The organism is Gordonia sp. (in: high G+C Gram-positive bacteria) (assembly GCF_047602025.1).
Lineage (GTDB): Bacteria > Actinomycetota > Actinomycetes > Mycobacteriales > Mycobacteriaceae > Gordonia.
Genome location: NZ_JASGII010000001.1, coordinates 903405 through 1133231, shown reverse-complemented (window position 1 = coordinate 1133231; position 229827 = coordinate 903405). Strand labels below are relative to the sequence as shown.

The following is a 229827-nucleotide window of genomic DNA, read 5'->3' as shown; positions in this document are numbered from 1 at the left end:
GTCATCCGCCGGTGTCCGAGGTCGTTGGCAGGGTCCGGAACCAGCGCCCGGGTGCCCGCGTCGCCGTCGCGTCCTACCTGCTGGCCGACGGACTGTTCGCGCGCCGCCTGCATGACACCGGTGCCGATGTCGTCGCGGACCCGCTGGGCCTGCACCCGGCGGTCGTCGACCTGGCGTGCCGTCGGGCCGAGTCGGCCCGCACCGTCCTGGCCGCGTAGCCGGAAGTACCCGAGGATCGGCGCGTCAGTCGACGGCGAGCCGGTAGCCGCGCTTGACCACCGTCGCGATGAGTTCGCGGGGCCCGAGTGCCGAGCGGAGCCGTCCGATGGCCACCTCCACAGCGTGGGCGTCAGCACCGGCCACCGGCAGCACGCGCAGCAGGTCGCCGCGGGTCACCACCTCCCCGGGCCGGGTGGCCAGCGCGTGCATCAGGGCCAGGCCCGACGGCGACACGTCGCGGACCTCGCCGTCGACGACGACGTCGCCGGCCCGCACCCCGACCCGGTGTCCCGCGATGGACAGCTCGGGGCGGCGGCGGGGCAGATCGTCGCCGATCAACCGGGCCAGCGCACCGAGCCGCATGCGTTCGGGGGCGATGCTGGGCACCCCGGCGCTGTCGAGCGGCCCGGCGGTCACCGGTCCGACGCAGTAGCAGATGACCGGTCCGCGCAGGGCGTCTACGAGGTCGCCGTGACTGCCGAGCTCCTTGGCCCGCTCGAGCATCGCGGCGACGGCGGGCGCCGACGTGAGGGCGACCGCGTCGACGCGTGCCGCCGCGATCTCGGCGAGCAGGGCGTCGAACCTGGCCTGATCCGCCGGCCCGGTCCACCGGTAGACGGGCACCCCGATGACCGTCGCACCGCGGCGGCGGAGTTCGGCGAGGAAGCCGGGGTTCGGGTCCCAGTCTTCGGTGGCGCCGTGGAGTTGGACCGCGACACGCTGGCCGGTCAGGTCCTTGGGCAGGTGCTCGAGGACTTCGACGGTCGACTCCGATTCCGGCGACCACTCCTCGCGCAACCCGGCCGCGCGCAACGCGCCGGTGGCCTTCGGGCCGCGGGAGATCACCCGCGTCTTGCCCAACTGCTCCATCAACGCCGGGGCGAGACCCCACTCGTCGGCCGCCTCGACCCACCCGCGGAAGCCGATGCCGGTCGTGGCGATGAGCAGGTCGGGGGCGGTGGCGAGGACGTCGTCGGTGGCCGCGCGCAGTGCGACGTCGTCGGCCAGCGGGATGATCGACATCGCCGGTGCGCTCAGCGTCTGCGCCCCGCGGCGCTGGAGCAGCATCGCGAATTCGTCGGCACGGCGGGCAGCGGTGATCGCGACGGTGAAACCGGTCAAACCGGTCCCTTGCGTCGTCGATGCGGTCATGGCTCCACTCTCCCGAGGCGGTGTTGCGCACTGCGACCCCTAGGGGTGTCCCCACGGTAACCAATACCTCTCACCGGCGCCTACCTCGGTGTGAGACCCGCGGTCGGGACTTTGGTCCGGCATCGGCGGCCGTCGGGCGCCACTAGGTTGGGAGGTACGACGTCGCGTAGGAGGTAGTGGTAGATGAGTACGTTCGGTGCCGGTCAGGCGCTGTTGGCCGTGTTGGTCTGGTTGGGCATGGTGATCGCCATCTCCTTCATCGAGGCGCCGCTGAAGTTCACCGCTCCGGGCGTCACCCTGGCGATCGGTCTGGGCATCGGCCGCAAGGTGTTCCGCGCGCTCAACAGCGTCGAGGGCGTCTTGGGCGTTGTGGCCGTCGTCGGCCTGGTGCAGATGGCCCGCTCCGACGTCGCCTACCCCGCCGCCATCACCGTTGCGGTCGCCGTGGCGATCGCGTGCCTGGTGGCCCAGGTCGTCGGCGTGCGACCGGCCCTGACGCGGCGCTCCAACGAGGTCCTCGCCGGCGACGGCACCAAGGCCGAGGACAAGCGCAGCACGGCGCACTATTACTACGTCGGGTTCGAGGTCGTGAAGGTCGTCGCGCTGATCGTCGCGGGGGTCATGCTCCTCGTCCACGGCTGACCGGGGCTAGCCGCCTCGGACGCGGGTGAGGATTGCCTCGAGCGGGCCGGGCAGCGCCAGGAACAGCAACGGCCAACTCCCGAGCGAGGGAAACAGCAGCGTGACGAGCAGTGCCGCTGCCAATGCGGCGATGGTGCCGATGCCCGCCCAGCCGGCCAGACTGTGGCGCACCTGCTCGTCGTCGACGACCAGATCCGGGTCGCGGACGCCCTGCCGCGAAATGCCGATCAGCGAGCCGATGGCGATGCCCAGCACGACGATGTAGGCGGCGTCGGCCCAGTGCACATGCTCGTTGGAGATCAACGCGGTGGCGAGCGGCAGCAGCACGATCGCCAGCAGGAAGACGAAGTGCAGGTTGAGCATGGTGGCGTTGTAGCCGCGGAAGTTCTCCATGATCTGGTGGTGGTTGCGCCACAGGATCCAGATCACCGCGAAACTGATGAAGAAGCCCACCAGCGCGGCGCTGTTGGTGCTGATCACCTCGCCGAGCGACTTCTGTCCGCGCAGCTCGGCCGCGAGATCGGCGAGCGGCAGGACCAGCAGGGTCATCGCGATGGCGACGACCGCGTCGGTGAAGGCCACGAGGCGCTTGAGTCCGTCTTCGGTGCGCAGCGGCGCAGGGTGCGGCATGCGAAAAGCGTAGGGCGCACGGCGCCGGCGTGCTTGGTAGATTCGCGTTATGTCCCTCCCGGCCCGCCGATGACCATGCGGATGGCGGCGTGGGAGCCCGCCGAGGCGACCACCCCCGATCCCGACCCGCACGGCCGGGCCGCCGACCTCGCCCGCTTCCTCGACGGCCGCCGTACCCTCGCGCTGACCGGAGCCGGGCTCTCGACGCCGTCGGGCATCCCCGACTACCGCAGTCCCGGCTCTCCCCCGCGGACCCCGATGACGATCCAGATGTTCCTGTCGTCGCCGGAGTTCCGCCGCCACTACTGGGCGCGCAACCACCTCGGGTGGCGGCACATGGACGCCGCGCGGCCCAACGCCGCCCACCGGGCGCTCGCCGAGCTGGAACACCGTGGCGTCGTGTCCGGCGTCATCACCCAGAACGTCGACATGCTGCACATCAAGGCCGGGTCGCGCAGCGTGCTCGACCTGCACGGCTCGTACGGCCGGGTGATCTGCCTCGACTGCGGCCACCGGGTGTCCCGCCATGCCCTCGACGAGGCGCTCGTCGCCGCCAACCCCGGCTTCCGCGACCGGGTCGCCGGGCGGGGCGCCATCGAGGTCGCGCCCGACGCCGACGTCGTCCTGGACGACACCGCCTCCTTCGTGACGGTCGACTGCCCGTCGTGCGGCGGGACGCTCAAGCCCGACATCGTCTACTTCGGCGAGAGCGTCGCGAAGGATGTCGTCGAGCGGGCCTACGCCATGGTCGACGACGCGGACGCCGTGCTGGTCGCGGGCAGTTCCCTGACGGTCATGTCGGGCCTGCGGTTCGTCCGGCACGCCGCCAAGACCGGAAAGTCGATCGCGATCGTGAACCGTGGCGCAACGCGCGGCGACGACCTCGCCGAGCTCAAGATCGACCACCGCTGCGAGGAGATCCTGCCCGCGGCGGCAGCCACTATGCACACTGTTGCATAGCAACTAGGTGCACTGCTACCGTGCACGTATGGCGTTGGAACACGCGATCATGGTCTCCCTGGCCGAGCGGCCGGGCACCGGCTACGAGATCGCGCAGCAATTCGATCGGTCGATCGGACACTTCTGGTCGGCCACGCACCAGCAGGTGTACCGCACGCTGAAGAAGCTGCACGCCGACGGCTTCGTCGACTTCGAACCGGTCGTGCAGGACGGCCGTCCGGACAAGAAGGTGTACCAACTCTCCGACGCCGGGCGCGAGGCCCTGGCCAAATGGGTCTCGACGCCCACCCCCATCACTCCCCTGCGCAACGAACTCGGCGTCAAGATCCGCGGCGCTGAACACGGCGACCTCGCCTCGATCATCCTCGAGCTCGAGCAGTACCGGGCCAGCAACGAACAGCTCCTCGAGTTCTACCGCGACTCGGCCGCCCAGGACTTCCCCGACCCCGACTCCCTCACCGGCCGCAAGCTCCACCAGTATTTGGTGCTCCGCGGCGGCATCCGTGCCGCCACCAGCGTCGTCGAGTGGTGCGACGAGGTCATCGCCGGCCTGACCGTCGAGCTCCGCTCCACCAGTCCGCAACCCAGCCCCTGACAGCCCCACTCCATCAGCCCCCAAGAAAACAAAGGACACACCGTGGCTTCTCCTACGATTCCGGTCGCCCCCAACCCGCACTACCCGCGCCTGTTCGAGCCGCTCACCATCAACGGCATGACGATGCCCAACCGCATCGTCATGGGCTCGATGCACACCGGTCTCGAAGACCGCGCGTGGGACACCGACAAGCTCGCCGCCTACTACGCCGAACGCGCCCGCGGCGGCGTCGGCCTGATCATCACCGGCGGTTTCGCCACATCGCGCACCGGCCAGCTCGCCCCGCTGGCCGGCAAGCTCACCAACGTCGCCGACGTCCGTCGGCACCGCAACTTCACCAAGGCCGTGCACGCCGAGGGCGGTCGCATCGCGATCCAGCTCATCCACGCCGGCCGCTACGGCTACACCCCGTTCAAGGTCGCCGCGGGCTCCGAGCCGTCGCCGATCCACCCGTTCAAGCACCTCAAGATGACCGAGCAGATCATCTGGCACGTGATCCGGTCGTTCGGCCAGTCCGCCAAGCTCGCCCACAAGGCCGGTTACGACGCCCTGGAGCTGATGGGCGGCGAAGGCTACCTGATCAACCAGTTCCTGTGCCCGCACACCAACGACCGCACGGACAAGTGGGGCGGATCGACGGAGAACCGTCAGCGCTTCCTCGTCGAGGTCATCAAGGAGGTCCGCAAGAACGTGCCCGCCGACTTCCCGATCATCCTCCGGCAGTCAATCGCCGACTTCGTGAAGAACGGCCAGACCTGGGACGAGATCGCGCTGATGGCCCGCAAGGCGCAAGAACTCGGCGTCGACGCCATCAACACCGACATCGGCTGGCACGAGGCCGGCGTGCCGACGATCGTCACGTCGGTCCCCCGCGGCGCCTTCGTGAAGTTCACCGAGCGGCTGCGCGACGAGGTGTCGATCCCGCTGATCGCATCAAACCGCATCAACACCCCCGAGTTCGCCGAGGAAGTCCTCGAGCGCGGCCGCGTCGACGCCGTGTCGATGGCCCGCCCGCTGCTGGCCGACCCGGACTTCGCCAACAAGGCCAAGGAAGGGCGCGCCGACGAGATCAACACCTGCATCGGCTGCAACCAGGCCTGCCTGGACCACGCCTTCGTCGGCAAGAAGGTGTCCTGCCTGCTGAACCCGCGCGCCGGCCGGGAGACGACGCTGACGCTCGGCGAGACCCGTCGCGCCCGCCACGTCGCCGTCATCGGCGCCGGTCCCGCCGGTCTCGCGGCCGCTGTCTCGGCGGCCCAGCGCGGTCACCGCGTCGAACTCTTCGAGGGCGGCGACGACATCGGCGGCCAGTTCTCCATCGCGGCCCGCATCCCGGGCAAGGAGGAGTTCAACGAGACGATCCGCTACTTCCGGCGCCAGCTCGAGATCAACAACGTCACCGTCCACCTGGGCAAGAAGGTGACCGCCGACGAGATCCTCGACGGCAGCGCCAGCGCCGCCACGGGCGACAAGGCGGCGTTCGACGATGTCATCATCGCGACCGGCGTGACCCCCCGCATCCCGAACATCCCCGGCATCGAGCACCCGATGGTCATGTCCTACGCCGACGCCGTGCTCGGCCACCGCGAGATCGGCAAGCGCGTCGCCGTCATCGGCGCCGGCGGCATCGGCTTCGACGTCTCGGAGTTCCTGACCGTCGACGAGTCCCCCACGCTCAACCTCAAGGAGTGGGAGCAGGAGTGGGGCGTCTCCGAGGACCTCGACGTCCCCGGCTTCATCACCAAGCCGCGCCCGCTGCCCCCGGTCCGGCAGGTCTACATGGTCCAGCGCAAGCCGGGCCGCCAGGGCAAGACGCTGGGCAAGACCACCGGCTGGGTGCACCGCGCGAGCGTGAAGATGAAGCACGTCGAGCAGATCTCCGGCGCCAGCTACGACCTGATCGACGACGAGGGCCTGCACATCACCGTGCACGACAAGGACGGCAACGAGACCGGCAAGCGGGTGCTCGAAGTCGACAACATCGTCGTGTGCGCGGGCCAGGAATCGGTGCGCGAGCTGGTCGACCCGCTGACGGTCGCCGGGATCACCACCCACGTCATCGGCGGCGCCGACCTCGCCTCCGAGCTCGACGCCAAGCGGGCCATCCGCCAGGGCACCGAGGTCGCCGCGGGCCTGCCCTGATCGCGGCGTGAGCCCCCACTAGGATCGGGGCCATGGGTATTCCACAGCCATCGCCGCAGGCGCGCGCGGTCGTCACCGGCGCGTCGTCGGGCATCGGCATGGCCCTGGCGCGCGAGCTGGCCGCCCGCGGCCACGGGTTGATCATCGTCGCCCGCCGTGGGGAGATCCTCGAGGAGCTGTCGGCGGAGTTGCGCGCGAAACACGACGTGCCGGTCGAGGTGCGGCCCGTCGACCTGTCGGACCCGACGGCGACGACCGTCCTGTGCGCGGAGCTGGCCGGTCGCGAGATCTCGATCCTGGCCAACAATGCCGGCATCGCGACGTTCGGCGCGCTGGCCTCCCTCGACCCCGAGTACGAGCGCGCCCAGGTGCGTCTCAACGTCAACGCGGTGCAGGACCTGACGCTCGCGGTGCTGCCGCAGATGGTCGAGCGCGGCGCCGGCGGCATCCTGATGGTCGGGTCGGCGGCCGGCAACATGGCGATCCCGAACAACGCGACGTACGCCGCGACGAAGGCCTTCGTCAACACGTTCAGCGAGTCGCTGCGCGGGGAGGTGTCGAAGCAGGGCGTGCACGTCACGCTGCTCGCACCCGGCCCGGTGCGCGACGAGACGCCGACGGCCGGCGAGGCCACCAACGTCGACGACAGCGTGCCCGACTTCCTGTGGCACGACACCGACAAGGTCGCCCGGATGAGCCTGAACGCGTTGGCGCGCAACAAGATGCGCGTCGTGCCCGGCGTGCTGTCGAAGGCGATGTCGGTGGCCGGCGGGTACTCCCCGCGCAAGATCAGCGCGCCGATCGTCGGCAGCTTCTACCGCAAGCTCGGCGAATAGGGAGAAACCGTGCAGGACAAGCTCGTGTGGATCGACTGTGAGATGACCGGTCTGGACACCACCAATGACAAGCTCATCGAGATCGCGGCGCTGGTCACCGACGGCGACCTCAACATCCTCGGCGAGGGCGTCGACATCGTGATCCACGCCGACGACGAGGCGCTGGCGGGTATGCCCGACGTCGTCACCAAGATGCACGCCGACTCCGGGCTGACCGAGGAGGTCCGCGCGTCGACGGTGACCCTTGCGGAAGCCGAGCAGCAGGTGCTCGACTACATCCGCAAGCACATCACCTCCTCCGGCCAGGCTCCGCTCGCGGGCAACTCTATCGCCACCGACCGGGCGTTCATCGCCCGCGACATGCCGACGCTCAACGCGTACCTGCACTACCGGATGGTCGACGTCAGCTCGATCAAGGAACTGTGCCGGCGCTGGTTCCCGAAGATCTATTTCGGCCAGCCGCCGAAGGGGATGTCGCACCGCGCGCTCGCCGACATCCGCGAATCCATCCAGGAGCTGCGGTACTACCGGGCGGCCGCTTTCGTCCCCGAGCCGGGCCCCGATACCGACGAGATCACTGCCATCGTCGACGGCCTGTGACGGCGACAACCCGGCTCCGCGACGGCTGGACACGCCTCATAGCAATCGATTGGTTTTCCCCAAGGTCGACCCGCTAGAGTAAGACCCTGGTTCTGGCCGATGGCGATCCCGTCGACCAGTACCGATGGTGGCTGTAGTTCAGCTGGTAGAGCACCAGGTTGTGATCCTGGAAGTCGCGGGTTCGAGCCCCGTCAGCCACCCCGAGTACACGGCGCCCGATCTGCCTCGCAGGTCGGGCGCCGTTTTTGCGTCGGGTCAGGCGGCGAGAGCGGCCGCGACGACGTCGACCACGGCGGCTTCCTCGGTCTTTGACGCAGGGGGCCACAGCAGCAGGTCCAGCACCGACCGCACGGCCACCGAGGCCTTCGCCGTGTCGCTGGCCTGGCCGAGCAATTGGCCGGCGATGGCCAGCACCGTGGGCGAACCGACCACCGACGCGGCCGTACCGGCGACATGTCGCGGGTCCAGGAACTGCCGGGCGATGCCGTCCGACCGGACGCGGTCGAGCGCCATGCCCATCACCGCGGCGATCCGGTCCTTGCCGTCGAGCCCCTCGGCGGCGGCGGCGACCGTCGCCACCATCTCCGACGCCCGCCGGCTCAGCACCGCTTCGACGATCGCGTTCTTCCCGCCGACATGCCGGTACACCGTCGCCCGCGAACAGTGCGCGCGCCGAGCGAGCTCGTTGATGTCCATCCCGTCGACGCCGCGCGCGGCCATGAGGTCCGACGCCAGCGCATAGAGCCGCTCGCGCGCTTGGTCCTCGCGGTTGTCGCCGACGAGCCAGTCTTTCGCCATGGGGCAATCATGCGAGCACTGACACCGATTTGTCTCACAATGCGACAGATTCACTGTCCGTCTCACCGCGGATCCGCAGGTCTCACCGGTGCGGTGAGACACCCGACGCGTGCCCGCCCCCGTACCGGATGTCAACTTCCGTCGTTGGCGAGCAGGACGCGCGAGGATCGCCGACGCTGGTCGCATGAAACTCAAGGACCTCGACTGGAAGTCCATCTGGCTGGTGTTCGTGGTCTGCGTCTCGGTGAGCATGGTCGTCGCCGCCATGGCGGCGCTCAACACCGCGCTGCCGTCGATCTCCAAGGACGCGCAGATCAAACCGAACGTCTCGGAGCTGACCTGGATCATCGACGGCTACACCCTCGTCCTTGCCGCGCTCCTGCTGCCGGCGGGGGCGATCGGCGACCGCCTGGGGCGGCGCGGGGTGATGATCGCCGGTCTGGTCGGATTCGGGGTGGCCTCGCTACTCGGCGTCTATGCCGACACCGCCGTGCAGTTGATCGCCACGCGGGCCCTCGCCGGTGCCGCGGCGGCGTTCATCATGCCGACGACCCTGTCGCTGATCACCTCGAACCTGCCCGAGCGCCAACGCCCCCTCGCGATCAGCGTGTGGGCGGCCGTCTCGTCCAGCGGCGCCATCGGTGGCTTCTTCGTCAGCGGCTACCTGCTCAAGTACTTCCACTGGCACTCGATCCTGCTCACGTTCGCCGTCGCCGCCGCAGTGACCGCCGTCCTCTGCCTGAGCGTCGGCACGTCGAAAGACCCCTCCCCCGACCCGTTCGACTGGATCGGCTCGGCGGCGTCGATCGCCGCGATACTCGCGTTCGTCTTCGGTCTGCTCGAGGCGCCCCAGCGCGGGTGGGACGACGCCCTGGTGATCGGATCGCTGGTCGCCGGCGTCGTGCTCGCCGTCGCGTTCTGCCTCATCGAGGTGCGCAGCCGGTACCCGCTGCTCGACGTCACGCTGTTCACCAATCGGGCCTTCGGCGCCGGTTCCCTGTCGGTGACGCTGCAGTTCTTCGCCGCGTTCGCCGCCTTCTTCCTGATCATCCAGCAGCTGCAGTTCATCTTCGACTACACGCCGCTGGCCGCCGCCGTCGCCATGTTCCCCATGCTCATCGCCTCGGGCCTCTTCTCCCTCCTGGGCAATTGGGTGGCGGTGCGCTTCCACTCACTGCGCTTCGTCGTCGCCGCGGGCGTGTTCCTCGCCGGGCTCGGCATCCTGCTCATCGGCCTGGTCGACTACCACGACTACTGGGTGCTCGCGATCTTCATGGCGATCGCGGCGACCGGTATCGGCCTCGCGGCAGCACCGTCGACGACGGCCATCATGCAGAACACCCCGCTCGACGACCAGGGCGTCGGCTCGGCCGTCAATGACACCGCCCGTGAACTCGGCGCGGCCATCGGCGTCGCACTGGCCGGCTCTATCCTCGCGGCCGGCTACAAGAGCCGCATCGCGGCGACCGCCGACACCGCCCAGCACGCGCTGGCCAACCCGGCGCTCGGCGGCAACCCGGAGAAGGCCGCACAGGCCGCCGACGCCATCCGGCGCAACATCGGCGGGGCCACCGAGGTCGTCGGGCCGTTGCTCGACGAGAAGGCACCGCCACCGGCCCGACAGCTCGGCACCCAGATCCTCGACGGCGCGCAGGCCGCCTTCAACCAGCCGCTGCACACCGCGAGCCTGATCCTCGGCGCCATCCTGATCGCCGCGTCGCTGTTCCTGGTGTGGTTCGCGCCCCGACGCATGGTCGAGGAGGCCGACGCCCCTGCGTAGGCTGCGGGGTGTGGAGATCGACGGACGCCGGGTGCTGATCACCGGGGCCTCAAGCGGCATCGGGCGGGCGCTCGCCCTCGAGTTGGCCGGACGCGGCGCCCGGCTGGTCATCGCGGCGCGCAGCGTCGACAAACTCGACGAGGTCGCGGCGGTGACCGGCGCCGAGGTGCACCCCGTCGACCTGTCGGTGCGCGGCGCGGCCGCCGAGCTCGCGACGCGGGTCGGGCCGGTCGACATCCTGGTCAACAACGCCGGCGCCGGTTTGGCCGCACCGGTCACCGTCGTCGGCGACGACGAGGCGGCGCGGGCGGCGTTCGAACTGAACTACTGGAGCCCGGTCGCGCTGATGACAGCGCTGCGCCCGCCGATGATCGTCAACGTCACCTCGCTCGCACCGGTGACGCCGTGGCCGCTGTCCGGCGGGTACGCCGCCGCGAAGGCCGCACTGTCGGTCGCGACCGAGACCGCCCGGATGGAACTGCCCGGGACGCACGTCGTCGAGGTCATCCCCGGCCCCGTCGACACCCCCGTGCAGGCGGAGGTGCGGCTTATCCCCGGCAGCGCGCAGGTCCTCGACAAGTTGCCGACGGGCAGTGCGCCGAAGCTGGCCCGGCGGATCGCCACCGCGATCGAGCGCGAGCGCACGCGCGTCGTGTTCCCCCGGCTCTACTACCCCGCCCTGGCCTTCCCAACCGTCGGCCGACGGATCCTGCGCCTGCTGGCCCGCAACGTCGAGACCGACGACACCGTGTTCCGCACCGGATCGCAGGGCGATGCCGCCTCGCGCGCGGCGCGGGAGGCCTGGCGGCCGCGCAAGCCCTGACCGTCGGGCATAGGGTTGCCCCATGCTCACCGTTGCCATCGCCTTCGCGATGAACGTGCTCGTCGCCATCGCGAAATCGATCGCCGCGGTCGTCACCGGGTCGGCGTCGATGATGGCCGAGGCCGCGCACTCCTGGGCCGACGCCGGCAACGAGGTGTTCCTGCTGATCGCCGAGCGTCGCGGCGCGAAGGGGCGCGACCGCAAGCACCCCTTCGGCTACGGCCGCGAGACCTACGTGTGGTCGATGATCGCCGCCTTCGGTCTGTTCACCGTCGGCGCCGTCGTGTCGATCATGCACGGCATCAACGCGTGGTCCGAGCCTGAGGCCGAGTCGAACTACCTCGTCGGCTACATCGTGCTGGCCATCGCGGCCGTGTTGGAGAGCGTGTCCTTCGCCCAGACCATTCGCGAGGCCAAGGCGGGCGGCCGGCGGATGTCGATGCACCCGCTGAAGTTCGTCAGCCGGACCGGCGACGCGACGCTGCGCGCGGTATTCGCCGAGGACGCAGCCGCGCTCATCGGCCTCGTGATCGCCGCTGCCGGCATGGGGTTGCACCAGGTTACGGGCGACGGGCGCTGGGATGCGGTGGGCTCGATCCTGGTCGGCGTGCTGCTCGGGTTCGTCGCCCTGTTCCTGATCGGCCGCAACCGCCAGTTCCTCGTCGGCCAGGTCGCGCCGCCGCAGGTGCAGACCGAGGTGCTGGCGCGGATGCTGGCCCGACCAGACATCGACCGGGTCACCTACCTGCACGTCGAGTACGTGGGGCCGTCGCAGTTCTACCTGGTGGCCGCCGTCGACATCGTCGGCGACCTCGCCGAATCCAGCCTCGCGCCGAAGTTGCGCAAGATCGAGGCCGACATCGAGCGCGACGAGATGATCGTCGAAGCGGTGCTCACCCTGTCTACCGACGACGAGCGCTCGCTCTCCCACGCCGACGAGGGCCCGATCACGCTGTGAGGGTAAATATTAGGGTCGCCTAACCATCCTGCTAGGCTGCTGAGTCATGACCCGACGCCTCGTCTCGCTCGCGCTCGCCGTCTTCGTCGCCGTCACGCTTGGCGCCACGACCGCCGACGCCCGCCCGGTCACCCGCCTGCCGATCATCTACGTCGCCAGCGCCATCGAGAACCCCTCGCTCTCACAGGTTTTCGACGCGCCGATGCGCGCCCGCGGGTACTCGGTCTACACCTTCCAGACCAACGACCCGACGGACCCGGACAACAACCCGTGGCTCACCATCCGCGGCAACTCGCGCAAGCTCGGCCGGTGGGTCGACGCCCTGTCGCGCCGGACCGGGCACAAGAAGTTCGACGTCGTCGGCATCTCGCAGACCGGTTTGGTCACCCGCTACTGGCTCAAGGACTTCGGTGGCCAGAAGTACATCCGCAAAGCCGTGCTGCTGTCCGGGCTGATCCTGGGCTCGCCGTTCCAGGCACAGTTGCTGCGCAAAGACGACTGCCGCATCCCCGCCGACCGTCGCATGTACCTGCCGCCCAAGCACCGCAATATCAAGCGTTCGCCCGGCTGTGCCGAGGAAGCCATGGGAAGCAATGCGGTGAACGCGTTGAACACGCCGACCCAAGCGTTGCCGGGCATCAAGTACTACAACGTCACGACGCTGCTGGAAGAGGAAGCCGCCCCGTTCTGGATCAATCTCATGACCGGTCCGGGCGACTACAAGAACATCGTGACGCAAGACCTGTGCCCGAACGACCCGGTCGTCCACATGACGTTGAACGTGCAGCCGGCGATGCACTCCCTGATCGACAGCCTGCTGCGCACGGGGGTCCCGCGGATGGCGTGCGACGTCCCGGTCGTGCCTGGCGTGCCGACGCTCGCGGACACACACCGGGTCGCCCGGGCGCCGTCCGAGGCGCCGCTGCCGCCGGGCACCGTCGTCCCGCCGCAGTTCCGCAAGTACTACCGCTGAGCTGCTAGTACACCCTTGCGTGCATGAGGCTGACGTTGTACGTCGACCACTGGCTGAGGGTGAAGTAGAGGTCGCGGTTCTTCGACCACGGGTGGATGAAGCCGCCGTAGAGCTGGTGGCGCTGCCCGGAGTTGACCAACTGCACCGGCGCCGACCAGGTTCCCTGCGGCTTGCGCGCGGTGCGCAGCACGATGGCGCCCTTGACGACGTCGAGGTAAGTCATCTCCCACCGCTTCGTCCCGGCGTTGTAGCGCACCGACAGCTCGCCGGTGGGGCCGCCGAACAGGACCGACGCGGCGTTGGCGTCGCGCGACGGGATCCAGCGGCCGTCGCGCCAGTACTGGTAGGCCGTCTTGTTGAGGACGTCGTCCTTGCGGACACGAGCCAGCCCGACCGAGCCGAGGCGGGAGTTGGGCGTGCCGAACAGGTACACGTAGTCGCCCTCGGGGACCATCGACGCGACCTGGAACTGCGAGGCGCCGAAGACGTTGTCCCACCGCAGGTGCGGTGCGCGGGTCCACGTCGAGCCCTCGTCGTCGGAGTAGGCCAGGCCGCCGTAGTTGGTCAGCCAGGTGCCGGGGATGTCGCCCCAGCTGTTGACCGACATGTAGGTCATGAACTGGCGGTCGCCGATGGCGAAGCCCGACGTCGGGATGTTGGTCTGCTCGTAGTACTTCACGCCGCGCGCGTCGATGACCTGGACCGCGTGGCAGCGCTTGTCCTGGATCATCGTGTCGATGGACATGCCGTCGGCGAGCTTGTCGTCGGAGCTGAAGCCGATGACGTTGCTGCGCCAGTCTCCACCGTTGGCGCCCGGCGGGCGGAAGCCCTCGCCGAAGGTGTCGCCGAAGGCGACGGCGATCTTGCCCGGCTTGGCCTCCCACATGATGCCCAGGTCGGTGCCGTTGATCTGCCAGCGCTTGTCGGTGCGGCTCGTCGAGCCCTTGCCGGTCAGCGTCGACACCCAGCGGACCCACTTCACCCGCGGGGTGCGCGGCGCGGCGGCCGGCGGCGCCGCATCGGCACCGGGGTTCACCCGCGGGGGCGGCGGCGGGGTCTTCGGCGGATGCGGGTTCGGCACCGCGTACGGGATGTTGATCGCCTTCGGCTTGAAGGTGATCTTGGGGAACGCCAGGCTCAGGGTATCCAGCGACCCGGTGGCCCCGGCCGGCTTCGGCTTCTTGGGGTCGGTGATGTCCGGGCAGGGGTCGACGCAGCGCTTGTCCCGCGTCGGCGGCTGCTGCGACGGGATGCGGACGATCGGCTTGCGCGGCGCGGGCTCCTGCATCGGCAGCAGCTTCGGGTACGGCAGGTCGAAGCGGATCTCCGGCGCGGCCGCCGGCCCGCGCGGCGGGTTCTTGGGCGGCAGGTCGTTGACGCAGCCCGAACTCGGCAGCCGGCGCGCGGCCATCGCGTCGGGGGCGGCCCCCAGGCCGGTGCCGATCAGGGCAGCCGAGACCGCGAGCAGCACATACCGCCGACCCGTGTTACCCATGGGGTGAAAGACTACCGTGTCCGATACGCGGCTTTCGACCTTGACGACGGGCTGAAACGCAACCGTGACGCCCGCCGTCAGTCGCCGACTACAGCGAACGGGCGATGATTTCCTTCATGATCTCGTTCGTGCCCGCGTAGATCTTCTGGACCCGGTTGTCGGCCCACATCTTGGCGATCGGGTACTCGTTCATGTAGCCGTAGCCGCCGAACAGTTGCAGGCACTCGTCGGCGACGACCTGCGAGCGGTCGCTGGTCCACCACTTCGCCATGGCGACGGTCGGGATGTCGAGCTCGCCCTTGATGTGCTTCTGGATGCAGTCGTCGACGAAGACGCGGCCGATCTTGGCCTCGGTGGCGCACTCGGCGAGCTTGAACTTGGTGTTCTGGAAGCCGAACACGGGACGGCCGAACGCCTCGCGCTCCTTGGTGTACTTCACCGTCGCGTCGACGGCGGCCTCCATGCCGGCCACCGACGTGACGGCGATGATGAGGCGCTCCTGCGGCAGCTGCTGCATGAGCTGGATGAAGCCCTGGCCCTCTTCCTTGCCCAGCAGGTTCGACTGCGGCACGCGGACGCCGTCGTAGTTGAGCTCGGAGGTGTCCTGGCCGCGCTGGCCGATCTTGTCCAGCACCCGGCCGCGGCTGAATCCCTCGCGGTCGGCCTCGACGAGGATCAGCGAGATGCCCTTGGCGCCCTCGTTGGGGTCGGTCTTGGCGACGGTGATGATCAGGTCGGCCTGGCCGCCGTTGGTGATGAAGGTCTTCGAGCCGTCGATGACGTAGTCGTCGCCGTCCTTGATGGCCTTGGTCTTGACGGCCTGCAGATCCGAGCCGGTGCCCGGCTCGGTCATGGCGATGGCGCCGACGACCTCACCGGTGGCCATCTTCGGCAGCCACTTGCGCTTCTGCTCCTCGGAGCCGTAGGCGAGGATGTAGTGCGCGACGATGCCGTTGTGCAGGCTGACGCCCCACGACGAGTCGGCGATGCGCGACTGCTCCTCCATCAGCACGGCCTCGTGTGCGAAGGTGCCGCCACCGCCGCCGTACTCCTCGGGGATGGACATGCAGAGCAGGCCCACTTCACCGGCCTTGTTCCACAGGTCGCGGTCAACGTGGTGCTGCTCGCGGAAGCGGTCGTTGTTCGGCTCGATCTCCTTCTCGCAGAAGGCGCGCGCCATCTGGCGGAGGGAGCGGAGTTCGTCGTTGGACCAGGGAGAGTTATCAGCCATGCGGGCGATCGTAACATCGCCCGATGTCAACGTTTACACCGGCAGATGTCAGCGTTCGGCGTTGCCGCGCTTCCACCGCTCCCACGGGATGTTCCAGTCGCCCAGGCCGTCCGTTCCGGGCAGTCGGGGGCCGCTGGTGTTCTTCACCGTGACCGGGTCGCCGCGCAGCGTGTTGCGCATGACCCACAGCGCGTCGTCCGGGCTGAGGTTCAGGCAGCCGTGGCTGGTGTTGGTGTTTCCCTGGGCCCACATCGACCACGGGGCCGAGTGGAAGTAGATGCCGCTGTAGGACATCTGGGTGGCGTAGTCGACCGGCGTCTTGTAGCCGTCGGGCGAGTTCACGGGCACGCCGTAGGTCGACGAGTCCATGATGATGTGCGGGTGCTTGTCACCGACAAGGTAGATGCCGTTGTCGGTCGGGGTGTCGGGCTTGCCCATCGAGGTCGGCATCGTGCGGACGACCTTGCCGTCGCGCTCGAAGACGACGGTCTTGGTCTTGTCGTCGGCGGTGATGATCATCGCCCGCCCGATCTTGAACTCCGAGTGGGCGTTCTTCTGACCGAAGACGCCGTCGCCGAAGTCCTTGCCGTAGATGTTCACGTCGACGGTGATCTTGGTGCCGGGCTTCCAGTACTCCGCCGGGCGCCAGCGCAGGTCCTGCGGACTGATCCAGTAGAAGGCGCCCTCGACCTTGGGCTCGGTCTTGATGGTGATCGAGTCCTGGGCGAGCTTGCGGTTCTTGATCGGCTCGTCGAACTTGACCGACACCGGCTGGCCGACGCCGACGAGGGTGCCGTTGCGCGGCGTCAGGTACGGCATCACGTAGTTGTTGGGCGAGCTGGTGGTGAAGGTCCGCTCCATGGTCGCCGTGCCGCCGACGCCCTTCGCCTGGACGTTCAGCGTGTACTTCGTGGCGAAGTCCAGCGGCTCTTCGTTGGTCCAGGTGGAGCCGTTGGCGGTGATCTTGCCGGGGATCTCCTTGCCGCCGCTGCTGACCTTGACCTTGGTCAGCGAGCCCTGCGACACCTTCACGTTGAGCGGTTGGCCGGGCTCGACGCCGATGGCGTTCTCCTTGAGCGGCTGGTCTTCGTCGCCGCCGGTGATCGAGATCGACGGGCCGGCGACGTCGGAGAACTGGGTGGAGTCGCCGATCTTGTCCGGGTAGGTCGGCGACTTGGTGCACGACGCGACCAGGCCGACCAGCGCGACCAGCACCGCAATCACGTAAAACGGCATGCGCCGAGTGCGGCTACGGGTGTTACCCATCATTCTCCAACCATCGGTCCCTATGAAGCTCGCGCCGGTCGAACCGGGGATGGACACCGGTGACCGCGCGCGGTTTGTCCTATTGTAGGCGAGTTTCTGTTTCGTTACATACCCGCTGGTTGTCAGGCGGGTCACAGCCTCCCGACGCTGGCTACACTCCGCGTATGGCCCCTGACCGCGCGAGCACCGATGCCCGCTGGCGAGTGCTCGGGCGCCGAGCCCTCACAGGTCTTACCGTTGCCGTCGTCGCTTATCTCGCGGCAGTCGCGCTGTGGCCCTCGATCCTCGACCGTCTCCCCTCCGCGCTGGCGTGGTTCGGGCAGCCCAACTCCGCGATCTCGATCCTGATCGCGTTGGTCCTCGTCCTGTCGTTGACGTACGTCTTCACACGTGGCCGCGGCAACACCGGTGCGCCAATCGCGGTGGTGGCGGGCTTGGCCGGCCTCAGCGCCCTGCTCGGGATGGCTTCCTTCATCCGCTGCCACGCGCCCGACCAACCGTTCTTCTTCACCGCGGTGATCTGGACAGCCAAACTGATGCGGGGCGACTTCCCCGACGGGGCGGCCAAATGCCTTCACGCGACTCCGGTCGCCGTGTACGTCGCGCAGTTGACCGCTCTGACCGCGGTGGTGCTCTCGGTCGTCGGTGTCGCGGCGACGCTGCTGCGGTCCCGTTTCGATCGCCTGCGCGCGTTCTTCGCCCGATCCGTCACCGCGGTGGTTGGTATCGACGACGACAGCGCGCCGCTGATCGCCGCGATCGCGGCGGCACGCCCCCGCCGGTCGACTCTCGTCGTCATCACCGGTTCACCCGACCGCCCTTGCATCGGGCAAGCTCGCGCCCAGGGTGCCCGCGTCGTGACGGTGGACTTCGCGCGCACCGAGACCTGGGCGTCGCTCTCCCTCTTCCGAAAGCTCGATGCGCTCTACCTCCTCGACGCCAACGCCACCCTCAATCTGGCACGGCTCGATGTCCTCTCTGAAGTGGGCGACACTCACGGCCGAAAGCGCCTGCCCGTCGTCGTGCGCATCGACGATCCCTGGCAGGCGTCCGCGTGGCGCGCCGAGCAGTTCGACCGCGCACGCTCGGAGACGGTCGCGACGAGCGATCGTTGGGCGCTGGACACCGTCGGACTCTATGAGGTCACCGCCCGCAAACTGGTTGACCAGATCATCGACGCCGACGTCGATCGCGTCCTCATCTGCGGGACCTCCCGGTTGACCCTCGCCCTCTGCGCCGAGCTCGCCGCGCGTCAGCTCGACGCCGACTACCGAGGTGGCCACGAACTCCCCGCCGCCGTCGTCGTGGACCAGGGCGCGGACGACCTGGTCGCCGACCATCGCCGCTCACGCTCCGAGTTGGGACTGCCCGCCGACCGCCCGCTGATCACCGCCGTCGACGCCGAGCCGACCGTCGCGACGCTCGCCGACCTAGTCGATGATGCGACTGCGGATCGCACCGCCATCGTCTTGGTCGACGCCGACCTCGACCCGACCCTCGCTACGCGCGTCGCCCTGCGATATCCGCGGACGCCGACATTCGCACACACGGCAACCCACGAAGCCGGAACTGCGCCGATCGGCTATTCGAGCGCACGGCCGGTCGTGGGAAAGCTGCGGATGTTCGAGACCACGATGGAGATACCCGACGGTCAAGCGCACGACTCGTGGGAGCTTGCGGCGCGATCCATTCATGAACGCTATGACGCCGAGCACCCGTGGTCGAGCCTCGACGAGTTCTACCGTGAGTCCAACCGGCGACAGGTGGCGAATGCGTTGTGGATCGTCGAAACGCACAGTGATTGCACATGGCGGGGCACCGATGACGGTCGGACCTGGACCCCGCCGGACAAGTCGGAGACCGCGCCACTCGCGCAATTGGCCGCACTCGGGTTCGACGAGCCGACCGCGCTAAGGATGGCTCAGGCCGAGCATGAGGACTGGTGTCGGTTCTATCGGGCCAACGGTTGGACCCACGGCACGCGCGACGACGCGGCCAAGCGCCACGATTTCCTCCTCGACTGGGACGAGATCGCAGCTGATCCCGAGCGGCGCGGACGAGCATTGACCAGCTTGGCGGTGACGCTGACCAAGCTCCGTGAACTCGGGTACCAGACCGCCCCGAAGGACTCCGATGCCTGACGAGTGGCAGCGGTTCGAGCGGCGCGGCGAGGTCGTGGCGCGGAAGCGCTTCACACCGTGGACCTGGACCACATCGACTGGTGAAGAGATGACCGCCGAGCCGGGCGATTGGGAGGTCAGGCCGTCGGCGGATGAGCCCGCCTGGTCGGTTCGCGAGGACATCTTTGAGGCTTCATACGAGCAGGTCGAGGGTGATCGCTATCGGCGGGTGGGAGTCGTTCGGGCCAGGCCCGCGCGTGCCGGTGAGGTCGTCCGGACGCTGGAGGGCGATGTGCCCACACGGGCCGGCGACTGGATCGTTGCCGGCGACGGGGGCGAACAGTGGCCGGTCCCCGCTGCGGAATTCGAGCAGCGGTACAGGCCCTCTGGCTAGTCGCCTTCGATTGGCAGATCGGGGCAGCCCTTCACGTACTTGAAGGACTTGCCGATCTCGCTTTCCCACGTCTTCCGGCTCATGTTGGCGTCGAGAAGTCGGCAGACGTCGTCGCGAGTGGATCGGGCGGGAAAGGCATAGTCTCCAAGTGCGCTAAACACCACGGCCCTCCCCTGATCGACGACCTGAATGCCAGCAAGGTCAAACGACCTTGATCTGGTCAATTCGGAATACCCGTGTGCATCGAGCCACTCATCGGTACGCGCTTGCTCAACGTTTGAAACTATCGGACCGGTGTAGACCCCGTCCAAGGGGCTGATCAACGCGTCGCGCCCGCGCGCAACATCCCACACACGGAGCGATGGTTTGTCAGCCTGGCGATAATCAGAGACCAAGGCAGCAGCTGTCCGACCGTCGGGACTAACAGCGACTTGCGCGACACCAGCGACGGGTGTTTCCATCGCTGCGGCTTCCACGTCAGCTGAGTAGGCGTTTCGGTAGACTCGCAGGAGCCCATCCCCTTCAGACCAGGTCGCCATCGCTTCCCCATCGATCGCCCCAACTGCGGCTACGGGCGACAGCGCCTGCGACTTGCGGACCTCACCCCTTCTCCCGTCCAAGATCGTCACGTTATGCGATGTCAGGACTAACACGTGTAACTGATCGCCGACCTCCTTGATACCGACATCAAGCAGACGCGCACCTTTCGGGCCGGTCGGTTCGTACCGTGAGATCCGCTCGCCCGTTTCGAGGTCGACGACGGAAGCCACACCACCGCAGTAGGCAACAACGACGTAGCGGCCAGACTGACTGAACGCGGCATACGGTTGAGAAAGCCGTGGACAGCCCGGTGGCGCAACCACATTCAGCGTCCTGGCGCCCTTCCCATCTAGGCCGACGATCCTAACTGCAGCCTTGCCGCTCGGATAGCCTCCCGTCCCGAAGTTCCCCGACCCCAACACCACGCGTGAACGAGCAGCGTTGAACGCGATAATTGGCGAAAAGGTGGCATCAGGCTCGCCGATATTGAAGTTGCCGTCAGTTGAACTCAGTGAACGAACCCGATCGCCGTCATATCTCACTGTCCTGAGAACGGTCATGTAGTTCCGCGGGTCTCTTTGCACGCCGAGGTGTGAGTACACGTCGGACCTCAAACCTATGCCGGCGATTGGGTCAAGGACCAGAATCCCGCTATCCGTCGATACGACGAGCGCGCCACTATCGGCAAAGGAGACGTGCCGAATCTTGCCGGGAGCCTTGATCCTTCGCTTGGCCTTCACGATATCGGTCCAGAAGATTTCTACCGCTCGGTCCGCCGCGACGGCACTCCACCGCCCGTCACGACTCACCGCAACAGAACTGCCGAGCAACGCTTCCGCTGGCGTAGCGGTCAGAGCAGTTCCCTTGGCCGGACCACCCCTGCCGCTCTTCACCTCGAAACGTCGCGCACCCGTTTTGCCCGCTGCGACTATCACCTTCGAGTCCCCACTGAAGTCAATCGATTCCAGATTAGCGTTGTCGTCGCTTTCTACCGGGAGATCGATGTCAGCGATCGAGTTCCCGGTGTTGCCATCCATCACAAAGTAGGCCCCGTCTGATCGGCGAACGACGGCCACTCCATCCTGAGACACGCCCGCAACCCGCCCATCCGCGAGCTTCTTGCTCTCGGATAGGCGTGAATTCAGAGCAATGACCTCGCGGTTTCCACCCTTTTCACCCGCACTTCGACTGATCAACACTCGATCACCGGGCAGGGGAGCCAAACCGTCAAAGTGACTGTCACGGTACTCCGATTCGCGCATTCCACTGACTGCATTCCATGCCGAGATGACAGCAGAATGATCGTCCAGCGACGCCGTGAATACGGCGCGTCCACTGCTGGAGAAGGTCGTTGGCGGCGGATCCGGGAACGTAGCAGGTATGCGACCCAACTGCCTTCCGTGCTTGTCAAGCACCACCAACTTTTTACTACTTGGTCGCCACAGCGCCAAACGATCGCCACCGTTACTTACCGCGACTCCGACGGCGTCCGCGTACCGCGTCGTCACAACACTTCGTGTATTCGTGACTAGTGCGCTGTTTGCCTTGGTGCTGAGAACAGTGTCACCGCCGCTGAAGACGTATCCCCTCTTCAATCCGCGATTCGCCGAGGTAAGACTCTCAGCGCTGTCCGCCGGCAGAATTCTCAATCCCCCTGGAAAGCTGTTGGCGAGCAGCTCGTTCCGCGGCCGCAACGTGGCATCGGCATCAAGGGAGGACGCAACGGCAACCTTTTGTGCCGCTAACCTCAAGTCTGGCGTGGAACCTAGCCCACCCTCAACCGCGAGACGTTGGGCCAGGCTCTGTCGCGCCTCTCGTTTCGCCAAGTTTCGTTGCGCTAGCGCGAGCCCGCCCGCCGCCAACGAGGCCACGAGACGACAACCCGACAATGGCGCCACGCGCCATGCGCATGGTCCTGCGGTGCTCGGCAACGTTCTCACCGATGATCGTGTCCCGGTCAACACCACGCACCGCCGACGACAAGTCAGCAACCGCGTTCGTCATCGTCGGGTTGTCCCCGTCGGCGAGCTGGGCCTGATCCAACGACGTCAGGTCAACCCACCGCGGCTCCTCCCCGAAGGCACCCCGCAGGGAGGGCGGCACAGCGCTCGCGGCAGTGAAGTCGCTCTTCGCGTCATCCCAATCCAGCACACCCGCCTGGTGGACCAGCAACACCGACCCCGACGACTTGTGCTCGACCCACCAGCGCACTTCCTTGTCGACCCACTCCGACGACGCCGCCTCGGGGGTCACCAACAAGATCAGGTGCGACGACTCGTTCAGACCCCGCTCGATGGTCGACCACAGGGCTGTGTTCGCAGCCATCGACTGGTCATCGCGAAACACCCGCATTGCACGCAGCTTGTTCCACGGCTTGGCGAACTTCTCCAGTGACGTCTGCAGTTGCGCCGCCAACGCCGCCGACGGCTCCCGGGCATAACTGATGAACGCATCGAAGTGGTCCGTCGGGCTGACGCCCGCTCCCCCACGAAACCTGTCGAGCATGGCGGAAGTCTATGCCGCACAGGCGGTTCAAGATTGCAAAACTGCCTCCGCCTCAGCACTTGGTCAGTTCGGCCACTCGTCTGAGTACTGATCGGCGCCGTCCTGGAACATTCGGTAGAGCTGTTTGCGCGAGCGCGCCGACAGCCGGTCGCCGAAGACGATTCCCTCGGTGTGATCAGTCTCGTGTTGAAGGCACCGGCCGAAGGTGCCGCCCCCGGTGAGCTCGATCCGCTCGCCGAACTGGTCATAACCCCGGCACGTGGAGACCGCTGGCCGAGCCAGTTCGTGGTAGGCGCCCGGCAAGGACAGGCAGCCCTCGTCCGCCGACTCCAGACGGCGGAAGGTTCCCACCGGGAGCTCGAGTTCGGGATTGCAGACGACACCGACGCGACGTGCCCCGGTCTCGTCGGGACAGTCGTAGATGAAGGCAGCGAGATCGACGCCGATCTGCTGTGCGGCCAACCCCGCCCCCTGGGCCGCGTCATTGGTGGCGAACATGTCGGCGAGTACTTCCTGCAGGTCATCGCCGAAGTCGGTGACGCGCTTGGCCCGGCGATGAAGCACGGGGTCGCCCCATCGGACGATGGTGCGGACTGTCCCAATCCGGAGAAGCTCGGCGGTGGGCATGATCCATTACTCCTTCGATTTCCGACACGTCGCGGCCGACTGGCGGGTAGGCACGAGGGTAGTCGGAAACGACGCAAGACCCCAGGTCTGCGTTACCGCAGGCCGGGGGCCTTGTCTGTGCGCCATCAGGGACTCGAACCCCGAACCCGCTGATTAAGAGTCAGCTGCTCTGCCAATTGAGCTAATGGCGCGTGACGCGAAAGCGACCCCAAGACATTAACACCGACCGCGACGGGCGCGAAATCGATATGGCCGGTGCCGCGATCACCCCTGCGCGTTGCCCTTCTTCCACCGCTCCCACGGCACATTCCAGTCGCCCAGGCCGTCGTCGCCGGGCAGCAGTCCGGCGTGCGTGTTCTTGACGATCACGATGTCGCCGCGCTTGGCGGTGCGCAGGAACCAGGCCGCGTTCTCGTCGCTCACGTTGAGGCAGCCGTTGCTGACGTCGGTGTTGCCCTGCGAGCCGAGCGACCACGGCGCCGCGTGCAGGTAGATGCCGCTGAACGAGATGCGCGTCGCGTTGTAGACGGTCTCGCGGTAGCCCTCCGCCGACTTCACGGGCACGCCGTAGGTCGAGGAGTCCATGATCACGCTCGGCACCCGCTCGGCGACCATGTAGACGCCGGGGTTGGTCGGGGTGGAGTCCTTGCCCATCGACGTCGGCATGGTCTTGACCGGCTTGCCGTCGATGTAGACGACGATCGTCTTCGTCTTGTCGTCGGCGATCGCGACCAGGCGCCGGCCGACGGTGAAGCTCGACGTCAGGTTGTTGGCGCCGTAGATCCCGTTGCCGAAGTCGATGCCCTGCGCGTGCACCGCGATCTTCACCTTGGTGCCCGGGGCGAAGAAGTGCTCGGGGCGCCAGCGGACCATCGAGTCGTTGAGCCAGTAGAAGGCGCCCTCGACCTTGGGCTCGGTCGTGACGGTGATCGCCTTCTGCGCGTTCACCTTGTTGGCGACGGGGGCGTCGAAGTTGATCGCGACGGTCTGGCCGACGCCGACGGTCTCCCCGTCGCCGGTCACCGTCGACGCGTGGGCGAAGCCCGACGCCGAGCTGGTGGTGAACCCGACCTTCTGGGCGCTGGGTCCGGCGACGCCGTGCGCCGACGCGGTCACCGTGTAGTGCGCACCGAAGGACAGCGGCGCCGTCGACTCCCACTTGCGGCCGCCGTCGACGATGTGCCCGCTCACCGAACCGCCCGGCCCGCTGAGGGTCACATTCGACAGCAGGCCGTCGTGCGCGGAGACGTCGATCGGGGCGCCCGGCATGACGCCGACCGCGGAGTCCTTCAGCTTCTTGCCCTCCCAGCCGGTGACCTCCAGCCCGGGGCGCGCCTCCTTGTCGAACGACCCGACGTGGTCGATGTGGTCCGAATAGGTCGGCGCCTTGGTGCAGCCGCCGACCATGAACGTCGAACCGACCGCCGCGATCAGGGCCGCCGCTGCCGTCGTGCGGCGGTTCACCGGCGACGCAGCTTTCGAATCAGCAGCAGGAGCACGAAGACGCCGAGGCCGGCCGCCCCGTACTTCACCGCCGGCTTGTTGGCCACGACGAGGGCCTTCGACTTGGCGTCGTCGGCGATCCGCTGCGGGTTCGCGCGGTCGGCGAGCTGGTCCAGCGTGCTGGCGAGGTCTTCGCGGGCCTGCGCGATCTCCTGCTCGATGCGCTCGGTGTTGTCGGCCACTGGTAGGTCTCCTTGCCGCCCGCGCGCGCGTCAGCGCCCGGGCATCGTGATGTCCGAGAATCGAGGGTACTCGCCACCGGCCCGTGTGCCGAGGAACCATCCGTTAGCCTGGGTCCATGTCGAATACGCGCCTCGCCGTCGGCGACCGGGCCCCCGCCTTCACCCTCCCCGACGCGACGGGCAAACCGGTGTCGCTGTCGGACTACGCCGGCCGCCGCGTCGTCGTGTACTTCTACCCCGCCGCGATGACGCCGGGCTGCACCAAGCAGGCCTGCGACTTCCGCGACAACCTGTCGGATTTCGAGGCGTCCGGCCTCGACGTCATCGGCATCTCCCCCGACAAGCCGGAGAAGCTCGCCAAGTTCGTCGACCGCGACGGCCTGACGTTCCCTCTGCTGTCCGACCCGGACAAGAAGGTCCTCGAGGCCTACGGCGCCTTCGGCGAGAAGAAGCTCTACGGCAAGGTCGTCACCGGCGTGATCCGCTCGACCTTCGTCGTCGGCCCCGACGGCACGATCGAGGTCGCGCAGTACAACGTGCGGGCCACCGGGCACGTCGCCAAGCTGCGGCGCGACCTCGGCATCTAGGACCCGACCGGTGGGCGACCCGACGTCGACGACGCCGCTGGTCCCCCGGCGCCGGCCCAGCCAGGAGCGCAGTCGGCGCAAGTTCGAGACGATGCTCGCCGTCGCCCGCGAACTGCTCACCGACGTCGGCTTCGAGGCGATGACCTGCGAAGAGATCGCCGCCCGCGCCGAGGTGCCGATCGGCACGCTGTACCAGTTCTTCGCCAACAAGTACGTGATCGTGTGCGAGCTGGACCGCCAGGACACCGTCGCCGTGCAGGCCGAGCTCGCCGAACTCGGCTCGTCCATCCCGTCGCTGGACTGGCCGGAGCTGACCGAGCGCTTCCTCGACCACCTGGCCGCGCTCTGGCAGCACGATCCGTCGCGACGAGCCGTGTGGCTGGCCGTGCAGTCCACCCCGGCCACGCGGGCCACGGCCGTGCTCAACGAACAGGCGCTGGCCGAACAGGTCGAGCACATCCTCGCCCCGCTCATCCCGAACCAGCGCGAACGGCGCAAGACGATGGCGCGTCTGTTGGTCCACACCGCCTATTCGGCGCTGAGCTTCTCGGTCCAGGAGGGCCAGGACCGCGGCGCGACGGTCGTCGAGCTCAAGCGGATGCTCGGCGCCTATCTGCTGCGCGAGCAGGACAAGCTCGCGGACTAATCCTCTTCGAGGATCGCGACCGCGCCGGCGGTGTCGCCGTCGTGCGTGAGCGAGACGTGGACGCGCGCGTCGCCGAGGAACTCCGCGATCGCACCCGACAACCGGATCGCCGGACGACCCCAGTTGTCGGTGACGACCTCGATGTCGCTGTGCACGATCATCGGCAGCGCCGGTCGCCGGGCGAACCGGCTCACCGACCACGCCTTGATGACGGCCTCCTTGGCCGCCCAGCGCGCTGCGAGGTGGCGGTCGACGTCACCCGTGCCGGCCCCGGCGTCGCGGCGCTCACCGGCGGTGAACGCCTCGGCGAACCGGGTGCCCGGGCGCGACATCTGCTCGGCGAACTCGGGGATCGACACCAGGTCGAGCCCCACCCCGAGGACGCCCATCAGAGGCTGCAGCCGGCGCGGTAGGCGCCGTCGGCATCCAGGCGGGCATCGGCGTCGACGAGCAGCGCGGCCTCCCGCGCCGACTCGGTCTCGTGGTCCGCGCCCTCGGTGAAGCGACGGCCCGACGGGCGCTGGTAGGCGGCATCGCCGCCGCACATGGCCGACAGCAGTCGCTGCTGGCCGTCGCGCAGCCGCTCGGCGCACCGGGCCCGGTAGGCCTCCCGCTCACCGGCGGGCAGCGCGGCGATGAACGCCTCGGGGTGCACGACGGCGATCAGGCCGGAAACGTGGCCGAAGCCCAGCGAGGTCAGCAGACCCGCCTTCAGCCCGAACTTGCCGCCCATCTGCAGCGGGCGCGCCGTCGGCCACACGAGGTGCTCGTAGTCGGCGAGCGCGTCGTCGACGCAGTCCAGGCTGCGGTTGGGCGGGATGACGCCCGAGCGCAGCACCTGGCACAGGCCGATCAGCTGGAACGCGGCGGCGCCGCCCTTGGCGTGACCGGTCAGCGACTTCTGCGAGACGACGAACAGCGGGTTGCCGTCGCTGCGGCCGATGGCGGCGGCGAGGTGCTCGTGCAGCTTCGACTCGTTGGGGTCGTTGGCCTTGGTCGACGTGTCGTGCTTGGACACGACGGCCACGTCGTCGGCGGTGCAGCCGAGGGCGCGCAGCGACGTCGCGAGCGGGGACTGCGCCTCGCCGCGGGCCGCGCCAAGCGCGCCGATGCCGGGCGCCGGGATCGACGTGTGCACGCCGTCGCCGAAGCTCTGCGCGAACGCGACGACGCCGAGGACCGGCAGGCCCAGCTGCGCGGCCACGTCGCCGCGGGCGAGCAGCACGGTGCCGCCGCCCTGGGACTCGACGAAGCCGCCGCGCCGACGGTCGTTGGCCCGCGAGAAGTGGCGCTCGTCGATGCCGCGGTCGGCCATCGCCTGCGAATCCGCTGTCGCCGACATGTCGGCGAACCCGACGATGCCCTCGATGCCGAGGTCATCGAAGCCGCCGGCGACGGCGAACAGCGCCTTGCCGAGGCGGATCTTGTCGGCGCCCTCCTCCACCGACACCGCGGCCGTGGCACAGGCGGCAACCGGGTGGATCATCGAGCCGTAGCTGCCGATGTAGGACTGCACGACGTGGGCCGCGACCACGTTCGGCAGGGCTTCCTGCAGCACGTCGTTGGCCTTGGCCTCGCCGAGCACGGTGCCCAGGTAGAGCGAGCGCATGGAGGCCATGCCGCCCATGCCGGTGCCCTGGGTGTTGGCGACGTGCGTCGGGTGGACCCAGCGCATCAGCTCCTCGGGCGTGAACCCGCTGGACAGGAACGCGTCGACGGTCGCGACCAGGTTCCACAGCGCCACGCGGTCGATCGAGCTCGCCATGTCCGGGGTGATGCCCCAGCGCACCGGGTCGAAGCCGGTGGGGATCTGCCCGCCGACGGTGCGACTCAGCTCGAAGCGGCGCGGCACGCGGATCTCGGTGCCCGCCAGGCGGGTCACGGTGAACTCGCCGGTGTCGGGGACCGCGCTGATCCGGGTGTGCTCCGGATCGGCGGCGACGAAGGTGCGCGCGGCCTCCTCCGACGCCACGGTGAAGGTCAGGTCCTCATCGAGGTAGACCGACTCCAGCAGCGGCGAGGAGTTGTCGACCATGTCGCCGTCGTCGGCGTAGCGGCGGATGCCGCAGCGCTCCACCACCGCGTCGTGGTACCGATCGGCGATCTCCTCCTCGGCGACCGCGTCGCCGGTCTCGGCGTCGTACCAGCCCGGCTTCGGGTTCTCCTCCCACGTGATCATCCCGGTGCTCCAGGCGAGCTCGGCGACGCCGGCCGCCGACAGCTCGCCGGAGACCTCCATCTCGAAGCGGGTGCGCGACGAGCCGTACGGCCCGAGCTCCCCCGCGCCGACGATGACCACGAGGTCCTCGGGCTTGGCGTCGATGTCGCCCCACTCGACGGGCGCGTCCTGCGGGGCGCGCGCCGGGTGCGGGAGGGCGGCGAGGGCGGTGGCGTCTGTGTCGACGGCGTCCACTGCTTCCTCGTCGTCGCTGCGCTCCGACTCGGTTTGGGCGGCTGCGGCGAGTGCCGAGAGATCGATCGACGGGTCCAGCCCGGCGGTCAGGTCGGCCTGCAGCGGCGCGTCCTGGGCGGCGGCGCGCTGCTCGGGCGTGCACAGCGACAGCAGCTCGGCCGCCATCTCGTCGGTGCTCCAGGTGCGCACGCCGGCGGCTTCGACGGCCTCGACCATCGGGTCGTTGTGGCCCATCAGCCCGGTGCCGCGCACCCAGCCGATCAGCGCGTGGGCGAGCGTGGTCCGCGCGCCCCACGACGACTCGGCTGACCAGCGGGACACGACGGCGTCGAGCGCCGCCTTCGCCTCGCCGTAGGCCCCGTCGCCGCCGAACATGCCGCGATTGGGCGAGCCCGGCAGCACGACGTGCAGACGGGCGTCGAGGTTGTGGTCGGCGTGCAGGCCGGAGAGCCCGCCGATCATGCGCTCGACCGACCACAGCAGCACCTTCATCTCCGCCTCGGCACGCGCGCCGGCGTCGGTGAGGTCGCCGGCCACGCGCGGCGCGGCGAACGGGAACAGCAGCGTCGGGCGCATGGCGGGCTTGATCAGCTCGGTCATGCCGCCCATCGACTGCGACTGCTCCTCGCCGATCCACTCAACCAGCGCGTCGACGTCGGCGTAGCTGGCCAGGTTCGCCGGCACCGCCCACAGCGTCGCGCCGTGGCGTGCGTTGTCCCGGTAGAGCTTCTTGTAGAAGTCCAGGCGCTCACCGCTCAGCCGCGACGCCGTCGCGATGACGGTGGCGCCGCCGCGCAGCAGCCCGGCCACGACGGCGCCGGCGATGGAACCGTCGGCGGCGCCGGTGACGATCGCGATGTCGTCGGCGAAGACGCCGGGCGTCTCGTCGGCGGCGGCCTTGGCGATCTCGCCGTAAGCCTTGGCGTGGGTGCGACGCTTGTGCGCCTTGGCCTTGCCCTGCCACCACGCGGCGTGCTGGGCGATGGTCTGCCCGGCGCCGCGGAAGCGCTCGGCGACGTCGGCGTCGAGGTCGTCGGTGAGCCACAGCTCGGCCAGATCGGTGCGGGCGCTGGCCCACCTGTCGTCGATCAGCACGGCCCGACGGTCATCGAAGGCGGGTGCGACGGTGCGCGCCCAGTCCTTGCCGAGCTCGGCCGACACCAGCTCGGCGAGCTGGGCGGCATCCTCGTCGACGGCGGGGTCGAACCCTGCCGCCTCGTCGAGACCCAGCTGGCGCAGCACCGTGCGCGCGGCGGTGGCCAGCACCCCGGTGGAGCCGGTGACCTGCTCGGCGAAGTCGCCGAGCGCGGCGGCGTCGACGGTCCCGCCGGCCTCGCCACCGGTGGCGGGCAGTGCGACGGCGACGCCCTGCGCGGCGCCGACGGCCTGCACCGCGGCGTCGATGACGGCGTCGAAGGCGGCCAGGTTGGCGATCGGCCCGTCGGCGAGGTCGCCGAGGGCTCCGCCGCGGACGCTATCGCCCTCCCGGGTGCCCAGGGCGACGGCGACCGACACGTGGGTGGCCCAGCCGGGACCGAGCTGCCACACGTCGGCGATGCGCTCGGCCAGGTACGTCGGGCGCTTGCCCAGCGGACCGGTGATGCGGCGCAGCTGGTCGCCGACGGCGTCGGTCAGGACCGGCCCCAGCGGGCGGTAGCCGCGGGCGAGGGTGTTGACCGACTCGCTCAGCGCGGTCAGCGGCGCTTCGGCGGCGCCGTCGATCGCGCCCAGCGCCAGCTCGGCGCCGATGTCGAGCAGCAGTTGGTTGCGGCGCGAGGAGACGCCGTCGCACAGCGCCTCGATCGTGTCGACGGCACCGATCTGCTCGGGACGGATCTTGGTCCACTGCGCGATGACCGCGCGGACCGCGTCGGCGGGCGCGAAGGACAGGTCGTCCGGTCGCGGGCCCGCCGAGGTGGCGGGGGCCGGGGCTGCGGGCGCGGCGGCTGCGGGCTCCGCCTCCGCCGGGGTCGCCTCGGCCGGCACCTCATCGACTTCCGGTTCGGGCTCGGCGCCCTCGTCGGTGGACAGCAGCACGGCGGTGTCGCGCTCGACGTTGAGCACCTCGGCGTCGGCGGCGGCGAAGCGGTCGAGCTTGAGGGTGTTGCCGGCGATGCCGGACAGCGTCGGCGCCGACTTCACGCCGACCTCGACGAAGCGGCCGACGTTGAGGCCGCCCTGGCTCGTCGGGCCGAACAGCAGGTCCTGCGTCTCGATCCAGCGCACCGGGCTGGCGAACTGCCAGGCCAGCAGCTCGATCAGCACCACGCGCGCCAGCTCGGCGGGCCGGGCGGCCCACGCGTCGAAGTCGGCGAGGACCTCGTCGAGCGGCTCGGACGGGACGAGCTCGGCGATCTCGGTGACGAACTCGCGGCTCAGGTTGAACAGGCGCGGCACGAGGTTCGGGATGTACCGGCCGACCAGGATCTCCGGGTCGACGTGCTCGGGCAGCAGGTCGTCCAGGCGCTCGCGGAAGGCGGGCACGCCCTCGCGCAGCACGGTGGAGTGGAACGGCACGTCGATGCCGGGCACCAGGATGAAGGCGCGCTTGCCGCCGTGGGCGGCGACGCGGCGCTCGATCTCGGCCTCCAGTGCGCGCAGGCCGGCGACGGTGCCGGCGATCGCGTACTGCGAGCCGCGCAGGTTGAGGTTCACGACCTCCAGGAACTCGCCGGCCTGCTCGCCGACCTCGGCGACGAAGGCGTCGACGTCGTCGTCGGCGAGGCCGAACTGGCTCGGCCGGATCGCGGCCATGCGGTAGTCGCTATTGCCCTTGGCGTCGCGCGGCACCAGGTGGTGCATCGCCTCGCCGCGCTGGAACACGACCTCCAGGACGGCCTCCAGCGGCAGCACGCCGGCGCACGCGGCCAGCGCGTTGTACTCGCCGACGGAGTGCCCGGCGGTGATCGCGCCCTCGACGAAGCCGCCGGCCTCGCGCAGCTCGGCCACCTGCGCGACGCCGAGCGTGGCCATCGCGACCTGGGTGAACTGCGTCAGGAACAGCACGCCGTCGGGGTGGTGGTAGGTGGTGCCGTTCGCGACGAGCGTCGTCGGGTTGTCGCGGACGACGGCCAGGATCGAGAAGCCGAGGGCCTCGCGGGTGTGCGCGTCGGCGCGGTCCCAGATCTCGCGCGCCGCCGCCGAGCGGGCGCGGGCGTCCAGGCCCATGCCCTGGCTCTGGATGCCCTGGCCGGGGAAGGCGTACACGGTGAGCGGCGCGGCCAGCAGCGCGGTGGCGGCGGCGACGAGCTCGCCGTCGACCTTCATGGTGACCTCGACGACCTCGCGGCCGGCGTCGAGGCCGACGCGGTCGACGCGGACGTCGACCTGATCGCCCAGGCGGACCATGCCGAGGAAGCGGATGGTCCAGCCCTCGATCGGGCGCGGGGCCCCACCGCGGCGGGTGTCGCGGGCGGTGACGACCTGTTGGGCTGCGGCCGACAGCCACATGCCGTGGACGATCGGGGCGCCCAGGCCGGCGAGCGCGGCGGCGTTGGCGTCGGTGTGGATCGGGTTGTGGTCGCCGGAGACCAGCGCGAAGCCGGTCATGTCGCGCGGCGCGGTGATGGTGGCCGCGCGCTCGAACCTGCGGGTGGCGTCGCGCTCGTCGGACACCGCCGCGCCGGCGCGCACCGGATCGGTGAGCTCGACGTCGCCGAGGCGACCGCGAATCGCGAAGCGCTCGGTCAGCGTGGCGATCACCGTGTCGCCGTGGGCGACCTCGGCGTCGACCTCGAGCACGCGGCCGACGGAGGTGTCGGTGACCCCGCGCAGGGTCGCCGTGACGGCCAGCTCGGCGCGCTCGGCGGGGGTGGGCGCGGCGACGGCGATGGCGTGGTCGAGGTGGACCAGGTCCAGCAGGCCCTCGACGACGGGGGTGCCGTCGTCGGTGCGGGCGGCGCCGATCAGCGCGAACACCGACGGCCAGGTGAGGCCGACGAGGGCGTCGGGCACGACGGCGCCGGGCTCGGGGGCCAGCGCCGACGGCAGGGTCGCCGCGGTGACGCCGCGGTGGTCGGCGGCGAGGTCGGGGTCCCACGCGATCCTCGAGCGGGCGGTGAGCCCGCCGGTCGTCGCGTCCGCGGCGGTGACGGTGAGGCTGCCACCGGCGGCGACCTCGACGATCTCGCTCATCGCGCTGCCGGCGTCGGCCAGGCCGACCAGTGGCGCGCCGCCGTCGACGAGGGAGTCGGTGACGGTCAGCGGGATGGTCGTGGTCGTGGCGCCGATGGGGACCACCAGGTCGAAGCGGGACTTCCCGGCGCGGCGCAGTTCGGCGCCCGACGGGGCGTGCTCGGCGAGGTTCTCGTCGACGATCTCCCAGCGGTCGGGGTGACCGAGGCGCGCCACGGGGCTGGGGACGATGCGTCCGGCCCACTGGGCGTCTGCGGCGGCGAGGATGGCGGCCAGCGGCCCGGCGGTGGCGGCGCGCACGCGGCGGCGCGAATCCACGGCGACGGGGCGCTCGCCGGACGCGACGAGCTCGTCGACGAGGGCGCCCTCGAAGCGGTCGAGCAGCTCGCCCACCGGCTCGTCGACGCGGGTGATGCCGGCGACCGCGACGGGGCCGGGGATCACGCACACCTCGTCGGCGCCGTAGCGCGGGTCGTGGGCCTGCCACAGTGAGTCGCTGCGCCACCAGCGGCGCACATCGCCGTCGACGACGGGCACGAAGTTGACCGGCTTGCCCGGCGACTTGCACTGCTCCAGGAAGAAGGCGACGTCGGCGGGGTGCAGGATGTCGACGGCGGCGGCCGGGTAGACCTCGACGAGGCGGTCAACGCGGGCATGGGCGCCGGCCTGGTCGTCGCCGTCGAAGATGCTGTCGATGGCGCCGCGGTCGGCCTCGTGCAGGCGTGCCTCGGCGCGCCGCAGCATGTCGGTGAAGCGCTGCTCCCAGGTGACGTCGGCCCACGGCAGTTCGGCGCCGCGCTCCCCGACGGCCAGGGCGGCGTAGCGGCGCAGCCACTGCTCGTAGGTCATGGTGGCGACGTCGCCGAAGTAGGGCTTGGCGGTGGCGGCGAGGGCCTCGATGATCTCGTCGCGACGGGCGGCGACGGCGTCGGCGTCACCGGCGACCTCGTCGAGGATGCGGCCGCAGCGCGAGGCGCTGTTGTCGACCTCGTGGATGTCGGCGCCGAGCTGGCTGCGCCCGGAGGCCATGCCGGCGGCGGCGTGACCGGCGCCGATCCACTCGTCGCAGCCGGCTGTATCGACCAGCAGCCGCTTGACCTCCGGGCTGGTGGTGGCCTCGGCGGTCGCCATGGCGGCGGTGCCGACCAGGACGCCGTCGAGCGGCATCAGCGGGAAGTCGTGGGCCAGCGCCCAGCGGCCCGACAGGTACTCCGCGGCGCGCTCGGGGGTGCCGATGCCGCCGCCGACGCAGATGACGACGTTCGCGCGGTCGCGCAGCTCGGCGTAGGTCGCGAGCAGCAGGTCGTCGAGGTCCTCCCAGGAGTGGTGCCCGCCGGCGCGGCCACCCTCGATCTGGACGATCACCGGGTGGTGCGGGACCTCGGCCGCGATGCGGACGACGTCGCGGATCTGCGCCACGGTGCCGGGCTTGAAGGCGACGTAGTGCAGACCGGCCTCGACGAGCTCGTCGACGAGGGCGACGGCGTCCTCGAGCTCTGGGATGCCGGCGGTGACGATGACGCCGTCGATCGGGGCGCCCTGCGCGCGGGCCTTCTGGACGAGGCGCTTGCCGCCGAGCTGCAGCTTCCACAGGTACGGATCGAGGAACAGGGCGTTGAACTGCGCCTGGCGGCCGGGCTCGAGCAGCTCGGTGAGGCGCGCGACGTTGTCGGCGAAGATCTCCTCGGTGACCTGGCCGCCGCCCGCGAGCTCGGCCCAGTGGCCGGCGTTGGCCGCCGCCGCGACGATCGCGGGGTCGACGGTCGTCGGGGTCATGCCGGCGAGCAGCATCGGCGAGCGCCCGGTGAGCCGGGTGAATGCGGTGTCGACGACGCGGCGGCCGTCGGGCAGCTCGGCGAGCTGCGGGGCGAACCGCTCCCACGGGTGGGCGATCTCGGGGACGCCGCCGGGGGCGAACAGGTTGCGCTGGCCGCCGCGCAGCGCGGCGGGGATCAGGCCGACGCCGGTGCCGCGGATGAGCGACGAGCTCAGGCGGGTCACGGTGTCCGACGGGCCTAGGTCGAGGATCCACTTGGATCCGTCGGCGATGACCTCGGCGACGATCGAGGTCCAGTCGACCGGGTCGACCAGCAGGGCGGTCGCCTGGCGGCGCGCCCACGCGGTGTCCAGGCCACAGCGGCGCGCCCAGTCCTCGACGAGGTCGACGGCGTCGGCCATCTCCGGGTGGTGGAAGGCCACCGATACGGCGAGGGCGTCGAAGGTCGGCGCGAACGGTGCGCCGCCGGTGAGCTTGTCCTTGCGCTCGGCGGCCTCGGTCTCGGCGATCTGCTCGCAGCGGGCCTGCAGTGCGGCCAGGTGGCTCGGCGCACCGGCGAGGACGACGCTGCGACGGCCGTTGCGCAGCGCGACGACGGGCAGGCCGCGCTCGCCGGTGGCGTGCTCGGCGCGGTAGTCGGCGACGATCTCGTCGATCCGGGCGGGCACGACGCCCGCGACCGACAGCATCGGCGATCCGGCGGCCCCCGCGCCGAGACCGCGACGGGCGGCGGTGACGGACGCGGCGGCGCCGATCAGGCGGGCCAGTGCGACCATGGCGCCCTCGCCGGGGCGGTCGGCGACGTTCTCCCCCACCGGGACGGCGTCGACGGCGAGGCAGCCCTGCGAGTGGCCGACGACGCTGGTCGGCGGGAAGGCGTCGGTGTCCAGGCCCTGCTTGCGCAGCGAGGCGAGCGCGGCCAGCTGGGCCAGGAGGATGCCGGGGATCGACGCCACGGCGGCCGCCTGGGCGCCGTCGTCGGGCAGTCGGTCGGCCGCGCCATCGTCGGCGAGCGCGTCGGCGGCGTCGAAGAGGTCGACCCAGTGCAGCGGATCGAAGCCGTCGGGTGCGGCCATCGCCAGCTCGGCGGAGACCGGGGCGAGCAGACTGTCGGCGGCGGTCACGACCTGCTCCAGGTGGCGGCCCAGCTCGGCGTCGACGACCAGCTCGGCCAGCGTCGGCAGCCACGGCGTGCCCTGTCCGCCGAAAGCCAGGGCATAGGTGCCGCCGGTGGCGATCCGGTCGATGAGGGAGTCGCCGGCGCCGGGGGCGCCGCGGTGGGTGGACGAGATGCGGCCGGAGTCGATGCTCACAGGTGTGCTCCTTGGTGCTTGCGCGGTACTGCGGGGGTCTGGCTCCCGACCGCGTCGTCGCGGGGGATTCGACAACCATCCTGACACGGCAAAATGAGGCATCCCTCATGTTTTGGGGTGACCCGTCGGTATACCCGCCAGTAGTCCCACGAGTAACTTTTTCGGCCGCGTGACCTGCTTCACAACCGCCCGGCAAACACGCTGCTCAGGTCACTGCCGTCGGTGTGCAACGCTCTCACCTGCGACAACGTCGGTTCGTTATTGAATCGTTATCTTTGTCGGGAGTGGATGTCGCGGGCGGCCGACCCGGGTATGGTCCGGCCATGTCCGACTGCATCTTCTGCGACATCGTCGCCGGCACCGCCCCGTCGCGGCAGGTCTACGCCGACGACGACGTCATCGCCTTCCTCGACATCCGCCCGGTCAAGCCGGGGCACACCCTGGTGATCCCGCGCAACCACTCGCGCGGCCTGCGCGACCTGGCGCCGGCCGACGGCGAGAAGATGTTCGCCGTCGGCCAGAAGGTGGCGATCGCGATGCGCACGGCGCTCGACGTCGACGGCGTCAACCTGGTGGTGAACGACGGCCGGGCGGCGATGCAGACGGTGTTCCACACGCACCTGCACGTGATCCCCCGCCACCGCGGGGACAAGCTGTCGTTCGCGAAGAGTCTGGTGGTCCGCCGGGATCCGCATCCGGATGCGACCGCGGCGAAGCTGCGCCGGGCGCTCGACCAGTCCTAGCCGCCCGGGCGCGGGCCGGTCAGGAGCGGTCGCGCAGCGCTTTGAAGCCGCCGGCGATGCGGGCGAGCTTGGTGTAACCGAGTCGGGACAGGCGCGACTCGATCTCCTCGGTCTGCGCGTTGAGCGCGACGACGGCGACCTCGGCGTCGGGGTTCAGGCGGGGGTTGGCCTTGAGCTTGCCGGTGAGGGCGTCCGGGTCGACGACCACGGCGCCGGGCACGCTGCCCTGGTGGCGGACGATCTGCGGGCGCACGTCCAGAATCACCGTGTCGCCGCGCTGCGCCTGCTCCATCGCCTGCGCCGCCGTGATCTCTCGCATCTCGCCTGTCCTCCCACCTTCTCCGGTCACCGGGTCTCGTCCTGCTCAACGAGGCGCACGCGCGCCGGGTTCCCAATGTTGCCGAGAACACATCTCGATGCGGCTACCGGTGCGGCAAAGATTCGGGCACAACCGCTTACTTGCCGCCGCGACGACCGGCGACCTTCGGGCTCCCCTTGCCCTTGTAACCGCCCTTGTAGCCGCCCTTGCCGCCGCCGGGCGGACCGCTGCGACCGCCGCGCGAGCGGGGCGGGCCGAGGTCGGGGCGGATGTCGATCCGGTTCTTGCCGATCCGGGTCTGCTTGAGCGAGGCCAGCGTCTCCTTGTCGAGGTCGGCCGGCAGCTCGACGAGCGTGAAGTCGTCGCGGATGCTGATGTTGCCGAAGTCGCCGCGGGTCAGGCCGCCCTCGTTGGCGATCGCGCCGACGATCGCACCCGGGGTGACCTTGTGCTTGCGGCCGACGGCGAGCCGGTACGTCGCGAACGATCCGCCGCCGCGCTTGGGGCCGCGCTCGCGCTGCTCCCGCTCGCGGCGTTCCCCCGGCGGCGGGTCCGGCGCCATGAGGAAGCCGCCGTCGCGGGTCTCGAGGGCCAGCGCCGCGGCGATGTCGGCCATCGCGACGTCGTGCTCGCGGGCGTAGGACTCGATCAGGCCCCGGAACATGCCGTGGTGCGGCGAGGAGAGGTTCTCGGTGATCGAGTCGGCGAAGCGCGACACGCGCTGGGCGTTGACGTCGTCGGCCGACGGCAGGTCGATCTCGGTCAGCGGCTGGCGGGTGGCCTTCTCGATGGCGCGCAGCAGGTGGCGCTCGCGGGGCGAGACGAACAGCAGCGCGGTACCCGACCGACCGGCGCGACCGGTGCGCCCGATGCGGTGGACGTACGACTCGGTGTCGTGCGGGATGTCGTAGTTGACGACGTGCGAGATGCGGTCGACGTCGAGGCCGCGGGCGGCGACGTCGGTGGCGACGAGGATGTCGAGCGAGCCGTCCTTGAGCTGGTTGATGGTCCGCTCGCGCTGGGCCTGCACCATGTCGCCGTTGATGGCCATCGCGGAAAGGCCGCGGGCACGCAGCTTCTCGGCCAGCTCCTCGGTCGCCTGCTTGGTGCGGACGAACACGATCATCCCGTCGAACTGCTCGACCTCCAGCACGCGGGTAAGCGCGTCGAGCTTGCGCTGGTGGGACACCTGAAGGAACTTCTGGGTGATGTTCTGCGCCGTCGACGTCTTGCTCTTGACGGTGATCTCGACCGGGTCGTTCAGGTACTTCTGCGCGAGGCGGCCGATGGCCTTGGGCATCGTCGCCGAGAACAGCGCGACCTGCTTGGTGTCCGGGGTGTCGGCGAGGATGCGCTCGACGTCCTCGGCGAAGCCCATGGTGAGCATCTCGTCGGCCTCGTCGAGGACGAGGAACTCGAGCTCGGAGATGTCCAGGGTGCCCTTGTCGAGGTGGTCGATGACGCGGCCGGGGGTGCCGACGATGACCTGGGCGCCGCGGCGCAGGCCCGACAGCTGCACGCCGTAGCTCTGGCCGCCGTAGATCGGCAGGACCTTCAGCTCGGGGATGTGGGTGCTGTAGCGGCCGAAGGCCTCGGCGACCTGCAGGGCCAACTCGCGGGTCGGCGCGAGGACCAGTGCCTGGGGCTTGCGCGCCGACGTGTCGATGCGGGACAGGATCGGGGCCGCGAAGGCCGCGGTCTTGCCGGTGCCGGTCTGCGCGAGGCCGACGACGTCGCGCCCGGACATCAGCGGCGGTATGGTCGCCGCCTGGATGGGCGACGGGGTTTCATAGCCCACGTCGTCGAAGGCCCGGCGAACACGGTCGTCGAGGCCCAGATCGTCGAAGGACTCGGGGGCTGAATCGGTCATTATGAGTCTTGACTCTATCGCCGTTCGGCCGCAAAACCCGCATCCGTCGACGGGCGGCCGGACCAGCCTGTGACCGGCGACACGGACTTGCTACCGTGGATCGACCAATTCAGACATTCGGCGTTCGAACACCGCTTTGGGAGCTACGGCATGAGCAAGAACTTGAAGGAATACTCCACCCCCGCCCACTTCACCATCGACGAGTCGCGGACCTGCGTCGACACGGTGCTCGACTACCGGGCCAAGTTCCCCGCCATGCCGCTGTTCCGTCGCCACGAGAACGGGGCCTGGGTCAACGTCACCGCCGCCCAGTTCGCCGACGAGGTCGACGCCGTCGCGAAGGGCCTGATCGCCTCGGGCGTCAAGCCCGGCGACCGAGTCGCGCTCCTGTCGTCGACCCGCTACGAGTGGACCGTCGTCGACTACGCGATCTGGCGCGCCGGTGCGACCACCGTCGCCATCTTCGACTCGTCGTCGCCGGACCAGGTCGACTGGATCCTGTCCGACTCAGGCACCTCGCTGGTCATCCTCGAGTCCGGCGCCCACCAGAAGACCCACGCCGACGTCATCAAGGGCTGCAAGACCGTCCAGGAGACCCTCGTCATCGACGACGGCGCGCTGGCCGAGCTGACCAAGCGCGGCAAGAAGACCAAGGCCGCCGACCTCGACAAGATCCACAAGGCCGCCAAGGCGTCGGACGCCGCGACCCTCATCTACACCTCGGGCACCACCGGTCGGCCCAAGGGCGTCGTGCTGTCGCACGCCAACTTCATGTCCGAGGCGAAGGCGGTCACCGCCTCCCTCGGCACGATGATGCGCGCCGGCAAGTCGACGCTGCTGTTCCTGCCGCTGGCCCACGTGTTCGCCCGCGTCATCGCCATCACCGCGCTGGAGAACCGCGTCGTGGTCGGCCACACCAGCGACTTGACCAACCTCGTCGAGCTGCTCGGCGCCTTCTCCCCCGACTTCGTGCTGTCGGTGCCGCGCGTGTTCGAGAAGGTCTACAACTCGGCCGAGCAGAAGGCCATCGACGGCGGCAAGGGCAAGATCTTCGCCAAGGCCGCCGCCACCGCCATCGAGTGGAGCGAGGCGCAGGACACCGGCGGCGCCGGGCTGGGACTCAAGCTCAAGCACGGCGTCTTCGACAAGCTGGTCTACGGCAAGCTGCGCGCCGCTCTCGGCGGTCGCTGCGAGGCCGCCGTCTCCGGCGGCGGCCCCCTCGGCGCGCGCCTGGGCCACTTCTTCCGCGGCGCCGGCGTCCCGATCTACGAGGGCTACGGCCTGACCGAGACCACCGCCGCGGTGACCGTCAACAAGCCCGGCGAGCAGAAGGTGGGCAGCGTCGGCCGTCCCATCGAGGGCATGAGCGTCGCGATCGGCGAGGACGGCGAAGTCCTGCTCAAGGGCCCGGTCGTGTTCAACGGTTACTGGAAGAACGCGCAGGCGACCAAGGACGCCATCGTCGACGGCTGGTTCCACACCGGCGACCTCGGCAAACTCGAGGACGGCTACCTCTCGATCACCGGCCGCAAGAAGGAAATCCTCGTCACCGCGGGCGGCAAGAACGTCTCGCCGGCCCAGCTCGAGGACACCATCCGCGCCAACGCCCTGGTCAGCCAGTGCCTCGTCGTGGGCGACGGCAAGCCGTTCATCGGCGCGCTGGTCACCCTCGATCCCGAGGCCGTCCCCGGCTGGCTCGAGCGCAACGGCCTGCCCGCAGACACCCCGATCGCCGACGTGGCCAAGAACCCGGAGATCCGCAAGGAGATCCAGGCCGCCGTCGACACGGCCAACTCGCACGTGTCCAAGGCCGAGGCGATCAAGAAGTTCACCATTCTCGACACCGATTTCACCGTCGAGAACGGCGGCCTGACCCCGACGCTCAAGCTGAAGCGCAACGTCATCACCGAGGCGCACAAGCAAGCAATTGCCGACCTCTACACCTGAGGCATCGGCCGGGCCGACCAACGCCGCCACCGGGCGCGACTGGGCGATCGACGCGACCCGCGGCGTCGCGATCTGGAGCATGATCGCCGCGCACTTCGCGGGGCCCAAGTCGTGGACCGGTCGGCCCACGCACTCGTACCCGTACGTGGACGGCATGGCGGCGTTCGTCTTGCTGTCCGGCCTGGTCCTCGGGCTGGTGTACGGCGGGTGGATCGCCAAGCGCGGCTGGGGCTTCACCTATCGGCGGCTGGGCAAGCGCATGGTCGTGCTGTACCTGTGCCAGGGCGTCATCTGCGTGGCCGCGGTGGCCGCGGGACTGGCCGGCTTCTGGGACCTGATCAAACTGCGGCCGGTCAACGACTGGTGGGAGGGCCTGGGCCTGTCGGCGCTGCTGCGCTACCTGCCCGGCGGCGGGGACATCCTGCTGATGTACCTGGTGTTCATGGGCATCGCCGCGCTCCTGCTGCCGGTGCTGCGGCGCGGCTACGGCTGGGCAGTCCTGGTCGGGTCGGTCGCGCTCTACATCGTGGCGCAGGTCTTGAGCGCGCACGCGTACAGCCCGGACTGGTTCTACATCGCCAGCTCCCCCGGCAAGGAGTGGATCGCCCACCCGAACTGGTCGGACTGGTGGACCATCGCCTTCGGCGAGCACCACAGCAAGGACGGCAAGATCCAGAACTGGGCCGGATGGCAGATCATGTTCTTCCCCGCCCTGGTGCTGGGCTGGTACTGGCGCCGCTATCGGATCGACGAGTGGCTGATCCGACGGCTGCCGTGGCTGTTGGCGGCCGCGACCGTCGGCTGGTTCGCCCTCTACTTCAGCTTCAAGGCCGGACCGTGGCACCACATCGAGCCGAAGGTCGGCGACAAGACCAACTTCCGCTGGGGCCGGGTTTTCTCGTCATGGATCGTCGTGCTGACGCTGTACGCGATCTTCGGCCGCATCGTGCCCCACCTGCACAAGCGGAATTGGCTGCGGCCGTTCATCATGACCGGCGCGCGCAGCCTGGACTCCTTCGTCATCCAGGCGCTGCTGATGATCGTCATCCCGATCTACGTCGTGGACCGGCCGTTCTCGGCACCGGCCGCGACGGCGGTCGTGCTGGGCGTCTTCGGCATCTGCTGGGCGTGGGCCGAGTTCCGCCGGGCGCTGCTGATCGACAAGCTGCACCGCGCGCCGGTGATCATCGTGCGCCGCGTCAGCGCGCTTGGTACAGGATCCCCCGCGCGATAGCCTCGCGGACCACCGGCAGCGCGGGCCGGGCCAGCGCATCGGTGTCGACGCCGTGGTGGGCGGCCAACAGCGCGATCAGGCCGGTGAGCGGCAGCTGTCCGCGACAGCCGGCGACCAGGGCGCGGGACACCTCGTCGACGCCGAGCGTCGCTCCCGGTCCACCCGGGCGGCGCACCGCCGACCCGACGGTCTGCCAACCGTCGTCGCCGAGCAGCGACTGTTCCTCCAGCACCACCGGCATGGTGGCCAGGCACATTGCGAGAATCGCGTCGTCGTCGTGGGCGGCGAGGAAGTCCTGTCGGTCGAGGAAGGCCGCGGCCTCGTCGCCGGTGACCTCCTCCCCGGCGCCGGTGATCTCCTCGATGATCTGGAAGCCCGGCGTGCCGTCGACCGGCTTGCGCAGGGTCAACACGCCCATGCCGACGGCCACGATGCCCTCCCGCTCGAAGTAGTCGAGCCACGCGCGCCCGCGCCGAGCCGAGCTCTCCGCCGACTCGCCGGCGTCGGCGAGCCAGAGGGAGACGTAGCTGACCGGGTCGGCGAGTTCGCGCTGCACGACCCACGCGTCCAGGCCGGTGCCGGCCAGCCACTCGCGCGGGCGCGCGGCCCAGTCCTCGGGGTCGCGGACCGCCCAGTTCGCGAGGATCGTGGCGACGCCGCCGGGGTTGAGGTGATCGGGCAGTTCGCCGATGAGGCGGGCGCACAGGCCGTCGGCGGGGATGCCGGAGTCGCGGTAGATGTAGTCCTGGTCGCCGGTGCCGATGACGAACGGCGGGTTGGAGACGATCAGGTCGAACCGCTCCCCCGCGACCGGCTCGAACAGGCTCCCCGCCCGCAGGTCCCACGACTGCCCGCTGGCCCGCGCGGTGGCCGCGGCCAGTGCCAGTGCCCGCTCGTTGGTGTCGGTGGCGACGATGTGGTCGCAGTGCGCGCCCAGGTGCAGCGCCTGCACGCCGCAGCCGGTGCCCAGGTCGAGGGCGCGGGCGACGGGTCGTCGGATCACCGCGCGCGCCAGGGAGATCGACGCGCCGCCGATACCGAGGACGTGGTCGTGGGCGAGGGCCCCGGCGCGACGGCCCGCGTCCTGATCGGCGAAGACGAGGTATTCGCCGGCGTCGTCAGCATAGGGGCGCACGTCGAGCACGGGGACGACCTCGTCGCCGGAGGTGATGCGGACGATGCCCTGGGCGTCGAGGTCGTCGACGTCGATGCCGGGCAGCGCGGCGGCCAGGTCGGCGACCGGGCGCATCTCGCCGAGCAGGAAGACCGCGATGAGCGTCGACAGCGGGCGGTCGTCGGCGACGGCGGCCACCGCCGGCCAGCTGACCCCGCCGGTGAGCGAGGCCGACACCTCGGTGCCGAGGTGTTCGGCGATTCCGTCGCCGGTGAAGCCCGCCGAGCGCAGCGCTGTGGCGAAGGTCTCGATCAGGGCGAGGTCGCGGCAGGGAAGGTCGGTCACGCAGGCTTCCAGCAGCTCAGCAGCACGCCGCGGATGGCGTCGGCCTCCTGCGGGGTCACCCACAGGCCGTACGCGAGCTTCACGTCCATCTGACGGTTGACGTAGGTGCAGCGGTAGGCGCGGTTCGGCGGCAGGAAGCCCTGGGCGTCGTAGGGGCCCTTGACGTCGTTGATGTCGTGGCCGACGGCCTGCAGGTTCATCGGGTCGTTGGCGAAGTTGTGCCGCTTCGGGTAGTCCCACCACTTGGCGCCGGTGGTCCACGCGTTAGCGAGCGAGACGACGTGGTCGATCTCGACGGCGCCGGAGGTGTCCGGGCCGCGCACGAAGTGGATCGTCTGCCCCGTGTACTGGTCATAGAGGGTTCCGGTGGACACGAAGCAGCCGCCCCAGCGCATCACGACGTCGGTCATGTCGCGGTGGAGGATGTCGTCACGGGTGTTGCAGCCGTTGTGGCCGAGCGGGACGTCGACGTTGTCGTCCCACTGCGGCCCGTAGGCGCCACGGCCGTAGCCTTTGATGGACTGCCGGTACTTCTGCGGCAGTCGGGCGAGCTTGGCCAAGCCGGCGGTGTCGACGTAGGTGCCGCCCTGGCCGATGCTGACCGTCGACGGCATCCCCGACTGGGCGACCGACTGCAGCTGCTCGGTGATGAGGTCCTTCACCCCGCAGCCCGACAGTGTGGCGAGGAGCATCGCGGCGAGCGCCACGGCCAGAATCCGGAACCTGTGAATCACATCCAAATTATGCGTCAAAAAGGTGTCAACTCGGTCTAGCGGTTGGCTCGCCGCGCCGTGGCAGCTACGTTCGAAGGCGTTCATCAGCTTGAAAGACGAGGTAACACCCCTATGCGTTCCACCGCACTGCTGACCGCCGCCCTGACGCCGGCCGCCGCCATCGCCCTGTCGATGGGCGTTGCCGCGCCCGCCCTGGCGGCGCCCGCCGCCGGTGACACCACGATCGCCTCGGGCATGGAGATCCGTCGTCCCACCTCGATCGTCACCGAGTCCAAGTGCACCCTCGGTGCCGTCGGCTCGCCCACCCGCGCCTACACCGCGGGTCACTGCGGCAAGGCCGGCGAGAAGATCTACACCGTCAAGGGCGATGAGATCGGCACGATCACCTCGAACCTCATCCGCCGCAACGCCGACATCGCGGTCATCACGCTCAAGGCGGGTCAGCGGGTCAAGGTCGACAACATCGACTGGAGCTCGAGCGTGAGCAACGGCACCGCCGTCAGCAAGACCGGCGCCACCACCGGCACCACCCGCGGCGCGATCGTCAGCGCGCAGCCGAAGCTGATCAAGGCCATCGAGTGCCCGCTCCCCGGTCCGGCCGCGCTGGCCTGCGCCGTCGCCCCGCCGAGCCTGCTGGTCAACCAGTCCACCTACGTGGTCGAGTCGACCTTCCGCTCGGAGTCGGGCGACTCGGGTGCCGGCGTGCGCCGCGATGGCGGCCCGATCGTCGGCATCGTGTCGTCGAAGGCCATCGGCGCGACCGACTCCAAGGACCGTCCGCTGCAGCGCTCGTACTACACCCCGATGTCGCGGGTGCCGGGTAACCTGCGCTGAGTCAGACCGCCAAGACCGAGGAACGAGAGAGACACCCATGCGCTCAACCGCACTGCTGACGGCCGCCGCCGCGGCCGCCCTGACCATCGGCGCCGCCGCACCCGCGTCGGCCGCCCCCAAGCTGGCCGCCCCCGGCACGCCGGTCTACTCGGGCATGGAGATCCGGATCAACAAGCCGGTCGCCGACCTCGGCGTGGCCGTCCTCGCCACCGCGAGCAAGTGCACCCTCGGTGCCGTCGTCAGCTCGGGCCGCGCACTCACCGCGGGCCACTGCGGCAAGCGCGGCACCAAGATCTACACCAAGTCCGGCGCCCAGATCGGCACCGTGACCGCGAACCTGATCGGCGCCAAGGCCGACATCGGCGTCATCTCGCTGATCCGCGGCCTCGGCACCCGCGTCGACTCCATCGACTGGAGCTCGCGCGTCGCCAAGGGCTCGCCGGTCAGCAAGTCCGGCATCACCACCGGCACCACCCGCGGCACCGTGATCGACCCGCGGCAGAAGCTGCTGCGGGCCGTCGAGTGCCCGTACCCGAACCTCATCCCGGGTTCGTCGTCGATCCTGTGCGCGATCACGCCGCCGCAGCTGCTGGTGAACCAGTCCACCTACGTGGTCGAGACGTCGTTCAAGTCGCAGCCGGGCGACAGCGGCAGCGGCGTCCGCAACGGCAGCGGCCAGGTCGTCGGCATCGTGTCGTCGATCCCCCAGGCCGTCGACGCCAAGGGCAACCCGATCATCCGCTCCTTCTACACGCCGGTCTCCCGCGTCCCGGGCAACCTGCGCTAGCGGCCAGTCGAAGTCGAGAACGCCGGGCCGCTCCGTGAGAGAGCGGCCCGGCGTTTTTTCGTTGCGCTGCCCGGGTCAGCGCAGCGCGACCTTGGGGAAGTCGACCGGGATGCCGAGCGAGTTGTTGATGTAGTTCGTGTAGAGGTTCAGCGCGACCTGGCCAACCGTTTCGACGATCTCCTCGTCGGACCAGCCGAGCCCGCGCAGCGCGTCGACGTCCTCGGGCGCGGTCAGGCCGCGCTCGTCGACGAGTTTGAGGGCGAAGGCCAGGAGCCCGGCGGTCTTCGCGTCGGCGGATTCGCCGACCTGGGCGGAGCTGAGCTGATCGGCGCTCAGTCCCGCGTTCTTGCCCAGCATGGTGTGGGCGGCCAGGCAGTACTCGCACTTGTTGCGGTTGGCGACGGCGACGGCGATCTGCTCGCCCAGGGCCGGACCGAGGACTCCCCCGCCGAAGGCGCCGAAGGAGCCCCACATGCTGGACAGGGCGGCCGGCGAGTTGGCGACGGCGGCGAACATCGCGGGCACGGTGCCGAAGGCGCCGTTGATCTGGTCGAGCTGTTCCTTGACGGAGCCGGTGGCGGCGGCGCGGTCGATGAGCGGAACGTTGGGCATGGCAGTCCTCCTTGGTCGTGGCGGGCTGATCCCGCCGTGATTCCAGGATTGCCGGTGTTGATGGATGAATGAGTACGCAGAGTCTTGATTACTTACCTATTCGTCTGCTTTGCTGGGTTGATGGCCGATCTGGACCGTCTCTCACCGCTGCTGGAGCGCTTCCGGGTCCGCACGCGCCTGTTCCACACCGGCCCGTTGTGCGGGGTGACCGTGCTGCCGGCGGAGCCGGGGCGCGGCTTCCTGCACGTGCTGCGCGAGGGCGAGATGGACGTGACGCACCCCGTGGCCGATCGGAGTCTGCAGCGCATCCACGTCGAGGAGCCGAGCCTGCTGTTCTACCCGCGCCCGCTCGAGCACTCCTTCCACAACGCGCCCACCGAGGATTCCGATTTCGCGTGCGCGACGCTGGACTTCGACGGCGGTCCGACGCATCCGCTGGTGCGCGCCCTGCCGCCGTTGACCGTGCTCCCCCTCGACGAGGTGGCGTCGCTGCGGCCGACGCTGGACCTGCTGTTCGCCGAGGTCGACCGGGTGGCGTGCGGGCAGCGGATCCTCGTCGACCGGCTCTTCGAGGCGGCGCTGATCCAGTTGTTCCGGTGGATCGTCGAGCACCCGGAGCGCCTGCACCTCGACGTCGGCCTGGTCGCGGGGCTGGCCGACGACCAGTTGGCGCCGGCGCTGATGGCCATGCACGCCGAGCCCGGTGATGACTGGTCGCTCGAGTCGATGGCCGCGGCGGCCGCCATGTCCCGCAGTTCGTTCGCCGCGCGCTTCAAGGAGAAGGTCGGGCAGACGCCGGCGGACTACCTCACCGACTGGCGGCTGACCGTCGCGCAGGAGAAGCTGCGCGGCGGCGCCTCGGTGTCGGTGACGTCGGGCGAGCTGGGCTATTCGAACCCGTCGGCCTTCACCCGCGTCTTCACCCAGCGCCTGGGCCGCTCGCCCCGTGCCTGGCTGGCCGAGCAGGCGGTTGGGTAGATCGACCTCAGAGCCCCAACGGGTGACTCGACAGCCAGTCGGCGTGGTCTCGCTTGAGCTCGTCGCGGAGGTGCGCGTCGGGCGCGATGACGTCGGCGCCCCCGTCGTACGGGTGGTACAGCCACGCGGCGTCCGGCGGCGCGATGATCACGCCCTGCGCCTCGTCGTCGGCCACGCGCCGCAACAGCGCGCGCAGCTCTGCGGACTCGAGCCCCGTCCGACGGACACGCAGGTGCGCCCACCACGACTCCGGATCGTCGAGGTCCAACCGCACCGACTGCCAATACGACTGCTGCTCAGCCGACTCCGAGAACGTCGCGGTCACCACCCGCAGGTCCGCCGGGTCGGCCGATGCCGCATCGCACAGTTCGCGCAGGACGACGAGATGTCGGCGCAGCACCTCGGCTCGCTCGGCGTCGGTCTCGGCATAGCGCTTCGACTCGGGCAGGCTGTGGAACCGCACCCAGCTTCCCGCCGCCGCGTCGCGCAGCTCGTAGCCGACCGGGCGCGCGTCGGGCCACCGCGTGTGCCAGGCGTCGTCGAAGGCGGCCGCGTCGGCCGGCATCAGATCATTCATGGTGCGCGAGGGGGGACTTGAACCCCCACGTCCTAGGACACTGGAACCTAAATCCAGCGCGTCTGCCAATTCCGCCACTCGCGCGCAGCGCCGCCCAGACTACACCGAGGGCGCCCGGCTGCCGATCGGTTAAACCGGGTACCGTCGAAGGCATGTCGCAGCCCCGTCCGCCGAAGCGCCAGCGCCCGGCGCTGATCGTGTTGACGCTGGTAGCGGCCGTTGTCTGCCTCGCCCTCGCCTACTGGCAGTGGACCCGCTACGAGTCCGCGTCGGGCACCTTCCAGAACCTCGGCTACGCCCTGCAGTGGCCCGCGTTCGCCGTCGCCGTGATCTACGCCTACCGCCGCTTCGTCGCCCTGGAGAGCGACCCGCAGGAGCAGGCCAAGCTCGCCGCCGGCCGCGAGACCGAGATCCCCGACGACCTGTTGCCAGAGCGGCCGACGCTGCCCAGCGCCGACGCCCTGCGCGACGACCTCGACGCCACCGCCGTCCCCGACGAGGAGATGGCGGCCTACAACGCGTACCTGAAGAAACTGAACAAAGTGGATAGGAATCCGACGTGACCGAACAGTCCCCGACCGTCGCCCCCAACGCCGCCGCCATCCCCGGCGCGCTGACCCGCTATCGCGTGCTCGCGTGGATCACCGGTATCTGGCTGCTGTTCCTCGTCGGCGAGATGGTCGCCAAGTACGGGTTCGACGTCGAGGGCTTCGGCTGGGTCGGCGTCGTCCACGGCTGGGTCTACTTCGTCTACCTGATCTTCTGCGTCAACCTCGCCCAGAAGGCCCGCTGGAGCATCGGCAAGACCGTCGCGACGGCCCTGGCCGGCACCATCCCGTTCCTGTCGTTCTACGTCGAGCACATCCGCACCCGCGAGGTGAAGCAGCAGTTCGGGCTCGCCTAACCCGACTGCCTCCCCAGCGCCCGGTTCGACGCCGAGCGCGCCCACAATCTCGCCGAGCGTGCCTTAGCCGAAAATGTGCTCCCGTCTGCATATTTACCCTTGCGCCTAGAACAGGTGTTCGATACAATCGAAGCATGAACACCACGACCGCCGCGGCAGACGTGCCGCCGGTCGAGTCTGCGTTCCCCACCCCGACCACCCCTCGCATGGCCGAGATGTGGGCCGAATTCGTCGCCAATGATGCGCTGTGGCAGTCACGCGCCCGGGCGGTACCCGCCGCCTTCGCGTTCGGCGAACCAGAGATGACCGTCGACGTCCTCGCCAACTGCGGGGCCGCCGCCGCAATGTTGGCGTGGATCGAGTACCGCGAGATCGGGGCCATGCACGCCGAACTGCTGGCCACCGGAAAGCCCGAAGCCTCCGCCCGCGGGACCAGAATCCTCGACGTCGACGCCCAGGCCGCAGCCCGCATCGGCATGTCCCGGGGCATCACCCAGCGCGCCGCCGAATCCTGGCTCGCCGATGCCATCACCATGCGCGATCGCCTTGTGCAAGTGGGTACCTGCCTGCGCGACGGGACTATCTCGCCCCGCCAGTTCCGACTGATCATCAGCCGCGTCGAACTGATCGACCCCTGGTCGGCGGACATCGATACCGCGATCGCCGACTTGCTGCGCGGACGCACCGGGACGTGGTCCAACAAGCGCCTCGTCGACATGGTCGATCGGATCGTCTTCCGCCACGACCCCGACGCCGTGCGCCGCCGCCACGAGAAGGCGAAGAAATCGCGGTCCGTCTGGATCGCCCCCGGCGCCGACGGCATGGCCACCCTCGGGGCCACCATGACCGCCCACGACGCCCAGATCGCGTTGGGCGGCGTGCACCTGCTCGCCGACACGGCGTGCCCCCACGATCGTCGCACCGCGAGCGAGCGGCGCTGCGACGCCCTGTTCGCGTTGTTGACCGGCACCCCGTTCACCTGCGACCACGCCACCGACACCACCGAGCCGTGTACCGCGACCATTCCCGAGCCCGATGCCCTCGCGGCGTGGGTGGCCGATCGCCAGAACTCCGCGATCGCCAAGGGTCGCGTACTGGTGCACGTCATCGCCGACCGGGCCACCGTCGACGGCCAGGGCGACCAGCCAGCGTTCATGGACGGGCACGGCGTCATCTCCGCCGCCCACCTGCGCGACCTGATCGACCGCGACGACACCCGAGTCCGCCCCCTCGCACCCACCACCAACAGCACCGACGCAGCGGTGGCCTTGCCGACGCACCTGCCGTCCGACCCCTACCGCCCCTCCACGGCGCTCGATGTGTTCGTACGGGCCCGCGACGGGTATTGCACCGCCCCCGGCTGTGACCAGCCGGCATCCCGGTGCGACTTGGACCACGTCGCCGAGTACGACCACGACCATCCCGAACGAGGCGGGCAGACCACCCCCGACGGCTTGGCAGCCAAGTGTCGGCTGCACCACCTGCTCAAGACCTTCGGCGAAGAGTGGGTCGACGACCAATACCGCGGCCCCGACGGGCACCTGGTCTCCGAGGTCAGCACCCCGGAAGGCGTCCGGTGCCCCGGACCCGCCGAGACCAACGTCGAGCTGTTCCCGCGCCTCGACGAGATTCGTTGGCACACACCCGTCCGAAGTGGCGGCGCCGCCGGTGGTCGAGTGCCGGCCGAGCTTGCGAGGTCGGTGTATCGAGACCCGGCGCCGCGCGACCGCACCAAAACCAAGCACGCCCGGCGTCGGGCAGAACGTCAGGCCAACCGGGCCCACCGGCTCGCCCGCGAATGGGAAGCCGCCGAACACGAGTACCACCGGCGCAAGACCAACCCCCGCGCAACCGACGGCGACCCGCCCTTTTGACCCACTCGGTCTTGACTCACTCTGTCTTCGCTCCTCGGCGATAGCGCGCCGCAAGCACCTCGGCGCGTTCACTCAGGGCTGCGCGCAACTCGGGCGGATGGAGCACTTCGATTGCCGTGTCGAGCTGCCACGCCACCCACACGGCATGGCGCAGATCCTCCAGTTCAACCTGCAGTCGCAACCACCCGTCGGCCTCAGTCTCCACCAGCCGGACCGCTGACGCAGCCTCGTACAGTTCCTCACGTCGTGCCGGGTCGAGGCGCACCGTCACTTCGATGTGACCGCTGGAGAGGAACGCGGCGCTGCGTTCGCGCCAGAGCTCGTCCAGGTCGACCCGTGCGGGGCGTTCGGCCGATTCGGGCAGACCGACCGCCGACAACATCCGCGCGACTCGATACGTGCGGTCCTCCCCTGATTTCCGGGCAAGGAGATAGAGGCGGCCACGAACGGCGACGAGGCCGATTGGGTCGACGGTGTGCCAACGGGGGGCCTTGTCAGGCGCCGCGTAGTGGAAGCGAAGCTTGCGCCCGTTCAGCACCGTCGACCGCACCTGTCCCATCACGTCGGCATCGATCTCCTCCACCGCCGTACGGCGGGACAGCAGGTCGGCTTCCGGTTCGACCAGCAGCCGCGTGACCCGCTCGCCGGCGGTCGCCCGGTTCTCCGCCGGTAAGGCATCGACCACCTTGCGCATCGCCGATGACAATGCACCGCCCAGCCCGAACGCAGTGATACCGGCGCCCGCCGTGAGCAATGCCAACGCCTCGTCGTGGTTGAGCCCGGTCAACTCGGTGTGGAATCCCGGCAGCAGGGCGAAACCGCCATACCGGCCGCGCTCGGCATACACCGGAACGCCCGCCGTCGAGAGGGCGTCGATGTCGCGCAGGACCGTCCGCGTGGAGACCTCCAGTTCTGCGGCCAGGGCGTCGGCCGTCATCCGGCCGCGCTGTCGTAGCAGCAGGACCAGCGAGATCAGGCGGTCGGCGCGCACGGAGAGAATCCTCTCGAATAATCACGACATAGGGTGTCGTGATTATTCGCCAGGCTACTCCCACGGCGCCGAAGAGTCTCGGTCAACCGGCCGGACCGGGCGCCGATCACGAACGGAGCAACCATGCAGCGCACCGCCATCAATCCGACGACCTGGTCGCAGGAGTTCGGCTTCAACCAGGGCGAACTGGTCGTCTCACCCGGCCGAATCCTGTTCGTCGCGGGCCAAACCGCGACCGACGCGAACGGCGCCCCGCAGCACATCGACGACATGGCCGGCCAACTTCAGCTGGCCGTCGCGAACCTCGAAGCCGTCCTGACTGAGGCGGGCATGTCACTCGCCAACGTCGTGCGACTCAACGTCTTCACCACGGACGTCGACGCGTTGATGCCGCACTACGGCGTGCTCGGTGCCCGCCTGGGCGAAGCGCAGGTCTCACCCGTCACCACGATGGTGGGCGTGACGCGGCTGGCCATCCCCGGCCAGCTGATCGAGCTCGAGGCCACCGCGTGCTCGAAGTAGCGACCATCGGGGTCTACGGGTTCACCGGCGAGTCCTTCCTGCGCTGCTTGGCAGACACCCAGATCAAGCTCGTCATCGATGTCCGCCAACGACGCGGCGTCCGCGGTCCCGCATACACGTGGGCCAATTCGAAGCGGCTGCAGGCCGCGTTGACCGACGCGGGGATCGGCTACGCGCACCATCGCGAGCTGGCTCCCACCACGGAGCTGCGGCAGCTTCAGTACGCCGAGGACGACCGGCAGGGAGTCGGCAAACGGTCGCGCCGCGAACTGGCCGAAAGCTACCGGCTCCGGTACACGACTGAGGTGCTGGACCGGGCCGATCTCTCCCCGGTACTCACGGCCGCGCGCCGATCGGGGCCGACGGCCCTCCTGTGTGTCGAGCGAGACGCCCCCGCCTGTCACCGGTCACTGATCGCTCAGCGCCTGGCCGACCAGCATGGCATCGTGGTGGTGAACTTGGGACCGGACTAGTCAGCCCAGTCGGCGCAATGCCGGGAGCAACTGGGCCAGCGCCTTGCCCCGGTGACTGAGCGCGTCCTTCTCCGCCGGCGCCAACTCCGCCGACGTCCGCCCGCCCGCGGCCTCGTCGTCGGGGACGAACAGCGGGTCGTAGCCGAACCCGGCCGCCCCGCGCGGCTCGGCGACGATCCGTCCGCGCCACTGCCCGCGCACGACCGTCTCCTCCCCCGTCGGGAGCACCAGCGCGCACGCTGACACGAAGGCCGCGCCCCGACGGTCGTCGGGAACGTCGCCGAGCTGCCCGAGCAGCAGGTCGTTGTTGGCCTGATCGTCGCCGTGCCTCCCGGACCACCGCGCCGACAGCACGCCGGGCATCCCGTTCAACGCGTCGACGGCCAGCCCCGAATCGTCGGCCACGCACGGCAACCCGGTGGCCTTCGCACCCGAGCGCGCCTTGATCAGCGCGTTCTCCTCGAACGTGGCACCGGTCTCCGGCTCCTCCGGGTACTCGGGCACGTCATCGAGTCCGACGACGTCGATCCCGGTCAGCCCGGCGGCGTCGACGACGCGCCGCAGTTCCGCCAACTTCTTGGCGTTGCGGCTCGCCAACAGGACGCGCACACCCATTCCGTCAGGACTTGGTCGAGGCACCGGGCAGCGTGCCCGGGTAGTCGTCGGCGAGGACCTCGCGCTGGGCCGCGAACAGCTGCTCGGCACCGGCCTGGGCGAGGTCGAGGAGCTTGTCGAGCGTGGCCCGCGAGAAGGTGGCTCCCTCGCCGGTGCCCTGCACCTCGACGAGCGTGCCGGCATCGGTGGCCACGACGTTCATGTCGACCTCGGCGCGCGAGTCCTCTTCGTACGGCAGGTCCAGCAGCACGCGGCCGTCGACGACGCCGACGCTGACCGCGGCGATCGCGCACGACAGCGGCTTCGGATCGGCCAGCGCACCCGTGGCGCGCAGGTAGGTGACCGCGTCGACGAGCGCCACGTAGGCGCCGGTGATCGCGGCGGTGCGGGTGCCGCCGTCGGCCTGCAGCACGTCGCAGTCGAGGGCGATGGTGTTCTCGCCGATGGCGGCCAGGTCGATGCAGGCGCGCAGCGAGCGACCGACCAGGCGGCTGATCTCATGGGTGCGCCCGCCGACCTTGCCCTTGACCGACTCGCGCGAGTTCCGCTCGTGGGTGGCCGCCGGGAGCATCGCGTACTCGGCGGTCAGCCAGCCGCGGCCCGAACCGCGTCGCCACGACGGGACGCCCTCGGTCACGCTGGCGGTGCACAGCACCCTGGTCTGGCCGAACTCGACCAGGACCGAACCGGCCGGATGGGAGGTGAAACCTCGGGTGAATTTGATGGGCCGGAGCTCGTCGTCGGCTCGGCCGTCAGCACGTGTCGTCACACGGGTAACTGTAGAACAGCATCCCCCGCAACGGCGCTCAGGCGCGAGTGGCAACCGCGGACACGTCGAGCTCCTGGCCCTGCTGGACTAGTTCGATGTGCCCGGAGAAGGCCGCGCGCGCCTCGGCCATGATGTCGGCCGTCGACGTCCACGGCGGGATATGCGTGATCGCGAGGACCCCGACGCCCGCGGCGGTGGCCGCCTCACCGGCCTCGGTGCCGGACATGTGCAGATGCGGCGGACGGTTGGCCGGGTCGTGGGTCCACGACGCCTCACAGAGGAAGACGTCGGCACCGCGCGCGAGTTCGACGAGCTGGTCGCAGGGCGCGGTGTCGCCGCTGTAGGCGAGGACCTCGCCATTCGGCCCGGTGACGCGCAGGCCGTAGGTGGCCGGCGGGTGGTCCATCTTGCGGGCCTCGATCGTCAGCCCGCGCAGCGACACCTGCTCGCCCTCGGTCCACTCGGAGACCTCGAAGGTGTCGGAGATGTCGTCGATCTCGCCGGGGAACTCCGACGAGCCCGCGCCGATGCGCTGTGCGGTGCCCTCCGGACCCCACAGTGGCGCACGGCCGGTTGCCGGAACCGGCGCCCAGCGGCGCCACACCAGCATGGCGGGCAGGTCGAGGCAGTGGTCGGCGTGCAGGTGGCTGAGCACGACGGCGACGTCGTTGGGATCGGCGACGGCCTGCAGCTCGCCGAAGACGCCGGGACCGCAGTCGATCAGGACCGGCAGCTCGCCGGGCGCGGACACGAGGTATCCAGAACACGCCGCCCCGGGGCCGTTAACGCTGCCCGAGCATCCAAGGACTGTCAGATGCATGCGACCACTCTGCCACGACGACAACGCCCGTTGTCGCCCTTTCGGCCGGTTTGGGCCGGGTTGGAATCCTTCTGTGATCCGTCGGGTCGCTACAGGTGCTCGACGTGGCCGACGTTCGGGCCGAGGAACCGCTTGGCTAGCTTGGCGAACGACTCCGGATCACCGGTCGCGGTGAAGACGCGACGGGCCTCGCGGTCGGAGTGCGGGTGCAGCAGATCCAGCTCGGTGAGCACGCGCAGCACGTCCTTGGCCGTCTCCTCGGCGCTGGACACCAGGGTCACCTGATCGCCCATCGCCAACTGCACGACGCCCGACAGCAGCGGGTAGTGCGTGCACCCCAGGACGAGGGTGTCGACGTCCGCCTGCTGCAACGGTTCGAGGTAGCCCTCGGCGAGCCCGAGGATCTGCCGACCGCTGGTGATGCCGCGCTCGACGAAGTCGACGAACTTCGGGCACGCGACCGACGTGATCTGCGCCTGCGGCGCCGCGGCGAAGGCGTCGTCGTAGGCGCGGGAGGAGACCGTCGCCTCCGTCCCGATGACCCCGATGCGCCCGGTCTTGGTCGTGGCCATCGCGCGGCGCACCGCCGGGAGCACGACCTCGATCACCGGGATCGGCGCGTAGCGCTCCCGCGCGTCGCGCAGGCAGGCGGCCGACGCCGTGTTGCACGCGATGACGATCGCCTTCACCCCGCGCGAGGCGAGTTCGTCGCCGATGGCGAGCGCGTGCCGTCGCACCTCGGGGATGGTGAGCGGCCCGTACGGCCCGTTGGCGGTGTCGCCGATGTAGATGATGTCTTCGTCGGGCAGCTGGTCGATGATGGCCCGCGCGACGGTCAGCCCGCCGACGCCGGAATCGAAGATGCCGATCGGCGCCTGCTGATCAATGCCGATCGGACTGCCCTCGCTCACAAGACGACGAGTCTACGCTCAGGCCCACAGCTGGCCCTCGACGGCGGCGGCCGCCTGCACCGGGTCGGCGCCGTAGACCCCGGTGGACAGGTACTTCCAGCCGGCGTCGGGCATGACCATGGCGATGTCGGCGCGCTCGCCCTTCTTCGCCGCGGCGGCGGCCAACCGCATCCCGGCGTGCAGGATCGCGCCGGTGGAGACCCCGGCGAAGACGCCCTCGGTCTCGATCAATTCGCGCACGCGCGCGACCGCATCCTCGCCGGTGACCGAGAAGCGCCGGGTGAGGACCGACTCGTCATACAGCTCCGGCACGAAGCCCTCGTCGACGTTGCGCAGGCCGTACACCTCGTCGCCATAGCGCGGCTCGGCGGCGACGATCGCGATGTCGTCGCGCTGCTCGCGCAGGAACCGTCCGACGCCCATCAGCGTCCCGGTGGTCCCCAGTCCGGCGACGAAGGCCGTGATTTCGGGCAGGTCGGCCCACAGCTCGGGCCCGGTGCCCTCGTAGTGCGCGCGGGCGTTGGCTTCGTTGCCGTACTGGTAGAGCATGGTCCAGTCCGGGTTCTGCGCGGCGAGCTCCTTCGCCATCGCGACGGCCGTGTTGGACCCGCCGGCCGCGGGCGAGGAGATGATCTGCGCGCCGTACATCTCGAGCAGCTGGCGACGCTCCGCCGACGTGTTCTCCGGCATCACGCAGATCAGCCGGTAGCCCTTGAGCTTGCAGGCCATCGCCAGCGAGATGCCGGTGTTGCCGCTCGTGGGCTCCAGCACCGTCGCGCCCGGGGTCAGCGTGCCGTCGCGCTCGGCCGCCTCCACCATCGCCAGCGCGGCACGGTCCTTGATCGATCCGGTCGGGTTGCGGTCCTCGAGCTTGAGCCAGAGGCGGACGTGCTCGTTCCCCTCCGTTTCCTCCCACCGCGGCGAGAGGCGCGGCAGACCGATCAGCGGGGTGCGGCCCACCGATTCGATCAACGACGCGTAGCGGGCCACCGATCAGCCTCCGGCGACGGCGGGCAGCACGGTGACGTCGTCGCCGTCGGCGATCTCGGTGTCGGGTCCGCCGGTGAAGCGGACGTCCTCGTCGTTGACGTAGATGTTGACGAAGCGCAGCAGCGCGCCGTCGTCGTCGCGTAGCCGCCCGACGAGGCCCGGATAGCTCGACTCGAGGTCGCCGATGACCTCGCCCAGGGTGGCGCCGTCGGCGGACACCTTCTTCTCGCCGCCGGTGTGCGGGCGCAGGATCGTCGGGATGGAGACGGTGACAGCCATGCTCACTCCTTGGCTCGGGCCGGGTGGTCGTCGGAGTCCGGTGCGGGGACGGAGAAGGCCGGCTCGCCCGCACCCTCCCCGACAACGGTGATCGGTTCGGCGGTGATCTCGCCGTCGGAGATCCGGTAGCTGCAGACCAGCGCGGTGTCGGGGTCGGCGGTGCCGATCAGCACGTAGTGCGCGTCGGGTTCGGCGGCCAGCGACGAATCGGTGCGCGACGGGTACGGCTCGGTCGCGGTGTGCGAGTGGTAGATGACGACGGGCACCTCGTCGCGCTCGTCCATCTCGCGCCAGACGGCCAACTGCTCGCCGGAGTCGAAGCGGTAGAACGTCGGCGAGCGCTCGGCGTTCATCATCGTCACGATGCGGGCGGGCTCGTCGGATCCGTCCGGGCCGGGCAGCACGCCGCAGGCCTCATCGGGGTGATCGGCGCGGGCGTGGGCGACCATCGCCTCGACCAGGCTCCGATCGATCCGCAGCATCGCGCTCCCCTGACGTTCAACCAGCGGCCAGCGCCGACGGCAACAGTGCGCGCAGCGACGGGATGTCGGCGACCGGGTCGGCCGCCAGCACCGCGTTCACGATGGCCCGTTGGGTCACCGTAGCGGCGGCCGCGCTCACCTGGGTAACAATCGCGACGTCGGGGTTCATTCCGATCGGCGTGAACTCACGTATTGCGTCGCGCGCGTCGCCGGGGCAGGTGCCGGTCGCGACGGCGAAGATCGTGTCGCCGTCGAGCGGCGAGTGGGCGGGGACGATCGCGCGCGCGAGCCCGTCGTGCGCGGCCATCGCGATGCGCTTGGTAGACGCCTGGTCGAGGTCGGCGTCGGTGGCCACCACGCCGATGGTCGTGTTGAGCGGGGTCGACTTGGCCTTGGCCGCGGCCAGCGCCTTGCGATCGGTCGCCGACGGTTTGCGCAGCCCGTAGTAGTCAAGGTCGGCCGCGCCCGCGCCCCACGGCAGCCCGGTCGCCGGATCCAGGACGTCGCCCACCGGATTGGCGACGAAGAGCGCGCCGACGGTGATGCCGGCGGCCGGCCCGTCGGACAGCTTCACACTCGCGGTGCCGACGCCGCCCTTCAACACGCCCGCCCGGGCGCCCGTGCCGGCGCCGACGGTGCCGGTCGCAAAGTCCGCACCGGCGTCGGCGAGGGCGGCGGCGCCGAATCCGGCGTCGGGCCGTGCGCCCCAGTCCCCGACCAGCAGGTCGAAGATCACCGCGCCCGAGACGATCGGCACGACGTGGCCGTGGCCGTCCATCGGCAGCCCGACGCCCCGGTCCTCGAGTCCGCGGATCACGCCGTCGGCCGCCGCCAAGCCGTAGGCGCTGCCGCCGGACAGCACGATGGCGTGCGCGGTCTGCACGGTGTTCGACGGATCGAGCAGGTCGGTCTCCCGGGTGCCCGGGCCGCCGCCGCGGACGTCGACGGCGACCGCGGCGCCCGACGGGACGGTGAGGACGGTCGTGCCGGTGGCCCAGCCGCTGCCGGGCGAGTCCGGCGTGCCGACGACGACCGTGTCGTCCAACCGCGAGCAATGGCCGACGGCGATCCCGTCGACGTCGGTGATGCGGTCCCCCGCGCGCGCCGGGCGGCCGCTCACTCCATCAACTCCTCGACCAGGAGCCACTGTTGCTCGGTCAGCCAGCGGTACACGTGCAGGTGTGCGGCGTACGGGTGGTCGGCGGCGAGCTCCTCGGGGGTGTCCTCGGTGATGCCGAGCATCGCGCCGAGCGACAGGCGCACGTCGTTGAGGGCGGTCAGCCACTGATCGGCCTGCGCGGCGGTGAGCGTGATCTGGCCGCCGCCGACGGGCACGGTGTCGAGCAGGGTGTGTGCCGCGGCGAGCTTGTCGTCGATGATCAGCGGCTCGTTGACGCTGCGCAGCGCGCCGTTCAGGTCGCCGTTGACGGCGTCGCACCCGATCTCGTCGTCCTGGTCGGGCCGGTGGAAGTCGGGCAGCAGGCGGCCCAGCGTCGCATCGCGCGGCGCCGACGAGTGCCCGGTGCGGATCCCGGTGAGGGCGGCGAGGTCGTCCGACGGCGCGGAGTCGGCGCGCTCGGTGAGCAGCTCGCACATCGACCCGACGATCGACTGCAGCAGTTCGGACTCGTGCTGGCTGCAGTGGGTGCTGAGCGTCGCGTCGTCGCCGTGGCCCCGGCGGCGCCAGCCGGACATGAATCGGCGCGGCATCAGTGCTCCCCCACCATCTACGAGTCCCGCTGCATCGTCGCCCAGAGGCCGGCCGTGTGCAGCTTGCGCACGTCGCCCTCCATCTTCTCCCGCGTCCCCGACGACACGACGGCCTTGCCCTCGTTGTGCACCTGCAGCATCAGCTCGTGCGCCTTGGCCCGGGTATAGCCGAACAGCTTCTGGAACACGTAGGTCACATAGGGCATCAGGTTCACCGGATCGTCCCAGACGATGGCCACCCACGGGCTGTCGACGTGGTCGTCGACCGTGGTCTCGGGCTCCGCGACGGTCGCGCCACCGGGCGCGGCCGCGCCGCCACCAGTCTCGGGGGACATGAGACTAGGGTAACGAGAGTGACCCGTCCTAGCACAGCCCTGCTCACCGATCACTATGAGCTGACGATGATCTCGGCGGCGCGCACCCACCCGGCGGCGTCCCGACCATGCGTTTTCGAGGTGTTCGCGCGGCGCCTGCCCGACGGCCGCAGGTACGGCGTCGTCGGCGGCACGGGACGGGTCGTGGAGGCCCTCGCGGACTTCCGGTTCACCGACGAAGAGCTGTCGCTGGTGTCGGGTTTCCTCGACGCCGAGACCGTCGCCTGGCTGGCCGACTACCGCTTCGACGGGGAGATCGACGGCTACCGCGAGGGCGAGCTCTACTTCCCCGGCTCCCCGATCCTCACCGTCCGCGGAACGTTCGCCGAAGCGGTGGTGCTGGAGACCCTGATCCTGTCGATCCTCAACCACGACAGCGCGATCGCCTCGGCCGCCGCGCGCATGGTGTCGGCCGCCGGGACGCGCCCGGTGATCGAGATGGGATCGCGCCGCACGCACGAGCGCGCCGCCGTCGCCAGCGCCCGCGCCGCCTACCTCGCCGGCGTGACCGCGACGTCGAACCTGGAGGCCGCGCGCAGCTACGGCGTGCCCAGCGCCGGCACCGCCGCGCACGCGTTCACCCTCCTGTTCACCGGTCCCGACGGCCCGCGCGAGGTCGACGCCTTCCGCGCGCAGGTCGAGCGCCTCGGCGTCGGCACCACCCTCCTCGTCGACACCTACGACATCACCCAGGGCGTGGCCAACGCCGTCGAGGCCGCCGGGCCCGAGCTCGGCGCCGTGCGCATCGACTCCGGCGATCTGGGCATCCTCGCCCGCCAGGTCCGCGAACAGCTCGACTCGCTCGGCGCGACCGGCACCAAGATCGTCGTCTCCGGCGACCTCGACGAGTACGCGATCGCCTCGTTGCGCGCCGAGCCGGTCGACCTCTACGGCGTCGGCACCTCCCTGGTCACCGGCAGCGGCGCCCCGACGGCGGGCATGGTCTACAAGCTCGTCGAGATCGACGGCATCCCCGTCGCCAAGCGCTCCAGCCACAAGGAGTCGCACGGCGGCGCCAAGGAGGCGGTCCGCGTCGCACGGCCGACCGGGACCGTCACCGAGGAAGTGCTCTACCGCGCCGGCTCGGCCGCACCCGAGGTAGCCGGGCACACGGTCACGCCGCTGCAGATCCCGCTGGTGCGCGGCGGCGATCCCGTCGACGACCTGCCGTCGCTGACCGATGGCCGCGACCACCTCCAGCGCGCCCTCGTCACCCTCCCGTGGGAGGGCCTCGGGCTCTCGCACGGCGAGCCCGCGATCCCCACGCGCTATGCCTACTGAGGCAGCCGACACTGCCGAGCCGACGCTGGCGTCGGCGACCACCGATCTGCTCGCCGTCGCCGTCGAGGCCCTCGGCGGTCAGACCCGCGACGGCCAGGTGCGCATGGCCAACGCCGTCGCGCACGCCATCGACACCGGCGAGCACCTGGCCGTGCAGGCCGGCACCGGCACCGGCAAGTCGCTGGCCTACCTGGTCCCGGCGATTGCCCATGCGACCGACTCCGGCAAGACCGTCGTCGTCTCGACCGCCACCATCGCGCTGCAGCGCCAGCTCATCGAGCGCGACCTGCCCCGGGTGGCCGCGGCACTGGCGAAACCCCTCGGCGACGAGCCCTCGTTCGCCATCCTCAAGGGGCGGTCGAACTACCTGTGCCTGAACAAGATCCACGGCGGCGTCGCGGACGAGCCCGACTCCGAGCTGTTCGACGCCTTCGAGCTCTCGCGCACCGGGCGCGAGGTGACGCGGCTGCGCGAGTGGGCGTCCGATACCGAGACCGGCGACCGCGACGACCTCGAGCAGGGTGTGAGCGACCGGTCGTGGCGGCAGGTCAGCGTCACCGCGCGCGAGTGTCTCGGCGCGGCCAATTGCAGCTTCGCCGACGACTGCTTCGCCGAGAAGGCCAAGGACGAGGCCGCGCACTCCGACGTCGTCGTCACCAACCACGCGATGCTGGCGATCGACGCCCTCTCCCCCGCGACGATCCTGCCCGACCACGACGTCGTCGTCATCGACGAGGCGCACGAGCTCACCGACCGGATCACCTCGGTGGCCACCGACGAGCTGTCGGCGGCGTCGATCACTCTGGCCGCCCGGCGCGCGGCGAAGCTGATCGACGACGAACTCGTCGACGACGTCATCGGTGGCGGCGAGCTGCTGGAGCAGTTGCTGGAGGACGCCGCGCCCCGCTTGCTGACGTCGCTGCCGACCGGGTGGGACTCGGCGCTCGCAAGCCTGCGCGACCGGCTGTGGCGGGCGCGCAGCGGGATCGGACCGGTACGCAGCGCGCCCGGCGACTCCGACGGCGAGGCGGCGGCCGCGCGGTCGGCCGCGGTCACGGCGTTGGAGGAGTTGCACGACGCCGCGGTGCGAGTGCTGACCTCGTTTGAGGAGGCGGACCCCACGAAGCGCCGCGATGTCGTGTGGTTGGCCGAGGAACGGACCAAGTCGGGGTCACGGCGGGTGCTGCGCATCGCGCCGCTGTCGGTCGGCGGCCTGCTGCGCGCCTCGCTGTTCGCCGACTCGACGGTCATCCTCACCTCGGCGACCCTCGTCGTGGGCGGGTCCTTCGACGCGCTCGCGACGACGTGGGGCCTGCCCGTCGAGGGCAACCAGTCGCGCACCGAGGTCGCCACGACCGGGGACGTCACCGCCAGCGGCAAGGCGGTCCCCGCCGACGACGAGGTGCTGCGCTGGCGCGGCGTCGATGTCGGGTCGCCCTTCGACTACCCGCGGTCGGCAATCCTGTACGTCGCGAAGCACCTGCCGGCACCCGGGCGCGGCGGGGCGTCGGAGGAGATGCTCGCCGAGCTGGAGAAGTTGATCGCCGCGGCGGGCGGTCGCACCCTGGGACTGTTCTCGTCGATGCGGGCGGCGCAGGAGGCCGCCGAGGCGCTGCGCGAGCGCACCGACCGCACCATCCTGTGCCAGGGCGAGGACTCCACGTCGACGCTGGTCCGCAAGTTCAGCGAGGACCCGGAAACGTCGCTGTTCGGCACGCTGTCGCTGTGGCAGGGCGTCGACGTCCCCGGGCCGTCGCTGTCGCTCGTCGTCATCGACCGCATCCCGTTCCCCCGTCCCGACGATCCGCTGGCCAGCGCCCGGGCCCGCGCGATCGAGGCGTCCGGCGGCAACGGCTTCATGGCGGTGTCGGCCAACCATGCGGCCCTGCTGCTCGCGCAGGGCGCCGGCCGACTGCTGCGGTCGACCGACGACAAGGGCGTCGTCGCGGTGCTCGACTCGCGCCTGGCGACCGCGCGCTACGGCAATTACCTGCTGGCGTCGCTGCCCCCGTTCTGGCGCACCACCGACACCGCGACCGTGCTCGCGGCGCTCGAACGGCTGACGGCATGACGGCCCCGGAGATTTCCGCCGACCGCGTGCGGCCCGAGCCGCGGCCCTGGTGGCAGCTGCTCGTCGGCATCGGGATCTTCGTGGTCGCCCAGGTGACGTCGGGCTTCATGGTCGGGCTCTTCTGCCTCGGCGCTTCGGCGCGCGAGGTCGGGATCGAGAAGATGGCCTGCACATTCAAAGCGGGGGCGCCGGGCGTGGCGACCGGCCTCGATGTCGGGCTGGCGATGGCGGCGCTCATCTCCGTCGCGGGCTTCCTCGCGCTGATCCCGCTGCTCACCGGTCGTCGGGCCTACGAGCTGCGCGGGCCGCGGGCCGCGCGCGAATTCGGCCTCGGGCTGGTGTTGGGCGCCTTTCCCATCGTGCTGGCCGTCGCCGTCCTCGGGGCCCTCGGCAACTACCGCATCACCGACGTCTCGCTGGGCCGCGGCATCATCAGCGGGCTGCTGATCGGCATCGGCGCCGCGTTCACCGAGGAGATCTTCTTCCGCGGGTTCCTGCTGCGCCTGCTCGACAAACGCGTGGGCGCACTGTGGGCGACGGCGATCGTGTCGGTGATCTTCGGCTTCATCCACATCACCAACCCGGGCGCCGGGCTCCGGGGCGCGCTGTCGATCGTGGTCGCCGCCGGGCCGCTGCTGTGCGGCGCCTACTTCCTCACCCGACGGCTCTGGCTGGCCATCGGCATCCACCTCGCCTGGAACGCCACCATGTCGGCGGTGTTCGGCATCGACGTCTCCGGGACCGGCAGCGGCCGCGGGCTGTTCGCCGCCGAGCTCAGCGGCCCGACGTGGCTCAGCGGCGGCAGCATGGGCATCGAGGGGTCGGTGGTGCTCATCGTCATCGGGACCGCCCTGGGCGTGTTCCTGATGGCGGCGGCCCACCGCCGCGGGGACCTGCTGCCGAGGCGCACGGCCGAGCCGGTCGGATGAGCGGCGCCGGCGTCGACCCGGCGCTGCCCGCCGACGATCTCGCCGCGCTGGCCGACCTCGCCCATCCCGATCCGCACGCGGTCCTCGGGGCGCACCGGGTCGGCGGGCACGTCGTGTTCCGCGTCCTGCGCCCGCATGCGGTCGGCGTGGGCGTCATCATCGACTCACGCGAGTTTGAGATGGTCGAGCAGGCCGACGGCCTGTGGGTCCTGGCGCTGGCGCTGCCGGCCGTACCGCCCTACCGCTACCGGGTGCGCTACGCCGACCCCGACCGCGAGTTCACCGTCGCCGATCCCTACGCGTTCTCCCCCTCGGTGGGCCCCGACGACCTGGCGCTGATCGTCGACGGCCGGCACCGACGGCTGTGGGAGGTGCTCGGCGCCCACGTGTGCGAGCGCGACGACGGCGCCGGGCCGGTCGCGGGGGTGGCCTTTCGCGTGTGGGCCCCGGCCGCGCGCGGCATCGTCGTCGTCGGCGATTTCGAGGGCTGGGAAGGGCGCATGGCGCCGATGCGACGACTGGGGACGAGCGGGGTGTGGGAGGTGTTCCTCCCCGAGGTGCGCGCCGGCGAGCTCTACAAGTTCCGGGTCCACGGGGCCGACGGGACCGTCGTCGACAAGGCCGACCCCATGGCCCGCGCCGCCGAGCACCCGCCGGCGACGGCGTCGGTCATCGTCGCCGACGGCGATTACCGGTGGGGCGATGACGACTGGGTGCGGCGACGGGCGACCGTCGACGCCGTGCGCGAGCCGATGAGCATCTACGAGGTGCACCTGCCGTCGTGGCGGCCGGGCCTGGGTTATCGAGAGCTGGCCGTCGAGCTCGGCGACTACGTGTCCGCGGCGGGTTTCACGCACGTCGAGCTGCTGCCCGTCGCCGAGCACCCGTACGGCGGGTCGTGGGGGTACCAGATCACCTCGTTCTACGCGCCGACCGCACGGCTCGGTTCTCCCGACGACTTCCGTTTCCTCGTCGACGAGTTGCACCGTCGGGGCATCGGCGTGCTGGTGGACTGGGTGCCCGCGCACTTCCCGCGCGACGCGTGGGCGCTGGCACGGTTCGACGGCTCGCCCACCTACGAGCACGCCGATCCGCAGCGCGGCGACCACCCCGACTGGGGCACGCTGATCTTCGACTACGGGCGGCGCGAGGTCGCGGGGTTCCTCATCGCCAACGCGCTGTACTGGCTCGACGAGTTCCACCTCGACGGGCTGCGCGTGGACGCCGTCGCGTCGATGCTGTACCTGGACTACTCCCGCGGGCCCGGTCAGTGGACGCCGAATGTGCACGGCGGGTTGGAGAACCTCGAGGCGGTGGCGTTCCTTCGCGAGTTGAACGATGTCGTGCACGCGGCGCACCCCGGCGTGCTGACCATTGCCGAGGAGTCGACGTCGTGGCCGGGGGTCACGCGGTCCACCGCCGCGGGCGGCCTCGGGTTCTCGCTGAAGTGGAACATGGGGTGGATGCACGACACGCTCGCGTTCCTGCGGCGCGACACCGCCGACCGGGCCTTCCACCACCACGAGGTCACCTTCTCGCTGATGTACGCGTTCGCCGAGCAGTTCGTACTGCCGCTGTCGCATGACGAAGTCGTGCACGAGAAGGGCACGCTGTGGACGCGGGTGCCCGGGGACGCCGACACCAAGGCGCGGGCCGTGCGGTTCTTCCTCGCCTACCAGTGGTGCCACCCGGGCAAGCAGTTGTTGTTCATGGGCCAGGAGTTCGGGCAGAGCGCCGAGTGGGCCGACCAGCGCGGCGTCGACTGGCACGAACTCGACGAGGGCGACGAAGCGCCGCTGCACCGCGGCATCGCCCGCTTCGTCGGCGACCTGAACTCGCTCAACCGCGCCGTCGGTGCCCTGCACGAGCGCGACGGCTCGACCGACGGCTACGAGTGGATCTCCGCGGGCGACTCATCCGCCGCCTCGCCCGTCTTCGGCTTCTGTCGACGCGGCGACGACTCGACGCTGGTCTGCCTGTTCAACGTCGCGCCCACACCCTTCGACGAGTACCGCGTCGGGATGCCCGAGGCGGGTCGGTGGCGGGTGGTCCTGGACAGCGACGACGAGCGCTACGGCGGCGCGACGTCGTCGCCCGCGCGGGTCGGCGCGGTGTACGAGACCGACGCGGTCCCCTGGCAGGGCCGCGCGACCTCGATCGCACTGCCCCTGGCCGCCAACACCAGCGTCTGGCTCCGGCTCGAGCTCTGACATCGCCGAGTGGGCACCAAAATTCCAGCGAGTGGGCACCAGAACTCCGCCGAGTGGGCGGTCGCAATTCGCCGAGTGGGCGGTCGCAATTCGCCGAGTGGGCGGTCCAGTCACGCCGAGTGGGCGGTCAAACTACGCCGAGTGGGCGGAACCCGTCGATACGATCGCACAATGGATACCGCGGTCCGACGACTCTTCGCCACCTATGAGCGCCTGACCAACGAGGCTCTTGTCGGCGAAGCGGACGTCGCGGCCCTGTCGCGGTGCTACTCGACGGAGTTCATCGGCGCCGGACCGGCCGGCGTGCGTACCGGCCACAACGACGCCGAGTATCGCGAGGTCCTCGCACAGGGCTTCGCGGGATATCGCGGGATCGGCACCAAGAGCATGACAGTCGACGGCATCGAAGTCACCGGGATCGACGACCGCCATTGCCTGGCGCGGGTTTCGTGGTCGGCCGTATACGACCGTGGCGAAGCGCCGGATGTCTCAATCGACTTCGACGTGACCTACCTGGTCCAGCTCCGCGACGACGACGCCGTGGTCTTCGGCTGGATTGCCGGCGACGAGCAGGCCGCGCTGCGCGACCACGGCATCAGTTGGTGCCCACTCGGCGCGTTCTGACCGCCCACTCGGCGTGACTGGACCGCCCACTCGGCGAATTCTGCGGCTAGAAGAGGGCCTGGGCAAGCTTGCGGCGCGCGGCCATGACGACCGGCTCGTTGGGCTCGTAGAGCTCGAAGAGTTCCAACAATCGCGCACGGGCGCGCGCCCGATCGTCGTCGCGGGTAGCCCGGACGCACTCGACCAACCGGTCGAACGCCTCCTCCGGCTTCTGGTTGAACAGCTCGACGTCGGCGGCGGCCAACTGATCGTCGACATCGCCGGGCTTGGCGGACTCGACGATCGACGCCGGATGCTTCGACGCCCGCGACACGAAGGTCAGGTTGCGGACCAGCGATGCGGCCTCGGCGTTGTCCGGCTCGGCCTCGGCGATGGCACGGTACTCCTCGAGCGCACCGTCGACGTCGCCCTCGTCGAGCTTCGCCGCGGCGGCGGCCATCCGCGGGTCGACCGGCTGCTCGACCTCGGCGGGAGCGTCACCGGCGGGGCCGAAGGACGGCCCGAGCTGCTTGAAGATGTCGTCGAGCCACGTCTTGATCTCCGCCTCCGACTTCGCCCCGGTGAACGCGGTCACCGGCTGCCCCTGGGCGATGGCGACGACCATCGGGATCGACTGCGCCCGGAAGGCCTGCGCGATCCGCGGGTTGGCGTCGACGTCGACCTTGGCCAGCACCCACCGACCGCCCGACTGCGCGGCCAGCGACTCCAGCACCGGCGACAGCTGCTTGCACGGCTGGCACCACTCCGCCCACAGGTCGACGAGCACCAACTGCCCCATCGAACGGTTGATGACCTCGGCCTCGAAGGTCGCCTCGGTGACGTCGATGACCGGGCCGCCCGACGACGGCGCCGCCGCGTCTGCTCCCCCGGCGCCGGCGGGCGCACTCGGCGGTGCGCCAGGGGCCGGAGCGGCGCGCTGCGCCTCGGCGCGCGCCTTCAGTGCGGACAGGTCGACGGCCCCCGACATGGCGACGGCCGCTTGTTGCTGGCGGGCGGCCGCGGCCGCCTGCTGACGATTGACTGGTCTGCTCACACGTCCAGTTTGTCATGGCCGGGCGAACCGCCGCCGGGACCGGCGTGGCCGCTCGCCGCCGACAATTCGGCCAGGTGGCCGTTGCGTCGGGCCCACCACTCGAACACCAGGGTGCCGAACGGCGGCAACGACGAGGCGACCGCCAGTCCGAGCACCACCAGGTTCCACTCCAGCTTGACCGCCGTGTAGAAGCAGAGGGCGACGAAGACCAGGAACACGATGCCGTGCACCATGCCCGGGACGCGGATCGCCGAGTCCATGTCGTGGGCGCGCTTGATGTACATCGCGACCAGCAGCGCGGCCCAGGTGATCGCCTCGAGCACCGCGACGAAGCGGAACCGCTTGGCCGGCGTCGAGAGGTTGAAGAAGTCGTTCACGACTATCCCTTCGGGACCGAGATGATGAGGGCGTCGCCCTGGCCGCCGGCGCCGCACAGCGCGGCCGCGCCGACCCCGCCGCCGCGACGCTTGAGCTCCTGCGCCAGGTGCAGCGTGATGCGGGCGCCGGAGGTGCCGATCGGGTGGCCGAGCGCGATGGCGCCGCCGTTGACGTTGACCTTCTCCGGGTCGATGCCCAGCTTGCGCGTCGACGCGAGGCCGACGGCCGCGAAGGCCTCGTTGATCTCGACGACGTCGAGGTCGGCGGGCTTGATGCCCTGCCGGTCGCAGGCCTTCGCGATGGCGTTGGCGGGCTGCTCCTGCAGGCTCGAGTCGGGGCCGGCGACGACGCCGTGCGCGCCGATCTCGGCCAGCCACGGCACGCCGAGCTCCTCGGCCTTCGCCTTGCTCATCACGACGACCGCGCACGCACCGTCGGAGATCTGCGACGCGTTGCCCGCGGTGATCGTGCCGTCCTTCCGGAAGGCGGGGCGCAGCTTGCCGAGGCTGTCGACGGTGGTGTCCGCGCGCACGCCCTCGTCGACGCTGAACTCGACCGGGTCGCCCCTGCGCTGCGGAATCGGCACCGGGACGATCTCGTCGCCGAAGGCGCCGCTCTCGATCGCCGCGGCGGCCAGTTTGTGACTGCGCGCCGCGATCTCGTCCTGCTGCTCGCGGGTGAAGCCGTCGGTGTCGTTGTGCTCCTCGGTCAGTCCGCCCATCGGCTGATCGGTGAACGCGTCGTGGAGGCCGTCGTAGGCCATGTGGTCGACGAGCTCGGTGTTCCCGTACTTGAACCCGCCCCGACTGCCCGGCAGCAGGTGCGGCGCCTGGCTCATCGACTCCTGGCCGCCGGCGACGACGCAGTCGAACTCGCCGGCGCGGATCAGCTGGTCGGCGAGCGCGATCGCGTCGATGCCGGACAGGCACATCTTGTTGATGGACAGGGCGGGCACGTCCCACCCGATGCCCGCCTTCACCGCCGCCTGGCGCGCGGGCATCTGCCCCGCACCGGCGGTGAGCACCTGGCCCATGATCACGTAGTCCACCGCGGACGCCGGCACGCCGGACTTGTCCAGCGCCCCCTTGATCGCGATGGCGCCGAGATCGACGGCGCTGAAGTCCTTCAACGAGCCCTGCAGACGGCCGAACGGCGTGCGCGCGCCGGCGACGATGACACTTGGTTCCGACATGGCCACAACGCTACCAACCGGTCGAACCCGGCCGACGGGCCCATTAGACTTGCCGCCATGCCAGATTCCGCTGATCGATTCCCCGTCGTCCGCCGCGGCGGCTACGACCGCACCGCGGTCGACGGACAGTTGCAGCGCCTGAACTCCGAGTTGCACCTGCTCGCGACGGACCGCGACGCCGCGGTCGCGCACGCACAGGAGCTGACCACCCATCTCGAGCAGGCTCGTGAGGAGATTGACCGGCTGCGCCGCGAGGTCGACCGGCTCTCCGTCCCGCCGACGACGGCCGCCGGAATGAGCGAGCGTCTCTCCCGGATGTTGCAGCTCGCCTCCGACGAGGCATCGGAGATCCGCGCCAGCGCGCAGGCCGAGGCCGATGAGATCCGCTCGGTCGCGCAGCAGGATGCGCAGGCGGCCCGCGAGGAGGCGCTGGCGGCGCACCAGACCACCAGCGACGAGCTCGCGGAGCGGGCCAAGAAGCTGACGCAGGCGGAGAAGACGGCGGACAAGAAGGCGCAGCAGGTGCTGGCCGACGCGCAGTCGCAGGCCGACGCCGTCCTGAAGAAGGCCCGGAAGGACGCCGACAAGGTCGCCGCCGAGTCCGAGGCCAAGGCCAAGAAGCTGCGCACCGAGGCCGAGACCGACGCGGCGCGCACCCGCAAGGCGGCCAGCGACCTCGCCGCGCAGCGACTCCAACAGATTCGCGAGACGGCGGCCAAGACCCGGGCGGCCCACGACGAGACGGTCAACCGGCTCACCGCGCTGGCCGACCACCTGGGATCGGCGCCGCCGCTGTCGACCAAGGAGCTCGACGCGATCGCCGAGCTCACCGCCAAGGACGATCAGGAGGCGGTCGAGCAGCTGGCGTCGGGGCCGAGCGCCGTCACGCCGTCGGTCCAGCCGGCGAAGACCGCGAAGCGCTAGAAGAGCCGGAACTCGGTGCTCTCCATGCCGCGCAATTCGTCGTAGTCGAGGATGAGGCAGCGGATGCCGCGATCCGTGGCGAGGGTGCGCGCCTGCGGTTTGATCTGCTGAGCAGCGAAGACACCGCTCACCGGCGCCAGGCTGGCGTCGCGGTTGAGGAGCTCGAGATAGCGGGTGAGCTGTTCGACGCCGTCGATCTCGCCGCGCCGTTTGATCTCCACCGCCACCGTCGCGCCGTCGGCGTCGCGGCACAGCAGGTCCACCGGGCCGATCGCCGTCGGGTACTCGCGCCGCACCAGGGTGTACCCCGGACCGAGCGTCTCGACGTGTTCGGCGAGCAGCTCCTGCAGATGCGCCTCGACGCCGTCCTTGACCAGCCCCGGGTCGACGCCGAGCTCATGGCTGGAGTCGTGTTCGATCTCGGTGATGGTGATGCGCAACTGCTCGCCGGCCTTGTTGGTGACGACCCAGACCGCCTCCGCCTCGACGTCGTCGGGGACGTCCTCCTCGGCCAGCCAGCACGGCGGGCTCATCCAGTTGAGCGGCTTGTACGCGCGGTCGTCGGCGTGGACGCTGACCGAACCATCCGATTTGATCAAGAGCAGGCGGCGCGCCATCGGGAGATGGGCGGTCAACCTGCCCGCGTAATCAACCTGACATTCCGCAACGACCAAACGCACACCGGCTAGCTTAGACACATGAGAATCTTCGTCGCCTACCTGGCCAACGACGGGGGCGCCGATGCGGTGGCCCTCGCCGGGCGGATGGCGCGCACCGCGGGCGCGGAGCTCGACATCGGGCTGATCGCACCCGGCGAACACCAAGGCGCCGATCCCGGGCTGGCCGAGGTCGTGCGGGAGCAGGCCGCGGAATGGCTCGACGACGCGCGGGCGATGGTGCCCGACGTTCCAGCCGAGGCCCACGTGGCCTTCCACGACTCGATCGCACCGGGAATCATCGCCGAGGCGCAGCGGACCGGCTGCGTCACGATCGTCGTCGGCGGCTCCGGGGGCGGCATCGTGGGCAGCCACTCGCTGGGCAGCGTCGTCGACGACCTGCTGCGCTCCTCGCCCGTCCCGGTGGTGCTGGCACCGCGCGGGATCCGGAATTCGCCGGTGCGGCGCACCACCCAGATCACCTGCGCCCTCGGCACCCGGCCCGGCGCCGCAAACCTGCTGGACCTCGCGATCCAGGCGGCCCAGCGCTCGCACGTGCCGCTGCGCCTCATGTCGCTCGTCGCCCTCGACCAGCTCCCAACCGGCGGCACGGATCCCGACGCCCACCAGCGCGCGGTCGCCCATGCCGAGAAGGTGCTGCACACCGCCCAGGACCGCCTGCCCGCCGACGTCGAGGTGACGACGTCGATCGCCCACGGTTCCACCGTCGAGGAGGCCGTCGAAGCGCTCGAGTGGCACGACGGCGACCTGCTGATGGTCGGCTCCAGTCGCCTGGCCGCGCCGCAGCGCATCTTCCTCGGCGCGACGGCCGCCAAGATGCTCCGCGTGTTGTCGGTACCGGTCGCGGTACTGCCGGCGCTGCCGGAAAACATCACCTGACCAGGCATTATCCGGGCATGACAAAGCGCCCCTGGAACTTAATCCAGGGGCGCTTTGCAAATTGTGTTCGGCGGTGTCCTACTCTCCCACACTGACTAGGGTGCAGTACCATTGGCGCTGGAGGGCTTAGCTTCCGGGTTCGGAATGGGGCCGGGCGTTTCCCCTCCGCTATTGCCGCCGTAACTCTGTGAAATTTGCACCTTCACAACTCCCCGTCGTTGCCCGAACAGGGGTGTGGTGTGTTATTTCAGAGTTGCATAGTGGATGCGTTGCGTATTTCTTTGGTTCTTGCTCAATTGCACTTACGAACACTCGTGCCCAACTGAAGTTGTTGGGGTGTTGTTGTAAGTCCTCGGCCGATTAGTACCAGTCACCTGAACACATTGCTGTGCTTACAGTTCTGGCCTATCAACCCCATGGTCTGTGGGGGGCCTTACCCACGCAAAGGTGGTGAGAAACCTCATCTTGGAACAGGCTTCCCGCTTAGATGCTTTCAGCGGTTATCCCTTCCGAACGTAGCTAACCAGCGGTGCTCCTGGTGGAACAACTGGCACACCAGAGGTTCGTCCGTCCCGGTCCTCTCGTACTAGGGACAGGTTTCCTCAAGTTTCTTACGCGCGCGGCGGATAGAGACCGAACTGTCTCACGACGTTCTAAACCCAGCTCGCGTGCCGCTTTAATGGGCGAACAGCCCAACCCTTGGGACCTACTCCAGCCCCAGGATGCGACGAGCCGACATCGAGGTGCCAAACCATCCCGTCGATATGGACTCTTGGGGAAGATCAGCCTGTTATCCCCGGGGTACCTTTTATCCGTTGAGCGACACCGCTTCCACTTGCCGGTGCCGGATCACTAGTCCCGACTTTCGTCCCTGCTCGACATGTACGTCTCACAGTCAAGCTCCCTTGTGCACTTACACTCAACACCTGATTGCCAACCAGGCTGAGGGAACCTTTGGGCGCCTCCGTTACTTTTTGGGAGGCAACCGCCCCAGTTAAACTACCCACCAGGCACTGTCCCTGAACCAGATCATGGTCCGAGGTTAGAGGTCCAATACGATCAGAGTGGTATTTCAACAATGACTCCACACACACTGGCGTGCATGCTTCACAGTCTCCCACCTATCCTACACAAATCGAACCGAACACCAATACCAAGCTGTAGTGAAGGTCCCGGGGTCTTTTCGTCCTGCCGCGCGTAACGAGCATCTTTACTCGTACTGCAATTTCGCCGAGTCTATGGTTGAGACAGCAGAGAAGTCGTTACGCCATTCGTGCAGGTCGGAACTTACCCGACAAGGAATTTCGCTACCTTAGGATGGTTATAGTTACCACCGCCGTTTACTGGGGCTTAAATTCTCAGCTTCGCCACCGAAGTGGCTAACCGGTCCTCTTAACCTTCCAGCACCGGGCAGGCGTCAGTCCGTATACATCGTCTTACGACTTCGCACGGACCTGTGTTTTTAGTAAACAGTCGCTTCTCTCTGGTCTCTGCGACCACCACCAGCTCAGACAGTAAATATCGTCACCAGGGGTGGTCCCCCTTCTCCCGAAGTTACGGGGGCATTTTGCCGAGTTCCTTAACCATAGTTCTCTCGATCGCCTTAGTATTCTCTACCTGACCACCTGTGTCGGTTTGGGGTACGGGCCGTGTAACAGCTCGCTAGAGGCTTTTCTCGGCAGCATAGGATCATGGATTTCGCCGCTACGGCTACGCATCACCTCTCAGGATATGTGGAACACGGATTTGCCTATGTTCCTCCCTACAGGCTTACACCAGCACTACCATCGACTGGCTCCACTACCTTCCTGCGTCACCCCATCGCTTGACTAGTACAGCCGAGGTCCCATGCAGCACCCGCCGGCCACCCGAAGGTGGTCCATTGGGATTTGGATGGTTAGTACAACTGATTCATCATTGGGCGCGGATACACGGGTACGGGAATATCAACCCGTTGTCCATCGACTACGCCTGTCGGCCTCGCCTTAGGTCCCGACTCACCCTGGGCGGATTAACCTGGCCCAGGAACCCTTGGTCATTCGGCGGCAGAGTTTCTCACTCTGCTTTCGCTACTCATGCCTGCATTCTCACTCCCACACCCTCCACAGCTGGATCACTCCGCTGCTTCCACGGATGCAGGACGCTCCCCTACCCAGCCACACCACTAGACGCACTCCCGTGGGAACACGCCGATGTATATGTGTGACTGCCGCGGCTTCGGCGGTGTACTTGAGCCCCGCTACATTGTCGGCGCAGGATCACTTGACCAGTGAGCTATTACGCACTCTTTCAAGGGTGGCTGCTTCTAAGCCAACCTCCTGGTTGTCTTCGCGATCCCACATCCTTTTCCACTTAGTACACGCTTAGGGGCCTTAGCCGGCGATCTGGGCTGTTTCCCTCTCGACTACGAACCTTATCGCCCGCAGTCTCACTGCCGCGCTCTCACACTCTGGCATTCGGAGTTTGGCTGACGTCAGTAACCTAGTAGGGCCCATCGGCCATCCAGTAGCTCTACCTCCAGAGTGAAACACGCGACGCTGCACCTAAATGCATTTCGGGGAGAACCAGCTATCACGGAGTTTGATTGGCCTTTCACCCCTACCCACAGCTCATCCCCTCCATTTTCAACTGAAGTGGGTTCGGGCCTCCACGACGTCTTACCGTCGCTTCACCCTGGCCATGGGTAGATCACTCCGCTTCGGGTCCAGACCCAGCGACTGTATCGCCCTATTCAGACTCGCTTTCGCTACGGCTACCCCACACGGGTTAACCTTGCCACTGAGCACTGACTCGCAGGCTCATTCTTCAAAAGGCACGCCATCACCCACCCACAAGGGCGCAGGCTCTGACGGATTGTAAGCGTCCGGTTTCAGGTACTATTTCACTCCCCTCCCGGGGTACTTTTCACCTTTCCCTCACGGTACTTGTCCGCTATCGGTCACCAGGAAGTATTTAGGCTTACCGGGTGGTCCCGGCAGATTCACAGCGGATTTCACGGGCCCGCTGCTACTTGGGAAATGCTTAAACAAGACCGCACACTTTCAGCTACCGGACTCTCACCGTCTACGGCGGACCATTCCAGGTCACTTCGCCTAGCATGCGATTTTCTGACTCGTCTCCGGCACGGCAGCACCGAAAAAAACACTCCCACAACCCCACACACACAACCCCTGCCGGGTATCACATGCGCATGGTTTAGCCTCATCCGCGTTCGCTCGCCACTACTGACGGAATCACAATTGTTTTCTCTTCCTATGGGTACTGAGATGTTTCACTTCCCCACGTTCCCTCCACACCGCCTATATATTCAGCGGTGGGTAACACGACATCACTCGTGCTGGGTTTCCCCATTCGGACACCCTCGGATCACAGCTCGGTTGACAGCTCCCCGAGGCTTATCGCAGCCTCCCACGTCCTTCATCGGCTCCTGGTACCAAGGCATCCACCGAACGCTCTTACACACTTACAACAACACCTACACCCATACCTCAACCAAGGCTGAGGGCTGAATGTAGATACACAAGTGTGAACGTTAAAAACATTCGTAAAATGCTTACAAAAACCAAATTTTGAAATTGCAGATCAAACAACCTGTCACCTGAATCAACAGAATGACTGATTGTTAGATGCTCGCATCCACTATGCAATTCTCAAACAACACACACCCACCACAGCCATACCCGATAAGGCGGTATGCGGTGAGCATCAGGCTCGAGACAACCCATGGGCCCGAAGACCCGGCGTGTTCTCTCAGAACCCCGATAGTGTGCGACTTGCCCCCGGCCCCTCACGGGATTCCGGGCAACCCGTTCGCCGGCATAGAAGCCAACGGACGTTACGGTTGTGTTTGACGTTTCACCCATGAACATCAACCCCGCCGCAGAACATGCGCCTGCAGAAACGGGTGTGTGTTGAATGCTCCTTAGAAAGGAGGTGATCCAGCCGCACCTTCCGGTACGGCTACCTTGTTACGACTTCGTCCCAATCGCCGATCCCACCTTCGACAGCTCCCTCCACAAGGGTTAGGCCACCGGCTTCGGGTGTTACCGACTTTCATGACGTGACGGGCGGTGTGTACAAGGCCCGGGAACGTATTCACCGCAGCGTTGCTGATCTGCGATTACTAGCGACTCCGACTTCATGGGGTCGAGTTGCAGACCCCAATCCGAACTGAGACGCGCTTTAAGGGATTCGCTCCACCTCGCGGTATCGCAGCCCTCTGTACGCGCCATTGTAGCATGTGTGAAGCCCTGGACATAAGGGGCATGATGACTTGACGTCATCCCCACCTTCCTCCGAGTTGACCCCGGCAGTCTCCTGCAAGTCCCCGGCATAACCCGCTGGCAATACAGGACAAGGGTTGCGCTCGTTGCGGGACTTAACCCAACATCTCACGACACGAGCTGACGACAGCCATGCACCACCTGTATACCGACCACAAGGGAACGACTATCTCTAGCCGCGTCCGGTATATGTCAAACCCAGGTAAGGTTCTTCGCGTTGCATCGAATTAATCCACATGCTCCGCCGCTTGTGCGGGCCCCCGTCAATTCCTTTGAGTTTTAGCCTTGCGGCCGTACTCCCCAGGCGGGGTACTTAATGCGTTAGCTACGGCACGGATCCCGTGAAAAGGAACCCACACCTAGTACCCACCGTTTACGGCGTGGACTACCAGGGTATCTAATCCTGTTCGCTACCCACGCTTTCGCTCCTCAGCGTCAGTCACTACCCAGAGACCCGCCTTCGCCACCGGTGTTCCTCCTGATATCTGCGCATTTCACCGCTACACCAGGAATTCCAGTCTCCCCTGTAGTACTCAAGTCTGCCCGTATCGCCTGCACGCCTACAGTTAAGCTGCAGAATTTCACAGACGACGTGACAAACCGCCTACGAGCTCTTTACGCCCAGTAATTCCGGACAACGCTCGCACCCTACGTATTACCGCGGCTGCTGGCACGTAGTTGGCCGGTGCTTCTTCTGCAGGTACCGTCACTTGCGCTTCGTCCCTGCCGAAAGAGGTTTACAACCCGAAGGCCGTCGTCCCTCACGCGGCGTCGCTGCATCAGGCTTGCGCCCATTGTGCAATATTCCCCACTGCTGCCTCCCGTAGGAGTCTGGGCCGTGTCTCAGTCCCAGTGTGGCCGATCACCCTCTCAGGTCGGCTACCCGTCGTCGCCTTGGTGGGCCATTACCCCACCAACTAGCTGATAGGCCGCGGGCCCATCCCAAACCGCAAAAGCTTTCCACCACCAACCATGCGATCAGTGGTCATATCCGGTATTAGACCCAGTTTCCCAGGCTTATCCCGAAGTTTGGGGCAGATCACCCACGTGTTACTCACCCGTTCGCCACTCGAGTACCCGAGCAAGCTCGGGCCTTTCCGTTCGACTTGCATGTGTTAAGCACGCCGCCAGCGTTCGTCCTGAGCCAGGATCAAACTCTCCATGAAAAAACATTGAAATCAGACCCCGAAGGGCGTTTCAAAACAAACTGTCCTCCACAGAGGTAAAAACCCCAGCAAAAACAATCCATAAAACAAATCTGGCATCAAAAAACTGACACCAATAAATATTGGCGTCAAACAAAACAATAATTTGTCACACACTATCGAGTTCTCAAAGAACACACACCTGCCGGCGCCATCCCATCCGGGACGCATTCCAGCAAGCTGGTTGTTGTTGGGTGTTGGCCCCGCACTCGGGGCAACTCTCCCATCCTAACAGGCTCGAACCACGGTGGCAAACAGAGGTCGTCACCGTGAGTAGTTCGGGCTGGTCGGATGTGTCAACGCCCCGGTCTCCGTATTCCGTCCCGGCCCTCGCGGGTCCGGGTCGGCGGCGCCGTGGCGCGCTGACTTCTATGAAGGTACTCAACAGTTACGGGCGGGTCAAATCCGGATGACGTGACGTCGACCACAAGGTCGTCGCGGCGGCCCGATCAGTCGGAGACGCGCTCGATCTCCCCGCCCAGGCTGCGCAATTGGGCGACGAAGTCGGGGTAACCGCGGTCGATGTGCTCCACGTCGTGCACCTCGGTCACGCCGTCGGCGACCAGTGCGGCCAGCACCAACCCGGCGCCGGCCCGGATGTCCGACGACCACACCGGGGCGCTCGAGAGCCGCTCCACCCCGCGGATGACCGCGTGGTGCCCGTCGGTGCGCGCATCGGCGCCCAGGCGGACCATCTCCTCGACGAAGCGGAAGCGCGCCTCGAAGACGTTCTCGGTGACCACCGACATCCCCTCGGCGACGGCGGCGAGGCCGATCACCATCGGCTGCACGTCCGTCGGAAAGCCCGGGTACGGCAGCGTGGAGACGTTGATTGCCTTCGGGCGGTCGTCCTGGAGCACGCGGAAGCCGTCGTCGAACCGGTCCACCTGCGCGCCGGCGTCGACGAGCTTGTTGAGGACCAGGCCCAGGTGCTCGGGAGCGATGCCGCGGACCGTGACGTCGCCGCGCGTCATCGCGGCGGCAATCCCCCACGTCGCGGCGACGATGCGGTCGCCGACCACCCGGTGCGACGTCGGCTTGAGCTCGGCGACCCCCGTCACCGTCAGCGTCGACGATCCGGCGCCCTCGATCTTCGCGCCCATCTGGGTGAGCATCTCGCAGAGGTCGACGATCTCCGGTTCGCGCGCAGCGTTGTCGACGGTCGTCACACCGTCGGCGAGCACGGCGGCCATCAGGATGTTCTCCGTCGCACCGACCGACGGGAACTCGAGCGCGATCGGCGCACCGACGAGGTGGTCGGCCGACGCCACGACGCAGCCGTGCTCGATCGAGCTCTCCGCCCCCATCGCGCGCAGGCCAGTCTGGTGCATGTCCAACGGCCGCGAGCCGATCGCGTCGCCGCCGGGCAGCGCCACGACGGCCTTCTTGCAGCGGGCCATCAACGGGCCGAGCACGCAGACGGACGCGCGGAACTGCTTCACCGCGTCGAAGTCGGCGTGATGGCTCGGCATGGCCGGCGCCACGATGGTCACGGTGTCGCCGTCGACGGTCACGTCGGCACCCAGGCCGCGCAGCACGTCGGCCATCAGCGGCACGTCGGCGATGTCGGGCGAGTTGGTCAGCACGGTCGTGCCCTCGGCCAGCAGGGCGGCGGCCATCAGCTTCAGCACGCTGTTCTTGGCCCCGGTCACCTGCACTTCGCCGGTCAGCCGGGCGCCACCCGACACCAGAAAGCGATCAGTCACCCTCGTAGCCTATCGAGTCCCCGGCGACGACCGTCGACGAGCCCGCCGCGGCGGGGCGGACTCCAGCCACGCCTGCAGCGCGGTGAGCGCCTCGGGCGTCATCGCGAGCTCGTAGGCGCCGTCGGCCCCATCGGCGCCGGGCGCCAATTCGACGACGACCATGCCCTCGAGGATCTCCCGCTCGGTGCCGCGCGGCTCGCGCTTGCCGACGACCGTCATCGCGCTGCGCACCAGCGTCGCCGTCGGGCCGGGTCGGGTGGCGACGAGGCGGTAGTAGACCAGTGCGTCGTCGCCGTAGTGCGCGGAACCGTGCCGCCATCCGGCGTCGGCGCGGGCGGGCACCTTGCGCAGCAGGATCGGCTGGCCCATACGGCGCCGCTCGGACAGTCGGTAGAGCGACACCAGCACCGCCACCACCGCGATGAGCAGCACCACCAGCGCGGAGATCAGCCACAGGGCCATCAGGCCACCGCCGACGGCCGACCCGGCCGGAAAACGCCCATCGCCCGCCCGGTGCTGGGCACCGTGACGGGCGATGGGCTGTTGCTCATGACTACCTGGCAAGCGCGGCGGCGGCCGACAGGCGGGACTTGGCGAGCTGGTGCTCGACGCTGCCCGGCTCGGCCGACTCCAGCGCGGCCTCCGCGGCGACGACGTCGACGTCGGCGGCCCATTCGGCCGTCTCCGCCAGAATCGTCACCACGTCGGTCGACACGGAGAGGAACCCGCCGGTCACCGCGGCCACGCGGCGGTCGCCGTCGGCCTCGGTGATGGCGATGTAGCCGCCCTCGGTCAGCTGGCCCAGCAGCGGCGCGTGGCCGGCCAGGATGCCGACCTCGCCGTCGGTGGTCTGGGCGACGAGCATGGTGGCATCACCGGAGTACAGGCGCTCGTCGGCCGAGACGACCTCGACCCGGAAGCTCTTGTCCGCCATGGTGGTCTGCTACTTTCCGGCGATCTTCTTGGCCGCGGCCTCGACGTCGTCGAGTCCACCGCAGCTGTTGAACGCCTGCTCGGGCAGGTGGTCGAACTCGCCCTTGCAGACGCGGTCGAACGCCTCGATGGTGTCGGCCAGCGGCACGACCGAGCCCTTCTGGCCGGTGAACTTCTCGGCGACGAGGAAGTTCTGGCCGAGGAACTTCTGGATGCGGCGCGCACGCGCGACGGTGACCTTGTCCTCTTCGGAGAGCTCGTCCATACCCAGGATGGCGATGATGTCCTGCAGCTCCTTGTACTTCTGCAGGATGCGCTTGACCTCGTTGGCGACGCGGAAGTGCTCGTCACCGACGATCGAGGCCTCCAGGATGCGCGAGGTCGACGTCAACGGGTCCACGGCCGGGTAGATGCCCAGCTGCGAGATCGGACGCGAGAGCTCGGTGGTCGCATCGAGGTGCGCGAAGGTGGTCGCCGGAGCGGGGTCGGTGTAGTCGTCGGCGGGGACGTAGATCGCCTGCAGCGAGGTGATCGAGCGGCCCTTGGTCGACGTGATGCGCTCCTGCAGCTCACCCATCTCGTCGGCCAGCGTCGGCTGGTAACCGACGGCCGACGGCATGCGGCCGAGGAGGGTCGAAACCTCCGAGCCGGCCTGGGTGAAACGGAAGATGTTGTCGATGAACAGCAGCACGTCCTGGTGCTGCACGTCGCGGAAGTACTCGGCCATGGTGAGGGCCGAGAGGGCGACGCGCATACGCGTCCCCGGCGGCTCGTCCATCTGGCCGAACACGAGCGCGGTGTCCTGGAGAACGCCCATCTCCTCCATCTCGAGGTGGAGGTCGGTGCCCTCACGGGTGCGCTCGCCGACGCCGGCGAACACCGAGGTGCCGGAGAACTCGCGGGCGATACGGGTGATCATCTCCTGGATCAGAACGGTCTTGCCGACACCGGCACCACCGAACAGACCGATCTTGCCGCCCTTGACGTACGGGGTCAGCAGGTCGATGACCTTGATGCCGGTCTCGAGGATCTCGGTCTTGCCCTCGAGCTGGTCGAAGGCCGGCGGCTTGCGGTGGATGCCCCACTGCTCGCCGTCGCGACCGGTGCCCGGCGCGTCGAGGCAGTCGCCCAGCGCGTTGAAGACGTGGCCCTTGACGACGTCGCCGACCGGCACCGAGATCGGCTTGCCGGTGTCGGAGACGGCCGCACCGCGGACCAGGCCGTCGGTGGGCTGCATCGAGACGGCGCGCACGACGTTGTCGCCGAGGTGCTGCGCGACCTCGAGGGTCAGGGTCTTGGCCACTGCCTCGAGGGTGATCTCACAGTGCAGCGCGTTGAAGAGGTCGGGGATGGCTCCGCGCGGGAACTCGACGTCGACGACGGGGCCGATGACGCGGGCGACGCGGCCCACGCCGGCTGCCGACGCGCCCTTCTTGTCTGCCTTTACTGCTGCGGTCATGGTTGTTTCTCTTTCCTCGGTATGTCTGTTCTAGTCAGCCGGATCAGTGCGAGAGCGCTTCGACGCCGCCGACGATCTCGCTGATCTCCTGCGTGATCTGGGCCTGGCGGGCCTGGTTGGCCTGGCGGGACAGGGTCTTCTCGAGCTCGGTGGCGTTATCGGTGGCCGCCTTCATGGCGGTGCGACGGGCCGCGTTCTCCGACGCCGCCGAATCCAGCAGCGCGGCGAAGATGCGCGACGCCACGTAGCGCGGCAGCAGCGCGTCCAGGAGCTCCTTGGCCTCGGGCTCGAAGTCGATCTCCGGGCCGACCTGGGCGTCGGTGTTCGGGTCGAGCAGGTCGTCCCCGGTGTCGAGCTGTTCGATCTCGAACTCGACGTCGATCGGGGCCATGCGGCGCACCGTCGGCTTCTGGGTCAGCATCGACACGAAGCGCGTGTAGACCACGTGCAGCTCGTCGTAGCCGTCGATCTGCTCGCCGTCGAGCTCGACCTTCTCGTCCGAGCCGGCCAGGAACGCGTCGACCAGGTGCTTGATCGCACCGTTGATGTCGGCGAACACCGGCTGCTGGGAGAACCCGGTCCAGCTGGCGACGATCGGGCGGTCGCGGAAGGTGTAGTAGCCCACACCCTTGCGGCCCATCACGTAGAGCACCGGCTCCTTGCCCTCGGAGCGCAGCAGCGAGATCAATTCCTCGGTCTCGCGCAGCACGTTGGCGTTGTAGCCGCCGCACTGGCCGCTGTCGGAGGTGACGACCAGGATCGCCGCCCGGCGCGGGTTCTCCCGCGCGGTGAGCAGCGGGGAGTCCAGCGAGACCGACGCGCCGGCCAGCGTGGTGACCACCTTGGTGATCTCCTGCGCGTACGGCCGCGCCGCGGCCACCCGGGCTTGCGCCTTGGTGATCCGCGAGGTCGCGATCAGTTCCTGCGCCTTGGTGATCTTCTTGGTCGACTGGATCGACCGGATCCGCGAGCGCAGCTCCCGAATGGTTGCCATTGCCTACTTCTTCTTCTTGGTCACTTTGATGGTCTCGGACTCGACGTCCTCGGCATCCAGGGCCGGAGCCTCGGGATCGTTGACCACCCGGCTGCCGTCGCTGGCGACGAAGCCCTCCTTGAAGTTGTCCGTGGCCTTGGTGAGCTTGGCGATGTCCTTGTCGGTCAGCGCGCCGCCACCGGCGATGGACTTGTAGACGTCCTTCGCGCTGTGGTGCAGGTCGGCGAGCAGCTCGGCCTCGAAGCGGCGGATGTCGTCCACCGGCACCGAGTCCATGTAGCCCTCACCGCACAGGTACAGCGAGACGATCTGGTCCTCGACCGACACGGGGCTGTACTGGTCCTGCTTGAGCAGCTCGACCCAGCGGGCACCGCGCTCGAGCTGCGCCTTCGACGCGGCGTCGAGGTCGGAGGCGAAGGCCGAGAAGGCCTCCAGCTCGCGGTACTGGGCCAGCTCCAGACGCAGCGAGCCGGACACCTTCTTGAGGCCCTTGGTCTGCGCGGCACCACCGACGCGGGACACGGAGATACCCACGTTGATCGCCGGGCGGACACCCTTGTTGAAGAGGTCCGACTCCAGGAAGACCTGGCCGTCGGTGATCGAGATGACGTTGGTCGGGATGAACGCCGAGACGTCGTTGGCCTTGGTCTCGATGATCGGCAGACCGGTCATCGAGCCGCCGCCCATTTCCTCGGACAGCTTCGCGCAACGCTCGAGCAGGCGCGAGTGCAGGTAGAAGACGTCGCCCGGGTAGGCCTCGCGGCCCGGCGGGCGGCGCAGCAGCAGCGAGATGGCGCGGTAGGCCTCGGCCTGCTTGGACAGGTCGTCGAAGACGATGAGGACGTGCTTGCCGGCGTACATCCAGTGCTGGCCGAGGGCCGAACCGGTGTACGGGGCGAGCCACTTGAAGCCGGCCGAGTCGGAGGCGGGAGCCGCGACGATGGTCGTGTACTCCATCGCGCCGGCCTCTTCCAGCGCCGACTTCACGCCGGCGATGGTGGAGCCCTTCTGACCGATGGCGACGTAGATGCAGCGGACCTGCTTCTCCGGGTCGCCGGTCTTCCAGTTGTCCTTCTGGTTCAGGATGGCGTCGATGCAGACCGCGGTCTTGCCGGTCTTGCGGTCGCCGATGACCAGCTGGCGCTGGCCGCGGCCGATGGCGGTCATGGCGTCGATCGCCTTGATGCCGGTGGCGAGGGACTCCTCGACCGGCTGGCGCTCGAGCACGGTGGCGGCCTGCAGCTCCAGGACGCGGTCGGCCTCCGCCTTGATCGGGCCGAGGCCGTCGATCGGGGCGCCGAGCGGGTCGATCACGCGGCCGAGGAAGTCGTCGCCGACCGGCACCGACAGCACGTTGCCGGTCCGCTTGACCTCCTGGCCCTCCTCGATGTGCTCGTAGTCACCGAGTATGACGGCGCCGACCTCGTCGAGGTCGAGGTTCAGGGCCACGCCGCGGATTCCGCCGGGGAACTCCAGCAGCTCGTTCGCCATCGCGCCGGGCAGGCCGCTGACGTGGGCGATGCCGTCGCCGGTGTCCACGACGGTGCCCACCTCTTCGCGGGTGGAGGCCGTGTCCACCTCCTTGGTGTACGAACTGAGCGCGCTCCGAATCTCATCGGAGGAGATGGTCAACTCCGCCATGTGCTTACTCTTCCTGGCTCTGGTGATCGGGTGTCGATCAAGGTTGGTTTGTGGTTGGTGGGGGCTACCGCAGGCCGCGTCGGACGGCGGCGAACTTGCCGGCGACGCTTCCGTCGATCTGCTCGTTGCCGACGCGGACGACGACGCCACCCAGAAGCTCCGGGTCGACGTCGACGTGCAGCGTGACCGGCGAGCCGAGGTCCTTCTCGAGGTCCTTGGCCAGCTTGGCGCGCTGCGCGGCGGAAAGTTCGGTGGCCGAGCGGACGCGGGCGACGCGGCGACCGCTGATGCCCGCGGCGGTGTCGGCCAGCGACGCGAGGGCGTCGGCCGGCTTCTCCTGGGCCCGCTCGATGGCGTCGACGGCCAGCTTCTCGGTCACCGGGTTCACCTTGCCGGCGACCAGCTTCCGGAACAGGCCGGCGCGGTCGGCGGCGGGGCGGGCCCGGTCCGACAGTGCCTGCTCGAGCTCCGGGTTGCCCGCGACGATGCGGCCGAGGCGGAACAGCTCGTCCTCCACCGCGTCGCCGTCACCGGCCTTCGCCGCCGAGCGCAGCAGCGCTTCGACGCCGAGGTCGTGCAACCCGGAGACCAGGTCCGACGAGGTAGACCACTGACCGCTCGCGGCCGCGGCGACCACGCTTGCGGTGCCGGCGGAGACCTTGCCCTTGAGCACGGTCTTCGCGACGTCGCCGCGCTCGGCCGGCGGCACGGCCGCCTCGGTCAGTGCGCCGAGCAGTTCGCGGTTGTCACCGACGAGCCGTGCGACGGACAGCAGCTCGTCGCCGGTGCCGGCCGACGCCGAATCCAGCGTCGTGCGGGCCTGCGCGAGAGCCTCTCGAAGAGGATGCTGCGTACATCTACCTTTTCGTTCCTGTCTCGTAGCCGCTACTTCGAGCTGTCGAGCTCGGCGAGGAAGCGGTCGACGGTGGCCGACGCCTTGGCGGAGTCGCCCAGCGACTCCCCGGTCAGCTTCTCGGCCAGGTCGATCGACATCTTGCCGAGATCACCGCGCAGTTCGGAGACCACCTGCTGGCGCGAGGCCTCCAGCTGCTGGTTGCCGGCCGCGACGATGCGATCGGACTCCGCCTCGGCGGTGGTCTTCGCATCGGTGATGATCTGCTGGCCCTGGGCGCGCGCGTCCTCGCGGATCTTGTTCGCCTCTTCGCGGGCACCGGCGAGCTGCTCGCGGTACTTGGCCTTCTCGGCGTTGGCCTCGGCCTGCGCGGCCTCGGCGCGCTCGATGCCGCCCTCGATCTCGTCGCGGCGCTCGTCGAGCACCTTCAGGTAGCTCGGAATCACGAACTTCCAGAAGACGAAGAGGACGACGGCGAACGCGACCAGCGACCAAACGATGTCGTAGGTGTGCGGGAGCAGCGGATTGTGCTTCTCCTCGCCACCCTCTGCTGCCAGCAGCAGCGTCAGATCGGTTGCGTTGATCATGTCGTGGCTCAGATCAGAAGATGAAGCCGGCAACGATGCCGATCAGCGCCAGCGCCTCGGAGAGCGCGATGCCGAGGAACATGGTGGTGCGGATCTGGCCGGCCAGCTCGGGCTGACGGGCGATGCCCTCGATGGCCTTGCCGGCGACGATGCCCACGCCGATGCCCGGGCCGATGGCGGCGAGGCCGTAACCGATGGCGCCGTAGCCCTTACCGGTGGTGGTGGTCTCAGCTCCTTCGGCGACGATCGTGGTGGCGTCGGCGAGAGTCTGGGCGATGTAGCTCATCTTGCTATTCCCTTTCTAAATGGCTCCCCATCCGGGTGGATGAGCAGTCAGGTTCTTGTGTTGTTGCTCGGTCGGTTCGGTCGGTGGGTCAGTGCGCGTCCGCGTGGATCGACTGGTCGATGTAGACGGCGGTCAGCAGCGAGAAGATGTAGGCCTGCAGCGCGATCACCAGCAGCTCGAAGAAGGTGAAGGCGACGCCGACGATCAGTGCCGGCAGGCCGAACACGGCCATCCAGTTCTTGGCCTCGATGAAGAAGTACTGCGTCGCGGCGAAGAACAGGACCAGCATGATGTGGCCGGCCAGCATGTTGGCCATGAGACGGACGGTCAGCGTGAACGGCCGCAGGATGAAGGTCGAGATGAACTCGATCGGAATCAGCAGGAAGTGGATCGGCAGCGGCACGCCCGGCAGGACCGTCGACGCCTTGATGAAGCCGAAGAAGCCGAACTTGCGGAAGCCGACCCAGAGGTAGGTGATGTACGCGGCCGCGGCCATCACCATCGGCATGCCGATGCGCGCGTTCGACGAGATGTTCAGGAACGGGATGATCGACGTCAGGTTCAGGAAGATCGTCGCGAAGAAGATGCTGGCGATGATCGGCAGGTACTTGCGGCCGTTCTCCTTGCCCAGGATCTCCTCGGCGATCTGCACCCGGACGAAGTCGATCATGCTCTCCGCGACGTTCTGCGCACCGCGGGGAATGATCTTGGGGCTGCGCATCGCGAAGAAGAAGAACGCCGAGACCAGCAGCACCACGCCGAGGCGGATGAGCATGAGGCGGTCGAGGGCGAACGGCGTGCCGGCGAACAGGACCTGCTCGGGAAAGAAGTCGTCGAGCGTCGGTGCGTGGAACTCACCGGACTCAGCCAAGAAGGTGATCAGCGTTCTCTCCCGTGGTCGGGCCCGGTTGCCGCGCTACGGCGCCGGGTTCGATCGGACATTCTCCGCGGGGTGGTGCGGAGCACAGAAAGGGGTGGCGCTTCCGTCCGCGGGACCGCTTTCGGGGGCGCTGCCATCTTCTGTTGGATGTGACGAAACCTTATCAAGTGCTCAGGTCACGCACGCAAACCGGGGTGGTTTTCCCTGCCCGAATCTCGCTACGACACCTCGTAGTAGCAGATCAGCGCGGCGCGCTACTTCCCCGACACCTCGTCGACGTAGGGGACGCGGGTGCGCAACACGCCGTAGAACTCGGCGCCGAGGACGATCACGATGGCGCCGATGAGGGTGCTCACCAAGGCGCCCTTGTCGTAGAACGTGAGGTTCTTGAGGATCGCCATGAGGACGATGACGGCCAGCATCTTCACGAACCAGGAGCCCATGATCACGTACAGCGACGTGAAGGGCGGCAGCTTGGACGTGGCGAGCACGATCAGGAGGGTGACGAGGATGAAACCGCCGCCCACCCCGGCGCCGACGAGCACTCCCCACAGTCCCTTGGTGCCGGCCAGCGGCACCCACACCGCGAGACCGACCACGGTGAGCGCGACCAGTCCGAGCACGCCGTAGCGCAGCCCGGTCTTGAGCGCGCCGAGCGGATCGGTGAACGCGCGAACGATGTCGGGGGTGTCCTCTGCCATGCCGACCAGTCTAGGGTCGACCGGTTCCGGGGATCGGCTAGGTGCGCCGGAAGACGCGGGCGATGCGCGGCAGGAAGGTGAACGTGAGGGCGATGAGCAGACCGGCGCCGAAGATCGGGCCGAGGATCCGCAGCGGCATGATCGTGCTCGCCGCGACCGACAGCGTCAGCACGCCGACCCAGAGGTAGATCAGCAGCGCGACGCGGGCCTGGGAGTGCCCCAGCTCGAGCAGCCGGTGGTGCAGGTGCATCTTGTCGGGGGTGTAGAAGCCGACGCCGGCGCGGGTGCGGCGCACGATCGCCATCAGCATGTCGAGCATCGGGATGAACATGACCGCGGCGACCAGGACCAGCGGCGAGAGCAGGGTGAAGATGTCGGCGGTGCTGGTGCCGTAGGCGTAGCCGGGGTTCTGCGACGACGCGCTGGCCGCGGCCAGCATGAGGCCGATGAGCATCGCGCCGGAGTCGCCCATGAAGATGCGCGCCGGGCTGAAGTTGTGCGGGAGGAAGCCCAGGCAGGCGCCGGCCAGGGCGACGGTGATCATCGCCGGCGGGTAGAAGGCCTGCGCGCCGCCGAAGTCGCGCAGCTGGCCGAGCGAGTACAGGCAGATGGCCAGCGCCGCGACGAGGCCGAGGCCGGCGGCGAGTCCGTCGAGACCGTCGATGAAGTTGATGGCGTTGATGGTCGCGACGGTGATGACGACCGTCAGCAGGCCGGCCTGCACCGAGTCGAGGGACAGGACGCCGATGCTGCCGGGGACGCTGAAGGTCCACCAGCTCAGGTTCTGCGGATCGAGCCCGACGAGCACGCCGGCGGCGGTGACCTGGCCGGCGAACTTGGTCAGCGCGTCCAACCCCCACCGGTCGTCGACCACCCCGACGAGCACGATGATCAGGCCCGCGACGATCACCGCGGTCATGGTCGAGCTGTACGCGAAGCCGCGGTTGAGCGCCGGCAGTTGGGCAGCGAGGGCGATCGCGGCCACCGCGCCGATGAACATGCCGATGCCGCCCAGGCGCGGGGTCGGGATGACGTGGACGTCGCGGGCGCGCGGCACCGCCACCGCGCCGACGCGGATGGCGAACACCCGGACGAGCGAGGTGAGCAGGAACGTCACCGCGGTCGCCGTCGCACCGACGAGGACGAGTTCGCGCAACGGGACGCCGGCCGAGGAGACGGACCCGGTGGGTGCGGCGAGGAGCTCGATCACGCGTCGGCGCCCCGCAGCTCGGCGACGGGGACGTCCAGGACCTCGCCGATCTGCTCGGCGGTGATGGCGCCCTCGCGCAGGATCCGGGGCACCGGGCCGGTCACGTCGACGATGGTGGAGGCGGTCGCGGCGGCCGACGGTCCCCCGTCGAGGTACACCGACACCGCGTCGTCGAGTTGGCGCCGGGCGTCCTCGACGGTGGTGGCCGGCGGCTGACCGGAGACGTTGGCGCTCGACACGGCCATCGGGCCGACTTCGCGCAGCAGCTCGATCGCCACCGGGTGCATCGGCATCCGCAGCATCACGGTGCCGTCGGTGTCCCCCAGGTCCCACGCCAACGACGGCGCCTGCTGCACGACCAGCGACAACCCGCCCGGCCAGAACGCCCGGGTGAGTTCGCGCGCGGGCAGCGGGACCGACAGCACGAGCCCGTCGATGGTGTGCCAGGACCCGACCAGGACCGGGACCGGCATGTCGCGGCCGCGGCCCTTCGCGGCCAGCAGCGAGGCGACCGCATCGGCGTCGAAGGCGTCGCAGCCGATGCCGTAGAGCGTGTCCGTGGGCAGCACCACCAGGCGGCCCGAACGCACCGCGCCGACCGCCGCCGACAGGCCCGCGGACCGGGTCTGCGGGTCGGTGCAGTCGTAGACGGTGCTCACCGTTTCATCCTTGCACAGCGGTCACGAACCGCCGCGTACCGGCGAGGTCGGTGCGCGCGGTGATCTGGGCGTATCCGGCAGCGGCCAGCGCGGCGGCGACCGCGGGCCCGGTGGCGTCGTCGTGCTCGATGCCGACGGGCGTGCCCGTCGTCCCCAGCGCGACCATCGTCTCGAGCATCGGGGTGATCACCGCCATCCCGTCGGCGCCGCCGAAGACCGCCGCCGCCGGATCGGCACGGACCTCCGGGCTCACCTCGGTGGGCCGCCCGCCGGTCACCGTCGGCACGTAGGGCGGGTTGCTGACGACGAGGTCGAGCCGGCGGCGCGGCGGCCACCCCAGCGGACCGGCCTGCGCGGCGATCGCCGCGGCAACCCCCGCGCGGTCGGTGACGTCGGCGGCGACGACGGCGACCCGCCCGGCGACGTCGACCGGCTGGGCGGCGACGTTGCGGCGCAACCAGGTGCGCGCGGCGGCGAAGAGCTCGACGGCGACGACGCGCACGTCGGGGCGGGCGGTCGCCAGGCCGATGGCCAGGGCCCCGCTGCCGGCGCAGAGGTCGGCGACGAGCGCGCCGGGGGGCGCCGTCTCGACGGCCCACCGCAGGAGCAGCTCGGTCTCCGGGCGCGGGATGAAGACGCCGGGCCCGACCTTCAGACGCACCACCGCGTCCCCCGCGGCGAACTCCACCTCGCCGATCAGGTGCTGCAGCGGTTCACGGTTCGCGCGTCGGCGCACTAGGGCCGCGAAGTGCTCGGCGGTCGGCGGATCGACGTCGTCGACGAGGAGCAGTCGGCCGCGGTCGGTGCGCAGCGCGTGCGCGAGCAGCCATTGCGCGTCGACACGGGGCGAGGCGACCCCGGCGGCGGCGAGCCGCTCGGTCGCGTCGGCCAGCAGGGCGCTGACGGGATCGGCCACGGGGCTACTCGGCGGCGAGCCGGGCCTGCTTGTCCGCCTCGACGAGCGCGTCGAGCAACGCGTCCATGTCGCCGGCCAGGACCGAGTCGAGGTTGTTGGCCTTGTAGCCGATGCGGTGGTCGGCGATCCGGTTCTCCGGGAAGTTGTAGGTGCGGATGCGCTCGGAGCGGTCGACCGTGCGGATCTGCGCGGCGCGCCCCTCGGCCGCGGCGGCTGCGGCCTCCTCCTCGGCCTGGGCCTGCAGTCGAGCGGCGAGCACCTGCATGGCGCGCGCCTTGTTCTGCAGCTGGGAGCGCTCGTTCTGGCAGGTGACGACGATGCCGGTGGGCAGGTGCGTCAGACGCACGGCCGAGTCGGTGGTGTTGACGCCCTGGCCGCCCTTGCCCGAGCTGCGGTACACGTCGACGCGCAGGTCCTTGTCGTCGATCGCGACTTCCTCGACCTCGTCGGGCTCGGGGTAGATCAGCACGCCGGCGGCCGAGGTGTGGATGCGCCCCTGCGACTCGGTGACCGGCACGCGCTGCACGCGGTGCACGCCGCCCTCGAACTTGAGCCGCGACCACACGCCGTCGCGGGTGGCCTGCGGGGCGCGGATCGAGAGCGTCGCCTCCTTGTAGCCGCCGAGGTCGGATTCGGTGACGCCGAGGATCTGCGCCTTCCACCCGTGGCGCTCGCAGTACTTCAGGTACATGCGCACCAGGTCGGCGGCGAACAGCGCCGACTCCTCGCCGCCCGCGCCGGGGCGGACCTCCAGCACGACGTCGTCGGCGTCGTGCGGATCGCGCGGGGCCAGCAGATCGGTCAGCGCGGCGTCGAGCTGCGCGACCTGCTCGGTGAGCGCCGGGATCTCGTCGGCGAAGGAGGGGTCGTCGGCGGCGAGCTCGGTCGCGGCCGCGAGGTCGTCGCGGGCCGAGGCGAGCTTCTGGTACGTCGACATCACCGGGCCGAGCTCGGCGAAGCGCTTGGCGACGCGGCGCGCGTTGGCGGCATCGTCGTGCAGCGACGGGTCGGAGAGCTGGGTCTCCAGGCCCGCGTACTCGGCGAGGATGTCGTCGATCGCCGACGGTTGCTCGGTGGCCATGGCTGCCTGCCTCCCTCTCGTGACTACTTCTGAGAACACCAACGGCGCCCGAGCGCGTGCCGAAGCACGCACCGGGCGCCGTGGGGAAAGCTAGTTGTCGGCGGTGGCCTTCTTGTCGCGCTTGCCGTAGCGCTTCTCGAAGCGGGCGACGCGGCCGCCGGTGTCGAGGATCTTCTGCTTGCCGGTGTAGAACGGGTGGCACTGCGAGCAGACCTCGACGTTGATGCGCCCGTCCTTCTTGGTGCTGCGGGTCTCGAACGTGTTGCCGCAACCGCACACGACCGTGGTGGCCACGTACTCCGGGTGGATGTCCTTCTTCATGGTGTCCCTTTCGTGGTCGCCGGGTCACCCGTGCGAGTGGGCGCGGGTGTGAACCGGAACCGGACTTGATTCGACGATCCAGTATGCCACGGGCACGGGCCTGCTCCGAAATCGCCGAAGGCACCCGATACATTGGAACGATGGACCTGCTCGCCTCTCCCCCGACCCCCGAAGCCCCGCTGACCGGCGAGCAGAAGGCGTGGCTCGCAGGCTATCTGGCGGGGCTGAAGGCGCGCCCGGACCTCACCGCACCGGCGGCCGGCGAACAACTGCTGGTCCTCTACGGCACGCAGTCGGGCAACGCCGAGTGGGTGGCGGTCCAGGCCCAGCGCCTCGCGGCCAACCGCGGCCTGATCAGCCGGGTCGCCGACATGGAGGAGATCAGCCTCGCCGACCTGCCCGCCGCGGGCAAGATCCTCGTCGTCGTGTCCACCTACGGCGAGGGCGACGCCCCCGACGACACCGAGGACCTGTGGCGGGCCGTGGCGTCGGGCGACGCGCCCCGGCTCGACGGCGTGCAGTACGCCGTCTGCGGCCTCGGCGACTCCGGCTACGACGGCTTCTGCCAGACCGCGGTCAACCTCGACGGCCGCTTCGCCGAGCTCGGCGCGACCCGTGTGGTCCCCCGCGCCGAGTGCGACGCCAACTTCCAGCAGACCGTCGACGACTGGCTGCCCCGCGCCCTCGACGCCCTCGCCGGCATCGAGCCGGTCGTCGAGCCGCCCAAGCCGAGGGTCGAGGAGAAGCCCAAGAAGAAGGCGGCGTGGAGCCGGCGCAACCCCTACCCCGCGACTATCGTGGCCAACACCGTGCTGTCGGCGCCGGGATCGGCGAAAGAGGTCCGCCACATCGAGATCTCCCTCGGCGACAGCGGCATCGAGTACGAGCCCGGCGACGGCCTGTCGGTGATGCCGGTGAACGACCCGGCGGTCGTCGAGCTCATCATCGAGCGCCTGGGCGCCACTGGCGACGAGGTCATCACCGACCGCCGCAGCGAGCGCACGCTGCGCGAATCGCTCACCAGCCACTACGAGATCTCGACGGCGTCGAAGTACCTGGTCGATTACGTCGCCTCCCGCAGCGGCGACGCCGAGCTGACCCACCTGTCCGAGACCGGCGACCGCGAGGCCCTCGAGGCCTGGTTGTGGGGCCGCGACGTGCTCGACGTGCTGAACGTCGACCCGTCGCTCACCATCACCCCCGAGGAGCTCCTCGGCGAGCTGCGGCCGCTCGGCCCGCGCTCCTACTCGATCGCGTCGTCGCCCCGCGTGCACGACGGAGCCGTGCATCTCACCATGGCGGCCGTGCGCTATCGCTCCTTCGACCGCGACCACGGCGGTTGTGCGAGCACGTACCTGGCCGACCGGCGCGCGGTCGGCGACGAGGTCGGCGTCTACATCACGCCGAACCGTTCGTTCCGACTGCCGGCCGACGACGTGCCGATCATCATGATCGGCCCGGGCACGGGTATCGCACCGTTCCGGTCCTTCCTGCACGAGCGTGCCGCGCGCGGCGCCACCGGCGACAACTGGCTCTTCTTCGGCGATCAGCGCCGCGAGTTCGACTTCGCCTATGCCGACGAGATCGGGGGCTTCGTCGACGACGGGCTGCTCACCCGCCTGGACCTCGCCTTCTCGCGCGACCAGGAGCACAAGGACTACGTCCAGCACCGGATGGCCGAGAACGGCGCCGAGCTGTACGCCTGGCTCGAGCGCGGCGCCCTGGTCTACGTGTGCGGCGATGCCGCCCGCATGGCCAAGGACGTCGACGAGTCGCTGCACGAGATCGTCGCCGAGCACGGCGGATTCGACGCGGGCGGTGCCGCCCACTACGTCGACGAGCTCAAGACGCACAAGCGCTACCTGCGCGACGTGTACTGAGCATCCCGCTGAAGCTACTCGCGAGTAGTAGGGTGCCCTACCATCAATTAGGGTTGGCTAAGCTACGCTAGTCGGATGGAACTCACCGCCATCCCCGACGAGGAGCTGCTGAGCCCGCAGCAGCGGGCCTGGCTGGCCGGCTATCGCGCCGGACGCGTCGGCGATCCGCCGACCCCGCCGGCCGACGACGACTTCCCGCTGGTCGTCGAACCCGACGACGCGCCGACCACCACCGGCCCGGGCCCCCTGCTGGTCCTCTACGGCACCCAGAGCGGCAACGCCGAGTGGATCGCCTGCCAGGCGCAGGAGAAGGCCGACGAGCTCGGCTTCGAGACCACCCTCGCCGACATGGGCGAGGCCACCATCGACCAGATCGCGGCCGCCGGCAAGCTCCTGTTCGTCGTCGCCACCTACGGCGAGGGCGACATGCCCGACGACGCCGAGGACCTCTGGCAGGAGATCGCCGGCAACGACGCGCCGCGCCTGGAGGGCGCCCACTTCGCCGTCTGCGGACTCGGCGACTCGATCTACGACGGCTTCTGCCAGGCGGCCAAGAACGTCGACGCCCGCCTCGCCGAACTCGGCGCCACCCGGGTCGTCGACCGCGTCGACTGCGACGTCGACTTCCAGAAGCCGGTCGACGCCTGGCTGCCCGACGCGCTCGCCGCACTCGGGGCCGCCGGCGGCGCCGCGCCGGTCGAGGCGCCGGTCGTCGAGGAGGCGGTCGACGAGGACGTCGCGCCCGCGGCGGAGAGCGCACCGGCGCCGTGGGGCCGCAAGAACCCCTACCCTGCGACGATCGTGGCCAACACCGTGCTGTCCGGCCCGGCGTCGGCGAAGGAGGTCCGCCACGTCGTGGTGTCCCTCGGCGACAGCGGCATCGAGTACGAGCCCGGCGACGGTCTGTCGATGTACGCGCCGAACGACGACGCCCTCGTCGACCTGGTGCTGCGGCGGCTGGGCGCCACCGGCGACGAGACCATCACCGACCGCAAGAGCGAGCGCACGCTGCGCGACGCCCTCACCAACGGCTACGAGCTGACGACGCCGTCGAAGTACCTGGTCGACTACATCGCCTCGCGCAGCGGCGACCCCGAACTGACCCACCTGACGGCCACCGGCGACCACGACTCGCTCGACGCCTGGTTGTGGGACCGCGACGTCGTCGACGTGCTCAACGTCGACCCGTCGCTCACCATCACCCCCGACGAGTTGCTCGGCGCGCTGCAGCCGCTCACCCCGCGGGTGTACTCGATCTCCTCATCCCCGCGGGTGCACGCCGGCGAGGTGCACCTGACCGTGGCGACGGTGCGCTACCGCTCGTTGGACCGTGATCGCGGCGGCGTCTGCTCGACGTACCTGGCCGACCGCTGCCGGATCGGCGACCGCGTCGAGGTCTACCTCACCCCGAACAAGTCCTTCCGCCTGCCCGCCGACGACGCGCCGGTCGTCATGATCGGCCCGGGCACCGGCGTGGCGCCGTTCCGCTCCTTCCTGCACGAGCGCGCGGCCCGCGGCGCCACCGGCGACAACTGGCTGTTCTTCGGCGACCAGCACCGCGAGTCGGACTTCCTCTACGCCGACGAGTTCGCCGATCTCGCCGAGCGCGGCGTCCTCGACCGCCTGGACGTGGCGTTCTCCCGCGACCAGGAGCACAAGGACTACGTGCAGCACCGGATGCGCGAGCAGGGCGCCGACCTCTACGACTGGTTGCGGCGCGGCGCGTACGTGTACGTGTGCGGCGACGCGATCCGCATGGCCCACGACGTCGACGAGGCCCTGCACGACGTCATCGCCAAGGAGGGCGGCATGGACGCCGAGGGCGCCAAGCACTACGTCGACGAGTTGAAGCAGTCCAAGCGCTATCTGAGGGATGTGTACTGATGCCCGAACCCCGCAAGACCGACGACACCACCCGCTGCGGCTGCGCGAACCCGCGGTGCCCCGGGGCGGGCGCCGGCGGCGCGATCAGCGACCTCGACCGACTGCTCGCCGCACCCGACTTCACCTCCACCTTCGTCACCCGACCGGTCGACGCGGTGCTCGGCGACCTGCCCACGCTCGACCAGGTCGTCGGCGTCACGGCGGCCGGACCGGTGATCGCCAACGACCTCGGCGTCCACCACCCGCCGTCGCGGGCGGGCGATCCGCTGCGGATCCCGAGTGCCGGCATCTCGCTGCGGGTGAACCCCGAGCTGCTCGGCACCGTCCTGGTCACCGATCCGACGCCGCAGGTCCCGCCGACGCTGCGCTTCTTCGACCGGGCCGGCAACGCGGCACACGTGACCTACCTGGTCGACGGCTCGGACCGGTTGGCGTTCGAGTCGATCGGGCTGACGCTGTCCGGCGACGTCGAGCTGCACGAGGATGCCGCCGACGACCGGCCGGCGGCCGCTCCCCCGGAGAGCGCGGAGGATCCGCTGGAGGTCGATCAGTTGGGGCTGTTGGACGCCGTCCTGGCCGACAGCGGCCGCGGCCGACTGGCCGCCCTCGTCGGGCAGGCCGCCCACGTCGGCGAGCGGCGCGCCGGGTTCCACCGGGTGCCGCCGCGCTCGGTCATCGACGCGCTGACCCACGCGGCGTCGCTGACCATGCCGCTGACGACGTGCATCTCGTCGTCGGGGATCTTGCAGCTGCGCCACGACCGGCTGCACGCGGTCAAGGAGCACCACGGCTCGATGGTGCTGGCCTCGCAGGCGGCGCGGACGATGATCAACTTCACCGCCGTCGCGCAGTGCTGGGTGACGCGCGCCGAGGGCGCGTGGGGGCCGACCGGCGCAATCGAGCTCTACGACCGCCGTGGGCGGTGCTGCTTCGTCGCGACGCAGACCGGCCCGGTCGACGAGTCGACCCGGGACGGCTGGGCCGCGCTGATCAGCGACCTGGTCGATTCCCGCCGCTGAACGATCGAACTCGCCCGGACCGGCCGCGCAGGACGATCACCGCGGCGAGCACAACGCAGGCGGCCAGCTGATAGAGCGCGAACGCCGACGACGCGATCGACCAGCGGGACAGCGTGAACAGTGTGATGGTGGCGGCTGCGGCGATCGCCACGAAGAAGCCCGCGTCCTCCGACCCCGGATCCCGCCAGGCCTTGACCGCGGTGGGGACCAGCGCGAGAGCGTCGGCCGCGATGGAGAGCAGTATCGCGGTGACCGGCGAGCCGACGGTGAGCCACCCCACCAACGCGGCCGCGGCGAGTGCCGCGCAGACCTGATCGAGGCGCGTGCAGCGCGCGTAGAAGCGTCTGGTGGCCAGCGCGGTGGCAACGACGACCGCCGGGCCGAGCCCGGCCATCAGGGTCAGTGCGGCCGGCAGCCCGACGCCGTCAGAGACCTGCGCCGCGAAGGCCAGGGTGGGCACCGTCGCCCAAATGCCCCAGGTGACCAGGTTCGGCCGCGAGTGGCCGGTGGCCGTCGTCCAGGCGTAGCGCAGGCAACCGAGCAGCGCGAGCACACATGCGGGCAGCATCCAGCCCGTCGAGATCATGGTTCCCTCACCCCGGCCAACTCGGCGACCGGCCGGACGCGATCAACAGCGCATCTGCGCCCCTGCCGTGCGGCTCGGCCGGCGGGGGCGCGTAGTGCTCGCCGTCCACGTCGGCGGCGGCGAGCGAGGTCACCACCGCCAATGCGTCCGGGACCAACGCCGGCGGCATGGTGTAGTCGACACCGGCCCCGCGGGCGATGTCCCAGGTGTGGACGAGAACGTCGGCGGCGTTGATGGCAGCGGCTCGGTCGGCCGGGAAGTCGCCGAACGGCAGGCGGCAGATTCGACGCAGGTCGACGTCGGTCCACGCGGCGCGGCTCGCCGCCACGACGGCGTCGAGTGCGATGCGGCGATCAACGATCGGGACTCGTCGGCCACGCGGCGCATCGGTTCGGCCCGCGGCAAAGCGCGTGAACTTGTCGGTGACCGCCAGGACGTGGTCGAGCACATCGCCGACCGACCACGCGGGGCACGGGGTCGGCGCGTCCCAGTCGTCGCCGACGGCGGAGACGAGGCGCACCAGGTCCGTCAGCGCCTCATCGAGCGCGACGACGGAGTCCATCCGGCCGCGAGAGGCTAGTCGTCCTCGCCGGCGGCGCCCGGTGTGTTCTTCTGCACCTGCATGAGGAACTCGACGTTGTTCTTCGTCTTCTTCAGCTGGCTGATCAGCAGGTCGATGGCCTGGTGGCTGTCGAGCCCGGACAGGACGCGGCGCAGCTTGTGGACGATCGAGAACTCCTCCGGGGACAGCAGCAGCTCGTCCTTGCGGGTGCTCGACAGGTTGACGTCGACGGCCGGGAAGACGCGGCGCTCGGCGATCTTGCGGTCGAGCTTGAGCTCGGCGTTGCCGGTGCCCTTGAACTCCTCGAAGATGACGGTGTCACCGGTCGACCCGGTCTCCACCAGCGCCGAGGCGATGATCGTCAGCGAGCCGCCGTTCTCGATGTTGCGCGCCGCGCCCAGGAACCGCTTGGGCGGGTAGAGCGCGGTCGAGTCGACACCACCGGAGAGGATGCGGCCCGACGCCGGCGAGGCGTTGTTGTACGCGCGGCCCAGGCGGGTGATCGAGTCCAGCAGCACGACGACGTCCTTGCCCTGCTCCACGAGGCGCTTGGCGCGCTCGATGGCCAGCTCGGAAACGCTGGTGTGGTCCGACGGCGGGCGGTCGAAGGTCGAGGCGATGACCTCGCCCTTCACCGAGCGCTGCATGTCGGTGACCTCTTCCGGGCGCTCGTCGACCAGGACCACCATCAGGTGGCACTCGGGGTTATTGGTCGCGATCGCGTTGGCGATGTCCTGCAGGATCGTCGTCTTGCCGGCCTTCGGCGGCGAGACGATCAGGGCGCGCTGCCCCTTGCCGATCGGCATGATCAGGTCGATCACCCGGGTGTCGAGGCGCTCGGTGGTCGTCTCCAGGCGCAGCCGCTGGTTCGGGTAGAGCGGGGTGAGCTTGTTGAAGTCGGGACGCTTCTTCGACGACTCCGGATCGGTGCCGTTGACGGTGTCCAGGCGGACCAGCGGGTTGAACTTCTGCCGATTGCTCTGGTTGCCGCCGCCCTGCTGCTGCTCGCCCTCCGGGCGGACCTTCACCGCACCGGTGATGGCGTCGCCGCGGCGCAGGCCGTAGCGGCGCACGAGGTTCATCGACACGTAGACGTCGTTGGGCCCGGCCAGGTAGCCGGACGTCCGCACGAAGGCGTAGTTGTCGAGGACGTCGAGGATGCCGGCGACCGGTGCGACGACGTCGTCCTCGGTCAGCTGCGGCTCGGCGTCACGATCGCGGCCGCCGCGGCGGTTGCGCTCGCGGAACCGGCGGTTGCGGCGGTTGCGGCCACCGCCCTCGCCGTCGTCGTCGCGGTTGCGGTTCTGGTTGCCCTGGCCGCCGCCCTGGTTGTTGTTGTTGTTCTGCTCTTTGTTGCCGTTGCCGTTGCTATTGCCGCCTGCCTCGCCGCCCTCGCGGTTGCGATTGCGGTTGCGGTTGCGGTTCTGGCCGTCGCCCTGCGCATCGGCGTCCGACCCGGCGTCGGCCTTCGACTCGGCAGCGTCGTCGTTGCCCTCGGCCTTCGGCGCGGCGGAGCCCTTCGACCCGCCCTGGCGCTCCTTGATCGCGCTGATCAAGTCGCCCTTGCGCATGCCGGAGGCACCCTTGATGCCCAGGCCCGCGGCCAGCGAGCGCAACTCGGGCAGCACCATGCCGGACAGGCCGCCGGCGGCGGGAGCCGAGCCGTTGTCGCCCACCGGCGGTGCGGCAGCCGGCTCGGCGGAGGGGGTGTCAACCGGGGCCGGGGCGGCCGCCGGTGCAGTGGTGAGATCCGTTTCGGTCACGGAAGTCCTTTCGTTCCCTCGCCGCGATGCGCGAGGGGCGGGGTGAATCCCCGGTGTGGGAAATCAATGGGTCTGCTGGCGGCGGAAGTCACAAGCCGTTGCCCGGGATCAGAACCGGAGATTCGGGGGACGTCCGCAAACGGCGATTCACGATCGCTCAGCGAGACACGACAATGATACCGCGACCCTATGACCGGGGCAACACCGGCGGGCTCGCGCGCGCCGTCAGCCCACGTCGGCGGCCGTGGGGCCGTCGCTGATCGTGGTCTCGACCATCGTGAAGCCGGCGCGGTCGGCGAGCTCGGCGGGGATGTCGGCGGTGTGCAGCACCAGCACGGTCGGACCGGCGCCGGAGATCATCGCGGCGAAGCCGGCGGCCCGCAGCTCGGCGACCAGGTCGGCCGACGGGCGCATCGTCTCGGCGCGGTAGCCCTGGTGGAGCCGGTCCTCGGTCGCGGCGAGCAGCAACTCCGGTTCCGAGGTCAGCGCGTGCACGACGAGGGCGGTGCGGCTGACGTTGAACACGGCGTCACAGCGCGGCACCGCATCCGGCAACAGACCGCGGGTGTGCGAGGTCGAGGACCGCTCGTGCGCGATGTAGGCGGTCGCCCGGATTCGCGGATCGACCGACAGCCGGCGCGCGGCATAGCGCGCGTCGGGCACGCCCGCGTTCTCCGTCCAGGTGATGACCGCCCCGCCGAGCACGCTGGCGGCCGCATTGTCGGGGTGGCCCTCGAACTCGGCGGCCAGTTGCACCAGGTCGTCGGTCGACAGCGTCGGGGCACCGACGCCCTCCGGTGCCGCGGCGAGCAGTCGCGCGGCGGCGAGCAGCCCGGCGACGACCGCCGAGGCCGACGATCCGACGCCGCGCGAGTGCGGAATGGCGTTGGTGCAGTCCAGCCGCAGGCCCGTCGCCGCGACGCCCGCGTGCTGCAGGCCGCGCAGCACCGCCCGCGCGACCAGGTGGGTCTCGTCGAGGGGCACCCCGTCGACGCCCTCACCGGTGACCGCGACGCGGACGCCGGGCTCAGCGGCGGTGGTGACGGCGACGTCGTCGTAGATCCCGAGCGCGAGGCCCAGGCAGTCGAAGCCGGGGCCCAGGTTGGCGCTGGAGGCCGGCACGCGCACGGCCACCTCGAGGCCGGGCGGGAGCAGCTTGGGCACGACGTCGGGCACCGGGTCAGCCCACGCCGAGGGCGTCGGCGACGGCGCCCGGGTCGACCGGGATCGCCTTGACGTCGGGCATGCCGAGCAGCGCGGTGTCCGGATCCTTGAGCCCGTTGCCGGTGACCGTGCAGACCACCGTCGAACCGGCCTCGATCCAGCCGTCCGCGCGGGCGGCCAGCAGGCCGGCGACCGAGGCGGCCGACGCCGGCTCGACGAACACGCCGTCCTTGCCGGCGACGAGGCGGTACGCCTCGAGCAGCTTCTCGTCGGTCGCGGCGCGGAACATGCCGCCGGACTCGTCCTTGGCGGCGACGGCCTGGTTCCAGCTGGCCGGCGAACCGATGCGGATCGCGGTGGCGATCGTCTCCGGGTCCTTGACCGGGGCGCCGTTCACCAGCGGGGCCGCCCCGGCGGCCTGGACGCCGAGCATCCGCGGCAGCGCGTCGATGATCCCGTCGCGGTCGTACTCGGTGTAGCCCTTCCAGTACGCGGTGATGTTGCCCGCGTTGCCGACCGGCAGCGCGTGCACGTCGGGCGCACGGCCCAGCACGTCGACGATCTCGAAGGCGGCGGTCTTCTGCCCCTCGATGCGGGCCGGGTTCACCGAGTTGACCAGTTCGATCTCGGGGAAGTCGGCGGTCACCTTGCGGGCGAGCTCCAGACAGTCGTCGAAGTTGCCCTGGACCTGGATGATCTTGGCGCCGTGCATGACCGCCTGGGCGAGCTTGCCCATCGCGATCTTGCCCTCCGGGATCAGCACCGCGCAGGTCATGCCCGCGCGCGTGGCGTACGCGGCGGCCGATGCCGACGTGTTCCCGGTAGACGCGCACAGCACGGCCTTCTTGCCGTTGTTCAGGGCGGTCGTCACCGCCATCGTCATGCCGCGGTCCTTGAAGGAGCCGGTCGGGTTGAGGCCCTCGACCTTCAGGTAGACCTCGCACCCGGTGATCTCGGACAGGTGTCCCGCCGAGACGAGCGGCGTCGCCCCCTCGAGCAGGGTCACGATCTCCCAGTCGGCCTGGACCGGCATCCGGTCGCGGTAGGCCTCGACGAGACCCGGCCAGGCCCGGTGCACTGCGTTTGCCTTACTCATCGGTTCCTTCCATCCGCAGCACCGAGGACACCGCGGTCACCGCTTCCATGTCTTCAAGGGCCTTGACCGTGCCGGCGAGTGCGCCGTCCGGGGCCCGGTGGGTGATGACGATCAGACGGGTTTGCACGCCGTCGCCCTCCTGGCGCACGGCGGCGATACTCACGCCATGCTTGGCGAACTCACCGGCGACTCCCTCGAGGACGCCCGGCCGGTCGGCGACCTTCATCGCCACGTAGTAGCGGGTCGGGACCTCCTCGATCGGCGCGACCGGCAGCGACGCGTACGTCGACTCCAGCGGTCCGCGGCCCGAGTGCACCTTGTTGCGGGCGGCCATCACGACGTCGCCCATGACGGCCGACGCCGTCGGCGCTCCCCCGGCGCCCTGGCCGTAGAACATCAGCCGGCCGGCGTTCTCCGCCTCGACGACGACGGCGTTGTAGGCGCCGTTGACCGTGGCGAGGGGGTGCGAGAGCGGGATGAGCGCCGGGTAGACGCGCGCGGAGATCCGCTCGGTGCCGTCGGCGTCGGTGATGCGCTCGCAGATCGACAGCAGCTTGATGGTGCAGTCGAACTTGGCGGCGCTGGCCAGGTCCTCGGCGGTGATCGCGCTGATGCCCTCGCGGTAGACGTCAGCCATGGTGACGCGGCTGTGGAAGGCGATCGACGCGAGGATCGCGGCCTTCGCGGCGGCGTCGAAGCCCTCGACGTCGGCGGTCGGATCGGCCTCGGCATACCCCAGCCGGCCCGCCTCGGCGAGCGTCGAGTCGTAGTCGGCGCCGGTCTCGGCCATCGCCGACAGGATGAAGTTGGTGGTGCCGTTGACGATGCCCGCGACGCGGTGGACGGTGTCGCCGGCCAACGACTGCATCAGCGGGCGGATGACCGGGATGGCGCCGGCGACCGCGGCCTCGAAGTACAGGTCGACGTGCGCCTTCGCCGCCGCGTCGGCCAACTCCCCGGTGTAGTCGGCGAGCAGCGCCTTGTTGGCGGTGACGACGGACTTGCCCTGCTCCAGCGCGGTGCGGATCAGCTCGCGCGGCGGCTCGATGCCGCCGACGACCTCGATGACGATGTCCACGTCGTCCCGGCCCACCAGGGCCGCGGCGTCGGTGGTGAGCAGGTCGGCGGGCACGCCGCGGTCGCGGTCGGCGTCGCGCACGGCGATGCCGCGGATGACCAGCGGGGCGCCGATGCGCTCGCGCAGGTCGTCGGCGTTGTCGGTGATGATCCGCACGACCTCGGTGCCCACGTTGCCCATGCCGAGCACCGCGACGCCGAGCTCGCGCGCTGGTTGTGCGGTCACTGGGGTACCTCCAAGCTCAACAGGTCGGCGACGGTCTCCCGGCGCAGGATCTCGCGCGACTGCCCGTCGGCCACCGCGACGACCGCCGGCCGCAGCACCATGTTGTAGCGCGACGACATCGGATAGCAGTACGCGCCGGTGGCGCCCACGATGAGCAGGTCGCCGGGCGCCAGGTCGCCGGGCAGCCAGCAGTCCCGGATCACGATATCGCCCGTCTCGCAGTGCTTGCCCACCACACGGCTCAGGACGCCGTCGGACGAAGAGACGCGCGACGCCAGCCGGGCGTCGTAGACCGCGCCGTAGAGCGGGCCGCGGATGTTGTCGCTCATGCCGCCGTCGACCGAGACATAACGGCGGGTGCCGCCGCCGTCGAGGGTCACGTCCTTGACGGTGCCGACGCGGTAGAGCGTCACTCCGGGCGGACCGGCGATCGCGCGGCCGGGTTCGACGGCGAGCTTCGGCGTCGGCAGACCGAGTTCGGCGGCCTCGCGGGCGACGATCGCGCCGAGGGCGTCGGCCAGGGTCGTGACCGGCAGCGGGTCGTCGGCCGGGAGGTAGGAGATGCCCAGTCCCCCGCCGAGGTCGATGATCGACAGCTGCTCGGCACGCTCGCGGCCGAACTCCTCGATGACGTCGCCGAGCAGGCCGATGACGCGCTGGGCGGCGACCTCGAAGCCGTCGAGTTCGAAGATCTGCGATCCGATGTGGCTGTGCAGGCCGACCAGGCGCAGGTGCTCGGCGGCGAACACCGCGCGCACGGCCTCCATCGCGTTGCCGCCGCTGATCGAGAAGCCGAACTTCTGGTCCTCGTGCGCGGTCGAGATGAACTCGTGGGTGTGCGCGTTCACGCCCGGGGTGACGCGGACCAGGACGTCGGCGGTCGTGCCGTGGCGCTCGGCGACGGCCTCGAGCCGCTCGATCTCGATGAGCGAGTCGACGACGATGTGCCCGACGCCGGCGCGGACGGCCGCGTCCAGCTCCTCCACACTCTTGTTGTTGCCGTGCAGGGCGATCCGCTCGGGCGGGAACCCGGCGTGCAGGGCGACGGCCAGCTCGCCGCCGGAGGCGGTGTCCAGACTCAGGCCCTCCTGCTCGACCCACTTGGCGATCTCGACGCTCAGGAACGCCTTCGACGCGTAGTGCACCGTGCCGTAGCGGCCGAAGGCCTCGCGCATCGCGGCGCAGCGGGCGCGGAAGTCCGCTTCGTCGAAGACGAACAGCGGGGTGCCGTGCCGATCGGCCAGCTCGTCGACGCGGACGCCCGCGATGGTGACGGTGCCGTCGTCGGCCCGGGCGATGCTGCTCGGGTAGACGTTGGCGGGCAGCTGGGCGACCTCGCTCGCGGGAACGGTCTCGGTCATCGGCTACATCCGTTCCGGGGCGGAGACGCCGACGAGGTCGAGGCCGTTGGCCAGGACCTGTCGGGTGGCGGCGCACAGCGCCAGGCGCGCTCGGTTCACGTCGGTGGGCTCCTCGTCGCCGATCGGCAACACGCGACACTGCGTGTAGAAGCGGTGGTACGCGGCGGCCAGGGTCTCCAGGTAGCGGCAGACGCGGTGCGGTTCGCGCAGCTCGGCCGCGGTGGCGACGACGTCGGGGAAGTCGCCGAGGGTGCGGATCAGATCGCCCTCGGCGGGCTCGGTGAGCAGCCCGACCGTCTCCGGGTCGGCCTGCAGGCCCAGGTCGACGGCGTTGCGCGCCAGCGCCGACAGGCGGGCGTGCGCGTACTGCACGTAGTACACCGGGTTCTCGTTGGACTGCTTGCGCAGCAGGTCCAGGTCGATGTCGATGTTGACGTCGACCGACGAGCGGATCAGCGAGTAGCGCGCGGCATCCACCCCGACGAGCTCGACGAGGTCGTCGAGCGTGACGACGGTGCCGGCGCGCTTGCTCATCTTGACCGGCTTCCCGTCTTGGACGAGGTTGACCATCTGGCCGATGAGCACCTCCACCGAGCGCGGCTCGTAGCCGAGTGCGCCGGCGGCGGCCTTGAGCCGCACGACGTAGCCGTGGTGGTCGGCGCCGAGCATGTAGATGAGGTGGTTGAAGCCGCGGTCGAACTTGTCCTTGAGGTAGGCGATGTCCCCGGCGATGTAGGCGGCGTCGCCGTCGCTCTTGAGCACGACGCGGTCCTTGTCGTCGCCGTAGTCGGTGGAGCGCAGCCACCACGCGCCGTCGGCCTCATAGAGGTTTCCGTTGCCCTTGAGCTCGGCGATGCACGCGTCGACGAGGCCGCGGTCGAACATCGAGTTCTCGTGGGTGTAGACGTCGAAGTCGGTGCCGAACTCGTGCAGGGTCGACTTGATGTGGTTGAACATCAGGTCGACGCCGCGCGAGCGGAACGTCTCGAGCCGCTCGGCGTCGGGCAGGTCGAGCAGGCCGGGCACCGCCGCGACGACCTGCCCGGCGATGTCGTCGATGTACTCCCCGGCGTAGCCGTCCTCGGGCGTCGGCAGCCCGCGCGCGGCGGCGTCGAGCGAGGCGGAGAAGCGGTCGATCTGGCGGCCGTGATCGTTGAAGTAGTACTCGCGGGTGACCTTGGCGCCGCGCGCGGACAGCACGCGGCCGAGTGCGTCGCCGACGGCCGCCCAGCGGGTGCCGCCGAGGTGGATCGGACCGGTCGGGTTGGCCGAGACAAACTCGAGGTTGACGACCGAATCGGCCAGGTCGTCGCCGTGGCCGTAGTCGCCGGCCCGATCGAGGATCGTCGGGATGACGCTGTTCTGGGCGTCGGCGGCCAGGCGGAGGTTGACGAACCCGGGACCGGCGATCTCGGCCTCGGCGATGCCGTCGGCGGCGGCGAATCCGTCGGCCAGCCACTGCGCGAGATCGCGCGGGTTGACGCCCAGCTTCTTGCCGATCTGCAGGGCGATGTTCGTCGCGTAATCACCGTGGTCGGGGTTGCGCGGACGCTCCACCGTGACCGTCTCCGGAAGGGCGTCGGCATCGAGGCCGCGCTCGGTCAGAACGGTCTGGCAGACGCCGCGCAGCAGCGCGGCGAGATCGGCGGGAGTCACGGGAGAACATTCTATGGAATCGGCCCTGCCCAGCGACATCGGGTAGTCGGCTAGCGTGGGCCCCATGGCGAATGACGCGACGACCCCCGCAGAATCCACATCCGACGACGACCCGCGGGCCGACGGCCGCCCCCGGTGGCTGACGACCGCGCTGGTCGCGATTGCCGCCCTGTTGATCGGCGCGGGCCTCGGCCTGGCCTTCGGCAACCGCGGCGATTCCGGCGCCGGCCACGACCACCACGCCGGCGCCGGACCCACCGCCATCGGGTTCTCCCAGGACATGATCGTGCACCACGAACAGGCCGTCGAGATGACCAAGATCGTCATCGCGAACGGGGTCGACCCGAAGGTCCGCGAGCTCGCCGTCGGCATGCTGTCGGATCAAGGCGCCGAGATCGGCCAGATGACCGGCTGGCTGCAGTCGTGGGGTGCGCCGCTGAAGAACCCGGGCGCCCCGATGTCGTGGATGAACCACGGTGACGACCACTGCGCCGACGGCCACGTCGACGAGCACTGCCCCGCCACCGGCGACGCCCACGCCGGGCACGGGGACCACGGCCACGAGGGCCACGGTCAGCAGGGCCACGACCACGGCGGCGCCCCGACGTCGGCCGCGGCACCCGCCGGCGACCAGCCGATCATGGCGGGGATGGCCACCGGCGCCGAGATGGACAAGTTCCGCAGCCTGCGCGGCGCGGCGTCCGACACCTACTTCCTGCAGCTGATGCTGCGCCACCACGAGGGCGGCCACCACATGACCGGGATGGCCATCGATCCCAAGAACGGGGCGCCGGAGTACGTCCGCGCCCTCGCCGAGCAGATGAACCAGGCCCAGACCGGCGAGGAGGCGACCATGAAGCAGTTGCTCGCCGAGCGGGGCGCCAAGCCGCTGGGCTGAGGGCGTCAGGCCGGGGCGACCGGCTCCTCGTCGCGGCCCGCCGTCTCGCGGGTGAACAACCACAGCACCGCGACGATCCCCGCGAGGACCGCCGTCAGCCAGAATGCGGCGCCGAAGCCGTAGCGGTCGGCGATGAAGCCGGCGATCACCGGGCCCGCGATGGTGCCGCCGTCCTGGGCCATCTGGTAGGTCGAGAGCGCGGTGCCGCCGCGTCCGCCGTAGAGGACGTCGGCGACGGTGGCCTGGATGACCGGTGCGATCAACCCGGTGCCCATCCCGGCGACGGCGGTGACGATGAGCGCGGCGGCCACGGTGTGGGTGAACGCCAGCGCCGCGGTCGAGGCGCCCAACACCAGCATCCCGGCGATCAGGAACGGTCGGCGGCCATAGCGGTCCGACGCCCGGCCGGCCGGGATCATCACCAGCACGTCCCCGGCGGCGTACGCGGCCAGGGCGAAGCCCGCCATCCGGACGTCGGAGCCGAGCGCGGACGGATCGCTGAAGAACAGGGGCAGCAGCGAGGTGCGCAACGCGAACAGCCAGCCGTAGGCGACCGCCGTCACCAGTGCGGCGCGGTAGGCGGGGTCGGCCCACGCCTGGCGCAGCGACGGGCCGGCCGCGTGCACGGTGACGTCGCCGACGAGCGTCGACCGGCGCAGCGCCACCCACACGACGGCCGTCGCGACCAGTAGCGCGACCGCGTAGACAACGAACGGCGCGCGCAACCCCAGGCCGACGACCCCGCCGCCGACCAGTGGGCCGACGATGCTGCCCAACACGAAGCTCGACGAGTACACGCCGGACACCCGGCCGCGGATCGCCGACGGTGAGATCCGGATGATCAGGCTCATCGCGGACACGGTGAACATCACCGATCCCACGCCGCCGAGCGCGCGCAGCACGAGCAGTTGCCAGTAGCCCTGCGCGAAGGCGCAGGCGAAGGTCGACGCCGCGACGATCAGCAGACCGGCGAGGTAGACCGGCCGCTCCCCCAGGCGCTTCACCAGTGGCCCGGTGGCCGGCGCGAAGACCAGTCGCATCAGCGCGAAGGCGCTCACGACCATGGTGGCGGCGGTGATCGAGACGTTGAAGCTGCGCGCGAACTCGGGCAATGCGGGCGCGACGACGCCGTAGCCGAGGGCGATGACGAAGGCGGCGGAGACCAGCACCCAGATGACGCCGGGTACGCGCTGGCGCGCTGGTGTGGGCGGTGCGGTCATGGTGCGCCTGCCTGGAACCTTTCAAACACAATAGGTGCACACCGGCCGGAGGCCGGCAGGAATGTAGCTGTGCGCCTGCCTGGAACCTTTTCAAACACAGTAGGTGCACACCGGCCGGAGGCCGGCAGGAATGTAGCTGTGCGCCTGCACGGCGCGCTTTCAAACCCAACACCTCAGTTCACCAAGCTGGTGGCCAAGGCCCCACCGCCTGCGACTGCGCGTCCAGCGCCCGTTCAGGCACCGATACCGGCCGTTGCCGAGCACCGGTTGCTGTCGGACGACGAGGTGAAACGCCTGGTTGCCGAGTACAAGTCCGGTGTGCGGATTGTCGAGCTGCCTCGCAAGTACAAGGTCCACCGAGCGACAGTCTCAGCACACCGTGACCGGAGCAGCGTGGACTCATCGAGGAGTACAGAGCCGGAGCTTCAACAGAAGCCCTCGGCCGCGAGTACAAGGTGGCGGGCAGCACGATCGCAACAAATCTCAGGCGGGCTGGCGTCGAACTTCGGCAGCAGCCCAGGTACCTCCGAGACAGGAAGGCTGATCTTAAATATACGTAAACCTTCAAATCCTTTTGATACAGTGGTTGCAGCGGAAGAGGTCCGCGACGGCATCAGCCGAATCGAATCGAGGAACAAACAATGTTGCACACGGTTGCAGAGGTCACTGACAAGCTCTACGCCGCCATCGAGGCCGGCAAGTACAAGGTGGGTGATGCCTTGCCGAGCCTGGATGATCTCAATCGCGAGTACTTCGGTGACGGCGCTGGCCCCAGACCTGGTCGCTCGGCGTATGCACCGCTGATCGCCGCTGGGATGGTCGAAGCACGACCCGGGAGAAATGGTGGTCACTTCCTTATAGCCGACAGTCCGGAGAGCGCTACGTCGGCCATGAATCCCACTGCCCGACTGATTGCCGAGGCAAAGTCAGCGATCGAGTCGCTCGAACAATTCCGCTGGCACATCGTCGAGTTCCAGGACATTACGACCGGCGACTTTTTCGGAGAGTCCCTCCACCCCAACCGGATCGCGGCGGAGCGATTTGCAGTTTCGATCCTCACCCGCCTCGGCGAACCCAAGGAGTTTGTCGAGCAGACCGTCAGCTACGCAGGCTGGACCTGTGCGGACACTCGCGGTACCGGGTACGGAATCCGAATCTATGCGACAACCATGGGCGGAGATACGCATGTAGACATCAGTGGCAGGCGGTGAAGGGAGCCCCCTTCGGGAGACAGGTCCAATCCCCGCTAGCGAACGGTTCGCGTCAGCTTCTCGAACGAGTCCAAGGTCAGACCTAGGAAGTGCTCGACAAAAGCCATCCGCTGACCAAGAGGGTCGTTCCTGATGTTCTGCGAGACGCCCCGTGCATGAGCGTCCTTGTACCAGTCACGCAGTTCCAGTTCCGACTTCGCACCGACCTCGATGTTCCCGTTTGCCAGGTACATTGCGTCGACCTCGGTGCGGCACCGGTACCACGCAACAATCAGGTCATCGTCTGGAAACGCAACAGCGGGTGTCCCCGATCGGTCGAGCGCCTCGGCGTGAACCACCCGGTGCCCCTCCGACTCAGCCACCCGTACCTGAAGTTCGGTAATCAGGGCGCCCATCTCCCAGGGCACTCGGTGCCGGTCTTGTCGGGCGAGGTCATGAATCCAAAGGAGGGCGTCACCGTCCGGCCCGTACTTGCCGTTGAACGGCTGCATCGTGCGAATCGCGGTGATCATCTCGTCACTGAATCCGTGGAGTGGCCGTGCACCCTTCGACAGGAGAAGTGCGTCGAACGAAGCCTCATCCCTACAGATTGGGAACTGGCGATCACCCTTACGGGTCGGAGGATCTTTGCTGGTCTCGTGGATTGCGAGCTGATAGAAGGCATGGTCAAGGACCGCACGGATCGAACCCAACCACTCACCGAAGATCGTCCCCAAGAACGGATCGGAGGTATATCGAATGACGACCTGCGCCTCCGTGCCCACAGACCTCGTCTCAAGTTGCAAGCCATACCGGTCGATTGACGTGCGGTGCAGATCGGCCATTTCATTCCGATGTATCGTCGCACGCGCGAGCCGCCGCCGGGCTTCCCCGAAGTCAGGAGCGATCTGGTCAGCCATCGCTTCTACAGCTGGCTCGCTGTCGCCGCGATGTGGCCAGCGAACACTGCTGCGAAGCGTTGAAGACTCGTCTCATTGCTCATCGCGCTGTACTCGCCTTGGCGACCACCCTCCCGGGTTGACGTGATGAGCGCTGTCTCGGTGTAGTGCTGTTCGAGAACCAGTCGTCGGCAGAGGTTCTCGTAACGCGCGAGGTAGGAGGTGTTCTTGAGCTCCGGAAACACGTTGAAGTGCGGTTCCGAGACTCGCACGGGTTTCCTGGATCCTGACGCGTCCTCAACATGAATCAGCCAGCCGACGAATGGTCGCGGTTGCTTACCGAGTGCACCTTCTCGGTAAGCCGTCCAGAGATCGACCGCCGAACCGATAGCCTCCTCGGTCCTGTTGTTGAAGTTGTTGCCGAACGACGGCCCGACCTGGCTCTTGAGCTCGATGGCCGCCACCAACACACCATCCTTCAAGACGAGGAGATCCCAGTCCTTCGTCGGCCGAAAGTAACCAGGCAACGTGTTCACGCCGCGCGTTTCATACAGCTCAGCGTCGGGAAGACCATTTGAGCTCACCAGATCCGCGATAAGACGTACGAACCCATCCATAGTCTTGCCATTCGTGACTCCGGCGCGCTCGCCTTGATCGACGACACCACGAGCCCGCTGGTCGTCGGCAGCTCGACCCCGTGTCTCCCAGAACAGCTGGACAGCACGCGCGGTGTCCTGGTCGAAGTCGCCAAGATCAATCGCCATCAGTTCTCCTTGTTGAGGAATGCCAGGGTGCCTGACTTCAGGGCGTAAATACGCTCTAGCAGGTCGGTGGTCAGCTTCTCGCCGGCTTCACCTGCGTGCATCATCTCTGACTGGTCAGCTTCGGCGATGGTGTCCCATTGTGGGACACGGATTCGCTTCAGGTTCTGAGCCTGAAAGCGCAGGTAGCCACCACCAATCTTCACGGAGTACGCCGCCACGAACAGATGAGCAATACCGCTCCTCAGGAGCGCCTGGAGTGCACGCAGATCCCACGTCGCCGAAGTGATGAAATACAGATTGTGATGTGGGTAGAGCGTCCCAGGATCGTACGCAATAGCGTCACCGTTGCCCTTGATGTCCGGGATCAGGAGCTTCGGTTCATGCGTCAGGCTCGGCGTGATCCTGTCGATGGTCTTGTACCACTTGCGCTCGACATCACCCTTGGCTGTGTGCCGGCGACCAAGTTGCTCCCGGAACTGGCCAAGGTACGCGGCCAAACGTGGGTACTCGGCAAGGTCAACGAGACCACCCTCATCGCGCCATGGATTGATGACACCCTTGCCAGTCCAGGTGAGCACACCGCCCGGCACGTCCTTGTTCGTGGCCAACGGGAGTTTGCGACCGTCTTCGACGTCTAGCTCATCAAGCGGCCCGATGAAGGCCTTGTCAGCGCCAGTCGCGACGCCAATCCCCACTCGGCAGCCAGCCTCAACCACGGTCGGGAACCGCGCCTCCAGGTCGTTGATGACTGCCACCCCAGCGTTTGTAGACAGCAGCCAGGGGGCAGCGCCTCGCACGGCTTCCAGATCACGCACATCCGGCAACAGGCCGGCATCACCTCGAAGGCTGCTCGCCAGGTTTTCGAGGTAGTCGGCCTCAGCACTAGCCGCGTGAACGACACGCGTCGGCGTCGAGTCTCTGCGCTCGATCACCGTGATCGACGGGTACGCACCGACCTGCACTTCAAATGCGTCGATTCCGTACATGTCGACGTAGTGCGTCAGTGCGAAGTCCTGGGCAATCTTCGCTCGGATTCCACGGCCGTAGTCGTTGCGAGTCCAGGCGTCGGCACAGATGAAGCTCAGCTTGCCGCGCTCAGCTAGCAGGTCGAGTGACTGTTCCATGAAGGCGATATACAGGTCAGCGCGACCCACCATCGTCGGGTACATCGATCGGTAGATCGTCAGCAGCTCGCCAGGGATGAGCTCCTGTCGGACGTATGGCGGATTGCCGATGACGAAATCGAACGCCATATGGTCGCCGTCGAGGAGGAAGTCTTCGTGCTGCAGCCAGGTAGAAGCCAACTCAGCCGCTGCGGGTTTCTCGATTCCATGATCAACGAGGTGCTGGACCAAGACACCGGTGAACTGCTCGAACGTGTCGGTGTCGAGCTCAACTGCCCGGACAGCGTCACTGAGCTCGCTGGCGTCCCTGCCACCATTTGCGCGCCAGGCCTCAAGTAAGCGATCCACAGCGCGAAGCACGAATCGCCCACCACCAAACGAAGGCTCCAGGAGTCGCAGGGTGTGAAGCGGCCGGTCAGCGGTGTACCCAACGAGGTCGAGCATGAAGTCGACGACTGCAGTGCGGGTGAAGATGGCACCGCGGGCTTTCTCTTCGTGACCGTAAGCTCGCTCGGCGATATCCAGCAGCGCGGCAGCCTGCACACCCGTGCTGTGATCGGGCAGCGTTGCCGTCACAGGCTCCACCGCCAGGTCTTACTCATGCCCACGACTCCACTTCAGGTCGAATTGATTCGGTAGCAACGCTACCGGCGACCTAGGACAGGATTAGTTCGCCGCGCCGTCGAGCTCGGCAAGCAGTGCACGAAGCGCCTCAGTCGGCACAGATACAGACAACTCCCCCAAGACGCCGAGTGAGGCAGGGGCGACGATCTCAACTGTTCGTTCGGTTGCGGTCAGTAGGGTCGTGGTGTCGGATGACGTGACATCTCGGCCACCGAGGTTCACGGAGCCGGTCGTGATCAGTTCTGCGATGGCCACACGACCTTCCTCAGCTTCTCATCCATACGACACAGCCCAGCGTGCCCACTGCGCTGATGATGAAGGCGAATGCAACCCACCGTGCACATTCGAGCACACCTGCCTCCTTCTCGGTGAGCTTTCGATCGACTGCGATTGACTGACGAAGCCGCTGCGCAACGGTGAAGCGGGCGAGACGACCTGGGTGGTCGAACCACTCCTCCGAGGCCATGTCTTTGACCGTCTTGATACTGGTGGCACTTCGGTTGGCACTCTTCACAGCCACATGAATGGCGATACCAAGTGCCACGAGACCGAGCGCAGCTGACGCAGCAACGGCGAACCATGCGCCAAGGTGGATCTGCGCTCCTCGAAGCCCCAACGATCCGAGTGTGACGCAGAGGCCAAGGGCTGCCAGCAGCGTTCTCGTGAGCGACTCAGCCCGGGACTGAATCATCATGAGCCGCGCCTCCTCGCCCGAGCGGACGTCGCGGAGGTGCTCGAGGTAGACCTGCCCTTTATCAGGTGTCTTGTCGTTCTTGCTTGTCGTCGGCGGCTGCCGGTGAGTCGCCCTGGCTCAGGGTCGGACGCCTTTCATCTCATGAGGTGCAGCACTGCCTTTCACGGAGTCGTTCCATCCCATGTCGACAAGGCGGGCGTGTTCCGATTCGGGTGCGCTGCCTTCAGGAACGCCCTGCGCGCCATCCGGGTTGTTGTTGGTCGTGTCGTCAGGCATATGAGTCGCCAGGTCGTGCTGTTTGCAGCCGCCTCCGACGCTACCGGCGACCTCTGACACAACTGAGTCGCTGCGCCGAACTGATAGTCGAGCACCCATCGCGGACTCATGACTCAGGAGTCTGACGTGGGAACTACCGCCAACCACGACGGTCGTGTTGGCTCCCTTCGCCCCAGAAGTAGAAGTGCAACCGTTCCAATGTCTCGAACCGACGAATGGCCTTCGGCTGAAGCGAGCATCTTCTTGAAGTCCACATCGATGGTTGCATCGAACTCTGACCCAGGTACACGCACACCCATGCTGATGACCCGATATGAATCTGTGAGCGTCTGGGTCAGCTCATCGACATCCCGGAGGACGTTCCCAGATTCCTCCGCAGAGATCGACACTCGCCGCGTAATTCCACGCAGGTCTGCCTCGTCAACAGCCAGCGCTCTGGCCGACAATGAGATGTCCTCCCAGATTGCCGGGACACTGTCATCGTGACCTTTTAGCTTCCGCTTATCGACGCCCGCAAAAATTAGAAGCCACGGGCCAACTTCAGCAGTTAGCAAACCTGAACGCAATCGCCACGTCGTCTCGCTCGCATCCCCGGCCGCAGCATCACTGTTGGCGACCAAGGTGGCTCGGACGGCAGTCCATCCGTCAAGTGCACTCGAGGTCAGGAGAGGCGAGAGCACGATGTCCGCGTCTTCTAGTTCTCGGACATCCTCAAGGTCAGACAGATCAACAAGCCGAGAAACTCGATCCCATAGCTCGCTGTCATCCCGAATATCGTGCCGGGCCAGCAAGTACGGCAAGAGGATGCGAACGTCCGATTCGCTCAATCTGCCGCCCTCGACATCTGCGGGTAGCGCCTGCCCAGTCGTGACCGCCTGGATAATCTGCGCAGCTCTGCTCAGCTGGTAGGCCCCGGTATCGTTGTACACCGAGTACGCATAGCGCTCCAGGTCGGCCATTCCCTGCGACGCAGTCTGGGCCTCGGTCGACGTAACGCGTTCGGCGGCATCGGCCAGTCCTGATGCGAGGTCGCCGTCGAGCAAACCTTCACCCAATCGGAGAATGCTGGACTGAACCACCCGAAGCACCGGTGACTGCGGCGCATTGGAACTGGTGGTCTCAGCTCGCAGGGTCGCTACCGAATCAACGTCGGAGACGAGTACCTGTCTTGTGAGGTTGACGCTCTCTCTAACTGGCGCCACATCCTGCGGTTCCGCACTGGTCAAGCCGAGAACGATGGGCTCCGACCCTTCAAGTTCTCGCACCTCGTAGTTAGTCACACCCTCACTGAAAGTGTTTCTAAGGTAGACGGGCCTCGGTGCAGACTTGTTCCCGCTACCCGGCCAGGAGAGAAACATGTCTGGCAGGTATGTGTGATTGAAGTTGCTCGTAAGAGTGATCTCCACGGACGAGTCGAGACCATTTATCTCGCTGGCCACAATGCCCTTGACCCCACTGACAACAGCGTCTTGGCTCGGTTCATCCATCGCTCGTCGGATAGCCTCGCGGACGTCATCGATCCGAGTCATGATCGACCCTTCCTGTTCAGGATTCCCTCGATACTGCTCAGCTCAGCCGGCGTGAGGGTGAGTTCGGTCTGACGATGTGACACCGTTACGAGCCAGACCCTCTCGGCGACCTTGCGCGCAATCTCATCGTCCACCTGCCGCGGAACCATGGCTCCTGTGCTGTCTGGCACCTCCCCCAGCAGTCCGGAGTACTCCGCGATTGCAGCACGAACCGCCGACATCGAAGTGAGATCACTCCATCCCGTGACACCGAACGGGTGGGTGGTGAACCACATGAACTCCACGCCCGGATCCCTCTTGCGCTCCTCGATTTGGTACGCGGTGTGGCTGTAGGCGTGGGCCAGGAACTCCTTGTACTCAGTGGCCTGGTTTCCTGCAGTCGTGTAGTTCTTACACTCGACGTACAGCTGCGTCATTGGGTCTCGCAGAATGTGTCCCGCTGCGTCGAATACCTTCTCTGAACCGTCAAGCATGTCAAGCGCACATGCATTTTCATTGTGTGAAGCAACCATCGGAAGCTCAATCCACGTTGTGCTCTCCAATATCTTCTGCGCCAGGTGGACACCTTCGAGTCCAAGCTGGTGCATTCGCTCACGCCCAGGCATGTACGGAAGGTAGCACGCGCGAATTTGGATTCAACGGACCCAAACGCCCAGGTAAAACTAGCTCTTCATCAAGAAGATGGCAGATACGCCCAAGTCTCCAGCAATCCGCTCCACCGACCGCAACGTCAAGTGTGCGCTGAGCGAGCCATTCGGCTCGCTCAGCGCCTATGCCAAGGCATTTGGGGCCGACGAGGACGCCTCAGACGGGGGTCGGACCAACAAACGCCCCCGCACAATGGCGAGGGTTTGAAGGAACCAGGTTTGGTGCCCCCGGCAGGAATCGAACCTGCGGCCTTCTGCTCCGGAGGCAGACGCTCTATCCCCTGAGCTACGGGGGCTCGGGACGCTCGACAGCCTATCCCACCGCCGGGCGGTGCTCCAACGGGGTTAGAGCGCGACGGTGCGGGCGGTCGCGACCTCGCGATAGCGCTCCGGCGCACAGGTCAACACGATGACCTGGGCGTGCTCTCCGGCCCGCGTGAGCACCTGCGCCATCTGCGCGACGCGCTCGGAATCGGAGTGCCCCAGCGCGTCGTCGATGATGACCGGAACGCCATCGGCCTCGTCGACGAGCATGGCGCAGGCGAGCCGCGCGATGATCCCGATCTGTTCGCGCGCGCCGACCGAGAGTTCGTCGAAGGACACCGTCGCATCGTCGAGCGTGCGGGCGGTGATGCCGAGCTGATCGTCGACGTCGAAGCGGACGTCGTCGCCGAAGAGCGGCCGCGCCAGGTCCTCCAGGTGACGGCGGAACGGTTCGCTGAACCGGGCGTGGGCCGCGCTGCGGTGGTCGTTCAGGACGGCGCGCAGCGTCTGCGCCGCGCGGGCGCGCGCGGTGACCCGGTCCAGCTCGGCCCGGGCGGCGGCATGCGCGGCGGCGGCTTCCTCGCGACGGTCGGTGCGCGCGTCCTCGCGGCAGAGGTCGATGCGGGCGCGGGCCTGCGCCAGTCGCTGGCCGATCTCGGTGTGCTCGGCCGCGAGAGCGGCAATCCGGCTGTCGAGCACCTCGACGCGGTTCTCCACCTCGGCCAGGTCTGCGGCCGCCAACTCGGCGCGCAGCTGGCGCGCCGCGGCCGCCGTCGACTCGGCCCGTTCGGCGCCGGCCGCGACGTCGGCATCCAGGGCGGCGTCGGAGAGCACCGCACGGAAGGCCGTCTGCGCGGCCACCAGCTCGTCGAGTTCCCGCTCGTGGCGGTCCACCGCTGCGGCCGCGTGCTCGGCGGCGGCGGTGAGGCGGGCACGACGACCCTCGTGCGCGGCAACAGCGCGCTCAGCGGCCAGGTGCGCGGCGGCGCTCTCGCGCTCGGCGGCCCGTAGCGCGGCGAGATCCGGTGGGTCTTCGACCGGTTGTGCGTCGCCGACCTGTTCCCGCAGGTCCGCGACGGTCGCGCGCAGGTCGTCGAGGGTGGCTCCCCCGAGGATGCGGTCGAGGTCGGCTCGCGCCGCGGCGACGCGCGGTTCCAGCGCGAGCCGCGCCTCACCGAGACCGATCAGCGCATCGCCGTCGTCGGCCCCGTGCGCGACGCACAGCCCGTCGAGCTGCGCAGCGCGGTCATCGCGCCGGGCGTCGAGGTCGACCGCGGCGCTGGGCGCCCGCAGTTCGATGCGGGCGACGCCGGGCACCTCGACGACGGTCTCCCCCACCACCGGGATCGACGCTTCGGGCGCGTCCGCGCCGTCGACCAGCACCGGCTGCCCGCCGAGGCGGACCACGCGCAGCGTCGTGGCCGCGGCGTCGACCTGCGCCGTGAGGGACACCAGTTCGTCGCGCAGTGCGCGGGCCCGTGCCAGCACAGCGGCGTCGACGGTGTTGTCAGTGAGTGCCCGCTCCGCGTCCGCCAGCGCGCGATGCGCCGCCTCGGCACGGCTCACCCGGTCGGTCGCGGCGGCAAGCTTGCGCGCCACCGCGGCCCGCTGCTCCTGGGCCTCGGCCGTCGCGACGGCCTCGCGCGCATCCGCCAGCGCAGCTTCGGCCGCCACCCGGGCGGCTTCCAGCTCCTCGCCGCCCGCGTCGGCGTGGGCGGCCGCGGCGTCGGCCGCGGTGCGCTCGGCCATCGCGGCCGCCTTGGCCGCCGCGATCTCCTCGATCTTCGCCGAGGCGCGTCGTCGGGTCTGCTGCTCGCCGAGGAGCTTCTCGTGGCGCAGGCGGGCCGCCTCGGCCGCCGACTCCGCCTTCTCGGTTCGGTCCCGCACGCCGTAGGCGGCACGGCGGGCGTCCTCGGCCGCCTCCAGGTCGGCGCCCAGCTGTTCCTGCGCCGACTCGACGCGCTTGCGCTCCCCGGACAGGCGCTCGAGCGCCTCGACATCCTCGTCGACAGATGCCAGTGCCGCGTCGAGCTCGGCCAGCAGGGTGCGCGCGGCCTTCTCCCGCCGCTGCGCCTCGAGCAGTTCCCCGGTCGGCTGTGCGCGCCCGGCGGTGTAGTACTTCGCGAACTCGGCCTCGACCGCGGCGAGCAGGGCGCCGTCCTCACCGTCGGCCGGGTCGTCCCCCTGGTCGGCGACGGCACGGTCCAGGGCGCGCGTCACCGAGGCGCTGTCGGACATCGCCACCGCCGCTCCGTCGCCGTCCTGCACGACGCGGGAGGCGTGCAGGAGCGCGAGGTCCACGGACTCGCCCAAGATCTCGGTCGCCCGGTCGTGCGCGGCCTTGCCGGTGTGCTGTTCCGGGTGGGGCTCGTGGACGATCAGCGACGTCGACTGCCCCTTGTTGAAGGTCTTCGCGTAGGTGAACCGCCACGGGCCGCAGCTGATCTCCGCCTCCACCTCGGTGCCGACGTCCCGGCCCGCCGGCTGAACGGCCTGGGCGCGTCGGCTCTTCGACGACGACGGCACGTCGAGCAGCAGGTCGAGGGCCTCGACCATCGACGACTTGCCGGCCTCGTTGCGGCCGGACACGACGGTGACGCCGCGGTCGGCAAACAGACACTCGCGGTCCTGGACGCCGCGGAAGTTCCGCAGCCGCAGTCGGTGCAGCTTCATCGCTTGTCACCGCCCACCAGGCGGCCCAGCAGTCCGAGCGCGTCCCGCGCGGTCCGCGCCGCGTCCTCGTCGGCGCCGTTGGCCTGGTCGACGAGCTGCGCCGCGGCGTCGGCGGCATAGCCGCGCAGACCCAGGCCGTCGACGTCGGCCGGATCGGCCACCACGTGCAAGTCGTCGCGCGATTCCCACCGCACCAGTCCGGCGAACCGGTCGGCCGACGCTTCCAGGAGTTCTTCGAGCGCCGCGTGGTCGGCGACCGACAGCGTGCCGACCAGGCCCAGGCGCACGACGGTGGTCGCCTTGTCCGGCAGGTCGTCGAGCCGGGCGGCCAGCGCGTCGATGTCGTCGGCGCCGCCGACGTCGGCGGTGAGCGACCGGAAACGCCACGTGCCGACCGGGTGCGGCGTGACCGTCACAGACCGGGTGGCCCCGCGCGTCAGGCCGACGACGAGGACTTCGCCCGACCGGGTCTCGACGTTGTCGAAGTCGGTGACCTCCGGGGCGCCGGAGTACCAGATCCGCCCGGTGTCACCGAGGTCGGTGACCGAGTGCCGGTCGCCGAGGGCGACGAAATCGACGGCCTCGTCGGCGATCGCGCGCTCCAGCGGCGACACGGCGACGATCGCCGGGTCGGAGCCGGGCGAGAGCTCGTCGGTGCCGCCGTGCCCGACGACGATGCGGATGCGGTCGGCGGCGGACAGGCGCGCGACCTGTTCCCCCACGAGATCGCTGGTCGGCGCCTTGTTCGACCACGGCGCGACCACGAGGTCGACGCCGTCGGCCACCTCGTGGGCACCCGGCCGGTCGAGTACGACGACGTTGTCGGGGCGGCGCGAGACGAACACCGTCGAGCGGTAGATGCTCCCGGCGTTGAACGGATCATGGTTGCCCGGCAGCAGGTAGACGGGCATGCCGAAGGCGGCCAGCTTGTCGAGCGCCTGGGTGACGATCCGCGCCGAGGCGCGGGGGTCGTCGAAGACGTCGCCGCAGACGACGGCGAACTGTGCTCCCGCCTCGCGCGCGATCGCGGCCATCCGGTCGATCGCCGCCAGCCGGTCGGCGGTGAACTGCGCCTGGGCGTCGGGCGGGAGGAAGTGGCGCGTCATGCCGAGCTGCCAGTCCGCCGTGTGCAGGAAGGTGACGGCGCGCTCGGTGCCGCGCGCCGCGGCGTTGCCGAGGCGCGCGTCGTCGTCGAACAGCGAAGCGGTCACGCCCCCGATCGTAGGAGCGCGCACCGACAAAACCCGGGAGGCGCCGCCGCGAGGGACGACACCCGCTCCACCGAATGTCAGACGCTCCGGGATTTCCCGGAGCGTCTGACAATTCGCGTCGCGTCTACTCCGCGGCGGCGGTCGCCGGGGTGACCGGCTTCATCGGCACCAGGAGCAGCAGCACGGCGGCGGCCACGAGTGCCACCGCGGCCGCGAGGAAGATCGAGTGGGCCATGGCCACCGAGAAACCCTCCTTCATCGGCTGGGGCAGGTGGGCCTGACCGGCGGGACCGGCGGCGTGCTGCGCCTTCTGCATGTCGAAGCCCGGGAACTGGTGGCGCAGCAGCATCTGCATGAGCGCGCCGATGCCCGCGCTGCCCAGCACCGATCCGACGGTGCGGGTGGTGTTGTACACACCGGCGCCCGCGCCGGCCTGGTGCCACGGCAGGTTGCGGGTGGCGGTCGCGCCGAGCGGCGCCCAAATGCCCGCACCGGCGATGCCCATCAGGATCGTCGGCAGCAGCAGCTGCCACACCGGGGTCTCGGGCTTGTTGATCAGCGCCATCCAGCACAGCGCCACCGCGTTGAAGAACATGGCGGTCGCGATGATGTTGCGCGGCTGGATGCGGTCGGCCATGCGCCCGACGATCGGGGCCAGGATCCCGCTGACCAATGCCATCGGCACCATCATCAGCGCCGACCGGATCGGCGACATGCCGCCGACCAGCTGGAGGAAGAACATGACCGGGATCATGATTCCGGTGATCGCGAAGCCCTGCGCGAAGATGCCGACGTTGGACACCCAGTAATTGCGGTCCTTGAACAGCGACAGCGGCACCAGCGGCTCGCGGCGCAGCTGCGCCTCCCACAGCACGAACAGCACCAGGTAGAGCACGCCGACGGCGATCATGCCCCAGATCCAGCCGGTCCAGTCGTTCTTCTCGCCGTCCTGGATGCCGAAGACGAGGGCGGTCAGGCCGATGCCGGACAGGATCACGCCGATCCAGTCGAACTTGTGGTCGTGGGTCTCCACGCGCGGCACGAAGATCTGCGCCAGGACGAGGCCGATGATGCCGACCGGCAGGTTGATCAGGAAGATCCACTCCCAGCCGAAGCTCTCGGTCAGCACGCCGCCGAGCAGCGGCCCGACCATCGTGGCCACACCGGCGACGATGCCCCACACGCCCATGGCGGCGCCGCGGCGCTCGGGCGGGAAGATGCGCGTGACGATCGCCATCGTCTGCGGGGTGATCAGCGCGGCGCCGATGCCCTGCACGGCGCGGGCGGCGATCAACATGCCGATCGACGACGACATCGCGCACCAGACGCTGGCGGCGGTGAAGACGACGAGGCCGATCTGGAAGATCAGCTTCGGCCCGTACTTGTCGCCGAGGCGCCCGGCGACCAGCAACGGCACCGCGTAGGTCAGCAGGTAGGCGCTGGTGACCCAGACGATCGAGTTGAGGTCGGCGCCCAGCGCCTCCTGGATCTTCGGCTGTGCGACGGCGACGATGGTCATGTCGACCAAGATCATGAAGAAGCCGACACACATGGCCAGCATCGCCAGCCAGGGGTTCTTGTCCTGCCCTTCGACGCCCGGTCCCGGGCCCCGCGAGGCTTGTTCAGCAGTGGTCATAGGTACATCCCGTCCAATCGGTTGGTGTGGTTCTGATCGCGCAGCACGTCGTCGAGCCACGCGATGTCATGGCGGTCCATTCGGTCGAGCAGGTCGTCGAGCCAGGCCAGCTGGGCGGTCAGCGTGGCGACCCGCATCCCCCCGTCGAGGCGGAACACCTCGGGCACGCCCCGCTCGTCGGCCCCCTCGATCAGCGCGGTGACGCGCGCGAGTTGGTCGACCATGGCGGCCCGGCGCCGGCGCAGCAGCGCCGCCGCGTCCGCCAGCGGTAGTTCATGGGCCTGCGCCAGCGCGAGGTACAGCTGCGGGTACTCGGTCGGCACGTCGGCCAACAACGCCTCGAGCGCCGCGCGATGTGCGGCCCGACCGGCGTCGGTGAGCTCGTAGACCGTGCGCTCGGGCCGGTTGCCCTCGCGCTCGACCTCGTGCACCGCGATCAAGCCGCGCTCGCCCAGCCGGGCGACCACGTGGTAGATCGACGTCGTGCGCAGTTTCACCAGGCGGTCGTAGTGACGCTTGGCCGCCAGCTGCACCATCTCGTAGGGGTGCATCGGGCGTTCGAAGAGCATGCTCAGGACCAACAGGTCCAGCGGCTTCTGGCCGCGCGCGCTCGTACTGGGCACCGGTCTCGCTCCGTCGACATGTCCGAATTACTCCGGTCCGAATATTCCGGTTGGAATATATGCCCGGCCGCCGGCGCCGTCAACAGTCGTGCCCGACTAGCCTGAAGTGTGTGCGCCGTCACAGCGGCGGCGGGAATCGTTGGCGCGATCTGAGACGTTGGCATGGTGTTACGCCGAATCGGACAGCGGAAGGAGGCGCGATGGGCACGCAGGGCACCTATGTGGAACCCGGGCGGGAGTTCGTCCGCGACACCCGCTACATCGACACGCGCATAACCGCCGATGGCTCCGACGGCTACCCGGTTGAGGCGGGGCGCTACCGCCTCGTCGCGGCGCGCGCCTGCCCGTGGGCGAACCGCACCCTCATCGTGCGCCGGCTCCTGGGCCTGGAGGACGCGATCTCGCTCGGCCTGTGCGGACCGACCCACGACGCCGACTCCTGGACCTTCGACCTCGACCCCGGCGGCGTCGACCCGGTGCTGCGCATCCCGCGACTCAAGGACGCGTACGAGAAGCGCTTCCCCGGCTACCCGAAGGGCATCACCGTGCCGGCCATCGTCGACGAGCGCGACGGGGCCGTCGTCACCAACGACTACGCGCAGATGACCCTGGACTTCTCGACGCAGTGGACCAACTTCCACCGTGACGGCGCCCCGCAGCTCTACCCCGAGGCGCTGCGCGCCGAGATCGACGAGATCAACGACGTCGTGTTCCGCGATGTCAACAACGGTGTCTACCGCTGCGGGTTCGCCGGCAGCCAGGAGGCCTATGACAAGGCCTTCGCGCGGTTGTTCAGCCGTCTCGACGAGCTCGATGAGCGCCTCGCGACCCAGCGCTACCTCGTCGGCGACACCATCACCGAGGCCGACGTGCGACTGTTCACCACCCTGGTGCGATTCGACGCGGTCTACCACGGCCACTTCAAGACCAACCGAAACCTGCTCGCCCAGATGCCCGCGCTGTGGGCCTACGCGCGCGACCTGTTCCAGACCCCCGGATTCGGCGACACCGTCGACTTCACCCAGATCAAGCAGCACTACTACCTGGTGCACACCGACATCAACCCGACGGGCATCGTGCCCGACGGCCCAGACCTGCGGGGGTGGCGCACCGCCCACCACCGCGAACAACTCGGCGGGCGACCCTTCGGCGACGGCACACCACCGCCGCCGCCGCGACCCGACGAGACCGTCCCGAAAGAGAATGGGGTACCCACCGATGGCTGAGCACAACCCGCCGATCGACGGCACCGTCGAGCACCCGCAGCCGCCCGCGCACGCGGTCGGCGCGGCCGACAAGGTCCTGCGCAAGGCCCAGCGCCTCCAGGCGCCCGCGGTGGCCAAGTACGTCAACAAGATCCGGGCGGCCCACCCCGACGAGTCGCCCGAGCAGATCATCGAGCGGCTGGAGAAGCAGTTCCTGCTCGCCGTGACCGGCTCCGGTGGCGCCGTCGGCGCGACGGCGGCGTTCCCCGGCGTCGGCACCGTGGCGGCCCTCGGCGCCGTCGCGGGTGAGACGCTGTTCTTCCTCGAGGCATCGGCGCTCCTGGCGTTGGCCGTCGCCGAGGTGCACGGGGTTGATCCGGCCGATCAGCAGCGCCGCGAGTCGCTCGTCCTGTCGGTCGCCCTCGGCGAGGAGGGCATCACCGCCCTCGGCCGCCTGGTCGGCGGCGGGCGGGCCACCGCGATCCGCCGCCTCTCGTCGAGCGCCATCCCGATTCCGGGCGCGAACCTCTCCGCGTTCAACCAGAAGATGCTGAACAAGGTCATGCGCCGGTTCACCATCAAGCGCGCCCCGATGATCATGGGCAAACTGCTGCCCGCGGGCATCGGCGCGGGCGTCGGCGCGGTCGGAAACCGGGCGCTGGGCAAGAAGATCATCGAGAACAGCCGCAACGCCTTCGGCCCCGCGCCGCGGCGCTTCCCGGAGTCGCTGATCATCGACGGCGGGCTCGCCGACGAGCCGTCGCTGCCCGCTGCGGCGCCCCGCCTCGACACGCCGCGCTGACCGGCTCGGACACTCGCGGCACACGCGCGCCGCGGCACGCGTAGCATGCCCTTGGAGGGCGTGATCGGCGCACCACAGTGAGCAGTTCGGGCCCCTCGACGAGCATGTGACACGTTCCGGTGCGGCCCCCACCCCTGCGGCCGCTCCCCGAAAGGGAATTGAGGCGATTTACCGCTGTGAGCACCCCGGCATCTGATTACGGGCAGAACACCTGGCTGGTCGAGGAGATGTACCAGCAGTATCTGAAGGACCCGAATTCGGTGGACCCGAGTTGGCGCGAGGTGCTCAAGGACTACCAGCCGTCGCAGAACGGTGCCGCCGCGCCGGCCGGCAAGAAGGCCACCGCGGCGCCCGCCCCGGCTGCGGCCGCCAAGTCCGCCGGCCCCGCCGACGACCTGCAGACCGCGAACGCGGTGACCCTCGACGCCGAGCCGGCCAAGCCCGCGCCGAACCCCGCCCCGGTCGCCGAGGCACCGGCCACGAAGGCCGCCTCGGGCGTGGGCGTGACCAACCGCGACGGATCCGGCGGCACTCCCCCGATCGTCGAGCCGGAGCCCGAGGCCGAGCCGACCGAGACGTCGAAGGTCCTGCGCGGCGCGTCGGCCGCCGTCGCCAAGAACATGTCGGCCTCGCTCACCGTGCCGACCGCGACGAGTGTGCGCGCGGTGCCGGTGAAGGCGATGATCGACAACCGCATCGTCGTGAACAACCACCTGGCCCGCACCCGCGGCGGCAAGGTCTCCTTCACCCACATCCTCGGGTACGCCCTGGTCCAGGCGATCAAGTCGTTCCCGAACATGAACAGCCACTTCGCCGAGGTCGACAAGAAGCCGACCGTCGTCTCCCCCGCGCACACCAACCTCGGCCTGGCGATCGACCTGCCCGGCAAGGACGGGAACCGCGCGCTGGTCGTCGCCGCCATCAAGGAGTGCGAGTCGAAGGACTTCTTCGAGTTCTGGATGGCGTACGAGGACATCATCCGCAAGGCCCGCGAGGGCGGCCTGACCGCCGAGGACTTCTCCGGCGTGACGATCTCGCTGACCAACCCCGGCACGATCGGCACCGTGCACTCGGTGCCGCGCCTGATGCCCGGCCAGGGCGCGATCATCGGCGCCGGCGCGATGGAGTACCCGGCCGAGTTCCAGGGCGCCTCCGAGGAGCAGATCGCCGAGCTCGGCGTCGGCAAGCTGATGACCCTGACGTCGACGTACGACCACCGCATCATCCAGGGCGCCGAGTCCGGCGACTTCCTGCGCAAGGTCCACCAGCTGCTGCTCGACGACGGCTTCTGGGACGAGATCTTCACCGCGCTGCACATCCCGTACGAGCCGATCCGTTGGCGCCAGGACGTGCCCCCGGGGCTCGTCGACAAGTCGACCCGCGTGCTCGAGCTGATCGCCGCGTACCGCAGTCGTGGCCACCTGATGGCCGACATCGACCCGCTGATGATGGACAGCGACGCCCGCATCGCCCACCCCGATCTGCGCATCGAGACCTATGGCCTCACGCTGTGGGACCTGGACCGGACGTTCCGCGTCGGCGGCTTCCACGGTCAGGAGCGGATGAAGCTGCGCGACGTCCTGTCGGTGCTGCGCGACGCCTACTGTCGCCACGTCGGCGTGGAGTACACGCACATCCTCGAACCCGAGCAGCAGCGCTGGCTGCAGGAGCGGGTCGAAATCAAGCACGTCAAGCCGCCGGTGGCCGAGCAGAAGTACATCGTCAGCAAGCTGAACGCCGCCGAGGCCTTCGAGACCTTCCTGGCCACCAAGTACGTCGGCCAGAAGCGCTTCTCCCTCGAGGGCGCCGAGTCGGTGATCCCGATGATGGACGCGGTCATCGACCAGAGCGCCGAGCACGAGCTGCACGAGGTCGTCATCGGCATGCCGCACCGCGGCCGCCTCAACGTGCTCGCCAACATCGTCGGCAAGCCCTACTCGAAGATCTTCACCGAGTTCGAGGGCAACCAGGACCCGTCGCAGTCGCACGGTTCGGGCGACGTGAAGTACCACCTCGGCGCGGAGGGCAAGTACTACCAGATGTTCGGCGACAACGAGATCACCGTCTCGCTGACCGCCAACCCCAGCCACCTCGAAGCCGTCGACCCGGTGCTCGAGGGCCTCGTCCGCGCCAAGCAGGACCTCCTCGGCGACAGCGCCGGCGACTTCCCGGTCCTGCCGCTGATGCTGCACGGCGACGCGGCCTTCGCCGGCCAGGGCGTCGTCGCCGAGACCCTGAACCTGGCGATGCTGCCCGGCTACGCCGTCGGCGGCACGGTGCACATCGTCGTCAACAACCAGGTCGGCTTCACGACCGCGCCGGAGTACTCGCGTTCGACGGAGTACTGCACCGACGTCGCCAAGATGATCGGCGCGCCGATCCTGCACGTCAACGGCGACGACCCGGAGGCCTGTGTGTGGGCCGCCAAGCTCGCCGTCGACTACCGCCAGGCGTTCCAGAAGGACGTCGTCATCGACATGGTCTGCTACCGCCGCCGCGGCCACAACGAGGGCGACGACCCCTCGATGACGCAGCCGGCGATGTACGACGTCATCGACACGATGCGCGGCGTCCGCAAGTCCTACACCGAGGCGCTGATCGGCCGTGGCGACATCTCCACCAAGGAGGCCGAGGACGCCCTGCGCGACTACCAGGGCCAGCTCGAGCGCGTCTTCAACGAGGTCAAGGAACTCGACCGGTACACCCCCGAGCCCAGTCCGTCGGTGGAGGCCGAGCAGACGCTGCCGGCCAAGCTCGTCACCGCCGTCTCCGCGCAGGCGCTCGCGCGGATCGGCGACGCCTTCATGACACTGCCCGACGGCTTCACCCCGCACCCGCGCGTGCTGCCGGTGCTCAAGCGCCGCCAGCAGTCCTCGCGCGAGGGCGGCATCGACTGGGCCTTCGCCGAGCTGCTGGCCTTCGGCTCGCTGGTCCTCGAGGGCCGCACCGTCCGACTGTCCGGCCAGGATTCGCGACGCGGCACCTTCACCCAGCGCCACTCGGTGCTGATCGACCGCAAGAACGGCTCGGAGTACACGCCGCTGAACCACATCCCCGGTGAGGATGCCGAGCACCCGGGTCGGTTCATGGTCTACGACTCGCCGCTGTCGGAGTTCGCCGTCGTCGGCTTCGAGTACGGGTACTCCGTCGGCGACCCCGACGCCCTCGTCCTGTGGGAGGGCCAGTTCGGCGACTTCGTCAACGGCGCCCAGTCCATCGTCGACGAGTTCATCAGCTCCGGCGAGGCCAAGTGGGGCCAGACCTCCGGCGTCGTCATGCTCCTGCCGCACGGCCACGAGGGCCAGGGCCCGGACCACACCTCCGGACGCATCGAGCGCTTTCTGCAGCTGTGCGCCGAGGGGTCGATGACCGTCGCCCTGCCGTCGACGCCGGCCAGCTACTTCCACCTGCTGCGCCGCCACGCCCTCGACGGCATCGAGCGGCCGCTGGTCGTCTTCACCCCGAAGTCCATGCTGCGCAACAAGGCCGCGGTCAGCCCGGTGTCGGACTTCACCGACTCCAAGTTCCTCTCGGTCCTCGACGACCCGGCCTTCGCGGCCGGCGGCGGCGACCGGGCGAAGGTCAAGCGCGTCCTGCTGGTCAGCGGCAAGCTCTACTACGAGCTCGCCGCGCGCCGGGAGAAGGACGGCCGCGACGATGTCGCCATCGTGCGCATCGAGCAGCTGTACCCGGTCCCCTACCGCCGGATGCGGATGACGCTGGAGCAGTACCCGAACGCCGAGGACTTCGTGTGGGTCCAGGAGGAGCCGGCCAACCAGGGCCCGTGGCCGTTCCTGGGACTGTGGCTCCCGGAGATGCTGCCGGACATCCTCACCGGCATGCGCCGCATCTCGCGCCGCGCCATGTCGGCCCCGTCGTCGGGGTCGAGCAAGGTGCACGCCGTCGAGCAGCAGGAGATCATCGACACCGCCTTCGGGCCGAAGGTCGACGCCCCGGCGACGTCCTAGCGCCTCTCGGCCGAATACGGGGTCGGCGGTACAGTGTCGCTATGAAGGATTTCCGCAACAAAGTAGTCGTCGTCACCGGGGCCGCCTCCGGCATGGGCCGCGAGCTGGCAGTCAAGCTCGGGCAACGCGGCGCGAAGGTCGCCATCAGTGATGTCGACCCCGACGGCCTGGCCGAGACCGAGCGCCTGGTCAAGGCCACCGGCGCCGACGTGCACTCCCAGCTCCTCAACGTCGCCGAGCGCGAAGCAGTACTCGAGTACGCGGAGACCGTCGCCAAGCACTTCGGCGGCGTCAACGCCATCTTCAACAACGCGGGCATCGCCCACCACGGCGACGTCGAGACGATGGAGTTCAAGGACATCGACCGGGTCATGGACGTCGACTTCTGGGGCGTCGTCAACGGCACCAAGGCCTTCCTGCCCCACATCATCGCCTCGGGCGACGGCCACATCGTCAACACCTCGTCGCTGTTCGGCCTGCTCTCCGAGCCCGGACAATCGGCCTACAACTCGGCCAAGTTCGCCGTGCGCGGCTTCACCGAGGCGCTCAACCAGGAAATGATCGTCAACAAGCACCCGGTCAAGGTCACCTGCGTGCACCCGGGCGGCGTCAAGACCGCGATCGCACAGAACGCCACCATGTCGGGTGATACCGAGGACCGCGGCCTGATCGAGGCCTTCGACAAGTACCTGCTGCGGATGAGCCCGGACAGGGCCGCCGACATCATCCTGCGCGGTGTGGAGAAGAATCGGGCGCGCGTGCTGGTCGGCAACGACGCCAAGGCCCTGGACCTGTGGGTCCGCCTAGTCGCCTCCGGCTACCAGGGCATCGCCGCCAAGGTCACCGGCAGCATGATGAAGCGGTTCTCGAGCAACTAGCCGCGAGACCCGAGCCTTACGCCAAGCCGTGCTGGGTGAGCCAATCGCTCACCAGCGCGGCTTGGTCTTTCCCGGCCTGCCATTGCCGCATCAGGTCGGCCAGATCCGGCATCGTCAACTCGCCGACGACCTTGTTCATCGCCTTGAGGTCTTGCCGGTCCCACCGTGCACTGCGGTACACCGGCACCAGCTGTTCCCCCGACATCGGATCTCCGACCGCGACACCGGCCGGCAGCGACCGGCTCAGGAGCGTGTAGTCGGCGTCGCCGAACTCGGTGGCCGCCGGCTTCGGCAGCGCCGCGGTCCCGCCCGCGGGCACGACGAGGCGCAGCAGGAGCGGCACCGTCGACGGGAACAGATCCAGGTCGTCGGCGCTCATCGCGTCGAGTTGGGCCTGCTCGCCGGCGATCCGCACCGGTTCCTCGACGGCGATTCCCTGGGCGCGCAGCGCGCCCCGGTACAGCACCGCGGCCATCTGCATCTGGGGATCCGGCGAGGCGCCGATGCGCACCGGATCCGGCCCGTCCGCGCATCCGGTCAACGCGCCGCACAGCACGGCGATCAGCACTACCCATCTGGCCATGCCCTCACCGTAGCAATGACCTAGGATCTGCAGACGTGCCTGCTGACCCGGTCGTCGACTGCGCCGTCTATGTGGACGGGGTCCGCGATCCCCATCCGTACACCTACGCCGAGGCGTTGGCCCATGTCCGCAAGACCGGCAAGGGCTGGGTCTGGCTGGGCCTGCATGCCCCCGACGACGCCCAGATGACCGACGTCGCGAAGGTGTTCGGACTTCACCCGTTGGCCGTCGAGGACGTCGTGCACGCCCATCAGCGGCCCAAACTCGAGTTCTACGACCACACCATGTTCATGGTGATGCGCACCGTCGCGTACGTCGACCACGATTCGATCGCCGAGACCGCCGAGGTCGTGACGACCGGCGAGATCATGATGTTCGGCGAACCGGACTACGTGGTCACCGTCCGGCACGGCGACCACACCGAGCTGCACTCGATCCGGGAAGCGCTCGAGCAGCAGCCGAAGATCCTCGCACTGGGACCGGCGGTCGTGCTGCACGCCGTCGCCGACCACGTCGTCGACAGCTACGTGGACGTGGCCGACGAGCTCGACACCGACATCGCCGAGCTCGAGGCCGACGTGTTCAGCGGCTCAGACGTCCACATCGACCCGGTGTACCTGCTCAAGCGCGAAGTCATCGAGTTCCGCCGGGCCGCCACCCCGCTCGTCGGGCCGCTCAAGCGCCTGGTCGAGCCAAACCCCTGGCTCCCGGCGGAGGTGCGCAACTACCTGCGCGACGTCTCCGACCACCTCACAACCGTCACCGAGCGCATCAACGACTACGACATGCTGCTGTCGTCGATGCTGGACGCCGCCGCGGCGAAGATCGGCATCCAGCAGAACACCGACATGCGCAAGATCACCGCGTGGGCCGCGCTCATCGCCGCACCCACGATGATCGCCGGCATCTACGGGATGAACTTCGACAACATGCCCGAGCTGCATTGGCGGTACGGCTACTTCATCATCCTCGGCCTGATGGTGACGGTCTGCTTCCTGCTGTGGCGCAACTTCCGCAAGCACGGCTGGTTGTAGCCGTGCATAAGCTGTTCTCCTACGGCACCCTGCAGCTGCCGCAGGTGCAGGAGGCGACCTTCGGGCGGCTCCTGCCCGGCGAGGCCGACGCGATCGTCGGGTTCCGCAGCGAGATGCTGACCATCACCGACCCGATGGTGATCGAGCGCAGCGGCAGCGACCGCCATCCGGTCCTCGTGCCCGGATCGCCCGACGACGCCGTCGAGGGCACGACCTTCCTGGTCACCGACGCCGAGTTGGCCGCCGCCGACGAGTACGAGGTCGACGACTACGCCCGCACGCAGGTCCCGCTGCGCTCGGGCGGGCTCGGCTGGGTCTACGTCCTCGCGACGACCGCACCCTCCTAGCCCAGGGTCGCGGCGACCCGTTCCGGGTCGAGTGGATCGATACCGGCCTCCACCCAGGCCTCGCGCAGCGCCGGGGCGCCCTTGAGGCGCACCCAGGCCGCTTCGTTCGCCGTGACCGGGACCGCGCGCAGGAAGCGCACCGCCTCGGCCGGCTCCGGCAGCACCAGTGGCTCCAGGTCGTCGTCCGCCAGCAGCACCGCGGTGAACGGCGAGCCGTCCCACAGCGGCGCACCGAGGTCGACGAGGGCGTCGTCGACGAGGATCAGTCCCTCGACCATCGGCGTGGCGGCGAGCATCGCCAGCGCGCGGTGGAGGTTGCGCAACTGGACCTCGCCGCGCGGCGCGAGGCGCAGCACCAGTTCGGCGCGCGGACCGCGCACCGGGTCGGGGTTGAGATCGCCGGGGTCGGCCATCGGCCGTCGGGAGGCGCCGGCCGTCACGTAGACGAGCTGGCGGGCCACCGGGTCGGCGAAGCGCAGCACGTCGATCGGCTCGGCGCCGAGGAAGGTGACCGAGGCGCGCTGCGGGGTCAGGCCCAGCGCAGCGCCGACATGGTCGGCCACCGCATCCGACGACCAGTCGCTCATCGGGAGAGGTTGACGCCGCTCTTGGCGTCGAACACGAGCACGTCGGCGGCGTCGAAACCGAGTACCGCGCGGGTACCGCGGGCGATTCGCGACTCCGGTGAGAGCCGGGCGATCAATTCGCCGCCGGGCACCGTCAGATGGGCGAAGTTGTCCGAGCCGAGCGACTCGAGGACGTCGACGTCGGCGACGATCTCCTGCTGCACCGGTCCCGCCGCCGGGTCGCGCAGGTGCTCGGGGCGCAGGCCCACGACCACCGATCCATCGCTGTGCGCGCGCACCGCCTCGGTCTCGACGTGGCGCGCGTTCTCGATCTGCACGGTGCCCAGCGCGGTCTCCACGCCGTCGGCGGTCAGTCGGCCGGGCACGAGGTTCATCGCCGGGGAGCCGATGAACCCGGCGACGAAGAGGTTCGCCGGCGACCGGTACAGCTCGGCCGGGGCCCCGACCTGCTGGACGAACCCGTCGCGCATCACGACGACCCGGTCGCCGAGGGTCATCGCCTCGGTCTGGTCGTGCGTCACGTACACGGTGGTGGTGCCCAACCGGGCCTGCAGCCGGGCGATTTCGATCCGCATGGCGCCGCGCAGCTTCGCGTCGAGGTTCGACAGCGGCTCGTCCATCAGGAACGCCTTCGGCGAGCGGACGATCGCCCGCCCCATCGCGACGCGCTGGCGCTGACCGCCGGAGAGTTGGGCGGGCTTGCGGTCCAGGTAGTCGTCGAGGCCGAGGATCGCCGACACCTCGGCCACCTTGGCGTCGAGCTGGGCACGGCTCGGCTTCGGCTTGGCCAGCGTGAGCGGGAACTCGATGTTCTGGCGCACGGTCATGTGCGGGTACAGCGCGTAGTTCTGGAACACCATGGCGATGTCGCGTTCGCGCGGCTGCATCTCGTTGACCCGTCGTCCGTCGATGCGCAGCTCACCGGAGGTGATGTCCTCCAGTCCGGCGATCATGTTCAGCGTCGTCGACTTCCCGCAGCCCGACGGCCCGACGAGGATGAGGAACTCGCCGTCGGCGATGGTCAGGTTCAGCTCCTGGACGGCCACCGAGCCGTCCGGATAGCTCTTGGTGATGCCGTCGGCAACGATCTCGGCCATGGGCTATCCCTTCACCGCGCCGGAGGTCAACCCGGCGACGATTCGACGTTGGAAGATGAGGACGAACACGATGATCGGAATGGTGATCACGACCGCCGCCGCGGCGATCTGACCGGTCGGCTCGGTGAACTCCGAGACACCCGTGAAATTGGTGATCGCCACCGGTGCGGTGATCGCCCGGTCGCTCGACGTGAGCGAGAGCGCCAGCAGCAACTCGTTCCACGAGAAGATGAAAACGAGGATCGCCGCGGTGACGACGCCGGGAGCGGCGAGCGGAACGATCACCCGGCGGAACGCCTGGGCGCTGGTGGCGCCGTCGAGCTTGGCGGCCTTCTCCAGGTCCCACGGGATCTCGCGGAAGAACGCCGAGAGGGTGTAGATCGCCAGCGGCAGCGCGAAGGTGATGTACGGCAGGATCAGGCCCGGCCAGGTGTCGAACAGCCCGAGGCGGCGCTCGATGTTGAACAGCGGGGTGACCAGGGAGATCTGCGGGAACATCGCGATGAGCAGGGTCGCGCCGACGAGGAGCTTCTTGCCGCGGAAGTCCAGCCGGGCGATCGCGTAGGCGGCCATGGTCCCGATGACCACCGCGATCACGGTCGTGATGATGCCGACGCCGATCGAGTTGACCAGCGCGCTGGTGAAGCCGCGGTAGGCGAACGCCTCCCGGTAGTTGGCCAGCGTCGGGTTCACCGGGATGAGCTTGCCGTCCGTGGGATTCGACTTGAACGACAGGCTCAGGATCCACAGCATCGGGATCATCGCGTAGAGCACGACGAGGGTGTTGATCGCCGTCCAGGTGAGTTTGCGCTTGTCCGTCAGCATCTAGCGCCCCTCCGGCTCGGCGCCGGGCGCCGACGCGCCGAAACCCTTGATGAACAGCGCCGCGATGATGGCGACGCAGACGAACACGAGCACGCTGATCGCCGATCCGGTGCCCAGGTTGAACGCCTTGAACAGGTTGTCATAACCGAGGATCGATACCGAGCCGGTGCCGTTCGCGCCCTTGGTCAGCACATAGATGTTGTCGAAGATGCGGAAGGCGTCCAGCGTGCGGAACAGCAGGGCGACCAGGATCGCCGGCTTCATCAGCGGCAGCGTGATCCGCCACAGCCGCGTCCAGGCGCCGGCGCCGTCGATCTGGGCGGCGCGCAGCAGGTCGTCGGGCACCAGGGCCAGGCCGGCGAGCAGCAGCAGCGCCATGAACGGTGTCGTCTTCCACACCTCGGCCAGCACGATGATCGCGAGCGACGGCAGCTGGTGGGTCAGCGGCGCGGAACCGTCGGGCAGCAGGTTGGCCAGATAGCCGGTGCCGGGCGTCCACGCGTAGTACCAGGACATCGCCGCGACGACGGTGACGACGCCGTACGGGATGAGCACCATCGTGCGGATCGTGCCCTTGCCGACGATCGTCCGGTGCATGACCATCGCGATGGCGAGCCCGAGGACCAACTCCAGGACGACCGACACGACGGTGATGAGCAGCGTCACCGCGAGCGCACTCCACCAGTAGCGGTCGCCCAGGACGGTGGCGTAGTTGCCGAGGCCGACGAATTCACTGCGGCCCGGCGCGGTGAGCGACACCTTGTTGAGCGAGAGCCAGAGCGCGTATCCGACCGGGTAGGCGGTGACCAGGGCCATCAGCAGTGCGGCGGGCGTGATCAGCAGGTAGGCGAGCCGACGGTCGTTCACGGGACCAACCCCTCACCCGCGAGCGCCTTGTGCACGGCGTCGGCGAGCTGGTCGACGAGCCGCTCCGGGTCCCACGCGCCCACCGGGTGCAACTTGGCGGCCAGCATCGTCGACAGCGTCGAGTAGGCCGGGGTCGCCGGGCGCACCGCGGCGCGGCCGTCGCCGAACTGCTCGCGCAGCACATCGCCCATCGGGAAGGCGGCGCGGAACGCCGGCTCGTCGTAGATCGACGCGATGGTCGGCGCGTGCGACGAGTGCAGGGCGTACTTGCGCTGCGCGTCGACACTGGTGAGGCACCGTACCGCCCGCCAGGCGCGCTCGGCCTTGGTCGACCGCGTCGACACTGCCAGGTTCATCCCGCCCAGCGTCGAGCGCGCCGGCAGCCCCGCGGTCACCCCCGGGTAGGGCGCGAAGGCGAAGCGCTGTGCCAACGCGCGGTTGGCACGGGCGAGGTCGTCGGCGGTGGGCTCGGCCGCGTCGGCGGCGAAGACGTCGGCGAACTCGGCCATCTCCGGGAAGAACGGCACCTGCTGGTTGGCATCGGTGGCGGTCGCCGCGTTGGAGCGCATCGACGAGTACACGTACGGCCAGTTCAGCTCGAAGGTCGCCTGTCCGCGCTCCATCCCGAGCCGTGCCGGGTCCTCGGTGTTGTTCGACAGCGACGGATCCGCCCCGGGGGCGGTCGCGACCGACTTGAGGACCTGCAGCGCGCGGACCGTCGCCGCCCGGTGCTCGGGGGTGTCGTTCAGCGTGACGCGGGTCGGGTCGGCCGGGTCGAGCACCGATCCGCCGGCGCTGGCGAGCACCGAGTTGAACCAGACGACCAGGCCCTCGTACTGCGCGCCCTGGACCATGATGTAGCTCGGGATCGGCTTGCGCAGGTGCGACGGCAGCGTGGCGTTCTCGGCGATGACCCCGGTGCGCACCTCCTCGTTGTCGGCGAGGAGCTGCTCCCAGGTGCTCGGCGGGGTGCCCCGCTTGACGAATTGGCGCAGCAGGTCCGGCCGGTACCAGAGCAGCTGCGTGTTGGTCCACGTCGGAACGCCGTAGAGCCGCTTCGCCGCGTCATCGCCGGTCTGCCACTGCGCGGTGCGCAGCGGCCCGCCCAGGGTCGTGCGCTGCAGGGTCGCCGCCAGATCGTCGGGCACGCGGGCGGCCCACCCGGCGTCGGCGAACTCGGCGGTCCAGGTGACGTCCATCGTGAAGATGTCGACCGACGAGTCGTTGCCCGCCAGGCGGCGCGCGAGTTGCAGGCGCTGGCCGTCGGCATCCTTGGGCAGCCGAACGACCGAGATCTTGTCGCCGCCGGTCGAACAGCCGGGTGCGACGGCCTCGATCGCGGAGGCGTCGTTGCCCGGCACGTAGGCGGTGATGGTGTCGGCGGCGACTCCCCCGCCACAGGCCGCCAACGGCAGCGCCGCGGCGAAGACGACGGGAAGCGCGAAGCGGCGCGTGTTCAGCGTGACTCCTCTGCCTAGAGCGAGAGCCGGGTCAGCATATCGCGGCCGCGCTCGGCTGTCGTGGGATCGCACAGCACGTCGTAGCGGCCGGCGACCAGCTGCATCGTCGACGCGAAGTCGCGCTGGCCGCGCATCATGGCGTATGGGATCGCCGACGACACGAGGCCGAACAGGATGCCGCCGACGACGCCGAGGAACAGCGCGGTGACCGCGGGCTGCACGACGATCGAGGCCAGGAGGCCGAACATCAGGCCGAGCATGGCGCCGCCGCCGATGCCCTGCATGATGACGCGGCCCCAGGTCAGGCGACCGGTGACGCGCTCGACCTGCATGAGGTCGACGCCGACGATGGTGACGTTCTGGACGGGGAAGCCCTCGTCGGCGAGGAAGTCCACCGCCTTCTGCGCCTGTGCGTACGTCGGATAGGAACCGATCGGCCAACCCGACGGCGGAGTCGGCAATCCGGGGGTCGCCGGACGACCAGGTTGTTGCGGCTGCATGGCGTTGCCCTTTCTTCGCGCACCGGGCCACTAGGCTTGGGGTATGTCGGTGAGCAAGGTCTTCATAGCCAGACTAGTAGGGCTCGCCGTCCTCGGTCCCGACGGTGAATCGATCGGCCGTGTCCGCGACGTCGTGATCGCCATCCGACTGTCCGGCCTGCCGCCGCGCGTCCTGGGCCTGGCGGTCGAGCTGACGACCCGTCGGCGCATCTTCGTGCCCATCTTGCGCGTCACCGGCGTCGACTCGCACAAGGTCACCCTGAACACCGGAACCATCAGCATGCGCAAGCTGGACCTGCGCCCCGGCGAAGCGCTCGCCGTCGGCCAGGTGATGGACAGCCGCGTGCGCGTCACCGACCCCGACCTGGCCGATTGGGCCGACGAGGACTTCACCGTCGTCGACCTCGGCATCGAGCAGGGCCGGACCCGCGACTGGCTCGTCACCCGCGTCGCCGTGCGGCCCAGCCGGCTGCGACTGGCCCGCCGGGGCGAGATCCACGTCGTCGACTGGGCCCACGTGCACGGGCTGACGCAGACCGCCCTCAACCTGCCCGGCCAGGGCGTCGCGGCCATCATGATGCAGCTCGACGGCATGCGCCCGGCCGACGCCGCCAACGTGCTGCGCGAGCTGCCGCCCAAGCGCCGCGAGGAGATCGCCGCCGCCCTCGACGAGGAGCGCCTGGCCGACATCCTGCAGGAGCTGCCCAGCGACGACGCCCAGTCACTGATCGCGGTGATGGGCACCGGCCGCGCCCGCAACGTCCTGGGTGCCATGGAGCCCGACGACGTCGCCGACCTCGTCGGCGAACTGCCGCCCGGCGAGGCGGAACGACTGCTGTCGCTGATGGCGCCGGAGGAGTCCGAGCCAGTCCGCCGACTGCTCGTCCACTCCCCCGACACCGCGGGCGGCATGATGACGCCCGAGCCGCTCATCGTCACCGCCGCGACGACCGTGTCCGAAGCGTTGGCCCGTGCCCGCGACCCGGAGATCACCCCCGCGGCGGCCAGCATCGTGTTCGTCGTGCGCCCGCCGACGCAGACGCCGACCGGCAAGTACCTCGGCTGCGTGCACCTGCAGGTGCTGCTGCGCAATCCCCCGGCCACCCTCGTCGGCGATCTCCTCGACACCGACCTGGGCCACCTGCGCCCGGAGGACTCGGTGGAGACGGTGACGCGCTACTTCGCGACCTACAACCTGGTCTGCGGTCCCGTCGTCGACGAGGACGGGCACCTGCTGGGCGCGGTCAGCGTCGACGACCTGCTCGACGAGATCCTGCCCGACGACTGGCGCGAGACCGAGCCCGAGGGCGATGAACCGATCAACGTGGCGGCCGGGGGCGGTCGATGAGCAACAAGAGCAGGCGGCTGGACCAGCCGTCGGACCGTCGGCGGCCGCGGTTCTTCACCCTCGACGCCGATGTCGTCGGGGTCTACAGCGAGCGGCTGGCCCGCTTCCTGGGCACCGGGCGCTACCTGGCGATCCAGACGGTCATCGTCGTGGTGTGGATCGTCCTGAACCTGGTCAGCTTCTTCCACCACTGGGACCCGTATCCGTTCATCCTGCTGAACCTGGCCTTCTCGACGCAGGCCGCCTACGCGGCGCCGTTGATCCTGCTGGCCCAGAACCGGCAGGAGAACCGCGACCGCGTCGCCCTCGAGGAGGACCGGGTGCGCGCGGCGGAGACCAAGGCGGACACCGAGTTCCTCGCCCGCGAGTTGGCGTCGGTGCGCCTGGCCGTCGGCGACACGGTGACGCGCGACTATCTGCGCAAAGAGCTCGACGACCTGCTGGACGAACTGGTCGAACGCCTGGGCGCCAAGGCCGACGAGGACCCCGACGCCACACCCGAATCTGCTGCCACTTCGTAATCACGGGTCTCTATACGTGCATTTAGCACGTCGTTTATGCTGTGGAGTGGTGTAGGACACACCTTGTCGGGGAGAGACACAACGGGGTGAGATTCAGATGAGTGGCATTGCGTTTTGGCGCCGCGCGCAGGGGCCGACGCGCCCGCGTTCGCGCCGAGCCGCACGCGTGCTGACCGCCGGGGTGGGCACGACCGCGCTCAGCGCACTGGTTTTGGGCGCCGCGAGCTCGAGCAGCCTCGTCGGCGAGCAGAAGACCGCCGCGACGACGCCGGAGGCCGCCAGCGTGACCCAGGTGGCCGGACTGGCCGCCATCGAGGAGTCGGCCGCCGCTGCCGCGTTCGCCCCGCCCAAGGCTGGCGATCCGATGATCAACCCGCAGTACCGCCTCGCCCTGGGCATCCCGAACGGCCCGCTGGGCATCCCCGGCGTCGTGCTGCAGGCCTACAAGCTGGCCGAAACGCGCCTCGCGTCGGAGAACGCCGCCTGCAAGCTCCCCTGGTACCTGCTCGCCGGCATCGGCCGGATCGAGTCCGGGCACGCCGGCAACGGCAACGTCGACGAATACGGGAACACCCGCCGCCAGATTCACGGCCCCGCGCTCGACGGCACCCTGGCCGGCAATGCCGTCATCCTCGACGCACAGGGCAACGGGGCGCGCGCCATGGGCCCAATGCAGTTCATCCCGAGCACGTGGGCCAGCTGGGGCTCGGACGCCAACGGCGACGGCAAGGCCGACCCGCACAACATCTTCGACGCCACCTACTCGGCCGGGCGCTACCTGTGCTCGGGCGTGAGCGACATCATGGCCGGCAACAACAAGGTCGCCGCGGTGTACCGCTACAACCACTCGCACGCCTACGTCGCGAACGTGCTGGCCTGGGCGGCGGCCTACTCGACCGGGGTCATGCCGACGGCGGGCATCCCGGACATGCACGCCACCCCCGTCGGCGATGAGCTCAAGAAGCGGCGCGGCGACCGGCGCCGGGGCGATGCCGACGACCCGCTGGCCGGCGACGAGGCGACCGATCCGGCGACCGGCGACGCCGCCGACGACCTGCCCAAGCGCGTCGACCGCAAGCCCAAGGCGCGCAAGCCCGAGTGCTTCGTCGTGTGCCTGCCGCCGCAGCTCGGCGGCCCTCAGCAGGCACCGGCCGCACCGCGTGCCCCGCGGCAGCGCCCCGGCGTCGCGGCCCCCGGTGCCGACCGGCCCGCACCCGCTCCCGGGCGACCCGCCCCGGCGCGGCCGAGCGCGCGCTGACCAGGCGCGGAAAGCCCCGCGGCAGACGGGACTAAGCTGGGTGCCATGAGTACCGCGGCCCCCACCGAGTCAGCCATCCGTGCGGCCCTGAGCAAGGTCGACGACCCAGAGATCGGCAAGCCCATCACCGACCTCGGCATGGTCAAGTCGATCGAGATCGGCGACGCCGGCGACGTCGACGTCGTCGTCTACCTGACCACGTCGGGCTGTCCGATGCGCACCGAGATCAGCGACCGGGTGTCTGCCGCCGTGGCCGACGTGCCCGGCGTCGGCGCGATCAACGTCGGACTCGACGTGATGGACGACGAGCAGCGCACCGAGCTGCGCAAGAAACTGCGCGGCGATCGTGCCGAGCCGGTCATCCCCTTCGCCCAGCCGGGATCGCTGACCCGCGTCTACGCGGTCGCCTCCGGCAAGGGCGGGGTCGGCAAGTCCAGCGTGACGGTGAACCTGGCCGCGGCCCTGGCCGCGCGCGGGCTGTCGGTCGGCGTGCTCGACGCCGACATCTACGGCCACTCGGTGCCCCGGATGCTCGGCAACGACGCGAAGCCGACCCAGGTCGAGCAGATGATCATGCCGCCCATCGCGCACCAGGTGAAGTTCATCTCGATCGGCCAGTTCACCGACGGCAACACTCCGGTCACCTGGCGCGGACCGATGCTGCACCGCGCGTTGCAGCAGTTCCTCGCCGACGTCTACTGGGGCGACCTGGACATCCTGCTGCTCGACCTCCCGCCGGGCACCGGCGATGTCGCGATCTCCATCGCCCAGCTGATCCCGGGTGCCGAGATCCTCGTGGTGACGACGCCGCAGCAGGCGGCCGCCGAGGTCGCCGAGCGCGCCGGGGCCATCGCCCTGCAGACGCGGCAGAAGGTGCTCGGCGTCGTGGAGAACATGTCGTGGCTCGAACTGCCGGACGGCAGCCGCATGCACCCGTTCGGCGAGGGCGGCGGCGAGCGGGTCGCCGAGCGGCTCAGTCGCGCCATCGGCGCCGACGTCGGGCTGTTGGGCCAGGTGCCGCTGGAGACCGCGGTGCGCGAGGGCGGCGACGCCGGCGTGCCGGTGGTGCTGTCGGCCCCCGACTCCCCCGCGGGCAAGGCGCTGCGCGCAATCGCCGACAAGCTGGCCGTGCAGAAGCGCGGCCTGGCCGGCATGAGCCTGGGCATCGACACCGCTCGAAGCTAGGTGGCGTCCCAGTCCTCGACGTCGTGGCGTGCGGCGGCGGTGTCGGTGGGCTTCGCCGGGCGACGGTTGTCCGGCGCTTCGGTGTAGGTCTTCGGGTCGAGCAGCGAGTCGTCCCCGCCCAGCAGGTGCTTGGTCACCAGGTCGCGCGGACGGGTGGTGCGCAGCTCGTTCAGCTGCTGCAGCGGTTCGCGGAACTCCTCGAAGTCGCCGCCGAGCTCGTCGCGAAGCTCGGCCGACGCGCCGCTGACGTAGTCGCGGGCCTTGCGGACCCAGCCCATCGTCGCCGTGATGGCGCCGGGCAGTCGTTCCGGGCCGAGGATGATCAGGCCGGCCGCGACCAAGACCAACATCTCGCCCCAGCCGACGCTCGCGAACACGGGTGTCCCCTAGTCGCCGGACGGGGTGATGGAGCCGTTGAAGGTGCGCCCGTCGCGCCAGTACGTGAAGTCGGTCTTCTCGCCGACCTTGGACGTGCGGACCGCCACCGACAGCTCGTCGGACGACTCGATGGTGCGGCCGTTGAACTTGGTGATGACGTCCTTCTCGCGGATGCCGGCCTTCTCGGCGGCACTGCCGGCGACGACGTTGCGGACCTCGGCGCCCATGACCTTCTGGTTGCGGACGGTGACGGCGTTGATGCCGATCGCCGGGTGCACGATCTTCCCGTGCGCGACGAGGGTCTTGACGATCGGGCGGACCGAGTTGATCGGGATCGCGAAGCCCAGGCCCATCGAGCCACCGCTGGTCGTCTGGATCATCGTGTTGATGCCGACGACGCGCGCCTGCGAATCGACGAGCGGACCGCCGGAGTTGCCGGGGTTGATCGCGGCGTCGGTCTGGATCGCGTCGATCACCGCCTCGACGTCGGAGTCCGACGGCGGCAGCGCCAGTGCACGGTGGGTAGCGCTCACGATGCCGCTGGTCACGGTGCGGTCCAGGCCCAGCGGCGATCCGAAGGCGATGACCTCCTCGCCGACGATGAGCTTGTCCGAGTCGCCGAGTGCGGCGACGGCGAGGTTCTTGACGTTGTCGACCTTGAGGACCGCGAGGTCGCTCTTGGGATCGGTGCCGACGATGGTCGCCGGGACGCGGGTGCGGTCGAAGAAGACGACCTCGGTGACCGCCGACTTGTCGTCGACGCCGGAGGCCACGACGTGGTTGTTGGTGACGATGTAGCCCTTGGGGTCGACGACCACGCCGGAACCGGTGGCCATCGAGCCGGAGCTGCGCACGCGGATCGACACGACGGCCTTCTCCACGGCTTTCGCGACGCGGGCCACCGACGACTGCGGGGTGTCGCCCTTGCCCTTGTCGACCGGCAGGCTGACCGTGTCGCCCCGCGAGGACGAACCGGTGCCCGACATGAGGGCGCCGACGAGGGCGCCGAGCAGGCCGATCGTCACGGCGAGGGCGCCGAGGGTGAGCAGGGCGGGCCAGGCGATGCGGTGGCCGAGGAGGACCTCGCGCACCCCGAGCTTGGGGCCGGGCTCGACCGGGTCGACCGAGTCGGGGCGGGCCTTGGCCGGCGCCGAGAGTCGGGCCGGGCTCTCCGGGTCGCGCCACGGGTCGGCGGGGGCCTCGGGCTCCTCCGGCTCCTCATAGCGGGCGTCGGGATCGCGTTCCAGGGTGTCGGTGGCGCCCTCGGGGCGGCCGAAGGCCTCGGCGAGCACCGGGTCCGGCGCGGCAACGGTCGGCTGCGGGCGCGCCGGGCGCTCGGGCTCCTCGTCGAAGGAGCCGCCGACGCCGTCGGGCCGTCCGAAGACCGCTGTGGTCTGCGGGGAGATCGGGGCGTGCCGGGGCGGCTTCGGAGCGGCCTCGGTGCGCGGCGGGATGATGGCGCCCTTGTCGGCCCACTGGTCTTCGTTGGTCACTAACGGCCTCGTCGGAAGAATCCTCGCGGGCGCGGCGACTCGTCGGTGCGCGCCGCGACCTGGTTGACATCGATCTCGCGGGTCGGGATCTGGGAGAGCTGCCCGAGCAGGTTCATCGGCGCCGTGATGGCCGATCCGCTGGCCCGCAGGGCTGCTCGCGCCGCCTTCTGCGCCTCGACGGCGCTCGCGCACGTGGCGCACAGGTTCAGGTGGGCGTCGGCGCGGGACACCGCGCCCGCCGCCAACTCGCCGTCGACGTAGGCCGCGACGGCCTCGGGCGAGAGGTGCTCGGTGGAGGCGAACGGACGGCCGCCGAGGGTGCCGGGGGCACGGTAATCGGTGTTGGGCTGAAGGGACGGCGACGTGGGAGTCCACCGACCCGGATCCAAGAAGTTCACCGCCGCTCCTACCTGTCGTCCACCTGCGTTAGCAGCTTATCCGAACCTATCAACGATTCGGCGGCCAGCGTGGTTCCCGCGGCCGCGTGAATGACCGGTCGGCGACTCAGCGGCTGGCGGCCCAATCCGCCTCGTTGGCGGCCAGGTAGTCGCGGATGCTCTGCCGACCGCGGTGGATACGACTGCGGACGGTGCCCATCTTGACGCCCATCGTCGTGGCGATCTCCTCGTAGGAGAGGCCTTCGATGTCACACAGGACGACGGCGGCGCGGAACTCCGGCGCCAGTTGGTCCAACGCGCCCTGCAGGACCGGGTCCAGGTTGGCGTCGGCGTAGATCTGCTGCGGATCGGGCGTTGCCGCCGGCACCCGGTCGTAGTCCTCGGGCAGCGCCTCCATGCGGATCTTGCTGCGGCGGCGGACCATGTCCAGGAACAGGTTCGTGGTGATGCGGTGCAGCCAGCCCTCGAAGGTGCCCGGCTGGTAGGACGACAGCGACCGGAAGACCCGGATGAAGGTCTCCTGGGTGAGGTCCTCGGCGTCGTGCTGGTTGCCGGACAGGCGGTAGGCGAGGCGGTAGACGCGGTCGGCGTGCTCGGCGACCAACTCGTCCCACGACGGCATCAGGTTCGCATCGCCGGTGGCGTCGAACCGGGCGGTGCCGGCCGACTCGGCGCTCGCACCGTCGAACTCGTCGAGGACGGCGGCGATCTGCTCGTCGGTGGTCTGGGTCGTCAACGCGGTACGTCCCCTCGTCGTGGCCGTCCGCGGTTGCGTCCGACTCGTTCATGGTCAACATCGCCGCGGCGAACTTTCATTCCGGCGCCGAGTTGACTCGTTCTCACGCTCTACCCTTGCCGAGTCGATTGTGGCGGCCGTATGAGTGGCCTGAGTGTTGGCTAAGGATCGGTGCCGACCGTGGCCTACCCTCATAGGCGTGACGGACAAGACCTATGTCGAATCGGCGATCGTCGAGGATGACGCGCTGGTCGCCGCGCGCACGCGCGCGGAGGAACTGGGCGCCCCCACGATCGCTCCGGCGGTCGGCGCGATGTTGGCGCTGCTGGCCCGCACCGCGGGAGCGAAGTCGGTCGTCGAGGTGGGCACCGGCGCGGGGGTGTCGGGCCTGTGGCTGCTGGCCGGCATGGTCGACGACGGCGTGCTGACGACGATCGACCCGGAGTCGGAGTTCCAGCAGGCCGCCCGCGCGTCGTTCGCCTCGGCGGACATCCCGGTCGGCCGGACCCGGTTGATCAACGGCTCCCCCGTCGAGGTTCTCCCCCGTCTCGCCGACGCCAGCTACGAACTGGTCTTCCTCGACGGCGAAGTGCTCGACCACCCGCGCTACGTCACCGAGGCGATGCGGATCCTGCGCCCGGGCGGGGTCGTCGTGCTGCACCACGCCGACAAGTTGAGTCCCAAGCGCAAGGGTGCCGCCGCCGAGGCGGTGCGTGAAGCGGCGCTCGTCATCGCCGACGACGACCGGTTCCTGCCGGTGGTCATCCCGCTGGGCACCGGCCTGTTGGCGGCCGCGAAGGCTCGCTGACCAGAGCCACCTGCGATGGATCCCCGCACGTCGTCGAACGGCCTGATTCGATCAGCCTCTGCTTGGCTCCAGGGTCTCAACGCACGACATCCGTGGAGCCACAACGATGCGTTCATTTCGTGGATCCTGCGGCGTCTCCCCGAACAGCGCCGCACCGCCGTCGACGTCGGTTGCGGCCGCGGCGAGTTGCTGACCAGGCTGGCGCCCGAGTTCGACCGGGTCATCGGCTGCGACTCGGACTCCGACATGCGCGCGGCATCCGCGCAGCGGACCGTCGACCTGCCGAACGTCTCGGTCACCGGTGGCGGGTGGGTCGCTTTCTCCGCGGACGATCACACCGACCTGGATCTGATCACGATGACCGCCGTCCTTCACCACCTCGACACGCCTGCCGTCCTCGAACGGATCGCGCAGATGCTGGCCCCCGGTGGACGGTTCCTGGTGGTCGGACTGGCCCGCCGCGACACCGTCGTCGACCATCTGTGGGACTACGCCTCGATGGTCACTAATCCGATCATCGGCATCGTCAAGCACCCGCGCCCGGTGCGCGGCGCTGCGCCGACTCCTCCGCCGTTCCCGGTCAAAGATCCGGATCTGACCTACACCGAGCTGCGCGGGCTCTTCGATCAGCACCTGCCGGGTACCCGCCTGCGCCGACGGCTCGGGTTCCGCTACACGGCCGAGTGGACCAAACCCGCCGACAGGAGCTAGACGTCCGTCGAGAAGCGGATGCCGCCGTCGGGGATCTCGACGTCGGGCCACACGCGCGCACCGCGCAACAATTCGCAGTCCGCGCCGATGACGGCGTTGTCCCCGATCACCGTGTCGCGCACCAGCGCGCGCTTGCCGATGCGGGCGCCGCGGCCCACGATGCTGCGCTCGACGACGGCACCGTCGTCGATGACCGCGTCGTTGAAGACGACCGCGCCGTCGAGCCGGGCCCGTCGGCCGATGGTCGAACCCGCGCCGACGACGGTGCCGCCGATCAGGTGGGCACCCGGTCCGACGGTCGCGCCCTCCTGCACGAGGTACTCGCCGTGGCGGTCGCCCAGGGCGGGCGACGGGGCGATGCCGCGGACCAGGTCGGCCGAGCCGCGCACGAAGTCCTCCGGGGTGCCCATGTCGCGCCAGTACGACTGGTCGACGTGGCCCTGGATGGGCCGCCCGCGGGCGAGGAGCTCGGGGAACACCTCGCGCTCGACGGACACCGGGCGGCCGGCCGGAATCTGCTCGATAACCTCGCGCTTGAACACGTAGGTGCCGGCGTTGATCTGGTCGGTGGGCGGATCCTGGGTCTTCTCCAGGAAGGCGGTGACCCGACCGTCTGCGTCGGTCGGCACACAGCCGAAGGCGCGCGGATCGCCGACCCGCACCAGGTGCATCGTCACGTCGGCGCCGGAGCGGCGGTGCGTGGCCAGCACGTCGCCGACGTCGGTGCCGCCGAGGACGTCGCCGTTGAAGACGAGAATGTCGGGGGCGGTCAGCTCGCCCAGCACGTTGCGGATGCCGCCGCCGGTGCCGAGCGGCTCGACCTCGGTGACGTACCGCAGGTTCATCCCCAGGTCCTCGCCGGTGCCGTAGTACTCCTCGAAGACCTCGGCCTTGAACGACGTGCCGAGCACGACGTCGTCGATCCCGGCGGCCTTGATCCGCGACAACAGGTGCGTGAGGAACGGCTGGCCCGCGGTCGGCAGCATCGGCTTGGGCGCCGACAGCGTCAACGGGCGCAGGCGCGTGCCCTTGCCGCCGACGAGGATGACGGCCTGGACGTCCTTGGTCACTGGTTGCCTCCTTGCGCCGCAGCGCGGTCGAGTTCGCGCCGGGCCAGCCGCACGGCGACCCGGGATCGGAGCGCCAGCCCGGCTCGCAGCCCCCAGCGCAGCGGCGCGCGCAGTGCGCCCGGGTTGCGGTCGGCCTGGAATTTGTAGGCGCTGCGGTGGTGCGCGGGCAGCATCAGCTCGGGGTTCTTGCTCGCGGCGTGGCCCTTGGTGTGCAGGACCTCGGCGGTCGGCACGAAGATGTTCTGCCAGCCCGCGCGGGCGAGGCGGTCGCCCAGGTCGACGTCCTCCATGAACATGAAGTAGCCCTCGTCGAAGCCGTCGATGGCGTCGAAGGCCGCCCGGCGCAGCAGCAGGCACGACCCCGACAACCACCCGACCGGGCGTTCGGCGTCGTTGTCCTCGTCGAGGTAGGCGCGCGTGAACGGGTTGTTCTTCCACACGGCGCCGAGCAGCGCGTGGCCGGTGCCGGACACGAGTCTCGGGACCTGGCGCGCCGACGGGTAGACCGAGCCGTCCGGCTCACGGATCAGCGGGCCGAGCGCCCCGGCCCTGGGCCAACGGCCGGCGGCGGCGAGCAGGTCGTCCAGCGAGCCCGGGCCCCACGCGACGTCGGGGTTGGCGACGACGATGAACTCGACGGCCGGGTCGACCAGCGCGACGGCTCGGTTGATGGCGCCGCCGTAGCCCAGGTTGGCGCCGGTGTGCAGCAGGGTCACCCGCGGGTAGTCCCGCTCGGCCGCCTCGGGGGCGCCGTCGTCGGAGCCGTTGTCGGCGATCACGACGCGCGGATCGGCCTCGGTGGCGTGGGCCAGGGTGTCCAGGAACGACTTCAGATAATCGCCCGAGGAGTACGTCACCGTCACCACGGCGAACTGATCAGTCACGCCGGACAGCCTAACGAACCAGCGCGGCGCGCAGGGCATCGCGCCAATCGGGCAGCGGCGCGAGCCCGGCGCCCGTCCAGGACCGCGGCGACAGGACCGAATAGGCCGGGCGCGGCGCCGGGCGCGGAAAGTCGGCGGTGGTGCACGGGCGCACCCGATCGGGATCGAGGCCGTCGAGGGCCAACACCTCCCGCGCCAGGCCGTACCAGGTGGTCTGACCGGCGTTGGTGGCGTGCAGGACCGCGCCCCGCCCGGCGTCCTGCTCGATCAGCTGCCACAGCCCGCGGGCGAGGTCGGGCGCATACGTCGGCGAGCCGAGTTGGTCGTCGACGACGGTGAGCACGTCGCGCTCGGCGGCCAGTCGCCGCATCGTGCCGACGAAGTCGCCGTCGCCGCCGGTGTAGACCCAGGCCGTACGCACGATGGTGGCGGCGGGGTCGTGTGCGCGGACCGCCCGCTCCCCGGCCAGCTTGGTGCGGCCGTAGACGCTGGGCGGATCGCCGCCGACGTCGTCGGGCTCATACGGGGCCGTGCGATCCGGCGGCCGGGGGGCGGCCGGACCGTCGAAGACGTAGTCGGTGGACAGGTGGACCAGCCGCGCGCCGATCGCCGCCGATGCTTCCGCGAGGTGGGCGGCGCCGTCGACGTTGACCGCGGTGGCGGCGGCCGCGTCGGACTCGGCATCGTCGACGCGGGTGTAGGCCGCACAGTTCACGATCACATCGCCGCCGGCGAGGTGCTCCCGCGACCAGCGCCGCACCGCGTCGGCGTCGGTCACGTCCAGGTCGGCCGACGAGAGGCCGACGCACGCCATCCCGTCGGGGCCGGTCGCGGCCAGCGCCCGGCCGACCTGCCCGGCTCCCCCGGTGACGTAAACGCGCATGGCTTCATCATGGCCGATCCGATTCGTCCGGCGTTGCGCTCCCCCTCAATTCTCAAATGCATCAGTAGAGTGATTCATGCACTTTGGTAACAACAGCCTCTAGCGCATCAAGGGAGAACGGGTCAGCCGTGGAGAAAGCCACCCCGACGCGTCGCGGTCCGCGACCGCAGCAGCGCGACGGCCGTCCCGCCCCGCAGCGCGTTCCCAGCCGCACGGGCCGTCCCACGCGCACGTCGTCCGGCGAGATCCACACCCGCGAACCCGAGCCGGCAAAGCCGCGCAAGCGCGCCAAGGGCCAGACGGCGCCCGCGCCCGACCGCACCCCGGTCCCGGGTCGGCGCCGTCCGCGACCCGCGCCGGACCAGCGCCCCACGCGCACACCCGCCGAACGCACGGCCGCCCGGCCCGCGCGCAAACCCAAGGCCGCGCCCGCGAAGGCGCTCAAGCAACCGCGGCCCAAGCCGGCACCCGCCGACGCCCCGCCCCCGACGACCCCGCCGCAGCGACGCGGCTTCTTCCGGGGCGGCAACCCGCGCAAGCGCATCCACCGCGCCGGCCAGGTGTTCGTCACGCTGCTGTCGGTCGCGACGCTCGCCATCGGCGGCTACGCCTGGAACTCGGCGACCGGCGTCACCGGCTCGGTCACCCAACTGACCGGCCTCGACCTGGGCGGCGGCCAGGACGGCGCCGTCGACCTGCTGCTGGTCGGCACCGACGCGCGCACCGACGCCAAGGGCAAGCCGCTGAGCCGCCGCGAGCTGCGCTGGCTGCGCGCCGGCGACGAGACCGCCACGAACACCGACACCGTCCTGCTGATCCGCATCCCAAACAACGGCTCGTCCGCGACGGCCATCTCGATCCCGCGCGACGCGTACGTCGACGTCCCCGGGCTCGGCATGAGCAAGATCAACGCCGCGTACGGCGCAACGAAGGAACGGGTGCGGCGCACCCGGGTCGAGCGGGGCGGCGATCCGGCGAAGGCGGAGATCGCCGGCACCGAGGCCGGGCGCAAGGCGCTGATCGGCACCGTCGCCAAGCTGACCGGCGTCGAGGTCGACCACTACGCCGAGGTCGGCCTCCTCGGCTTCGCCCTGCTCACCAACGCGGTGGGCGGCGTCGACGTCTGCTTGAAGGCGCCGGTGCGCGATCGCTACTCGGGCGCGAAGTTCCGCGCGGGCCGCCAGACGCTGAACGGGCCGAAGGCGCTGAGCTTCGTGCGCCAGCGCCACGGCCTGCCGCGCGGCGACCTCGACCGCATCACCCGCCAACAGGTCTTCATGGCCTCACTCGCGGGCAAACTGTTGTCGGCCAAGACGTTGACCAACCAGCGCACGATGAACAAATTGGAGAACGCGATCTCGCGATCGGTCGTCATCGACGACAACTGGGACATCCTGGCCTTCGCCGAGAAGCTGCGCGACCTGTCCGGCGGCAAGGTGAAGTTCGCGACCATCCCGATCGTCACCGAGGAGGGCTGGAGCCCCGAGGGACAGTCGATCGTGCAGATCGACCCCAAGGAGGTCCACGCGTTCTCCGACGAGTTGCTGACCGGCGACACCCCGAAGAAGCGGGCCGGCAAGGAGGCCTACGCCGTCGACGTCGTCAACGCCGGCACCATCGACGGACTCGCGGCCAACGTCTCGAACATCCTGACCGCGAAGGGCTTCGGCCAGGGCAAGACGGCGACGAAGCCGATGAACGAGCGCGACTCCATCATCTTCGTCCGCAACGCCGACGACTCCATCGCGAAGGAGCTGTCGGCGGTCCTGGGCGGGGTCACCATCCGCTCCGACCCGGAGCTGCCGTCCCGCACGGCGCGGGTCGTGCTGACCAACACGTACTTCGGCCCGGGGTCGATCATGGACACCAGTCCGCAGCCCGACGCCCAGCGCGTCGCGTCGCAGAAGCGCCAGGCCGCGGCTCGCGCGGGGTCGGCCAAGGCGCCGATCACCGCGTCGACGCGCAACGGCCCGATGTGCGTGAACTGATCTCGCCTACGCTGGCCGCGTGGCTTCGATCACCGACGCGGTCCTGACCGCGACCTCCGACCCGACACAGCCGATGCTGACGTTCTACGACGACCGCAGCGGCGAGCGCACCGAGTTGTCGGCCCTCACCCTCGGCAACTGGGCGGCCAAGACCGCGAACCTCCTGCGCGACGAGCTCGGGCTGGCCCCCGGCGACGAGATCGTTGTCGACCTCCCCGAGCACTGGCAGACCGCGGCGGTGCTGCTGGGCGCCTGGTGGGCCGGGGTCACCGTCGTCCCCGGCGACGGTGACGCGCGGGCGGTGTTCACCACGGCCGACCGCCTCGACGAGCACCCCGACGCCGAAGAAGTGGTCGCCGTGCCACTAGACCCGTTCGGGATGGGTATCGCCGACCTGCCGCTCGGCGTCGTCGACTTCGGACCCGCGGTCCGCATCCACGGCGACGGCTTCACCCCCGGCGGCACCGGTGACGGCTTCGCCGGTACGTCGGCCGACGACGTCCTCGCCGCCGCCCGCACGGCCGCCGCAACCGCGGGCATCGCCGCGGGCGACCGGGTGTTGTCGACGAGGCCGTGGCGCGACGCCGACGACATCACCGCCAACCTCCTCGGTCCACTGGTGGCCGGCGCGAGCCTGGTCGCCGTCGCCCATCCCGACGAGGCCAAGCTCGCCGACCGCACCGCGACCGAGCGCGCGACCCTCACCCTCGCCTAATCGCCGAGCGTGCCCACATTTTCGCCGAGCGTGCCCACTTTCCCGCCGAGCGTGCCCACATTTTCGCCGAGCGTGCCCGGATGGGCGGCCACTGTTGCGGTGTGCGGTCGTCGGCGACGCCGAGCGAGGCCGTCGCGACCACCTCGTCGCGGCCCTTGTTGCGGTGGACGCGGAGCCCGCCGTACCGAAAGCCCGCACGTGCGGCGAGCCGCGCCGACGCCTCGTTCGCCGGCAGCGCCGACCAGCTGAGCCAGCACAGGCCCTGCCCTTGCGGACTCAACGCGTCGTCGACGACGGCCCGCAGGGCTTCGGAGAGGTACCCCCGACCCCGCTGCGCGGGTGTGCACCAGTACCCGAGGGAGCCTTCGCCATCGCCGCGCTCGACGACGCCGATGCAGCCGACGAAGTCGCCGTCGCGCGTCGTGATCACCCGCGTGACCGACTCGGGCGCGGCGGCGGTGACGCGGACGAAGTGCTCGGCGTCGCCGCGCGTGTAGGGCACCGGCACGAGTGTGAACCGTTGGATGTCGGGGTCCTGGCAGGCCCGGTAGATCGCGTCGATGTCATCCTCGGCCGGTGCGCGCAGGATCAATCGCTCGGTGCGCAGCGTCCCGGTCATGCGGATCAGCCTCGCAGGCGGACCACTCGCTCACAAACGGATTACGCCGGGGCAACGGTTGCGCGGCACCACCTGGCGGGCGGTGTGTCGCGGGATTACGTTGGAACCCGTGTTGACCAAGGTGAAGTTGGGACTCGCCGCGCTCGCGGTGAGCGCGACCGTCGGTACCGCCCTGCAGGCGACGACAGCTCCCACCGCCGAGGCCGACGGCGCGCAGCTCTGGAACGGCCTGATCTCCACGACCGGCTGCCTGATCCCGACCTACCAGGTCGCCCAGACCTGTTCGGACCTCGAACTCCTCACCGGCCGCCCGCCGGTCATCTTGAACCTGAACCCGGCCGGCACCCGCATCGTTGTGCTGGGCGCGCGCCTGAACAACAACGGCAAGGTGCCGCGGGTCCTCATCCCCCGTCTGCAGGCGGCGCTGGCGCTGGCCCGCGGCTTCCCGATGTCCTCGATCATCACCACCGGCGGCATGACGAACCGGCGTGCCGGGCGCAGCGAGGCCCGCGCGATGAAGGACTGGCTGGTCAAGCACGGCGTCTCGGCCCGTCGCATCGCCACCGAGAACCGCTCGACGTCGACCGCGGAGAACGCCAAGTTCGTCGCACCGATGCTGTGGCGCGGCCGCGCCGGCGGCGTCACCGTCGTGACCAGCGCCAACCACCTGCGTCGCTCGCTGATCAGCTTCCGCACCGCCGTGCGCGGATCCATGCCGGTCGAGGGCGTCATCCCCGGCGCCGGAAATACCAGCGGATCGAGCTCGGGAGGGCTCGGATCCATGGGCTCGAGCTGACCTTCAGCACACAAGCACGGCTCGAGCACAACAGGGGCCGACGCGGAGTTCCGCGTCGGCCCCTGTTGGCGTCGAGGGGGTCGGGTCAGCGCAGCAGTGCGCGGCTCATGACCACGCGCTGGATCTGGTTGGTGCCCTCGTAGATCTGGGTGATCTTGGCGTCGCGCATCATCCGCTCCACCGGGAAGTCGGTGGTGTAGCCGGCGCCGCCGAACAGCTGCACGGCGTCGGTGGTGACCTCCATCGCCACGTCGGAGGCCAGGCACTTGGACGCCGAGGAGATGAAGCCGAGGTTCTTCTCGCCGCGCTCGGCGCGAGCAGCCGCGGAGTAGACCATCAGGCGCGCGGCCTCGACCTTCATCGCCATGTCTGCGATCATGAACTCGACGCCCTGGAACGAGCTGATGGTCTTGCCGAACTGCTTGCGGTCCTTCACGTACTCGATGGCCGCGTCCAGCGCGCCCTGGGCGACGCCGACGGCCTGTGCGCCGATCGTCGGGCGCGTGTGGTCGAGGGTGGCCAGCGCGGTCTTGAAGCCGGTGCCCTCGTCGCCGATGATGCGGTCCTCGGGAATCGTGCAGTCCTCGAAGTACAACTCGGCGGTCGGGCTGCCCTTGATGCCCAGCTTGTGCTCGAGCGGTCCGACGGTGAAGCCGGGGTCGTCCTTGTGGACGATGAACGCCGAGATGCCGTTCGCGCCCTTCTCCGGGTCGGTGACGGCCATGACGGTGTACCAGGTGGACTGGCCGCCGTTGGTGATCCAGCACTTGCTGCCGTTGAGCACCCAGTTGTTGCCGTCCTTGCGGGCGCGGGTCTTCATCGACGCGGCGTCCGAGCCGGCCTCGCGCTCGGACAGCGCGTAGGACGCCATCGCCTCGCCGGAGGCGATCGACGGCAGCACCTGCTGCTTGAGCGCGTCGTCGCCGGACAGGATCAGGCCCATGGTGCCCAGCTTGTTGACCGCCGGGATGAGCGACGCGGAGACGTCGACGCGCGCGACTTCCTCGATCACGATGCAGGCCGCGATCGAGTCGCCGCCCTGGCCGTCGAACTGCTCGGGGACGTGGATCGCGTTGAAACCGCTGGCGATCAGCGCCTTGCGGGCCTCCTCGGGGAAGCGGGCGTTCTCGTCGACGTCCTTCGCGTGCGGCGCGATCTCCTTCTCGGCGAGCGCGCGGATCGCCTCGCGCAGCGCCTGGTGCTCCTCGGGGAGCTGGAACAGGTCGAAATCGGGGTTGCCGTAGGCCATTGGTTTACTCCTCCTGGCACTCAGTGCCAACGCATGTGGGGTCCAGTCCAACATGGCACGCAGTGCCAGTCAATCGAATCGCCGAGATTCCCCCTGACCGTATCGGGGTTCGTCAGTGTGCGGCCAGCGAGTCGTACAACGCGCGCAACTCGGCGGCGAGGCGCTGCGCCGTCGCCGCCGCATCGCCGCGCAGCATCGACCGCAGCAGGTAGTTGTGCACCGCGGTGACCGCGGCGGCGTACGCGATAATCCGCTCGGCCGGCACCTCCGGCAGGCGGTGGCGCAGGTGGTCCTCGAAGGCGCGCTGGTACCGATACGCGGTGACCAGCTCCCGATCGCGCAGCGCGGGCGTGTGCGACACCAGCGTGTAGCGGCGGCGGGCCAGCTCCCGGTTCGACGCGTAGTGCGCGAACACCAACTCGGCCGCCGCGCACACCGACCACCAGGGGTCGTCGGCGGATTCGTCGAGCAGATCGTCGACCCGCTCCAGGAGTGTCTCGTGGTCGACGAAGACCAGATCCTCCTTCGACCGGAAGTGGCGGAACAGCGTTCGCCGCGACGATCCCGCCGCGGCGGCGACCTCGTCGACCGTCGTCGCGTCATAGCCCTGCTCGGCGAACAGACCGGTCGCCGCCGCGACGACCCGCATCCGGAACTCCGCCACGTCGGCGGCACCCTGGGTGCGCGGATCTATCGCAGTCATGGACCCAAGTATTCCCGATGGGCCAGACTGAACGACATGAAGATCCCCTACGCCGTCGCGCGCTTCAACAAGAAGGTCACGAACCCCATCCAGCGCCAGTGGGCTCCCCGACTCGCGCCGTGGGCGATGGTCGAGCACGTCGGGCGCAAGTCCGGCACCCGCTACTCCATCCCGGTCCTGGCGTGGGTGGAGGGCAAGCGCCTGTCCATCGTGCTCACCTACGGCCCCGACACCGACTGGGTGAAGAACGTCCAGGCGGCGGGGCGTTTCGAGGTGATCCGCAAGGGCAAGAAGATCACGGTCGTCGGGCCGGTGGTCGTCCCGTCCGACTCCCCCGACATCGCCAAGGGTGCCAAGATCCCCGCCCGCGGGTTCGACTACGTCCTCAACGGCACGATCCTCGCCGGGGAGCGGTGATGGCCGTCGACGCGCTCGACGACTTCACCCTCGAGGAGTTCACCGCCGACGGGAAGACCAACCCGGTGTACGTGAAGGGCACCGGCCCGGCGGTCATCGTCATCTCCGAGATCCCCGGCGTCACGCCGCTCGTCGCCGACTTCGCCCGTCGGGTCGTCGACGCCGGCTGCACCGTGTTCATGCCGTCGCTGTTCGGCGTCGACGGGTTCAACCCGCGCCCGTCGGCGAAGCCCGCCGACCTGGCGAACACGGCCAAGATGACCGGCAGCCTGCTCACGAAGGTCTGCGTCAGCCGCGAGTTCACCATCTTCGCGACCGGGCGCAGCTCCCCCGTCGTGACGTGGCTGCGCGCGCTGGCCCGCGAGGCCCACGAGCGGTGCGGCGGACCCGGCGTCGGCGCGATCGGCATGTGTCTGACCGGCGGCTTCGCTCTGGCCATGGCCGTCGACGACACGATGATCGCTCCGGTCCTGTCCCAGCCGTCGCTGCCGCTGCGCCCGATCGGCAAGGCGCGCAACATCGACATCTCCGACGCCGATCTCGACCGGGTGAAGATGCGCTGCGCCGGCGGGTTGCAGGTGCTGGGCATGCGCTTCGAGGGTGATCCGATGGTCCCCGCCGAGCGCTTCGAGTTCCTGCGCGAGCAACTCGGCGACGCCTTCATCGGGATCGAGCTCCCCGACTCGGCGGCCAACCCCGACGCGGTACTGCCGGTACCGCACTCGGTGGTCACCGAGCACCTCATCGACGCGCCGGGCGAACCGACCCGCGACGCCCTCGACAAGGTCGTCGCGTTCTTCCAGACCAAGCTCGGCGTGACCGTCTCCTGATGTCGACCCGAGTACGGCCACCGGCGGACCCGGTGGGCGAAGCCCTGCGCGGACCACAGAAGCGATTCGCCGAGCACCGCGGCCGCATCCGCCGCTACGACCCCGACGTCTCGGTCTTCTACGCGCATCCCCCGGTGCTCGACGACCGGGACTGGACCGACCTGGCGGAACTGGCCGGTCCGGGCGGGACCGTCGGGCTGCGCGACTACCGCGCGCCGCTGCCCGACGGGTGGCGCAAGCTGCGGACGTTCCCGCTGGTGATGTACTCCGGCGCCGATGTGCGGACGCGGCCGGACCCGGCGGCGCTCGTCCTGGGACCCGACGACGTCGACGACATGCTCGCCCTGATCGATGTCGCTCAGCCGGGGCCCTTCAGCCGACGGACCATCGAGCTCGGCCGCTATCTCGGCTTCCGCGACGCCGACGGAGCGCTCATCGCGATGGCCGGTGAGCGGATGCGCCCGCCCGGCTGGGGCGAGATCAGCGCGGTCGCGACGGCGCCACAGGCACGCGGCCAGGGACTGGCGGAGCGCCTGATCCGCGCGGTCGGCGCCCACATCGCCCGGCGCGGCGACGTCCCGTTCCTGCACACCACGGCCGACAACCCGGCGCGGGCGCTCTACGAGCGCATGGGGTTCGAGCTGGTCGAGCAAGTAGATCTCGACATCGTCCAGGTGCCCTAGGGGCCCGTCAGGGCCGCAACGGGCGTCCAAAGGGATCGGTCACGTTGCCACCGAGGATCATGATCGCGTCGATGAGGACCCAGATCCCGACACCCAGCAGGATGAAGAGGCCGATGAATACCAGCGAGGTCACGATCCCGAACAGGGTGAGAACCAGCTGGGCGATCCCCAAACCCGTGTACCCCAGGTAGAAGCGCCCAGCCCCGAATCCCCCGAGAAACAATTGCAGCAACCCGGCGGTCATCTTGCTCTTGTCCGACAGCATGCCGTTGTACGCGTCGTACCCGGGATATCCGGGATAGCCGGGTTGAACCTGCTGGCCCGGGTGTTGGGCGTAGCCGTACTGCTGCGGGTAACCAGGCTGTTGCGGGTAACCAGGCTGTTGCGGATAGGCAGGCGGAGGAAACCCAGACGGTTGATTCGATGGCGACGGGTACGGGTCCGGAGCACTCATCGCGCAACCTTATCCCCGTACCGCGGCCGCATCACAGGGCAGCACCCAGGGTCCGCACATAGTTCACCCGACTGGACACATCCATCATCGTCGCCGGGCTCGTCGCCGGAATAGTCGTGACGTGCTGCTCACCGTTCGCGCCACGCACGATCACCTGGATGCAGCCGGTGGTCACGCGGTCCTTCATCAGCAGGAACAGCAGACTCAGCAGGCAGGCCCACAGCAACACCACGGCGAGCACGATGCCCAACGTCGAGATCTTCTCGTAGGTCATCGACATGTCGGTGACGGACCACTGGCTGCCCGCGATCGGGAAGGTGCCCGACGGGGTGATGACCTCCGTCGACGTGCAGGTGATGTCGCCGATGGTTACCACCGGCTGACCCAGGTCGTACGGCTGCTGCGGATATGGCTGCTGCGGGAACGGTTGCTGCGAAAACGGGTCTGTCACGGCTGTCACCCTATACCGCCGGAATGGGCGGCCAGAGCATGTTTTGTCGCTCAGCGAGGCAGCGCGATGACGCCGACGACATCGGTCTCCAGGCTGCCGAGCCAGACCTGCCCGTCGTGCTCGCGCACACCGGTGACCATGTGGAAGGCCGACGCGTCGCCGCGCACGTCGTGACGGAGCCGGCCGTCGTCGTCGAAGGCCTGGACGCGCACCGTCTGCTTCGGCTTGGGCTGGAGGAACTCGGGCATCCGCATCGCCGCCTTGGCGAGGAACCCGGGCCCGCGCTGGAGTCCTTCGACGACCGGCTCGGTGGGCGAGGCGATGGTCACCCAGATCAGCCCGTCGCTGCCGCGGGCGATGTTGTCCGGGTAGCCGGGCAATCCGGTGACGAGATAGTCGCTGGTCCCGGCCTGCGGCCCGGTCAGCCAGTGGCGCACGACGGTCCGCGCTGCGGTCTCGGCGACGCAGACGAAGGACTCGTCGGCGGCCAGTGCGACGCCGTTGGCGAAGCCGAGCCGCTCGATCACGGTGGTCACCTCACCGTCGGCGCTGCGCCGGAACAGGCGACCGGTGCGCGTGTCCTCGACGAGGTCGTTCTTCCACTGCTCGATCGGGTAGAGCGTCGAGGAGTCGGTGAACCAGATGTCACCGGCCGACGAGACCGCGGCGTTGTTGCAGAACAACATCGGTCGACCACCGATCTCGGTGACCAGCGGCTCGACCTGACCGGTGCGGGGGTCGACGGCGAGCAGCCCCTTGTGCGCGTCGCACACCAGCAGCCGACCGTCGGGCAGGAACTCGATGCCCAGCGGTCGCCCACCGGTGTCGCCGATCTGGTCGACGGCCCCGGTCTCGGGGTTGATCGACAGCAGTCGACCGTCCTCGAGTCCGGTGTAGACGGTGCCGTCGTCGGCGACCAGGACGTCCTCGGGGCCCTTGCCCCCGACGTCGATCACCCGCACGGGCAGCAGGTCCGGCGCGGCCACGGCTAGTGCCCCAGCAGCTTCTTGCGCAGCGCCTCGTCCTTGTCGGCGACCATGTCCGCCAGCCCCTGCTGGAAGGCGACCATCTTCGCGCGCAACGACTCGTCGCCGGCGGCCAGGATGCGCACGGCTAGTAGGCCCGCGTTGCGCGCGCCGCCGATGGACACCGTCGCGACGGGGACGCCCGCGGGCATCTGCACGATCGACAGCAGCGAGTCCATGCCGTCGAGGTACTTGAGCGGAACGGGGACGCCGATCACCGGCAGCGGCGTGGCCGAAGCGACCATGCCCGGCAGGTGCGCGGCGCCGCCGGCCCCGGCGATGATGACCTCGATGCCCTGGTCCGCGGCGCCCTTGGCGTAGTCGAGCATGCGCTGCGGGGTGCGGTGCGCGGACACGACGCCCACCTCGAACGGCACGCCGAACTCGGCGAGTGCCTCGGCAGCGGCTTCCATCGTCGGCCAATCTGAGTCGCTGCCCATGATCAGGCCGACGCGCGGCCCCCGGCGTTCACTCACGGTGCTCATCCCATCCGTCGGTCCAGGTGGCGGTCGACAACCAGGTCGCCGCCCGCTCGGCGCGCTCGCGAACCTCGTCGACCGAGGCGCCGGGCGCTCCCACGATATTGACATGTCCGATCTTGCGATCGGGCCGTTCGCCCTTGCCGTAGAGGTGGATCTTCGCCTCCGGCAGGCGGGCCATCAGGTGGTGCACCCGCTCGTCCATGGTCATCGACGGCGACTGCGCGGCGCCGAGGACGTTGGCCATGACCACCGGCCCGGCGACGACGTCGGTCTGTCCCAGCGGGTAGTCGAGGACGGCGCGCAGGTGCTGCTCGAACTGCGAGGTGACGGCGCCGTTCATCGTCCAGTGCCCGCTGTTGTGCGGGCGCATGGCCAACTCGTTGACGACGAGTTCGCCGGCGTCGGTCTCGAACAGCTCCATCGCCATCACCCCGACGACGCCGAGTTCCTCGGCCAGGCGCAGCGCCATCTGCTGGGCCTTTTCGGCGACGTCGGCGGCCAATTCCGGCGCGGGCGCGAGGACCACCGCGCACTGACCGTGGCGCTGGATCGTCTCGACCACCGGCCACGCGGACCCCTGGCCGAACGGCGAACGGGCGATCAGGGCGGACAGTTCGCGCCGCATCGGCACCTTGGCCTCGGCCATCAGCCGCGTCGCGTCGTCGGCGCCGTCGAGCACCGCCAGCGCCGCGTCGCGATCGTCGAGCAACCACACGCCACGACCGTCGTAGCCGCCGCGGACCGCCTTGAGGACGATCTGCCAGCCGTGCTGCTCACCGAAGGAGATGAGCGCGTCGCGCGCGGCGGAGCGGTCGGCGAGGTCGACGAAGTCGGGCACCGGCAAGCCGAGCTCGCGCAGCCGCTGCCGCATCGCCAGCTTGTCCTGGGCGAAGTGCAGCGCCTTCGACGGCGGTCGGACCGGCACGCCCTCGGCCTCCAACGCGATGAGGTGCTCGAGCGGGACGCCCTCGTGGTCGAAGGTGAAGGCGGCGCACCCGGCGGCGGCGTGGCGCAGGTCGTCGAGGTCGTCGTGCGAACCGAGGACGATGTCCGCGCTCACCTGTGCCGCCGGATCGTCGTCGGAGGAAGCAAGCACGCGCAGGCACTGGCCCAGCGCGATCGCCGCCTGATGCGTCATCCGGGCCAGCTGGCCGCCACCGACCATGGTGACCACCGGCATCGTCGAAGAGCGTCTGTGCACGCGTCCATCCTGTCATGGCGGCGGGGCGGGTACCGAAGCTGAGTACACTCGACCTTCGAAGAAGGGACGCCATGCTCACCAATCTCTACGACCGCTACAGCAATTCGTTGCGCCAGCTGGTCAAGTTCGGCATGGTCGGCGGCTCCGGCGTCCTGGTGAACATGGTCGTCACCGTGCTCATGAACAAGGCCAACGGCGGTTCGATCAACGCCCAGAACGTGCTGTGGAGCATCCCCGGCACCGACTTCAACTTCCGGTTCACCGCGCTGGTGTGGATCGTCGCCTTCTTCGTCGCCAACCTCTACAACTTCCAGCTCAACCGCGCCTGGACGTTCCGCTCCAGCAAGCACGCGACCTGGTGGGAGGAGTTCTGGCCCTTCCTCGCGGTCGGCTCGGTCGCGGCGGCCGTCGGCCTGATCATCAAGGTCGCGCTCACCAACCCGAGCAGCCCGGTCTACCTGCCGGAGCCGTTCTTCCACGAGTCGTCCGGGATCCACTCCCGCGAGTACTGGGCGCAGCTGATCGCCATCATGATCACGATGCCGATCAACTTCATCGTCAACAAGTTCTGGACGTTCCGCGCGGTGCGCTCCAGCCGCCTGCAGGCCCTCGAGCCGGTCGCCGAACCCGTCGACGCGTCCTAGTCAGCGGTGCGGCACCCGGTCCCGACGGACCGGTTCGAGCGGCGCAACCGCGGGCACGACGATCGAGAACACCGGCGGTCGGCGCGACGTGAGCTCCAGGCGGCCACCGTCGGCCTCGACGAGCGCTCGGGCGAGTGACAGCCCCACCCCGGATCCGCTGGACACACCGCTGGTGAAGCCGCGGCGGAAGATCTTGTCGACCAGTTCGTCCGGGATTCCTGACCCCTGATCGGCCACGCGCACCCGCAGCATGCCGGAGGACTCCAGGCCGTCGATGGCGACGGTGCACGTACCGCTGCCGTGGTGCAGCGCGTTGTCCAGCAGCACCGACACCGCCTCGCGCAGCCGACTCGGGTGCGTCGACCACGCGACGGTCGGACCGACGCGGCGCGCGTGCCGCAGCTCGCGCTTGGCGGCGGCGAACGCGGGCTGGAAGTCGTCGACGAGGGTGTCGACCATTGCGGCGACGTCGACGGCGGTCGGCGGGGTGTCCCCGCTGGCGCGCGAGGCGACGACCATCTCGTCGAGCTCGCGACTCAATCGGTCGACCTGACCGGCGGCGGCCTCGGCCTCGGCCACCACGTTGTCGTCGTCGTGCAGGGCGAGCTCGTCGAGGCGCAGTTGGATCGCGGTGAGGCGGCTGCGCAGCTGGTGGGAGACCTCGCCGACGATGCCCGCCTCCCGGTCCAACCGGGTGGCGATCTCGGTGTTGGCCGCGCGCATCGCGCGGGACACGCGGTCGAGCTCGGGGATCCCGTACTCGGGCCATTCCGAGCGGAAGTCGCCCTGCGCCATCGCCGACGCCCGGTCGGCGACCTGGGTGAGCGGTTCGGCGAGCCGCCGGGCGGTCACCGTGGCGACGACGGTGCCCGCGCCCACCGAGGCGATGACGACGACCACGACGATGCCCACCCCGGCCCATTGGTCGCGCCGCACGGAACTCAGCGGGATCGCCAGTTCGACGTTGCCGGCGTCGCCGAGGTCGATCGAATCGGTGAACTCGCGGCCGCTGACCGGGCTGCCGAGGGTGGTGGTCGTCACCGGGCCCGCCTGGTCCGAGCCGGCGACGCCCGGGGTGTGGTGGGTGACGCGCAGCATGCCGCGGTCGGGGATGAAGACGCCCAGCCGCGACGACGAGACCGCCGAGGGGTCGAGCGCGCCGCCGGGCCCCTCCAGGCGGATGAGTTCGGTGGCGATGTGCTTGAGCCGAAGGTCGAGGTCCTGATGGGCGTTGTCGTCGGTCCACCACCAGGCGATCAGCGACAGCGGCAGGCCGAGCATGATGCCGACGATCAGCACCATGCCGATCATCGACCGGCGGATCCGCTGCTGCATCTAACGCCCGCCCGGTCTAGGCATCGAACCGGAAACCCATCCCGCGAACCGTGACGATGTGGCGCCGACCGTCGGCGGTGTCGTCGCCGATCTTTCGGCGGAGCCAGGAGATGTGCATGTCGAGGGTCTTCGACGAACGGAGGTCGGCCGACCCCCACACCTGGGTGACGAGCTCCTCGCGGGACACCACCTGCCCGGGGCGCTCCATCAGGAAGTGCAGCAGATCGAACTCGCGGTTGGCCAGCACCACGTCCTCGCCGTCTACGAGGACCCGGCGGGCCCGGGTGTCGAGCACGATGTCGCCGCCGACGAGGACCTCCTCGTCGGCCACCACGTTCTTGCGGCGCAGCAGGGCGCGCACGCGCGCCATCAGCTCGGCGAGCCGGAAGGGCTTGCCCACGTAGTCGTCGGCACCGGCGTCGAGGCCGACGACGAAGTCGACCTCGTCGGTGCGCGCGGTGAGCATCAGCACCGGCAGCTCGGGCCGACGGGTGCGCAACTGGCGGCACACCTCCAACCCGTCCATCTTGGGCAGCCCCAGGTCGAGCACCAGCAGGTCGAAGCGGGGATCGCCGGCCTGCTCCAGTGCACTGGCGCCGTCGCCGACGACGACGCATCCGTACCCCTCGCGGGTCAGCGCGCGGGCCAGCGGCTCCGCGATGGCCGAATCGTCCTCGGCCAGCAACACCTCGGTCATCGGTCCTCCCCTGCGAACGCGCGATGGTCGTCGTACCTGTCTCCGTGATCCTCCAACACCTCTTCGTAGAGGAGGGCGTGCACCCGCTCGACGTCGGGGATGTTGATGAAGGTCAACGGTTCGTCGGCGGCCGACTCGATCGTCAGCGACCCGGTCCGCATTATCCGGTCCATGAGGCCGTGGCGGAACTCGACGGTGTTGATGCGCGCGATCGGGATGTCGATGCCCGAGCGCGCGACGATGCCGTTCCGGTACATCACGCGGCGGTCGGTGACGACGAAGTGCGTCGTCGCCCAGGTGACCAGCGGACGCAGCGCCAACCAGATCAGGGCGATCCCCCAGAAGACGGCGAGCACGGTGAACGCCGCGGTCCGACTGCCGCCGGTGAGCGTGGAACCGGTGATGATCCCGCCGAGAACACCGGCGAGGAGCGTGACGACGGCGAACACCAGCAGCGGCCCGACCATCAACTTCCAATGCGGATGTCGGTGCAGCACCACGCTCTCGCCGGGTGCCAGGCTCTGCTCGGGGTAACCCATGCCGACGAGCATAGGTCGTGCCTAGACTGGGGCACATGTCTTACCGCGACCCGCACGACCCCGCACCGGGCACCCGGGCCTACACGCAGGGCCACCAGCAGGCGCCGCAGCAGTACCCGACCGGGCAGTACACCGGGCAGTACTACGCCGAGGAAACCGGCCAGTGGGACCAGCAGACGCGTCGCCAGCCCATCGTCCCGGCGCCGGCGGTCAACCCGGTGCTGTTCGTCGGCGGCGTCCTGATGACCGGTGTGGTCGTCGCGCTCGCGGTCGGCCTGGTCGCCTGGATCATCACCACCGCCACCAAGAACGTGGAGGCCGTGCACCTCGACGAGGGCGCCGTCACCACCTACGCAATCTTCGGCTTCCTGGCGGCGATCTTCGCGGCCGCGTTCTGGTACGTGCTGCAGCTGATCACCCCGGCCCCGAACAGCTTCTTCAGCTGGATCGGCGCCCTGCTGCTCATCGCCGCGGTCGTGTCGCCGCTGCTGCTGCAGACCGGAGGCAACCTCGCGACGTCGATCTGTACCGCGGTGCTCGCCCTGGTCATCGGACTGCCGATCCTGGGCCTCATCCCGATGGTCGGCACGCAGTCGACCAAGCGCTGACCGGCGTCTAGTCCGATTGCGCGCGCAGGTGCGTGACGTCGCCGGCGGCCACGGCGGTGGTCGAACCGCCGTCGGCGGTCACCAGCAGGCGCCCCTGGTCGTCGAGGTCGACGGCCGTCCCGACGAGCGTCTTGTCCCCGGGTAGCAGCAGCTTGACCCGCTGGCCGAGCGTGAGGCACTTGCGCCGGTACTCCTGGGCGAGTTCGTCGAGGCGGTCGGGCCAGAGGGCCAGCTCGGCGTCGAGCTCGCGCAGGATGTCGACGGCGAGCTCGTCGTCGTCGATGCCGCGGCCGGTCTCGACGAACACCGACGTCGCCTCCGGCACCGGCAGCTGGTCGGCCTTCATCGACGTGTTGATGCCCATGCCGATCACGGCCTGGCCGTTCGAGTACTCCGACAGCACCCCGGCGACCTTGCGGTCGCCGATGAGCACGTCGTTGGGCCACTTGAGCCCGGGTGCGGCGTCGAACATCATGCCGCGCGCCAGTGCGTCGGCCACCGCGACGCCGGCCAGCAGCGACAGCCAGCCCATCGCCGCTGTCGGCTCCCCGACCCGCACGCCCGCCGAGAAGGTGAGCGCCCCGGCGGGCCCGGTCGTCCACCGCCGGTCGTGCCGGCCGCGGCCCGCGGTCTGGTGGCGCGCGATCAGGACGCGGCCGTCGATGTCCTCGGTCGCCGCGGCCGCGGCGAGGTCGGCGTTGGTGGATCCGGTCGACTCGACGACGTCGATGCGGTTCCACCGGGTCCCGGCGAGCTGCTCGATGAGTTCGGACATGCCCCAACCCTATGCGCGGGGGTGCTGGCGCGCGCCACTCGCGGCTCGATAGCATCAATCCCCATGACCACCGCATCTGAGGACTCGTCGGCCATCGACATCCACACGACCGCCGGCAAGCTCGCCGATCTGCGGAACCGGTTGGCCGAGACCCGGCAACCGCTCGGCGAGGCGGCGATCGAGAAGGTCCACGCGGCGAACAAGCTGACCGCCCGCGAGCGCATCGAGCAGCTGCTCGACGAGGGCTCGTTCGTCGAGATCGACGCGCTGGTCAAGCACCGCACCAACAACTTCGGCCTCGGCGCCAACAAGCCGCTCGGCGACGGCGTCGTGACCGGCTACGGCACGGTCGACGGCCGCGAGATCTGCGTGTACTCGCAGGACGCGACCGTCTTCGACGGCAGCCTCGGCGAGATGTACGGCGAGAAGATCATCAAGGTCCTCGACCTCGCCCTCAAGTCGGGCCGCCCGGTCGTCGCGATCGTCGACGGCGCCGGCGCACGCCTCGAGGAAGGCGTCGTCGCGCTCGCCAAGTACGGCGAGATCTTCCAGCGCAACATCCGCGCCTCCGGCGTGGTCCCGCAGATCGCAGTGGTGCTCGGCGCCGCCGTCGGCGAGCACGTCCACACCCCGGCGCTGTCGGACTTCGTCGTGATGGTCGACGACGCCAGCGAGATGTACCTCATCGATCCCGAGGTCATCAAGACCGTCACGGGCGAGACCGTCTCCCCCGCCGAGCTCGGCGGCGCCGCTGCGCAGATGACCACTGCCGGCAACGCCCACTACGTGGCCGCCGACGAGAAGGAGGCGCTCGACTACGTGAAGGACCTGCTGTCCTTCCTGCCGAGCAACAACCGCGCCGAGCCGCCGCGCACCACGTCGACCCTCGGCGCTGGTCCCATCGCCGACCACCTCACCGACGCCGACCGCGAGCTGGACTCGCTGATCCCCGACTCGCCCAGCCAGCCGTACGACAGCCGCGAGATCATCACCCGCGTCGTCGACGACGGCGACTTCCTCGAGGTGCAGCCCGGGCGGGCCAAGAACATCGTGATCGGCTTCGCCCGCATCGACGGCATCTCCGTGGGCGTCGTCGCCAACCAGCCGGACGAGCTTGCCGGCTGTCTCGACATCGACGCGTCGGAAAAGGCCGCCCGCTTCGTGCGCACCTGCGACGCCTTCAGCGTCCCGATCGTCACCTTCGTCGACGTGCCCGGCTTCCTGCCCGGCACCGACCAGGAGCACAGCGGCATCGTCCGCCGCGGCGCGAAGCTGCTGTACGCGTACGGCGAGGCCACCGTCGGCAAGGTCACCGTCATCACGCGCAAGGCCTACGGCAGCGCCTACGACGTCATGGGGTCCAAGCACCTGGGCGCCGACGTGAACCTGGCGTGGCCGACCGCGCAGATCGCGGTCATGGGCGCGCCCGGCGCGGTCGAGTTCCTGCACCGCGACAAGATCGCCGAGGCGAAGGACAAGGGCGAGAACCTCGACGAGCTGATGGCGTCGCTGCAGGCCGAGTACGAGGACGCCTACATCACCCCGTACGTCGCCGCCGAGCGCGGCTACGTCGACGCGGTCATCCCGCCCAGCCACACCCGCGGCCAGATCGCGACCGCGCTGCGCCTGCTGGGCCGCAAGGTCGTCGTCACGCCGCCGCGCAAGCACGGGAACATTCCGCTGTGAGCGCCGCCGAGCACGACGGCCTCGTCGAGATCGTCAAGGGCAACCCGACGCCGGAGCAGATCGCCGCGATCACCGCGGTCATCACCGCCAAGGCCGCGGCCGTGGCCGCGGAGAAGAACGTCACCCGCGACGAGTGGGGCCAGCCGGCCGAACTGCTGGCGCCGCGGTGGGCGAGCGCGTCCAGCTTCTACAACCGCCTCTGGTGACCGCCGCCGTCGAGGTCGTTCTCGGGTCCGCCTCCCCGGCCCGCCTGCGAGTCCTGCGGCAGGCCGGCCTGGACCCGCGGGTCCTGGTCGCCGACCTCGATGAAGACGGCCTGATCGCCGAACTCGGCGCCGCCCCGCCCGCGGAGATCGTCAGCCGACTGGCCGTCGCGAAGGCCGATGCCCTCGTCCCCCGTCTCGACAGCGCCGACGCGGTCCTGCTGACCTGTGACTCGATGCTCCACCTGCGCGGCGAGTTGATGGGCAAGCCGCACACGCCCGAGGTCGCCCGCGCGCGCTGGAAGCAGATGTCGGGCCAATCCGCCGACCTGCTCACCGGGCATTGCGTCACCAGGATCCGCGACGGCGCCCCCGTCGACCGCGCCACCGACACCGAGTCCACCGAGATCCGCTTCGCCCGCGTCGACGACGCGACCATCGACGCCTATGTCGCCACCGGCGAGCCACTGGCCGTGGCGGGCGCCTTCACCCTCGACGGATTGGGCGGTTGGTTCGTCAACGGCATCGACGGCGACCCCTCCTCGGTGCTGGGCATCGGCCTGCCGCTCACCCGGCGGCTGCTGGCCCGCGTCGACGTGGATGTCACCACGCTGTGGGCACCGGACGCGCGGTAGTCTCGGCAGCACAGCCCGCGCTACGAAAGGCCCGTCCCATGGGTGTTGAGCTCGACCCGAACCCGGCGTTCGCCGACTACGCCCATCCCGAGCGCCTGGTCAGCACCGCCTGGCTGGCGGGCAAGCTGGGCTCGCCCGGGCTGAAGGTCGTCGAGTCCGACGAGGACGTGCTGCTCTACGACATCGGGCACATCCCGACGGCGCAGAAGATCGACTGGCACCTGCACCTCAACGACAAGGTGACCCGCGACTACATCGACGGCGAGCAGTTCGCCGAGCTGATGCGGTCCAAGGGCATCAGCCGCGACGACACCGTCGTCATCTACGGCGACAAGAGCAACTGGTGGGCCGCCTATGCGATGTGGGTGTTCACCCTCTTCGGCCACCCCGACGTCCGACTGCTCGACGGCGGGCGCGACGCCTGGTTCGCCGAGGACCGCGACTCGTCCTTCGACGTGCCGGACTACCCGCGCAGCGACTACCCCGTCGTCGAGCGCGACGACAGCAAGATCCGCGCCTACGCCGACCAGGTCCTCGCCGCGCTCGGCAACGAGCCGTTGATCGACGTCCGCTCCCCGCAGGAGTACACCGGCGAGCGCACCCACATGCCCGACTACCCGGAGGAGGGCGCGCTGCGCGGCGGCCACATCCCCACCGCGGTGTCGATCCCGTGGGCCAAGGCCGCCGCCCCCGACGGCCGGTTCCGCTCGCGCGCCGAACTCGACGAGATCTACGGCGGCTTCGATCCGGCCGAGCCGACCATCGCCTATTGCCGCATCGGCGAGCGGTCCAGCCATACCTGGTTCGTGCTGACCCACCTGCTCGGCTTCGACAAGGTCCGCAACTACGACGGCTCGTGGACCGAGTGGGGCAATCGCGTCCGGGTGCCCATCGTCGTCGGCGAGGAGCCGGGGGCCGTTCCGGGCACGGCGAAGTGAGCGAACTGCCCGCGCCGCTCGCCGAGATCGTCGACGACTTCGCCGCACTGTCGGACGCCGACAAGACGACGCTGCTGCTCGAACTCGCCGACGAGCTGCCGCCGCTGCCCGACCACTTGGAGACCGCGGCGATGGAACCGGTCCCCGAGTGCCAGTCGCCGATCTTCCTGTCCGTCGACGCCGCCGACCCCTCGGCCGTCCGCCTCTACTTCAGCGCGCCGCGGGAAGCACCCACGACACGCGGGTTCGCCGCCATCCTGCACCAGGGCCTCGACGGTCAACCCGCGGCGGCCATCGCCGCCGTGCCGGCCGACTTCGGCAGCGAGTTGGGCCTCGCCTCGGTGGTGTCCCCGCTGCGGCTGCGCGGCCTGGCCGGCATGCTCGCCCGCATCAAGGCCGCGATCGCGCGCACCGGGTAGATGGACTTCCTGCAGATCCTCGACCTGCCGTTGGAGCCGGGCGGGCTCGTCGAGTGGACGCCGGTGCTCAGCGGCACCGCCGCGCTGACCGAGGATCCGCGCTCGACGTCGTACAACCACGAGCAGCACCTGCACGACGCCCTTGCCTACCAGCGCGAGACCGGGCACACCGGTGGCCGCGAGTCGTGGCTCGGCGTGTCGATCGACTTCGACGAGCCATTGTCGATCCCGGCGATCCGGACCGCCCTCACCGCCTGGATCGACCGGCACGAGGTGCTGCGCAGCCACGTCGTCGCCGACGACCCGATCGACGACCGCCGCTTTCGGCGCCTCACCGTCGACCCCGGCGCGGTGAAGCTGAAGATGAGCCGCATCGGCTGGTACCACGACTCCGCGCTCCTGATCGACCAGGTGGCGGGCTGGTTCGACCGCAGCACCGCGCCGGTCCGCTGGCCGGCCTACCGGTTCGCGACCGTCGGTCGGGAGGCGTCGTTCACGCTGTTGTTCGCCGGCGACCACTCACTGCTCGACGGCTATTCGCTCGTCTCCGCCGTCCCCGAGCTGCGCGCGCTGTACCGCTCGGCCGTCGTCGCCGCCGGGCGCAGGGCGCACGGCGCGCCCTCCCGACCGCTGCTCCCCGACGACGCGGTCGGCAGCTACGTCGACTACAGCGCCGCCGAACGGCACACCGCCGACGACGCCGACGACTCACACCCGGCGGTGCAGGCGTGGGCGGCCTTCCTCGCCGAGGGCATGCCGCGGTATCCGACGCTGCCGGCCGCCGTGCCCGCGTCGTTGCCGGAGCACGCGCACGGCTTCGCCGTCGGCGGCTACGAGGAGGGGGCGCCGGCCGACGCCCGGCCGCAGGAGTCATACTACGCCCTGCTGGCCGACGACGCGACGACGGGCGAGTTCACCGCCGTGTGCTCGGGCGCCGGCACCACCCTGTTCGCGGGTGTGATGGCCGCCCTCGCGCACGCCTCTGCCGATCGGACCGGCACGACGAGGTTCCGCGCCGTCCTCCCCCGCCACACCCGGCACGAGCCGCAGTGGCAGGCCTCGCTCGGCTGGTTCGTCTCGCTGTCGCCGTTCGAACTCGACCTCGTCGGCGCGACCACCTTCACCCAGCTCGCCGTGCGGGCGTCGGCCGAGCTGCGCCGGGCCCGAGTCGCCGCGTCGCTGCCGCTGCTGCGCGTCGCGGAGATTCTGGGCACCACGGACGCGCCGCAGTTCGTCGTCTCCTTCCTCGACACCCGGTCGGCACCGGATGCCGCGGCCGAGGACGCCGGACGGTCCCGCGTCGTGCGCAGCCACCGCTACGCCGATGACGAGGTGTACCTCTGGATCAATCGGACGCCCGCCGGACTGCGGCTGTCGGCCCGCTTCCCCGCCGAGCTCGGCGACGACGTCCGGGCCTACGCCGACGCGATCGCCGCGGTCATCGCGGACGTGGCAGAACACAGTTCGGCACACCTCCAGGGGCTAGTGTGAGGTGCGGTCCGCCGACCACTAGACTTCGATGAGCACTACGCAGCCACCCACAGGAGACTCCGTGCCCCGAAAAGCCACGATCAGCAAAGTCCTCATCGCTAACCGCGGCGAGATCGCTGTCCGCGTGATCCGTGCGGCGCGCGACGCCGGGATCACCAGCGTGGCCGTCTACGCCGAGCCCGATGCCGATGCCCTGTTCGTGCAGCTCGCCGACGAGGCCTTCGCCCTGGGCGGACAGACCTCGGCCGAGTCCTACCTCGTCTTCGACAAGATCCTCGACGCCGCGAAGAAGTCCGGCGCCGACGCCATCCACCCCGGCTACGGATTCCTGTCCGAGAACGCCGACTTCGCCCAGGCCGTGATCGATGCCGGGCTCACCTGGATCGGCCCGTCGCCGCAGTCGATCCGCGACCTGGGCGACAAGGTCACCGCACGCCACATCGCCAAGAAGGCGAAGGCCCCGATGGCCGCGGGCACCAAGGACCCGGTAGCCGATGCCGACGAGGTCGTCGCCTTCGCGAAGAAGCACGGCCTGCCGGTCGCGATCAAGGCCGCCTTCGGCGGCGGTGGCCGCGGCATGAAGGTCGCGCAGACCATCGACGAGATCCCCGAACTCTTCGAGTCCGCGACCCGTGAGGCCGTCGCCGCCTTCGGTCGCGGCGAGTGCTTCGTCGAGCAGTACCTGGACAAGGCGCGCCACGTCGAGGCGCAGGTGATCGCCGACCAGCACGGCAACGTCGTCGTCGCCGGCACCCGCGACTGTTCGCTGCAGCGCCGCTTCCAGAAACTCGTCGAGGAGGCGCCCGCGCCGTTCCTGTCCGACGAGCAGCGCAAGAAGATCCACTCCTCCGCCAAGGCCATCTGCAAGGAGGCCGGCTACTACGGCGCCGGCACGGTCGAGTACCTCGTGCAGGGCGACACCGTTTCCTTCCTCGAGGTCAACACCCGCCTGCAGGTCGAGCACCCGGTCACCGAGGAAACCGCCGGCATCGACCTGGTCCGCGAGCAGTTCCGCATCGCCCAGGGCGAGAAGCTGGACATCACCAAGGACCCCGAGCCGCGCGGCCACTCGTTCGAATTCCGCATCAACGGCGAGGACGCCGGCCGCGGGTTCCTGCCCGCGCCGGGTCCGATCTCGGTTTACCGCGAACCGGCCGGCCCCGGCGTCCGCGTCGACTCGGGCGTGCGCCAGGGCGACGTCATCGGCGGCCAGTTCGACTCGATGCTCGCGAAGCTGATCGTCACCGGCGCCACCCGCGAGCAGGCCATCGAACGTGCCCGCCGCGCCCTCGACGAGTTCCGGGTCGAAGGCCTGGCCACCGTCATCCCGTTCCACCGCGCCGTCCTCGACGACCCCGCCTTCATCGGCAACGGCAAGAAGTTCGACGTCTACACGAAGTGGATCGAGACCGACTGGAAGAACGAAATCGAGCCGTTCGGCGGCGCCGAGACCGCCGACGAGGACTACACCCCGCCGCGCGAGACCGTCGTCGTCGAAGTCGAGGGACGCCGCGTCGAGGTGTCCCTGCCGGCCGACCTCGTCGGCGGCGGGGCCCGCGCCGGGGCCGTGCGGCGCAAGCCCAAGGCGCGCACGCGTGCCAAGTCCGGCGGTCTGACGCCCTCGGGCGACTCGATCCCCGCGCCGATGCAGGGCACCGTGGTCAAGGTCGCCGTCGCCGACGGCCAAGAGGTCGCGGAGGGTGACCTCATCCTGGTCCTCGAGGCCATGAAGATGGAGAACCCGGTGAACGCGCACAAGGCCGGCACCATCACCGGCCTGTCCGTCGCCGCCGGCGATGCCGTCACCGCGGGCACCGTCCTCGTCGAGATCAAGTAGCCCCGCGCGCGGTGGAAGCCGTCGAGATCAACGCCGGAGCCTGGTATCTGCGGGCCCTGCGCGACGACGATCGGGTGAGCGACGTGCCCGCCCTGGCCGACCTCGGCATCGACGATCCCGCCGCTTTCGTCGTGGCCGCCGACGAGGGCTGGGCCGACGAATCCCGCTTCACGTGGGCGGTCTGTGAACCGACCACCGGCGAGCTCATGTCGCTGATCACCGCCGCCGCCGGGCAGCCTCCGGTCGGACAACCGCGGTCGGGCCGGCAGCAAAGCCTCGACGACGCGCTCCCCGTCGTCGAACGGTTCCTGCAGTCGCTCTAGCAGAGCAGGCCGCGACGACCCAGCAGGAACCGGCAAGCAACGGCCACATCCCGGCGCTCCAGGTCGGTCCACGTCCACCGCAGGACGCGCACGCCCCGCGCGCGCAGCTTGTCGTCGCGGGCGATGGCCCGCCACGCGGCCGACAGGTTCGAGTCGCCCTTCACCCGGATGCGCTGGTAGCGCGCCGTCCCGTCGAACTCGCCGAGCACCCGGTGCCGCCAGTTCATGTCGGGCTCGGCCAGCACCTCACCGCCGGTGTCGACGACGGGGTGCTTGAGCCGTGGGCGCGGCAGACCGGCCGCCAGCAGTTGGGCGCGACACCACGATTCCCCCACGCCGTCGGCCAACGGCGACGCACACGCGAGTGCCCGCCGCAGGACCCCCGATCCGCGGTTGCGCACGAGAACGGCCAGCACCGCCGGCTGCGCGCCGCGGCGCAGCGCGGCGTCGAACACCGCGAGCGCACCGGCGAACCGCAGCGGTGCCGCCGCCGCCACGTCGACGGCGGTCCGCTCCAGCACGGTGACCGTGTGCCCACCGACTTCGGCGACCTCATCGGCGCCCAGCTCCGCGACGTGCACGCGCCGCAGGTTCCCGCGCACCCGCTGCGTCTCCTGCGGCACCGTGACGTGGACGTCCCGCAGGTCGGGTTTGAGCATCGGCAGTCCGTGCACGACGGCCGCCGACTCGTGGCTGAGGACGACCGCCGCCGAGCTGGTCACGTCGCCGAGCATCAGCCGGTGCCGGGCCTCGGGCGCGACGGCCCCCACCGGGACGTACAGGCCGGATCCGATGCGCTCGAGGGCGCCCGCCGTCACCGCGCGGTAGAGGGTGGTCGCGCTCATCCCGGACGCGACGACAGTGCGGCGGCGCACGGCCCCGTCGTGGTCGATCGGCAGTGTTGTCGTCATACTCTTTGGACGCACGCGGGGCCCAAACGGTTGCAACTCCCTACCGCGACTGAGTAGAACCACACATCCGATCGGCACGGCCGCAGCACAAGATTGAACCCATGAGCCTCTCTGTGTTTCCCTCCGCCAGCCGCGTTGCCGCGGGTACGCCCGCCGCACGCGACCGCGCCGTCGACGTCGCCCGCATCGTCAGCCTCCTGGTCGTCATGTTCGGGCACTGCACCTTCGTGCTCGCGACCGTCAACTCCGACGGCGTGAAGACGGGCAACCTGCTCGCCCAGGTCCCGCACCTGCAGCCGCTCACGTGGATCCTGCAGATCATGCCGCTGTTCTTCCTCGCCGGTGCCGCGTCGGCCGCCTACGGCCTCGACAGCCGATCGGTGGGCGACCGACAGCCCTGGGGCGTGTGGCTGCTCCGCCGTACCCAGCGCCTGGCCCGGCCGGTGTTCTGGTACCTGGCGGCATGGAGCCTGGCACTGGCGGCGACCCGCTTCTTCGCCGGCCCCACCGTCGCCGCCCGGATGGGCGAGCAGTGCGTAGCCCTGCTCTGGTTCATCGGCGTCTACATCGTGATCCTGGCCTTCGTCCCCGTACTCGCGCACCTGCGGACCCGACGGGGGTTCGCGCTCGTGGTCGTCGGACTGCTCGTCGCCGCCGCCCTGTGCGACGCCGCCCGCATCCACTTCGACTCGATGGCCTGGGGCATGCCGAACTTCGTGTTCGTGTGGCTGATCCCCGCCGCGATCGGTGTGGCCTATGCCCGCCGCCGGATCACCCCGACCGCCGCGCTGGCCATCGCCGTCGGCGCCCTCGCGCTGAACGTCGTCGTCGACGCCGTCGGACCCTACGAGGTGTCCCTGGTCGTGACCGGCAACGAGAAGCTGTCGAATGTCACCCCGCCGACCGTCGTCCTCGGCCTGCACTGCGTGTGGATGAGCCTGGCGTTCGTCGCCGCGGCGCGGCAGATCGGCCGGTGGGCACGGCGCCCGCGGGTGTGGCGCTGGGTCGCCATCGGCAACGGCGGCGCGATGACGCTGTACCTGTGGCACATCCCGGCCATCGTCGCGACGATCGCCCTGCTGCACGTCGCCGGCCTCGACGCCTACGACCCGGCCCAGCCGTACTTCTGGCCGCTGCTGGCGCTGCGGGCCGCCGCCTTCGCCGTCGTGATGACCGCGATGTTCGTCGCCCTGCTGCCGGCCGAGCACCGTCGCCTGCCCTGGTGGGACGACGACGTCACCGCGACCGGCGTCCGCGCGGCGGCCATGGGCGCACTGCTCTGTGCCGGCGGCGTCGCCATCCTCGTGATGGCCAAGATGAGCCTGGGCGCACCCCTCGGATGGGCCGGCCTGGTCGGCTTCTTCGCCGCCCTCGCCGCCGCCCGAGCGCTGGGTTCGGCCCCCGCCGACGAGTCCGATAGGATGGACGCGCTACCGGTGAGCGGCGGGTATGAGGAGCCCCTGGCCCACGCTGCATCGGCCGAGTCGTAGGCCCTGGCGCCACGGCTGTGGCAATGCCCGGTGGCACGCCCGGCACACCGTGCCCCGCGAGGCGGCCGAGCCGCCACCACACGCATGCGAAAAACCAGGAGCGCTACACACATGTCACAGGCACCGGACTTCACCGCGACGGTCGACGGAACCCCCCGCATCGGCCCGAACCGCGAGCTCAAACGGGCCATCGAGAGCTATTGGAAGGGTCAGACCGACCGTAAGTCGCTGGAGAAGGTCGCCGCCGGGCTGCGCGCGGACACCACCAAGCAGCTGCGCGCCGCCGGCTTCGACTCGATCCCGGTCAACACCTTCTCGTACTACGACCAGATGCTCGACACCGCGATCATGCTGGGCGCGCTCGCGCCGCGCTTCGCGTCGGTCACCGACGACCTGGACCGCTACTTCGCGGCCGCCCGCGGCACCGCCGAGCTGACGCCGCTGGAAATGACCAAGTGGTTCGACACCAACTACCACTACCTGGTGCCAGAGCTGTCGGCCGAGACCGACTACAAGCTGGACGCCACCAAGGTGCTCGCCGAGCTGGCCGAGGCCGGCGGCAAGGATGCCCGCCCGGTCGTGATCGGTCCGATCACCTTCCTGGCGCTGGCGAAGTCGACCGATGACACCAGCCCGTTCGAGAAGATCGACGAGGTCGTCGAGGTCTACGAGCAGCTGCTCGGCAAGCTGGCCGAGGCCGGTGCGCAGTGGGTGCAGATCGACGAGCCCGTCCTGGTCACCGACATCGTCGACAACGCCGACGAGGTCTCGACCGCCGCCGAGGTCGCCGGTTCGGTCTACGCGCGCCTGTCGGGCGCCAAGAACCGTCCGTCGATCTTCGTCAACACCTACTTCGGCGACCCCGGCGCCAAGGTCCTCGAGGCCCTCGCCGGCACCGACATCGAGGCCATCGGCGTCGACCTGGTCTACGGCAGCGCCGACACCCTCAAGAAGGTGCCGTCGCTCTCGTCGAAGCTGCTGGTCGCCGGCGTGGTCAACGGCCGCAACATCTGGCGCACCGACCTCGACAAGGCCCTGGCCACCCTCGAGTCGGTCAAGGGCCTCGCCCGCTCCGTCGCGGTGTCGACCTCCTGCTCGACGCTGCACGTGCCGTACTCGCTGGACCCGGAGACCGAGCTCGACGACAACCTGCGCGGCTGGCTGGCCTTCGCGGCCGAGAAGTTCGGCGAGGTCCGCGTCCTGGCGACCGCGTTCACCAAGGGCAAGGATGCCGCCGCCAAGGAGTTCGCGGCCTCGGCCGCCGCACTGGCGACCCGGGCCACCGATCCGCGCGTGAAGGTCGCCGCGGTGCGCGAGCGCCTGGCCGCCGTCACCGAGGACCAGCTGGCCCGCGGAGAGAGCGCCGGTCGCCTGGCCGCCCAGCAGGAGCGCCTCGGCCTCCCGTTGCTGCCGACCACCACCATCGGCTCGTACCCGCAGACCGCCGCGATCCGCAACGCCCGCGCCGCGCTCCGCAAGGGCGAGATCGACGAGGCCGAGTACAACAACCGGATGCGCTCGGAGATCGACGACGTCATCAAGCTGCAGGAAGACCTGGGCCTGGACGTCCTGGTGCACGGCGAGCCCGAGCGCAACGACATGGTGCAGTACTTCGCCGAGCAGCTCGACGGCTTCTTCGCGACGCAGAACGGCTGGGTGCAGTCGTACGGCACCCGCTGCGTGCGCCCGCCGATCCTCTTCGGCGACGTCGTGCGCCAGCAGCCGATGACCGTCGACTGGATCACCTACGCGCAGTCGAAGACCAAGAAGCCGGTCAAGGGCATGCTGACCGGCCCGGTCACCATCCTCGCGTGGTCGTTCGTGCGCGACGACCAGCCGGAGAAGGATTCGGCCAACCAGATCGCCCTGGCGATCCGCGACGAGTGCGTGGACCTGGAGAAGGCCGGCATCGGCGTCATCCAGGTCGACGAGCCCGCCCTGCGCGAGCTGCTGCCGCTGCGCGACGCCGACAAGCCCGAGTACCTGAAGTGGGCGGTGGACTCGTTCCGCCTGTCGACGGCGGGCGTCGAGGACACCACGCAGATCCACACGCACCTGTGCTACTCGGAGTTCGGCGAGGTCATCGGCGCGATCGCCGATCTCGACGCCGACGTCACCTCTATCGAGGCGGCCCGCTCGGCGATGGAGGTCCTCGACGACCTGAACGCCGTCGGCTTCAAGAACGGTGTGGGCCCCGGTGTCTACGACATCCACTCGCCGCGCGTCCCCTCCACCGAGGAGATGACCAAGTCGCTGCAGGCCGCACTCAAGGCCGTGCCGGCCAACCGCCTGTGGGTCAACCCGGACTGCGGTCTGAAGACCCGCGGCAACGAGGAGGTCACCGCCTCGCTGCGCAACCTGGTCGACGCCGCCAAGGCCGTCCGCCCAGCTGCGAACGCGTAACCGCGACCAAGCACCGACGGCGCCCCGCACAGCACCCGCTGTGCGGGGCGTCGTCGTCTGCCTGAACCTGGGCCCTCCTGCGTAGCGCTCTGAGGCTGCACTAGAGGCGTCGGGTAATCTGCGCCGCATGAGATTGCGACGTCACTCCGACGCCCCCACCACCGACGGCACCGCCGTCGCCCCCGCCACCATCGAGCCCGGCGCCGAGGGCGTCGTCGTGTCCGCCGAGGTGAACGCCTCCGTCGACGACCCGTCGACGTGGGACAAGACCGTCGACAAGTTCACCAAGACCGCGCTGTTCACCGCGAAGAGCATGCGCTGGTTGATCCTCGGCATCGTCGTGGCCGCCGCACTGCTCGGCATCGCCGCCATCGTGGTCGGCGTGGCGGCCTGGCACGGCTTCTCCCACTGGCACCTGCCGATCGGCATCCTGATCGTCGTGTTGGCCTGCCTGCCCGCGGTCCTGCTGCCGCTGTGGGTGCACAAGCGCACGCTGCCGCTCACCCAGGCCATCGAGCACCCGAAGGACCTGCTGGCGCAGGCACACCTGTACGCCACCAACTTCACGAGCAACGCCGATCTCTCGGCGTTCACCTCCGTCGCCAAGCGAAAGCACCGCTTCCGCCCCACCAACCTGTGGAAGATGACGAAGGCGCTGGCGGTCACCACCGAGCGCGTGCAGCCGAGCATGGACACCGAGCCGCTGCTGGCCGCGTTCATGCCCGTCTACCTCAAGACGCTGTGGGTGATCGTGCTGGTGACGGCCTGGGCGCTGGTGGCCGCTCTCGTCGTCCTCGTGGTCTCGGTGATCGCCCTCGTGGCGGGCTGGACGCCCTAGCAGCCGGGTAGGGCCTGACCCGTATCCTTGTCGTTAAGACGAACGCCACCCGGCGTTCATCTCAAGCGAACGAGGACAGCCCGTGCCGACGACCAGCAGCCGCCACGCCGCCAGCGCGGCCGGCGCGCGGACCACCGGGCGCGACGCGCGACCGGGACTGGTCATCGCCGTGCTCGCCGTCGCCGGTGTGGCCGTGTCGTTGATGCAGACGATCATCATCCCGCTCGTCCCGAAACTGCCCGACTATCTGCACACCACCAACGGCAACACCGCGTGGGCGCTGACCATCACCCTGCTCACCGCCGCCATCGCCATGCCGATCGCCGGACGCCTCGGCGACATCCACGGCAAGCGGCTGGTCCTGATCCTGAGCCTGCTCGTCGTCGTCGCGGGGTCGGTCGTGTGCGCCGTCACCGACACCATCGGCCCGTTCCTCGTCGGCCGCGCGCTGCAGGGCCTGGGCATGGGCGCCGTCGCGCTCGGCATCAGCATCCTGCGCGACGTGCTGCCCGAAGAGCGCCTGGGCAGCGCGGTGGCACTGATGAGCGCGGCGCTGGGGATCGGCGGCACACTCGGCCTCCCGATCGCCGCCGTCATCGCGCAGCACAACTGGGACGCCCTGTTCTGGAGCGCCGCCGGATTCACCCTGCTGTGCCTGCTCGCGGTGGTCGCCGTCGTACCGGAGACGCCGACCCATCGGGCGCGCTTCGACTACCTCGGCGCCATCGCCCTGGCGACGGCGCTGGTCCTGCTCCTGGTCCCACTCAGCAAGGGCGTCGTCTGGGGCTGGCGCTCCCCCGCCATCGTCGCGATGCTCCTCGGTGCTGCCGTCGCGTTCGCCGCGTGGATCGCCGTCGAGACCCGGAGCCGGTACCCCCTGGTCGACCTGCACACGTTCTCCACCCGCGCCGTCGCCGTCACCAACGCCGCGTCGGCGGCGACCGGCTTCGGCTACTTCGCGATCACGGTGGTGCCGATCATGCTGCTCATGGCGCCGGCGGCCTCCGGCAACGGCAACGACATGGCGATGCGCACCGCCGGGCTCTACCTCATCCCCGGCGGCCTGATGATGGTGGTCTTCGCCGCCGTCGGCGCCATCGTGGCGAAGAAGCTCGGCGGCCGCATCGCGCTGGCGACCGGCGGCGTCGTCATGTCGCTGGGCTATCTCTTGGCCCTGATCCCGCTCGGCGCCGGATGGCACATCGAACCGTGGTTCGTGATGGTCATCGCCAGCACCGTCTCCGCCGGGATCGGCATCGCCTACGCCGTCATGCCCGCGCTCATCATGGCCGCCGTCCCCCAGCGCCAGACCGGTGAGGCGAACGGGGTGAACTCGCTGATCAGGTCGCTCGGCACGGCCGTGGCCGCGGCCGTCGTCGGCATGCTGCTGGCCCACTACATCGTCGACCTCGACGGCAAGGCCTACCCCACGACCACCGGCTACATCGCCGCCGTCGTCGTCTCCCTGGCCGCGTGCGTGCTGACCACGCTGTGCGCGCTGGCCATTCCAACCTCGACCGAGCCCACAGAGTAGGCCCCGCACACACCATGCCCACCACACCCGGCCGGTCTCCGGCTGTCATCATCGCCGTGCTCTGCGCAGCCGGCATCGCCGTCTCGCTGATGCAGACCATCATCGTTCCGCTGATCCCGTGGCTGCCCCAATACCTCCACTCGAGCGGCGACAACACCGCGTGGGCGCTGACCGCGACCCTGCTCACCGGTGCGGTGTCGACGCCGATCTCCGGACGCCTCGGCGACATGTACGGCAAACGCCTGATCATGGTGCTGTGCTTGGCCGCCGTCGTCGTCGGCTCGGTCGTCTGCGCGATGACCGAGCAACTGACCCCGTTCCTCATCGGCCGCGCCCTCGAGGGCTTCGGCATGGGGGCGATCGCCCTGGGCATCAGCATGATGCGCGACACCCTGCCGCCCGAGCGCCTCGGCAGCGGGATCGCCGCGATGAGCTCGTCGCTCGGCGTCGGCGGCGCCCTCGGCCTGCCCATCGCCGCCGTTATCGCCCAGGCGCACTGGCACGCCCTGTTCTGGGGCGCCGGAGCGATCACCCTGGCGTGCCTGGTGGCGATCCTCCTCGTCATGCCGCCGTCGCCGACGCAGCGGAGCGCCGGCTTCGACTACCTGGGCGCCCTCGGCCTCGCCGCCGCGCTGACCCTGCTGCTGCTCCCGTTGAGCAAGGGCGCAACCTGGGGGTGGACCACCCCGCTGACCCTGGGGCTGTTCGCCGCCGCCGTGATCGTCTTCGCACTGTGGGCGGCATACGAGTGGCGCCGCGACGACCCGCTCGTCGATCTGCGCACCACCGCGCAGCGCACGGTCGCGCTGACCAATGCGGCATCGCTGGCCACTGGGTTCGCCCTGTTCTCCATGTCGATCATCCCGGTCCAACTGCTCATGGCCCCCGCGCTGACCGGCAACGGCAACGGTCTGTCGATGGTCAAGGCCGGTTTGTTTCTCGCCCCCGGCGGCCTGGTCATGTTCGCCTTCTCCAACGTCGGCGCCCGCATCATCCGGCTGTTCGGCGGCCGCCGGTCGCTGACCATCGGTGCCGCGGTGATGGGTCTGGGCTACCTATTCCTGCTCGTCATGCTGATCGCGGATTGGCACATCGGACCGTGGCACCTCGTCGCCATCACCAGCATCATCTCGGCGGGCATCGGCATGGCCTACGCCGCGATGCCGTCGCTGATCATGGGTGCGGTCCCGCTCCGGCAGACCGGCGAGGCCAACGGCGTCAACGCGCTGATGCGCTCGCTCGGCATGTCGTCGGCGTCGGCCATCGTCGGCATGGTGTTGGCCACCTACGTGATCGTCCTGCAGCTGCCGTCGGAGCGGGGCGGCACGGAGCCGCACGCCTTCCCGTCGAACACGGGCTACCTGATCGCGACGATCATCTCGCTGATCGCCTGCGTGATCGCGGTGGTCTGCGCGTCGATGCTCCGCGGCGAGGTCGAGCCCGTCGACTAGGCCAGTTCGACGATGAGGTCGCCGCCGTGCGCGGCGGCGTGCGAGCCCAGCGGCAGCGCGGTGACGGTGCCGGCGCGCGGCGCGGTGATGGTGGACTCCATCTTCATCGCCTCGATGGTGCCGATAGGGTCGCCCGCCGCGACGGTGTCGCCGACGGTGACCTTGATCGCGACCGCACCGTCGAACGGGGCACCGATGTGGCGCGGGTTCTGCGGGTCGGCCTTGGCGGCCGCGGTCGGGGCGTCGGCGATGGACTTGTCGCGGACGACGACCGAGCGCAGCTGGCCGTTGACCGTGCACATGACCGTGCGCTCGCCGTTCTCGTCGACGTCGCTGACGGCGGCGAGGCCGATGGTGCGCTCGACGCCCGGCTCCAGCTCGACGCGTTCCTCGACGCCCGCGCGCAGGCCGTACAGGAAGGCGTTGGCCGACAGGCCCGAGGTGTCGCCGTACTTCTCGCGGTGCTCGGCGAGGTCGGCGGTCGGGCCGGGGAACAGCAGGCGGTTGAGCGTCTCGCGCCGCTCCGTGCCCGGCTTGGCGAGGACCGCGCGGTCGGCCTTGCTGACCTTCTCCTCCGGCGGGGCCTCGCCACGGCCCTTGAGGACCTCGCTGCGCAGCGGCTCCACCCAGCCGCCGGCCGGGGTGCCCAGCTCGCCGCGGAAGAAGCCGATCACCGAGTCCGGGATGTCGTAGGCCTCGGGGTTCGCCGCGAACTCGTCGGCGGTGATGCCCTTGGCCACGAGGGTCAGGGCGAGGTCGCCGACGACCTTGGACGACGGGGTGACCTTGACCAGGCGCCCGAGCATACGGTCGGCGCCGGCGTAGGCGTCCTCGATGGTCTCGAACTGGTCGGCCAGGCCGAGTGCCGCGGCCTGCTGGTACAGGTTCGACAGCTGGCCGCCGGGGATCTCGTGCTGGTACACGCGGCCGGTCGGCGGGTGCTGGCCGACGTCGAAGGGGGCGTACACCTTGCGCAGCGCCTCCCAGTACGGCTCCAGCGCCAGCACGTTGTCCAGATCGAGCCCGGTGGCCCGCGAGGTGCCGTCGAAGGCGGCCACAATCGCCGAGAGCGACGGTTGACTCGTCGAGCCCGACAGCGGCGCGCTGGCGCCGTCGATGGCGTCTGCACCGGCCTCGACCGCGGCCAGGTAGGTCGCGAGCTGGCCGCCGGCGGTGTCGTGGGTGTGCACGTGGACCGGCAGGTCGAAGTTCGAGCGCAGCGCGGTCACCAGCTTGGCGGCGGCCGGCGGGCGCAGCAGGCCGGCCATGTCCTTGATGGCGATGATGTGGGCGCCCGCGCCGACGATCTCCTCGGCGAGCTTGAGGTAGTAGTCGAGCGTGTAGAGGTCCTCGGCCGGGTTCGAGAGGTCGCCGGTGTAGCAGAGCGCGACCTCGGCGACGGTCTTGCCCTCTTCGAGCACGGCGTCGATCGCCGGCCGCATGGCGTCGACGCTGTTGAGCGCGTCGAAGATGCGGAAGATGTCGATTCCGGTGCGGGCCGCCTCCTCGACGAAGGACGTCGTCACGATCGTCGGGTACGGGGTGTAGCCGACGGTGTTCGCGCCGCGCAGCAGCATCTGCAGGCAGATGTTCGGCATGGCCGCGCGCAGCTTCTCCAGCCGCTCCCACGGGTCTTCCTTGCAGAAGCGCAGCGCGGTGTCGTAGGTGGCGCCGCCCCAGCACTCCACCGAGAACAGCTGCGGCGTCAGCGAGGCGACATACGGCGCGACGCGGACCAGGCCGCTGGTGCGCAGCCGGGTGGCCAGCAGCGACTGGTGTGCGTCGCGGAAGGTGGTCTCGGTGACGCCGACGGCGTCCTGGTTCCGCAGCACCGAGGCGAAGCCCGTGGGGCCGAGGTCGCGCAGGCGGTCGGCACTGCCCGGCTCCGGCTCGGCGGCAAGGGTCAGCCCGGCGAGCTTCTCGCGCGGGCGGATGACCGTCGCGGGCCGCTCGTACTCGCGGTTGATGGTGATGTCGGCGAGCAGCTCGAGCAGTCGGGCCCACTTGGCGTCCGACGGGTGGCTGACCAGCAGTTCGGGGTGCTCGGCGATGAACCCGGTGGTCACCGCGCCGGCGACGAACTCGGGGTCCGACAGGAGCGACAGCAGGAACTCGATGTTGGTGGACACCCCGCCGATGCGGAACTCACCCAGCGCGCGGCGGGCGCGGGTCAGCGCCGCCTCGCGGGTCTTGCCGCGACAGGTGACCTTGACCAGCATCGAGTCGAAGTAGCCGGAGATCTCCGCGCCCAGGTAGGTGCCGCCGTCGATGCGGACGCCGGCGCCGCCGGGCGAACGGTAGGTCGTGATCGTCCCGGTGTCGGGACGGAAGTCGTTGGCCGGGTCCTCGGTCGTGATGCGGCACTGCACGGCGAAGCCGTGGGTCTCGATCTGGTCCTGCGTGATGCCCAGCTCGGGCAGCGTCGCGCCGGCCGCGATCTGCAGCTGCGCAGCGACCAGGTCGACGTCGGTGACCTCCTCGGTCACCGTGTGCTCGACCTGGATGCGCGGGTTCATCTCGATGAAGACGTAGTGGCCGTCGGGGGCCAGCAGGAACTCGACGGTTCCCGCCCCGACGTAGCCGATGGCCTTGGCGAAGGCGACGGCGTCGTTGCAGATCGCCTCGCGCAGCTCCGGCGCCAGATCGGGCGCGGGCGCCTGCTCGACGACCTTCTGGTGGCGGCGCTGCACGCTGCAGTCGCGCTCGAAGAGGTGCACGACGTTGCCGGCCGAGTCGCCGAGGATCTGCACCTCGATGTGGCGCGGCGAGGGCACCGCCTGCTCGATGAACACGGTCCCGTCGCCGAAGGCGGACTCCGCCTCGCGGGAGGCCGCGGCGAGGGCCTCGGGCAACTGTTCGGGGGTGTCGACGTGGCGCATGCCGCGCCCGCCGCCACCGGCGACCGCCTTGACGAACAGCGGGAAGCGCATCTTGCCGCCCGCCTTGGCGAGGGCGTCCAGGTCCGTGCTCGGCTCGGTGGATTCGAGCACCGGGACGCCGGCCTTCTTGGCGGTGGCGACGGCCGTCGCCTTGTTGCCGGTCCAGTCGAGCACGTCGGCCGGTGGGCCGACGAAGGTCAGCCCGGCCTCGTCGCAGGCACGGGCCAGCCCCGGGTTCTCCGACAGGAAGCCGTAGCCCGGGTAGATGGCGTCGGCGCCGGACTCGCGAGCCACGTCGATGATCGCGTCGATGTCCAGATAGGCGCGGACCGGGTGGCCCGGCTCCCCGATCTGGTACGACTCATCGGCGGCGTTGCGGTGCAGCGCGTTGCGGTCCTCGTACGGGTAGATCGCGACGGTCTGCAGACCGAGCTCGCGGCACGCGCGAATGGCGCGTACCGCGATCTCGGACCTGTTGGCGACAAGGACCTTGTGCACGGGCGATCAGGCCTTCTTGGGCACTTCGCGCTGGGGCTCGCCGTTGTAGGCGCTCAGCGGGCGGATCAGCGCGTTGGCGGCGGTCTGCTCGATGATGTGCGCGGTCCAGCCGGTGACGCGGGCCATGACGAAGATGGGCGTGAAGACGCCGATGTCGAAGCCCATCAGGTGGTAGGCCGGGCCGGTCGGGAAGTCCAGGTTCGGCTTGATGCCGGTCCGGTCGTCCATCTGCTTGGCCAGCTCGTCGTAGATGCCGAGCCACTTGGTCTCGCCGAGGTGGTTGGACACCTCGACCAGCGCCTCGTGCATGGTCGGCACGCGCGAGTCACCGTTCTTGTAGACGCGGTGGCCGAAGCCCATGATCTTTTCCTTGTTGGCGCGCTTGGCGTCGAGCCACTCGGTGACGCGCTCGGGGCGGTCGATGTCGATCATGTCGTGCATGACGGCCTCGTTGGCACCGCCGTGCAGCGCACCCTTGAGGGCGCCGATGCCGGCGGTGACCGCGCTGTAGATGTCCGACGTCGTCGAGGAGACCACGCGGGAGGCGAAGGTCGACGCGTTGAAGCTGTGCTCCGCGTACAGGATCAGCGACTGGTTGAACGCCTTGACGATGACCTCGTCGGGGACCTCGCCGAAGCTCATCTTCAGGAAGTTCTCGGCGTAGCCCAGCTTGGGGTCCGGCGCGATGGCCTTCTCCCCGCGACGACGGCGCATGTCGGCGGCGACGATGGTGGGCAGCACGGCGAACATGCGCTGCGCCTTGTCCAGGTCGGCCTCCGGCGACGGGTCGTCCTCCTTGGGGTCCTGGGTACCCAGGAAGCTGATCATCGTGCGGCAGACGTCCATCGGGTGACAGTTGTCCGGGATTCGCTCGAGGACCTCTTCGGCCGTCTTGTCGAGCTTGCGGTGGGCGCGCTCGTTCTTCTCGAACTCGGCCAGCTGCTTGGCGTTCGGCAGCTCGCCGTGCCAGAGCAGGTAGGCGACCTCTTCGAAGGAGCAGTTCTTCGCCAGGTCCTGCACGGCGTAGCCGCGGTAGGTCAGCGAGTTGGTCTCCGGGACGACCTTGGAGATCGCGGTGTAGTCGACGACGACGCCGGCCAGACCCTTGTAGATGGTGGGTTCTTCACTCATGGTCATGCTCCTGGGATCTTGAAGTTGAAGGTAGCCGAATCGAACTCGTTGTACTCGGGGTACCGCAGCAACTCGTACAGGCGCGAACGGTGCTGCATCCCGTCGAGCAGACCCTCCTGGGTCCCCTTGTCCGAGATCTCGCGCAGCCCGGCCTCGACGGCGCCCATCGCGATGCGCAGCGTGGTCACCGGGTAGATGACCGCGTTGTAGCCGAGGTCCTGCAGCTGCTGGGCGGTGAGCAGGTCGGACTTGCCGAACTCGGTCATGTTGGCCAGCAGCGGGATGTCGACGGCCTTGCGGAAGGCCTCGAACTCGCCGGCGTCCTTGAGCGCCTCGGTGAAGATGAGGTCGGCACCGGCGTCGACGTAGGCCTTGGCCCGGTCGATGGCGGCGTCGAGGCCCTCGATGGCACGGGCGTCGGTGCGGGCGCAGATGACGAAGTTCTCGTCGCGGCGGCCCTCGACGGCGGCACGCAGTCGCTTGACCATCTCACCGGGCTCCACGACGGCCTTGCCGTCGAGGTGGCCGCAGCGCTTCGGGTTGACCTGGTCCTCCAGGTGGCAGCCGGACAGGCCGGCGTCCTCGAGCTGGGCGATGGTGCGCGCCGCGCTCATCGGCTCGCCGAAGCCGGTGTCGGCGTCGATCAGCGACGGCAGGTTGGTCGCGCGGGCGATCTGGCCGCCGCGGCCGGCCACCTCGGTGAGGGTGGTCAGGCCGATGTCCGGCAGGCCCAGGTCGGCCGAGAGGACCGCGCCCGAGATGTAGACGCCCTCGAAGCCGATGTCCTCGACCAGCTTCGAGCACAGCGGGGAGAAGGATCCCGGCCAGCGCTGGAGCTTGCCCGAGGCCAGCCCCTTGCGCAGCGCCTTGCGCTTGTCGGTGTCGGTAATCGCAGAGGAGAAGAGATCCATCAGAAGATCCCCTCGCCGACCTTGGGCGCACGCTCGAGGACCTTCTTCTCGACGAGGACGTTCAGCGCGTCCACGCCGCCGGCCTTGACGGCGTCGAGGCCCTCGGCGACCTCCAGGAAGCGGGCCTGCTCCTTCGGCGCGATGACGCCGCTGGCCAGCTTGGTGAACTTGTCCTTGTACTGCTCGCGGGCGAACGGACGCGCACCCAGCGGGTGGGCGTCGGCGACGGCGAGCTCGTCCTCGATGACCGAGCCGTCCTTCATGGTGATGACCGCGCGGGCGCCGAAGGCCTTCTCGTTGGGGTCCTCGCTGTGGTAGCGGCGGGTCCACTCCGGGTCCTCGACGGTGGAGATCTTGTTCCACAGTGCGACGGTGTCGGGCCGGGCGGCGCGCTCGGGGGCGTAGGAGTCCTTGAAGTCCCAGGTGCCGTCCTGCAGGGCCACGGCGAAGATGTACATCACCGAGTGGTCGAGCGTCTCGCGGCTGGCGGTCGGGTCGAACTTCTGCGGGTCGTTCGAACCGGTGCCGATGACGACGTGGGTGTGGTTCGAGGTGTGCAGCACGATCGACTCGATGTCGTCGATGTTGCCGACCTTCTCGCGCATGCGGCGGGCGAGGTCGATCGGGGCCTGGCTCTGGTACTCCGCGGAGTGCTCCTTGGTGTAGCTGTCCAGGATGGCGCGCTTCTCCTCGCCGGGGCCCGGCAGCGGCACGGTGTAGGAGGCGTCCGGGCCGTCGAGCAGCCACGCGATGACGCCGTCCTCGCCCTCCCAGATCGGCGACGGGGCGCCCTCGCCGCGCATCGCGCGGTCGACGGCCTCGATGGCGACCTTGCCGGCCAGCGCCGGGGCGTAGGCCTTCCAGCTGGAAATCTCGCCCTTGCGGGACTGGCGGGTGGCGGTCGTCAGGTGCAGCGCCTGGCCGATCGCCTGGTAGATGGTGTCGACGTCGAGGCCCAGCATGGTGCCGATGCCGGCGGCGGCCGACGGGCCGAGGTGCGCGACGTGGTCGATCTTGTGCTTGTGGAGCGAGATGCCGCGGACGAGGTCGATCTGGACCTCGTAGGCGGTCGCGAGGCCGCGGATCAGGTCGTGGCCGGAGCAACCCTTGTGCTGAGCGACGGCGACCAGCGGCGGGATGTTGTCACCGGGGTGGCTGTACTCGGCGGCGAGGAAGGTGTCGTGGAAGTCGAGCTCGCGGACGGCGACGCCGTTGGCCCAGGCGGCCCACTCCGGCGAGTAGCCGCCCTTGACGCCGAACACCTGGGCGCCGGGCTTGGCCGGGTGCTTGAGCGCCTGCTCGCGCGCCGTCGTCGGCGGGCGGCGGTCGACCGAGGCCGCGCTGACGGCGGCGTTGTCGATGACGCGGTTGATGATCATCTCCCGGGTGTCGGCCGGAACCTCCACCGGATCGACGGCCATCTTGGCGATCTTGTAGGCGAGGTGCTCTTCCTTGGGGAAGTCTTCGGCGCTGCGGTGGGTACGAACCTTGTGATTGATCATGATTCGCACAGTACGCAATGCCCCACACCCGGTGAAAGACCGGGCAGATGTGTATTTTGCGTATTTCTGCACACCCCCTTGTGATGCTTGTGAACGTTTTTCGGAGTATTGTCTGGTCACATGCCCAAAGCCTTCGCCGGAGCCCGGTTGCGGCGCCTGCGCGAGGAGCAGCGAATCTCCCAGGCGGCCCTCGCCCGGCGCCTCGGCCTCTCCACGAGCTACGTGAACCAGCTCGAGAACGGGCACCGCCCGCTGACGGTCCCGGTGCTCCTCGCGCTGAGCCGAGAATTCGACCTGCACGCCGAATACTTCGCCACCGATTCGGACGCCCGCCTCGTCGGCGACCTCTCCGAGGCCGCGCAGCACACCGAGTTCGACGGCATCAGCCAGCACGAGATCGAGGAGCTCGTCGCGCGCATGCCGCGCGTCGGCAAGGCCATGGTCGGCATGCACCGCCGGCTCGTCGCCGCGACCAACGAGCTCGAGACCTACCGCGCCACCGTCGCCCGGGACGAAGTCGAGAAGCCGCGGGCGTCGACGCCCTTCGAGGAGGTCCGCGACTTCTTCTACGACCGCAACAACTACATCCACTCGCTCGATCTGGCCGCCGAGCAGATGTTCGCCGACCTCGGCCTGCGGATCGGCGGACTAGACGAGCAACTCGCCGCGGTGCTCGAGCGCGACCACCGCATCACCGTGACCCTGGCCGACCCCGGCGACCACGAGAACCGCAAGCGGGTCTACGACCCGGCGACGCGGACGCTCACCCTGGCCCGCCACCTGCGCCCCGGGCAGCGCGCGTTTCAACTGGCCACCCAGCTCGCCTTCCTCACCCAGCGCCAGGCCATCGACGCCATCGCCGCCGACGCCGACGGCATCAGCGAGGAATCGATCCCGGTCGCCCGCGTCGGGTTGGCCAACTACTTCGCCGGGGCGCTGGTGCTCCCCTACACGCGCTTCGCCGAGGCGGCCGAGGCCGCGCGCTACGACATCGAGCTGTTGGGCCTGCGCTTCGAGGTGGGCTTCGAGACGGTGTGCCACCGGCTGTCGAGCCTGCAGCGGCCGGGCCGACGCGGCGTGCCGTTCATCTTCGTGCGCACCGACCGCGCCGGGAACATCTCCAAGCGGCAGTCGGCGACCGCCTTCCACTTCTCCCGCGTCGGCGGCAGCTGTCCGCTGTGGGTGGTGCACGACGCGTTCACCACGCCCGGCCGCATCGTCACCCAGGTGTCGTCGATGCCCGACGGCCGCTCCTACTTCTGGCTGGCCCGCACCGCCGACGAGCCGATGCAGGGCTATCTGGGGACGCGCAGCGGTTTCGCCATCGGCCTGGGCTGCGACCTCTCCTATGCCGACCGGCTCGTCTACTCCACCGGCGTCGACCTCGACGACCCGCGCAAGAACATCCCGATCGGCGCCGGCTGCAAGGTCTGCGACCGCCCCGACTGCGCCCAGCGCGCCTTCCCCCAGTTGGGCCGGCCGATCGTCGTCGACGACAACGTCGCCGAGTCCGCGCCCTACCGCTCGCCGACGGCGCCCTGAACTGCCGGCCCGGCAGAATTCTTGCGCCCACCCGGCGGAGTCAATCCTGCCAACGGCGCACCTCCAGCGCCGCGGCCACCGCGATCGCGTTGCCGCCCAGCGCCCCGCCGGGCAGCAACTCCTCCGCCTTGGCCAACCGGCGCACGACCGTGTTGCGGTGGGTGAACAACCGCTCGGCGGTGGCCGTCGAATTGCACTGCTCGGCAAACCAGGTGCGCAGGCACTCGCGCAACTCGGAATCGGCGGCGGCCAGATCCCCGAGGGTCTGCTGCACGAAGTCGTCGACGACGGTCCGGTCCTCGCTGAGCGCTCCGAGAAGAGCGAGATCGGCATAGCGGACGACGGCGCGCTCGGCGCCGAGCCGCACCACCGTCTGGTCCGCCGCCAGCGCCTGGAAGTGACTGCGGCGAAAGGCCTCGCGCCCCGAGCCGGATCGGCCGATCGCCACGCGGACACCGTCGGGTACCGCGCGCTCGTCGACGTCGAGCACATCCGTCGGGAACCACACCCACAGTCGATCGGCGCCGGCCAGGACGGTCAGCCGCCGATCCACCCGGTTGGCCGCCATGATCGCGTCGCACACCGCTTCCAGCCGCTTCATCGGGATCCCCGCGCCACTGAGCACGACCGCCGTGTGCGGCCCGGCCAACCGGTAGTGCAACTGCGCCTCGGCGCGCGCGTCATCGATGGGCGCGCCCTCCAGCACCAGCGCGACCGCCGCACGGCGCTCGGCATGGGTGTCGCCCGCGAGCTGGGCCCGCGCGACAGCGATCTGCTCGGCCAGCGCCTCGACGGTGTCGTCGAGGAACGTGCCGATGGACTGCGACGTCACGTCGAGGACCTCGCGCAGCACCCCCGGGTCGTCGGTGAGCGCGAAACACACCTCCATCCACCGTCGCCAGGCGACCGACTGCGCCGTGCGGAACGCGTCGAGCAGACCGGAATCCAATCCCCGGCGCACCATTTCGCGGACCATCGCGGCGCCGTCGTCGATGACGCGGATCGGCACGCGCGCGCCGGGCGCCGCGACGTTGTGCTGCGCCCACTGCGCGAGGTTGGCCATGTTGGTGCCGACCAGCGCGTCGACGAGGGTGCGATCGCCGGCGATCTCGTCGAGTCGCACGCCGCGCAGCGCCGCGCTGTTGAAGTCGTCGATCCACTCCGCGGGCGGGTCCAGCACCAGCTCGGCGCCCTGGACGATCACCGCCGCCGCAGCGGGCGACGGGACTGGCCACTCCGTTTCCATCTGATCATTATGCACTGATAGATCCGATGAACTGGTGCAGATCGCCCTTGTCTCATTCGTCCCGAGCGCGGACCATTGATGTCAACGGCCATTGACATGGTCGACCGGCCCACAGGAGAACCCATGACCACCACCCCCGACTACGACGTCGTCATCATCGGCGCCGGCATTTCCGGTATCGGCGCGGCGCACTACCTGCGCACCGAACACCCGGAGAAGTCGTTCACCATCATCGAGTCGCGCGACCAGATCGGCGGCACCTGGTCGCTGTTCAAGTACCCGGGCCTGCGGTCGGACAGCGATCTGCACACCTTCGGCTACGAGTTCAAGCCGTGGACCGACAGCCAGGCCATCGCCGACGCGCCGCGCATCCTCGACTACCTGAACGAGGCCATCGCCGACGACAACCTCGAAGAGGCGATCACCTTCAACCGCCGCGTCGTCGCCGCCAACTGGTCCGAGGACAAGCAGGTCTGGGAGCTCACCGTCGCCCCCACCGACTCGAAGAAGAAGGCGGAGACGGTCACCGCGCGCTGGGTCTTCGCCGGTACCGGCTACTACAACTACGACCAGGGTTTCCAGCCCGAGTTCCCCGGCGAGAAGTCGTTCCAGGGCGAGATCATCCACCCGCAGCACTGGCCGGAGGATCTCGACTACACCGGCAAGAAGGTCGTCGTGATCGGCAGCGGCGCCACCGCCGTCACCCTCATTCCGTCGATGTCCCGCGACACCGACCACATCACGATGCTCCAGCGCACCCCGAGCTACATCATCCCGCTGCCGCGCGAGGACGTCATCGCCAACACCTTGAAGAAGACCCTCGGCGACAAGCGCGGCTACAAGGTCAGCCGACAGAAGAACATCCTGCAGCAGAAGGTCATGTACCAGTTCTGCCAGCGCTTCCCGAAGCTCGCGCGCAAGGCGATCCGCCAGGTCAACGCCAGCCAGCTGCCCAAGGACTTCGACGTCGACACGCACTTCAACCCGCCGTACAACCCGTGGGACCAGCGACTGTGCGTCGTGCCCGATGCCGACCTCTACAAGGAGGTGCGCGCCGGCCGGGCGTCGATCGTCACCGCCAACATCAAGACCTTCGACGCCACCGGCATCGAGCTGACCGACGGCAGCCACCTGGACGCCGACATCATCGTCAGCGCGACCGGCCTGAACCTGCAGCTGTTCGGCGGAATGGAGCTGTCGATCGACGGCAAGCCGGTCGACCTGTCCGAGGCCGTCGCCTACCGCGGCGCCATGCTCTCGGGCATCCCGAACTTCATGCTCGCCATCGGCTACACGAACTCGTCGTGGACGTTGAAGATCGGCCTGCTGTGCGAGTGGTTCTGCCGCGTGCTGACGCACATGGACGCCGACGGCTACACGTCGGTCCGCCCGATCGCCCCGAAGGGCATGGACACGCGCCCGCTCCTCGACTTCGACGCCGGCTACGTCAAGCGGGCGCTGCACATGCTGCCCAAGCAGGGCACCGTCGACCCGTGGAAGACGACGATGGCCGTCTCGCACGACGTCAAGAACCTGCGCAAGGGCGCCGTCGACGACGGCTTCCTGCTCTACGAGAAGGCCAAGGTTCCGGCGAAGGTCTAGTCGCGCAACAGGCCCTTGGCCACGTGGGTCACCTGGATCTCGTTGGAGCCCGCGTAGATCATGAGCGACTTGGCGTCGCGGGCGAGCTGCTCGACGCGGTACTCGGCCATGTAGCCGTTGCCGCCGAAGAGCTGCACGGCCTCCATGGCGACGTCGGTGGCCGCGCGCGAGGAGTACAGCTTCATCGCCGACGCCTGCGCGAGGGTCGGCGGCTTGCCCGCCTTCATCGCCTCCATGGCGACGAACAGCATGTTCTGCACGTTGATGCGCGCGACCTCCATCTCGGCCAGCTTGAGCTGGATGAGCTGGAACTGGGCGATCTCCTGGCCCCACAGCTTGCGGTTCTTGGCGTAGTCGACCGAGAGCCGCAGGCACTCGTTGATGATGCCCAGCGACAGGGCGGCGATGCCGATGCGCTCGGCGGTGAAGCCCGCCTTGGCGCTGTCGCCGCCGCGCTTGTCGCTGCCGGTGTCCTCGGTCTCACCCAGCAGACGGTCCGCGGAGAGCTTGACGTTGTCGAAGAACAGCTCGCCGGTAGGCGAGCTCATCATGCCCATCTTCTTGAACGGCTTGCCCTGGGTCAGCCCGTCCATGCCCTTGTCGAGGACGAAGGTCAGCACCTTGCGGTCGCGCATCGGGGTGCCGTCGCCCTCGTCGAGCTTGGCGAACACGACGATCGTGTCGGCGTAGGGGCCGTTGGTGATGAAGGTCTTCTGGCCGTTGAGGATGTAGCCGCCGTCGCCGTCGCGCTTGACGTAGGTCTTCATGCCGCCGAGGGCGTCCGAGCCGCTGTCCGGCTCGGTGATGGCCCACGCGCCGACCTTCTCCATGGTGACCAGCTCGGGCAGCCAGCGCTTCTTCTGCGCGAGGGTGCCGCGCGAGCGGATCGTCGACACGGTCAGGCCCATGCTCACGCCCATCGAGCCGATCAGGCCCAGGCAGACGCCCGCCAACTCCATGTTGAGGATCATCATCATCGACGACGCCAGCGTCGACGACCCGCCGGCCTTCTTCTTTTCGCCCGACTCCTCGGCGTCGAGTTCCTTCGCGAGCTGGTCGGCGTTCATCTGGTCCACGCCGAAGGTCTTCAGCAGCTTCCGGGTGATGTCGTACGGCGGGAGCTGGCCGGTCTCGAGCTCGTCGATGTGCGGGCGGATCTCCTTGTCGATGAACGCACGCAGCGCATCGCGCACCATCAGGTCTTCGTCGGACCATTCGAACATTGCTGCCTCCCGGGGCTGTAGCGACTCTTGAAGTAGAACGTGTTCTAGTTGTCGGCCATTGTGCCAGGCGTCACTAGGGTTGGTGGGCATGGATGACCTTTCGGTGCTGACCGACGTCGGCGACGAGGAGCACACCCGCGACGAACAGTCCGCCGTCGACGCCATCTGGTCGTCGGCACTGGACTGGTACCGCGCCGGGCAGCAACCGGCGCTGCAGGTGTGCGTGCGCCGCGGCGGCCGCGTCCTGCTCAACCGCGCCGTCGGCCACGCCTGGGGCGGCGGACCCGACGATCCGCCCGACGCCGAGCAGATCCCCGTCGCCGTCGACACCCCGTTCTGCTGCTACTCGACCGGCAAGGCGCTGGCCGCGACGATCGCGCACCTCCTCGTCGAGAAGAAGGTGTGGCGCCTGTCCGACCGGGTCACCGACTACCTGCCCGAGTACGGCGCCCACGGCAAGGGCCGCACCACCATCGACCAGGTCCTCACCCACCGGGCCGGGGTGCCGGTGCTGAACGGTTCCAAGCCCGATCCGAAGCGGATGCGCGAGAGCGCCTACGCGCGCGAGATGCTCAGCGAACTCCGGCCCATCTACCCGCCCGGCACGGTGCACCTCTACCACGCGCTGACGTGGGGCCCGCTGATGCGCGAGCTGGTACTCGCCGCGACCGGTCGCAGCATCCGCGACATCGCGGCGAGCGAGATCCTCGATCCGCTGGGCTTCCGGTGGACCAACTTCGGCGTGAAGGACTGGCAGGTGCCGCAGGTGGCCCCGAGCCATGCCACCGGGACGTCGAGCTCGGCGCTGATGGACTCGGTGTTCGCCAAGGCGGTCGGCGGGACGATGTACGACATCATCCCGATCTCCAACAGCCCCGAGTACCTCACCGACGTCATCCCGTCGTCGAACCTGGTGTCCAACGCTGAGGAGCTGTCGCTGTTCGCGGAGTTCCTGCGCCGCGGCGGCGAGTTGAACCACCTCCGGGTGCTGAACCCGGGGACGGTCGAGCGCGCCACCCGGCAGCGCCGACGCCTGCGGCCGGACGCCGCGACCGGCGGGGTACCGCTGCGCTGGGGCACCGGGTACATGCTGGGGTCGAAGCGCTTCGGGCCGTTCGGCGCAGACGGCCAGCACGCCTTCGGACACACCGGCCTGACCCAGGTCGCCATGTGGGCCGATCCGTCACGCGACCTCGCCGTCGGCATCATGAGCTCCGGCAAGCCGGTCAGCGGCAACGACCCGACGCTGTACGCCGCGCTCACATCGACGATCAACCGCTCGCTGGGCTAGCCGTCGGCGGCCCCGATACGCTCGGAGCATGGCCAAGGCAAAGCAGACGGCGATCATCACCGGCGGTGCGCGCGGCATGGGACTCGCCACCGCCCTGATCATGGCGGCCGACCACCACCTCGTCCTCACCGACGTCGACGAGCAGGCGCTCGCCGACGCCGTGCAACGGGTCGAGGCGGCCGGCGGCACCGCCGAGTACGTCGTCGCCGACATCACCGATCGCACGCAGGTCGACGCGGTGTTCGCCGCCGCGGCGAAGGCCGGAGGCCTGCGCGCCGTCGTCCACGCTGCCGGCGTCAGCCCGCACATGACGACGGCCGAGAAGATCATCGACATCAACGCGGTCGGCACCGTCCACATCACGGATGCGGCCCACTCCGTCGCGGGCGAGGGTTTCGCGCTGGTCAACGTGGCGTCGATCGCGGCCATCATGGTCCCCAGGTTCCTGATCCCCACCCGTGCGTTCCGCTACGCCGCCACCGACATCGACAAGTTCCGCCGCAAGCTCGTCTCGGCGTCGCTGCGCGGCGGCCGCAAGATGTCGGCGGCGCAGTCGTACCCGATCTCCAAAGCCTTCGTCGTCTGGTTCTCCGCCGACCAGTCCGCGCGCTTCGGCGCCAAGGGGGCACGCATCCTGTCGGTCTCCCCCGGCTCCTTCGACACCGCCATGGGCCAGCTCGAGGCCAAGGGCGGCGCGGGCAAGCTGACCGAGTTCGCCGCGCTGAAGCGCTTCGGTAAACCCGAGGAGATCGGCGAGCTGCTGGCCTTCTGCGCGAGTGACAAACCCGGTTACCTGACCGGCATCGATATCCTCTGCGACGGCGGCACCAAGGCCGGCATGGGCCTCAAGGAGAAGATCGAGCTGGCCCGGCAGGCGTAGGGCACAAAGTCCCGCGCCGCTTCGGTCCCCGCTGGCCGCGGTGGCACGATGACGCCATGGCCCAACCCGTTCCGGCCGACAACGCCGTCGGCCGCTCCCTCGAGTTGTACGAAGAGCGCCACGGCGACCCGACGCCGGCGATCTACCGTCGGCTCTACGCCGCCCATCCCGACGCCGAGGAGATCTTCGCCGGCGACACCTACATCCCCAAGCGCATGATGGCGGGCATCTTCGAGATCGTGATCGACCTCGCCGACCACACGATCGACCCGGCCTTCACGGCCTCGTGGGTCCCCGACCACATCGCCGCCGAGGTCACCCGCCCGATGATCGCGACCATGTTCGACTGCGTCGTCGACGAGATCCGCGAGGGCCTCGGTGCGGACTGGGACGACGCCATGGCCGCCGACTGGGACCGGGTCATGGCGACCTGGAAGCCGGTCGTGTGGGACAAGTTCGACGAGCTGGGCGAGTAGTCGAAGACCGACCCGACCACGCTGTCGGACCTTTCGGGAAGAATGGACCGGTGCCCGCCACCGATGTGCTCGACCGGTTCTCGGCGCCCACCCGCGAGTGGTTCACCGGCTCCTTCGCCGCCCCCACGCCCGCACAGGTCGGCGCCTGGAACTCGATCGCCGACGGCGAGCACACCCTGGTCATCGCGCCCACCGGCTCGGGCAAGACGCTCTCGGCCTTCCTCTGGGCGATCGACCGGCTGGCCGCGAACCCGCCGTCGTCGCCGCGGCGCACCAAAGTCCTCTACATCTCGCCGCTGAAAGCGCTCGCCGTCGACGTCGAGCGCAACCTGCGCGCACCGCTCACCGGGATCGGCGCCGCGGCGTCAAGGCTGGGCGCGGCCCCACCGGAGATCACCGTCGGGATCCGGTCGGGCGACACGTCGACGGCCGACCGTCGCCACCTGGTCCGCAATCCGCCGGACATCCTGATCACCACGCCCGAGTCGCTGTACCTGATGCTCACCTCCGCCGCTCGCGAGACGCTGGCGGAGGTCGACACCGTGATCGTCGACGAGGTGCACGCCGTCGCCGGGACCAAGCGCGGGACGCACCTGGCGCTGTCGCTGGAGCGACTCGATTCCCTGTTGGCCCGGCCCGCGCAGCGCATCGGCCTGTCCGCCACCGTCCGACCGCCCGAGGCCGTCGCCGCCTTCCTCGGCGGCAACCGGCCGTGTCAGGTCGTCGCCCCGCCGGCCGCCAAGACCTTCGAGCTGAGCATCGACGTCCCCGTCGAGGACATGGCCAACATCCCCGTCGACGACGTCGACCCGCTGTCCGGCGACGACGCGACATCGCCGACCGCGGGCTCGATCTGGCCCGCGATCGAGCGGTCCATCGCCGACCAGATCCTGGCGAACCGCGCGACCATCGTCTTCGCCAACTCGCGCCGCCTCGCCGAGCGGCTGACCGCCGCGCTCAACGAGATCTACGCGCGCCGGCAGGGTTTCGAGGCCGACGAGGAGCGCAACCACCAAGTGCCGGGCGGGGCGCCGTCGTTCGTCACCACCGGCAACACCCCGGCCATCCCGCTCGACGCACCGGTGCTCGCCCGCGCGCACCACGGCTCGGTGAGCAAGGAGCAGCGCGCCCAGATCGAGGACGATCTCAAGTCCGGCCGGCTGCGATGCGTCGTCGCGACGAGTTCGCTGGAGCTGGGCATCGACATGGGCGCGGTCGACCTGGTCATCCAGGTCGAGTCGCCGCCGTCTGTGGCCAGCGGGCTGCAGCGCGTGGGCCGCGCCGGCCACCAGGTCGGCGAGATCAGCCGCGGCATCCTCTACCCCAAGCACCGCACCGACCTGATCCACACCACCGTCGCCGCCGCCCGCATGCGCGACGGATTGATCGAAGAACTGTCGATCCCGACCAACCCGCTCGACGTCCTCGCGCAGCAGACCATCGCGGCGGCCGCGGTCGACGACCTCGACGTCGACGAGTGGTACGACACCGTTCGTCGCGCGGCGCCGTACAAAGACCTCGGCCGCGACGTCTTCGAGGCGACCCTCGACCTGATCTCCGGCCGCTTCCCGTCGGAGGAGTTCGCCGAGCTGCGCCCGCGCGTCACCTGGGATCGGGTCGCGGGAACGCTCAGCGGGCGTCGCGGCGCGCTGCGACTGGCCGTGACCTCCGGCGGCACCATCCCCGACCGCGGCCTGTTCGGGGTGTTCCTCGCCGGCGACGACGAGGGTCCGCGCCGGGTGGGCGAACTCGACGAGGAGATGGTCTACGAGTCACGCATCGGCGACGTGTTCGCGCTGGGCGCGTCGAGCTGGCGGATCGCCGAGATCACCCACGACCGCGTGCTGGTCACGCCGGCCCCGGGGCTGCCCGGACGCCTGCCGTTCTGGATCGGCGACACCGTCGGACGGCCCGCCGAACTGGGCGAGGCGATCGGCGAGTTCACCGGGCGGATGGCGAACACCGCCGAACTCCCCGACCTCGGCCTCACCGACTTCGCCCGCGCGAATCTCACCACCCTCATCGACGAACAGCGCGCGGCCACCGGCACCGTGCCGACCGACCGGACGCTGGTCGTCGAACGGTTCCGCGACGAACTCGGCGACTGGCGGGTCATCCTGCACTCGCCGTACGGGTTGCGGGTGCACGCGCCGTGGGCCAGCGCCATCTCCAACCGGCTCAAGGAGACGCTCGGCCTCGAGGGTGCGGTCAGCGCCGCCGACGACGGCATCGTCGTGCGCCTGCCGGACACCGATGACACGCCGCCGGGACCCGAGGTGTTCGTCATCGACCCTGACGACGTCGAGGCGATGGTCACCGACGCACTCGGCGACTCGCCGCTGTTCGCCGCCCGCTTCCGCGAGTGCGCGGCACGCGCCCTGCTGCTCCCCCGCCGCGACCCGGGCAAGCGCTCCCCGCTGTGGCAGCAGCGCCAGCGCAGCGCACAACTGCTGGGCGTCGCGTCGCGCTACCCCGACTTCCCGATCATCCTCGAGGCCGTCCGCGAATGCCTGCAGGACGTCTACGACCTCCCCGCACTGCAGGATCTCCTGACACGGATCGCCCGGCGACAGGTCCGTCTCACGGCGGTCGAGACGCCGAGTGTCTCGCCCTTCGCGGCGGCGCTGCTGTTCGACTACATCGGCGCCTACATGTACGCCGACGACGTGCCCGTCGCCGAGCGCCGTGCCGCCGCGCTGTCGTTGGACACCGCACTCCTCGCCCAGCTGCTCGGCCGGCTCGATCTGCGCGAGCTGCTCGACGACGACGTCATCGCCGACGTCGTCGCCCGGCTGCAGCGGTTGGACCCGGCCCGGCAGGCGCGCGACGCCCAGGACGTCGGCGATCTGCTGCGCTGGCTCGGTCCGCTGACCACCGAGGAGATTGCCGCCCGATACCGCGGCGAGGAGCCCGTCGACGATGCGCTGGACGCGCTGCGCGGCCAGGTCATCTCGATCACGCACCGGGGACGGTCGTTGTGGGCGGCCGTCGAGGATGCGGGCCGACTGCGCGACGGCCTCGGCGTCGCCCTGCCGCCCGGGGTGCCGGTCGCCTTCACCGAGCCGGCCGACGATGCGCTCGGGGACCTCGTCGGGCGGTTCGCGCGCACGCACGGACCCTTCACGACGGCGCAAGCGGTGGAAGTGCTCGGCTTGCCGACCGCGGCCGTCGCCGACACGTTGACCCGGCTCGCCGGTGAGCGTCGCGTCGTCGAAGGCGAGTTCGTGCCGGCCGCGGAGTCGACGCAGTGGTGCCACCCGGATGTGCTCGGGCAGATCCGCCGCGGATCTCTGGCGGCCACCCGCGACGCGATCGCCCCGGTCGACCACGCGAGCTTCGCCCGGTTCCTGCTGGACTGGCAGCGGATCACCTCCGACCGACCGGCACGCGGCGCCGACGGCGTGGCCGCGGTCATCGACCAGCTCGCCGGCGTGCCCATCCCCGCATCGGCGTGGGAATCGCTCGTGCTGCCCGCACGCGTCCCCGACTATGCACCATCGATGCTCGACGAGCTGCTGTCGGCCGGCGAGGTCGTGTGGTCGGGCCACGGCGCGATCGGCGCCGCCGACGGGTGGATCGCGTTCCACCCCGCCGACCTGACGGCGGCCACCCTTCCGCCCGCCGACGACATCGAACTCACCGCGACGATGACCGAACTCGTCGCCGCGTTGGGCACCGGCGGCGCCCAGCGGCTGCCGGAGCTCGTCGGCGGTCTCGACGCCCCCGGTGACGTCGCCGATTCCGTGTGGGGCCTCGTCTGGGCCGGTCGCATCGCCAACGACAGCTTCGCCCCGGTCCGTGCCCTGCTGTCCGGGAACGGCGCCGCCAAGCGGACCGCCCCGAGTCACCGGTCACGCCGCACGCCTCGACTGCGCGGCGCGCGGTTGTCGGGCGCCTACCTGGCCGGCGCGTCGAATCCCGTGGCCGCGGCGAGCGTGCCGGGCGTCCTCGGCGGGCGCTGGTTCCTCCTCGACCGGCCCGGGGTCGATCCCACCGCTGCAACGTCGGCCGTCTGCGAGGTGTTGCTCGAGCGGTACGGCGTGGTGACGAAGGGGGCCGTCCACAACGAGGGCGTGCCCGGCGGTTTCTCGCGGGTGTACCGCGCACTCACCGTCTTCGAGGACAGCGGCAAGGTTAGGCGCGGCTACTACGTCGACGGTCTCGGTGGCGCCCAGTTCGCCGTGCCCGCGACCGTCGACGCGCTGCGCGATCACACCACGATCGCGCGCCAGCAGGCCGGGCGGACGGTCGTGCTCGCGGCCACCGATCCGGCCAACCCCTACGGCGCGGCGCTCGAGTGGCCCGCGACGTCCGGCGGACACCGGCCGGGCCGGAAGGCCGGTGCGCTGGTGATCGTCGTCGACGGTGAACTCGCCTGCTTCGTCGAGCGCGGCGGCAAGACCCTGCTGACCTTCCCGCTCACCGATCGCGCGTTCCTCGACGCCGCCGCCAACGCCCTCGCCGACCTCGTACGGTCGGGCCGGGTCGAGCGCCTGGCCATCGACACCGTCGACGGCGAGCCGGTCCTGTCCACCGACTTCGGCAAGACCCTCGTCGAAGCCGGATTCACCACCACACCGCGCGGGATCCGGCTGCGCTACGGCACTCATGCATGAATAGTTCATGCTATTCTCATGCAATGAGCAATCTGCAGGTTCGCAATCTGCCGGACGATATTCACTCCCGGCTGAGTGAGCGCGCCCGACGACTCGACATGTCGATGTCCGAGTACGTCACCCGCGTCCTGCGCGCCGACCTGGATCGCCCGTTGTTCGAGGACTGGGCGACGGCCGCGCGACGTGCGGGCACCCCGCGCCCGATCGACACTCTCGCGGCGATCGACGCGACGCGCGACGAGTACGACCCGCGGCCGCCCGCGCCATGAGGTGCGTCGTCGATGCAAGCGCCTTCGTCGACGCCATCCTGCCCACCCCTCGACAATCGGCCGTCCTGAGCGCGATGTCCGACGCCGAGATGTGGGCGCCGCCCGTCTTCGACATGGAGGTCGTCTCGGCGTTGTGGCGCCTCGTCCGCACCGGTCAGATCACCGACGACGAAGCCGACTATGGACTCGACCTCCTCCGCACCTCGACCATCCGGCGCGTCGACCATCCGACGCTCATCGACGAGGCCTGGCGGCTCCGCCAGTCGGTCCGGATCTCCGATGCGTTCTACGTCTCCGCGGCCAAGCTCCTCGATGCCGCTCTGATGACCGCCGACGCCAGACTCTCGCGGACACCGGGCCTCGGGGTCACGGTTGTGTTGATCCAATGACGCGGTCCCATGCCTGAAGGCGACTCCCTCTTCGCGCTGGCCACCCGACTGCGGCCGGTGTTGGCCGGCAAGACGCTGACCAAGTCCGACTTCCGCGTGCCGCGCCTGGCGACCGTCGACCTGCTCGGCTGGCACGTCGACGGCGTGCGTTCGATCGGCAAACACCTGATCATCGACCTGTCCGACGGCGATCGTCGCTGCGCCGTCCGGTCTCATCTGGGGATGGACGGCTCGTGGCGGTACTTCACCCTGGGACAGCGGTGGACCAAGCCGGGCCACACCGCGCGCGTGATCCTCGGCGTCGACGGCGCGGAGGCCGTCGGTTTCCTGCTGCGCGAGCTGCACGTCGACCGCGATCCCGATGCCGCGCTGGCCCACCTCGGACCCGATCTCCTCGGGCCCGACTGGGATGCGGACGTCGCCGTCGCGAACATCGCCGAGGCGGTCCGCCGCAACCCGTCGCGAACGGTCTCCGATGTGCTGTTGGACCAGCGCGTGATAGCCGGCGTCGGCAACATCTACCGCAACGAGGTCTGCTTCCTGCTCGGCGTGCACCCGGCGACGCCGATGGTCGACGTCGACGCCGCCCGGGCCGTCGAGTTGGCGCGCGAGTTGCTGTGGCAGAACCGCCGCTCCCCGATCCGCAACACCACCGGGCTGCGCGGGCGCGGCCAGAATCATTGGGTGTACGGACGTGAGGGGCGCTCGTGCCACCGCTGCGGAACCCCGATAACGCGGGTCGACGGACACGACCGTGACCGCGTGACCTACTTCTGCCCGACGTGCCAGCCGGCTATTGGTTCCCGTACCGGTCCGGCTCCGGACCGAAGGTGAACCTGCGCGCGGAGATCTCGTCGACGGTGATCTCGACGTAGTCGTACTTGAGGGTGGGCACCCAGCTGCGCAGCGGGAGTTTGTCAGCCTCGGCGATGTCGTGGGTGCTGACCAGGATCTTGGCGTGCCCCTTGGCGATCACGCTCCAGCCGCCGTCGTTGTCGGTCTGGTCGGCCTCGAAGGCGAGGCGGTTGTTGACGGCGATCTCGGACAGCTTGGCGCCCGCCGCCGTGCGGAAGTAGATCTTGCCGTCGGACGGGTAGTAATTGATCGGGAAGATCTCCGGCTGATCGCCGACGCTGGTCGCGATGCGCCCCAACGAGCGGGTCGCCAGGAGGCTCCAGGCCTCCTCCTCGGAGAGAGTCTCAACCGCACTGCCGTCGACCATGATGACCTCCGCTCGCTGCAGTTCCGAGCGTACTGGAGCAGCGGTGGCGCGGCGCTCGATCGAGGAGGGACCTACGGCCTATTCCGGCACCGGCACCGGTTCCAGGATGTCCTTGCGGGCCTCCGGCGCGGCGACGCGCAAAGCGTCGGCCGATTCGTCGTCGGGCTGCTCCTGCGACGCCTTCTCGGCCTCGACACGGGCGACGTAGTTGGCGACCTCGGCGGCCGTCGTCTTCTTCGACCAGCCGAGGATCGGCGCGACGAGGTCGGCCACCTCCTGGGCGCAGTCGACGCCGCGGTGCGCGTACTCGATCGAGATGCGGGTGCGTCTGGCGAGCAGGTCCTCCAGGTGCAGCGCCGCCTCGTTGCGAACGGCGTACACCATCTCCAGGCGCAAGTACTGCGGCGCGGCCTCGAGCGGTTGCAACAGCGTCGGGTCCTCTTCGGCGTAGCGCATGACGTCGTCGATGAGGGATCCGTAGCGGTGCAGCAGTCGGCGGATCCGGTACGGGTGCAGGCCGTACTTCTCACCGAGGTGCTCGCACTGGTTGATGAGCGCGTAGTAGCCGTCAGCACCAAGGAGCGGCACCCGCTCGGTGATCGACGGTGCCACCCGCGTCGGGATGAAGTCGTTGCAGGCGTCGACGGCGTCGGCGCCCATCACCCGGTAGGTCGTGTACTTGCCGCCGGCGATGGAGATCAGCCCGGGGGCGACGGTGGCCACCGCGTGCTCGCGCGAGAGGGCCGACGTCTGGTCGTCCTCCCCCGCCAGCAACGGGCGCAGCCCGGCGTAGACGCCCTCGATGTCGTCGTGGGTCAGCGGCGAGACCAGCACCTCGTTGACGCGTTCGAGGATGTAGTCGATGTCCTTGCGCGTGGCCGCGGGGTGCGCGAGGTCGAGGTTCCAGTCGGTGTCGGTGGTGCCGATGATCCAGTGCGTCTCCCACGGGATGACGAACAGCACCGAGTTCGCCGTGCGCAGGATGATGGCGGTCTCGCTGACGATGCGGTCGCGCGGCACGACGATGTGGACGCCCTTGGAGGCGCGCACGGTGAAGTGGCCGCGCTCCTTGGACAGCGCCTGCACCTCGTCGGTCCACACACCTGCGGCGTTGATGACGCAGTGCGCGCGGACGTCGGTTACCTTGCCGGTGTCCGAGTCGCGGACCTGCACGCCCATGACGCGGTCGGCTTCGCGGAGGAAACCGACGACCTGCGTCGACGTCCGGATGACCGCGCCGTACTGGGCGGCGGTGCGCGCGACGGTGAGGCTGTGGCGGGCGTCGTCGACGACGGTGTCGTAGTAGCGGATGCCGCCGACGAGCGAGTTCCGTTTGAGCGCGGGCGCGGCGCGCAGCGCACCCGACCGCGTGACGTGGCGCTGGCCGGGCACCGACTTGGCGCCGCCCATCTGGTCGTAGAGGAAAAGGCCGGCGGTGACGTACGGGCGCTCCCACACGCGCTTGGTCAGCGGGTAGAGGAAGGGCAGCGGTCGGACCAGGTGCGGGGCGAGGAGGCGCAGGGACAGCTCGCGCTCGCGCAGCGCCTCTCGGACGAGGCCGAACTCGAGCTGTTCGAGGTAGCGCAGGCCGCCGTGGAACATCTTCGACGAGCGGCTGGAGGTGCCCGACGCGATGTCGCGGGCCTCGACCAGGGCGACGCGCAGGCCGCGCGTCGCGGCGTCGAGGGCCGATCCGACGCCGACGACCCCGCCGCCGATCACGACGATGTCGAACTGCTCCGACCCGAGCCGCTCCCACGCCTTGTCGTGGTACTCCGGACTCAGGTCGGCGGGACGGTCGTCCGTCGGGGCGGTATTCACAGTTCACGACCCTACCGCGTGCAAAGATGGCTGGCGTGGCACGAAGCAGCGGGTATGTCCTGTCCATCGACCAGGGAACGACGTCGTCGCGGGCCATCCTGTTCGACCACCGCGGTCGGCCCGTCGGCTCCGAGCAGGTCGAGCACGACCAGCTCTTTCCCAAGCCCGGCTGGGTCGAGCACAACGCGAATGAAATCTGGCGCAACGTCCGCCGCGTGACCGCGTCGGTGCTGGCGTCGGCGGAGATCCAGCCGCGCGAGGTCATGGCCTGCGGTATCACCAACCAGCGCGAGACGACCGTCGTGTGGGAGCGCGCCACCGGGCGGCCGGTGCACAACGCCATCGTCTGGCAGGACACCCGCACCGCCGCGCTGTGCGAGCGACTCGGCGGCGACGCCGGACCGGACCGCTATCGCGAGCGCACCGGGCTGCCGCTGTCGACCTACTTCGCCGGCCCCAAGCTCGTCTGGCTGCTGGAGAACGTCGACGGGCTGCGCGAGCGCGCGGAGGACGGCGAACTCTGCTTCGGCACGATGGACTCCTGGCTCGCCTGGAACCTGACCGGCGGACCCAACGGCGGCCTGCACATCACCGACGTCACCAACGCGTCGCGCACCATGCTGATGGACCTGCGGACGCTGAAGTGGGATGAAGAGATCTGCGCCGACTTCGGCATCCCGATGGGGATGCTCCCGGAGATCCGCAGCAGCTCCGAGGTGTACGGGAACCTCACCGCGTCGGGAACGCCGGAGGGCGTGCCGCTGGCCAGCATCCTCGGCGACCAGCAGGCGGCGACGTTCGGGCAGGCCTGCCTCGAACCCGGGCAGGCGAAGAACACCTACGGCACCGGCAACTTCCTGCTCCTCAACACCGGCACCGAGCCGGTCTTCTCAGACCACGGGCTGCTCACCACCGTCTGCTACCAGGTCGCCGGGGAAAAGGCGCGTTACGCGCTGGAGGGCTCGATCGCGGTCACCGGCTCGCTCATCCAGTGGCTGCGCGACAACCTCGGGCTCATCACGTCGGCGTCGCAGTCCGAGCGGATCGCCGAGAGCGTCGACGACAACGGCGGCGCGTACATCGTGCCTGCGTTCTCCGGTCTGTTCGCCCCGCGGTGGCGGCCCGACGCGCGCGGCGTCATCGTCGGCCTCACCCGCTACATCAACCGCGGGCACCTGGTGCGCGCGGCGCTGGAGGCGAGCGCGTACCAGACCCGCGAGGTCATCGAGGCCATGACCGCAGACTCCGGCGTCAAGCTCACCGCGCTGAAGGTCGACGGCGGGATGGTCGTCAACAACCTGCTGATGCAGTTCCAGGCCGACATCCTCGACGTCCCGGTGATCCGCCCGGTGGTCAACGAGACCACCGCACTCGGCGCCGCCTATGCCGCCGGGTTGGCCGTCGGCTACTGGAAGAGCGTCGACGACATCACCGCCAACTGGGCGCAGGACAAGCAGTGGGAGCCGCAGATGGACTCCGACGAGCGCGCCCGCCTCTACGCCGAGTGGAATCGGGCCGTCGAGCACAGCCTCGATCTGGCCTAGTCGTCCGGCTTCGGCTGCGGTTCCGGAGGCGCCTCGGGCTCGCCCAGCACCGGCGGTCCGACCAGCGGCAGCTCCCCCGCCACCTCGTCGGCGTTCTCCTTGATCCGCAGGTAATCGGCGGCGCGACGGTCCTCGGTGTCCTCGGACCGCCCCGCTCGCGGAACGATCGGCATGCCGCCGCGCATCCCGCCCGCGCCGCTGGGTCGCACGGGCGCGCCGGCGAGCGGCGGTGGTGTCGCGCCCGGACTCAGGCGGGGCGCCGTCAGCGGTGCGGTCGGGCCGACGGTTCCGATGCGGGGCGCTCCACCGGGCAGTCCGCCGGGTCGCGGACCGCGCGGGCCGGGCATGAACGGCAGCGGGACGGGTCCGCTCGGGCGATTCGGCGCCGGCGTTGCCGGACTCGGACTGTGCGGGCCGGGCGGTGGACCGCCGGGGCCGTTGGGGCCGTTCGGCGAGCTGCCGGGCTGTTGGCCGGCGGTGGTCGGTTGGGTCGCCTGTTGCGGAGTCAACGGCGTCGATGGTGCGGGTGCCGGGGTGGTCGGTGCGGTGGTACCCGGCGCCTGCTGCCGCGCACCGACCGGCGTGGTGCCTACTGCTGGACCCACGGTCGTGTTGCCGGTGTTGGCGGTGAGCCCCGACGACGGCGACCGCGCCGGATCCGGTCCACCGGCGACGGCGAACGAGTCCGGCTCGCCCGCCAACGCGGACCGCGGAAAGGCGTTGTCGGGGAGCGTGCCCGAGTGGAGCATCGGGTCGCTGTAGACCAAGTTCATCGCCTCGGCGACGACGGCCTGGGCCGACGATCGGCTGGAGGCGTCGGCCATCTCGGTCATCATCCGCGCCGCCTCGCGCAACGCCGGCGCCTTGGCCTTGGTGGCGGTGAGGGTCGTCGCGACGCCCTGCAGCGCCAACCGCGCCGAGTCCGCGACCGACGCGGCCGACCTCACCTCCGCGGCGAGCGAGGTCGCCTTCGCCGCGCCCTGCGTGGCCGCGTCGCCCTTGAGCGCGCCGGCGGTCTCCGCGAAGACCGCTTCGACGCGGGCCGCGGCCGCCTCCGCCCGCTTGATCGCAGCACCCAGCGCCGCGACGTCGGCGGCGGCCTGCTCCGACCCCATCGAATCCACCATGTCCGCGATCGCCGACACGTCGATCGACAACCACGGTGTCCGTCCCCCGGGAGGCATACCCACTTAGACGCAGCCGGGCGGCAGACGGTTCCCCCAAGTTTTTCCGCGATGGATGGAACCGTTCGGGCCTCGGGTGCGTCAAAGTAGGGAGACGATATCTAGGCGGCACCCGTGTGCCCAGAATCGAGGTCGACGTGAGCCCACCGCCAGTTCGCTGCGAAGAGGAAGCCTGGTACCGGCGGGCCCAGGTAGCGAAGTGGGCTGCGGAAGAATTGCGTGCGTGCGGCGCCGCTGTCTCCGGGCTCCTCGCTTCTAACTACATGGGACAAGGCTGCACAGAAGCGCCACCCGTCTACAAGCAACTCGCGACGTCTGTCAGCGACTGGCGAAACGGACTCAACGCCCAGGCCCGATCAATGGCAACCTTGGCGCTCTCGAGCGACAGCGCGCCAGCCGCCCTGATAGCGACCGACGAACATCAGGCCGGAAACATTGGTCGATAGCCGGACGCGAGTCACTGCTGCGAGCATCGTTGGGTTCATCCTGCTCTGTGGCTGTGAGCGCACGGAAGACAACATCGGAGCAGGAGCATCGCCATCAGCGAGCCGAGCGCCGCACGCGGGCGCATTTCCTAACCGACTCAACCCAGGCAACGATGGCACAACCTATGAACCGTGCACTGGCAGTAATGAGCACGCCGTCCAGCACCTGGGCTGGGATTGGGGTTCGCGGCGCGATGCGGCTTTGGTCGACAAACAGACAGCGCGCGGGTGCGTTTGGGTCGACTCGAAGGTTGGTTCCGTTTGGAGCGTCTCCCAGACAGTCGCCAACAGTCCAAGCATCGCAGCCTTCAAGCAGTCCAACCCCTCCTTTTCCTGGCACCCATTTACGACCGTCATGGATCGACCGGCGGCGGTATTCAGCACCAGCGATAGCTCGTGCACTGTTCGGGTCCAAAGCCAACGAGCGGGAGTCAGTACGACCGTCGACAACTTTGAGGACCGCACACCACCCACCTCCGAGATCTGCGCCCGGGCGATCGCGTTCACCAAGGCGACGATCTCGCGGATGCCGGAGTAACCCTTGACATACAACCGTTTGGTTGTATGTTTGAAGGGTGACCACCACAGCTGATCGCCTCGACCTGTCGGATGAGCAGGTCGACGCACTGTTCCACGCACTCGCCGATCGGACCCGCCGCGACATCTTGCGGCGCTCCCTCGCCGGCGAGCACTCGGTCAGCTCGCTCGCGTCGCACTACGACATGAGCTTCGCGGCCGTGCAGAAGCACGTCGCGGTGCTCGAGCGGGCGGGGCTGGTCACCAAGCGGCGCAACGGGCGCGAAGCCCTCGCGTCGGGAGAAGTCACGGCCGTCCGGTCCGTCAGTGCCCTGCTCGACGAACTGGAACAGATCTGGCGGGGTCGCGTCGCACGCATCGACGACCTCCTCGCCGCCGAGAAGGCCAACCCACAAGACCAGGAGTGAGAACCATGCCGATCATCGACGTCAACCAGGACCCCGCGAACCGCACGCTGACCATGACCGCCCATTTCGACGCCCCCGTCGAACGCATCTGGGCGCTCTACGCCGACCCGCGCCAGCTGGAGAAGGTCTGGGGTCCGCCGGAGTACCCGGCCACCTTCCCCAAGCACGAACTGACGCCCGGCGGCACGTCGCACTACTACATGACCAGCCCCGAGGGCGAGAAGTTCGCCGGCTTCTGGAACGTCACCGCCGTCGACGAGAACAAGCAGTTCAGCTTCGACGACGGCTTCGCGCTCAACGCCGACGACTTCGCGCCGAACCCGGACCTGCCCGTGTCGAAGAACACCTACCGGTTCACTCCCGACGGCGACGGCACGCGCGCCGAGTACATCAGCGTCTACGCCAGCGACGAAGCGCTCGCGCAGGTGCTGGAGATGGGCATGGTCGAGGGCGCCACCACGGCCATCAACCAGATCGACGAGTTCCTCAAGAACGACTGACCCCTGCGGTAGCGTTCGCCGTGTGCAGCATCTTGTCTTGACCGTCATCGGCGACGACCGACCGGGCCTCGTCTCGAGCCTGGCCGACGTCGTCGCCACCCACGGCGGCAACTGGGAACGCAGCCAACTCGCCCGCCTCGAGGGCAAGTTCGCCGGGATCGTCGTCGTCGAAGTTGCCAAGGATCACGCCGACGGCCTGCTCGCCGCCGCCCGGGCCCTGCAGGACCTCGATGTGTCGGCGCACTCGGCTGGCGCCGCCGCGAGCGACGACTCAGCCACGCGCCTCACCATCGGGGTGCTGGGCAACGACCGCCCCGGCATCGTCCGCGAACTCTCGTCGGTCCTCGGCTCACACGGCCTCAACATCGAGAGCATCACCACCGACACGCGCGAGGCCCCGATGGCCGGCGGCCTGCTCTTCGAGGCCGACTTCGACGTGACGGTCCCCGCCGACGCCGACCTCGTCGCCGTGCGCGCCGAACTCGAGCGACTCGCGGCCGAGCTCCTCGTCGACATCGGGATCGACTCCCCCACCTGACACGCTCACCCGCCGCGGTTTCGACAATCCCGCATCGATCGATGAGGGATAACCGAAACCGTGCGGGGTTCAGTCCAGGTCGTCGTGCCGGACCAGCTGGCGCGCGGCCTCGGTGATCGAGCCTGAGAGCGACGGGTAGACCGACAGCGTCTGCGCCAGGTCGCTGACCGACAACTTGTTCTGCACGGCGATCGCGATCGGCAGGATGAGCTCGGACGCGTTCGGCGCGACGACCACGCCGCCGATGACCACTCCGGTGGCCGGACGGCAGAAGATCTTCACGAAACCGCGGCGCAGGCCACTCATCTTGGCGCGCGCGTTGGTCGCCAGCGGCAGCATCACCGTGCGCGCCGGGTACTCGCCGGAGTCGATGGCCTCCTGCGACACGCCGACGTTGGCGATCTCCGGTCGAGTGAAGATCGCCGACGCGACCGTCTTCAGCTTCAGCGGGGTGACCCCCTCGCCGAGTGCGTGGTACATCGCGATGCGCCCCTGCATCGCGGCGACCGAGGCCAGCGGAAACACCCCGGTGCAGTCGCCCGCCGCGTAGATGCCGGGCACCGACGTTCGCGACACCCGATCGACCTCGATGTAGCCGCCCTTGTCGGTCTTCACGCCGACCTTGTCCAGACCGCACTTGGCCGTGTTCGGAATCGACCCGACGGTCATCAGCGCGTGCGATCCGGTGACCGTCTGGCCGTCGCCGAGGGTCACCGTGACCGTGTCACCGTCGCGGGTCACCTTGTCAGCACGCGCGTTCTTGACCAGCTCGACACCGCGCTCGGCCAACACGTCCTCGAGGACCAGCGCGGCGTCCTCGTCTTGCCCGGGGAGCACCCGGTCACGACTGGACACGAGCGTCACCTTCACGCCGAGCTCGGTGTAGGCGTGGACGAACTCGGCACCGGTCACACCGGAACCGATGACGATCAGGTGCGTCGGGAGTTCGTCGAGGTCGTAGAGCTGGCGCCAGGTGAGGATGCGCTCGCCGTCGGGCTGCGCGTCGGGCAGGATGCGCGGTCGCGCACCGGTGGCGATCAGCACGACGTCGGCCTCGACGACGTCCTCACTGCCGTCGGTCGCGCGCGCCAGCACCTTGTGGGTCGCGCTGCCCGGCACCGGGTCGGCCAGCTCGCCGACGCCATGGATCAGCTTGACCCCCTCGCTGAGCAGTCGCGCCTTGATGTCGGCGGACTGCGCGAAGGCCAACTCCTTCACGCGCTTGTGGATCTGCGGCAGGCTCACGACCGCGTCGTCGAAGTGGATGTCGATGCCGAGGTTGCCGGCGCGACGCGCATCGGTCCGCAAGCCCGTCGAGGCGATGAACGTCTTCGACGGCACGCAGTCGTACAGCACGCACGCGCCACCGACTCCGTCCGCGTCGACGATGGTCGTCTCGGACCCGTAGGCCGCGGCCGCCAGTGCCGCTTCGTATCCCGCTGGTCCCCCGCCGATGATCACGATCCTCGTCATGGTCCCCATTCTCACTCAGTCCGCCAGGTTTTTCTTCCGCTAGTCTGAGTTCGCTGCTCGCGCAGCACTCCTGCCCACCGCCGACGAGGGAGAACCCGTGGCGCTGTACGCCGCCTACGGATCCAACATGGATCCCGAGCAGATGGCGATGCGCGCCCCCCACTCCCCGATGTCGGCGACCGGCTGGCTCGTCGGTTGGCGGCTGACCTACGCGGGCGAGGACATCGGCTGGGAGGGATCGCTGGCCACCGTCGTGGAGGACCGCGACAACCCGGACGCCCGCGTCTTCGTCGTCCTGTACGACGTTCCCCGCGAGGACGAGCCGACCCTGGACCGCTGGGAGGGCTCCGAGCTCGGCGTGCACCGCAAGCTGCGCGCGCGGATCGAGACGACCAGCGGGTCCGAACTCGCGTGGCTCTACGTCGTCGACGCCTTCGAGGGCGGCCTGCCGTCGGCGCGCTACCTCGGCGTCATGTCCGACGCGGCCGAGAAGGCCGGCGCACCCGCCGACTACGTCCAGGCGCTGCGCCTGCACGAATCGCGCAACGTCGGGCCCGGCCCCGGCGGCGAGACCGAACAGCTCTGAGCGGCGTCTACAGCAGCGACGGCGGCGTCTTGCGCGCCAGCGTCTCGAGCAGCGGCGCGCGCAATCCCTGCTTGATGGTCGCCAAGTTGGCCCCCGCGGTGCCGGCGCGTTCCGCCGCAATCGCACGACCCCGTTCGACGAGGCCCTCGACGGCGACGGTCTCGTCGACGATCCCGGCGGCCAGCGCGTCGTCGGCGCCATAGCGCTTCGACGTCATCATCGACTCGGTCGCCGCGGCGTCGGTCAGGCGCGTGCGCAGCAGTGCGGCCATCCCGGCGGTGAACGGCATGTTCAGCGCCGCCTCGGGCAGCGACCAGAAGCCGCGCTCGGTGCGCATCAGGCGGTAGTCGGCGCACACCGCGAGCATCGCGCCCGCACCGAAGGCGTGGCCGTTGACCGCGGCGACGGTGGCGACCGGCAGCGTGAGGACCTTGGTGTAGATCTCGTGGACCGAGTCGAGGTAGGCGGGCAGCTTGTCGCCGTTGGCGAAGATGTAGTCGGTGTCCAGGCCGTTGGTGAAGAACTTGCCGGTCGCGGTGATGACCAGCCCCTTCTTCGACGACGACCCGGCCTCGGCGACCTCGTCGAGCGCGGTGTTCACCGCGGCCATCCAGTCGATCCCGAACCGGTTCTCCGGGTTCGCCTCGTCGAGCTCGACCCCCTCGGTGCCCAGGTAGAGCTCGTACACATTGTCTGATTCGCGCAGATACGGCATGGCTCGGACTCTACAACCCGCGCAGTCCCGCCTGGTTTCGGCAATGCCGCATCGATCGATGCCGAATTGTCGAATCGGTGCTGGATTACGGTGTAGCCATGGCCGACGACCCCGCCCCCGACGCCGCAGCCGCCGAGTTCCTCGCGGCCCAGACCGGCGTCGCCCGCCACGACGTCGCGATCGTGCTGGGTTCGGGGTGGTCGGCGGCCGTCGAAGCCTTCGGCGCCCCGACCGCCCAGCTCCCGACGTCGACGGTCCCCGGCTTCGCCCGGCCCACCGCGGCCGGCCACGACGGCACGATCACCTCGGTGCGCGTCGGCGACCAGCAAGTCCTGATCGTCGCCGGGCGCTCGCACGCCTACGAGGGCCACCCGCTGGCGACGGTCGTCCACCCGGTGCGCACCGCCGCCGCGGCGGACTGCACGCGGATCATCCTCACCAACGCGGCGGGCGGGGTGAACCGCGACTACGGCGTCGGCCAACCGGTGCTGATCAGCGACCAGATCAACCTCACCGGACGCTCGCCGCTGGTCGGGGCGCAGTTCGTCAACATGGTCGACGCGTACTCGCCCGCGCTGCGCGAGGTGGCGCAGCAGGTCCGCGCCGACGCCGGCGAGCAGCCGCTGGCCGAAGGGGTCTACGCGGGCCTGCCCGGTCCGCAGTACGAGACGCCCGCCGAGATCCGCATGCTCGCGACGATCGGCGCCGACCTCGTCGGGATGTCGACGGTCCACGAGACGATCACCGCCCGCGCGGTCGGCCTGGAGGTGCTCGGCATCTCGCTAGTCACCAATATGGCCGCGGGTATCACCGGCGAGCCGCTCAGCCACACCGAGGTCCTCGAGTCCGGCCGCGACGCCGCCGGATCGATCGGCCGACTGCTCGTCGGCATCGTCGGGCGCCTCGATGCCCGCTGACGACCTCCGCTTCGGCACCGCCGGGCTGCGCGGCCCGGTCGGCCCCGGCGGGATGAACGTCGACCTGGTCACCCGGGCCACCTGGGCCGTCGGCGAGTGGCTGCGCCACCACGGCCACGGCGGCGCGACGGTCGTCGTCGGGCGCGACGCCCGGCACGGGTCCGCCGAGTTCTTCGCGGCGACGACACAGGTGCTCGCCGCCGCCGGCTTCGACGTCGTCGCACTCCCCGGCACCTCGCCCACCCCCCTGGTCGCCTTCAGCTGCCGCGACCTCGACGCGGCGGCCGCCATACAGATCACCGCCTCCCACAACCCCGCCGCCGACAACGGGTACAAGCTCTACGGCGGCACCGGTTCCGACATGCCCGGCGCCCAGATCGTGAGCCCCGCCGACGTGGAGATCGAGGCGTTGATGGCCCGTGCGCCGTCGGAGATCCCGCGCACGAGCGTCGCACCGGATGAGCGCGCCGCGGCCGCCGGTGACCGCTACCTCGCGCGACTCGCCCAGCGCTTCGGAACGTCGACACGGCCGCTGCGCATCGCCCTCACCCCGATGCACGGGGTCGGCGGGCCGCTCGCGCTCACCGCGCTGCGGCAGGCCGGGTTCGCCGACGTGCACGTCGTCGCCGCGCAGGCCGACCCCGACCCCGACTTCCCCACCGCCCGGTTCCCCAATCCCGAGGAGCCCGGCGCCACCGACCTGCTCCTGCGACTCGCGGCCGACGTCGACGCCGACCTGGCGATCGCCCTCGATCCCGACGCCGACCGGTGCGCCCTGGGCATCCCCGACACCGGCGGCTGGCGCATGCTCACCGGCGACGAGACGGGCGCCCTGTTCGCCCGCCGGCTCGCCACCGCGGGCGGCGTCGTCGCCAGCAGCATCGTGTCCGGCACGCTGGCCGCCAAGGTCGCGACGGCCGCCGGCGCGACGTCGGTCCGCACGCTCACCGGGTTCAAATGGCTGGTGCGCGCGGGCGAGCCGCTCGAGTACGCCTACGAGGAGGCGATCGGCCATTGCGTCGACCCGGATGCCGTGCGCGACAAGGACGGCATCGGCGCCGCGGTGGTGGCCGCGCAGCTCGCCGCGGAACTGCGCGCGGCGGGATCGTCGGTCGGCAGCCTGCTCGACGGCCTGTCCGCGACGCACGGCGTGCACGCGACCGTCGGGCGTTCGGTGCGGCTGACCAGCACCGCACCGTTCATGGCGGCGGTTCGTTCGGCGGCGCGCCGCGTCCTCGGCGGGGTGGAGTGCGCGCTCGTCGACTACGCCATCCGCGACGACGGTCTGCGCACCGACGCCGTCGAGTTCAGCGGCGCATCCGGCGACATCGCGGTGCGCGCGGTCGTACGACCGTCGGGGACCGAGCCGAAGGTGAAGGTCTACGTCGAGGTCGTCGCTCCCCCGGTTCCGGACGTGCCGACGGCCCGCCGCGACGCCGCTGCCCGCGCCGGGCAGATCGCCGACGAGCTCGCGGCCCTCGGGGGCTGAGGGAACCGTTCGACGGTCGGCTGCGTCCAATTCGACATGACCGTCACATTGCACGCACCCGCCGCCCACCACTTCGCCGCCGGCCATCAGGACATCGCGCAACGCGCCATCGGCTCAGCCCTGTCGCTGCGCGGCGATGTCGCCCTGCTGATGCCCGCCTTCGGGTTGATCGGCGTCGAGTTCCTCGGGGTCCTGGCCACCGTCATCGACGGGGCCGCGCGCCATCTCGACCACCTCGGGGTGCACCACGGGGCAATCTCGGGCGCCACGCGCGCCGGCGTCGACGCGTACGAGTCCACCGACGCGGCCGCCGCCGCACGCACCGGGGCGGCGTGACATGACTGCCGAACTCCTCATCGCCCCGCTGCGCGTCCTGATCCTGACGCTGGGCACCGGCGTGCTGCCGAAGGGCGGACCGGTCGCCAACCTCGACCGCGCGGCCGCGGACTCGACGAAGGCGGCGGCCGATGCGCTCCGCGGCGCGCAGTCGCTGACGGGAGCCTGGACCGGGCAGGGCGGTCGAGATGCGGCCGACGCCGCGACATCGACGGCGCGCGGCCACGAACAGTCCTCGACGGCGAACCGGTCGTCGGCGGCCATCGTCACGACGGCCAGCACCCGGGTGGCGCACGCGGCGGCAGAGTTGCAGCGCCTGCTCGACTCCTTCGCCAAGGCGGCCAACGCGCTCGGCCCGGCGCTCTTCAGCGTCGAAGGGCTGATGGCGCTGCTGCCAGTCGCGATCGACCACGTCAACCGAGGGCTGGCGGTCGTCAACCGCACGCAACAGGAACTGAAGTCCGACGCGGCGAGCCTGCTGGCGTCGGGCAGGCACAACGCGCCCAAGGCGGTGCCCGCTCCGGGTCGGCGCCACGGCGACGCCACCGATCCGCGGGACGGATCGACGGCGATCCGGCTGCCCAGCGGGAAGGTCGTGCACGCACCCACCGTCCGCGCGGCGACGGCGGTGCGGGCGGCGTTGAGCCAGCGCGGCGTGCCATACGTCTGGGGCGGCACGACGCCGAAGGGCTTCGACTGCAGCGGCCTGACCCAGTGGGCCTACCGCAAGGCGGGCGTCGAACTCCCCCGGCTCGCCCAGAACCAGGACGACGCCGGCGTCCGCGTGAGCCGCGCGCAACTACAGCCCGGCGACCTCGCCGTGTGGGACGGCCACGTAGCGATGGTCGTGGGCGATGGACTCATGGTGGAAGCCGGTGACCCGGTCCAGGTGAATCCGATCCGCACGACCAACATGGGTCAGGGCTTCCAGGGCTTCTACCGCCCGCGGTGAACCGGTGCGGTCAGTGCACCCAGGTGGAGACGCCGCCGTGCTCCGAGCAGGTGCCGGAGTGGTGCTGGCTGGTCGACCAGGTGCCGTCCTTGCACTGCGCGGTCGCGCCGTTCGGCCGGGTCTTGCTGTTCTGGTTCTGCTGCGGCTTCGCCGGGGTGCTGGGCTTGGCCGGGGTGCTCTGCTTGGGCGTGCTCGGCATCGCCGGCGTGCTCTGCTTGGGCGTGCTGGGCTTGGCAGGCGTGCTCTGCTTGGGCGTGCTCGGCTTCGCCGGGGTGCTCTGCTTGGGCGCGCTCGGCTTGGTGCTGCTCTTCGGCGCCTTCTTGGTCGTCTTGGGGGCCTTCTTGTGCTGCTGCGAATGGGGCGCGGCCGGCTTCTGCGACGGCGCGGTGGACGGGGCCGCCGCGGCGGCTCCGGCACCCAGGAACAGGCCGCCGGCGATGACGGCGCCCACGGCTGCGGTGGTGATATCAGTGATCTTCATAAGCCCGACGGTAGGCCCGCGGCAGCGCACCGGCCAGGCCCGTTCGCCCGTTTTCGGGCGGTTTGCCCGCGAAGTCCAACCGTAGGGTTTGCTGTCTAACCGGCCTCGTGCCCGCGGTCGTCGACCCACGCGGCGCCCTTGTAGACCGAGCGGTACATGTTGATCGTCGTGACGATCACGATCATCACCACCGGGCCGAAGACGATGCCGATGAAGCCGAACATCTTCAGCCCCGCGAACACCGACAGCAACATCAGCGCGGGGTGCAGGTAGGCGTTGCGCGGCACCAGGATCGGGCGCAGGAAGTTGTCGATGTTGGTGGTGACGATGAGGTGGAAGAAGAACACGAACAGGCCGCCGACCACGTTGCCCGTCAACGCCATGCCGATGCCCAGCGGCATGGTGACGATGCCGCTGCCGAGTGGGATGACCGAGAGGACCGTCAGGAAGATGACGAACATCGCGAAGCCCTGGTGGATGCCGCCGAGGTAGATCGAGATCGCGCCGGCCAGTCCCTGGACGAAGGCGATGACGAATTGGCCGCGGACCGTCGCGGTGACCATCGACCCGACCTTGTCGAGGTAGATGTCGGTGATCTGCGGGCCGAGCGGGTTCAGGTCCTTGACCAGTTCCACGACCTTCGGCGCATTGGTCAGCAATGCCAGGAACACGTACAGGAAGATGATCGCCATCGTGACGGTCGTGGCGATGCCGCCCGGCGAATCCTTGGCGAAATCCAGCACGAACTTGCCCGCGCCCTGGGCGAAGTCCGAGATCGAATCCTTGACCTTGTCCATCGTGAGCGGCTCGACGTGGATCAGCGGCACCTTCTCCAACAGTCGGTTCGCCGACGCCAACAGGCGTTGCCCCAGCTCGTTCAGGTCCGTGTCCTTGAGCCAGCTGCTGACGCTGTCCACCATCTGCGCGATCTGCACGCCGGCCAGGGCCGCGATGGCGCCGAGGGGTATGCCGACGATGGCGACCGCGCTGAGCAGCGTGAGGAACGCGGACAGCCCGGAGCTCAGCCGGGTCGCGAGCCGGTTGTAGATCGGCAGGAACAGGTAGGCCAGGACGGCGGCGACGCCGATCAGGACGAGGTACTGGCGGAGGAAATACGCGCCGAACACCAGCGCGATCACCGTCATGATCCCGAGGGCCCTGCGCTCGTTCGGGGAGAACTCCGCCAGCATCACCCCATCGTAGGAGGCGCCCAAGTGCCCTGTCCGCGGACTACCTTCGTTACGCTTTCCCCATGGCCGGAGACATCGTCCCCATTGAGCTCGGTTTGACCGACGGAAACGCGTACACCCTGTGGGCCCCGCGCTGGCGCGAGGACGACGAGGAGTGGGAGGCGTTCCTCGGGCTGGGCGAGCACCTGTACGGCTTCGAAGACGTCGCCCACCTCGTCGGATACATCCGCAGCACCGACGAGGAGCACGACCTCGTCGACCACCCCGCATGGCCGACGGTCGTCGAGCTGCAGGGCGACGAGCTGGTGCCGGACAAGCGCCACACCTACGACCTGATCGGCGTCCCCGAGCTCGCCGCCGAGGACCCGACCCCGGAGAACATCGCCGACCTCGAGGACTCGCTGGAGATCGTCCGCATCCTCGGTGAGGTCTGCGAGCTGAACAAGATCACCAAGTTCTTCAACGGCAACCCGATCCTGGGCGCCGTCACCGCGGGCACCCGCAACTTCGTCGGCCGCGACGGGCAGGACCTGTGGGTCCGCATCGGCCGCCTCATCGCGAAGAACTGGGACGACGTCATCGACTCGCTCGACGACCTCGTCACCACCCCCAAGGTTGACAAGGCCGCGGTCGCCGCCGCCGAGGCCGAGTTGGCCGCCGCCGCGTCCGCCGAGGACGAGGACGAGCCGGACGAGGACGACATCGATCTGGTCGACGACGAGGACGATGCCGACGGCACCGCCGCGTCGCTGGTCGACGACGAGGACGAGGACACCGAGGCCGGCGAGCTTCTCGACGGCGACATCGACGAGCTCGGCTTCTGGGACGGCGTCGGTATCGACCCGATCCAGATCACCACCTCCGGCGGCGAATACCTCTCGCTGCGCTGCTACGTGAAGGACAAGCCGGTCTTCCTCGGCCGTCGCAGCACCATCTACGTCTTCCCGTCGGTGCGGGCGATCACCCGCTTCCTGGCCGACGACGAGGTGCACGACCTGACCAAGGTCTCCACCTTCGACGACGTGAAGGCCGCCGCCACCGACGGCTCACTCGAGTTCGAGGTGTACGAGGACAACGTCTACGTGCTGACCGGGCTGGCCGAGGACATCGCCGACGGCCCGCGCCGCATCGACGGCGACCAGCTCGACCTGGCCGTCGAGCTGCTGCTCGACGCCGGCGAGTACGCCGGTGAGGACTCGGTCGGCGAGGCACTCGCCTCGACCACCCCGCTGGGCTGGTTCATCGACTACGCGACGAACCCCGATCCCAAGCGCCTCGCGCCGAGCCCGCCGTTCGACAACGAGTCGGAGGCCTTCCGCGCGCTGGTCCACGACTTCGAGGACCGCCTCGAGCACAAGGGCTAATCCGCCGCCGCGATCAGCGGCGCGTAGCCCGGCTTGATCACCTCGTCGATGAGCACCATCCGCTCGTCGAAGGGGATGAACGCCGACTTCATCGCGTTGACCGCGAACCGCTGCATGTCGGCCCACCCGTAACCGAACTGATCGGCCAAGAGGGCACACTCGCGGCTCATCGTCGTATCGCCCATCAACCGGTTGTCGGTGTTGACGGTCACCCGGAACCGCAGCCGCGCCAGGGTGTCGAACGGGTGCGACGCCAGGTCGGCGACGGCGCCGGTCTGTACGTTCGACGACGGGCACAGCTCCAGCGGGATGCGCTTGTCGCGCACGTAGTTGGCGATGTCCCCGAGGACGGTGCCGTCGATGTCGTCGATGATCCGCACGCCGTGGCCGAGCCGGTCGGCGCCGCAGTACCCGATGGCCTCCTTGATGGAGGGCAATCCGAAGGCCTCCCCCGCGTGGATCGTGTAGCGCATGCACTGTGCCCGCAGGAAGTCGAAGGCGTCGAGGTGCCGCGTGGGCGGGTTGCCGGCCTCGGCGCCGGCGATGTCGAAGCCGACCACCCCCGATCGGCGGTGGCGCACGGCGAGCTCGGCGATCTCCGTCGACCGCGCCGCGTGGCGCATCGCGGTCACCAGGCACCCGACCACGATGGGCCGGCCCGCGGCCCGGGCGGCCGACTGCCCGTCGGCGAATCCCTCGAGGACCGCGGCGACGACCTCGTCGAGGGTGAGCCCCTGCTCCAGGTGCAGCTCGGGGGCGAAGCGCACCTCCGCGTAGACGACGCCGTCGAGCGACAGGTCCTCGACGCACTCGAAGGCGACGCGCCGCAGCGCCGCCGCCGTCTGCATGACCGCGACGGTGTGCCCGAAGGTGCGCAGATACCGGACCAGCGAGCCGGCGTTGGCGTTGTCGACGAACCAGCGGCCGAGCGCCGCCGGGTCCCGCGTCGGGAGCTCGTCGTAGCCGGAGTCGCGGGCGAGGTCGATGATCGTCGCCGGGCGCAGGCCGCCGTCGAGGTGGTCGTGGAGCAGAACCTTCGGCGCACGGCGCAACGAGTCGATGGTGACGGGCGTGAAATCGGCGCTCATATGTTGAGCCTGACACATGTCGGGGTGAGACATTGTGCACACTTGCGTTCCGTCGTAAACAGGCCGCTAATCGGCCATAACGCCTGTGACCGCGTCATTTCCAGCCCATTACCAGAGTTTATATTGGTAAGGCAAACCTTAGTTCCGATCAGTTGGATGGAAATTACCTCCGGGTCGTTTTCTCCGCCTCCTGACCAGGGTTTAGAGTCAGTTCTATTGGGTCCCAGGAAAACCATGTTCGGAGGCCGAATTTCGCCATGAGCACCCCAACGACGGCGCCCGCTCCAGTGCGGCGCAAGCGATCGATTTATCGGGGCGACCCCGGCATGTGGGCGTGGGTTCTCCACCGCATCACCGGTGTCACCATCTTCTTCTTCCTCTTCGTGCACGTGCTCGACACCGCGGTCATGCGGATCAGCACCGATGAGTACGACAAGATCATCAACACGTACAAGACCCCGATCATCGGCCTCATGGAGATCGCGCTCGTCTTCTGCGTGCTGTTCCACGCCTTCAACGGCGTGCGGATCATCCTCATCGACTTCTGGTCCGAGGGCCCGCGCTACCAGCGCCAGATGCTCTGGGCGGTGCTGGGCCTGTTCGCGCTCATCTTCGGAGCTGCGGCGATCCGCCTCCTCCAGATCCTCATCACCAATTCGCATTTCTAAGGAGTAGCCACCATGACCACCGCCGCTCCGCAGCCTGCGAAGACCCTGCTCACCTCCCACGACCGCCCGCCGTCGCTGGACAACCCCCGCTCCCCGCGCAAGCCCAAGGGCGGCAACTTCGAGAAGTACGCGTGGCTGTTCATGCGCTTCTCGGGCATCCTGCTCGTCTTCCTGGTCATCGGCCACATGGCGATCATGCTGACCTGGGACACCGGCGTGCACCGCATCAACTCCGACTTCGTGCGCGAGCGCTGGTCGAGCCCGCTCTGGCAGATCTGGGATCTGACCATGCTGTGGCTGGCCCAGCTGCACGGCGGCAACGGTGTCCGCACCGTCATCGCCGACTACACCCGCAAGGACTCGACCCGCTTCTGGCTGAACATCCTGCTGGGCGTCTCGATGGCCCTCACCCTCGTCCTGGGCACCTACGCGCTGCTCACCTTCAACACCGGCAGCTAGCTCTCGGCCCCGTCACAAGGAGACCCACCACCCATGCAGGAACACCGTTACGACGTGGTCATCGTCGGCGCCGGCGGCGCCGGGATGCGGGCGGCCATCGAGTCGGCGCCGCGGGCGCGGACCGCGGTCCTCACCAAGCTCTACCCCACCCGCAGCCACACCGGCGCGGCGCAGGGCGGCATGTGTGCCGCGCTCGCCAACGTCGAAGAGGACAACTGGGAGTGGCACACCTTCGACACCGTCAAGGGCGGTGACTACCTGGCCGACCAGGACGCCGTCGAGATCATGGCCAAGGAGGCCATCGACGCGGTGATCGACCTGGAGAAGATGGGCCTGCCGTTCAACCGCACGCCCGAGGGCAAGATCGACCAGCGCCGCTTCGGCGGGCACACCCGCGACCACGGCAAGAGCCCGGTCCGCCGCGCCTGCTACGCCGCCGACCGCACCGGCCACATGATCCTGCAGACGCTGTACCAGAACTGCGTCAAGCACGACGTCGAGTTCTTCAACGAGTACTACGCCCTCGACATCGCCCTCACCGAGAACGAGGACGGCGAGAAGGTCGCCACCGGCGTCATCGCCTACGAGCTGGCCACCGGCGAGATCCACGTCTTCCACGCCAAGTCGATCGTCTTCGCCACCGGCGGCAGCGGCCGCATGTACAAGACGACGTCGAACGCACACACGCTGACCGGCGACGGCATGGGCATCATCTTCCGCAAGGGCCTGCCCCTGGAGGACATGGAGTTCCACCAGTTCCACCCGACCGGCCTGGCCGGCCTGGGCATCCTCATCTCCGAGGCGGTCCGCGGTGAGGGCGGCATCCTGCGCAACGTCGACGGCGAGCGCTTCATGGAGCGCTACGCCCCGACGATCAAGGACCTCGCGCCCCGCGATATCGTCGCCCGCTCGATGGTCCTGGAGGTCCTCGAGGGCCGCGGCGCCGGACCGAACAAGGACTACGTCTACATCGACGTGACCCACCTCGGCGAGGACGTCCTCAACGAGAAGCTCCCCGACATCACCGAGTTCTCGCGCACCTACCTGGGCGTCGACCCGGTCACCGAGTACGTGCCGGTGTACCCGACCTGTCACTACGTGATGGGCGGCATCCCGACCAACGTCGAGGGCCAGGTCTTGGCGAACAACGACCAGGTCGTCCACGGCCTCTACGCCGCCGGCGAGTGCGCCTGCGTGTCGGTGCACGGCGCCAACCGCCTGGGCACCAACTCGCTGCTGGACATCAACGTGTTCGGCCGTCGCGCCGGGATCGCCGCCGCCGAGTACGCCAACAGCCACGACTTCGTCCCGATGCCGGAGAACCCGACCGAGATGGTCGACGAGTGGCTCGAGGGAGTGCTGTCAGAGCACGGCAACGAGCGCGTCGCCGACATCCGCACCGAGCTGCAGCAGACGATGGACAACAACGCGTCGGTGTTCCGCACCGAGCAGACGCTGACCCAGGCGCTCGAGGATGTGCGCGCACTCAAGGAGCGCTACAACCACATCCGCGTCCACGACAAGGGCAAGCGCTTCAACAGCGACCTGCTCGAGGCCGTCGAACTCGGCTTCCTGCTGGAGATGGCCGAGGTCACCGTCGTCGGCGCCCTCAACCGCAAGGAGTCGCGCGGCGGCCACGCCCGCGAGGACTACCCCGATCGTGACGACAAGAAGTTCATGAAGCACACGATGGCGTACAAGAAGGGCGATGGCCTCCTTGCCGACATCGAGCTGGACTACAAGCCCGTGGTCCAGACCCGCTACGAGCCGATGGAGCGCAAGTACTGATGACCGCAACCGTCGAAGAACCCACCACCGCCGGCGATCCGCCGCTGCCCCCGGTTCCGCCCGAGGCCCGGATGGTGAACCTGAAGATCTACCGGTTCAACCCGGAGAACCCCGATGCCGCCGGCTTCGAGACGTTCCGCGTCCCGGCGCTGCCGACCGACCGCCTGCTCAACCTGCTGCTCTACGTGAAGGGCTACCTCGACGGCACCCTCACGTTCCGCCGCAGCTGCGCGCACGGCGTGTGCGGCTCGGACGCGATGCGCATCAACGGCGTCAACCGCCTGGCGTGCAAGCTCCTGATGAAGGACCTGCTGCCCAAGGACCCGGGCAAGGACCTGACGATCACCGTCGAGCCGATCAAGGGCCTGCCGGTGGAGAAGGACCTCGTCGTCGACATGGAGCCCTTCTTCGACGCCTACCGCGCCGTGAAGCCGTTCCTGATCACCAGCGGCAACGAGCCCACCAAGGAGCGCATCCAGTCGGTCACCGACCGCGCCCGGTTCGACGACACCACCAAGTGCATCCTGTGTGCGTGCTGCACCACGAGCTGCCCGGTGTTCTGGAACGAGGGTTCCTACTACGGCCCCGCGGCGATCGTGAACGCGCACCGCTTCATCTTCGACAGCCGTGACGAGGCCGCCGTCGAGCGTCTCGACATCCTCAACGAGGTCGACGGCGTCTGGCGCTGCCGCACCACGTTCAACTGCACCGATGCCTGCCCGCGCGGCATCCAGGTCACCCAGGCGATCCAGGAGGTCAAGCGCGCGCTGATGTTCTCGCGCTGACCGAAGGGATCCATTCGGGTCCGGGCTGCGTCTAAGGGATATGACGCCTTCATTCGCACGCCCGTTGATCCTGCTCGCGCTCGTCCTGGGCGGCTGCGCGCCGCCCGCGGTGGCCGCACCCGCACCGGGTGCCGCTCCCACCGCGCATCGTGGTGACCGCATCGCGATCACCTTCGTCTCCGACCGGCAACACAACGGCCCGTCCCGCTGGTTCGACTCCTTGAACCGCCCGCGCCAGCAGACGGACACCGTCCTGCCGGCCCAGTCGAGCACCACCCGGCTGTGGACGTCGTCGCTGGTCTACACTGCCCAGCGGCCCGCGCAACGGCTGACGTCGACGTTCACCACCGGGGGCGGATTCGCCCGTTGCGTCGTGCTGGTCAACGACAAGGTCCGCGACGCCAAGACCGTCGCCGGGAAGGGTGCGCGGGTGACCTGCGCCCCCGGCTGAGACACGTCCCGACGACGCCGGGATTGCCAGGTTCACTTGCTAGGGTGAGCCGGTGAATTTCCTGGTGCGCACCTCTGCGCTGGTCGCGGCGGGCGCACTCGCCTCGGGCAGCGCGCTGCTCGGCGCGGGACCGTCCTTCGGCTACCCGTCGCCCTCATCCACCCCGAGTTCCGGCTCGGTCTACGGACCGTCGTCGAGCTCGGCCTACGACACCTCGACCGGCCCCTCGGCCGCCGCGCGCGCACCGATCGACCCGGCCCTGGCCCCGACGAACGGCCCGGCGCCGGCCACGACGCCGTCGACCGACGACTGCCCGTTCCAGTTGAACACTCCCCCGGCGATCGACACCTCGGAGGTCCCCAAGCCCGGCGAGAGCGCACCGAAGCCGCTGCCGGTGCAGATCCCGCCGATCGGCGGCCCTCGGCTGGGCACCTGCGGGGTCGTCGTCGCCGACGGCATGGGCCCGATCCCGCCGAAGCTGACGTCGGCCGCGTGGCTGGTGGCCGACCTCGGCACCGGCGACGTGCTGGCCGCCAAGGACCCGCACGGTCGCTACCGTCCCGCGTCGACGATCAAGGTGCTGCTGGCCCTCGTCGGGCTGGAGGAGCTCAAGCTCGACACCCCGGTCGTCGTCGAGAAGTCCGAGTACGAGCAGGAGGGCGACTCCTGCGGCACCGGGCCGCGCGGCAAGTACACCAACCGCGACATGTTCAGCGGCCTGATCCTGTCGTCGGGCAACGACTGCGCGATGGTGATCGCACGCCAGCTCGGCGGCGTCGACGAGACGCTGAAGAAGATGAACGCGAAGGCGAAGGAGCTGGGCGCCCTCGACACCCGCGCGGCGTCGCCGTCGGGCCTGGACGCCCCCGGGATGTCGACGTCGGCCTACGACCTGGCCGTCATCTTCCGCGCGGCGCTCAAGAACGACACCTTCCGCGAAATGATCGGGCTGCGCCAGTACCACTTCCCCGGGTACCCGCCGCGGCCGGAGATCCCCGACGACCCGGACCACCCCGCCTACGACATGTTCACCTCGAACACGCTGCTGCTGGAGAAGTTCCCCGGCACCATCGGCGGCAAGACCGGCTTCACCGACGACGCGCTCAAGACGTTCGTCGGGGCGGCCAAGGTCGACGACCGCGACGTCGTGATCGTGCAGCTCTACGGCCTGTCCTACGAGGGCTCGACCTACACCGAGCAGGCCAAGAACCTGCTCCGCTGGGGCGGCGCCGCACCGTCGGGCGCGTCGGTCGGCTCCTTGAACGCCAAGGGCGGCGGCGATTCGACGACGACCCCGTCGCCGACCAGCGAACCGGTGGCGCGACCGGCCACGGAGTCCGACTCGGACTCAGGCTTTCTTGGCAGCGGCCTTGTGCTTGGCCTGATCACCCTTGTGGTTCTGGGTGCTCTTGGCTTTCTTGGCCGGCGCGCTCTTCGCCAGCGCTGAGTCCTCGTCCTCGACCTTGTCGTCGAGCAGGTACTTGGCGTTGATCGGGTCCGTCGCACACCAGGCCGTCGCGTAGAAGATCACCCGGGCGATGATGTTGATGAACATCATCACGGTGATGATCGAACCGAAGGCCGCACCGGCGGGACCGCGGGCCGATGCCGCGATGATCATGCCGGCGACCGACTTGAGGACCTCCATCGCGATCGCCGCGACCAGGCCCGCCTTCCAGGCGTTGCGCAGCGGCAGGTTGACCAGCGGCACCTTCGCCAGCACGACGGTCAGCAGCGGCCACGTGATGAGGATCGACACCACCGGCGCGAACAGTTGGACCAGCGTCACCACCGACGGGAACCAGTCCAGGTTCAACCACACGAGCAGCTTGTCCGACAACGACTTCGAGCCGGCCGCGCTCAACACCAGCGCCACGACGAACCACAGGCCCAGCAGGGTGATCTGGGCGAGGTCGTTGAGGCGGGACAGGATCGGGTTGCGGTCAACGCGGCCGCCCCAGATCGCGGTCATCGCCTCGCGCGCGCCCGACATCCAGTTGATGCCGGTCCACGCGGCGAAGACCAGGCCGACCGAGCCGACCGCCGACCGCGACCGGATGGCCGAATCCATGGCGTTGGCGAGGGTGTCGCCGAGGCCGCCGGGCATCGCGTCGGTGATGGCCTGGCGGATGTCGGCGAGGGTCTCCGGCCGACGGCTCAGCACGAAACCCGCGATGGCGAACGCGACCATCAGCACCGGCACCAGGGCCATCACGGTGCGAAAGCTCATCGCCGCCGCGAAGGCGCCGCCGTAGTGCTGGTCGTGCCGCTTCATCGTCGCGACGACGCGGTCGAGCAGGCCGAAGCGGCGCAGCAGCGCCTCCCAGGTCCGCATGATCGCGTCGATGACGGCGCCGACCGCCGTCGTGACGGCCTTCCACGCCGAGGCGAGGGGCGGCGGCAGGGACGGCATCGGTTTCGACGGTATCGCTAGCGCGTCGACGGCGCGAGGAACCCGACCTTGTCGTACACCGACTGCAGGGTGGGGGCGGCCACAGCCCGGGCCTTCGCCGCACCGGCCGCGAGGATCCCGTCCAGGTGCGCCGGATCGTCGAGCAGCTCGTCGACCTTGCCGCGCAGCGGGGTGACGAAGTCGGCCAACACGTCGGCGGTCTCGACCTTCAGGTGGCCGTACTGCTTGCCCTCGTAGCTGGCGACCAGTTCGTCGACCGGCCGGCCGGTGAGTGCGGACTGGATGGTGAGCAGGTTGGAGACGCCGGGCTTGTGCTCCCGGTCGAAGGCGACGACGGTGTCGGTGTCGGTGACCGCCGACTTGATCTTCTTCGCCGAGCGCTTCGGCTCGTCGAGCAGGTTGATCAACCCCTTGTCAGAGTCCGCGGACTTGCTCATCTTCGCCGTCGGGTTCTGCAGGTCGTAGATCTTGGCGAACTCTTTGACGATGTACGGCTTGGGCACGGTGAACGTCTCGCCGAAGCGCGTGTTGAAGCGGTTGGCCAGGTCGCGGGTCAGCTCCAGGTGCTGGCGCTGGTCCTCCCCGACCGGCACCTCGTCGACCTGGAACGCAAGGATGTCGGCGGCCATCAGGATCGGGTAGGTGAACAGCCCGACGCCCGCGGCCTCGGCGCCCTGCTTGGCGGACTTGTCCTTGAACTGGGTCATCCGGCCCGCCTCGCCGAAGCCCGTGATGCACGACAGCACCCAGGTCAGCTGCGCGATCTCCGGGATGTGCGACTGTACGTAGATCGTCGACTTCGCCGGGTCCACGCCGAGCGCGATCAGCTGGGCCACCGACAGGCGGGTGCGCTCGCGCAGCTTCTCCGGGTCCGTCGGCACGGTGATCGCGTGCATGTCCGGGATGAAGTAGAAGGCGTCGTCGAACTCGTCCTGCAGCGCCACCCACTGCTTCACGGCGCCGAGGTAGTTGCCGAGGTGGAAGGAGTCGCTGGTGGGCTGGATGCCCGACAGCACCCGCACGCGGCGGGCGGGCTCGTCGTTGCTCATGTCGTCCAGTCTCTCAAACGTCGAAAACGGTGGTCACCGGGCTGTGGTCGGACCAGCGCAGGTTGTAGGCCTCGGGCCGGTGCACGAACGACTTCGTCGCCCGCCGGGCCAACTCCGGGGTCACCAGGTGGTAGTCAATCCGCCAGCCGGCGTCGTTGTCGAACGACTTTCCGCGCCACGACCACCACGTGTACGGCCCGGGGACGTCGCCGGTGAGCTCGCGCATGACGTCGACCCATCCGGCGGTGAACAGGTCGGCGACCCATTCGCGCTCGTGTGGCAGGAAGCCGGGGCTGCGCTTGTTGGTCTTGAAGGCTTTGAGATCGTTCTCGGCGGGCGCGATGTTCCAGTCGCCGCCGACGACCGTGTGCCGCCCGGTGGCCAGCGCCCGGTCCAGGTGCGCGCCGAACTCGGCCAGGAACCGCTTCTTCTCGGCGAACTTGCGCTCGTCGGTCTCGGTGGCCGTCGAGGTGTGCGCCGGGTCGACGGCACCCTTGGGCAGGTACAGGCTCGCGACGGTGATCGGCCCGGCCGCCGACGGGACGTCGACCTCCAGGTAGCGCCCGCGGGTGTCGAACTCGTCGCTCCCGATGCCGATGCGGACCGCGGCGGGCGCGGTGCGGGTGAGGACGCCGACGCCGGCGTGGCCCTTGACCGTCGACTCGCTCATGCTCAGGTGCCAGCCGTCGTTGAGGGCGGGCGCCAACGCCTCTTCGGCTTGTTCGCGGGTCGCCCGGATCTCCTGCAGCGCAACGGCTTCCGAGTCCAGCTCGGCCAACCACGGCAGCAGGCCCAGGTTCTCTGCGGATCGTTCTTTGACGGCGGCGCGGATGCCGTTGACGTTGACCGTCGTGACTGCGAAGGTGCTCACTCTTGGAAGGCGGGCGGGATCTTCGGGTACTCGACCGCGACCGTCGACGTCTGGTTCAGCAGGCACCGCATCTGCAGCAGCGTCGCGGCCATCGACGTGCGCTTGACCGCGCCGAAGACGCGCACCACGGCCTGCTGCGTCGAGTCGTCGGCGAGCATGTACTCGCGGCAGTTCATCGTGCGGGCGTTGGCCGGCGGCGGGACGACGGGGGCGTTGTCCAGGCCGGGCAGCTTGAACGGCCGCGACGGCGTCGTCGGCGGTGTGTACGTCGCACCCGGGTCGGCGTGCGGGGTGCCCGTGACGGTGCAGCCGGCCACGGAGACCGCGGCGGCCGCCGCGACGACGAAGACGGCTGCCCGGCGCATCAGACCTTCCGCGCCTTCTGCAGGTTCTCGTCGAGGGTGGCCAGGAACTCCTCGGTCGTCTGGTACGGCTGGTCGCCGCCGACGAGGAGGGCGAGGTCCTTGGTCATCTTCCCCGACTCGACGGTCTTGATGACGACGTCCTCGAGGGTCTCGGCGAACTCGCGCACCTCGGGGGTGTTGTCGAGCTTGCCGCGGTGGTCGAGGCCGCGGGTCCAGGCGAAGATCGACGCGATCGGGTTCGTCGACGTCGGCTTGCCCTGCTGGTGCTGGCGGTAGTGGCGGGTCACGGTGCCGTGCGCGGCCTCGGCCTCACAGGTCTTGCCGTCCGGGGTCAGCAGCACCGAGGTCATCAGGCCGAGCGAGCCGTAGCCCTGCGCGACGGTGTCGGACTGGACGTCGCCGTCGTAGTTCTTACAGGCCCAGACGTAGCCGCCCTCCCACTTGAGGCAGGAGGCGACCATGTCGTCGATCAGCCGGTGCTCGTAGTGCAGGCCGGCCGCGTCGAACTGGCTCTTGAACTCCTTGTCGAAGATGTCCTGGAAGATGTCCTTGAACGCGCCGTCGTAGGCCTTGAGGATCGTGTTCTTGGTGGACAGGTACACCGGGTAGTTGCGCTGCAAGCCGTAGTTGAAGGAGGCGCGCGCGAAGTCCTCGATGGACTTGTTGAAGTTGTACATGCCCATCACGACGCCGCCCTCTTCGGGGATCTTGACGATCTCGTGCTCGATGGGCTCGGAGCCGTCGTCGGGCGTGTAGGTGATGGTCACCGTGCCGGCGCCGGGGACCTTGAAGTCGGTGGCGCGGTACTGGTCGCCGAAGGCGTGACGGCCGATGACGACCGGCTTGGTCCAACCGGGGACCAGGCGCGGGACGTTGGAGATGATGATCGGCGAGCGGAAGATCGTGCCGCCGAGGATGTTGCGGATGGTGCCGTTGGGCGAGCGCCACATCTTCTTGAGGCCGAACTCCTCGACGCGGGCCTCATCCGGGGTGATGGTCGCGCACTTCACGCCGACGCCGTGCTTCTGGATGGCGTGGGCCGCGTCGATCGTGACCTGGTCGTCGGTCTCGTCGCGGTACTCGATGCCGAGGTCGTAGTAGTCGAGGTTGATGTCGAGGTACGGGTGGATCAGCTTCTCTTTGATGAACTGCCAGATGATCCGCGTCATCTCGTCGCCGTCGAGCTCTACGACAGTGCCTTCGACCTTGATCTTGCCCATATGGCTGGTGCCCTCCTCGGCATCGGCTGCGCAGGTTGTGTCTGCGACTTCGTCTGTCGGCAGGCCGGTGGCGTGGGTTGCACGACGGCGGACTGCGTTGGGTCAAACCTATCGGTTTAAACCTAGTACGCGTGTATGCCGTCCCGCGCGTCGGCGAAATACATAACGCG

General features: G+C 69.4%; 212 protein-coding genes, 4 tRNA genes, 3 rRNA genes and 1 pseudogene (1 of these 220 cut by a window edge). 98 read left to right on the top strand and 122 right to left on the bottom strand.

The window, feature by feature from the left end:
- Nucleotides 1-218, top strand: the final stretch of a protein-coding gene (locus tag QM728_RS05630; RefSeq protein ID WP_415031060.1) for a sirohydrochlorin chelatase. It extends 484 nt beyond the left edge of the window; only the last 218 of its 702 coding nucleotides appear in the window; the start codon falls outside the window, past its left edge; it ends in the stop codon at nt 216-218.
- A 25-nt stretch (nt 219-243) separates the two neighbouring features.
- Here QM728_RS05630 and QM728_RS05625 read toward each other — a convergent pair whose 3' ends face one another.
- Complete coding sequence (locus QM728_RS05625) at nt 244-1371, bottom strand: uroporphyrinogen-III synthase (RefSeq protein ID WP_415031059.1); 1128 nt, start codon at nt 1369-1371, stop codon at nt 244-246.
- Between the two features lie 183 nt (nt 1372-1554).
- Between QM728_RS05625 and QM728_RS05620 the strand changes: the two genes are divergently transcribed.
- Entirely contained in the window at nt 1555-2013 is a 459-nt protein-coding gene (locus tag QM728_RS05620; RefSeq protein WP_415031058.1) for a hypothetical protein, read from the top strand.
- Between the two features lie 6 nt (nt 2014-2019).
- Here QM728_RS05620 and QM728_RS05615 read toward each other — a convergent pair whose 3' ends face one another.
- Entirely contained in the window at nt 2020-2643 is a 624-nt protein-coding gene (locus QM728_RS05615) for a TMEM175 family protein (protein WP_415031057.1), read from the bottom strand.
- A 69-nt stretch (nt 2644-2712) separates the two neighbouring features.
- Between QM728_RS05615 and QM728_RS05610 the strand changes: the two genes are divergently transcribed.
- The 6 genes from QM728_RS05610 (at nt 2713) to QM728_RS05585 (ending at nt 7976) form a co-directional block, all read left to right on the top strand.
- A complete protein-coding gene (locus QM728_RS05610; RefSeq protein ID WP_415031056.1) occupies nt 2713-3603 on the top strand; it encodes a Sir2 family NAD-dependent protein deacetylase in 891 nt (296 codons plus the stop codon).
- Nucleotides 3604-3631: 28 nt separating this feature from the next.
- A complete protein-coding gene (locus QM728_RS05605) occupies nt 3632-4198 on the top strand; it encodes a PadR family transcriptional regulator (protein ID WP_415031055.1) in 567 nt (188 codons plus the stop codon).
- A 42-nt stretch (nt 4199-4240) separates the two neighbouring features.
- Complete coding sequence (locus QM728_RS05600) at nt 4241-6340, top strand: FAD-dependent oxidoreductase (protein WP_415031054.1); 2100 nt, start codon at nt 4241-4243, stop codon at nt 6338-6340.
- 32 nt (nt 6341-6372) lie between these two features.
- Complete coding sequence (cmrA, locus tag QM728_RS05595) at nt 6373-7176, top strand: mycolate reductase (RefSeq protein ID WP_415031053.1); 804 nt, start codon at nt 6373-6375, stop codon at nt 7174-7176.
- Nucleotides 7177-7185: 9 nt separating this feature from the next.
- Nucleotides 7186-7776: an oligoribonuclease gene (gene orn, locus QM728_RS05590; protein ID WP_415031052.1), complete on the top strand. Its 591-nt coding sequence runs from the start codon at nt 7186-7188 to the stop codon at nt 7774-7776.
- 127 nt (nt 7777-7903) lie between these two features.
- Nucleotides 7904-7976, top strand: a tRNA-His gene (locus QM728_RS05585).
- A 55-nt stretch (nt 7977-8031) separates the two neighbouring features.
- Here the strand turns inward: QM728_RS05585 and QM728_RS05580 are convergent.
- Nucleotides 8032-8574, bottom strand: a complete 543-nt coding sequence (locus tag QM728_RS05580) for a TetR/AcrR family transcriptional regulator (protein ID WP_415031051.1) — start codon at nt 8572-8574, stop codon at nt 8032-8034.
- 184 nt (nt 8575-8758) lie between these two features.
- Here QM728_RS05580 and QM728_RS05575 point away from each other — a divergent pair, with 184 nt between their 5' ends.
- From QM728_RS05575 to QM728_RS05560, 4 genes are read left to right on the top strand one after another with little or no spacing between them, the layout of a single operon-like run.
- Nucleotides 8759-10354 carry an MFS transporter gene (locus QM728_RS05575; RefSeq protein ID WP_415031050.1) on the top strand — a complete coding sequence of 532 codons (1596 nt, stop codon included), beginning with the start codon at nt 8759-8761 and terminating at the stop codon, nt 10352-10354.
- A 10-nt stretch (nt 10355-10364) separates the two neighbouring features.
- Nucleotides 10365-11177, top strand: a complete 813-nt coding sequence (locus QM728_RS05570) for an SDR family NAD(P)-dependent oxidoreductase (protein ID WP_415031049.1) — start codon at nt 10365-10367, stop codon at nt 11175-11177.
- Nucleotides 11178-11199: 22 nt separating this feature from the next.
- Complete coding sequence (locus QM728_RS05565) at nt 11200-12135, top strand: cation diffusion facilitator family transporter (RefSeq protein ID WP_415031048.1); 936 nt, start codon at nt 11200-11202, stop codon at nt 12133-12135.
- Nucleotides 12136-12181: 46 nt separating this feature from the next.
- Nucleotides 12182-13108 carry an esterase/lipase family protein gene (locus QM728_RS05560; protein ID WP_415031047.1) on the top strand — a complete coding sequence of 309 codons (927 nt, stop codon included), beginning with the start codon at nt 12182-12184 and terminating at the stop codon, nt 13106-13108.
- A 4-nt stretch (nt 13109-13112) separates the two neighbouring features.
- Here QM728_RS05560 and QM728_RS05555 read toward each other — a convergent pair whose 3' ends face one another.
- From QM728_RS05555 to QM728_RS05545, 3 genes are all read right to left on the bottom strand, one after another.
- Nucleotides 13113-14603 (bottom strand): DUF4185 domain-containing protein, encoded by a 1491-nt coding sequence (locus tag QM728_RS05555; RefSeq protein WP_415031046.1) that lies wholly within the window; start codon nt 14601-14603, stop codon nt 13113-13115.
- Between the two features lie 88 nt (nt 14604-14691).
- Entirely contained in the window at nt 14692-15834 is a 1143-nt protein-coding gene (locus QM728_RS05550) for an acyl-CoA dehydrogenase family protein (RefSeq protein ID WP_415031045.1), read from the bottom strand.
- Nucleotides 15835-15882: 48 nt separating this feature from the next.
- Entirely contained in the window at nt 15883-17070 is a 1188-nt protein-coding gene (locus QM728_RS05545) for a L,D-transpeptidase (protein WP_415031044.1), read from the bottom strand.
- 89 nt (nt 17071-17159) lie between these two features.
- On the opposite strand from QM728_RS05545, the gene QM728_RS05540 reads away from it, so the two are divergent.
- Both QM728_RS05540 and QM728_RS05535 read left to right on the top strand, forming a co-directional pair.
- Nucleotides 17160-19241 (top strand): hypothetical protein, encoded by a 2082-nt coding sequence (locus tag QM728_RS05540; protein WP_415031043.1) that lies wholly within the window; start codon nt 17160-17162, stop codon nt 19239-19241.
- Entirely contained in the window at nt 19234-19614 is a 381-nt protein-coding gene (locus QM728_RS05535; protein WP_415031042.1) for a hypothetical protein, read from the top strand. Before QM728_RS05540 ends, QM728_RS05535 begins: the two co-directional genes overlap by 8 nt.
- Here QM728_RS05535 and QM728_RS05530 read toward each other — a convergent pair.
- The 6 genes from QM728_RS05530 to QM728_RS05505 form a co-directional block, all read right to left on the bottom strand.
- Entirely contained in the window at nt 19611-21803 is a 2193-nt protein-coding gene (locus QM728_RS05530; RefSeq protein ID WP_415031041.1) for a hypothetical protein, read from the bottom strand. The genes QM728_RS05535 and QM728_RS05530 overlap by 4 nt on opposite strands.
- Before the next feature lie 127 nt (nt 21804-21930).
- Nucleotides 21931-22659, bottom strand: a complete 729-nt coding sequence (locus tag QM728_RS05525; protein ID WP_415031040.1) for a TIR domain-containing protein — start codon at nt 22657-22659, stop codon at nt 21931-21933.
- Between the two features lie 63 nt (nt 22660-22722).
- The gene (def, locus tag QM728_RS05520; protein ID WP_415031039.1) at nt 22723-23286 is read right to left on the bottom strand and encodes a peptide deformylase; all 564 of its coding nucleotides are present in this window, start codon (nt 23284-23286) and stop codon (nt 22723-22725) included.
- A 118-nt stretch (nt 23287-23404) separates the two neighbouring features.
- Nucleotides 23405-23477 (bottom strand) — tRNA-Lys (locus QM728_RS05515).
- A gap of 73 nt (nt 23478-23550) precedes the next feature.
- Entirely contained in the window at nt 23551-24693 is a 1143-nt protein-coding gene (locus QM728_RS05510; RefSeq protein WP_415032839.1) for a L,D-transpeptidase, read from the bottom strand.
- A gap of 53 nt (nt 24694-24746) precedes the next feature.
- Nucleotides 24747-24971 carry a DUF3618 domain-containing protein gene (locus QM728_RS05505; protein WP_415031038.1) on the bottom strand — a complete coding sequence of 75 codons (225 nt, stop codon included), beginning with the start codon at nt 24969-24971 and terminating at the stop codon, nt 24747-24749.
- 116 nt (nt 24972-25087) lie between these two features.
- Here QM728_RS05505 and bcp point away from each other — a divergent pair, with 116 nt between their 5' ends.
- On the top strand, nt 25088-25558 hold the full coding sequence (bcp, locus tag QM728_RS05500; protein ID WP_415031037.1) for a thioredoxin-dependent thiol peroxidase: 471 nt from the start codon (nt 25088-25090) through the stop codon (nt 25556-25558).
- Between the two features lie 10 nt (nt 25559-25568).
- Nucleotides 25569-26204, top strand: a complete 636-nt coding sequence (locus tag QM728_RS05495; RefSeq protein WP_415031036.1) for a TetR family transcriptional regulator — start codon at nt 25569-25571, stop codon at nt 26202-26204.
- On the opposite strand, the gene QM728_RS05490 is transcribed toward QM728_RS05495, so the two are convergent.
- Entirely contained in the window at nt 26201-26593 is a 393-nt protein-coding gene (locus tag QM728_RS05490) for a holo-ACP synthase (protein WP_415031035.1), read from the bottom strand. The genes QM728_RS05495 and QM728_RS05490 overlap by 4 nt on opposite strands.
- Nucleotides 26593-35841: a fatty acid synthase subunit beta domain-containing protein gene (locus QM728_RS05485; RefSeq protein WP_415031034.1), complete on the bottom strand. Its 9249-nt coding sequence runs from the start codon at nt 35839-35841 to the stop codon at nt 26593-26595. The genes QM728_RS05490 and QM728_RS05485 overlap by 1 nt, the downstream gene beginning before the upstream one ends.
- Nucleotides 35842-36164: 323 nt before the next feature.
- Here QM728_RS05485 and QM728_RS05480 point away from each other — a divergent pair, with 323 nt between their 5' ends.
- Entirely contained in the window at nt 36165-36584 is a 420-nt protein-coding gene (locus QM728_RS05480; RefSeq protein ID WP_415031033.1) for an HIT family protein, read from the top strand.
- 19 nt (nt 36585-36603) lie between these two features.
- Here the strand turns inward: QM728_RS05480 and QM728_RS05475 are convergent, their stop codons facing one another.
- Together QM728_RS05475 and QM728_RS05470 are read right to left on the bottom strand one after the other, a co-directional pair.
- Nucleotides 36604-36903 carry a rhodanese-like domain-containing protein gene (locus tag QM728_RS05475; RefSeq protein WP_415031032.1) on the bottom strand — a complete coding sequence of 100 codons (300 nt, stop codon included), beginning with the start codon at nt 36901-36903 and terminating at the stop codon, nt 36604-36606.
- 136 nt (nt 36904-37039) lie between these two features.
- On the bottom strand, nt 37040-38773 hold the full coding sequence (locus tag QM728_RS05470; protein ID WP_415031031.1) for a DEAD/DEAH box helicase: 1734 nt from the start codon (nt 38771-38773) through the stop codon (nt 37040-37042).
- Between the two features lie 150 nt (nt 38774-38923).
- On the opposite strand from QM728_RS05470, the gene QM728_RS05465 reads away from it, so the two are divergent.
- Both QM728_RS05465 and opgC read left to right on the top strand, forming a co-directional pair.
- The gene (locus QM728_RS05465; protein ID WP_415031030.1) at nt 38924-40720 is read left to right on the top strand and encodes an AMP-dependent synthetase/ligase; all 1797 of its coding nucleotides are present in this window, start codon (nt 38924-38926) and stop codon (nt 40718-40720) included.
- Complete coding sequence (gene opgC / locus QM728_RS05460) at nt 40701-41954, top strand: OpgC domain-containing protein (RefSeq protein WP_415031029.1); 1254 nt, start codon at nt 40701-40703, stop codon at nt 41952-41954. Before QM728_RS05465 ends, opgC begins: the two co-directional genes overlap by 20 nt.
- Here opgC and QM728_RS05455 read toward each other — a convergent pair.
- Nucleotides 41920-43413, bottom strand: a complete 1494-nt coding sequence (locus QM728_RS05455) for a methyltransferase (protein ID WP_415031028.1) — start codon at nt 43411-43413, stop codon at nt 41920-41922. The genes opgC and QM728_RS05455 overlap by 35 nt on opposite strands.
- Entirely contained in the window at nt 43410-44147 is a 738-nt protein-coding gene (locus QM728_RS05450) for an HNH endonuclease family protein (RefSeq protein ID WP_415031027.1), read from the bottom strand. The genes QM728_RS05455 and QM728_RS05450 overlap by 4 nt, the downstream gene beginning before the upstream one ends.
- Before the next feature lie 111 nt (nt 44148-44258).
- Between QM728_RS05450 and QM728_RS05445 the strand changes: the two genes are divergently transcribed.
- A complete protein-coding gene (locus QM728_RS05445; RefSeq protein ID WP_415031026.1) occupies nt 44259-44981 on the top strand; it encodes a trypsin-like serine protease in 723 nt (240 codons plus the stop codon).
- A 37-nt stretch (nt 44982-45018) separates the two neighbouring features.
- On the top strand, nt 45019-45768 hold the full coding sequence (locus tag QM728_RS05440; RefSeq protein WP_415031025.1) for a trypsin-like serine protease: 750 nt from the start codon (nt 45019-45021) through the stop codon (nt 45766-45768).
- Nucleotides 45769-45843: 75 nt separating this feature from the next.
- On the opposite strand, the gene QM728_RS05435 is transcribed toward QM728_RS05440, so the two are convergent.
- Nucleotides 45844-46380: a carboxymuconolactone decarboxylase family protein gene (locus QM728_RS05435; RefSeq protein ID WP_415031024.1), complete on the bottom strand. Its 537-nt coding sequence runs from the start codon at nt 46378-46380 to the stop codon at nt 45844-45846.
- Between the two features lie 120 nt (nt 46381-46500).
- On the opposite strand from QM728_RS05435, the gene QM728_RS05430 reads away from it, so the two are divergent.
- Nucleotides 46501-47358 carry an AraC family transcriptional regulator gene (locus QM728_RS05430; protein WP_415031023.1) on the top strand — a complete coding sequence of 286 codons (858 nt, stop codon included), beginning with the start codon at nt 46501-46503 and terminating at the stop codon, nt 47356-47358.
- Nucleotides 47359-47365: 7 nt separating this feature from the next.
- On the opposite strand, the gene QM728_RS05425 is transcribed toward QM728_RS05430, so the two are convergent.
- Together QM728_RS05425 and QM728_RS05420 are read right to left on the bottom strand one after the other, a co-directional pair.
- Nucleotides 47366-47935, bottom strand: a complete 570-nt coding sequence (locus tag QM728_RS05425; RefSeq protein WP_415031022.1) for a hypothetical protein — start codon at nt 47933-47935, stop codon at nt 47366-47368.
- Nucleotides 47935-48019: transfer RNA gene (locus tag QM728_RS05420), tRNA-Leu, on the bottom strand. The genes QM728_RS05425 and QM728_RS05420 overlap by 1 nt, the downstream gene beginning before the upstream one ends.
- A 68-nt stretch (nt 48020-48087) precedes the next feature.
- Here QM728_RS05420 and QM728_RS05415 point away from each other — a divergent pair.
- From QM728_RS05415 to QM728_RS05405, 3 genes are all read left to right on the top strand, one after another.
- Complete coding sequence (locus QM728_RS05415; protein WP_415031021.1) at nt 48088-48498, top strand: transcriptional regulator; 411 nt, start codon at nt 48088-48090, stop codon at nt 48496-48498.
- Entirely contained in the window at nt 48495-48839 is a 345-nt protein-coding gene (locus QM728_RS05410; protein ID WP_415031020.1) for a DUF3817 domain-containing protein, read from the top strand. The genes QM728_RS05415 and QM728_RS05410 overlap by 4 nt, the downstream gene beginning before the upstream one ends.
- Before the next feature lie 134 nt (nt 48840-48973).
- Nucleotides 48974-50713 (top strand): DUF222 domain-containing protein, encoded by a 1740-nt coding sequence (locus tag QM728_RS05405; protein ID WP_415031019.1) that lies wholly within the window; start codon nt 48974-48976, stop codon nt 50711-50713.
- A gap of 16 nt (nt 50714-50729) precedes the next feature.
- Here QM728_RS05405 and QM728_RS05400 read toward each other — a convergent pair whose 3' ends face one another.
- A complete protein-coding gene (locus tag QM728_RS05400) occupies nt 50730-51704 on the bottom strand; it encodes a helix-turn-helix transcriptional regulator (RefSeq protein ID WP_415031018.1) in 975 nt (324 codons plus the stop codon).
- A gap of 123 nt (nt 51705-51827) precedes the next feature.
- On the opposite strand from QM728_RS05400, the gene QM728_RS05395 reads away from it, so the two are divergent.
- Together QM728_RS05395 and QM728_RS05390 are read left to right on the top strand one after the other, a co-directional pair.
- Complete coding sequence (locus QM728_RS05395) at nt 51828-52226, top strand: RidA family protein (RefSeq protein ID WP_415031017.1); 399 nt, start codon at nt 51828-51830, stop codon at nt 52224-52226.
- A complete protein-coding gene (locus tag QM728_RS05390; RefSeq protein ID WP_415031016.1) occupies nt 52214-52699 on the top strand; it encodes a DUF488 family protein in 486 nt (161 codons plus the stop codon). Before QM728_RS05395 ends, QM728_RS05390 begins: the two co-directional genes overlap by 13 nt.
- On the opposite strand, the gene rdgB is transcribed toward QM728_RS05390, so the two are convergent.
- The 10 genes from rdgB to clpS form a co-directional block, all read right to left on the bottom strand.
- Entirely contained in the window at nt 52700-53314 is a 615-nt protein-coding gene (rdgB, locus tag QM728_RS05385) for an RdgB/HAM1 family non-canonical purine NTP pyrophosphatase (protein WP_415031015.1), read from the bottom strand.
- Nucleotides 53315-53318: 4 nt separating this feature from the next.
- A complete protein-coding gene (gene rph / locus QM728_RS05380) occupies nt 53319-54083 on the bottom strand; it encodes a ribonuclease PH (protein ID WP_415031014.1) in 765 nt (254 codons plus the stop codon).
- 37 nt (nt 54084-54120) lie between these two features.
- The gene (locus QM728_RS05375; RefSeq protein ID WP_415031013.1) at nt 54121-54903 is read right to left on the bottom strand and encodes a cyclic nucleotide-degrading phosphodiesterase; all 783 of its coding nucleotides are present in this window, start codon (nt 54901-54903) and stop codon (nt 54121-54123) included.
- 89 nt (nt 54904-54992) lie between these two features.
- The gene (gene murI / locus QM728_RS05370) at nt 54993-55814 is read right to left on the bottom strand and encodes a glutamate racemase (protein WP_415031012.1); all 822 of its coding nucleotides are present in this window, start codon (nt 55812-55814) and stop codon (nt 54993-54995) included.
- An 18-nt stretch (nt 55815-55832) separates the two neighbouring features.
- Complete coding sequence (locus QM728_RS05365) at nt 55833-56804, bottom strand: PLP-dependent cysteine synthase family protein (RefSeq protein WP_415031011.1); 972 nt, start codon at nt 56802-56804, stop codon at nt 55833-55835.
- Nucleotides 56805-56807: 3 nt separating this feature from the next.
- Nucleotides 56808-57083 carry a MoaD/ThiS family protein gene (locus tag QM728_RS05360; RefSeq protein ID WP_415031010.1) on the bottom strand — a complete coding sequence of 92 codons (276 nt, stop codon included), beginning with the start codon at nt 57081-57083 and terminating at the stop codon, nt 56808-56810.
- A gap of 2 nt (nt 57084-57085) precedes the next feature.
- A complete protein-coding gene (locus QM728_RS05355; protein WP_415031009.1) occupies nt 57086-57565 on the bottom strand; it encodes a Mov34/MPN/PAD-1 family protein in 480 nt (159 codons plus the stop codon).
- Nucleotides 57566-57581: 16 nt separating this feature from the next.
- Nucleotides 57582-58685, bottom strand: coding sequence for a P1 family peptidase (locus tag QM728_RS05350; RefSeq protein WP_415031008.1), 1104 nt, complete (start codon nt 58683-58685; stop codon nt 57582-57584).
- Complete coding sequence (locus QM728_RS05345) at nt 58682-59260, bottom strand: DUF2017 domain-containing protein (protein ID WP_415032838.1); 579 nt, start codon at nt 59258-59260, stop codon at nt 58682-58684. Before QM728_RS05345 ends, QM728_RS05350 begins: the two co-directional genes overlap by 4 nt.
- A 32-nt stretch (nt 59261-59292) precedes the next feature.
- A complete protein-coding gene (gene clpS, locus QM728_RS05340; RefSeq protein ID WP_415031007.1) occupies nt 59293-59610 on the bottom strand; it encodes an ATP-dependent Clp protease adapter ClpS in 318 nt (105 codons plus the stop codon).
- Between the two features lie 18 nt (nt 59611-59628).
- Between clpS and QM728_RS05335 the strand changes: the two genes are divergently transcribed.
- From QM728_RS05335 to QM728_RS05315, 5 genes are all read left to right on the top strand, one after another.
- Nucleotides 59629-60930: a nicotinate phosphoribosyltransferase gene (locus QM728_RS05335; RefSeq protein WP_415031006.1), complete on the top strand. Its 1302-nt coding sequence runs from the start codon at nt 59629-59631 to the stop codon at nt 60928-60930.
- Nucleotides 60920-63001: an ATP-dependent DNA helicase gene (locus QM728_RS05330; protein WP_415031005.1), complete on the top strand. Its 2082-nt coding sequence runs from the start codon at nt 60920-60922 to the stop codon at nt 62999-63001. The genes QM728_RS05335 and QM728_RS05330 overlap by 11 nt, the downstream gene beginning before the upstream one ends.
- The gene (locus QM728_RS05325) at nt 62998-63930 is read left to right on the top strand and encodes a lysostaphin resistance A-like protein (protein ID WP_415031004.1); all 933 of its coding nucleotides are present in this window, start codon (nt 62998-63000) and stop codon (nt 63928-63930) included. The genes QM728_RS05330 and QM728_RS05325 overlap by 4 nt, the downstream gene beginning before the upstream one ends.
- Nucleotides 63927-66140, top strand: a complete 2214-nt coding sequence (glgB, locus tag QM728_RS05320; RefSeq protein WP_415031003.1) for a 1,4-alpha-glucan branching protein GlgB — start codon at nt 63927-63929, stop codon at nt 66138-66140. The genes QM728_RS05325 and glgB overlap by 4 nt, the downstream gene beginning before the upstream one ends.
- Nucleotides 66141-66311: 171 nt before the next feature.
- A complete protein-coding gene (locus QM728_RS05315) occupies nt 66312-66764 on the top strand; it encodes a nuclear transport factor 2 family protein (protein WP_415031002.1) in 453 nt (150 codons plus the stop codon).
- A gap of 46 nt (nt 66765-66810) precedes the next feature.
- Here the strand turns inward: QM728_RS05315 and QM728_RS05310 are convergent, their stop codons facing one another.
- The 3 genes from QM728_RS05310 to QM728_RS05300 are packed head-to-tail and all read right to left on the bottom strand — an operon-like array spanning nt 66811 to nt 69367.
- A complete protein-coding gene (locus QM728_RS05310; protein WP_415031001.1) occupies nt 66811-67797 on the bottom strand; it encodes a tetratricopeptide repeat protein in 987 nt (328 codons plus the stop codon).
- Nucleotides 67794-68174: a DUF3817 domain-containing protein gene (locus tag QM728_RS05305; RefSeq protein WP_415031000.1), complete on the bottom strand. Its 381-nt coding sequence runs from the start codon at nt 68172-68174 to the stop codon at nt 67794-67796. The genes QM728_RS05310 and QM728_RS05305 overlap by 4 nt, the downstream gene beginning before the upstream one ends.
- 2 nt (nt 68175-68176) lie before the next feature.
- Nucleotides 68177-69367, bottom strand: coding sequence for an acetyl-CoA C-acetyltransferase (locus tag QM728_RS05300; protein WP_415030999.1), 1191 nt, complete (start codon nt 69365-69367; stop codon nt 68177-68179).
- 57 nt (nt 69368-69424) lie between these two features.
- On the opposite strand from QM728_RS05300, the gene QM728_RS05295 reads away from it, so the two are divergent.
- Nucleotides 69425-70291, top strand: coding sequence for a hypothetical protein (locus tag QM728_RS05295; RefSeq protein ID WP_415030998.1), 867 nt, complete (start codon nt 69425-69427; stop codon nt 70289-70291).
- On the opposite strand, the gene nucS is transcribed toward QM728_RS05295, so the two are convergent.
- Complete coding sequence (gene nucS, locus QM728_RS05290) at nt 70288-70971, bottom strand: endonuclease NucS (protein ID WP_415030997.1); 684 nt, start codon at nt 70969-70971, stop codon at nt 70288-70290. The genes QM728_RS05295 and nucS overlap by 4 nt on opposite strands.
- 18 nt (nt 70972-70989) lie before the next feature.
- Here nucS and QM728_RS05285 point away from each other — a divergent pair, with 18 nt between their 5' ends.
- Nucleotides 70990-71847, top strand: coding sequence for a universal stress protein (locus tag QM728_RS05285; protein WP_415030996.1), 858 nt, complete (start codon nt 70990-70992; stop codon nt 71845-71847).
- Between the two features lie 65 nt (nt 71848-71912).
- Here the strand turns inward: QM728_RS05285 and rrf are convergent.
- From rrf to rpmE, 19 genes are all read right to left on the bottom strand, one after another.
- Nucleotides 71913-72029, bottom strand: a 5S ribosomal RNA gene (gene rrf, locus QM728_RS05280).
- 158 nt (nt 72030-72187) lie between these two features.
- A 23S ribosomal RNA gene (locus QM728_RS05275) occupies nt 72188-75316 on the bottom strand.
- Between the two features lie 457 nt (nt 75317-75773).
- Nucleotides 75774-77296, bottom strand: a 16S ribosomal RNA gene (locus tag QM728_RS05270).
- Together the 16S, 23S and 5S rRNA genes form the textbook arrangement of a ribosomal RNA operon.
- A 488-nt stretch (nt 77297-77784) precedes the next feature.
- On the bottom strand, nt 77785-79041 hold the full coding sequence (gene murA, locus QM728_RS05265; RefSeq protein WP_415030995.1) for a UDP-N-acetylglucosamine 1-carboxyvinyltransferase: 1257 nt from the start codon (nt 79039-79041) through the stop codon (nt 77785-77787).
- A gap of 9 nt (nt 79042-79050) precedes the next feature.
- The gene (locus QM728_RS05260) at nt 79051-79503 is read right to left on the bottom strand and encodes a DUF2550 family protein (RefSeq protein ID WP_415030994.1); all 453 of its coding nucleotides are present in this window, start codon (nt 79501-79503) and stop codon (nt 79051-79053) included.
- 91 nt (nt 79504-79594) lie between these two features.
- Entirely contained in the window at nt 79595-79975 is a 381-nt protein-coding gene (locus QM728_RS05255; protein WP_415030993.1) for a F0F1 ATP synthase subunit epsilon, read from the bottom strand.
- A 9-nt stretch (nt 79976-79984) separates the two neighbouring features.
- Nucleotides 79985-81433, bottom strand: coding sequence for a F0F1 ATP synthase subunit beta (atpD, locus tag QM728_RS05250; RefSeq protein WP_415030992.1), 1449 nt, complete (start codon nt 81431-81433; stop codon nt 79985-79987).
- A gap of 43 nt (nt 81434-81476) precedes the next feature.
- The gene (locus QM728_RS05245) at nt 81477-82427 is read right to left on the bottom strand and encodes a F0F1 ATP synthase subunit gamma (protein WP_415030991.1); all 951 of its coding nucleotides are present in this window, start codon (nt 82425-82427) and stop codon (nt 81477-81479) included.
- Nucleotides 82428-82430: 3 nt separating this feature from the next.
- On the bottom strand, nt 82431-84068 hold the full coding sequence (atpA, locus tag QM728_RS05240) for a F0F1 ATP synthase subunit alpha (protein ID WP_415030990.1): 1638 nt from the start codon (nt 84066-84068) through the stop codon (nt 82431-82433).
- A 64-nt stretch (nt 84069-84132) separates the two neighbouring features.
- Nucleotides 84133-84876 carry a F0F1 ATP synthase subunit delta gene (locus tag QM728_RS05235; RefSeq protein WP_415032837.1) on the bottom strand — a complete coding sequence of 248 codons (744 nt, stop codon included), beginning with the start codon at nt 84874-84876 and terminating at the stop codon, nt 84133-84135.
- Nucleotides 84877-84953: 77 nt separating this feature from the next.
- A complete protein-coding gene (locus tag QM728_RS05230) occupies nt 84954-85508 on the bottom strand; it encodes a F0F1 ATP synthase subunit B (RefSeq protein ID WP_415030989.1) in 555 nt (184 codons plus the stop codon).
- A 13-nt stretch (nt 85509-85521) separates the two neighbouring features.
- Entirely contained in the window at nt 85522-85794 is a 273-nt protein-coding gene (locus tag QM728_RS05225) for an ATP synthase F0 subunit C (RefSeq protein WP_415030988.1), read from the bottom strand.
- A gap of 88 nt (nt 85795-85882) precedes the next feature.
- Entirely contained in the window at nt 85883-86665 is a 783-nt protein-coding gene (gene atpB, locus QM728_RS05220; RefSeq protein WP_415030987.1) for a F0F1 ATP synthase subunit A, read from the bottom strand.
- Nucleotides 86666-86928: 263 nt separating this feature from the next.
- Complete coding sequence (locus QM728_RS05215) at nt 86929-87375, bottom strand: hypothetical protein (protein WP_415030986.1); 447 nt, start codon at nt 87373-87375, stop codon at nt 86929-86931.
- 37 nt (nt 87376-87412) lie between these two features.
- The gene (locus QM728_RS05210; RefSeq protein ID WP_415030985.1) at nt 87413-88585 is read right to left on the bottom strand and encodes a glycosyltransferase family 4 protein; all 1173 of its coding nucleotides are present in this window, start codon (nt 88583-88585) and stop codon (nt 87413-87415) included.
- The gene (locus QM728_RS05205; protein WP_415030984.1) at nt 88582-89244 is read right to left on the bottom strand and encodes an L-threonylcarbamoyladenylate synthase; all 663 of its coding nucleotides are present in this window, start codon (nt 89242-89244) and stop codon (nt 88582-88584) included. Before QM728_RS05205 ends, QM728_RS05210 begins: the two co-directional genes overlap by 4 nt.
- 4 nt (nt 89245-89248) lie before the next feature.
- Nucleotides 89249-90160, bottom strand: coding sequence for a N5-glutamine methyltransferase family protein (locus QM728_RS05200; RefSeq protein WP_415030983.1), 912 nt, complete (start codon nt 90158-90160; stop codon nt 89249-89251).
- Nucleotides 90161-90164: 4 nt separating this feature from the next.
- Nucleotides 90165-91241, bottom strand: coding sequence for a peptide chain release factor 1 (gene prfA, locus QM728_RS05195; protein ID WP_415030982.1), 1077 nt, complete (start codon nt 91239-91241; stop codon nt 90165-90167).
- A 90-nt stretch (nt 91242-91331) separates the two neighbouring features.
- Nucleotides 91332-91562 (bottom strand): 50S ribosomal protein L31, encoded by a 231-nt coding sequence (gene rpmE, locus QM728_RS05190; RefSeq protein ID WP_415030981.1) that lies wholly within the window; start codon nt 91560-91562, stop codon nt 91332-91334.
- A 140-nt stretch (nt 91563-91702) separates the two neighbouring features.
- Between rpmE and QM728_RS05185 the strand changes: the two genes are divergently transcribed.
- The 3 genes from QM728_RS05185 to QM728_RS05175 all read left to right on the top strand — a co-directional run bounded on the left by QM728_RS05185 (nt 91703) and on the right by QM728_RS05175 (nt 96345).
- The gene (locus tag QM728_RS05185; RefSeq protein ID WP_415030980.1) at nt 91703-93442 is read left to right on the top strand and encodes a sulfite reductase subunit alpha; all 1740 of its coding nucleotides are present in this window, start codon (nt 91703-91705) and stop codon (nt 93440-93442) included.
- Between the two features lie 75 nt (nt 93443-93517).
- Entirely contained in the window at nt 93518-95326 is a 1809-nt protein-coding gene (locus QM728_RS05180; RefSeq protein WP_415030979.1) for a sulfite reductase subunit alpha, read from the top strand.
- Nucleotides 95326-96345: a heme transporter gene (locus QM728_RS05175; protein WP_415030978.1), complete on the top strand. Its 1020-nt coding sequence runs from the start codon at nt 95326-95328 to the stop codon at nt 96343-96345. The genes QM728_RS05180 and QM728_RS05175 overlap by 1 nt, the downstream gene beginning before the upstream one ends.
- Here QM728_RS05175 and QM728_RS05170 read toward each other — a convergent pair.
- The 8 genes from QM728_RS05170 to argS form a co-directional block, all read right to left on the bottom strand.
- Nucleotides 96317-96931 carry a hypothetical protein gene (locus QM728_RS05170; protein ID WP_415030977.1) on the bottom strand — a complete coding sequence of 205 codons (615 nt, stop codon included), beginning with the start codon at nt 96929-96931 and terminating at the stop codon, nt 96317-96319. The genes QM728_RS05175 and QM728_RS05170 overlap by 29 nt on opposite strands.
- Nucleotides 96932-96938: 7 nt before the next feature.
- The gene (locus tag QM728_RS05165; protein WP_415030976.1) at nt 96939-97493 is read right to left on the bottom strand and encodes a TIGR03086 family metal-binding protein; all 555 of its coding nucleotides are present in this window, start codon (nt 97491-97493) and stop codon (nt 96939-96941) included.
- Between the two features lie 14 nt (nt 97494-97507).
- Entirely contained in the window at nt 97508-99256 is a 1749-nt protein-coding gene (gene rho / locus QM728_RS05160) for a transcription termination factor Rho (protein WP_415030975.1), read from the bottom strand.
- Nucleotides 99257-99481: 225 nt separating this feature from the next.
- Nucleotides 99482-100432 carry a homoserine kinase gene (thrB, locus tag QM728_RS05155; RefSeq protein ID WP_415030974.1) on the bottom strand — a complete coding sequence of 317 codons (951 nt, stop codon included), beginning with the start codon at nt 100430-100432 and terminating at the stop codon, nt 99482-99484.
- Nucleotides 100433-100436: 4 nt separating this feature from the next.
- Entirely contained in the window at nt 100437-101516 is a 1080-nt protein-coding gene (gene thrC / locus QM728_RS05150; protein WP_415030973.1) for a threonine synthase, read from the bottom strand.
- Complete coding sequence (locus QM728_RS05145; RefSeq protein WP_415030972.1) at nt 101509-102819, bottom strand: homoserine dehydrogenase; 1311 nt, start codon at nt 102817-102819, stop codon at nt 101509-101511. The genes thrC and QM728_RS05145 overlap by 8 nt, the downstream gene beginning before the upstream one ends.
- A complete protein-coding gene (gene lysA / locus QM728_RS05140) occupies nt 102816-104180 on the bottom strand; it encodes a diaminopimelate decarboxylase (RefSeq protein ID WP_415030971.1) in 1365 nt (454 codons plus the stop codon). The genes QM728_RS05145 and lysA overlap by 4 nt, the downstream gene beginning before the upstream one ends.
- Before the next feature lie 3 nt (nt 104181-104183).
- Nucleotides 104184-105836: an arginine--tRNA ligase gene (gene argS, locus QM728_RS05135; RefSeq protein WP_415030970.1), complete on the bottom strand. Its 1653-nt coding sequence runs from the start codon at nt 105834-105836 to the stop codon at nt 104184-104186.
- A 64-nt stretch (nt 105837-105900) separates the two neighbouring features.
- Between argS and QM728_RS05130 the strand changes: the two genes are divergently transcribed.
- Entirely contained in the window at nt 105901-106734 is an 834-nt protein-coding gene (locus tag QM728_RS05130) for a DUF305 domain-containing protein (RefSeq protein WP_415030969.1), read from the top strand.
- 5 nt (nt 106735-106739) lie between these two features.
- Here QM728_RS05130 and QM728_RS05125 read toward each other — a convergent pair whose 3' ends face one another.
- On the bottom strand, nt 106740-107954 hold the full coding sequence (locus QM728_RS05125; RefSeq protein ID WP_415030968.1) for an MFS transporter: 1215 nt from the start codon (nt 107952-107954) through the stop codon (nt 106740-106742).
- A 641-nt stretch (nt 107955-108595) separates the two neighbouring features.
- Between QM728_RS05125 and QM728_RS05120 the strand changes: the two genes are divergently transcribed.
- Entirely contained in the window at nt 108596-109165 is a 570-nt protein-coding gene (locus QM728_RS05120) for a transcriptional regulator (protein ID WP_415030967.1), read from the top strand.
- Between the two features lie 35 nt (nt 109166-109200).
- On the opposite strand, the gene QM728_RS05115 is transcribed toward QM728_RS05120, so the two are convergent.
- The 12 genes from QM728_RS05115 to QM728_RS05060 all read right to left on the bottom strand — a co-directional run bounded on the left by QM728_RS05115 (nt 109201) and on the right by QM728_RS05060 (nt 122108).
- Nucleotides 109201-110064, bottom strand: a complete 864-nt coding sequence (locus QM728_RS05115) for a hypothetical protein (RefSeq protein ID WP_415030966.1) — start codon at nt 110062-110064, stop codon at nt 109201-109203.
- Between the two features lie 5 nt (nt 110065-110069).
- On the bottom strand, nt 110070-110807 hold the full coding sequence (locus QM728_RS05110) for a PaeR7I family type II restriction endonuclease (protein ID WP_415030965.1): 738 nt from the start codon (nt 110805-110807) through the stop codon (nt 110070-110072).
- Nucleotides 110807-112507 (bottom strand): Eco57I restriction-modification methylase domain-containing protein, encoded by a 1701-nt coding sequence (locus tag QM728_RS05105; RefSeq protein ID WP_415030964.1) that lies wholly within the window; start codon nt 112505-112507, stop codon nt 110807-110809. The genes QM728_RS05110 and QM728_RS05105 overlap by 1 nt, the downstream gene beginning before the upstream one ends.
- A gap of 90 nt (nt 112508-112597) precedes the next feature.
- A complete protein-coding gene (locus tag QM728_RS05100) occupies nt 112598-112810 on the bottom strand; it encodes a hypothetical protein (RefSeq protein ID WP_415030963.1) in 213 nt (70 codons plus the stop codon).
- Between the two features lie 10 nt (nt 112811-112820).
- Nucleotides 112821-113249, bottom strand: a complete 429-nt coding sequence (locus QM728_RS05095; protein WP_415030962.1) for a hypothetical protein — start codon at nt 113247-113249, stop codon at nt 112821-112823.
- Between the two features lie 389 nt (nt 113250-113638).
- Complete coding sequence (locus tag QM728_RS05090) at nt 113639-115054, bottom strand: hypothetical protein (protein WP_415030961.1); 1416 nt, start codon at nt 115052-115054, stop codon at nt 113639-113641.
- Complete coding sequence (locus QM728_RS05085) at nt 115051-115659, bottom strand: hypothetical protein (RefSeq protein ID WP_415030960.1); 609 nt, start codon at nt 115657-115659, stop codon at nt 115051-115053. Before QM728_RS05085 ends, QM728_RS05090 begins: the two co-directional genes overlap by 4 nt.
- Before the next feature lie 262 nt (nt 115660-115921).
- A tRNA-Arg gene (locus tag QM728_RS05080) sits at nt 115922-115997 on the bottom strand.
- Nucleotides 115998-116046: 49 nt separating this feature from the next.
- The gene (locus QM728_RS05075; protein ID WP_415030959.1) at nt 116047-118638 is read right to left on the bottom strand and encodes an AAA family ATPase; all 2592 of its coding nucleotides are present in this window, start codon (nt 118636-118638) and stop codon (nt 116047-116049) included.
- Nucleotides 118635-119849 (bottom strand): metallophosphoesterase family protein, encoded by a 1215-nt coding sequence (locus QM728_RS05070; RefSeq protein ID WP_415030958.1) that lies wholly within the window; start codon nt 119847-119849, stop codon nt 118635-118637. The genes QM728_RS05075 and QM728_RS05070 overlap by 4 nt, the downstream gene beginning before the upstream one ends.
- A gap of 124 nt (nt 119850-119973) precedes the next feature.
- A complete protein-coding gene (locus QM728_RS05065) occupies nt 119974-121410 on the bottom strand; it encodes an MFS transporter (RefSeq protein WP_415032836.1) in 1437 nt (478 codons plus the stop codon).
- Nucleotides 121411-121481: 71 nt separating this feature from the next.
- A complete protein-coding gene (locus QM728_RS05060) occupies nt 121482-122108 on the bottom strand; it encodes a PadR family transcriptional regulator (protein ID WP_415030957.1) in 627 nt (208 codons plus the stop codon).
- 200 nt (nt 122109-122308) lie between these two features.
- Between QM728_RS05060 and QM728_RS05055 the strand changes: the two genes are divergently transcribed.
- The 4 genes from QM728_RS05055 (at nt 122309) to QM728_RS05040 (ending at nt 128961) form a co-directional block, all read left to right on the top strand.
- Nucleotides 122309-123334, top strand: a complete 1026-nt coding sequence (locus tag QM728_RS05055) for a glutathione S-transferase family protein (protein ID WP_415030956.1) — start codon at nt 122309-122311, stop codon at nt 123332-123334.
- Entirely contained in the window at nt 123327-124115 is a 789-nt protein-coding gene (locus QM728_RS05050) for a hypothetical protein (protein ID WP_415030955.1), read from the top strand. The genes QM728_RS05055 and QM728_RS05050 overlap by 8 nt, the downstream gene beginning before the upstream one ends.
- 176 nt (nt 124116-124291) lie before the next feature.
- Nucleotides 124292-128083 (top strand): multifunctional oxoglutarate decarboxylase/oxoglutarate dehydrogenase thiamine pyrophosphate-binding subunit/dihydrolipoyllysine-residue succinyltransferase subunit, encoded by a 3792-nt coding sequence (locus QM728_RS05045; protein ID WP_415030954.1) that lies wholly within the window; start codon nt 124292-124294, stop codon nt 128081-128083.
- A 41-nt stretch (nt 128084-128124) separates the two neighbouring features.
- The gene (locus tag QM728_RS05040) at nt 128125-128961 is read left to right on the top strand and encodes an SDR family NAD(P)-dependent oxidoreductase (protein WP_415030953.1); all 837 of its coding nucleotides are present in this window, start codon (nt 128125-128127) and stop codon (nt 128959-128961) included.
- Nucleotides 128962-128977: 16 nt separating this feature from the next.
- Here QM728_RS05040 and QM728_RS05035 read toward each other — a convergent pair whose 3' ends face one another.
- Nucleotides 128978-129544 carry a hypothetical protein gene (locus QM728_RS05035; protein WP_415032912.1) on the bottom strand — a complete coding sequence of 189 codons (567 nt, stop codon included), beginning with the start codon at nt 129542-129544 and terminating at the stop codon, nt 128978-128980.
- Here QM728_RS05035 and QM728_RS05030 point away from each other — a divergent pair.
- A complete protein-coding gene (locus tag QM728_RS05030) occupies nt 129535-130578 on the top strand; it encodes a magnesium and cobalt transport protein CorA (RefSeq protein WP_415032835.1) in 1044 nt (347 codons plus the stop codon). The two genes, QM728_RS05035 and QM728_RS05030, sit on opposite strands and share 10 nt — an antisense overlap.
- A gap of 2 nt (nt 130579-130580) precedes the next feature.
- Nucleotides 130581-130925 (top strand): gamma-glutamylcyclotransferase family protein, encoded by a 345-nt coding sequence (locus QM728_RS05025; protein ID WP_415030952.1) that lies wholly within the window; start codon nt 130581-130583, stop codon nt 130923-130925.
- Here QM728_RS05025 and QM728_RS05020 read toward each other — a convergent pair.
- The 6 genes and pseudogenes from QM728_RS05020 to QM728_RS04995 form a co-directional block, all read right to left on the bottom strand.
- On the bottom strand, nt 130922-131512 hold the full coding sequence (locus QM728_RS05020) for a suppressor of fused domain protein (protein ID WP_415030951.1): 591 nt from the start codon (nt 131510-131512) through the stop codon (nt 130922-130924). The genes QM728_RS05025 and QM728_RS05020 overlap by 4 nt on opposite strands.
- Complete coding sequence (locus QM728_RS05015) at nt 131509-132609, bottom strand: ABC transporter ATP-binding protein (protein WP_415030950.1); 1101 nt, start codon at nt 132607-132609, stop codon at nt 131509-131511. The genes QM728_RS05020 and QM728_RS05015 overlap by 4 nt, the downstream gene beginning before the upstream one ends.
- 3 nt (nt 132610-132612) lie before the next feature.
- Complete coding sequence (locus tag QM728_RS05010) at nt 132613-133434, bottom strand: carbohydrate ABC transporter permease (RefSeq protein ID WP_415030949.1); 822 nt, start codon at nt 133432-133434, stop codon at nt 132613-132615.
- Nucleotides 133435-134307 (bottom strand): annotated as a pseudogene (locus tag QM728_RS05005) (carbohydrate ABC transporter permease); the annotation flags it as partial.
- On the bottom strand, nt 134298-135710 hold the full coding sequence (locus QM728_RS05000) for an extracellular solute-binding protein (protein ID WP_415030948.1): 1413 nt from the start codon (nt 135708-135710) through the stop codon (nt 134298-134300). The pseudogene QM728_RS05005 and the gene QM728_RS05000, both read right to left, overlap by 10 nt.
- 65 nt (nt 135711-135775) lie before the next feature.
- Nucleotides 135776-136261, bottom strand: a complete 486-nt coding sequence (locus tag QM728_RS04995) for a general stress protein (RefSeq protein ID WP_415030947.1) — start codon at nt 136259-136261, stop codon at nt 135776-135778.
- Nucleotides 136262-136304: 43 nt separating this feature from the next.
- On the opposite strand from QM728_RS04995, the gene QM728_RS04990 reads away from it, so the two are divergent.
- From QM728_RS04990 to QM728_RS04975, 4 genes are all read left to right on the top strand, one after another.
- Nucleotides 136305-137609, top strand: coding sequence for a magnesium transporter MgtE N-terminal domain-containing protein (locus QM728_RS04990; RefSeq protein WP_415030946.1), 1305 nt, complete (start codon nt 136305-136307; stop codon nt 137607-137609).
- On the top strand, nt 137606-138130 hold the full coding sequence (locus QM728_RS04985) for a DUF1003 domain-containing protein (RefSeq protein ID WP_415030945.1): 525 nt from the start codon (nt 137606-137608) through the stop codon (nt 138128-138130). The genes QM728_RS04990 and QM728_RS04985 overlap by 4 nt, the downstream gene beginning before the upstream one ends.
- 166 nt (nt 138131-138296) lie before the next feature.
- Nucleotides 138297-139388: a lytic transglycosylase domain-containing protein gene (locus QM728_RS04980; protein ID WP_415030944.1), complete on the top strand. Its 1092-nt coding sequence runs from the start codon at nt 138297-138299 to the stop codon at nt 139386-139388.
- Nucleotides 139389-139433: 45 nt separating this feature from the next.
- Nucleotides 139434-140573, top strand: coding sequence for an Mrp/NBP35 family ATP-binding protein (locus tag QM728_RS04975; RefSeq protein WP_415030943.1), 1140 nt, complete (start codon nt 139434-139436; stop codon nt 140571-140573).
- Here the strand turns inward: QM728_RS04975 and tatB are convergent.
- From tatB to sigE, 4 genes are all read right to left on the bottom strand, one after another.
- Entirely contained in the window at nt 140570-140950 is a 381-nt protein-coding gene (tatB, locus tag QM728_RS04970) for a Sec-independent protein translocase protein TatB (RefSeq protein WP_415030942.1), read from the bottom strand. The genes QM728_RS04975 and tatB overlap by 4 nt on opposite strands.
- A gap of 9 nt (nt 140951-140959) precedes the next feature.
- Nucleotides 140960-142444 carry a trypsin-like peptidase domain-containing protein gene (locus tag QM728_RS04965; protein WP_415030941.1) on the bottom strand — a complete coding sequence of 495 codons (1485 nt, stop codon included), beginning with the start codon at nt 142442-142444 and terminating at the stop codon, nt 140960-140962.
- The gene (locus QM728_RS04960) at nt 142444-142842 is read right to left on the bottom strand and encodes a hypothetical protein (RefSeq protein ID WP_415030940.1); all 399 of its coding nucleotides are present in this window, start codon (nt 142840-142842) and stop codon (nt 142444-142446) included. Before QM728_RS04960 ends, QM728_RS04965 begins: the two co-directional genes overlap by 1 nt.
- Before the next feature lie 106 nt (nt 142843-142948).
- Nucleotides 142949-143578: an RNA polymerase sigma factor SigE gene (gene sigE, locus QM728_RS04955; protein WP_415030939.1), complete on the bottom strand. Its 630-nt coding sequence runs from the start codon at nt 143576-143578 to the stop codon at nt 142949-142951.
- Nucleotides 143579-143777: 199 nt separating this feature from the next.
- On the opposite strand from sigE, the gene QM728_RS04950 reads away from it, so the two are divergent.
- Together QM728_RS04950 and QM728_RS04945 are read left to right on the top strand one after the other, a co-directional pair.
- Complete coding sequence (locus QM728_RS04950; RefSeq protein ID WP_415030938.1) at nt 143778-144386, top strand: O-methyltransferase; 609 nt, start codon at nt 143778-143780, stop codon at nt 144384-144386.
- Between the two features lie 15 nt (nt 144387-144401).
- Entirely contained in the window at nt 144402-145097 is a 696-nt protein-coding gene (locus QM728_RS04945) for a class I SAM-dependent methyltransferase (RefSeq protein WP_415030937.1), read from the top strand.
- Here QM728_RS04945 and QM728_RS04940 read toward each other — a convergent pair.
- The 3 genes from QM728_RS04940 to rfbD are packed head-to-tail and all read right to left on the bottom strand — an operon-like array spanning nt 145094 to nt 147934.
- Entirely contained in the window at nt 145094-146167 is a 1074-nt protein-coding gene (locus QM728_RS04940) for a sugar phosphate nucleotidyltransferase (RefSeq protein ID WP_415030936.1), read from the bottom strand. The genes QM728_RS04945 and QM728_RS04940 overlap by 4 nt on opposite strands.
- Complete coding sequence (locus QM728_RS04935) at nt 146164-147051, bottom strand: glycosyltransferase family 2 protein (protein WP_415030935.1); 888 nt, start codon at nt 147049-147051, stop codon at nt 146164-146166. Before QM728_RS04935 ends, QM728_RS04940 begins: the two co-directional genes overlap by 4 nt.
- A 10-nt stretch (nt 147052-147061) precedes the next feature.
- On the bottom strand, nt 147062-147934 hold the full coding sequence (rfbD, locus tag QM728_RS04930; protein WP_415030934.1) for a dTDP-4-dehydrorhamnose reductase: 873 nt from the start codon (nt 147932-147934) through the stop codon (nt 147062-147064).
- Between the two features lie 128 nt (nt 147935-148062).
- On the opposite strand from rfbD, the gene QM728_RS04925 reads away from it, so the two are divergent.
- Both QM728_RS04925 and QM728_RS04920 read left to right on the top strand, forming a co-directional pair.
- Nucleotides 148063-149922, top strand: coding sequence for an LCP family protein (locus QM728_RS04925; RefSeq protein WP_415030933.1), 1860 nt, complete (start codon nt 148063-148065; stop codon nt 149920-149922).
- 19 nt (nt 149923-149941) lie between these two features.
- On the top strand, nt 149942-150637 hold the full coding sequence (locus QM728_RS04920; protein WP_415030932.1) for a TIGR03089 family protein: 696 nt from the start codon (nt 149942-149944) through the stop codon (nt 150635-150637).
- Here the strand turns inward: QM728_RS04920 and QM728_RS04915 are convergent.
- Nucleotides 150624-151256: a GNAT family N-acetyltransferase gene (locus QM728_RS04915; protein ID WP_415030931.1), complete on the bottom strand. Its 633-nt coding sequence runs from the start codon at nt 151254-151256 to the stop codon at nt 150624-150626. The genes QM728_RS04920 and QM728_RS04915 overlap by 14 nt on opposite strands.
- 109 nt (nt 151257-151365) lie before the next feature.
- On the opposite strand from QM728_RS04915, the gene QM728_RS04910 reads away from it, so the two are divergent.
- Nucleotides 151366-152052 carry a YdcF family protein gene (locus QM728_RS04910; RefSeq protein WP_415030930.1) on the top strand — a complete coding sequence of 229 codons (687 nt, stop codon included), beginning with the start codon at nt 151366-151368 and terminating at the stop codon, nt 152050-152052.
- A gap of 85 nt (nt 152053-152137) precedes the next feature.
- Here the strand turns inward: QM728_RS04910 and QM728_RS04905 are convergent, their stop codons facing one another.
- Nucleotides 152138-153301, bottom strand: coding sequence for an acyl-CoA dehydrogenase (locus QM728_RS04905; protein WP_415030929.1), 1164 nt, complete (start codon nt 153299-153301; stop codon nt 152138-152140).
- Between the two features lie 112 nt (nt 153302-153413).
- Nucleotides 153414-154004, bottom strand: a complete 591-nt coding sequence (locus QM728_RS04900; RefSeq protein WP_415030928.1) for a TetR/AcrR family transcriptional regulator — start codon at nt 154002-154004, stop codon at nt 153414-153416.
- Between the two features lie 36 nt (nt 154005-154040).
- Between QM728_RS04900 and QM728_RS04895 the strand changes: the two genes are divergently transcribed.
- Genes QM728_RS04895 through QM728_RS04885 form a run of 3 tightly spaced genes read left to right on the top strand, consistent with a single transcriptional unit; the run spans nt 154041 to nt 155934 of the window.
- Entirely contained in the window at nt 154041-154421 is a 381-nt protein-coding gene (locus tag QM728_RS04895; RefSeq protein WP_415030927.1) for a nitroreductase family deazaflavin-dependent oxidoreductase, read from the top strand.
- Nucleotides 154421-155251 (top strand): dienelactone hydrolase family protein, encoded by an 831-nt coding sequence (locus tag QM728_RS04890; protein WP_415030926.1) that lies wholly within the window; start codon nt 154421-154423, stop codon nt 155249-155251. Before QM728_RS04895 ends, QM728_RS04890 begins: the two co-directional genes overlap by 1 nt.
- Entirely contained in the window at nt 155251-155934 is a 684-nt protein-coding gene (locus QM728_RS04885) for a GNAT family N-acetyltransferase (protein WP_415030925.1), read from the top strand. The genes QM728_RS04890 and QM728_RS04885 overlap by 1 nt, the downstream gene beginning before the upstream one ends.
- A 7-nt stretch (nt 155935-155941) precedes the next feature.
- Here the strand turns inward: QM728_RS04885 and QM728_RS04880 are convergent, their stop codons facing one another.
- From QM728_RS04880 to QM728_RS04860, 5 genes are read right to left on the bottom strand one after another with little or no spacing between them, the layout of a single operon-like run.
- Nucleotides 155942-156388, bottom strand: a complete 447-nt coding sequence (locus QM728_RS04880; protein WP_415030924.1) for a TM2 domain-containing protein — start codon at nt 156386-156388, stop codon at nt 155942-155944.
- A gap of 31 nt (nt 156389-156419) precedes the next feature.
- Complete coding sequence (locus QM728_RS04875; protein ID WP_415030923.1) at nt 156420-156839, bottom strand: hypothetical protein; 420 nt, start codon at nt 156837-156839, stop codon at nt 156420-156422.
- Between the two features lie 50 nt (nt 156840-156889).
- Entirely contained in the window at nt 156890-157825 is a 936-nt protein-coding gene (locus QM728_RS04870) for an SMP-30/gluconolactonase/LRE family protein (RefSeq protein ID WP_415030922.1), read from the bottom strand.
- 2 nt (nt 157826-157827) lie between these two features.
- The gene (gene purE, locus QM728_RS04865) at nt 157828-158349 is read right to left on the bottom strand and encodes a 5-(carboxyamino)imidazole ribonucleotide mutase (protein WP_415030921.1); all 522 of its coding nucleotides are present in this window, start codon (nt 158347-158349) and stop codon (nt 157828-157830) included.
- Nucleotides 158333-159526 carry a 5-(carboxyamino)imidazole ribonucleotide synthase gene (locus QM728_RS04860; protein ID WP_415032834.1) on the bottom strand — a complete coding sequence of 398 codons (1194 nt, stop codon included), beginning with the start codon at nt 159524-159526 and terminating at the stop codon, nt 158333-158335. Before QM728_RS04860 ends, purE begins: the two co-directional genes overlap by 17 nt.
- A gap of 92 nt (nt 159527-159618) precedes the next feature.
- Between QM728_RS04860 and QM728_RS04855 the strand changes: the two genes are divergently transcribed.
- The gene (locus tag QM728_RS04855) at nt 159619-160191 is read left to right on the top strand and encodes a GtrA family protein (RefSeq protein WP_415030920.1); all 573 of its coding nucleotides are present in this window, start codon (nt 159619-159621) and stop codon (nt 160189-160191) included.
- On the opposite strand, the gene QM728_RS04850 is transcribed toward QM728_RS04855, so the two are convergent.
- Genes QM728_RS04850 through QM728_RS04840 form a run of 3 tightly spaced genes read right to left on the bottom strand, consistent with a single transcriptional unit; the run spans nt 160192 to nt 162762 of the window.
- Nucleotides 160192-161526: an ATP-binding protein gene (locus tag QM728_RS04850; RefSeq protein WP_415030919.1), complete on the bottom strand. Its 1335-nt coding sequence runs from the start codon at nt 161524-161526 to the stop codon at nt 160192-160194.
- 16 nt (nt 161527-161542) lie between these two features.
- Nucleotides 161543-162223, bottom strand: coding sequence for a response regulator transcription factor (locus QM728_RS04845; protein ID WP_415030918.1), 681 nt, complete (start codon nt 162221-162223; stop codon nt 161543-161545).
- Nucleotides 162220-162762 carry a PH domain-containing protein gene (locus QM728_RS04840; protein ID WP_415030917.1) on the bottom strand — a complete coding sequence of 181 codons (543 nt, stop codon included), beginning with the start codon at nt 162760-162762 and terminating at the stop codon, nt 162220-162222. The genes QM728_RS04845 and QM728_RS04840 overlap by 4 nt, the downstream gene beginning before the upstream one ends.
- 35 nt (nt 162763-162797) lie before the next feature.
- On the opposite strand from QM728_RS04840, the gene QM728_RS04835 reads away from it, so the two are divergent.
- Entirely contained in the window at nt 162798-163370 is a 573-nt protein-coding gene (locus QM728_RS04835; RefSeq protein ID WP_415030916.1) for a hypothetical protein, read from the top strand.
- 7 nt (nt 163371-163377) lie between these two features.
- On the opposite strand, the gene QM728_RS04830 is transcribed toward QM728_RS04835, so the two are convergent.
- Nucleotides 163378-164145: a biotin--[acetyl-CoA-carboxylase] ligase gene (locus QM728_RS04830; protein WP_415030915.1), complete on the bottom strand. Its 768-nt coding sequence runs from the start codon at nt 164143-164145 to the stop codon at nt 163378-163380.
- Nucleotides 164146-164208: 63 nt separating this feature from the next.
- Here QM728_RS04830 and QM728_RS04825 point away from each other — a divergent pair, with 63 nt between their 5' ends.
- From QM728_RS04825 to QM728_RS04790, 8 genes are all read left to right on the top strand, one after another.
- A complete protein-coding gene (locus QM728_RS04825) occupies nt 164209-165831 on the top strand; it encodes an acyl-CoA carboxylase subunit beta (RefSeq protein ID WP_415030914.1) in 1623 nt (540 codons plus the stop codon).
- On the top strand, nt 165828-166037 hold the full coding sequence (locus QM728_RS04820; protein ID WP_415030913.1) for an acyl-CoA carboxylase epsilon subunit: 210 nt from the start codon (nt 165828-165830) through the stop codon (nt 166035-166037). Before QM728_RS04825 ends, QM728_RS04820 begins: the two co-directional genes overlap by 4 nt.
- Nucleotides 166034-166669, top strand: a complete 636-nt coding sequence (locus QM728_RS04815; protein ID WP_415030912.1) for a Maf family protein — start codon at nt 166034-166036, stop codon at nt 166667-166669. The genes QM728_RS04820 and QM728_RS04815 overlap by 4 nt, the downstream gene beginning before the upstream one ends.
- Before the next feature lie 38 nt (nt 166670-166707).
- On the top strand, nt 166708-167607 hold the full coding sequence (locus QM728_RS04810) for a sulfurtransferase (RefSeq protein ID WP_415030911.1): 900 nt from the start codon (nt 166708-166710) through the stop codon (nt 167605-167607).
- On the top strand, nt 167604-168026 hold the full coding sequence (locus QM728_RS04805; RefSeq protein WP_415030910.1) for a SufE family protein: 423 nt from the start codon (nt 167604-167606) through the stop codon (nt 168024-168026). The genes QM728_RS04810 and QM728_RS04805 overlap by 4 nt, the downstream gene beginning before the upstream one ends.
- Nucleotides 168027-169517, top strand: coding sequence for a condensation domain-containing protein (locus tag QM728_RS04800; protein ID WP_415030909.1), 1491 nt, complete (start codon nt 168027-168029; stop codon nt 169515-169517). It begins immediately after the preceding gene.
- Between the two features lie 61 nt (nt 169518-169578).
- A complete protein-coding gene (locus QM728_RS04795; protein ID WP_415030908.1) occupies nt 169579-171354 on the top strand; it encodes an acetyl/propionyl/methylcrotonyl-CoA carboxylase subunit alpha in 1776 nt (591 codons plus the stop codon).
- A gap of 11 nt (nt 171355-171365) precedes the next feature.
- Complete coding sequence (locus tag QM728_RS04790) at nt 171366-171677, top strand: hypothetical protein (protein WP_415030907.1); 312 nt, start codon at nt 171366-171368, stop codon at nt 171675-171677.
- Here QM728_RS04790 and QM728_RS04785 read toward each other — a convergent pair.
- A complete protein-coding gene (locus QM728_RS04785; protein ID WP_415030906.1) occupies nt 171674-172588 on the bottom strand; it encodes a type IV toxin-antitoxin system AbiEi family antitoxin domain-containing protein in 915 nt (304 codons plus the stop codon). The two genes, QM728_RS04790 and QM728_RS04785, sit on opposite strands and share 4 nt — an antisense overlap.
- 101 nt (nt 172589-172689) lie before the next feature.
- Here QM728_RS04785 and QM728_RS04780 point away from each other — a divergent pair, with 101 nt between their 5' ends.
- From QM728_RS04780 to QM728_RS04760, 5 genes are all read left to right on the top strand, one after another.
- Complete coding sequence (locus tag QM728_RS04780; protein ID WP_415030905.1) at nt 172690-174078, top strand: acyltransferase family protein; 1389 nt, start codon at nt 172690-172692, stop codon at nt 174076-174078.
- Between the two features lie 111 nt (nt 174079-174189).
- The gene (metE, locus tag QM728_RS04775) at nt 174190-176481 is read left to right on the top strand and encodes a 5-methyltetrahydropteroyltriglutamate--homocysteine S-methyltransferase (protein WP_415030904.1); all 2292 of its coding nucleotides are present in this window, start codon (nt 174190-174192) and stop codon (nt 176479-176481) included.
- A 127-nt stretch (nt 176482-176608) separates the two neighbouring features.
- Complete coding sequence (locus QM728_RS04770) at nt 176609-177319, top strand: hypothetical protein (protein WP_415030903.1); 711 nt, start codon at nt 176609-176611, stop codon at nt 177317-177319.
- 82 nt (nt 177320-177401) lie between these two features.
- On the top strand, nt 177402-178853 hold the full coding sequence (locus tag QM728_RS04765; protein ID WP_415030902.1) for an MFS transporter: 1452 nt from the start codon (nt 177402-177404) through the stop codon (nt 178851-178853).
- A 14-nt stretch (nt 178854-178867) separates the two neighbouring features.
- Entirely contained in the window at nt 178868-180304 is a 1437-nt protein-coding gene (locus QM728_RS04760) for an MFS transporter (RefSeq protein ID WP_415030901.1), read from the top strand.
- On the opposite strand, the gene QM728_RS04755 is transcribed toward QM728_RS04760, so the two are convergent.
- The 4 genes from QM728_RS04755 to prpD are packed head-to-tail and all read right to left on the bottom strand — an operon-like array spanning nt 180301 to nt 187225.
- A complete protein-coding gene (locus tag QM728_RS04755) occupies nt 180301-183681 on the bottom strand; it encodes a pyruvate carboxylase (RefSeq protein WP_415030900.1) in 3381 nt (1126 codons plus the stop codon). The two genes, QM728_RS04760 and QM728_RS04755, sit on opposite strands and share 4 nt — an antisense overlap.
- 6 nt (nt 183682-183687) lie before the next feature.
- On the bottom strand, nt 183688-184812 hold the full coding sequence (locus QM728_RS04750) for a bifunctional 2-methylcitrate synthase/citrate synthase (RefSeq protein ID WP_415030899.1): 1125 nt from the start codon (nt 184810-184812) through the stop codon (nt 183688-183690).
- Nucleotides 184813-184814: 2 nt separating this feature from the next.
- Nucleotides 184815-185723 (bottom strand): methylisocitrate lyase, encoded by a 909-nt coding sequence (gene prpB, locus QM728_RS04745; protein ID WP_415030898.1) that lies wholly within the window; start codon nt 185721-185723, stop codon nt 184815-184817.
- Nucleotides 185723-187225, bottom strand: coding sequence for a 2-methylcitrate dehydratase PrpD (prpD, locus tag QM728_RS04740; protein ID WP_415030897.1), 1503 nt, complete (start codon nt 187223-187225; stop codon nt 185723-185725). The genes prpB and prpD overlap by 1 nt, the downstream gene beginning before the upstream one ends.
- A 120-nt stretch (nt 187226-187345) precedes the next feature.
- Between prpD and QM728_RS04735 the strand changes: the two genes are divergently transcribed.
- On the top strand, nt 187346-188767 hold the full coding sequence (locus tag QM728_RS04735) for a short-chain fatty acyl-CoA regulator family protein (protein ID WP_415030896.1): 1422 nt from the start codon (nt 187346-187348) through the stop codon (nt 188765-188767).
- Between the two features lie 40 nt (nt 188768-188807).
- Here QM728_RS04735 and QM728_RS04730 read toward each other — a convergent pair whose 3' ends face one another.
- Nucleotides 188808-190013, bottom strand: coding sequence for a PucR family transcriptional regulator (locus tag QM728_RS04730; protein WP_415030895.1), 1206 nt, complete (start codon nt 190011-190013; stop codon nt 188808-188810).
- Nucleotides 190014-190136: 123 nt separating this feature from the next.
- Between QM728_RS04730 and QM728_RS04725 the strand changes: the two genes are divergently transcribed.
- Nucleotides 190137-191615, top strand: coding sequence for a flavin-containing monooxygenase (locus tag QM728_RS04725; protein ID WP_415030894.1), 1479 nt, complete (start codon nt 190137-190139; stop codon nt 191613-191615).
- Here QM728_RS04725 and QM728_RS04720 read toward each other — a convergent pair.
- Nucleotides 191612-192838: an acyl-CoA dehydrogenase family protein gene (locus QM728_RS04720; RefSeq protein ID WP_415030893.1), complete on the bottom strand. Its 1227-nt coding sequence runs from the start codon at nt 192836-192838 to the stop codon at nt 191612-191614. The genes QM728_RS04725 and QM728_RS04720 overlap by 4 nt on opposite strands.
- Nucleotides 192839-192926: 88 nt before the next feature.
- Between QM728_RS04720 and QM728_RS04715 the strand changes: the two genes are divergently transcribed.
- The 7 genes from QM728_RS04715 to QM728_RS04685 are packed head-to-tail and all read left to right on the top strand — an operon-like array spanning nt 192927 to nt 201593.
- Nucleotides 192927-194129, top strand: coding sequence for a serine hydrolase (locus tag QM728_RS04715; protein ID WP_415030892.1), 1203 nt, complete (start codon nt 192927-192929; stop codon nt 194127-194129).
- 28 nt (nt 194130-194157) lie between these two features.
- The gene (locus tag QM728_RS04710; protein WP_415030891.1) at nt 194158-195009 is read left to right on the top strand and encodes an SDR family NAD(P)-dependent oxidoreductase; all 852 of its coding nucleotides are present in this window, start codon (nt 194158-194160) and stop codon (nt 195007-195009) included.
- A gap of 56 nt (nt 195010-195065) precedes the next feature.
- Nucleotides 195066-195485, top strand: coding sequence for a hypothetical protein (locus QM728_RS04705; RefSeq protein ID WP_415030890.1), 420 nt, complete (start codon nt 195066-195068; stop codon nt 195483-195485).
- A gap of 50 nt (nt 195486-195535) precedes the next feature.
- A complete protein-coding gene (locus QM728_RS04700; protein ID WP_415030889.1) occupies nt 195536-200101 on the top strand; it encodes an ATP-dependent helicase in 4566 nt (1521 codons plus the stop codon).
- Between the two features lie 23 nt (nt 200102-200124).
- Nucleotides 200125-200370, top strand: a complete 246-nt coding sequence (locus QM728_RS04695; protein WP_415030888.1) for a FitA-like ribbon-helix-helix domain-containing protein — start codon at nt 200125-200127, stop codon at nt 200368-200370.
- Nucleotides 200367-200759, top strand: a complete 393-nt coding sequence (locus tag QM728_RS04690; RefSeq protein ID WP_415030887.1) for a type II toxin-antitoxin system VapC family toxin — start codon at nt 200367-200369, stop codon at nt 200757-200759. Before QM728_RS04695 ends, QM728_RS04690 begins: the two co-directional genes overlap by 4 nt.
- Before the next feature lie 9 nt (nt 200760-200768).
- On the top strand, nt 200769-201593 hold the full coding sequence (locus QM728_RS04685; RefSeq protein WP_415030886.1) for an Fpg/Nei family DNA glycosylase: 825 nt from the start codon (nt 200769-200771) through the stop codon (nt 201591-201593).
- On the opposite strand, the gene QM728_RS04680 is transcribed toward QM728_RS04685, so the two are convergent.
- The gene (locus tag QM728_RS04680) at nt 201553-201981 is read right to left on the bottom strand and encodes a pyridoxamine 5'-phosphate oxidase family protein (protein ID WP_415030885.1); all 429 of its coding nucleotides are present in this window, start codon (nt 201979-201981) and stop codon (nt 201553-201555) included. The two genes, QM728_RS04685 and QM728_RS04680, sit on opposite strands and share 41 nt — an antisense overlap.
- A 78-nt stretch (nt 201982-202059) precedes the next feature.
- Nucleotides 202060-203802, bottom strand: a complete 1743-nt coding sequence (glpD, locus tag QM728_RS04675; RefSeq protein ID WP_415030884.1) for a glycerol-3-phosphate dehydrogenase — start codon at nt 203800-203802, stop codon at nt 202060-202062.
- A gap of 35 nt (nt 203803-203837) precedes the next feature.
- Here glpD and glpK point away from each other — a divergent pair, with 35 nt between their 5' ends.
- Nucleotides 203838-205346 (top strand): glycerol kinase GlpK, encoded by a 1509-nt coding sequence (gene glpK / locus QM728_RS04670; RefSeq protein ID WP_415030883.1) that lies wholly within the window; start codon nt 203838-203840, stop codon nt 205344-205346.
- Here glpK and QM728_RS04665 read toward each other — a convergent pair.
- Complete coding sequence (locus tag QM728_RS04665; RefSeq protein ID WP_415030882.1) at nt 205343-206461, bottom strand: hypothetical protein; 1119 nt, start codon at nt 206459-206461, stop codon at nt 205343-205345. The two genes, glpK and QM728_RS04665, sit on opposite strands and share 4 nt — an antisense overlap.
- 504 nt (nt 206462-206965) lie before the next feature.
- Between QM728_RS04665 and QM728_RS04660 the strand changes: the two genes are divergently transcribed.
- The 4 genes from QM728_RS04660 to QM728_RS04645 are packed head-to-tail and all read left to right on the top strand — an operon-like array spanning nt 206966 to nt 208997.
- Entirely contained in the window at nt 206966-207553 is a 588-nt protein-coding gene (locus QM728_RS04660; protein ID WP_415030881.1) for a DUF3558 family protein, read from the top strand.
- A gap of 37 nt (nt 207554-207590) precedes the next feature.
- The gene (locus QM728_RS04655; RefSeq protein ID WP_415030880.1) at nt 207591-207959 is read left to right on the top strand and encodes an ArsR/SmtB family transcription factor; all 369 of its coding nucleotides are present in this window, start codon (nt 207591-207593) and stop codon (nt 207957-207959) included.
- Between the two features lie 5 nt (nt 207960-207964).
- Nucleotides 207965-208459 (top strand): SRPBCC family protein, encoded by a 495-nt coding sequence (locus QM728_RS04650; protein WP_415030879.1) that lies wholly within the window; start codon nt 207965-207967, stop codon nt 208457-208459.
- Between the two features lie 22 nt (nt 208460-208481).
- A complete protein-coding gene (locus QM728_RS04645) occupies nt 208482-208997 on the top strand; it encodes a glycine cleavage system protein R (protein WP_415030878.1) in 516 nt (171 codons plus the stop codon).
- A 69-nt stretch (nt 208998-209066) separates the two neighbouring features.
- Here the strand turns inward: QM728_RS04645 and QM728_RS04640 are convergent, their stop codons facing one another.
- Nucleotides 209067-210470 (bottom strand): NAD(P)H-quinone dehydrogenase, encoded by a 1404-nt coding sequence (locus QM728_RS04640; protein WP_415030877.1) that lies wholly within the window; start codon nt 210468-210470, stop codon nt 209067-209069.
- Nucleotides 210471-210567: 97 nt separating this feature from the next.
- Here QM728_RS04640 and QM728_RS04635 point away from each other — a divergent pair, with 97 nt between their 5' ends.
- A complete protein-coding gene (locus tag QM728_RS04635; RefSeq protein WP_415030876.1) occupies nt 210568-211056 on the top strand; it encodes a gamma-glutamylcyclotransferase in 489 nt (162 codons plus the stop codon).
- Nucleotides 211057-211063: 7 nt separating this feature from the next.
- Here the strand turns inward: QM728_RS04635 and QM728_RS04630 are convergent, their stop codons facing one another.
- Entirely contained in the window at nt 211064-211771 is a 708-nt protein-coding gene (locus QM728_RS04630) for an enoyl-CoA hydratase/isomerase family protein (protein ID WP_415030875.1), read from the bottom strand.
- Nucleotides 211772-211869: 98 nt separating this feature from the next.
- Here QM728_RS04630 and QM728_RS04625 point away from each other — a divergent pair, with 98 nt between their 5' ends.
- Genes QM728_RS04625 through QM728_RS04610 form a run of 4 tightly spaced genes read left to right on the top strand, consistent with a single transcriptional unit; the run spans nt 211870 to nt 215465 of the window.
- Nucleotides 211870-212688 carry a purine-nucleoside phosphorylase gene (locus QM728_RS04625; protein ID WP_415030874.1) on the top strand — a complete coding sequence of 273 codons (819 nt, stop codon included), beginning with the start codon at nt 211870-211872 and terminating at the stop codon, nt 212686-212688.
- Nucleotides 212678-214177 (top strand): phospho-sugar mutase, encoded by a 1500-nt coding sequence (locus tag QM728_RS04620; protein WP_415030873.1) that lies wholly within the window; start codon nt 212678-212680, stop codon nt 214175-214177. Before QM728_RS04625 ends, QM728_RS04620 begins: the two co-directional genes overlap by 11 nt.
- Before the next feature lie 36 nt (nt 214178-214213).
- Nucleotides 214214-214513 (top strand): hypothetical protein, encoded by a 300-nt coding sequence (locus tag QM728_RS04615; protein WP_415030872.1) that lies wholly within the window; start codon nt 214214-214216, stop codon nt 214511-214513.
- Nucleotide 214514: 1 nt separating this feature from the next.
- Nucleotides 214515-215465 (top strand): C40 family peptidase, encoded by a 951-nt coding sequence (locus tag QM728_RS04610; RefSeq protein ID WP_415030871.1) that lies wholly within the window; start codon nt 214515-214517, stop codon nt 215463-215465.
- A 10-nt stretch (nt 215466-215475) separates the two neighbouring features.
- Here QM728_RS04610 and QM728_RS04605 read toward each other — a convergent pair whose 3' ends face one another.
- Together QM728_RS04605 and QM728_RS04600 are read right to left on the bottom strand one after the other, a co-directional pair.
- Nucleotides 215476-215946 (bottom strand): DUF3761 domain-containing protein, encoded by a 471-nt coding sequence (locus tag QM728_RS04605; protein ID WP_415030870.1) that lies wholly within the window; start codon nt 215944-215946, stop codon nt 215476-215478.
- A gap of 95 nt (nt 215947-216041) precedes the next feature.
- Nucleotides 216042-217136 carry an AI-2E family transporter gene (locus tag QM728_RS04600; RefSeq protein WP_415030869.1) on the bottom strand — a complete coding sequence of 365 codons (1095 nt, stop codon included), beginning with the start codon at nt 217134-217136 and terminating at the stop codon, nt 216042-216044.
- Between the two features lie 62 nt (nt 217137-217198).
- Here QM728_RS04600 and QM728_RS04595 point away from each other — a divergent pair, with 62 nt between their 5' ends.
- Entirely contained in the window at nt 217199-218500 is a 1302-nt protein-coding gene (locus QM728_RS04595; protein WP_415030868.1) for a primosomal protein, read from the top strand.
- Here QM728_RS04595 and QM728_RS04590 read toward each other — a convergent pair.
- Nucleotides 218497-219588: an adenosine deaminase gene (locus QM728_RS04590; RefSeq protein WP_415030867.1), complete on the bottom strand. Its 1092-nt coding sequence runs from the start codon at nt 219586-219588 to the stop codon at nt 218497-218499. The genes QM728_RS04595 and QM728_RS04590 overlap by 4 nt on opposite strands.
- Nucleotides 219589-219845: 257 nt before the next feature.
- On the opposite strand from QM728_RS04590, the gene sdhC reads away from it, so the two are divergent.
- The 6 genes from sdhC to QM728_RS04560 are packed head-to-tail and all read left to right on the top strand — an operon-like array spanning nt 219846 to nt 225186.
- The gene (gene sdhC / locus QM728_RS04585) at nt 219846-220256 is read left to right on the top strand and encodes a succinate dehydrogenase, cytochrome b556 subunit (protein ID WP_415030866.1); all 411 of its coding nucleotides are present in this window, start codon (nt 219846-219848) and stop codon (nt 220254-220256) included.
- A gap of 12 nt (nt 220257-220268) precedes the next feature.
- Nucleotides 220269-220715: a succinate dehydrogenase hydrophobic membrane anchor subunit gene (locus QM728_RS04580; RefSeq protein WP_415030865.1), complete on the top strand. Its 447-nt coding sequence runs from the start codon at nt 220269-220271 to the stop codon at nt 220713-220715.
- Between the two features lie 33 nt (nt 220716-220748).
- Nucleotides 220749-222503 carry a succinate dehydrogenase flavoprotein subunit gene (gene sdhA, locus QM728_RS04575; protein ID WP_415030864.1) on the top strand — a complete coding sequence of 585 codons (1755 nt, stop codon included), beginning with the start codon at nt 220749-220751 and terminating at the stop codon, nt 222501-222503.
- On the top strand, nt 222503-223288 hold the full coding sequence (locus tag QM728_RS04570) for a succinate dehydrogenase iron-sulfur subunit (RefSeq protein WP_415030863.1): 786 nt from the start codon (nt 222503-222505) through the stop codon (nt 223286-223288). Before sdhA ends, QM728_RS04570 begins: the two co-directional genes overlap by 1 nt.
- Nucleotides 223289-223328: 40 nt before the next feature.
- Nucleotides 223329-223739 carry a hypothetical protein gene (locus QM728_RS04565; RefSeq protein WP_415030862.1) on the top strand — a complete coding sequence of 137 codons (411 nt, stop codon included), beginning with the start codon at nt 223329-223331 and terminating at the stop codon, nt 223737-223739.
- 52 nt (nt 223740-223791) lie between these two features.
- Nucleotides 223792-225186 (top strand): serine hydrolase, encoded by a 1395-nt coding sequence (locus QM728_RS04560; protein WP_415030861.1) that lies wholly within the window; start codon nt 223792-223794, stop codon nt 225184-225186.
- On the opposite strand, the gene QM728_RS04555 is transcribed toward QM728_RS04560, so the two are convergent.
- The 5 genes from QM728_RS04555 to QM728_RS04535 are packed head-to-tail and all read right to left on the bottom strand — an operon-like array spanning nt 225088 to nt 229657.
- On the bottom strand, nt 225088-226152 hold the full coding sequence (locus QM728_RS04555; RefSeq protein WP_415030860.1) for a YihY/virulence factor BrkB family protein: 1065 nt from the start codon (nt 226150-226152) through the stop codon (nt 225088-225090). The two genes, QM728_RS04560 and QM728_RS04555, sit on opposite strands and share 99 nt — an antisense overlap.
- 17 nt (nt 226153-226169) lie before the next feature.
- On the bottom strand, nt 226170-227201 hold the full coding sequence (gene trpS / locus QM728_RS04550) for a tryptophan--tRNA ligase (protein WP_415030859.1): 1032 nt from the start codon (nt 227199-227201) through the stop codon (nt 226170-226172).
- A gap of 13 nt (nt 227202-227214) precedes the next feature.
- Complete coding sequence (locus QM728_RS04545) at nt 227215-228072, bottom strand: exodeoxyribonuclease III (protein WP_415030858.1); 858 nt, start codon at nt 228070-228072, stop codon at nt 227215-227217.
- Entirely contained in the window at nt 228069-228437 is a 369-nt protein-coding gene (locus QM728_RS04540) for a hypothetical protein (protein WP_415030857.1), read from the bottom strand. The genes QM728_RS04545 and QM728_RS04540 overlap by 4 nt, the downstream gene beginning before the upstream one ends.
- Nucleotides 228437-229657, bottom strand: a complete 1221-nt coding sequence (locus QM728_RS04535; protein WP_415030856.1) for an NADP-dependent isocitrate dehydrogenase — start codon at nt 229655-229657, stop codon at nt 228437-228439. The genes QM728_RS04540 and QM728_RS04535 overlap by 1 nt, the downstream gene beginning before the upstream one ends.
- Nucleotides 229658-229827: the final 170 nt, after the last annotated feature.

Bases quoted from the DNA above. Each gene is read 5' to 3' on its own strand.
- QM728_RS05625 (WP_415031059.1), bottom strand. From the start codon at position 1,371: ATGACCGCATCGACGACGCAAGGGACCGGTTTGACCGGTTTCACCGTC.
- QM728_RS05620 (WP_415031058.1), top strand. From the start codon at position 1,555: ATGAGTACGTTCGGTGCCGGTCAGGCGCTGTTGGCCGTGTTGGTCTGG.
- QM728_RS05615 (WP_415031057.1), bottom strand. From the start codon at position 2,643: ATGCCGCACCCTGCGCCGCTGCGCACCGAAGACGGACTCAAGCGCCTC.
- QM728_RS05610 (WP_415031056.1), top strand. From the start codon at position 2,713: ATGACCATGCGGATGGCGGCGTGGGAGCCCGCCGAGGCGACCACCCCC.
- QM728_RS05605 (WP_415031055.1), top strand. From the start codon at position 3,632: ATGGCGTTGGAACACGCGATCATGGTCTCCCTGGCCGAGCGGCCGGGC.
- cmrA (WP_415031053.1), top strand. From the start codon at position 6,373: ATGGGTATTCCACAGCCATCGCCGCAGGCGCGCGCGGTCGTCACCGGC.
- QM728_RS05580 (WP_415031051.1), bottom strand. From the start codon at position 8,574: ATGGCGAAAGACTGGCTCGTCGGCGACAACCGCGAGGACCAAGCGCGC.
- QM728_RS05575 (WP_415031050.1), top strand. From the start codon at position 8,759: ATGAAACTCAAGGACCTCGACTGGAAGTCCATCTGGCTGGTGTTCGTG.
- QM728_RS05565 (WP_415031048.1), top strand. From the start codon at position 11,200: ATGCTCACCGTTGCCATCGCCTTCGCGATGAACGTGCTCGTCGCCATC.
- QM728_RS05560 (WP_415031047.1), top strand. From the start codon at position 12,182: ATGACCCGACGCCTCGTCTCGCTCGCGCTCGCCGTCTTCGTCGCCGTC.
- QM728_RS05555 (WP_415031046.1), bottom strand. From the start codon at position 14,603: ATGGGTAACACGGGTCGGCGGTATGTGCTGCTCGCGGTCTCGGCTGCC.
- QM728_RS05550 (WP_415031045.1), bottom strand. From the start codon at position 15,834: ATGGCTGATAACTCTCCCTGGTCCAACGACGAACTCCGCTCCCTCCGC.
- QM728_RS05545 (WP_415031044.1), bottom strand. From the start codon at position 17,070: ATGCCGTTTTACGTGATTGCGGTGCTGGTCGCGCTGGTCGGCCTGGTC.
- QM728_RS05535 (WP_415031042.1), top strand. From the start codon at position 19,234: ATGCCTGACGAGTGGCAGCGGTTCGAGCGGCGCGGCGAGGTCGTGGCG.
- QM728_RS05525 (WP_415031040.1), bottom strand. From the start codon at position 22,659: ATGCTCGACAGGTTTCGTGGGGGAGCGGGCGTCAGCCCGACGGACCAC.
- def (WP_415031039.1), bottom strand. From the start codon at position 23,286: ATGCCCACCGCCGAGCTTCTCCGGATTGGGACAGTCCGCACCATCGTC.
- QM728_RS05510 (WP_415032839.1), bottom strand. From the start codon at position 24,693: ATGGTCGGCGGCTGCACCAAGGCGCCGACCTATTCGGACCACATCGAC.
- bcp (WP_415031037.1), top strand. From the start codon at position 25,088: ATGTCGAATACGCGCCTCGCCGTCGGCGACCGGGCCCCCGCCTTCACC.
- QM728_RS05490 (WP_415031035.1), bottom strand. From the start codon at position 26,593: ATGGGCGTCCTCGGGGTGGGGCTCGACCTGGTGTCGATCCCCGAGTTC.
- QM728_RS05480 (WP_415031033.1), top strand. From the start codon at position 36,165: ATGTCCGACTGCATCTTCTGCGACATCGTCGCCGGCACCGCCCCGTCG.
- QM728_RS05475 (WP_415031032.1), bottom strand. From the start codon at position 36,903: ATGCGAGAGATCACGGCGGCGCAGGCGATGGAGCAGGCGCAGCGCGGC.
- QM728_RS05470 (WP_415031031.1), bottom strand. From the start codon at position 38,773: ATGACCGATTCAGCCCCCGAGTCCTTCGACGATCTGGGCCTCGACGAC.
- QM728_RS05465 (WP_415031030.1), top strand. From the start codon at position 38,924: ATGAGCAAGAACTTGAAGGAATACTCCACCCCCGCCCACTTCACCATC.
- QM728_RS05445 (WP_415031026.1), top strand. From the start codon at position 44,259: ATGCGTTCCACCGCACTGCTGACCGCCGCCCTGACGCCGGCCGCCGCC.
- QM728_RS05440 (WP_415031025.1), top strand. From the start codon at position 45,019: ATGCGCTCAACCGCACTGCTGACGGCCGCCGCCGCGGCCGCCCTGACC.
- QM728_RS05435 (WP_415031024.1), bottom strand. From the start codon at position 46,380: ATGCCCAACGTTCCGCTCATCGACCGCGCCGCCGCCACCGGCTCCGTC.
- QM728_RS05430 (WP_415031023.1), top strand. From the start codon at position 46,501: ATGGCCGATCTGGACCGTCTCTCACCGCTGCTGGAGCGCTTCCGGGTC.
- QM728_RS05425 (WP_415031022.1), bottom strand. From the start codon at position 47,935: ATGAATGATCTGATGCCGGCCGACGCGGCCGCCTTCGACGACGCCTGG.
- QM728_RS05415 (WP_415031021.1), top strand. From the start codon at position 48,088: ATGTCGCAGCCCCGTCCGCCGAAGCGCCAGCGCCCGGCGCTGATCGTG.
- QM728_RS05405 (WP_415031019.1), top strand. From the start codon at position 48,974: ATGAACACCACGACCGCCGCGGCAGACGTGCCGCCGGTCGAGTCTGCG.
- QM728_RS05395 (WP_415031017.1), top strand. From the start codon at position 51,828: ATGCAGCGCACCGCCATCAATCCGACGACCTGGTCGCAGGAGTTCGGC.
- rdgB (WP_415031015.1), bottom strand. From the start codon at position 53,314: ATGGGTGTGCGCGTCCTGTTGGCGAGCCGCAACGCCAAGAAGTTGGCG.
- QM728_RS05375 (WP_415031013.1), bottom strand. From the start codon at position 54,903: ATGCATCTGACAGTCCTTGGATGCTCGGGCAGCGTTAACGGCCCCGGG.
- QM728_RS05360 (WP_415031010.1), bottom strand. From the start codon at position 57,083: ATGGCTGTCACCGTCTCCATCCCGACGATCCTGCGCCCGCACACCGGC.
- QM728_RS05355 (WP_415031009.1), bottom strand. From the start codon at position 57,565: ATGCTGCGGATCGATCGGAGCCTGGTCGAGGCGATGGTCGCCCACGCC.
- QM728_RS05345 (WP_415032838.1), bottom strand. From the start codon at position 59,260: ATGTCCGGCTGGCGCCGCCGGGGCCACGGCGACGACGCGACGCTCAGC.
- clpS (WP_415031007.1), bottom strand. From the start codon at position 59,610: ATGTCCCCCGAGACTGGTGGCGGCGCGGCCGCGCCCGGTGGCGCGACC.
- QM728_RS05330 (WP_415031005.1), top strand. From the start codon at position 60,920: ATGCCTACTGAGGCAGCCGACACTGCCGAGCCGACGCTGGCGTCGGCG.
- QM728_RS05325 (WP_415031004.1), top strand. From the start codon at position 62,998: ATGACGGCCCCGGAGATTTCCGCCGACCGCGTGCGGCCCGAGCCGCGG.
- glgB (WP_415031003.1), top strand. From the start codon at position 63,927: ATGAGCGGCGCCGGCGTCGACCCGGCGCTGCCCGCCGACGATCTCGCC.
- QM728_RS05315 (WP_415031002.1), top strand. From the start codon at position 66,312: ATGGATACCGCGGTCCGACGACTCTTCGCCACCTATGAGCGCCTGACC.
- QM728_RS05300 (WP_415030999.1), bottom strand. From the start codon at position 69,367: ATGTCGGAACCAAGTGTCATCGTCGCCGGCGCGCGCACGCCGTTCGGC.
- QM728_RS05295 (WP_415030998.1), top strand. From the start codon at position 69,425: ATGCCAGATTCCGCTGATCGATTCCCCGTCGTCCGCCGCGGCGGCTAC.
- QM728_RS05285 (WP_415030996.1), top strand. From the start codon at position 70,990: ATGAGAATCTTCGTCGCCTACCTGGCCAACGACGGGGGCGCCGATGCG.
- QM728_RS05260 (WP_415030994.1), bottom strand. From the start codon at position 79,503: ATGGCCCTGTGGCTGATCTCCGCGCTGGTGGTGCTGCTCATCGCGGTG.
- QM728_RS05255 (WP_415030993.1), bottom strand. From the start codon at position 79,975: ATGGCGGACAAGAGCTTCCGGGTCGAGGTCGTCTCGGCCGACGAGCGC.
- atpD (WP_415030992.1), bottom strand. From the start codon at position 81,433: ATGACCGCAGCAGTAAAGGCAGACAAGAAGGGCGCGTCGGCAGCCGGC.
- QM728_RS05245 (WP_415030991.1), bottom strand. From the start codon at position 82,427: ATGGCAACCATTCGGGAGCTGCGCTCGCGGATCCGGTCGATCCAGTCG.
- atpA (WP_415030990.1), bottom strand. From the start codon at position 84,068: ATGGCGGAGTTGACCATCTCCTCCGATGAGATTCGGAGCGCGCTCAGT.
- QM728_RS05230 (WP_415030989.1), bottom strand. From the start codon at position 85,508: ATGATCAACGCAACCGATCTGACGCTGCTGCTGGCAGCAGAGGGTGGC.
- QM728_RS05225 (WP_415030988.1), bottom strand. From the start codon at position 85,794: ATGAGCTACATCGCCCAGACTCTCGCCGACGCCACCACGATCGTCGCC.
- QM728_RS05215 (WP_415030986.1), bottom strand. From the start codon at position 87,375: ATGGCAGAGGACACCCCCGACATCGTTCGCGCGTTCACCGATCCGCTC.
- prfA (WP_415030982.1), bottom strand. From the start codon at position 91,241: ATGGCCACCGAGCAACCGTCGGCGATCGACGACATCCTCGCCGAGTAC.
- rpmE (WP_415030981.1), bottom strand. From the start codon at position 91,562: ATGAAGAAGGACATCCACCCGGAGTACGTGGCCACCACGGTCGTGTGC.
- QM728_RS05185 (WP_415030980.1), top strand. From the start codon at position 91,703: ATGGACCTGCTCGCCTCTCCCCCGACCCCCGAAGCCCCGCTGACCGGC.
- QM728_RS05180 (WP_415030979.1), top strand. From the start codon at position 93,518: ATGGAACTCACCGCCATCCCCGACGAGGAGCTGCTGAGCCCGCAGCAG.
- QM728_RS05175 (WP_415030978.1), top strand. From the start codon at position 95,326: ATGCCCGAACCCCGCAAGACCGACGACACCACCCGCTGCGGCTGCGCG.
- QM728_RS05170 (WP_415030977.1), bottom strand. From the start codon at position 96,931: ATGATCTCGACGGGCTGGATGCTGCCCGCATGTGTGCTCGCGCTGCTC.
- QM728_RS05165 (WP_415030976.1), bottom strand. From the start codon at position 97,493: ATGGACTCCGTCGTCGCGCTCGATGAGGCGCTGACGGACCTGGTGCGC.
- thrC (WP_415030973.1), bottom strand. From the start codon at position 101,516: ATGAGTAAGGCAAACGCAGTGCACCGGGCCTGGCCGGGTCTCGTCGAG.
- lysA (WP_415030971.1), bottom strand. From the start codon at position 104,180: ATGACCGAGACCGTTCCCGCGAGCGAGGTCGCCCAGCTGCCCGCCAAC.
- QM728_RS05130 (WP_415030969.1), top strand. From the start codon at position 105,901: ATGGCGAATGACGCGACGACCCCCGCAGAATCCACATCCGACGACGAC.
- QM728_RS05125 (WP_415030968.1), bottom strand. From the start codon at position 107,954: ATGACCGCACCGCCCACACCAGCGCGCCAGCGCGTACCCGGCGTCATC.
- QM728_RS05120 (WP_415030967.1), top strand. From the start codon at position 108,596: ATGTTGCACACGGTTGCAGAGGTCACTGACAAGCTCTACGCCGCCATC.
- QM728_RS05115 (WP_415030966.1), bottom strand. From the start codon at position 110,064: ATGGCTGACCAGATCGCTCCTGACTTCGGGGAAGCCCGGCGGCGGCTC.
- QM728_RS05110 (WP_415030965.1), bottom strand. From the start codon at position 110,807: ATGGCGATTGATCTTGGCGACTTCGACCAGGACACCGCGCGTGCTGTC.
- QM728_RS05095 (WP_415030962.1), bottom strand. From the start codon at position 113,249: ATGATGATTCAGTCCCGGGCTGAGTCGCTCACGAGAACGCTGCTGGCA.
- QM728_RS05090 (WP_415030961.1), bottom strand. From the start codon at position 115,054: ATGACTCGGATCGATGACGTCCGCGAGGCTATCCGACGAGCGATGGAT.
- QM728_RS05085 (WP_415030960.1), bottom strand. From the start codon at position 115,659: ATGCCTGGGCGTGAGCGAATGCACCAGCTTGGACTCGAAGGTGTCCAC.
- QM728_RS05075 (WP_415030959.1), bottom strand. From the start codon at position 118,638: ATGAAGCTGCACCGACTGCGGCTGCGGAACTTCCGCGGCGTCCAGGAC.
- QM728_RS05065 (WP_415032836.1), bottom strand. From the start codon at position 121,410: ATGCTGGCCATGTGTGTCGGCTTCTTCATGATCTTGGTCGACATGACC.
- QM728_RS05055 (WP_415030956.1), top strand. From the start codon at position 122,309: ATGGGCACGCAGGGCACCTATGTGGAACCCGGGCGGGAGTTCGTCCGC.
- QM728_RS05050 (WP_415030955.1), top strand. From the start codon at position 123,327: ATGGCTGAGCACAACCCGCCGATCGACGGCACCGTCGAGCACCCGCAG.
- QM728_RS05040 (WP_415030953.1), top strand. From the start codon at position 128,125: ATGAAGGATTTCCGCAACAAAGTAGTCGTCGTCACCGGGGCCGCCTCC.
- QM728_RS05035 (WP_415032912.1), bottom strand. From the start codon at position 129,544: ATGGCCAGATGGGTAGTGCTGATCGCCGTGCTGTGCGGCGCGTTGACC.
- QM728_RS05020 (WP_415030951.1), bottom strand. From the start codon at position 131,512: ATGAGCGACTGGTCGTCGGATGCGGTGGCCGACCATGTCGGCGCTGCG.
- QM728_RS05015 (WP_415030950.1), bottom strand. From the start codon at position 132,609: ATGGCCGAGATCGTTGCCGACGGCATCACCAAGAGCTATCCGGACGGC.
- QM728_RS05010 (WP_415030949.1), bottom strand. From the start codon at position 133,434: ATGCTGACGGACAAGCGCAAACTCACCTGGACGGCGATCAACACCCTC.
- QM728_RS04995 (WP_415030947.1), bottom strand. From the start codon at position 136,261: ATGCAGCCGCAACAACCTGGTCGTCCGGCGACCCCCGGATTGCCGACT.
- QM728_RS04990 (WP_415030946.1), top strand. From the start codon at position 136,305: ATGTCGGTGAGCAAGGTCTTCATAGCCAGACTAGTAGGGCTCGCCGTC.
- QM728_RS04985 (WP_415030945.1), top strand. From the start codon at position 137,606: ATGAGCAACAAGAGCAGGCGGCTGGACCAGCCGTCGGACCGTCGGCGG.
- QM728_RS04975 (WP_415030943.1), top strand. From the start codon at position 139,434: ATGAGTACCGCGGCCCCCACCGAGTCAGCCATCCGTGCGGCCCTGAGC.
- QM728_RS04945 (WP_415030937.1), top strand. From the start codon at position 144,402: ATGGATCCCCGCACGTCGTCGAACGGCCTGATTCGATCAGCCTCTGCT.
- rfbD (WP_415030934.1), bottom strand. From the start codon at position 147,934: ATGCGCGTTTACGTCACCGGGGGAGCCGGGCAGGTCGGCCGGGCGCTG.
- QM728_RS04915 (WP_415030931.1), bottom strand. From the start codon at position 151,256: ATGACCGGGACGCTGCGCACCGAGCGATTGATCCTGCGCGCACCGGCC.
- QM728_RS04905 (WP_415030929.1), bottom strand. From the start codon at position 153,301: ATGGCCTACGGCAACCCCGATTTCGACCTGTTCCAGCTCCCCGAGGAG.
- QM728_RS04900 (WP_415030928.1), bottom strand. From the start codon at position 154,004: ATGACTGCGATAGATCCGCGCACCCAGGGTGCCGCCGACGTGGCGGAG.
- QM728_RS04895 (WP_415030927.1), top strand. From the start codon at position 154,041: ATGAAGATCCCCTACGCCGTCGCGCGCTTCAACAAGAAGGTCACGAAC.
- QM728_RS04890 (WP_415030926.1), top strand. From the start codon at position 154,421: ATGGCCGTCGACGCGCTCGACGACTTCACCCTCGAGGAGTTCACCGCC.
- QM728_RS04885 (WP_415030925.1), top strand. From the start codon at position 155,251: ATGTCGACCCGAGTACGGCCACCGGCGGACCCGGTGGGCGAAGCCCTG.
- QM728_RS04880 (WP_415030924.1), bottom strand. From the start codon at position 156,388: ATGAGTGCTCCGGACCCGTACCCGTCGCCATCGAATCAACCGTCTGGG.
- purE (WP_415030921.1), bottom strand. From the start codon at position 158,349: ATGAGCACCGTGAGTGAACGCCGGGGGCCGCGCGTCGGCCTGATCATG.
- QM728_RS04860 (WP_415032834.1), bottom strand. From the start codon at position 159,526: ATGCCGGTGGTCACCATGGTCGGTGGCGGCCAGCTGGCCCGGATGACG.
- QM728_RS04855 (WP_415030920.1), top strand. From the start codon at position 159,619: ATGCTCACCAATCTCTACGACCGCTACAGCAATTCGTTGCGCCAGCTG.
- QM728_RS04850 (WP_415030919.1), bottom strand. From the start codon at position 161,526: ATGCAGCAGCGGATCCGCCGGTCGATGATCGGCATGGTGCTGATCGTC.
- QM728_RS04845 (WP_415030918.1), bottom strand. From the start codon at position 162,223: ATGACCGAGGTGTTGCTGGCCGAGGACGATTCGGCCATCGCGGAGCCG.
- QM728_RS04840 (WP_415030917.1), bottom strand. From the start codon at position 162,762: ATGGGTTACCCCGAGCAGAGCCTGGCACCCGGCGAGAGCGTGGTGCTG.
- QM728_RS04835 (WP_415030916.1), top strand. From the start codon at position 162,798: ATGTCTTACCGCGACCCGCACGACCCCGCACCGGGCACCCGGGCCTAC.
- QM728_RS04830 (WP_415030915.1), bottom strand. From the start codon at position 164,145: ATGTCCGAACTCATCGAGCAGCTCGCCGGGACCCGGTGGAACCGCATC.
- QM728_RS04825 (WP_415030914.1), top strand. From the start codon at position 164,209: ATGACCACCGCATCTGAGGACTCGTCGGCCATCGACATCCACACGACC.
- QM728_RS04810 (WP_415030911.1), top strand. From the start codon at position 166,708: ATGGGTGTTGAGCTCGACCCGAACCCGGCGTTCGCCGACTACGCCCAT.
- QM728_RS04800 (WP_415030909.1), top strand. From the start codon at position 168,027: ATGGACTTCCTGCAGATCCTCGACCTGCCGTTGGAGCCGGGCGGGCTC.
- QM728_RS04785 (WP_415030906.1), bottom strand. From the start codon at position 172,588: ATGACGACAACACTGCCGATCGACCACGACGGGGCCGTGCGCCGCCGC.
- QM728_RS04780 (WP_415030905.1), top strand. From the start codon at position 172,690: ATGAGCCTCTCTGTGTTTCCCTCCGCCAGCCGCGTTGCCGCGGGTACG.
- metE (WP_415030904.1), top strand. From the start codon at position 174,190: ATGTCACAGGCACCGGACTTCACCGCGACGGTCGACGGAACCCCCCGC.
- QM728_RS04770 (WP_415030903.1), top strand. From the start codon at position 176,609: ATGAGATTGCGACGTCACTCCGACGCCCCCACCACCGACGGCACCGCC.
- QM728_RS04760 (WP_415030901.1), top strand. From the start codon at position 178,868: ATGCCCACCACACCCGGCCGGTCTCCGGCTGTCATCATCGCCGTGCTC.
- QM728_RS04750 (WP_415030899.1), bottom strand. From the start codon at position 184,812: ATGAGTGAAGAACCCACCATCTACAAGGGTCTGGCCGGCGTCGTCGTC.
- prpB (WP_415030898.1), bottom strand. From the start codon at position 185,723: ATGGATCTCTTCTCCTCTGCGATTACCGACACCGACAAGCGCAAGGCG.
- prpD (WP_415030897.1), bottom strand. From the start codon at position 187,225: ATGATCAATCACAAGGTTCGTACCCACCGCAGCGCCGAAGACTTCCCC.
- QM728_RS04735 (WP_415030896.1), top strand. From the start codon at position 187,346: ATGCCCAAAGCCTTCGCCGGAGCCCGGTTGCGGCGCCTGCGCGAGGAG.
- QM728_RS04730 (WP_415030895.1), bottom strand. From the start codon at position 190,013: ATGGAAACGGAGTGGCCAGTCCCGTCGCCCGCTGCGGCGGCGGTGATC.
- QM728_RS04725 (WP_415030894.1), top strand. From the start codon at position 190,137: ATGACCACCACCCCCGACTACGACGTCGTCATCATCGGCGCCGGCATT.
- QM728_RS04720 (WP_415030893.1), bottom strand. From the start codon at position 192,838: ATGTTCGAATGGTCCGACGAAGACCTGATGGTGCGCGATGCGCTGCGT.
- QM728_RS04715 (WP_415030892.1), top strand. From the start codon at position 192,927: ATGGATGACCTTTCGGTGCTGACCGACGTCGGCGACGAGGAGCACACC.
- QM728_RS04710 (WP_415030891.1), top strand. From the start codon at position 194,158: ATGGCCAAGGCAAAGCAGACGGCGATCATCACCGGCGGTGCGCGCGGC.
- QM728_RS04705 (WP_415030890.1), top strand. From the start codon at position 195,066: ATGGCCCAACCCGTTCCGGCCGACAACGCCGTCGGCCGCTCCCTCGAG.
- QM728_RS04695 (WP_415030888.1), top strand. From the start codon at position 200,125: ATGAGCAATCTGCAGGTTCGCAATCTGCCGGACGATATTCACTCCCGG.
- QM728_RS04690 (WP_415030887.1), top strand. From the start codon at position 200,367: ATGAGGTGCGTCGTCGATGCAAGCGCCTTCGTCGACGCCATCCTGCCC.
- QM728_RS04685 (WP_415030886.1), top strand. From the start codon at position 200,769: ATGCCTGAAGGCGACTCCCTCTTCGCGCTGGCCACCCGACTGCGGCCG.
- QM728_RS04680 (WP_415030885.1), bottom strand. From the start codon at position 201,981: ATGGTCGACGGCAGTGCGGTTGAGACTCTCTCCGAGGAGGAGGCCTGG.
- QM728_RS04665 (WP_415030882.1), bottom strand. From the start codon at position 206,461: ATGGGGTCGGAGCAGGCCGCCGCCGACGTCGCGGCGCTGGGTGCTGCG.
- QM728_RS04650 (WP_415030879.1), top strand. From the start codon at position 207,965: ATGCCGATCATCGACGTCAACCAGGACCCCGCGAACCGCACGCTGACC.
- QM728_RS04640 (WP_415030877.1), bottom strand. From the start codon at position 210,470: ATGACGAGGATCGTGATCATCGGCGGGGGACCAGCGGGATACGAAGCG.
- QM728_RS04630 (WP_415030875.1), bottom strand. From the start codon at position 211,771: ATGCCGTATCTGCGCGAATCAGACAATGTGTACGAGCTCTACCTGGGC.
- QM728_RS04625 (WP_415030874.1), top strand. From the start codon at position 211,870: ATGGCCGACGACCCCGCCCCCGACGCCGCAGCCGCCGAGTTCCTCGCG.
- QM728_RS04620 (WP_415030873.1), top strand. From the start codon at position 212,678: ATGCCCGCTGACGACCTCCGCTTCGGCACCGCCGGGCTGCGCGGCCCG.
- QM728_RS04615 (WP_415030872.1), top strand. From the start codon at position 214,214: ATGACCGTCACATTGCACGCACCCGCCGCCCACCACTTCGCCGCCGGC.
- QM728_RS04610 (WP_415030871.1), top strand. From the start codon at position 214,515: ATGACTGCCGAACTCCTCATCGCCCCGCTGCGCGTCCTGATCCTGACG.
- QM728_RS04605 (WP_415030870.1), bottom strand. From the start codon at position 215,946: ATGAAGATCACTGATATCACCACCGCAGCCGTGGGCGCCGTCATCGCC.
- QM728_RS04600 (WP_415030869.1), bottom strand. From the start codon at position 217,136: ATGCTGGCGGAGTTCTCCCCGAACGAGCGCAGGGCCCTCGGGATCATG.
- QM728_RS04595 (WP_415030868.1), top strand. From the start codon at position 217,199: ATGGCCGGAGACATCGTCCCCATTGAGCTCGGTTTGACCGACGGAAAC.
- QM728_RS04590 (WP_415030867.1), bottom strand. From the start codon at position 219,588: ATGAGCGCCGATTTCACGCCCGTCACCATCGACTCGTTGCGCCGTGCG.
- sdhC (WP_415030866.1), top strand. From the start codon at position 219,846: ATGAGCACCCCAACGACGGCGCCCGCTCCAGTGCGGCGCAAGCGATCG.
- QM728_RS04580 (WP_415030865.1), top strand. From the start codon at position 220,269: ATGACCACCGCCGCTCCGCAGCCTGCGAAGACCCTGCTCACCTCCCAC.
- sdhA (WP_415030864.1), top strand. From the start codon at position 220,749: ATGCAGGAACACCGTTACGACGTGGTCATCGTCGGCGCCGGCGGCGCC.
- QM728_RS04570 (WP_415030863.1), top strand. From the start codon at position 222,503: ATGACCGCAACCGTCGAAGAACCCACCACCGCCGGCGATCCGCCGCTG.
- QM728_RS04565 (WP_415030862.1), top strand. From the start codon at position 223,329: ATGACGCCTTCATTCGCACGCCCGTTGATCCTGCTCGCGCTCGTCCTG.
- QM728_RS04555 (WP_415030860.1), bottom strand. From the start codon at position 226,152: ATGCCGTCCCTGCCGCCGCCCCTCGCCTCGGCGTGGAAGGCCGTCACG.
- trpS (WP_415030859.1), bottom strand. From the start codon at position 227,201: ATGAGCAACGACGAGCCCGCCCGCCGCGTGCGGGTGCTGTCGGGCATC.
- QM728_RS04540 (WP_415030857.1), bottom strand. From the start codon at position 228,437: ATGCGCCGGGCAGCCGTCTTCGTCGTCGCGGCGGCCGCCGCGGTCTCC.
- QM728_RS04535 (WP_415030856.1), bottom strand. From the start codon at position 229,657: ATGGGCAAGATCAAGGTCGAAGGCACTGTCGTAGAGCTCGACGGCGAC.